The following is a 226,391-nucleotide window of genomic DNA, read 5'->3' on the forward strand; positions in this document are numbered from 1 at the left end:
GGCGCCGGCAGCGACGGCGCGATCCCACCAGAAATCGATATCGTCGATAACCAGCTGGATGGCGAAGCCTTCATGGCCTTTGAAGGGGTGGCCGTATTCCGGATAGGCATCCGACAGCATGAGGGAGCTGCCGTTGATGTAGAGATGCACATGCATCGTCCGGCCGCTCTCGTCGACCGGCACAATATAGGCTTCTTCGGCGCCGAAAGCTTTCTTGTAGAATTCTGCGGCTTTCACAGCGCCGCCGACCGTCAGATAGGGCAGCAGGCCATTCTTGACCGGCGGCATCTTGACAGGATTGTTTTCCGTCGCATTCATGCTCGTCCTCCATCGTTTTCAAGCGCCGGCTGGATGCCTGGCTGCTTCAAGGACGTAGCATGGAAGCATGATCCGACAATGTCGGTCGGTTTTTTCGCGTAAGCGGCTTAGAGATCGATGATCGTGCCGCGGCCGTCGTTCCAGATCCGCATTTCGCGTTGGCCATTGTTTGCCTTGGCGCGCACCGGAGCGGGCTTCATCTTCATCTTCAGCGACAGTGCGCGGCCGACCATCAGCACGGTCAGAATGCCGCCGACGGCAAGCGTCACCGAGAAGGTGAGAAGCAGCATGGCCACGAAAACGGTGGCGCCGGCAAGCATGAGGAAGATGGAGCGAATGTTCTGCATGGGTTTGGTACCTTTCTACAGAAAGGAATGTGGTCCTTCTTTTTCTTCTCTGCAAGGCAAGCATGGCTTTTTGTTGTCTTGCCGGGCTTGGCGAAGCTTGGCACTAATGATCGATGAGCCAAACACCCCCTCGCCGTTCCTTAAATCTGCGCCGCTCGGTGCTGAGCGTGCCCGCCATCAATCTCCGGGCGCTCGAAAAAAGCCATTCGCTTGATTGCGATGCGGTTATTTTCGATCTGGAGGATTCCGTCTCGCCCGAGAAGAAGGGGCAAGCGCGGGAAAATCTGCGCGCCTTTTTTGCGGGTCCGCCGCTTGCAGGCAAGGAAAGGATCATCCGCATCAATTCTTTGTCATCCGAATTCGGGCCGGCGGACCTGGATCTGGTCAAGGCGCTTTTGCCCGACGCCGTTCTCCTGCCCAAGGTGGACGGACCTCGGGATATCACCGACATCGGCGATCTGCTCGCCGATGCGGATGCGCCGGAGGAACTGCGCATCTGGGCGATGATCGAGACGCCGCGCGGCGTGCTGAATGCCGGGGCGATCGCCGAAGCCGGCCGCACGCCGGGCTCGCGGCTCGATTGCCTCGTCGTCGGCCTCAACGATCTGCGCAAGGAAACGGGCGTCTTGCCGCAGCCGGGACGAACCTATCTCGTGCCGTGGCTGATGCAGGTCGTCCTGGCGGTCAGTGCCTACGGGCTCGATGCGATCGACAGCGTCTTCAACGATTTCAGGGACGAGCAGGGTTTCGATGCCGAATGCCTGCAGGGCCGGGCAATGGGCTTTGCCGGCAAGATGCTGATCCATCCCACGCAGATCGAACCCGCCAACCGGCATTTCGGCCCGGACCCGGCAGCGATTGCGGAAGCGGAGGCGATCATATCCGCTTTTGCCGATCCGGCTTCCGATGGCTTGAACGTCATCAATTCAGGCGGGCGGATGATCGAGCGGCTGCATCTTGTCCAAGCCGAAAGCCTGGTTCATAAAGCTCGCCTGATTTCTGCAAGAAAGCCCGCCTGATGAAACTTTACCGCTTCCTGACCGGTCCCGACGACGCTTCCTTCTGCCACAAGGTCACCGCCGCCCTCAACAAGGGCTGGTCGCTGGAGGGATCGCCGACCTATGCCTTCAATGCGGCAACCGGCGCGATGCAGTGCGGCCAGGCCGTCGTCAAGACTGTCGAAGGCAAGGATTACCATCCCGAGATAAAGCTCTCCGAGCAATAACGCGTCCTGCCCGAGACGCGGTGTTTCAGCGCTCGGCGGCTTCCTCGGCGCTTGCCTCGATCCGCTCCATATCGTCGTCGCTCAGCCCGAAATGGTGGCCGATCTCGTGGATCAGGACGTGGGTGATGATGTCGCCGAGCGTCTCGTCATTCTCGGCCCAGTAATCGAGGATAGGGCGCCGGTAGAGGCGGATGCGGTTGGGCATCTCGCCGGTTTCCACCGTGAAACGTTCGGAAATGCCCCTGCCCTCGAAAAGGCCGAGCAGATCGAAAGGGGTTTCCAGCGCCATGTCCTCGAAAACATCGTCATCGGGGAAATCTTCGATCTCGATCGTGAGGTTGGTCGTCAGCTTGCGAAATTCATCCGGCAGATGGCTATAGGCCTCCATGGCCAGCGACTCGAAGGTGCTGATCGTCGGCGCATGGCGGTCCCGCCAATCATCGCTCTGGTCTATGCGGGCCATGAATATTCCTTCCTTTGCGGGCCCATATAGAACCTTTATCGCCGGTTTTCGAGTGCGGAATCAAAGGCAGGAATAAATTCATAGAAAATGGCCGTTGACTCTTCATTAGCACTCTGGAATCTATAAGAACATAACAGGAACAAGACGGATTGGAGAACGCCATGGCGCAGCACGCCCTGGCGCGCGAGCGGCTTTTTGCGCTCCGCGAAACCATCGCCAGATTGGAGGGGAAGCCCGCGCCGGCGCTTGCGGCAGCGGAGCGGGAAGCCCTGGCGGACGGAGGCAAGGCACCGCGGAGACCCAGTCTGCCGCCCCTGGCGTTCGGGGTGGAATGTCTTGACGAGGCGCTGGAAGGCGGCCTGCCGCTCGATGCGATCACCGAATTCCGCTCCGCTCTGTCGCGTGATGCCGGTGCGGCAAGTGGGCTGGCGCTGGCTGTCGCCGCGCGGCTGCAGAGCCAGGAGGCGGATGCCGGCAGGCTTTCCCCGTTGCTCTGGATCGGCGATGCTGTCGGCACGCTGGAAGCCGGCCGTCCCTATGTCCCCGGGCTGCGGGATTTCGGGCTGAGCCCGGAGCGGTTTTTCCATGCGGCGCCGCGCAAGCTGGACGAGGCGCTCTGGCTGGTGGAGACCGCGGTGGAAAGCGCGGCCTTCTCGGCCGTCATTTTCGAAGTGCGAGGCAATCCCGCCCATTTCGGCCTGACCGAAAGCCGCAGGCTCAGTCTCAGGGCGCGTGCTGCCCGCCGTCCACTCTTTCTTGTCCGCCAGGCCGGGGAAGAAGAGGCAAGCAGTGCGGCCTTCCGTCTGCATGTCGAACCGGCTCCATCCGGTCTGCGGCCGTTGCCGGACGGGTCGAAGCTTTCCGGCAGCATCGGCAATCCGATTTTCCGTCTCACGCTGGAGAAGGGCCGCAATCCGGCCCCGCTCTGCTTTTTTCTGGAGTGGAACCCCCATGAACGCGAATTTCTCCCTGTCGCCGAGCCAAACCTCGTTCGTCCTCCAGGCGAGCAGTCAGCGCATTCTGGCGCTCAGCTTTCCGCATCTGCCAACGGACCGCATCGCCCGCAGGCGATGGGGGCTCTCCTGGCGTTCGAAAGGGCGTCCTGAGTCGCCGCCTATCGTCTGTTCCGGCAAGCTCAACAATGCCATGCGGCTGACGGCGCTGGACGAATTGGCCGAGAGGCTGGGGCTGAAAAAGGAGCAGGGCGTTGCCGAAGCGCGTGCCATGTACCCAACGCTCGAGGTCGCGGAAGAGGATCCGGCGGCCGACCGCCGGTTGCTGGAGGCCATTGCCGACTGGTGCGACCGTTATACGCCGCTGGTGGCGTTCGACGGCAAGGAGGGGCTGTTTCTCGACATTAGCGGCTGCGCCCATCTCTTCGGCGGGGAAAAGGCGCTTCTCAAGGATGTGCTGTCGCGGCTTTTTCATATGGGGATCGATGCACGCGGCGCCATCTCATCCTCACCGGGCCTTTCCTGGGCCGCGTCGCGCTTCGGGCAGGGCGGGGTGATAGAGGACGAGGAGACGGAGCATGTGCTGATGTCCTTGCCGGTGGCAGCCTTGCGGCTGGAAGGACAAACCGTCGATGCGCTGAAGAAACTCGGCCTGAAATATGTCGGCGACGTCATCGATGCACCGCGCGCGCCGCTGACCCGCCGGTTCGGCCCGGGACTGCTTCTGCGTCTCGACCAGGCGCTGGGACGCGAGGAGGAGCCGGTCTCGCCGCGGCGTCCGGTCGCCAGCCTCTCGGCCGAAAGCCGCCTGATCGAGCCCATCGGGACGGAAGAACAGATCCTTGCCGTCACCCGGCAGGTCGCCATGTCGCTGCAGCCGTCGCTGGAGGCGCGGGGGATCGGTGGAAGGGTGTTCGAACTGGTGCTGTTCCGCGTCGACGGCAGGGTCTTTCGTATCTCCGTCGGCGCTTCGCAGCCGCTTCGCGAACCAAAATTCATTACCAGGCTTTTTTCCGAGCGATTGCAGGCGGTCCATGACGATCTCGATGCCGGCTATGGTTTCGAAATCCTGCGGTTGAATGTGTTGCGGCACGATCCTTTCAATGAGGCCCAGGCGGATTTCGAGGGCGACCGCCAGGGAGAGATCTCGCTTTCGGCCTTCGTCGACCGGGTCTCGGCCCGGCTGGGCGCGGATTGCCTGCACAGCTTCCAGCTCCGCGAGAGCCATGTGCCGGAACGCGCCGTCATCAGCGTTCCTGTGATGGATGGTCTTCCCAGGCGGAAAGCGGCGCAGGACATCCAGCTTCCTTTCCGCCAAGAGCGCCCGCTACGGCTCTTCGCCACGCCGGAGCCGGTCGAGATCATGCTTGCCGAAGTGCCCGATGGTCCGCCGCAGATTTTCCGCTGGCGGCGCATGCAGCATCAGGTGGCAAGAAGCGAAGGGCCGGAACGGATCGCCATGGAATGGTGGATCGATGGGGATGACGCCGAGGCGCGCGACTATTTCCGCATCGAGGACGAGAGCGGACATCGCTTCTGGATCTATCGTCGCGGTTTTTACGGCCGGGAACTCGATCCTCGCTGGTTCATGCACGGTGTGTTTGCATGACGAGCGGGTCGGCATTTTTCGAGATCGGCGTGAGAACGAATTTTTCGTTTCTCGAAGGCGCCTCCAGTCCTGAGGAAATGGTCGTGCAGGCCGCTCATCTCCGGCTCGGCGGTCTCGGCATTGCGGACCGGAATTCGGTTGCCGGCGTGGTCAGGGCGCATGCGCAGGCGCTGCAGCTCGAGGAGAGATACAGGAACAGAGATGTGATCATCGCTCAGGCGGAGAAGGAAGGGAAACGGGAAGAGATTTTCGATCCCATCCGGGTTCAGCCGGGCGCCCGTCTGGTCTTTTCAGATGATACGCCGGATATCCTTGCCTACCCCCGCAATCGGCGGGGCTGGGCAAATCTCTGCCGGCTTCTCAGCGCCGGCAATCTGAAGGAAGAAGCGGTCAAGGGAAGCTGCCTCCTGACGGAAGCGGAGCTGATGGAATGGGGAGACGAGATGATGCTCGCGCTCGTTCCCGATCGCACCCTTGTCGATCATCAGGGGGGCCAGTCGGCGCTGGAAGATTATCTGGAACGGTTTCGCAGACGATTCCGCAAGGATTTTTTTATAGCGCTGGCGCCAGCCTATGACGGCCGCGACCGGCAGGTCTTTGCGGTGCTTGCCATGCTTGCGGCGCGAAACCGCGTGCCGCTGATTGCGACCAACCAGCCGCTTTATCATCATCCCGAACGCCGGCCGCTTTCGGATGTGGTGATCGCGATCCGGGAGCATGTGGAGATCGCGCAAGCCGGATTCCTGCTGGCGCCGAATGCCGAGCGCTACCTCAAGGATTCACGTGAAATGGTCCGGATCTTCCGGGACTATCCTGGTGCGATCGACAATAGTCAGGCCTTCTTCGATAAGCTGACCTTTTCGCTGAAGGAGTTGGAGCATAATTATCCGCCTGAAAACGATCCCGGCGAAACGCCGCAGCAGACGCTCGAGAGGTTGACGAGGGCGGGAGCGGCAAGGCGCTATCCCGCGGGCGTGCCGCTCAAGGTGTCAAACCAGATCGAATATGAACTGAAGCTCATAGGCGACAAGAACTATGCTTCCTACTTTCTGACGGTTTACAGGATCATCCAGCACGCCCGTTACGAGCTCAAGGTCTTGTGTCAGGGACGCGGCTCGGCGGCAAATTCGGTCATCTGCTATTGCCTCGAAATTACGGAAGTCGATCCTCAAAAGAGCACGCTGCTGTTCGACCGTTTCATTTCGATGGACCGCGACGAGCCACCGGATATCGATGTCGACTTCGAGCATGATCGGCGCGAAGAAGTCATCCAGTTCATCTACAGAACCTACAAAAGAGAACATGCCGGGCTGACGGCAGGGGTGACCACCTACCGGACCCGTTCGGCCGGCCGCGAGGTCGCCAAGGCCTTCGGACTGTCGGAGGATGTCCAGTCGGCGATCAGCAGCCTCGTCTGGGGCTGGTCGGAGGACAATCTCTCCGAGCGGGATGCCAAGGCGGCCGGCCTCGACATCAAGGATCCGGTCACCAGGAACGTGCTGAAATATGCCTCCGAGCTTCTCGGCTTCCCGCGCCACCTCACCCAGCATGTCGGCGGCTTCGTCATCACGCGGGACCGGCTCGACGAGGTCGTGCCGATCATGAAGACGGCGATGCCGGATCGCTACATGATCGAATGGGACAAGGACGACCTCGACAACGTCAAGATCCTCAAGGTGGATGTGCTGGCGCTCGGCATGCTGACCTGCCTGCGGAAGGCGTTTTCGCTGCTTGAACTGCATTATGATGTCAAGAAGACGCTCGCAGATCTCGGCAACAGGGAGCATGGGGACGAAGGCAGGCCGGTTTACGAGATGATGGGCCGGGCCGATACGCTTGGCGTTTTCCAGATCGAGAGCCGGGCGCAGATGAGCATGCTGCCGCGCCTCAAGCCGAAGCTATTCTACGACCTCGTCATCGAGGTGGCGATCGTCCGGCCGGGACCGATCCAGGGCGATATGGTGCATCCCTATCTGAAGCGCCGGGAGCAGCGGGCCAGGAACATTCCGATCGAATATCCGAGCGAGGAGCTGAAAGCGGTTCTGGAAAGAACCCTCGGCGTGCCGCTGTTTCAGGAACAGGCGATGCAGATTGCCATCACCGCTGCAGGCTTTGCGCCTGCGGAAGCCGACAAGCTTCGCAGGGCGATGGCGACATTCAAGCGAACCGGCACGATCGGCAATTTCGAGACGCGGTTCATCGAGGGAATGGCCTCAAAGGGGTATGCCCGGGAATTCGCGCAGCAATGTTTCAACCAGATCAAAGGCTTCGGGGAATATGGCTTTCCTGAAAGCCATGCCGCCTCCTTTGCGCTGCTCGTCTATGCCTCCTCATGGCTCAAGGCCTATTATCCCGACGTCTTCTGCGCGGCGATGCTGAATTCCCAGCCCATGGGGTTTTATGCGCCGGCGCAGCTGGTGCGGGATGCACGCGAGCACGGAGTAAAAATCCTACCGGTCGACATCAACGAATCCGACTGGGATTGCGATCTGGAAGAGGCCGGTTTCGATCCGAATGCCGTCGATTTCCGCCACCGTGAGATGCGCGGGATCATCAGGGCTCGGCACGCGGTGCGGCTCGGCTTCCGGCAGATCAAGGGTGTCTCGGATAAGGAGATGGAGCTGCTCGTCAAACATCGAGGCAGAGGCTACGGTTCCGTTCGGGATCTCTGGCTGCGGTCCGGCCTGCAGAAATCCGTCATCGAGCGGCTGGCGGATGCGGATGCGTTCCAATCCCTGAGGCTCTCACGACGCGACGCGCTCTGGGCGGTGCGGGCCTTGGATGTGAAGAGCGCGGCCGAGGAGCTGCCGCTTTTCGAGCAGGCCCGTCATGTCGATCTCCAGGCCGAGCCGGCAACGAAGCTGCCGGAAATGCTGCCGGGAGAGCAGGTCATCGAGGACTATCGTTATCTCTCGCTGTCGCTGAAGGCGCATCCGGTCTCCTTCCTGCGTGAGGAATTGCGGCATGCGGGTGTGACGCGCAATGTCGATCTGTTGACGGTTGCAAACGGGCGTAGGGTGACGATCGCCGGCCTTGTGCTGGTGCGCCAGCGGCCGGGGTCGGCCAAAGGTGTGATCTTCATGACGCTGGAGGATGAGACCGGCGTCGCCAATGCGATCGTCTGGCCGAAAATCTTCGACACATACCGCTCGGTCGTGATGGGCGCCCGGCTGGTGAAAATCCGCGGCAGGCTGCAAAGCCAGAGCGGCGTGATCCATACCGTCGTCGAGCATATCGAGGATATGACGCCGGCGCTCGGCATCCTCCAACGCGAGGCCCGGCGTTTCGGCGTCTGCGAGCGGGCAGACGAGGTGCTGAGTCCAGGTGCCGATCAGAGGCAGAAAAAGCTTGCCCATGCGCAGGAGAAAGCGGAGCTGGAAAAACGGATGGCGGCCATAGGCCGCAATTCCGGCGCCGCGGAAACCGCCGAGGTGATGCCGCGCGGACGCAACTTCCATTAAAATGCGCCGCAGCGATCGGGATCGTCCAGCCCCTTTGCGTTGCCTCATGGCGTCATCATCCTGGAAGCACTGCATAATCTCGGACGATATGCATCGGCTTGCCATTCGGACACCGCGTCCGATGAAGCGGGGCTCGAATTTTTTCTTGACAGCCACCATCTTCTTTAGCAGAAAACACGATAGTCAGTGTCATGTTTGGAATGAAGACGTGCTTGTCTGCAGCTGCAATTATATAACCGACAAGGAAATCCGGGAGGTTATCACCAACCTTCTCGATGAGGACTGTTGGCAGCTTATCGTGCCGGCGAAGGTCTACCACGCTATGGAAAAACGCGGCCGCTGCTGCGGCTGTTTCCCCAACGTCGTCGACATCATTATCCAGACGACCGAGGAATATCACGCCCGTCGCCACTCGACGGAGACCGAAATATTTGATTTCATGTCCCGCTTGAAACAGTTCCATGAGGAAAACAGGAGAGCGGACATTGAAAGGCGACAAAAAAGTCATCGAGCGGCTTAACGAGGCGTTGTTCCTCGAGCTCGGGGCGGTCAATCAATACTGGGTTCATTATCGTCTTCTTGAGGACTGGGGTTACACCAAGCTCGCCAAGAAGGAGCGCGCCGAATCGATCGAAGAGATGCACCATGCCGACCGGCTTGTTGCACGCATCATTTTCCTTGAAGGCCATCCCAATCTGCAGACCCTTGCGCCTTTGCGCATCGGCCAGAACGTCAAGGAAGTGCTGGAAGCCGATCTTGCCGGCGAATACGACGCCCGCGCGGCCTATAAGAAGTCGCGCGATATCTGTTACGAAGCCGGCGATTACGTTTCCATGAAGCTCTTCGAAGAGCTGCTGATGGACGAGGAAGGCCATATCGACTTCCTCGAAACGCAGCTCGAGCTGCTCGGGAAGATCGGCGAGAGCAAATACGGCCAGCTCAACGCCGACTCCGCCGACGAAGCCGAATAAGATTCGAACGAAGATCGGCTGCTTAGGCGGCCGGTCTTCCCACCCTATATTATTTCAGGCAATACCAATCCGATCATCCCGTATCGGTCAGTCTTCCGATTGCAGTGCCGCCAGATGCTGGAACTCGGCCACCACCTGGTCGTAGACGCTGCGCTTGAACGGGACGATCAGGCCCGGCAGCTCCTGCATCGGCTTCCATTCCCAGGAATCGAATTCCGGCTCGTGGCCGCCGGGCGGCGGGTTGATGGCGATCTCGCTGTCGCTGCCCTCGAAGCGGAAAGCGAACCAGCGCTGCGTCTGGCCGCGGAATTTTCCCTTCAATCCGATGCCGATCAGCGCCGGCGGCAGATCATAGTTGATCCAGTCTCTGGCTTCGGCAAGCAGGGTCACCGTCTTGATGCCGGTCTCCTCGTAGAGCTCGCGATAGGCGGCGTCCAACGGATCCTCGCCCTTGTCGATGCCGCCCTGCGGCATCTGCCAGAGCTGCGGCGAGCCGTCATATTCCGAATTGCCGTCGGGAATGCGCCGCCCGGCCCAGACGAGGCCATCGCGGTTCAGGATCATCACGCCGACGCAGGGGCGGTAGGGCAGGTCCTCGGCTTTTACGGTCGCCTGGCTCATCTTCTTCTCCGTTCAGGGATCTCTCCGAGACCGCTCTCAAGGGTTCCGGGGGTCGTTGGAAAGGGCGGCGACGCCGACGATCTCGATACCGCGCATCGCAGCCTCCTCGCTCCATTTGGCGATGGCGTCGACGCTTTCGTCGAAAGCCGAGGCGACGCCGATCGCCTGGCCGTTCTTGCGGGCGATGCGCTCAAGCTCGTCGAGCTTCTTCAGAACGGCGTTGATATCGAGCTGGCCATCGAGCTGCAGATCGGCGAAGGCGTAGGGCAGCTCGGTGCCCTTGGCGACATCAGCCGTCTTCGACTGCGCCGAGGTGCCGTCGTCGAGGAACAGCAGGCCGCGTTTGCCGATATCGCGCATGACAGGTTCCATGGCGGTGGAATCGGAGAGGAAACGGCCGCCGAGATAGTTCATGATGCCGGTATAATTGGTGATTTCGCCCATCGCCTTGTGCAGGTTCTCGATGTTGCGGGCGACCGGTTTCGAGGTCAGCAGCGTCTCGGGACCCGGATCGTTCGCCGGGTAATCAAACGGCTCGAGCGGCACCTGCAGCAGGATCTCATGGCCGCCGCGGCGGGCCTCCTGCATCCAGCGCTGCAGGCTGTTGCCGCTTGCGGCAAAGGCAAAGGTGATTTCTTCAGGCAATTCGGCAATGGCGCGCTGCGTCCCGGTCTGGCTGAGGCCGAGACCGCTGACGACGATGGCGATGCGGACGCCGCGCGCGCCGGATGCGGGGCGGGCATATTGATCCATCGGGCGTCGGCCGTCGGGACCGACGATCGGCAGCCTGCCGAAAGGCGTTTCCTCAAGCAGCGCTTCATTCGGCTGGGCCGCCATGCGCGGATCCTGGCCGATCTGCATGGCATCGACCAGCACCGGCCCGCCGCCGTCGCGCGGGCGGGGGCTGTATTTGGTGACGACGGAGCCGTCGCCGGTGACCATCTGCTCGACGTTGGCGCCCGAGCGCGGTTCGGCGCGCGACATGCCGTCCGCCGCCTGGTTGGCGCTCGCCGGTGGCTGAGGGGTATTGGCAGATGGCGTTGCGGCCTGTTCGGCAGCTGGCTTGGTGCGTTCGAGCCCATCGCCGCGAAACGCCGTATAGAGAGAAAAGCCGCCTATGGCGAAAAGACAAAGACTGGCAGCGATACGGCCGAGGCGCAGAACACCCGGGCGCCGGCTGCCGGTTTTGCGGTTGCGGCCCAAAGGCGCATGCAGGTCCGTTCCCAATTTTTCACCCGCTCCAAAACCGGGAAACAGCAGAAAGGGTCAAGGCCGGGCGAGGTGCCCGGCCTTGGGTTGATCAATTACTTGGCAACGACGGCTTTATCCGGGTTCGGCGGGAAGGCCGGGTCGGTTTTCTTGCCGCGCAGCAGATCGAGCGCGTAGTTCAACTGAACGTCGTCCTTCGGATCCGGCGGCACATAGGCTACCGAGCCCGAACCTTCGTCGGTCTCGCTCTGGCCCTTGATGTGGCCGCGCAGGCTGGATTCGCCTTCGGTTACCATCTTGCCCTGCAGTTCCTCCGGCAGCGGCTCCTCGACCTTGATGTCGGGGGTGATGCCGGTACCCTGGATCGAGCGGCCCGACGGCGTATAGTAGAGCGCCGTGGTCAGGCGCAGCGCGCCGTTTTCGCCGAGCGGGATGATCGTCTGGACGGAGCCCTTGCCGAAGGAGCGGGTGCCGAGAACGGTGGCGCGGCGCAGATCCTGAAGAGCGCCGGCGACGATTTCCGATGCGGAGGCCGAACCGCCATTGATCAGCACGATTACCGGCTTGCCATCCGTCAGGTCGCCCGGGCCGGCATTGAAGCGGCGGGTTTCATCGGGATTGCGGCCGCGGGTCGACACGACTTCGCCGCGCTGCAACAGCGCATCGGAGACGTTGATCGCCTGGTCGAGCAGACCGCCCGGATTGAGGCGCAGGTCGAGGACATAACCCTTCAGCTTGTCGGCCGGAACGGTGTCCTTGATCTTCTTGATCGCCTTTTCCATGTCGGGATAGGTCTTCTCTGTGAAGGAGATGATGCGGAGATAACCGACATCGTCCTCGACGCGCGACTTGACGGCCTGGACGGCGACGACGTCACGGACGATCGTCAGCTCGATCGGCTTGTCGGCGCCCTTGCGGATCAGCGTCAGCTTGATTGGCGTGTTGACGGCGCCGCGCATCTTCTCGACGGCATCCTCAAGCTTCAGGCCGCGCACGGACTGGCCGTCGATCTCGGAGATATAATCGCCGGCGAGAACACCGGCCTTGGCGGCGGGCGTATCGTCGATCGGGGTGATGACCTTGACGAGCTCGTCTTCCATGGTGACTTCGATGCCGAGGCCGCCGAACTCACCCTTGGTCTGGGTGCGCATGTCCTCGGCGTCCTTCGCATTCATATAGCTCGAATGCGGATCCAGCGAGGAAAGCATGCCGTTGATGGCGTTTTCGATCAGCTTGTCTTCGGCCGGCGGCGTCACATATTGGGCGCGCACACGCTCGAAGACGTCGCCGAACACCGAGAGTTCCTTGTAGGTGGACGATCCGGCCGCTTCTGCCGGCACGCCCGCCGAGTAAATGACGCTCATGGCGGTCGCACCCATCAATGCGCCGACCAGAACAAGAGAAGCCCTACGAATCATTGCGTGCCTTTCCAGTGTCTTTGGCGGTCCACCACGGTCGGGAATCGACCGGTTTACCGTCCTTTCGAAATTCAATGTAAAGCGTTGGCCGGTCCGTTTCCAGCGCCAATGCAGTCGCGCTTGCCACTCTTTTCGCCCCCATCACGGCGAGCGGCTCGCCGGAGAAAACGAATTTTCCCTGACGGGTATTGATCGTATCCATTCCCGAGAGAACCAAGTGGTAGCCATCGCCGGTGTCGAGGATGATCATCTGGCCGTAACTGCGGAAAGCGCCGGCGAAAACCACCAGGCCATCGGCAGGCGCCGTCACCACCGTCTCCGGATTGGTGGCGACCGTCATTCCCATCGCCTCGTGCCCGGTGCCGTCGGCATCGCCGAACTGGCGCAGGATATCGCCCGCAACGGGCACCTCCAATTTCGCCTTCAATTCTCCGAAGGGATATGCGGGCGCAATGCGGTTTTTATCGGGCACACCGCTGTCGGCCAGGGCCTTGGCCTGGGCGCGCTGCTCGTCGGTCATCAGCCTGCGGTTCTCCTCCGCCTGCCGGGCGGCGGCGGCCGCGTCACGCACCGAAGCGATCTCGGATTCCATCGAGGCGACGAGGCCTTCGAGGCTGGTCGCCTTGCCCGCCAGTTCCTCGGAACGTTTCCTTTCGGCCTGCAGTTCGGCGGCGTTGCTGCGGCTGAGCTTGTCGTTTTCGGCAAGCAGCAGGTCCATGCGCCGCTCTTCCTCGATACCGTTGGTCATCGTCGCGGTCAGGCCGGCCTTCTCGGCGGCACTTGCGGCCTGCAAGGCGGCGAGGCTTGCCAGGTCTCCGGCCAGCTTGTCGGTTTCCTTGCGGATGCCCGGAACAACGGCGCCGAGCAGGATGGCGCTGCGCACCGAGGCGAGCGCGTCGTCAGGTGTGACGAGCAAAGCGGGCGGCGGGTTGCGGCCCATGCGCTGCAGCGCCGCCAGCACTTCGGCCAGAAGGCCGCGGCGCTCGTGCAGGGACCGGCGGATGCCATCCTCCTTGACGCCGAGATCGGCAAGCTTCTTCTCGCTTTCGAGGATCTGCTTGTCGAGCCCCTTGCGGCGGGCGGCAGACTCGATCAGCGCCTGGCGGATGCTTTGTGTGCTCTTGTCCAGATCGGCGATGCTCTGCTGAAGCGCGCTCACCTTGTCGCTGGACAGGCTGATCGTTTTCGACAGGGTTTCGAGCTCGGCGCGGGTCTTATCCCGTTTGGCGGCCAGTTCGGCGGCCGGATCGGGCGGCGGCGGCTCGGCTGCCGGCTGCTGGGCAGACGGTGCCGCTTCAGGCGCGGCATCCTGCGCCCGGACGATGAAGGGATCTGCCGTCACGGCAATCACCGCCACACCGATACCGGCCGCGATAGCCGGCAGGATCATGCGGTGTCGCCTGGTGGATGCTCTCGTCATGCGTGTTGGGGCACTTTCTTAAATCGCGCGGAGACTAAGCTGATTTGGCGCGCTTTGCCAGAAAGTTTGAAGCACAACGGCCGGCCGAGCAAACACGGCTGCGTGACAATGTGGCGCATCGGGCCGATGCTGCATCAGACGCGGTGATAGGGGTGGCCGGACAGGATGGTCACGGCGCGATAGAGCTGTTCGGCAATCAGCGTGCGCACGAGCTGATGCGGCCAGGTCATCTTACCCAGGCAAAGCGTGGCGTCGGCACGGTCGTAGAGGGAGGGATCGAGGCCGTCGGCGCCGCCGATGGCGATGGTCAGCTCGCGTTTGCCCTGGTCACGATAGGCGCCAAGCAGGCCCGCGAAGGCTTCGCTGTCGAGCGCCTTGCCGCGTTCGTCGAGAAGAATGAGGACGCTGCCATCGGCAAGCGATTTCACGAGCTGCGCCGCTTCCTCGCGCTTGCGGGTTTCCGCATGGGAGGCGCGGCTTTCGGCCACTTCGGCAACACGGGCAAGTTCGAGGCCGACGGCAGGGCCGGCCTTGGCGAAACGGTCGAAATAACGGGCCGCAAGATCCTTTTCGGGGCCGGATTTCAGCCGTCCCACCGCAAAAAGACCAACTCGCATTCATCCGCTCCTGCTGATGCGGCACATCGGGCGCACGAGGCGCCACCGGCCGGTTTTCCTATTGCCCGGCCAGCCAATGCCACGTTCAGGCGCCGGACAGAATGCCGGCCTGCCTGTCAGTGCCGCGTTTCTTCATCCATATCCGGAGCCGCCCACATCTTTTCGATGTTGTAGAACTCGCGGATTTCGGGACGGAACACATGCACGATAATATCACCGGTGTCGATCAGCACCCAATCGCCGCCTTCCTGGCCTTCGACGCGGGCCGTGCCGAGGCCGTCGTCCTTCAGGTCGGTGAGCAGGTGATCCGAGATCGCCATGACATGCCTGTTCGAGCGGCCGGAGACGACGATCATGTAGTCTCCCAGCGCCGATTTTCCGGCAATGTCGATGGTGACGATATCTTCAGCTTTGGAGTCCTCGAGGCTGGCGAGGACGGTTTCTAGGGCGCGGGCGGCGGCATCGGCGCCACGTTCCGCACTCTTCGGGATAACGGCGAACGTTTTTCCCTTGGCGTGTACTGTTGTCAGTGCTTTCCCTTTCCTGGAATGACAAACCATGCACAACACAAGATCCGATCGGGATCGGATCATGGTTAAGATAGGCATCAAACCATTAATGTTTCAAGACGTGCTAAGATACAGAACGGTCGAAAATCCGATCTGGCGTCCGAATTGAAGAATATTGCCGCGAGGGCTGCTGGTGCGGGCGGTGTACAGTTTCCGTACCGCCGCGTAAAGTGCGGCAAATTTCACGATTTCACGATTCGATGACCGATCCAGCCGCAAAAACACTCGTGCCCGTCCTGCGAATCAGCTTCCCGGACGAGGATCGTCTCGGTCACGGCAAGATGGAGCTCTTGGAGCATATCCGCGCCACCGGATCGATCTCGGCGGCGGGGCGGGCGATGGACATGTCCTATCGCCGCGCGTGGCTGCTGGTCAGCGAAATGAACCGGATGTTCCGCGAACAGGTGGTGGAGCCGCAGCGCGGCGGCCAGAAGGGCGGCGGCGCGGCGCTGACGCCGTTCGGCGAAGAATTGCTCGAGCGTTTCCGCCGGATGGAAAAGACGATACGCGAAAGCCTCGCCGAGGATCTCGCCTGGCTCGAAGGCAAGCGCAGGCTGTAAGGGGGCGCAGCCTTTGGGGAGGCGCTGTTCAGGCCTCCAGAGCAACCGTCTTGATGACGGCAAAGACGGTCTTGCCGGGCTGAAGATCGAGGCGCTCGCAGGACAGCACTGTGATGCGAGAGAGAATGGTGTCGCCGCCGCAATCGAGCCGGATTTCCACCGTTCCGTCCTCGTCCGGCGATATCGCCGCGATCCTGCCTTCGAGAATGTTCAGTGCGCTGAGGCCCTCGGGCCTGGCGGTCGCCAGCATGACGTCTCGCGACGGAATGCGGATGCGCACCGGCCTGCCTGGCGCAAGCGCTGCACCGGGGATGTGCAACTGGCCAGATTTCAGCGCGACAGTCGACAGGTGGTGGCGTGGATCGAAGCTTTCGACCGTGCCTTCGAGAAGCGCGCCCGCCTCTCTCCGATCAGCCGCCGCAGACGGACGGCTCAATATGTCGACGGCCGGGCCGATCGCTTCCACCTTGCCGTCGCTGAGGACGACCACCTGGTTTGCCAGCCGCGCCACCTCGGCGATCGAATGGCTGACATAGATGATCGGAATTTCGGTCTGGTCCCGCAATCGCTCTAGATAGGGCAGGATCTCGGCCTTGCGCGCCTCGTCGAGGGCCGCCAGCGGTTCGTCCATCAGCAGCAGGCGGGGCGCGGCGAGAAGGGCGCGGCCGATGGCGACGCGCTGCTTTTCGCCGCCGGAAAGTTTTGCCGGGCTGCGCTCCAGCAGCGGCCCGATGCCGAGCAGGTCGACGATGTGTTCGAAGCTCTCGCCGCCTGCGGTTTTCGCCGTAAACCAGCGGCCGTAGGAGAGATTGGCGCGGACGCTGAGATGCGGGAAGAGCCGGGCCTCCTGGAAGACATAACCGAAGCGGCGGCGATGTTTGGGGACGAAGGTGTCGGTTGCGGTTTCGGTCAGGGCCTCGCCGTCGAGGACGACGCGGCCTTCGTCCGGGCGGGCGAGGCCGGCGATGATGCGGATCAGCGAGGTCTTGCCGGAGCCGGAGCGGCCGAACAGCGCGGTGACGCCACGCTCGGAGGTGAAGGCGGCGTCGAGCGAAAAGCCGCCGAGCCTTTGTTTTGCCGCGACGATCAGCGTCATTCCGGATCGATCCTTTGGCAGGCGAGGCGGGCGAGGAATTCGGAGGCGAGCAGCGCGGCCATGGAAATGATAATAGCGACGAACGTCAGGCGCAGCGCGCCGGCGTCGCCTCCCGGCACCTGGGTGAAGGTGTAGATCGCTGATGACAGCGTCTGGGTTTCGCCCGGGATGTTGGAGACGAAGGTGATCGTCGCGCCGAATTCGCCCATCGCTTTGGCGAAGGACAGGATCATGCCGGTGATGATGCCGGGCAGGGTCAGCGGCAGGGTGATCGTCAAAAACACCCAGGCGGGACCGGCGCCGAGGGTTCCGGCCGCCTCCTCCAGCTTGCGGTCGACCGCCTCGATCGACAGGCGGATGCTGCGCACCATCAGCGGAAAGGCCATGACGGCGCAGGCGAGTGCTGCACCCGTCCAGCGGAAGGAAAGAACGATGCCGAAATACTGGTCGAGCAGGCTGCCGACCGGACCGCGGCGGCCGAACAGGATGAGAAGAAGGAAGCCGGTGACGACGGGGGGCAGGATCAGCGGCAGGTGCACGATGCCGTTCAGCAGCGACTTGCCCCAGAAGCGGCCGCGGGCAAGCAGCAGGGCGACGAAGATGCCGAAGGGCAGGCTCGCCAGCATGGCGACAAAAGAGACGCGCAGGCTGAGCAGGATCGCCGTCCATTCCTCATTGCTCAGGCCGAAGATGTCCAAATGCGATTGTCTCCAACATCAAAGGCTCGCTGAGGCGAGCCTCAGTTTGGCGACAAGTCTCTCTCCCTCTCCGACGTCATCCTCGGCCTTGTGCCGAGGATCTGCTGCCCTATCGACCGGGGGCAGATGCTCGGGACAAGCCCGAGCATGACGAAAGAGGAGTTGGCCGACTTTGTCAGCAGCCTGAGCCTCAGTGAGCCCTTACGCTAGGCTGTCGCTATTGATTCCGCAATCATGCCAACCGCTCAATCACTTGAGGACAGTAAAACCCTGCGCCGTGAAAAAGGCGGCGGCCTTGTCGGATTTCAGGAAATCGAGATAGGCCGCCGCATCCGGGTTTTTGCTCTCGGCAAGAATGGCGATCGGGTAGATGATCGGCGGATGGGAATCGGCCGGGAAGGTGCCGACGACGGCGACACCCTTATCGGCGGCGGCATCCGTCTGGTAGACAATGCCGTAGGGCGCTTCGCCGCGGGAGACGAGGGCAAGGGCGGCGCGCACGCTCTCGGCGCCGGCGACCTTGCTTTCCACGGATTTCCAGACGCCGAGTTTGTCGAGGGCGGCCATGGCGTATTTGCCGGCCGGGACCGATTTCGGCTCACCCATGGCGAGCTTGCCATCACTCAAAAGCGCTGCGAGATCGAAGCCCGGCTTGATCTCGACCGGCTTTGCCTTGGCCTTTTCAGCAACGAGCACGATCCGGTTGCCCAGTAGGTTCGAACGGCTGCCGGCCTTGATGAGGTTCTTCTCGGCGAGGTAGTCCATCCAGGCAAGGTCGGCCGAGATGAAGACATCGGCGGGTGCCGCGTTCTCGATCTGCTTGGCGAGCGCCCCGCTTGCCGCATAGGAGGCGACGGCTTGCCTGCCGCTCTCCTTGGCCCAGGCGGCATTGGCGGCATCGAGCGCATCCTTCAGGCTTGCCGCCGCAAAGACGGTGAGCTTTTCGGCCGCGGCGGCAGGTGTCGGCAGCGCTGCCGCCCCAAGCCACAGGGCCGCGATTGCGGCGGTTGCCAGTTTCATCCATTGGCGGCGGTTCTGCATGATGACTCCCGAAGTTCGAAATATTGCAACGAATATAACGGTGCGCATTCTTTGGCTAGTGGATGTATTCAACAAAATATAACGGCATCGGTTGACCGTTCCGGCACTCACCTATTCGTGGAGCGCATGGCTTTGTGAGAAACGGAAATCCGCGAACGCGCAACGTTCCTAATGAGCGCCAATCCAACCGATAAGGCTCACCTTTCCAAAGGCTATCTCGCTGGGTTGCTACTAAAAGCGGCTGTGCTCTGCGGGCTCTCCGCGACAGGATTGCAGCGCCCGCATTGCTGCATTGCACAAATTGATATTCATCTTCTGGCGGAATATGGTACAACATACTCATCGAAACGGCCTTCTCCTCCTCCCATAGCCGTTCGATAGGGTCGACAACATTCCTCCTCCCAGTTGTCGATCGAGTTTATAAGCCCGACGGATCCTCCCCCGTCGGGCTTTCTCGTTTCCGGGGTTTCCTTAAAAATCAGCCTATTCGGAACTGCCCGGCAGCGCGCCGTTGCGGATTGCCGTCGAACTCAGGCCGGAGCGCGGGCCGTGGATGAAGGTCCAGGCCGGCGCGGGTTTCTTCCAGAGAATGCGCGCGTCGTCCTCGTCGACACGGGCGAAATCGAAGGTCCTCGTCATCTTCGAGGAGAGGTAGGAGAGTGTCGCGCCCGGCCGGTCGATCACGGCGATCGGGAAGGTGCGGACGATTTCCTGCCATTTCTGCCATTTGTCGAAGGTCTGCAGGCCGTCGGCGCCCATGATCCAGATGAAATGCACATGCGGATTGCGGGCCTTGACCCGGGCGAGCGTATTGGCGGTGTAGCTGACGCCGAGCGCCTGTTCGAAGGCGGTGACCTTGACGCGCGGATCGGCGGCGACACGCTCGCTTTCGGCAATGCGCTCGGCAAGCGGCGCCAGTTGGTTGCGGCTCTTCAGCGGATTGCCCGGGGTGACCATCCACCAGAGCTGGTCGAGGCCGAGCCGCTTGATGGCGATCTCGGCGACCAGCGCATGGCCCTGGTGCGGCGGATTGAACGAACCGCCGAACAGGCCGACGACCATGCCGCGCTCGCTGTGCGGCATGCGCAGATAATGCCGGTCCACAGTCTCCGCTGTCACGTCAGGGCCGCGTCTGTCCGGCGCCGTGCACCCGATATTTGAACGAGGTCAGCTGTTCGACGCCGACCGGGCCGCGGGCATGCATCTTGCCGGTGGCAATGCCGATTTCCGCGCCCATGCCGAACTCGCCGCCATCGGCAAACTGCGTCGAGGCATTGTGCAGCAGGATCGCCGAATCGACTTCGGTGAAGAACCGCGCGACGACATCGGGGTCCTCGGCGATCACGGCCTCGGTGTGGTTCGAGGAATATTTCTGAATATGGGCGATCGCGCCCGATATGCCGTCGACGACGGCGACGGAAATGATCGCGTCGAGATATTCGGTCGACCAGTCCTCCTCGGTCGCGGGCTTCAGGCCGGCGGCGACTTTCAGCACCGTCGGCGAAGCGCGGACCTCGCAGCCGGCCGCGGTGAGGACCTCGAGCAGCGGCGTCAGATGCGTGCCGATCGCGGCGCCATCGACGAGCAGGGTTTCGGCGGCGCCGCAGATGCCGGTGCGGCGCATCTTGGCATTGACGACGATCTGCTTGGCCATCTCGATATCGGCCGAACCATCGACATAGATATGGCAGAGGCCCTCAAGATGGGCGAAAACCGGCACGCGGGCCTCGCTCTGCACGCGGGCGACAAGGCTCTTGCCGCCGCGCGGCACGATGACGTCGATCGCTCCGTCCAGGCCGCGCAGCATGGCGCCGACGGCGGCGCGGTCGGTGACCGGCACGAGCTGGATAGCATGCTCTGGAAGTCCGGCCGCCTTCAGGCCTTCGACCAGGCAGGCATGGATCGCCTGCGATGAACGGCGCGAATCCGAACCGCAGCGCAGGATGACGGAGTTGCCGGCCTTGAGGCAGAGGGCGCCGGCATCGGCGGTGACGTTCGGCCGGCTTTCGAAGATGACGCCGATGACGCCGAGCGGCGTGCGGACGCGCTCGATCTTCAACCCGTTCGGCCGGTCCCAGGCGGCGATGACTTCACCGACCGGATCGGCAAGGGCGGCGATGGCGCGGATTCCCTCGGCCATCTCGGCGACGCGTTTGTCGTTCAGCGTCAGCCGGTCGACGAAGGAGGCGAGCATGTCGCTGCCTTGGGTGTCTTTCAGATCCTTGGCGTTTTCGGCCAGGATCGCAGCCTTGTTGGCCAGGATCGCATCGGCCATGGCGTTCAGCGCCCTGTTCTTGACCTCGGTGGACGCAAAGCTCAGCGGTCGCGCGGCAGCCTTTGCCTTGCGGCCGATGTCATTCATCAGCGCGTCAATATCGGGGCTTGCCGCAACGGTCTCAAGCATGGGCCGCGTCCTTCTTCTGCCTTTCCGATTTCTGTCTGATCTGCGCGGTCATCACCATATCGTCGCGATGGACCATGGCGGCGCGGCCGGGATAACCGAGAATGGCCTCGATCTCGGCCGACTTGCGGCCGGCAATCCGCCGGGCGTCGTCAGCATCGTAGCTGACCAGTCCGCGGGCGATCTCGCGCCCTTCAGGGCCGACGATCGCCACCGTATCGCCGCGGCTGAACAGGCCGGAAACACCGCGCACGCCGGCGGGAAGCAGGCTCTTGCCGGCCCCGAGGGCGGTGACGGCGCCGTCATCGACACGCAGTTCGCCGGCCGGCTGCAGCTGCCCGGCGATCCAGGTCTTGCGGGCGGTGACCGGTGTGCCCGACGGCGCGAACCAGGAGGAACGCGCGCCGTTTTCGATCGCCGACAGCGGGCTTTCAGTCTTGCCCGAGGCGATGATCATCGCGCAGCCCGATGTCGTGGCGATCTTGCCGGCATCGATCTTGGTGCGCATGCCGCCGCGCGAGAGCTCGGAAGCCGCACCCCCGGCCATCGCCTCGATCTCCGGGGTGATTTCGGAAATCGTCTCCAGGAACGTCGCCTCCGGGTCGAGATGCGGCGGCGCGGTGTAGAGGCCGTCGATATCGGAGAGAAGGACGAGCAGGTCGGCGCCGGTCATCGTCGCGACGCGGGCGGCCAGGCGATCATTGTCGCCATAGCGGATTTCGCTGGTGGCGACCGTGTCGTTCTCGTTGATGATCGGCACGGCGCCGATTTTCAAAAGCTGATTGATGGTGGCGCGCGCATTGAGATAGCGCCGGCGCTCCTCGGTGTCGCCGAGCGTCAGCAGGATCTGGCCGGCGACGATCTCGTCCCGCGACAGGCTTTCCGACCAGGCGCGGGCAAGCGTGATCTGGCCGACGGCGGCCGCTGCCTGGCTTTCCTCCAGTTTCAGCGCGCCCGACGGCAGATCGAGCACCGAGCGGCCGAGCGCGATTGCGCCGGAGGATACGACGAGCACGTCGATGCCTTTGGCCTTCAAGCTGGAAATGTCGGCGCACATGGCGTCGAGCCAGGCCTTCTTCAGCCCGGCCTTACGGTCGACCAGCAGGGCCGAGCCGATCTTGATGACGATGCGGCGGTAGCGGCCGAGCGGCTTACGGCTGGTCATCGGCCCCATCCTCGCCAAGGTCCTCAGCCTCATCGGCGACAACAATGTCGCGATGGCGCAGCTTCGGCACCTTGGCCGGCTTTTCCTCGGCATTTTCCTCGACGATGATATCTCGCAGCGCGCGCAGAACCTCGGTCATGCCCTTGCCGGTGACGGCCGAAATCTGGAACGGGGTCTTGCCGCAGGCCTTGGCCAGTTCCTTCGTCTTCTTCTTCAGCTCGGCCTCGTCGAGCACGTCGATCTGCGACAGCGCCACGATCTCCGGCTTATCAGTCAGCTCGTTGCCATAGGCTTCGAGCTCGTGCTTCACCGTCTTATAGGCTTTGCCGACCTTTTCCTCCTGGGCGGAGACGAGGTGCAGCAGCACGCGGGTGCGCTCGACATGGCCGAGGAACCGGTCGCCGATGCCGACACCCTCATGGGCGCCTTCGATCAGGCCGGGAATATCGGCCAGAATGAATTCCCGTTCGTCGATGGTGGCGACGCCGAGATTGGGATGCAGCGTGGTGAAGGGGTAGTTGGCGATCTTCGGCCGGGCGCGGGTGACGGAAGCCAGGAAGGTCGACTTGCCGGCATTGGGCAGGCCGACGAGGCCGGCATCGGCAATCAGCTTCAGCCGCAGCCAGAGGGTCTTTTCCTCGCCGGGCAGGCCGGGATTGGCCCAATCCGGCGCCTGGTTGGTCGAGGTCTTGAAATGGGCGTTGCCGAAGCCGCCATTGCCGCCATGGGCGAGGCAATAGCGCTGGCCTTCGACGGTGAGATCGCAGATCAGCGTTTCCCGGTCTTCCTCGAAAATCTGGGTGCCCACCGGCACTTTCAGCGTCACATCGCTGCCGTTGGCGCCGGTGCGGTTCCTGCCCATGCCGTGGGTGCCGATCGTCGCCTTGAAATGCTGCTGATAGCGAAAATCGATCAGCGTGTTGAGGCCGTTGACGGTCTCGACCCAGACATCGCCGCCGCGTCCGCCATCGCCGCCGTCGGGGCCGCCGAACTCGATGAATTTCTCGCGCCGGAAGGAAACGCTGCCCCCGCCGCCGTCTCCGGACTTGATATAGACCTTTGCTTCGTCGAGAAATTTCATTTTACTTCCAGTATCCGGTGGCAGTTGGACGGCCCGTCTTGGCCCATTCGATATAGGCGGTTCCGACGGAGGTCAAAGATTATCGTGAATTTTGCGAGCTATAACATACAGTACGGCTTCGGTCTCGACGGCAGATACGATCTTAAGCGCATTGCCCGGAGCCTCGAGGGCGCCGATATCATCGCGCTGCAGGAGGTGACCCGCGGCTTCGCGCGCAACGGTTTTGCCGATATGGCGGCCGACCTTGCTGCCCTCTTTCCCGACCATTTCTGGGTGTATGGGCCGGCCTGCGACATGCATGTCGAGGCTGCCGGAAGCGAGCGTCCGCCGATGCGGGGAACCCGCTTTCAGTTCGGCAATATGGTGCTGTCGCGCTGGCCGATCCTTTCGACCCGGACGCTGCTTCTGCCGCGCAGCCGCACGATCGGCAAGATCAATCTGCAGCGCGGTGCGACCGAGGCGGTGATCGCGGCACCCGGGGGCGCGATCCGGGTCTATTCCGTCCATCTCGACCATGTCTCTCCGGACGAGCGCATCCGCCAGCTGCAATTCTTGAACGCGCATATCAACGCTTTCGTCCACGAGGGCGGGTCGCTGACCGGGGGTAGCGAACTCGATCTGCCGGAGCCGCCGCTGCCGGAGGATTACGTTATCCTGGGCGATTTCAACATGGAGCCGGAATCGCCGGAATATTGCGCGCTTGCCGGTGCCGGCGGCGGATATTACGGCCGTATCACCAGGATCGGCACGCCGGTCGACGCCTTTGAGGCGCTCGAAGCTTACCGCCCGGAGAGCTACACCTGGATGAATCCCGAAGATCGGGGCGAACGCATGCATCTCGATTATTGCTTCGTCAGTTGCGGCCTCAAGGACCGGTTGCAATCCGCCCGGATCGATACGCAATCCGTCGGCTCCGATCATTTCCCGCTCTGGGTCGAGATCGGGAATTGACGGAGACGCCGCCGGTCGGGCGGCGTCCCCCTTTCTTCGATTAGGCAACCTTCCGCGGCTGCAGCATGCCCGGCTGCAGCACGGTTTCGATGTGCGAGACCATGGTGTTGCGGGCGAAACAATAGATTTCGCCGCAGCCCACCATGCGGAAACCGAGCTTCTCCTGCAATCTGAGCGAAGCCGGGTTGTCGGCGAAGACGCCGGAATGGATCGGCGTCTCCGGCATGCGGCGCGAAAAGCGCTCGATAATTCCAGCCACCGCCTCGCTCATATAGCCGCGCCGCCAGTAGTAGCGGTTCAGCCAATAGCCGAGGTGCCAGCGGCCGTGCCGCAGTTCGATCGAGACGTTGCCGATATGGACATCGTCCTTGCCGGTGATCGCCAGCGGCCAGTCCGGCAAGGCGCCCGAGGTGACCGGGACCAGCCAGTCCAGCGCATCCTGCCGGTCGAACGGCGAGGGGACGCGGGACAGCATGCGCGTGACGGCGAAATCGGAAAGCGATTCCGCAATCGCTGGCGCATCGCTCAGCCTGTGAGGGCGGAGCGTCAGCCGTGATGTCGAGATGACAGGCGCCGGGCCTGGCATCGTCGGCCTCAACTCCGGCCTTTGCAGCGCGGTCGTGCTCATGCGATGTTCCCCCAGCTTCTGAGCGACATCCAGGTCTTGCGGTCGAGCCGGTACCATTCCACCGGCACGTTGCTGCCGAGCGCCAGCGAGGCGGCAAGCCCCGATCCCTGGAACTGGAAGCCGCACTTCTGGATGACGCGGCGCGAGGCGACGTTCATCACCCGGCAGCGGGCGTCGATCTGATCGACGTTTTCGCGGGTTCTGAACACCATATCGACGAGGGCATGGCAGGCCTCTGTCGTATAACCCTGGTTCCAATAGGGCTCGCCCAGCCAATAGCCGATCTCGACGGTCCTGCCGTCGGCATGCGGCTCGACACCGCAGCAGCCGATAAAGGCGCCGTTTTCGGCCTTGGTGATCGCATAGACGCATTTGCCAATCTCGCCATTTCGCGTACGCCAAACAAAGTCGGCGGCATCATCGGCGGTATAGGGGTGCGGCATACGCGATACCATGGTGGCGACTTTGGCGTTGTTGGCGAGATGGGCAAGGGCGTCGATGTCTTCTTCGTGGGGCGCGCGCATGACGAGCCTTTCCGATAACAAGACAGGGCAATCGGTCCTTAACCGTTCCGGCCTCAGCCGTTCCATGGGAGACCGTTGGTCTTCCCGGGGAGACCGTGATTGGTCTGCCCTTAACAATTCGCCTTGCATGTTCAGTCCTCCTGTTTGGACAAAGAAAAAGGGGAGATGGCGCCCCATCTCCCCTGTTTTCTGGACTGAACCTGGTACGGCCAGCCGGGTCGATGAGACGCCGGCTGTTTTAGAGCGCTACCGGCTTATTCCGCTGCTTCCGCTTTCGGCATGACAGACACGTAGACGCGACCGTTGGCCTTGGTTCGGTAGTTCACATTGCCGGCGGTAAGCGCAAAAATCGTGTGATCCTTGCCGAGGCCGACATTGGAACCCGGATGCCACTGCGTCCCGCGCTGACGCACGAGGATGTTGCCTGCGATGACGGCTTCGCCGCCGAACTTCTTCACGCCAAGGCGCTTGGATTCGGAATCGCGACCGTTGCGCGAGGAACCGCCAGCTTTTTTGTGTGCCATTGGAGTTCTCCTTTAAACCTTGTCCCGTTGATCTTACTTGGCAGCCACGATGTCCGTGATACGGACGACCGTGTGATGCTGACGATGGCCGCGCGAACGCTTCGAATTCTGACGGCGGCGCTTCTTGAAGGCGATGACCTTCTTGCCGCGGTTCTGTTCGACGACTTCTGCCTTGACAGAGGCGCCGGTAACGAAGGGCGCACCGATCGCAGCGTCGGCGCCTTCGCCGATCACGAGCACTTCGGTGAATTCAATGGAGTCGCCAGCGGTGGCTTCCAGCTTTTCGATGGTCAGCACGTCGTTGGCTGCCACACGGTACTGTTTACCGCCGGTCTTGATGACTGCGAACATTTTTTATCCTTTCATGTTCGTTCCAGCTCTCCCCGCTGATCAGCAGGGTGGCCGTCTTTTTATCAGTCTAGGTTAAGCAGGGATTTCAGAGGCTAATCCTCGAATTCGTCCTGCCGGTGAAGCCCCGCGCGAGCGCGGGACGGCTAAGGCACGGATTACTCCGAACCTATTGCGCAGCCGAGATACGCGAGTGACAAAAAAGTGTCAAGGCAAAAGGATGGAATGCTTCGACTTTTCGGCTTGCCAACCCGCCATAGGCCCGTTATGAGAACGCCCGCGCCGAACAAGCGCCGACCTGACCGCGGAGAGGTGGCAGAGTGGTCGAATGCACCGCACTCGAAATGCGGCATACCTGCAAGGGTATCGTGGGTTCAAATCCCACCCTCTCCGCCATAAGTCTTCCGACGCGTCAGCGTTTGCGATTTTAGCCCGTCGGCATAGCCGGCGTCAGTGGCCCAACACCTTCTTCACCCAGGTTCCAACCTCATCGCCGCTGCTCATATCCGCCTGCACCAGCCCATCGATCACGAAGGTCGGTGACACGTGGATGCCGTTTTGCCGGGCATATTTGCAGTGCCATTTGATCTCCCGGTCGAGATCCGGGATTGCGAAGACGTCCTTCAGCTTCACGCCGCTATAGCCTTCCAGGCGCTCGATGATCTGGTTCGGTGTCACGTCCATGTTCGGCCCGCCGGCGTGGTGGTCGAACTCGAATTCCTCGCGATGCGCCGCGATGGCGGCCATCACCTTTCTGGCGGTTTCCTTGCCGCCTTCCAGCGTCGAGGCCGCGATGATGCAGCGGACGAGGACGCCGGAATACATGTGCCAGGGCTGTGACTGCAGACGGATTTTGACGGTGATCTTGTCTTCGCCGGCCTGGCTGAGCAGCGCATCGAGCTTGTTGAAGGCTCTGACCGAATAGGGGCAGGTCGGCTCCAGAAAGATTTCGAAGCTACGGGGTCCGGTTCCCCAGGTGAGCGGGTCGGCGTGCCATTGGGCGTCTGTCATGAAAATCCTCTCTTGAGGTAAGGGATCGAAGCAATTTAGAGCAGCAGGCTCCAGAAGCCATGCCTCTTTCTATGTTGGCGCTTCAGCTCGGCAACATAGGCGTCGTGAGGCCGGGCGCTGCCGAAATCGTCGATGTGAGGCGCGAGCGAGGCGCATTCCGCCAGATGGCGCGCGGCATGCCGGTAACGGCTGGATCGGCCGTTATCGAGAGTGAAGCCGATCATTGAGCGTAACAGCACGGTCGCTGCGAGCGGGTGTTTCTCCCCCAGCATTTCGGCGCCCGACGTCATCAGCTCGTAACGGTCGCCGTCCAGTTCCGCCTGGCGCCTGAAGATGAGTTTCGCGGCTTCGGCCGGCAAGGGCCAGGCAAGGAAAAAGGCAAGGGCTCGATGAACATCCGGAAAGCCGTGCGCGAAGGCGAACGCCTTCTCCTCGGCCTCGATGTCGTCGAAGTCGGCGAGCTTTCGCAGGAAAGCGCGAAGGTGCTCGCCGTTCAGCGACTGCTCGAAGCATTGCCATCGATAGGCCTGCGCTTCGTCCCCCCGTCCGAGCGCTTCGAGCGTTTCGACGCGGGCTTCCTGCCATTCAAAAGGCATTTCGAACCATCCCCGGTGATCGACGCCGTCCAAAATCCTCAATGCTTCCTCGGCGCGCCCAGCCAGGAGCAAGCGGTCGGAAATCGCGATCGCGACCATCGGCATCCTTAAGGTCTCTTCCGGCTGCTGGGCGATGAAGGCATCGACATCATTCTCAGCATCGGCAATGTCCTGCAGAGCGATGCGCGCCCTCTGTTGCCGATGCCTGGCATAGATCTCGTCCAGATAGGTCGGTCCGCTGCCCCAGCCGAAAGTTTCCCGGTCGGCATCGGCAGGCTTCTCCTCCTCTTCCTTCAACCATTGCACCAGGAGGCCCTTCAAACGTTCCAGGCCGTCCTTACCCAGCACCGGAACTATTTCGGTGATCAGCGGGTCATATTGGCCGTGGTCGTTATCCTGCAAGGCAGCGAAAACCTTGTCGGCAAGGACATCGATACCGATCCCCGCGGCCCTGGCGATGACGCCGGCATCGGCGCATGCCTGATGGAAGGTCTCGGTGAAGGCGATGTCGTTGCTGTTGGATCGGTGGAATATCGAATCGGCAACGGCAAGGAATTGCCAGATGAGATCGAACGCTTCCTTCGGATCGTCGGCGGCCACGACGGTAACGATCGCGGATCGCTGTGTTTCGAGGTCCGCGTTGACGGCTTTTACCTTATGCCATTCGATGACGCTCTGCGCTCGTGCGATGCTGCCGAGGCGCTTGCGGATCTCACGGGCGACCTCGGTGCTGCCCTGATTGCCGGCCAGTTCCATGCGCAGACGTCGCTTATGGGCGGCGCTGCCGGTGCTGATTTCGATCAGCAGTTCGGCGAGACGCTGCGCGCCGAGCGCTTCCAGGTTTTTTGCGTTGAGAGTCGTCTTTGCTGCCATGGGTCACCGCTGTCGTTTCAGGCGGACAGTATCTTAGCGTTGAAGTCGGTCCAAGGTGTCGGGTGGGGCGGCGCCGGGATAATTCCGGGTGCGGCCATACCGCGAATTCGTATGACTTTATCGGCGCTTAGTCTCACCGAATCGTGGCCGTTAGCTAAAAAATAACGCTGCCTCGTAACGACTCCTAAAGCCGGTTTTGGCACCTTGTTACCTGTTTAACATTGCCTTCCAAATTTTCCGCTGGGGTTTGTCATGAGTCATAATAAAGACGCCTGGGTCAGCCAGCGCGCTTATTCACTGTGGGAATCGGAAGGCAGGCCGGATGGGCGCGGGGAAAGCCATTGGGCTCAGGCGCTGAGGGAGTTCGAGCAGCTGGAGCTGACCAAAGCCTCGCCCGATGGAAACGATCTCATCGAGAAGCTGAAGGCAGCCGGGCGGCTGATGCGGGTCTATGACGAGGCGGCCCCTGCCGTCGAGAACGACCTGCAGCTGAAAGCGGCTCGTTAGGCCTTCTTGCCACCTCTCGAATATTCAGCGGCATTCCAGGCGGACGATCGGTCTTGCCGGCAGGTGTCGCCACGTCAATGACCTCAGCGTCGGGGAATATCGAAAGCGTTCTCGGATAGAGTTCAGCCGCCCTCGAGCGGTGCCCGATGCAGCATCCCAAATCTACTGGCGGGCGGCCCAGCTCAGGCCGCGGCGCAGGATGAGAGGCATATAGGGATGGTCGAATTCGGCGGCGACATGGCCGAGCGCGGAATAGAAGATGCGGCCGGCACCGAAATGGCGCTTGAAGACAACAGGCATCACGACATTGCGGGCGGCAGGATCATAGGCGCCGGTGAAGGTGGTGGTCGCCAGGATTTCGACTGTCGGATCATAATGCAGATAATATTGCTCCGACCGATAGTCGAAGTCGGGAATGCCCTCCATCACAGGATCGTCCTGGCGGGTGACGGCGACGCGAAAGTCGATGATGTTGCCGGGATGGGCGACCCAGGTGACGCCGGAGACATAGCGGAAAGCGGCGCTTTCCTTGAAGGAGGTGGCGAGCGCGCCGTGATGGCCGGCAAGCCCCAGCCCGCCGCGCACGGCTTCGACCAAGGCAGCCGCATGGGGTTTTTCCAGCGTTTCGCCGGTGATGATCGGTGCCAGCAGGTCGGCTTTGGCGAGCGCCGGTGACCCGAATATGCCGAGATCGCCAGTGACCTCGACCGCAAAATCGTCCTCGCGCAGCAGGTCGGCGACGATATGAGCGCATTGCTCCGGCTCATGGCCCTGCCAGCCGCCCCAAACGACCAATGCCTTCCTCATTCGCGCGCTCCCTGGCTGATTGCTGCGGACCATGTTGTGAATGCCCCTTAAAACGGGCGGTTATGCAAATCACGCGAATAATTCCGACTGCCGCCGGGGCGGTTCGGCATTTGACCTATTGTCCGTTCACGCCTATCGCAATTCCTTCTTTTTATTGACGTGTATCTCGTCTAGGTTTCTTTCATCTCTCGCTAATAATAAGGGTGGTGCATGGCAGGTGAAACGGTTCTTGTCGTCGGCGGCGCCGGCTATATCGGCTCGCATACGTGTCTCGACCTGGCGAACAAGGGCTACAAGCCTGTCGTCTTCGATAATTTTTCCAACGGCCACCGGGAGTTCGTCAAATGGGGGCCGGCGGAGGAAGGCGATATTCGCGATCGCGCCCGGCTGGACGAGGTGCTCGCCAAGCACAAGCCGGCGGCGATCCTGCATTTTGCCGCGCTGATCGAGGTCGGCGAATCGGTCAAAGATCCGGTTTCCTTCTATGAGAACAATGTCATCGGCACGCTGACGCTGCTTTCGGCGGCGCAGGCGGCCGGCATCAATGCTTTCGTCTTCTCCTCCACCTGCGCGACCTACGGCCTGCCGCAGAGCGTGCCGCTCGACGAGACGCACCGGCAGGTGCCGATCAATCCCTACGGGCGGACGAAATATATCGTCGAACAGGCGCTTGCCGATTACGACCAGTACCGGAGCCTGCGCTCGGTGGTGCTGCGTTATTTCAATGCGGCCGGCGCCGATTTCGAAGGCCGGATCGGCGAATGGCACCAGCCGGAGACGCATGCGATCCCGCTGGCGATCGACGCCGCCCTCGGCCGCCGCCAGGGCTTCAAGGTGTTCGGCAGCGATTACGAGACGCGCGACGGTACCTGCGTGCGCGACTATATCCATGTGCTGGATCTTGCCGATGCGCATGTGCGCGCCGTCGAATATCTGCTGAAGGGCGGGGATTCCGTCGCGCTCAACCTCGGCACCGGCACCGGCACGACGGTGAAGGAGTTGCTCGGCGCGATCGAGGATGTGTCGAACCGGCCTTTCCCGGTCGAATATATCGGCCGGCGCGAAGGCGATTCGCATACGCTGGTCGCCAATAACGACAAGGCGCGCGACGTGCTCGGCTGGGTGCCGCAGTATGATCTCAGCCAGATCATCCGCTCCGCCTGGAACTGGCATGCAAGATCCAACCAGCATTGAGCCAGCCGGAATTGAGAGCGACCGCCGGCCGAATATCCTGCTGATCACCGCGGATCAATGGCGCGGCGATTGCCTGTCGGCCATCGGCCATTCTTGCGTGAAAACGCCCAATGTCGATGCGCTGTCGCGGGAGGGCACCCTCTTCCGGCGGCATTATGCCGGCGCGGCACCCTGCTCGCCGGCGCGGGCGACGCTCTATACCGGCCTCTACCAGATGAACCACCGCGTCTGCCGCAATGGTTCGCCGCTCGATGCGCGCTTCGACAATCTGGCGCTGGCCGCCCGGCGGGCGGGCTATGACCCGACGCTGTTCGGCTATACCGACACGGCGCCCGATCCGCGCGGTATGGATGCCAATGACCCGCATCTGACGACCTATGAAGGCGTGCTGCCGGGCTTTACCGCACGCCAGCTGCTGCCGGAGCATGAAAGGCAGTGGCTCTCCTGGCTCAGGTCCCGTGGTCATCGGGACGCCGTCAGCCGCGACATTCATATTCCCGTCGGCGCGCGCGCCGGCGACATTTCCGATGCGGCGCCGGCCTATTCCAGCGACGAGACCCAGACGGCGTTCCTCGCCGGCGAGTTCATCCGCTGGCTGGGCGAACAGGACGGGCCATGGTTTGCGCATGTCTCCTTCTTGCGGCCGCATCCGCCCTTTTCCGTGCCGGAGCCGTTCAACCGAATGTTCCGGGCCGGTGATGGGCCGGCTTTTGCGCGCGCGGCCAACGCCCAAACGGAAGAGGCAAGTCATCCCTATCTCGCCTATGCCATGCCGCGCACCGGCAAGAGCAGTTTCATCCACGGCGCGACGGGACCGCTCAGCGACTGGGATGGCGAGGATTTCGCGGCGATCCGAGCGATCTATTACGGCATGATCGCAGAGGTCGATGCGCAGCTCGGCCGGATCTGGCAGGCCCTGAAGGATGCGGGCGCCTGGGACGATACGCTTATTGTCTTCACCTCGGATCACGCCGAGATGGCAGGCGATCACTGGACGCTGGGGAAGGGCGGCTTCTTCGACGGCAGCTACCACATTCCGCTTGTCATTCGCGATCCCGTAAGCAGCGTCGCTGGCGGGGTCGTCGACGATTTCACCAGTGCCGCGGACATTTTTCCCACAGTTTGCCAAAGGCTCGGCATCGAGGCGAAGAACGGGCTCGACGGCCGGTCACTGATGCCCTTTGTCAACGGCGCAAGCGGACCGGGTTGGCGGGACGCGGCATTCTGGGAGTTCGATTTCCGCGATATCGCCGGGGGCGAGACGGAGCGGTATTTCGGGCTCAGGTCGAACGAGTGCAATCTTGCGGTGATCCGCGACGCGCGGTTCAAATACGTGCATTTTGCCGCCTTGCCGCCGCTGCTCTTCAATCTCCACGACGATCCGATGGAGCTCGACAATCTCGCGGCCGATCCGGCCTATGCGGCGACCCGGCTTGACTATGCCGAAAAGCTGCTGTCGCTGCGGGCACGGCATCTCGATCAGACGCTCGCCTATACCGAGCTGACGGAAAAAGGGCCGGCGACGCGCCGGCCCTGACTCTCTTTAGCCGAGATAATCGCGCTTGCCGATCGGCGCACCCTGGTTGCGCAGGATGGCGTGGGCGGTCGCAACGTGGAAATAGAAGTTCGGCAGGGCGAAGATGGTGACATATTCGCTGCCCGGAAGCACGATGCCGCTGTTGCCCGGCAAAGTGATTTCACGCGTTTCCGCGCCCTCCAGCGCGTCCGGGGAGAAGCCGGCGAGATAGGCTTCGGTCTTGGCCAGCCGCTCGCGCAGCTCGTCGAACGTCTTCTCATTGTCCTCGAACTTCGGGGCGTCGGTGGCGGTCAGCCTGGAGAGGGTGAATTTGGCGCTGTCGCTGGCGCGCTGATACTGGCCGGAGAGCGGCAGCATGTCGGGCGCAAGGCGGGCGGCAACCAGGATGGCGGGATCGATATTCTTCTCCTTCGCATAGGCTTCGGCCTTGTCGAGATAGGCCTTCAGGCTGGCGAGGCCGCGCTGGAACATCGGAACGGTGAGGCGATAGATCGAAATGGACATTTGCCCTGTCTCCAAAATCCTTAAATGACCGGCCGCGTCGAGAGATCGAAGACGCCTGCGGCCGCGGCCTTGTCTTCGAGCCTCCCATAGATGGAGGCGGCTTTCGCCTTTCACAACAGAGGCAATGCAGGCGTCGATCGTAAAGTGCGCGGCCTTGCGCCTTCTTCCCGATCTCGTCGCCGCTAAAGAGGCTTGACGCCGTTCCCAGAAAATGGAATGAATATTCCGAAGAGAAAATTTTACGGTTTGTTTGTTCCGTTTTAAGCGGAGCGCCGCAGGAGAGGCGGCGAGAAAATTCCGGCTCCAGGGCAAATGCCTGGGGCTCCGGCGTGAGGAGGGTGCAGCCGGGCACCATTTGTGGAGGAAGTGAAAATGAAAAAGTTTATCCTGGGCACTGCGATGGCGCTCGTCATGTCGACGGCCGCTCACGCAGAAACCGTCGGCGTTTCGATGGCGAAATTCGACGACAACTTTCTGACCGTTCTGCGCAACGGCATGACCGATTATGCCAAGACGCTTTCCGGCGTGACGCTGCAGGTCGAAGACGCGCAGAACGACGTTTCCAAGCAGCAGAGCCAGATCCAGAATTTCATCGCCTCCAAGGTCGATGCCATCATCGTCAACCCTGTCGATACCGACGCGACGACGGCAATGTCGAAGCTTGCCGCCGATGCCGGCATTCCGCTGGTTTACGTCAACCGCCAGCCGGTCAATGTCGACACGCTGCCGGAGAAGCAGGCTTTCGTCGCATCCAACGAGCAGGAATCCGGCACGCTGGAAACCAAGGAAGTTTGCCGCATTCTCGGCGGCAAGGGCAAGGCCGTCGTCATCATGGGCGAGCTTTCCAACCAGGCTGCGCGCATGCGCACCCAGGACGTCCATGACGTCATCAAGACCGATGAATGCAAGGGTCTTGAGATCGTCGAAGAGCAGACGGCCAACTGGGACCGCACCCAGGGCGCCGACCTGATGACCAACTGGCTCTCCAGCGGCATCGAATTCGACGCGGTGATCTCCAACAACGACGAAATGGCGATCGGCGCCATCCAGGCGCTGAAGGCAGCCGGCAAGGATATGACCAAGGTCGTCGTCGGCGGCGTCGACGCCACGCAGGACGCGCTTGCCGCCATGCAGGCAGGCGATCTCGACGTCACCGTGTTCCAGGACGCTGCCGGCCAGGGCAAGGGTGCGCTCGACACCGCGCTGAAGATCGCCAAGGGCGAAAAGACCGAGAAGAAGGTCTATATTCCCTTCCAGCTCGTGACGCCTGAAAACGTCAAGGACTTCGTCACCAAGAACTGAGGCGAACGCCAAACGGGATGCGGGCCTTGCCCGCATCCTTTTCGCCTGTCCGTATCCGGAGGAGATGATATGGCCGTCAGCCCGACAACCATGGCCGCCGTGCGTGCGAGCGGTGCAGTCCCGAATGCGGAATATCTGTTGAGCGCCGAGGGCGTTCGCAAGGAATTTCCAGGTGTCGTCGCCCTCGACGACGTACAGTTCCGGCTGAAGCGCGCCTCCGTGCATGCGCTGATGGGTGAAAACGGCGCCGGCAAATCGACGCTGATGAAGATCCTCGCCGGCATCTACATCCCCGACAAAGGCGATATCCGCCTGAAAGGGATCGAAATCCAGCTGAAATCTCCGCTCGACGCGCTGGAGAACGGCATTGCCATGATCCATCAGGAACTGAACCTGATGCCGTTCATGACGGTCGCCGAAAATATCTGGATCCGCCGCGAGCCGAAGAACCGCTTCGGTTTCGTCGATCACGGCGTCATGCATCGCATGACCGAGGAGCTCTTTGCCCGGCTGAATATCGACATCGATCCCGATATCGAGGTCCGGTACCTGTCCGTCGCCAACCGGCAGATGGTCGAGATCGCCAAGGCGGTTTCCTATAATTCCGACGTGCTGATCATGGACGAGCCGACTTCGGCGCTGACGGAGCGCGAGGTCGAGCACCTCTTCCGCATCATCCGCGACCTGAGGGCGCAGGGCATCGGCATCGTCTACATCACCCACAAGATGAACGAGCTGTTCGAGATCGCCGACGAGTTCTCGGTCTTCCGCGACGGCCGATATATCGGCACGCATGCCTCGACCGAGGTGACCCGCGACGACATCATCCGCATGATGGTCGGGCGCGAGATCACCCAGATGTTCCCCAAGGAAGAGGTGCCGATCGGCGAGGTGATGCTCTCGGTCAAGGATCTCTGCCTCAACGGCGTCTTCAAGAACGTCTCCTTCGAGGTAAGGGCGGGCGAGATCCTCGGGGTGGCCGGCCTCGTCGGCTCCGGGCGGTCGAATGTCGCCGAAACATTGTTCGGCGTGACGCCGGCAAGCTCCGGTTCGATCGAGCTCTACGGCAAGCCGGTGACGATTTCTTCGCCGACCGAGGCCATCCGCCACCAGATGGCCTTCCTGACCGAGGACCGCAAGGATACCGGCTGTCTGCTGATCCTCGATATTCTCGAAAACATGCAGATCGCCGTTCTCCAGGACAGATATGTCAAGGGCGGTTTCGTGCAGCAGGGCGCCATCGAGGCGACCTGCGAAGACATGGCAAAAAAGCTGCGGGTGAAGACGCCCAATCTTTACGAGCGGGTGGAAAATCTGTCGGGCGGCAATCAGCAGAAGGTGCTGATCGGGCGCTGGCTGCTCACCAATCCGCGCATCCTCATCCTCGACGAGCCGACGCGCGGCATCGATGTCGGGGCCAAGGCGGAGATCCACCGGCTGGTCACCGACATGGCGCGAAACGGCGTGGCGGTCATCATGATCTCGTCCGAGATGCCCGAGGTTCTCGGGATGAGCGACCGCATCATGGTCATGCATGAGGGCCGCGTGACCGGTTTCCTCAATCGCGATGAAGCAACGCAGATCAAGGTGATGGAGCTGGCTGCGCAGTGATGTGCCGTCCGTCATCGCCCAAGGGAGGTTTGACATGAGTACCAAGGCAGCAGAGGGCGCGGCTCCGCTCGCAACCCGGCAAAGGCGGCGGCGCTTGCCGACCGAGCTCAGCATTTTCCTCGTGCTCGTCGGCATCGCGCTCATCTATGAAGCGCTCGGCTGGATGTTCATCGGCCAGAGCTTCCTGATGAATTCGCAGCGTCTGACGATCATGATCCTGCAGGTCTCCGTCATCGGCATCATCGCCGTCGGCGTCACCCAGGTCATCATCACCGGCGGCATCGATCTTTCCTCGGGCTCGGTCGTCGGCATGACGGCGATGATCGCCACAAGCTTCGCCCAATCGTCGACCTGGGGACGGGCGGTCTTTCCGTCGCTGACCGACCTGCCGGCTTTCGTGCCGATCATGATCGGCCTGCTGATCGGGGCGGCCGCGGGTCTGGCGAACGGCGCGCTCATCGCCTATACGAAAATCCCGCCGTTCATCGCAACGCTCGGCATGTTCGTTTCGGCCCGCGGTGTGGCGAAGTGGTATACGAAGGGACAGCCGGTTTCCGGGATCACCGAGCAGTTTCATTTCATCGGCACCAAGGCCTGGCCGGTCGTCGTCTTCCTCGTCGTTGCGCTGATCTTCCACATTGCGCTGCGCTACACCCGTTATGGCAAGTTCACCTATGCCATCGGCGCCAACCCGCAGGCGGCGCGCGTTTCCGGCATCAACATCGAGGCGCATCTCGTCAAGGTCTATGTGATCGCCGGATTGCTGGCGGGTCTCGCCGGCATCGTCACGGCGGCACGCGCGGAAACCGCGCAGGCCAGCATGGGCGTCGGATATGAACTCGACGCGATCGCCGCGACCGTCATCGGCGGCACCTCGCTCACCGGTGGCGTCGGCCGCATCACCGGCACCGTCATCGGCACCATCATCCTCGGGGTCATGACATCAGGCTTCACCTTCCTCAGGATCGACGCCTACTACCAGGAGATCGTCAAAGGTCTCATCATCGTCGCGGCTGTGGTCATCGACGTCTACCGGCAGAAGAAGCGCCGCAAGCACTGATCCCAGATGGTGCGATCCGATTGTTTTTGCGGGGGCTTCGGCCCCCGTTCCGTTTTTAGGGCGCAGGCGCGGAATTTATAAAAAAGAGGTGGCGAATTCCGCCAGCTTTTCTATTCTGGTCTTCCCGCTCGGGCAGCGCAGGAAGACAGATGCAATTGGTATTTGACGGTCACAACGACGTTCTCCTTCGACTCTGGACACATTCAAAAGACGGCAGCGACCCGATCGCGGAATTCGCAAACGGCACGACGCTCGGCCATATCGATGCGCGCCGGGCGAGAGAGGGCGGGCTTTCGGGCGGTCTCTGCGCCATCTACATTCCCTCGGGCGATCTGGTCTTCGCCGATCCGGATGCAGACGGCCGTTATGTCACGCCGATGGCAGCCCCTCTCGATCCGCTGCCTTCCCTTGCCATTGCCACTGAAATGGCGGCCATCGCGCTGCGGCTCGACCAGGCCGGCGCCTGGCGGCTCTGCCGGACGGTAAAAGATATCCGCGGCGCCATGGCCGACAATATTTTCGCCGCCGTCCTGCATATGGAAGGCTGCGAGGCGATCGGCGCCGACCTTGCGGCGCTCGAAGTCTTCTATGCAGCCGGGCTGCGGTCGCTCGGGCCGGTCTGGAGCCGGCACAATGTCTTCGGTTACGGCGTGCCCTTCGCCTTCCCGATGTCGCCGGACACGGCGCCCGGCCTCACCGATGCCGGCTTCGCGCTGGTCAGGGAATGCAATCGCCTCGGTATCGTGATCGACCTTGCCCATATCACCGAAAAAGGTTTCTGGGACGTGGCGAAGACGACCGACCAGCCGCTGGTCGCCAGCCATTCCAATGCCCATGCATTGACGCCGGTCGCGCGCAACCTGACGGACCGGCAGCTCGATGCGATCCGCGAAAGCCGCGGGCTCGTCGGGATCAATTATGCCACCGCCATGCTGCGTCCCGACGGCCGCTCGGACAGCGACACGCCGCTTGCCGACATGATCCGCCATATCGACTATCTGGTGAACCGCATCGGCATCGACTGCGTCGGCCTCGGATCGGACTTCGACGGGGCCACCATTCCCGAGGAAATCGGCGATGCCAGCGGCAATCAGAAGCTGATTGCCGCTCTCCGGGAGGTTGGTTATGGTGAGACCGATCTCACGAAACTTGCCCGTGAAAATTGGCTTCGCATCCTGGCACAAGCCTGGCGGGAGGACCGCGCCTAAAGCGCTGCGCGCCTCTGGACGCGTCAGGAATGGACAATAGTTTTAATGGGGCATGACCGACAAACGCTTCGTAATCAATCAAGAACAGGGGAACAGACCATGATGATCACCAAGCTCAGCCGCAATTTCCGCCTGCTTTCCGCAGGCGCCGCTCTTTCGCTGCTGATGATGGCGGCACCTTCCGCCTTCGCCGAGACACCCAAGGATACGCTGGTCGAAGGGTTCGCGATCGACGATATCATCACGATGGATCCGGGCGAGGCTTTCGAGCTTTCGACCGCCGAAATCACCAGCAACAGCTACAGCCTGCTCGTCCGTCTCGACATGGACGACACGTCCAAGGTGAAGGGCGATCTGGCCGAGAGCTGGAGCGTTTCCGATGATGGTCTCACCTATACGTTCAAGCTGAAACCGGGCCTGAAATTCGCCTCCGGCAATCCTGTTACCGCCGAAGACGTCGCCTGGTCGTTCGAGCGCGCCGTCAAGCTCGACAAGAGCCCGGCCTTCATCCTCACCCAGTTCGGCCTGACCGGCGACAACGTCACCGAAAAGGCCAAGGCGGCCGATGCCAATACCTTCGTCTTCACCGTCGACAAGGCCTATGCGCCGAGCTTCGTGCTCAACTGCCTGACGGCGACCGTCGCTTCCGTCGTCGACAAGAAGCTGGTGATGGAGCATGTGAAGGCGGTGACGCCGGATGCCGAGCACAAATACGACAATGATTTCGGCAATGAGTGGCTGAAAACAGGCTATGCCGGCTCCGGCGCCTTTAAGCTGCGTGAATGGCGCGCCAATGAAGTCGTCGTTCTCGAACGCAACGACAATTATTACGGCGACAAGGCGAAGCTCAACCGCGTCATCTATCGCTACATGAAGGAAAGTGCCGCCCAGCGGCTGGCGCTCGAAGCCGGCGATATCGATATCGCCCGCAACCTCGAACCTGGCGATATCGACGCCGTTTCCAAGAATGCCGATCTGGCGACGACGAGTGCGCCGAAGGGCACGATCTATTACGTCAGCCTCAACAACAAGAACGAGAACCTGAAGAAGCCCGAGGTGCAGGAAGCCTTCAAATATCTGGTCGACTATGATGCGATCGGCGCGACCTTGATCAAGGGGATCGGCGAAATCCACCAAACCTTCCTGCCGAAGGGCCAGCTCGGTGCGCTCGACGAAAATCCCTACAAGCTCGATGTCGCCAAGGCCAAGGAGCTGCTCGCCAAGGCCGGCGTGCCCGACGGTTTCTCGATCACCATGGATGTGCGCAACAACCAGCCGGTGACCGGTATCGCCGAATCCATGCAGCAGACGCTGGCGCAGGCCGGCGTGAAGATGGAAATCATCCCTGGTGACGGCAAGCAGACGCTGACCAAGTACCGCGCCCGCACCCACGATATGTATATCGGCCAGTGGGGTTCGGACTATTTCGACCCGAATTCCAATGCCGATACCTTTACCGGCAATCCCGACAATTCCGATGCCGGCACGGTGAAGACGCTCGCATGGCGCAATGCCTGGGAAGCGCCGGAACTCGACAAACAGGCGAAGGCCGCACTGCTGGAACGCGATGCCGCCAAGCGCGCCGCCATATATCAGGATATCCAGAAGAAGTATCTTGCCAATAGCCCCTTCGTCTTCATCTTCCAGCAGACCGAAGTGGCCGGTTACCGCAAGAACCTGAAGGACTTCAAGCTGGGCCCGAGCTTCGACACCAATTTCGTCGGTCCGATCGCCAAGGAATAGTCCGGCAGGATCGATCGCTTGAACACCGTCGAAACAACGCCAGAGGCGCGGCCCCGAAAGGGCCGTGCCAGGGCCTTTGCAAAGGCCCTGGGGCGGTTCCTGTTTGCCGCCGTCACCACCTATCTCGGCCTGCTGGCCGTCACCTTCTTCATCGGCCGCGTCGTGCCGATCGATCCCGTGCTCGCCATTCTCGGCGACCGCGCGCCCAACCATGTCGTCGAGCGGGTGCGCCAGGAGATGGGCTTCAACCTGCCGCTCTATCAGCAGTTCTTCATCTATATCAAAGGCATCCTGTCCGGTGATTTCGGCAATTCGGTGCTGACGACCAATCCCGTCATGGTCGATATCCGCCGCGTCCTGCCGGCAACCATCGAGCTTGCGACGCTCGGAACGCTGATCGGCGCTTTCGTCGGCGTGCCGCTCGGCGTACTCGCCGCCGTGCGTCGCGGCAGCATCGCCGACCAGGTGGTGCGCGTCATCGGCCTCGTCGGTTATTCTGTGCCGATCTTCTGGCTGGCGCTGATTTCACTCGTCATCTTCTATGCGCAGCTGCGCTGGGTGGCCTTTCCCGGCCGCATCGACATCGTTTTCGAATATACGTTCACGCCGATCACCGGCCTGTATCTGCTGGACAGTGCCTGGCAGGGGCAATGGGATGTCTTCTCCGACGTCTTCCGCCACATCATTCTGCCTGCATCCCTGCTCGGCTATTTCTCGCTCGCCTATATCAGCCGCATGACGCGCAGCTTCATGCTGAACGAGCTGTCCCAGGAATATATCGTTGCCGCGCGCGCCAAGGGGCTTTCGGAAACGCGGGTGATCTGGGGCCATGCGCTGCGCAATGCCGCCGTGCCGCTGGTCACCGTCATCGCGCTTTCCTATGCCGGCCTCCTCGAAGGCTCGGTGCTGACCGAGACCGTCTTTTCCTGGCCGGGCATCGGGCTCTACATCACCAATTCGCTGCAGAACGCCGATATGAACGCCGTGCTCGGCGGCACCATCGTCATCGGCACTGTTTTCATCGGCATCAACCTTCTGTCCGATCTTCTCTACCGGACGCTCGACCCGAGGACGCGAAACCGATGACCGCTCCCGCCAGCCCATCTCCTGCGATGAGCCGCCGCGAATGGCTGCTGTCCGACCGGCCGCAATCGCGCCTGCAGGCCCGTCTCGGCCGCGCCTATGTCACCTGGCGGCAGTTCACCGCCAACCGGCTCGCCGTCGTCGGCCTGCTGATCATCGTGGCGCTGCTTTTCATCGCCGCCTTCGCCAATCTCATCGCCACGCATGATCCCGTCGTCGGCGATCTGCGCAATGCGCGGCTGCTGCCGCCGGGAACGGCTGAATACCTGCTCGGCACCGACGACCAGGGCCGCGATATCTATTCGCGGCTGATCTACGGATCGCGATTGACGCTGTTCGTCATCGTGCTCGTCGCCGTCATCTCGGCGCCGATCGGGCTGATCGTCGGCACGGTTTCCGGTTATGCCGGAGGCTGGGTCGATGCGACGCTGATGCGCATCACCGATATTTTCCTTGCCTTTCCAAAACTGGTGCTGGCGCTCGCCTTCGTCGCGGCACTCGGTCCCGGCATCCAGAACGCGATTATCGCCATCGCCATCACCTCATGGCCGCCCTATGCCCGCATCGCCCGCGCCGAGACGCTGACGGTCCGGCGGTCCGATTATATCTCAGCGGTGAAGCTGATGGGCGCCTCGCCGTTCCGCATCATCCTGCGCCATGTAATGCCGCTCTGCATCTCCTCGCTGATCGTGCGCGTGACGCTCGATATGGCGGGCATCATCCTGACGGCGGCCGGTCTCGGCTTCCTCGGCCTCGGGGCGCAGCCGCCGCTGCCGGAATGGGGGGCGATGATCGCTTCGGGACGGCGCTTCATCCTCGATCAATGGTGGGTCGCGGCGATGCCCGGCATCGCCATCCTCATCGTCAGCCTCGGTTTCAATCTGCTCGGCGACGGCCTGCGCGACGCGCTCGATCCGAAGGAGGCCGGCCAGTGACGACAATTCTGACGGTCGATAAGCTCAAGGTCAGCTATCCCACCCGCACCGGGGTGATCGAGGCCGTGCGCGGCGTCTCCTTCACGCTCGGCAAGGAAAGGCTCGGCATCGTCGGCGAATCCGGCTCCGGCAAGTCGCAGACCGGCCGGGCGATCATGGGCCTGACGCCGAAACACGGCATCGTCACCGCCGACAGGCTTGAATTCAACGGCATCGACCTCATCAAGGCCTCCGCCGGCGAAAGGCGCAGGCTGCGCGGCAAGCGCATCGCCATGATCCTGCAGGATCCGAAATATTCGCTCGATCCTGTGATGACGATCGGCCGGCAGATCTGCGAAACCCTGCGCACGCATGAGAAGGTCGGCAAGGCGGCGGCGCGCGAGCGGGCGCTCGCCATGCTGGAGGCGGTGCAGATCCGCGATCCGCAACGCGTCTTCGACCTGCATCCGCATGAGGTTTCGGGCGGCATGGGGCAGCGCGCGATGATCGCCATGATGCTGATTGCCGGGCCTGAACTGCTGATTGCCGACGAGCCGACCTCGGCGCTCGACGTGACGGTGCAGCTCGATGTGCTCAGAATCATGGACAGGCTGGTGGCCGAGCGTGGCATGGGGCTTATCTTCGTTTCCCATGATCTCCGACTGGTCTCCTCCTTCTGCGACCGGGTGATCGTCATGTATGCCGGAAAGATCGTCGAGGAGCTCGCGGCCGCCGATCTCAGACATGCGCAGCATCCCTATACGCAAGGCTTGCTGAACTGCATGCCCGAGATCGGCCAGAACCGTCATCCGCTGCCGGTGCTCGACCGGAGGCCGGAGTGGGCGGCATGAGCGCAGCTTTGGAGGCCGACGATCTCAGCGTCGTCTATGATCAATTTCATGCGCTGAAGGATGTCAGCATCGCGGTCGAAGGCGGCGAATCCTTCGGTCTGGTCGGTGAATCCGGCTCGGGAAAATCGACCTTGCTCCGGGCCGTGGCCGGGCTGGCGCCGATCAGCGGCGGCGCGATCCGCATCGATGGCGAAGCGCTGAAGGGTTCGAAGCGCGGCAAAACCTTCTATCGGCGCGTGCAAATGGTCTTCCAGGATCCCTATGGCTCGCTGCATCCGCGCCAGACGATCGACCGGCTGCTGCTCGAACCGCTGGCAATCCACGGCATTGGCGACAGCGAGACGCGCATCGCCCGCGCGCTCGACGAAGTCGGCCTCGGCAACGGCTTCCGTTTCCGCTATCCGCACCAGCTCTCCGGCGGCCAGCGGCAGCGCGTGGCGATCGCCCGGGCGCTGATCGTCGAACCGTCGATCCTGCTGCTCGACGAGCCGACATCGGCGCTCGATGCCTCGGTGCAGGCCGAGGTGCTGAACCTGTTGGAGCAGATCCGGCGCGACCGCAGGCTCACCTTCGTGATGGTCAGCCATGATCTCGGCGTCATCACCCATATGTGCGAAAGGCTGGCGGTGATGCGCAACGGCGCCGTTGTCGAACGCTTGAGTTCGAAAGACCTGGCAAGCGGTGCGGTTCATGAGGACTACACGAGAAATTTGATGATCGCGAGCAAGGGTTTCGTCAAAGCCTGAAGGCCAATCTTTTCAACTCCTTGAAAAGAAAAGACCGGCGGCGGCGTTAAGGATAAGATTCCCCTAAAAGACGACCATTCAACTAGACTATTGACAGCTGCCCCGCTTCTGTCATGATCCTGTTAACGATTGTTAGCTTTCGTGATCAATGGAGGTTGAGGCATGTTCTTTCTCGGTGGGATGACCATGGGCTACCTCGATCCTCCCGTGAAAGCCGATCGCCGGGACCAGGCTTCGGTCTCCATTCCTGCGGAAAAGGATCGTCGGCTGATCGAGATCCCCGCCAGCCCGTCTCAGACCGAGGACGCCGTCGAGCGCTCGTGGATCTGGGCATGGCGCACACTCTGCTAAATGCGGGCTGCTAAAAGCGGGCTGCCAAAAAGACAGGCTGCTAAAAGGGCTGGTTGAATTTTCTCTTTCGTTCGCTCTGGACGGAAATTTATCTCTACCTACTTGATAGAGAAAATAAGAATATCACCGCGAGCCGCACAACCGGCCGCTTAAAAACAACGGAGGCGACATATGGCAGATCTGGGTATTTCGCATGCTCACGTGAACCAGTACGGTTCCGCAGCGACCAAGAAGCCGATCACCACGCGCCATAGGCTTCAAATGGCGGTCCATGGCGCAATCTTCACGGCGGCATTCCTGTTCGTCGTGGCCATGGTTTGCGGGATCGTCGGGTAATCGGCGAGCGATAGACGCGGCAAATGCCGGCGTTGCGGCGGTTTTCGCCCTGATCGAATTCCGGAACATTTAATCTGTCTCGGCATTCGGAGTTCGATCATCATTCTCCTCTATCTGTTTCCGCGGCCATCAGAACCGTGACCTAGCCGATTCATGGGCTCCTTCCCCTTGGTCATCTGTCTCTTCGTCATAGGCGGCATCACGCAATTCCGTTGGCGCAAAGGCATCCCTTTGCCGCGCATCTCTGATTGCGGCAATTTCAATGGTGCCGTTGCGCTCCCGGATAGTGAGAACCAGGGGCGGCATGCTGACCTTCCTCGTCCCTTCCAGGATGCCCTTCTCCGTCCTGTTGGGAAAGGACGACAACAGCGCTCTCTGTCTTTCAAGTCGGTCGATAAGGTGTTTGGCTGCTGCGGGATTGATCTCCGCCAGTTCGGCGACTTTGATCAGAAACCAGCGTTCGGCACTTTTGGATAGACGGACAGGCGGCATCAGCCAACCCGACGATGTCGAAGGTCTGAAGCGTCAACGATCATTCGAGCCTTTTCAAGTACATCACCGAGATCGACGCTTTCCCCGCGGTCGAGTTCGTCGAGACCCTCGGCATCCTGCAGAATCTCACCGCCTTCATTCGCAAGATATTGATCGAGGGCTTTTAACATCACCCAGGTACGGTCGCGGTCAAGAATCCGTGCGATGCGATCGAAGGCTTCAACCGTTCGCGTGGGCAATCTGAGGGAGACCTGAGATTTTTCGTTGTCCGACATGATACGATCCTCGTATTGCATTGGGATGCAGTGTATCCCAGCGATGTCTTCAGGTCAAAATCCGAAGGTGGCTTTTGCGAGCGAACGCCGGAAATATGCCTCCCGGACGGGCGCGCCGGACGCGCGGTGCATGCCTCTTGACTTGAATTATCCCGATGGTGTCCAATTTTCGACATGGCTTTCGCCGAGAGGGTATCGAGGGTCTTGATCACCCGTCGGGCCGCGCCCTGGATCGGGGCTTAGCCCGTTCGCATCGCTTGGCCCAAGCGTCATTTATCCCGGCTTCATCGATCTTCGAAGAAACGGGCTCCGTTCATGTAGCAGTCATGATAAGCAGTGCAAAAGGCTGAGCAAAACAGCCATAACTTCGTTTGGATCCAGAACCGAACCCATGTCTATTTCTAATCTTTCTCCGAGCCTTCCGCGCGAAACCGAAACGAAGCAGATCGATCACAACGATTCGATCCGCGCGACCTATCTTGCCATCGAGGACATCAAGGCGATGGGCGATGCGGTCGCCCGCGGCGGCGTCGACCGGCTGCCGGCTTTCGCCCCCTTCGATTTCTTCGCGCGCCATAAGGAAAACGAGAAGGAAATTCTGCGCGTCTACCGGACCACGGCGACCGACGTCGAAGCCGGCGAGACGATCACGCCGGCGGCGGAATGGCTGCTGGACAATCACTATATCGTCGAAGAGGCGATCCAGGAGGTGCGGCGCGACTTCCCCCGCCGCTTCTATCGCGAATTGCCGACCATGGTGGTCGGCGGTGTCGAGGTGCCGCGCACCCTCGTGCTGGCCTGGCTCTATGTCGCCCATACCCACAGCACGATCTCGCAGGAAAGCCTGACGGCGCTGGTCGACGGTTTTCAGGCCAGCGAGACGCTGAGGATCGGCGAACTCTGGGCCTTGCCTTCGCTCGTGCGCTACGTGCTCGTCGAAAACCTTCGCCGCATTTCCAGCCGTGTCGAGGCCAGCCGCCGCCTGCGCCGCCGCGCCAACGAGGCGGCCGACGAGCTGGTGCGCCTGACCGATCCGGCCGCGGCGGCCAGCTATCTGAAGACGCTGGAACCGCTTGCCGAGGATAATACCTTCTCGACGCAGTTCCTCTATCGCATGCGTGACGGCTCGCAGACGTCGAGTCTGGCGATCACCTGGCTCGACGAGCGGCTGGAAGAACTCGGCCGCAACACCGAAGAGGCGACGACGGCCGAACACAGCCGCCTCTCCTCCGGCAACGTGACGATGGGCAACATCATCCGCAGCCTTCGCGAGATCGACGATGCCGAATGGTCGGTCTGGGTCGAGCAGGTCAGCCATGTCGACAAGCTGCTCTGGGAGCATTCGGATTACGGCATCCTCGATTCCGGCTCGCGCAACAAATATCGCAAACAGATCGAAAAGCTGGCCAAACGCTCGCCGCTGACGGAAATGGAAATCGCCCAGCTGGCACTCGACATGACGGATGCCGCCAAGGCCTCCGACGAACCGCAGCCGCATGAACCGAATGTCGGCGGTTTCCTGTCCGGCGCCCAGCGGCCGAAGCTCGAGGCGCGGGCGAATTATCGCCCGACGGTCACCCAGCATTTCGTGCGCGCGGTGCGCCAGTTCAACTGGCTGGCCATTGCCGTGCCCGTCATGCTTTTGACGGTCATCGCCATGGCGATCGTCGGCCGGTTCATGGCCAATGCCGGCATGGGGCCGATCGAAATCGCCCTGCTGCTGATCATGTTCTCACTGCCGGCGTCGGAGGGGGCGACGGGTCTCTTCAACACCGTGCTTTCCTTCTTTGTGACGCCGGCGCGCCTCGTCGGCTACGAGTTCAAGGAAGGCATTCCGGAGGATGCGCGCACCCTGCTCGTCGTGCCTTGCCTGATCTCGAACCGCGACAGCGTCGACGACCACGTGCGCAATCTCGAGGTTCATTATCTCGCCAATCCGCGCGGCGAGCTCTATTTCGCGCTGCTCAGCGACTGGCCGGACAGCGACACCGAGGAAACGCCCGCCGATCTCGAAGTGCTCGATTATGCCAGACGCGAGATCGCCAATCTTTCCGCCCGCTATGCCTATGACGGCAAGACGCGTTTCTATCTGCTGCATCGCCGCCGCCTCTACAATCCCGCCGAAGGCGTGTGGATGGGTTGGGAGCGCAAGCGCGGCAAGCTGCACGAGCTGAACATGCTCTTGCGCGGCGATCGCGACACGACCTATCTGCCGGGCGCCAACACCGTGCCGGCCAACGTGCAATATGTCATGACGCTCGATGCCGATACGCGCCTGATGCGCGATGCCGTCACCAAGCTCGTCGGCAAGCTCTATCATCCGATCAACCGCCCGGTCATCAATCCGAAAACCGGCCGTGTCGAAAGCGGCTACGGCGTGCTGCAGCCGCGTGTCACCCCGTCCCTGACGACGGGCAAGGACGCCTCGGTCTTCCAGCGTGTCTTTTCGATCAACCGTGGTCTCGACCCTTACGTCTTCACCGTTTCCGACGTCTATCAGGATCTCGCCGGCGAAGGCACCTTCACGGGCAAGGGCCTCTATCATGTCGACGCCTTCGAAGCGTCGCTGAAGGGCCGGATCGACGAGAATTCGGTGCTCAGCCACGATCTTCTCGAAGGCTCGATGGCGCGCTGCGCCCTCGTCACCGATCTCGAACTGGTGGAGGATTTCCCGATCCGCTACGAGGTCGAGACTTCGCGCCAGCATCGCTGGGCGCGCGGCGATTGGCAGCTGCTGCCCTATATGTTCAATCCGAAATACGGCGTCACGGCGCTCGGCCGCTGGAAGATGTTCGACAATCTGCGCCGCTCGCTGACGCCGATCGCCTGGTTCTTCGCCTCCGTGCTCGGCTGGTATTTCATGGGTCCGCTCGGCGCGCTGATCTGGCAGATTCTGCTGATCTTCTGCCTGTTCGTCGCGCCGACGCTGTCGCTGATCAACGGCATCATTCCGCGCACCAGCGATATCATCGCCCGCGCCCATCTCTATACGGTCTGGTCCGATATCACCGCGGCCAATGCGCAGGTCGCACTGCGGATCGTCTTCATCGCCGATTCGGCCGCCATGATGGCGGATGCGATCGGCCGTTCGCTCTACCGACTGTTCGTCAGCCGCAAGCTGATGCTGCAATGGCGGACCGCCGCCAGCGTTCAGGCCGGCGGCCAGGGCACGCTGATCTCCTATTACAAGCAGATGTGGCATGCACCGGTGCTGGCGCTGCTGGCGCTCGGTTTTGCCGCCCTGCCCGGCGGCAGCGCCTTCGTCGTCGGCATTCCCTTCGCGCTGTTGTGGATCCTCTCGCCTGTCGTCGCCTGGTATGTCAGCCAGTCGGCCGAGACCGAGGACCGGCTCGAGGTCGCCGATTCCGTGTCGAGCGAGCTGCGCAAGATCGCCCGGCGCACCTGGCGTTATTTCGAGACCTTCACCACGGCCGAGCAGAACTATCTGCCGCCGGATAATATCCAGGAAACGCCGCATGTGATCGTCGCGGCGCGCACCTCGCCGACCAATATCGGCGTCTATCTGCTCTCCGTCGTCTCCGGCCGGCAATTCGGCTGGTTCTCCTTCGAGGAGACGCTCGAGCGGCTGGAGCAGACGATTTCGACGATCGACCGAATGGAGAAATTCCGCGGCCATCTGTTCAACTGGTATCACACCGATACGCTGCAGACACTTGGGCCGCGTTATGTCTCGGCCGTCGATAGCGGCAATCTCGCCGGCCATCTGATCGCCATTTCGTCGGCCTGCCGCAACTGGGCCGAGGCGCCGTCCGCCCATATGCAGGGCAACCTCGACGGCGTCGGCGACACGGCCGGCATTCTCGGTGAAGTGCTGGCGGATCTGCCGGATGACCGCAAGACCGTGCGGCCGCTGCGCCGGCGCCTGGAAGAGCGCATCGTCGGCTTCCAGAACGCGCTTGCCGCCGTCAAGCGCGAGCATGAATTCGCCTCGATCCGCATCATCAACCTCGCCGTTCTCGCTCGCGACATCGAAAAGCTCGCCGCCAATCTCGACCATGAGGTCAAGTCGAAGCAGAGCGAAGAGGTCACCCAATGGGCGGCATCCCTGGTGAAGGTCTGCGAGGCGCATATATCGGACAGCACCTTCGACCTGTCCAAGGTGGATGCGCTCAGGCCGCGCCTGGTGGCGCTGCGCGACAAGGCCCGCGATCTCGCCTTCTCGATGGATTTCGGCTTCCTGTTCCGGCCGGAGCGGCGCCTGCTGTCGATCGGCTACCGCGTCGAAAGCGGTGAACTCGACCAGGCCTGCTACGACCTTCTTGCCTCGGAATGCCGCCTGACCAGCCTGTTCGGCATTGCCAAGGGCGATCTGCCGACGGAGCACTGGTACCGCCTCGGCCGCCAGGTCGTGCCCGTGGGTTCGCGCGGCGCGCTGGTCTCCTGGTCCGGCTCGATGTTCGAATATCTGATGCCGCCGCTCGTCATGCAGGAGCGCGGCGGAGGCATTCTCAACCAGACCAACAATCTTGTTGTCGTCGAACAGATGAATTATGCCCGCAAGCTCGGCATTCCGTGGGGCATTTCGGAAGCGGCCTTCAATGCCCGCGACCATAACCTCAACTATCAGTACACGAATTTCGGCGTGCCGACGCTCGGCCTGAAGCGCGGCCTCGGCCACAATGCCGTCATTGCGCCTTACGCATCGCTGCTCGCCAGCCAGTACGACCCGCCGGGCGCGCTCGAAAATCTGCAGCGGCTGCGCAAGGTCGGTGCACTCGGCAAGTTCGGCTTCCACGATGCCGTTGACTTCACGCCGACGCGCGTGCCGGAAGGCAAGAAATGCGCCGTGGTCTACAATTATTATGCCCACCATCACGGCATGTCGATCGCAGCCGTCGCCAATGTCGCCTTCAACGGCCATCTGCGCGAGCTCTTCCACTCCGATCCGGTCATCGAGGCAGCGGAGCTTCTGCTGCAGGAAAAGGCGCCGCGCGACATTCCTGTCATGAGCGGCAAGCATGAATCCGATACGCCGGCCAGCATCCAGGACGATCTGCTGCGGCCTGAGATCAGGAAGATCAGCGATCCGGCATCGCGCGACCGCGAACTCGTGTTCCTGTCGAACGGTCATTATTCGCTGATGCTGACGGCGACAGGCGCCGGTTATTCCCGCTGGAACGGCCTTTCCGTTTCCCGCTGGAAAGCCGATCCGACCGAAGACCGCTGGGGCAGCTTCATCTTCCTGCGCGATACCGCCACGAATGAATGGTGGTCGACGACTTCCGAGCCGAAGGGTGTCGAGGGCGAAACGATCAAGGTCGAATTCGCCGACGAGAAGGCGCAGTTCACCAAGACGGTCGGCGACCTCACCAGCGAGGTGGAGTGCATCATCGCGACCGAGCATGATGCCGAGGCCCGCCGCGTCACCCTGCTCAACATGGGCACGGAAGACCGTTTCATCGAAGTCACCTCCTATCTCGAACCGGTGATCACCTCCGACGATACCGACAATGCGCATCCGGCATTCGCCCGCATGTTCGTCAAGACCGAGATCGGCAAGCGCGGCGACGTCATCCGCGCCGAGCGCAACAAGCGCGATCCGAACGAGCCGAACATCAGCATCGCCCATCTGATCGTCGACAATGCCGGCGACACCCGCCACACGGAATTTGAGACCGACCGGCGCAAGTTCATCGGCCGCGGCCGCAGCCTTGCCGATGCGGCGGCCTTCGATCCGGGTGCGACGCTTTCCGGCAGCGACGGTTTCATGCTCGATGCGGTGATGTCGCTGCGCCGCACCGTCCGCGTGCCGGCCGGCAAGAAAGTCAGCGTGATCTTCTGGACCATCGCAGCGCCGAGCCGCGACGAAGTCGACAAGGCGGTCAATCGATACCGCCATCCCGACGCCTTCACCCACGAGCTGGTCCAGGCCTGGACGCGCACCCAGGTGCAGATGCGCCATGTCGGCGTCACCTCGCAGCAGGCGGCGGCCTTCCAGCATCTCGGCCGCTACCTCGTCTATCCCGACATGCAACTGCGCAAGGACGAGGCGACCGTCGAGGCCGGCCTGCAGTCGCAATCGGCGCTGTGGCCGCTGGCGATCTCCGGCGACTTCCCGATCTTCACGCTGCGCATCAACGACGACATGGATCTCGACATCGCCCGCGAGGCGCTGCTGGCGCAGGAATATCTGCGCTCGCGCGGCGTCACCGCCGATCTCGTCATCATGAACGAACGCGCCTCATCCTATGCGCAGGACATGCAGCACGCGCTCGACGCCATGTGCGAAAACGTCCGCCGCATGGGCCAGGCCGACGGGTTGCGCCAGCATATCTTCGCGGTTCGCAAGGACCTGATGGAGGAGAGCACCTATCATGCGCTGATCGCGGCTTCCCGCGTCACGCTGCACACGAAGAACGGCAAGGTGGTCGACCAGATCAACCGCGCCGTGGCGCTCACTGCACCCTCCAAGGAGGAGCTGCAGGAGATGGAACGGGCCGAGCGCAACAAGGTGCCGGTCAAGCGTGTCGCGCCGGTGCCGCCGCCCGTCGTGCCCGCCGTCGTCATCGAGGAAGAGGGCGATCTCGACTTCTGGAACGGCATCGGCGGCTTTGCCCGCGACGGACGCGAATATGTCGTCCGCCTGCCCGGCGGTCATGCGACGCCGCAGCCCTGGATCAACGTCATCTCCAATGACAGGTTCGGCTTCCACGTGTCGGCCGAGGGTGCGGGCTTCACCTGGAGCGCCAATTCGCGCGACTATCAGCTGACCTCCTGGTCGAACGATGCGGTGATCAACCGTTCGGGTGAGGCCTTCTATCTCGCCGATCTCGACAGCGGTGCGGTCATGACGCCGTTCGCAGCGCTTTCGCGCCGGCCGGATATCCGTTTCGAAGCCCGCCACGGGCTCGGCTATTCCGTTTTCTCCAGCGTTCAGCACGATATCGCGCTGGAACTGACGCAGACGATCGACCGCGAACGGCCGGTGAAACTGCAGCGCCTGCGTCTGCGCAACACCGGTTCGACCAGCCGCAGGCTGCGTCTCTACGGTTACGTCGAATGGATCCTCGGCAGCAATGCGGCGCGCACCGCGCCCTTCATCCTGTCTCGATATGACGAGCAGGCGGGGGCGCTGTTTGCCACCAATCCCTACAGCATCGATTATTCCAGCCGCACCGCCTTCTTCGCGGCGAGCGAGGCGCTTTCGAGCTTCTCGGCAAGCCGGCGCGAATTCGTCGGCAAGGCAGGAACGATCCAGGCGCCGCAGGCCGTCATCTCCGCTGCCTCGCTTTCCGGCACAGCCGACCTCGACGGTGACCCGGCCGCAGCGCTTGCGATCGACGTCGAGCTTGGCGCCGGCGAGGAGCGCGACTTCACCTTCTTCCTCGGCGATACGCCGACGGAGGAGGAAGCCCGCAGCGTCGTCGCCGATATCCGCAAGGCTTCGTTCGACGATGCCGTCGAGGCGAACCGGGCCTTCTGGCGGGATTTTACCGGCAGGCTGCAGATATCGACGCCGGATCGCGGGATGAACAATCTCGTCAACACCTGGCTGCCCTATCAAAGCCTTGGCTGCCGCATCATGGCCCGCACCGCCTTCTATCAGGCAAGCGGCGCCTTCGGCTTCCGCGATCAGCTGCAGGACACGCTGGCCTTCGTGCTGCACGAACCGTCGCTCGCCCGCCGGCAGATCCTGAATGCCGCTTCGCGCCAATTCCGCGAAGGCGATGTGCAGCATTGGTGGCTGCCCGGAACGGGTGCCGGTGTGCGCACGATGATCTCGGACGACGTCGTCTGGCTCAGCCATGCGATTCATCATTATTGCAGCGTCACCGGCGATAAGAGCGTGCTCGACGAGGAGATCGCCTTCCTGGAAGGGCCGGCTCTGCTGGAAGGCCAGCACGATTCCTTCTACAGGCCGGAGATTTCCGAGGACAAGGCGAGCGTCTACGAGCACGCGGCGCTGGCGCTCGATCTCGCCATCGCCCGCAAGGGGGCAAACGGCCTGCCGCTGTTCCTCGGCGGCGACTGGAACGACGGCATGAACCGCGTCGGCATCGGCGGGCGCGGCACCAGCGTCTGGCTCGGCTGGTTCCTGGCGGGTGCCTTGCGCTCCTTTATTCCCTATGCCGAAGAGCGTGGTGACACGGCTCGTGCAGAGCGCTGGTCGGCGCATCTGACCGAGCTGAAGAAGGCGCTCGAAACCGCGGCCTGGGATGGCGGCTACTATCGCCGCGGCACGTTCGACGACGGCGCGTTGCTCGGCTCCAGGGAAAGCCCGGAATGCCGGATCGATTCGATTGCGCAGTCCTGGAGCGTGCTGTCGGGCGAGGGGGATCCGGCCCGCGCCGTCACGGCGATGAATGCCGTGCTCGAGCAGCTGGTCGACGAGGATGCCCGCATCATCCGGCTGTTCACACCGCCTTTCGTCAATTCGGCCAGGGATCCCGGCTATATCAAGGCCTATCCGCCGGGTGTGCGCGAAAATGGCGGGCAATATACCCATGCCGCGACCTGGGTGGTGATGGCGCTGGCGGAGCTGAAGCGGGGCGACGACGCGTTGCGCTGCTTCCAGATCCTCAACCCGATCACCCATGCGCTCGACAAGGCGTCGGCGGAGCGATACCGCGTCGAACCCTATGTCGTGGCGGCCGACGTCTACGGCCACGATCCCTACACGGCGCGCGGCGGCTGGACCTGGTACACCGGCTCAGCCGGCTGGCTCTACCGCGCCGCCGTCGAGGGCATCCTCGGCATCCGGCTGAAGGGCGACCGCCTCTACGTACGGCCGTCGCTTCCTTCGGAATGGGACGGTTTTGCGGCAGAGGTGGAACAGGGCGGCGGCAAATACCGCATTTCGGTCTCAAAAGCGTCCAATGCCAGCGGCTACACTCTGTCCATCAACGGCTGCGAGGTCACCGATCCCGAAGAGGGATATCCGCTCGGATAACAGCGTTCTCCACGCTGAAAAATACGGCGATTCGCGACGGCCAAAAGGGAACCCTTTTGGCCGTCGTCGCGTTTGCAAATCGGATAATAAGGAGACAACCATGGCTAGCACGCCGACAGAAGCCGTCGTCACCGGGCGCAGTCCCCAATCTGCAGCTGCGCCGATGCGTGACACCAGGCTCGATGTCTTGCGCGGCGTGGCGCTGATCATGATCTTCATCAATCATGTTCCCGGACAGATCTTCGAATATGTAACGACGAAGAATTTCGGTTTCTCCGATGCTGCCGAGGCCTTCGTGCTGATCTCGGGCATCGCCGTCGGCCTCGCCTACGGTTCCGGGTTCCGGCCCGGCAATCGGCTGAAGATGGCGGTCAAGGCGGCAAAGCGCGCCTTCACGCTTTATCTCGCTCATATGATCACCACCTTCATGACGCTGGCGCTGTTCATCTCCGGCGCATGGCTGTTTCACCGGCCGGGCCTGCTGGTTGAAATCAACATCCTGGCGGTGCTGATGAACCTGAAGGAGGGTATTCCGGCGCTGCTGCTGCTCGGCCACCAGATCGGCTACAATAATATTCTACCGATGTACGGCGCGTTGATGCTGATGGTGCCGATCATCCTGCTCTTGAATGCGCGCAGCCCGTTGCTGGCGCTCGGCGTCTCCGGCACGGTCTGGCTGCTTGCGGGCATCTATGAGGTGGCGCCGCACAATATGCTGATCGAGAGCTACTGGTTCCTCAATCCGCTTTCCTGGCAGTTCCTGTTTACGATCGGCATCGTTTCGATGCTGCATATCAAGCGCGGCGGCACGATCCCGCGGCATCCGCTGCTGTTTGCGGCTGCGGCCGGCTACGTCGCGCTGTCCTTCGTCTGGGTGACCGGCCATCTCTGGGTCTTCGGCAATTCGCTGGCAGCCCTTGGCCTGCCGCCTGTTATCACCGGTTTCGACAAGACCTTCCTGTCGCTGCCGCGGCTGCTGCATGTGCTGGCGCTGACCTATCTCGTCATCAGCATTCCGGCGTTCTCGCGCATTCTGCGCCGTCCTGCGGATCATCCGCTGACCATTCTCGGCCGACATTCGCTGAACATCTTCGTCGCCGGCACGATCCTCGCCATGATCGGCCAGGTGGTGCTCTATATCACCAACAAGGACCCGCTGGTCGGCCCGCTCTTCGTGATCGCCGGCGTGGCGACGCAATTCTCCTATGCCTATTATCTCGAACGCAAGCGCCAGCAGGGCAAGGTCAAGGGCAAACTCGTCACCGAGCCGGCCACCATTCCGGTTCCCGTCCGCATCGGCGGAACGGCCAACGCCTATCGCCGCAGCGATCGGAAATAAGCCTCGGATGCACCTGTGACATGAAAGAGCCGGTGGCCAATGGCCGCCGGCTCAATTTTTATGGACGAGAATGTTCACCAGCTTGCCGAGCGGATCGCGCACATAAAATCGCCCGACACCCCAGGGCTCGTCGGCCGGCCCATACTCGATCGGAAAACCGGCTGCCGACATCGCCTGGAACACGGCATCGAGATTGTCGACTTCGATCGATAGATCAGGCACCGGCGTTCCGGAACCGCCTTCCCTGGCGATGCTCAGCTGGATGTTCATCGGCCTCTCCGCGCCGAAGGTCGTGATCCAGCCGTGATCCATGACGACGTCGAGACCGAGGATATCCTGGTAGAAGCGCTTGGCCGGCGTGATGTCGGGCGCCTCGATATTGGCGACGATGCGCAGGACCTTCATGGGCTTTCTTTCCGATGCTTGGTGACAAGGCGGAAGGTAGGAAGATCGGCAGGGTGGTCAATCGGTATGGATTGGAATCGAGACGTTGCGGCGTGTGAGCCCCCCTCTGCCCTGCCGGGCATCTCCCCCACAGGTGGGGAGATCGGCCAGTGGTTGGCCCTCAATCCCTCTCTGCTGCCGTGCGGAACATCAGTTGGTCATTGTTTGGGGAAACCATCGCGCCCAGCCGATCTCCCTCCTTGTGGGGGAGATGCCCGGCCGGGCAGGGGGGGTAGCCACACGGCACAGTGCCGATGCATATCGTCCACAGGGGTATTGGGAGAAAGCAAATCTCAAAGCATGGCATATGAATGCAGTTCGATACAGCCGCTTAAACCCGCCAAACAAAAAAGGCCGGAAGGGAACTCCCCTTCCGGCCTTTGTTTGGAAATCCGAAGCGATCAGGCGGCTTCGGTGGTGTGGGCCTTGCGGACTTCTTCGTCGGTCAGGATGCCGCTGGCGCGCAGCAGGGCGGCGAAGCGGCCGTTGCTGTGGCTGAGTTCATCGAAGCTGCCCTGTTCGACGACGCGGCCGTCATCCAGGAAGAGCACCATATCGGCTTCGCGGACCGTCGACAGGCGGTGGGCGATGATGAAGGTGGTGCGATTCTCACGCAGATTATCGATCGCCGACTTGACGCGGGCTTCGGTCTCGACGTCGAGCGCCGAGGTCGCCTCGTCGAGCACCAGGATCGGCGCGTCCTTGAGGATGGCGCGGGCGATGGCGATGCGCTGGCGCTCGCCGCCGGAGAGCTTGTTGCCGCGTTCGCCGACATGCGTATCGTAGCGATCCTCACGGGTCTCGATAAAGTCGGCGGCGGCGGCAGCCTCGGCCGCACGGCGCATTTCCTCTTCGCTGGCACCTTCGCGGCCGAGGCGGATATTGTCGCTGATCGAACGGTTCAGCAGGCCCGCATCCTGGAAGACGGTGGCGATGTGGCGACGCAGCGACTTGCGGGTCACCTTGGTGATATCGGTGCCGTCGACGAGGATCTGGCCGCCCTGGGCGTCGTAGACACGCTGCAGCAGGTTGACGAGCGTCGTCTTGCCGGCGCCGGTCGGGCCGACGATCGCGACCGTCTGGCCTGCCTTCACCGAAAAGGAGACATTGTGCAGGCCCTGCGAGCTGTTGCCGAAGCCGAAGGAGACGTCGCGGAATTCGATCGCACCCTTGACGTCCTTGATCTCGCCGTTGCCGGCCGGTTCTTCGCGTTCACGCACCGAGTCTTCGAGCGTATAGAATTCCTCGAGCTTGGAACGGGCTTCGAAAATCTGCGTGGCGAACTGGCGCATCAGGTCGAGGCGGCCGATCAGCAGGTTGGCAAAGCCGATGAAGGCGATGACGTCGCCGACGCGCAACTGGCCGGCCTGGACGAGCATGGTGCCGATGATCAGCACCACCATCATCGCAATGGTCGACGCCATGCGGTTCAGCGCGCTGGCGATCGCCCACCAGTCGAGCACCGGATACTGGGCCTCGAGCAGGCGGTCGGCGAAGGATTTCAGCGCCCGGGTTTCAGCCTCGATGCGGTTGTAGCTGTGCAGCACCGAAACGTTGCTGATCGAGTCGCTGACGTGCGAGAAGACGGTGTGATAATGGTTTTCGACCGAAGCCTGGCCGTCTTTGGTGCGGCTCATGACGACGCGGCCGATCAGCCAGTAGGCGACGGCGAGAACCATGAGCACGGCGGAAAGGCGCAGGTCCATCGACATTGCGGTCGGGATCAGAAGGGCAAGCGCGATGACCGTCGACAGATGGTTGCGCATGAATTCCAGCCAGAGGCCGAACAGCGTTTCGCAGGCGCGCAGCAATGTATGCAGCGCGTTGGAAGTGCCGCGCTGATGGTGCCAGCCAAGTGGCATGGAAATGATCCGGCCGAAGGCTTCCGTCAGCAGCGTCGCCCGCCGGCCATGGGCCAGCCGGTCGGCCTCGCGGGCGACCAAGACGAAGGCTATCGTGTTGAAAACGGCGAAAGTCGCCCACATGAAAAGGATAGGCTTGACCTCACCCTTGCCGGAAATCGCATCGATAATGCGACCGAACAGGATCGGCTCGGCGATGGTGATCGCTGCCAGAACGATGTTTGCCACCACGACCAGGGATACGCGCAGCTTGTAGGCGCCAAGATAGCGCAGAGCTCTTGCATAGACCTTGAATAGCGTCACGTGGAACCTCTTGTGCATCTGCGAAAACGGGAAGATGCGATGCTACAAAAGGCTACCTGAACCGGCGATTAACGGCCCATTCAGGCTTCAATCCAGGCGACGATTAACCCGATGGTACTATCGCAGGATGCGACGAGATTGGCTATAGCGCTGAAATTGCTGGTCGGCTATACCCCGCAACAATTTGCGCTTGCATTTTAATAAATGTTTAGCGCAGCATTAAATTAGAGACTGCATTTTTTGAAAGACCGTTTCGCGACCAATTTGAAAGCCGCCGACGGCCTCGATGCGGGTGTCACGTCCGGGCAAGGGGCATTTTGTGAATATCAATTTGTTAATTCAATTGCTTATAATTCTGGAAGAATCTCCAAACCCTCGGGCCGTGGTCACCGAGCTCGAGCAGGTGATCGACGATTGCGGCTTCGAATATTACGGCCTGCTGCGCCATTTGCCGCAAAATCCGGTGCAGCAGAATCCAGAACCCCGGGCTGCGGCGCTTGCCGGCCGCTGGCCGGAACAATGGCCGCAAATCTATACCGCGAAAAAATATGTCCTGATCGATCCGATGGTGCGCTATCTCGTCCATGCGCAGCGGCCTTTCCGCTGGCGGGAGAGTTTGGCCGCCTTCGGCAAGGATGCGCAGCAGCGCCGTATGGAGCAGATGATGGTCGATGCCTTCGGTCACGGGTTGGAAGACGGTTATATCTTTCCCGTCCACGGACGGAACGGCATTCTCGGCAGCCTCAGTCTCGCCGGCAAACCTGTCGAGCTGTCGCCGGTGGAGATCGCCCTGTTCGAGGCGGTGGCGCGCAAGAGCTTCTGGCGATTGCTCGAGCTGAAAGACGAGGCGCAGGCGCTGGAAACCGTGCTGCCGGCCGACACGCCGCTGACGCGACGCGAAATGGAGATCCTGCATTATCTCGCCGAAGGCATGACCTCGATGGAAATCAGCAAGATGCTGAAGATCTCAAACCACACCGTCGACTGGTATATGAACGGCTTGCAGAACAAGCTGAAGGCGAAAAACCGGCAGCAGGCGGTGGCGCTTGCCTTCCGTCACCGCCTGATCAGCTAAAACATGATACCGAAAGTGTGCGCGGCTTTCATGCTAGCTCTCTGATTTCGATCGGGATTCGGATCTGGGCCGATCCAGCCTGACGCCATATGTCTTCAGAATGGCGAGAAATTGCATTTCGCAGTCGCAAGAGAAATTGAACTTCCTGTGACAAGAAGTTAAGAATTTCCTTCGCGGGTGCAGCATGCCCGCGTCTGAACGTCTGAGGAGACCGTTTTGCCCATTTCCAAGATTCTCGTTGCCAACCGCTCCGAAATTGCCATTCGCGTCTTCCGCGCGGCCAACGAGCTTGGAATAAAAACCGTGGCGATCTGGGCTGAAGAAGACAAGCTGGCGCTGCATCGCTTCAAAGCGGACGAAAGCTATCAGGTCGGCCGCGGCCCGCATCTTGCCCGTGATCTCGGGCCGATCGAGAGCTATCTGTCGATCGACGAGGTGATCCGCGTCGCCAAGCTCTCGGGCGCCGACGCTATCCACCCGGGTTACGGCCTGCTGTCGGAAAGCCCGGAATTCGTCGATGCCTGCAACAAGGCCGGCATCATCTTCATCGGCCCGAAGGCCGATACGATGCGCCAGCTCGGCAACAAGGTCGCGGCGCGCAATCTGGCGATCTCGGTCGGTGTGCCGGTCGTGCCGGCCACCGGGCCGCTGCCCGACGACATGGCCGAAGTGGCGAAGATGGCGAAAGAGATCGGTTATCCGGTCATGCTGAAGGCTTCCTGGGGCGGCGGCGGGCGCGGCATGCGCGCCATCCGCGATCCGAAGGATCTCGCCCGTGAGGTAACCGAAGCCAAGCGCGAGGCGATGGCGGCCTTCGGCAAGGACGAGGTCTATCTGGAAAAGTTGGTGGAGCGTGCCCGCCACGTCGAAAGCCAGGTTCTCGGCGATACGCACGGCAATGTCGTGCATCTGTTCGAGCGTGACTGCTCCATCCAGCGCCGCAACCAGAAGGTCGTCGAGCGGGCGCCGGCGCCCTATCTCTCAGAGGCGCAGCGCCAGGAACTGGCCGCCTATTCGCTGAAGATCGCGGCGGCCACCAATTATATCGGCGCCGGCACCGTCGAATATCTGATGGATGCCGATACCGGCAAATTCTACTTCATCGAGGTCAACCCGCGCATCCAGGTCGAGCATACGGTGACCGAAGTCGTCACCGGCATCGACATCGTCAAGGCGCAGATCCACATCCTCGACGGTGCTGCGATCGGCACGCCGGAATCCGGCGTTCCCGCCCAGGCCGACATCCGCCTCAACGGCCATGCGCTGCAGTGCCGTATCACCACCGAGGATCCCGAGCACAATTTCATTCCGGATTACGGCCGCATCACCGCCTATCGCTCGGCGTCGGGCTTCGGCATCCGCCTCGACGGCGGCACCTCCTATTCCGGCGCCATCATCACCCGTTATTACGATCCGCTGCTCGTCAAGGTGACGGCCTGGGCGCCGAACCCGTCGGAAGCGATCAGCCGCATGGACCGGGCGCTGCGCGAATTCCGCATCCGTGGTGTGGCCACCAACCTGACCTTCCTCGAAGCGATCATCGGCCATCCGAAATTTCGCGACAACAGCTACACCACACGCTTCATCGATACGACGCCGGAGCTGTTCCAGCAGGTCAAGCGCCAGGACCGCGCGACGAAGCTCTTGACCTATCTCGCCGACGTCACCGTCAACGGCCATCCTGAGGCCAAGGACCGGCCGCGGCCGCTGGAAAATGCTGCCCAGCCGGTCGTTCCCTATGCCAGCGGCAACGAGGTGAAGGACGGCACCAAGCAGCTTCTCGACACGCTCGGCCCGAAGAAATTCGGCGAATGGATGCGCAATGAGAAGCGCGTGCTTCTGACCGATACGACGATGCGCGACGGCCATCAGTCGCTGCTTGCCACCCGCATGCGCACCTATGACATCGCCCGCATCGCCGGCACCTATGCGCATGCGCTGCCGAACCTGCTCTCGCTCGAATGCTGGGGCGGCGCCACCTTCGACGTTTCGATGCGCTTCCTGACAGAAGATCCGTGGGAACGGCTGGCGCTGATCCGCGAGGGGGCGCCGAACCTGCTCCTGCAGATGCTGCTGCGCGGCGCCAACGGCGTCGGCTACACCAACTATCCCGACAATGTCGTCAAATATTTCGTCCGCCAGGCAGCCCGCGGCGGCATCGATCTCTTCCGCGTCTTCGACTGCCTGAACTGGGTCGAGAACATGCGGGTGTCGATGGATGCCATCGCCGAGGAGAACAAGCTCTGCGAGGCGACGATCTGCTATACCGGCGATATCCTCAATTCGGCCCGCCCGAAATACGACCTGAAATATTATACCGACCTTGCCGTCGAACTGGAAAAGGCCGGCGCCCATATCATCGCGCTCAAGGATATGGCGGGTCTGCTGAAGCCGGCGGCGGCGAAGGTTCTGTTCAAGGCGCTGCGCGAGGCGACCGGCCTGCCGATCCATTTCCACACGCATGATACGTCGGGCATTGCGGCGGCAACCGTGCTTGCCGCGGTCGAAGCCGGCGTCGATGCCGTCGATGCGGCGATGGATGCGCTCTCCGGCAATACTTCGCAGCCCTGTCTCGGCTCGATCGTCGAGGCGCTGCGCGGCTCGGAGCGCGATCCGGGCCTCGATCCGGAATGGATCCGCCGCATCTCCTTCTATTGGGAAGCGGTGCGCAACCAGTACGCCGCCTTCGAAAGCGATCTGAAAGGCCCAGCCTCGGAAGTCTATCTCCATGAAATGCCGGGCGGCCAGTTCACCAACCTCAAGGAGCAGGCCCGCTCGCTGGGTCTCGAGACCCGCTGGCATCGGGTGGCGCAGGCCTATGCCGACGCCAACCAGATGTTCGGCGATATCGTCAAGGTGACGCCGTCCTCCAAGGTGGTCGGCGACATGGCGCTGATGATGGTGAGCCAGGACCTGACGGTTGCCGACGTCGTCAGCCCCGAGCGCGAAGTCTCCTTCCCGGAATCGGTGGTCTCGATGCTGAAGGGCGATCTCGGCCAGCCGCCGTCGGGATGGCCGGAGGCGCTGCAGAAGAAGGCGCTGAAGGGTGACAAGCCCTATACGGTGCGTCCCGGCTCCTTGCTCAAGGAGGCCGACCTCGACGCCGAGCGTAAGGTGATCGAGACCAAGCTGGAGCGCGAGGTCAGCGACTTCGAATTCGCCTCCTACCTGATGTATCCGAAGGTCTTCACCGATTTCGCGCTCGCTTCCGATACCTATGGCCCGGTCTCGGTGCTGCCGACGCCCGCCTATTTCTACGGCCTCGGGGATGGCGAGGAGCTGTTTGCCGATATCGAACGCGGCAAGACGCTCGTCATCGTCAACCAGGCGATGAGCGCCACCGACAGCCAGGGCATGGTCACCATCTTCTTCGAGCTCAACGGCCAGCCGCGCCGCATCAAGGTGCCGGACCGCGCTCATGGGGCGACGGGGGCGGCTGTCCGCCGCAAGGCCGAACCCGGCAATGCCGTCCATGTCGGTGCGCCAATGCCGGGTGTGATCTCACGCGTCTTCGTCTCTGCAGGCCAAGCCGTCAGCGCCGGCGACGTGCTCGTCTCGATCGAGGCGATGAAGATGGAAACGGCGCTGCATGCCGAGAAGGACGGCACCATCGCCGAAGTGCTGGTCAAGGCGGGCGACCAGATCGACGCCAAGGACCTGCTCGTCGTCTATGGCGGTTGAGCGAAGGGCGTTCTGCTACCGGCGATCTGCAGCCCATCACCCGATTGTGTATTGATCGGGCCGCCCAAAAGCTGATTTTTTCGCAGCGTTAGCCCCCTCCTCGCCTTGCACGGCGAGGAGGCTTTCTCATAGACTTGCGCTCCCACCATCCGTTCCCAAGACCAATCAGGAAATCATCCCCCATGAGCAAGCTGAAGATTGCCGTCATCGTCGGCAGCACGCGTATTGGCCGTTTTGCCGAACATCCGGCCAAGTGGATCGCCGAACTGGCCGGCCAGCGCTCCGATCTGGAAGTCGAGCTTCTCGATCTTCTCGACTACCCCATGCATTTCTTCGGCGAAGCGCGGGCCACGACGGCGGAAAGCGACGCCGCCGAGCGCTGGAAGAAGAAGCTGCGCGAATTCGACGGCTTCATATTCACCGTCGCCGAATACAATCATGCGCCGACAGCCGTTCTGAAGAACGCGATCGATCTCGGTGAATTCATCCAGAAGCCGGTCGGTTTCGTCGGTTACGGCGGCGTCGGCGGCGCCCGTGCGGTCGAGCAGCTGCGGCTGATCTTCGTGGAAATGAGTGCCGCTTCGGTCAAAACAGGCGTCCACATCGCATTCAGCGAATATCTTGCCGTTCTCAAGGAAGGCAAGAGCCTTGGCGATTACGCCCATCTCAACGAGGCTGCCAAGAACCTGCTCGACCAGATCACGTGGTGGGGCAATGCGCTGAAGGCAGCGCGCTCCGTCGTCACCTCGGCCTGAGGCAGGTCGCTTAGACAAAGCGTCTCACGTGAATCATGATTCACGTGAGACATGTTCAGATATCGTAGGTATGGGCGGCGTTGATCGTCGAGATGAAACGCTTGGTGCGTTCGCGCTCGGGTGCCGTGAAGATCGCCCTGGCGCTGCCCGTCTCGACCACGCTGCCGGCCTCCAGGAAGACGACGTCATTGGCGATCTTCGAGGCGAGCCGGAGATCGTGGGTCGCCATCACCATCGTCGTGCCTTCACGGGCGAGGCGGCCGAGAACGTCGACCACTTCGGCCGAAAGTTCCGGATCGAGCGCCGAGGTCGGCTCGTCGCAGAGAAGCACGCGCGGCGACGGCGCCAAGGCGCGCGCGATCGCCACACGCTGCTGCTGACCGCCTGAGAGCGTCGAGGGCCAGGCGTCGGCCTTGTGGGTCATGCCGACCTTGGTCAGCAGCTCCATCGCGCGTTCGCGCGCCTTTTCCTTCTGCCACCTCAAGACCGTTACCAGGCCCTCCATGACATTTTCGATCGCGGTCTGATGCGGGAAAAGCTGGAAGTTCTGGAAGACCATGCCGGTCTGGCGGCGGATCTTCTGGATCGCCTGCCAGCTCGTTCGTTTGTCCGGTGCAAAGCTCAGCGTTTCCTCCCCGAGGCGGATGGAACCTGATGTCGGGATTTCGAGCAGGTTGATGCAGCGCAGCAGCGTGCTCTTGCCGCCGCCTGAGGGGCCGACCAGCGCGGTGACGCTGCCTTCGGGAATGCGGATGCTGATATCCTTCAGGATGACGGCGTCGCCGAAGCGTTTTTCGATGTTGGAAAGCTCGATCATGCATTGGCCTCCAGCATCCCGCCGTATCGCGCGAAGCGGCGTTCCAGCCGTACCTGCAGCTGCGAGAGGACGGAGCTCAGGGCGAGATAGAGCAGCGCCGCCTCGATATAGAGGATCAGCGGCTCATAGGTGGTGGCAACGATGCGCTGCGCCGCCTGGAAAAGTTCCGGCACGGTGATGGCGGCGGCCAGCGATGTATCCTTGACCAGCGAGATGAAGGTGTTCGACAGCGGCGGCACGGCGACGCGGGCGGCCTGCGGCAGAATGGTGCGGCTCATTGCCTGCCGCCAGCTCATGCCGATCGAATAGGCGGCTTCCCACTGGCCCTTGGGCACCGAGGAGATGACGGCGCGGATGATCTCGGAGCTGTAGGCGCCGATATTCAGGGTAAAGCCGATGAGGGCGGCGGGAAAGGCATCGAGCAGGATGCCGATGCTCGGCAGGCCGTAGAAGATCACGAAGAGCTGGACGAGCAGCGGCGTGCCGCGGATGACCCAGACATAGAAACGGGCGATGGCCGCGACAGGCCCCGGGCCGAAAAGCCGGGCAATCGCGGTGATCAGCCCGAGGATCAGGCCGAAGGCGAAGGACAGCAGCGTGAGGGGGATGGTGAAGATCAATCCCGCCCAGAGGAGCGAGGGGAGCGATTCCGCCATCAATTGGAGCCAGTGCGGCAAAAGGGTGCTCCTCTCGTGGATTGGTGGGTCCGAGATGTACCCCTCCCCAACCCCTCCCCACAAGGGGGAGGGACTTAATCCGGCTCCCGCGCGGCATGAACGAGCGACCGAGCTGCAAGTCGAGACGTGTATTTTGAGATGAGGCGGTGCCCCGGCCAAAGCCCTCCCCCTTGTGGGAGGGGTTGGGGAGGGGACTTTCGTGAGCTTACTTCGAAACGTCCTGGCCGAAATACTTGTCGGCGATCTTCTTGTAGGTGCCGTCGGCCTTGATGTCGGCAAGCGCCTTGTTGATTTCGGCAAGAAGTTCCGGCTCGTTCTTGCGGATGATGATGCCGGAATAGTCGGCATTTTCCTGTTCGGCGGCGATCTTCACCGGCGCGTCCGGCTTGTGCTTCTTGAAATCGAGGAAGGAGAGGCTGTCGTTGATCGTCGCGTCGGCGCGCTTGGTCAGCACCAGCTGAATCGACTGGTCGAAACCGTCGGTGCCGACGAGTTCGGCGCCGGCTTCGGTTGCGATCTTGCCGAAATTGCTGGTCAGCGACTGGGCGGATTTCTTGCCCTTCAGGTCGGCGAAGGTCTTGATGCTGTCGTCGCCGTCGCGGACGATCAGCACGGCCTTGGAGGCGATATAGGGTTCGGAGAAATCATATTTCTGCTTGCGGGCTTCGGTGATGCCGACCTGGTTGATGACGGTGTCGTAGCGCTTGGCGTCGAGGCCGGCGATCAGGCCATCCCACTTGCCTTCGACGAACTCGGCCTTGACGCCGAGCTTGGCGGCGACCGCTTCGCCGATCTCGACGTCGAAGCCGACGAGCTTGCCGCTTTCGTCATGATAGGTGAAGGGCGCATAGGTGCCCTCGGTGCCGATCTTGAAGACGCCGGCCGATTTGATCGCGGCGAGATTTTCGCCGGCATGGGCGGGGAGGAGGGCCGCAGCCTGAATGAGAGTGGCGGCGGCAACGGTTTTCAACCAGTTCATTGTTTTATCCATCCTTGGGAGGTTGTGATCGGATGAGGGATAGTTCGCAGAAATTTAGGGCGCCGGAAGCGTAAAAAACTGCGAATAAAAGCAGCAACTGCAAATATTTTTCTCAAGCGGCCGGTTGAGCGGTGAATCTAGAAAGAACAGGCATCACGCCGTGATGCGGCGGCGCAGCCTTTCGCTGACGATGATAATCAGCCCGGCGGCGAGGATCATGGCCGCGCCGAATACGACATTGGGCGTGGGAATATCGGCCCATATCAGATACCCCAGAAGGAAAGCCCAGACGAGGGATGTATATTCGAATGGCGCAAGCACGGAGACCGGCGCCTGCCGCATGCCCTCGAAGAGAGCGAATTGCGCGCAGCCGGCGACGACACCGGTGGCAATGAGAAGTGACAGCTGCGTCATATCCGGGGTCTTCCAAGTGTAGAGAACGGCAAGGCCGGTCATGACAAGGAAAAAGACGTTGGACACGACGAGCTGGACGATGGTCTTCTCGTGCAGCGAGGTCTTGCGCAGCAGCACCATGGCAGAGGCCCAGAGGACGGCCGCCTGCAGGGCCAGATAGACCGGCCAGGAGATGGCGAGGCCGATGGGGTTGCAGGCAATGAGCACGCCGACGAAACCGACGCCGACGGCAAGCCAGCGCGCAGGCGTGACTTCCTCCTTCAGGATGAACCATGCAAGCACGGTGCCGACGACGGGTGCCGCGTAATAGAGCGTGGTCACCTCGGCAAGCTGCAGCCGGCGTGCGGCGGAATAATAGGAAAGCCAGGCACAGAGAAGAAGGATGCTGCGGGCGATCATCGGCTTGATGATCGGCGATGTCATCGTCTGGCGGACAAGCTTGCCGCGGCCAAAGGCGAGACAGCCGACGAGGATGGTGAGACTGCGGAAAAACAGGATCTGCCAGACCGGAATGCTCGAGGTCAGGATCTTGATGATCGCGTCATGGAAGGTGAACGCCATATAGGCGGCGCTCGTGAGCAGGATGCCCAGGCTGACGGAGTTTTTCACGGGAACACCAGGTGGCGGAATGCCGACGGGAAGCGGGGAATGGTCGATCGATATTCCCGGCCCCTTGACCGGTCAATAGGTGATCTTTCTCTCTGGTGGTGGAGCTTTGTTTCAAAACGTCAGGAAACGTGTGTTTGTGCATATTGCGCGCCTGATCATAAGTGTTTATGCACGTTTTAGGTTTTGAGAGAGATGATCCGGTAAAAACATGCATGATTTTTTGTTGCGCGAGCGCCAGGGCGTGATTTCCGAGAGGCTGCGGCTGAATGGCCGCGTGCTGGCGACGGAACTTGCGCTCGAATTCGGCGTCTCCGAAGATACGGTGCGGCGCGATCTGCGCGAGATGGCTGCGGCAGGGCTCTGCGAGCGGGTCTATGGCGGCGCATTGCCGATCCCGCCGGCGCATGGAAGCCTGACGCAGCGGATCGGTTTCGCCGTCGACCGGAAACAGGCGCTGGCGCGCGCTGCGACACAGCAGATTGCCGCCGGTTCGACGGTATTCTTCGATGCCGGCAGCACCAATCTGGCGATTGCCAACGCATTGCCGGCTGAACTTGCGCTGACGGCTGCAACGAATGCGCCGGCGATCGCCGCGGCGCTGATCGACAAGCCTGCCGTCAATGTCATCCTGATCGGCGGAATGGTGGACCGGCAGACGGGCGGTTCGCTCGGTGCCAAAGCCTTGCGGGATATGGAGCAGCTTTCGCCCGATCTCTGCATTCTCGGCGCCTGCGGCGTCGATCTTGAGGCCGGCATCACCGTGTTCGGTTTCGAAGATGCCGAGTTCAAGCGATATGCGGCGTCGAGGAGCAGAAAAGTGCTGGTGGCGGCAACCTCGGAGAAATTCGGCACCGCTGCGCCGCACAGCATTCTGACGATTGCCCATTGCGAATGCCTGGTCGTCGAGCACGATGCCGATCCGGCCGTTCTTGCCGGTTACCGCGAACGCGGATGCAGAACCGTTGTCGCCGAGAAAACGAACTAGGCAGTTGCCATCGAGTTTAGGGAAACCGGGCGCGTGCAAGCCCGGCAATGAGGAAAGACCGGGAAATGGATAGTCAAGTGAATGCGCCGCCGGCAGCTCGGAGCGGCTTCATTACCAGAAGCAGGGCGGCGGTTTCCCTGCTCTTTCTCATGAACGGCTTCGTCGTCGGCTGCTGGGCGCCGAAAATCCCCGATTTTGCCGAGCGGCTGGCGCTCTCCAAGTTCGAGCTCGGGTTGATGATCCTCGTCTTCGGCCTCGGCTCGCTGGTCATGATGCCGATCGCCGGGGCGCAGATCGCCAGACACGGCTCGCGTGTCGTCGTTCGGGCGACGGCTGTCTGCGTGCTGCCGCTGCTCTTGGCATTGACGCTCGCGCCGAACGTGATCACCGGGGCAATCTCGCTCTTCCTGTTCGGCGGGTTCATCGGCGCCATGGATGTGGCGATGAATGCCAATGCGGTGTCGGTCGAAAAATCCATGCGCCGCTCCATCATGTCGTCCTGCCACGCTTTCTGGAGCCTTGGCGGGTTGATCGGCTCGGGTCTCGGCGGCATCGTGATTGCCAAGCTCGGCATTCTCGGCCATGCCGAACTGGCGACCGTGCTGGCGGCGATTTTCCTCGCCGTTGCCTGGCCGATGATCCTGGCGGATCCGCCGCATCCCGATACCAAGAAGGAAAAGACCAGACTGCCGATGGTGCCGCTGCCGTGGCTGCTCGGATTGATGGCCTTGTTCTCCATGGTGCCTGAGGGTGCGGTTCTGGATTGGGGCGCGCTCTATCTCCGCCAGGAAATGGATGCCTCCGTGGCGCTTTCCGGCCTCGGTTTTGCAGCCTTTTCGGCGACGATGGCAGTCATGCGCTTTGCCGGCGACCTGGTGCGCGATCGCCTGGGCGGGGTCAAAACGTTGCGGATCTGCACCTTGTTTGCCATCGTCGGCATGCTGCTTGCCGGTCTGGCGCCCAATGCCGAGATCGCCATTCTGGGCTTTGCCTTTTGCGGCATCGGCATCTCCAACATGGTGCCGATCGCCTTCTCGGCGGCGGGCAACATTCCCGGCCTCAAGCCCGGCATCGGCATCTCGGTCGTCACGACCATGGGTTACTCCGGCATGCTGGTCGCGCCGTCCCTGATCGGCTTCGTCGCCGAGCATGTCGGCTTTGCGGCGGTCTTCATGGCGCTGCCGGTGCTGCTGCTGGTGGTTTTGCTGTTCTCCAAGCTCGCCCACTATGCCGATGGCGTGTCCGGTCACTGAGCCGCCTCCCAACAAAAGTGATATCAGGGGCGGTTGACAAGAAAGCGGTCATGATCCACCTGAAAGGCACTGTTTCTAAAGCGCGGTGCGATCTTTCGGGTTTGCTCCTCGCGCTTCAGGTCTTATTTTTACGCATGTCGTGATCGCAAAACCGCTGCAGATTTTTGCGCGACATGCTTTAGGGGTGCAAGAACTCTCCATGCCGTCAGCCGCCGATTTTGATCCGAAACCGCGCCGTGCTTCCGTTGCCGTCGATGTCGGCGGCGTCATCGTCGGCGGCGGGGCGCCGGTCGTCGTGCAATCGATGACGAACACCGATACGGCCGATATTGATTCGACCGTCGCTCAGGTCGCGGCTCTCCACCGGGCGGGCTCGGAGCTGGTGCGCATCACCGTCGACCGTGACGAGAGCGCGGCTGCCGTGCCGAAGATCCGCGAGCGGCTGTTGCGGCTCGGCATGGACGTGCCATTGATCGGCGACTTCCATTATATCGGCCATAAACTGCTTGCCGATCATCCCGATTGTGCCGCAGCGCTGGCGAAATACCGCATCAATCCCGGCAATGTCGGCTTCAAGGACAAGAAGGACAAGCAGTTCGCCGAGATCATCGAGATGGCGATCCGCTACGACAAGCCGGTGCGCATCGGCGTCAACTGGGGCTCGCTCGATCAGGATCTGCTGACGGCGCTGATGGACGAGAACGCGGCAGCCGGCTCGCCGCTTTCGGCCCGGCAGGTGACCCGCGAGGCGATCGTGCAGTCGGCGCTGCTTTCGGCAGCCCTTGCCGAAGAGATCGGCCTGCCGCGCAACCGGATCATCCTCTCGGCCAAGGTCAGCCAGGTCCAGGACCTGATCGCCGTCAATTCCATGCTTGCCGAACGTTCCAATCACGCCCTGCATCTCGGCCTGACCGAGGCCGGCATGGGTACCAAGGGCATCGTCGCCTCGTCGGCGGCGATGGGCTTCGTGCTGCAGCACGGCATCGGCGATACGATCCGCGTCTCGCTGACGCCCGAGCCGAACGGCGACCGCACACGCGAAGTCCAGGTGGCGCAGGAAATCCTGCAGGTCATGGGCTTCCGCCAGTTCATCCCCGTCGTTGCCGCCTGTCCCGGCTGCGGACGCACGACGTCGACGGTGTTCCAGGAACTGGCTCAAAACATCCAGAACGACATCCGCAAGAACATGCCGATCTGGCGCGAGAAATATCCGGGCGTCGAGGCGCTGAACGTCGCCGTCATGGGCTGCATCGTCAACGGGCCCGGCGAAAGCAAACATGCCGATATCGGCATTTCGCTTCCCGGCACCGGCGAGACGCCGGCCGCCCCCGTCTTCATCGACGGCAAGAAGGCGCTGACATTGCGCGGACCCAATATTGCTGCCGACTTCGAGGCGCTCGTCGTCGACTATATCGAGAAGCGTTTCGGCCAGCGGACGGCGGCAGAATGAACGCCTGGACATTTGCATGAGCCGGTACTGGTCTGATATCGTCAGCAAGCTCCGGCCCTATGTGGCCGGGGAGCAGCCCCGCATCCCCGGTCTGATCAAGCTCAATACCAACGAGAATCCCTATGGGCCGTCTCCAGCGGCGCTCGAGGCGATCGGCCAAGCGGCGGACGATCGTCTGCGGCTCTATCCCGATCCGGCGGCCACGGAACTGCGCGAGACGATCGCCGCCCGTCATGGCCTGACGGCGGATGAAGTCTTCGTCGGCAACGGCTCCGACGAGGTCCTCGCCCATGCGTTTCAGGCGCTGTTGAAACACGAGTTGCCGCTTCTCTATCCCGATGTGAGCTATAGCTTCTATCCGACCTATAGCCTGCTATACGACATCGAAGCGATCGAGATTCCCGTCGATAGCAGGTTCCGGATCCGGCCGGCGGATTATGACCGGCCGTGCGGCGCGATCATCATCCCCAATCCGAATGCGCCGACCGGCATCGGCCTGCCGCTTGCCGACATAGAGGCGCTCGTCGCCGCCCATCCGGATGCGGTCGTGGTGATCGACGAGGCCTATGTCGATTTCGGCGGGGACAGCGCCATCCCGCTCATTTCCAAATATCCCAACCTGCTTGTCGTTCAGACCCTGTCGAAATCCCGCTCATTTGCGGGTCTGCGCGTCGGCTTCGCGCTGGGGCAGCGGGAGCTGATCGAGGCGCTGGTGCGCGTCAAGGACAGCTTCAATTCCTATCCGCTCGATCGCCTGGCGCAGGTCGCCGCGACGGCGGCGCTCAAGGACGAGGCATGGTTCGAGACATGCCGGAAGAAACTCATCGCCAGCCGGGACGGTCTCATCAGCGAACTCGAAGCGCTGGATTTCGAAGTGCTGCCGTCCCAGGCGAATTTTGTTTTCGCTAAAAATAAAGGCCGGTCGGGTGCCGCGCTGCAAGCGGCTCTGCGGGAGCGTGGTGTTCTCGTCCGGCATTTCGCCAAGCCGCGTATTTCGGATTTCCTGCGCATCAGCATCGGCACCGACGAGGAATGTGCCCGTCTGGTTTCCGCTCTCAAGGAAATACTGGCAGCCTGAGTTGCCGTTCAGCTCTTCCGGTCGGCGATGAAATGCGCCGCGGCGATGAGGGTCGAGGCGCGGGCGCCGTAGGGGGCAAGCAATGCCTCGGCATCATGGACGTGCCGGCGGAGCTCGGTCTCGGCCCATTCCATGCCGTGCAGCGCCACGAGCGTTCCCTTGCCGCGGGCGGCATCCTTGCCGGTCGCCTTGCCCATGGTCGCGGCATCCGAGGTCAAGTCGAGAATGTCGTCGGCGAGCTGAAAGGCAAGGCCGATCTTTTCGCCGAAGGCGCGCAGGCGGCGGCGATCTTCCGGCGGACTTGCCGCGATGAGGGCGCCGGCTTCGCAGGCGAAGCGGATCAGCGCGCCGGTTTTCATCGCCTGCAGGCGGATGATGCCCGCCTCGTCAGGAGCCTGCTTCTCCGCCGCGAGATCGAGCGCCTGGCCGCCGGCCATGCCGCCGAGACCGGCGGCGCGGGCAAGCGCCAGCACCAGCGATGCCTTGTTCATGTCGGCAAGCGCCGTTTCCGGCGCGGCAATGATGTCGAAGGCGTAGGTCAGCAGGCTGTCGCCGGCGAGGATCGCGGTGGCTTCATCGAACCTGATATGAACAGTCGGTTTGCCGCGGCGCAGATCGTCATCGTCCATGGCCGGCAGATCGTCATGCACGAGCGAATAGCAGTGGACGCATTCAAGGGCGGCGCCGACACGCAGTGCCGCCTTGGTGTCACCGCCGAGAAGGGCGGCACTTTCGACGACCAGGAACGGGCGCAGCCGCTTGCCGCCGTTCAGCACGGCATAATGCATGGCGCTGCGCAGTGTCTCGGGCCTGGCGATCTCGTCGGAGAGGGCGTTCGGCAAAAGCAATGCGTCGAGCAGCGCCTCGATCTCGCCGGCGTTGTTCTTCAGCCTCGTCTCGAAAGTGTCCCGGTTCGCATCCATGGGCGCTGTTTGGCATGAGCGCCCCCGGGCTTGCAACGGAATTGTCGATGGCGCAGCAAGATTCGCCGCGCACTCTGGCATAAGAGGCCTACAGGCGTTATGAGAACGACAGGAGCGAAATCGGGCTGGGGACATTGGATATAGCGCCGGAGAGAGAGGACATCGCCGACATGCCGGTTCAACGGCAATGGTTCGGAGACCGGCTTGTGCTGAAACGCATCGTGCTTGCGGTGCTGGCGCTGGTGATCCTTCCCTATGCGCTGATCTTTTTTTATCTGCTGCCGTTCATTCACCCGGTCTCGACGCTGATGCTGCGCGATCTCGTGCTGTTGCGCGGTTATGACCGCAGATGGGTGTCGATTGACGAGATCGCCCCGGTGCTGGTGCAGTCGGTGATGATGTCCGAAGACGGGCAATATTGTTTTCACGGCGGCGTCGACTGGGCGGAAATGCGCATGCTGGTCGAAGATACGCTGAAAGGCCAGGCAACGCGCGGCGGCAGCACCATCCCGATGCAGACGGCGAAGAACCTCTTTCTCTGGAACAGCCGCTCCTTCGTGCGCAAGGCGATGGAGCTTCCGCTCGCCGTCTCCACCGATTTCGTCCTGTCGAAACGGCGGCTGATGGAAATCTATCTCAACATCGCCGAATGGGGTCCGGGCATTTACGGCATCGAGGCGGCGGCCCAGCACCATTTCAAGGTGCCGGCTTCGAAGCTGACGCGGCGCCAGGCATCGCTGCTTGCGGTCTCGCTGCCGAATCCGATCGACCGCAATGCCGGCAAACCCGGCCGCGGCCTTCGCCGGCTTGCCGGCGTGATCGAGAGACGCGCCCAGGGTTCCGGCGATTACATCAAGTGCATCTATGATTGAGATCAGAACTTGTCGTTGGTAGCCTCAAGCGTCATCTGACATTCTTGGTTCTGCCATATGGGCGGTGCAGTCCAATCAGAACCCTTGAGTCGCCCATGACCGTTACGATGTTTTCTCCCGAGCTTCTCCTCTATTCGAAGACGCACAATCCGAACCCGCCCGCCCATCTCGGCAGCCGCTATCGCAAGGTCGGCGGCTTTCTGCCGGAGGCCGGCAACACCATCGTCTGTCATACAGAAAAAGGCTCGCGGACGCAGACGGCGCTGATCGAGGCGCGGGAGAAATATCTGGCGATGCCGGAGGCCCGGCAGTTCCTCTTCACGCCGATATCAAGCCTCCACATGACGCTTTTCGAAGGGGCCATCGAGACCAGGCGCCGGCAGGATTGCTGGCCGGTCGATCTTCCGCTCGAGACGCCGATCGCCGACATGACCGAACTGATGGCGGCGCGGCTCGAAGGTTTCTCGATGGCGGCCCCCTTCAAGGTCGCCGTCGTCGAAGCTCGCCCGTCGGGCCTGCTCGTCGACGGAGCGACGGAGAACGACCGCAAGGTTATGCGCGCCTGGCGCGACGCCTTTGCCGATCTCCTCGGTTATCGCCAGCCGAACCACGAGAATTACAAGTTCCACATGACCTTCGCCTATGCGATCGAGCGGCTGGAGGACGAAGCCTTGCCGCGCTGGCAGGCGATGCTCGACGAGGTGGCCGAGGATATCCGCCGCAAGGCCCCTGTTTTCGAGCTGACGCCGCCGGCATTCTGCGTGTTCGAGGACATGAACCATTTCCACGAATTGCTGATCTTCGATTTCGACGCCTGAACGGGAGAGGACCATGGACAGACCGACGCTTTATATCGCCAACAAGAACTATTCCTCCTGGTCGTTCCGGCCTTGGATGGCGCTGACGGGCGTCGGCATCGATTTCGAGGAGGTCCTGATCCCCTTCGACGACGCGGGCGGCAATCCCAATATCAAGGCCGTGTCGCCGACCGGGCGCGTGCCGCTTCTGCAGCATGGCGCATTGAAGATCTGGGAATCGCTGGCGATCATCGAATATGCCGCCGAGCTTTATCCGGACGCCGGCCTTCTACCTGCCGATCGCGCTGAGCGGGCGCTTGCCCGTTCGGTTTCGATGGAAATGCTCTCGAGCTTCCGGGCTCTGCGGAGCGCCTGCCCGATGAATATCCGCCGGCAGAAGGCCAGGATCGCGCTGCCGGATGGGGTCGATGCCGATATCAGCCGCATCGAGACGATCTGGCGGGATCTCCTGCAGCAATCCGGCGGGCCGTTTCTCTTCGGCGCGTTCGGGGTCGCGGATGCGATGTTTGCGCCTGTCGTCAACCGGTTCGAGATCTATGACCTGGTCGACCGAAGCGATACGCTCGCCTATATGCAGACCATGAAGGCTCATCCGGCCTGGCGGAAATGGGAAGAGGCGGCGCGCGCCGAGCCTTGGATCGTGCCGGAAGACGAAGTCTGAACGGAGAATCGTCGGCTTGTCAAAAAATATGCATGGGGACTGGTCAAGGCCGCCCCTTGCATGTATAAGCGCGCAAAATTTCCGAAATCGCGACATGTCCGTTTCGGCCGCCAGTCTGGCCGTGGGAATGTTTTGCCCGCAAGTGGAGTAAGAGAAATGGCTGTACCGAAGAGAAAAACAAGCCCGTCCAAGCGCGGTATGCGCCGTTCGGCTGACGCGCTGAAGGCTCCGACCTATGTCGAAGACAAGAACTCCGGCGAACTGCGCCGCCCGCATCATATCGACCTGAAGACCGGCATGTATCGCGGCCGCCAGGTTCTGACGCCGAAGGAAAGCGCATAATTTTCGATCCGGTTGCCCGATCGACAAGCTTCAAGGCCGGCGTCACGCCGGCCTTTTGCATGCCGGCGATATAATATTTGCAATGACTTGCGGTGAGCCAACGGTTTGCGGCAGTATTCCTCCAGCTGCTAGAACAGGATGATTTTAGGCCCGGTTGGCCTAAAATATGAATCCTGTTCTAAATTAAAGAGTTAGAGCATGATGTCGCCCGAAAACCGCTCACACTTTTCGGCATCATGCTCTAGGGAGATTGCCGATGATAGCCGCAATGCCGCTGATGATTATCCCGTTCGTTCTCTACAATCTGGCGATGCTCGGGCTGATGGGCGATGGCGGTATTCCGGCGCTGCAGCATGATGTCATCGTATTGTCGATGATATCAGGCGCGATCTGGAGCATGGCGCTCGGCGATCTTTTCATCGTCATAGCGCTTGTCGTTCTGTTCTTCGAAATCCTGAAGGCAACCAGAACCGGCCCGGGCAACCTCCTCAACCACATCTTATCGATGCTGGTGTTCATCGCCTTCCTGGTCGAGTTTCTGCTCGTCCGGGATGCTGCGACGCAGGTCTTCTTCATTTTGATGACGATCGCTCTGATCGATGTGATCGGCGGGTTTGCCGTGTCGATCCGGAGCGCCGGGCGGGATGTCTCGATCGGATTATAGGTTGTCGAGTTTGTTCTGAAGGGCGCGGAGCTGTTCCTTCAACTCGTCGATATCCTTGGCTTCGGCCTTGCGGCTCTCCTTGGCGGGCGGCGTCATGAAGGGCGAGAACATCTGCATCGCCTGCTGAAACAGCTCGGTGTTGCGGCGAACCTGGTCTTCGACCATCTGCATCGGCAGCTGCAGGTTCTTGCCGAGCGGCGTTTCGCCGAAGGCGCGGTTCACCTGCTCGCGCATCTGCGACTGCTGTTCGGTGAAGGCGCGCATCGAATGTTCGAGGAAGCTCGGCACGACCATCTGCATCTGGTCGCCGTAATAGGTGATGAGCTGGCGCAGGAAGGAGATCGGGAGAAGCGTGTTGCCGGTCTTCGATTCCTGTTCGAAAATGATCTGGGTCAGCACCGAATGGGTGATGTCATCTCCGCTTTTTGCATCCTGGACGGTAAATTCTTCGCCCTTCTTCACCATCTCCGCCAGGTCTTCCAGCGTGACATAGGTGCTGGTGCCCGTATTGTATAGCCGGCGATTGGCGTATTTCTTGATGACTATCTGACCCTCATGCTTCGCCATATCAGTCTCCTGGACCCCCGTCTGAATTATGGATATTCCTCCACTTCAGACTGTAAACGCAAAAGAAGGCCGGTGACAATCTCTTTGTGCGATGCGGCAAACCTTTCACAGAGCAGATGAATCGGGCTTTCCAGGGCTGCGCCGAAAAATGACGGCGACCGGTCTTCGCGTTTGACTTGCGCTCCAAGCTTTGCCAGTTTCGTCTTATGTAAGTGAGACGAAAACGAGGAGCGTCCCCATGAGCAATTCATCCATCGTCATCGCCAGCGCAGGTCGAACGGCAGTCGGCTCGTTCAACGGCGCTTTCGCAACGGTCCCCGCGCATGAACTCGGCGCGGCGGTCATCAAGGGTGCGCTCGCGCGCGCCGGCGTCGATGCCGGCGAAGTGGATGAGGTCATCCTCGGCCAGGTGCTCGCTGCCGGCGAGGGCCAGAACCCGGCCCGACAGGCGGCGATAAAGGCCGGCATTCCGAAGGAGGCGACGGCCTGGGGCGTCAACCAGCTCTGCGGTTCGGGTCTGCGCGCCGTCGCGCTCGGCATGCAGCAGATCGCCACCGGCGACGCCAAGATCATCGTTGCCGGCGGCCAGGAATCCATGTCGATGGCGCCGCATGCCATGCACCTGCGCGGCGGCGTCAAGATGGGCGACGCGAAGATGGTCGACACGATGATCAAGGACGGCCTGACGGACGCCTTCCACGGTTACCACATGGGTATCACCGCCGAGAATATCGCGCGTCAGTGGCAGCTTTCGCGCGACGAGCAGGATCAGTTCGCCGTCGCCTCGCAGAATAAGGCGGAGGCGGCGCAGAAGGCCGGCCGCTTTGCCGACGAGATCATCCCCTATGTCATCCAGACGCGTAAGGGCGACGTGACCGTCGATGCCGACGAATATATCCGCCACGGCGCCACGCTGGAGGCGATGGGCAAGCTGCGCCCGGCCTTCGACAAGGAGGGCACGGTTACGGCCGCGAATGCCTCCGGCCTCAACGACGGTGCGGCCGCGGCGGTGCTGATGAGCGAAGCGGAAGCGGTCCGGCGCGGCATCCAGCCGCTCGCCCGCATCGTTTCCTGGGCAACGGCGGGCGTCGATCCTTCCATCATGGGCACCGGCCCGATCCCGGCGTCCCGCAAGGCGCTCGAACGGGCCGGCTGGTCGGTCGGCGATCTCGATCTCGTCGAAGCCAACGAGGCTTTTGCGGCGCAGGCCTGCGCCGTCACCAAGGATCTCGGATGGGATCCTGCGATCGTCAACGTCAACGGCGGGGCGATCGCGATCGGCCATCCGATCGGCGCTTCCGGCGCGCGCGTTCTCAACACGCTGTTGTTCGAAATGAAGCGCCGCGGCGCCAAGAAGGGCCTGGCCACGCTTTGCATCGGCGGCGGCATGGGTGTCGCCATGTGCTTCGAAGCACTTTAAACGGCATACGATCCGTCATTGATTGAAAATCCCGCCACGGCGGGGCGAAAACAAAAAGGGAGCGGAACATGAGCAGAGTGGCTTTGGTCACCGGGGGTACACGCGGCATCGGCGCGGCCATATCCGTGGCGCTGAAAAACGCCGGATACAGGGTTGCCGCCAATTATGCCGGCAACGACGAGAAAGCCAAAGCCTTCCACGAAGCCACCGACGTTCCGGTGTTCAAATGGGATGTTTCGGATTACGCCGCCTGCGGCGAGGGGATCGCCAGGATCGAAAGCGAGATCGGGCCGGTCGACGTGCTCGTCAACAATGCCGGCATCACCCGCGACGCGATGTTCCACAAGATGACGCCGCAGCAATGGCACGAGGTGATCAATACCAACCTCACCGGCCTGTTCAACATGACGCATCAGGTCTGGACCGGCATGCGCGACCGCAGCTTCGGCCGCATCGTCAATATCTCGTCGATCAATGGCCAGAAGGGCCAGATGGGTCAGGCGAATTATTCGGCGGCCAAGGCCGGCGATCTCGGCTTCACCAAGGCGCTGGCCCAGGAAGGGGCGGCCAAGAACATCACCGTCAACGCCATCTGCCCCGGTTACATCGGAACCGAGATGGTGCTCGCCGTGCCGGAGAAGGTGCTGAACGAACGCATCATTCCGCAGATTCCGGTCGGCCGTCTCGGCGAGCCCGAGGAGATCGCGCGCTGCGTCACCTTCCTCGCCTCCGACGATGCCGGCTTCATCACCGGCTCGACGCTGACGGCCAATGGCGGGCAGTTCTTCGTCTAACCTACCTCGAAAATCGCAATCGATTTGAAAGCGATAGCGTGTCCTGCCGGATGCGCTATCGCTTTTTGTATGGATGCCCTCCTGAGAGGTTCAGGAGCGGTCGCCGGCGTTCGGGTGACGCCATGGCGGAATCTTGACCGGCACGCGCTGCGGCGAGCGATCCTGGCCGCGAAGAGCTGAGATTGCGGTTGTCAGGAAAGCCAAGGCGATGAGAATGGCGACGGCGGAATTCAGGAAAATCTGACCCATGGAAACGTTCCTTTCAGATGCGCCGGGCGGCTTCGCCTGCCCATGCGCTCATGAAGGAAATATGCGCCTGCCTGACGGAGGTCGGTAGGTTTGGCTTTCGCGACCGATCGTCAACACCGTGTTGACAGGCGGGCAAAGAAGAACGGGCGCCGAAGCGCCCGTTGGGAAGTCCGATATGCTTTTGCCGGTCAGTAGCGGCAACGAGCCTCGTAGCGGCGGCCGTAGCGGTCGCGATAGACGCAATAGCCGCGGCGTTCGACCGACTGGCCGATGAGGGCGCCGGTCAGACCGCCGGCAACGGCGCCGACGGCGGCACCACCCCAGCTGTTGGTGACGGCACCGCCGATGACCGCGCCGGTGCCGGCGCCGATCGCCGTGCCCTGCTCGGTCGCCGTGCAGGATGCCAGGGCGCCGACGAGCGCACCAATAAGAACAATCTTCTTCATCATGTCGTAACTCCCCAGGTTTGTTGGCCTTTAGATGCGGCCCATGAGTACAAGGATAATGATAATCACGAGAACTAGCCCCAAACCGCCAGAAGGTCCATAGCCCCAGCCACGGCTATAACCCCAATTCGGCAAGGCTCCGATCAAGAGCAGAATGAGGATCACAAGAAGTATCGTGCCAAGCATGGTGTTTTTCCTTCATTTCGTCCGCAATCTGAATGGACGAGAAACACGCATTGGCGATTTTTGTTCCCGGTTAAGCCAGGAAATGTGTCGCGTCTTGACCTGCGCCCCATCGAAACTTGCTCCTATGGTTAAAAAATCCTTTGAATACAACATGTTGCGGTGAACAAAGCGAGAAGGTCCCGATGTCGCCGATTCGTCAGCGATTCGTTCCGTTTTTGATCGGGACGCCGCCATCGCCCCTTCGATCTTAACGAAATCTGAATCCGTCTTCCTAGAGATTAATGCCCATGGGATAAGGCGGAACAGGGAAAGCCATCGGCGATCCGCATCTAGCGCATGGACTGAATTTCGCCACCAGATGTGGCCGTGAACGAAAGGCGAAAACGGCAGGGTCAGCGATTCGTCGCCGATTCGTTCCGGCTTTGGTCGGTAGGTTAATTTCGGGCACAATTTTCGATTGTCCGCCGGCGGACGGAATCATTGTTCGCGACGACGAAAATGCGAAGAGGAGGGAGTCCGGCGATTCAGCATCTAGTGGGAAAAAGTGATTCAAAATCAATACTTAGCCGTGAACAAAAGCTGAATCAGCAGGAGTCAGCGATTCGTCGCTGATTCGTTCTCACGCTGTTCCGAATCGCAGATCCGGGCGCTCCGCGCGACTCGCAAAGGTCGTATTCCCCGAAGCATTTTGAAATCTGCCCTTGCGTTTGCGGCGGCGGCTGTCCATGTGTTCTCTGGCTTCCCTCGCGGAAGCACTCTATTCCTGGGGGCTGCCCGCCTCATTTGCATGGACCATGACTCTGACTTCGCAGCCGATGATTCTGAGCGGACGCGGTGTAACCGCGGTGCTTGGGCCGACCAATACCGGTAAAACCCATTATGCCATCGAGCGCATGGTTGCGCACGGGACCGGCGTGATCGGCCTGCCGCTCCGGCTGCTGGCGCGCGAAGTCTATACGCGGGTGGTGGAGAAGGTCGGCGCGCAGAACGTGGCGCTGGTCACCGGCGAGGAAAAGATTTCGCCGCCCAATGCGCGTTTTTCGGTCTGCACCGTCGAGGCGATGCCGCGCGAGACCAAGGCCGCCTTCGTCGCAATCGACGAGGTGCAGCTCGCCGGCGATCTCGAACGCGGCCATATCTTTACCGACCGGATCCTGCATCTTCGCGGCCGCGAGGAAACGCTGCTGCTTGGTGCTGCGACGATGCAGCCGATCCTGCAGCAGCTCCTGCCCGGCATTACGATCGTCGAGCGGCCGCGGCTTTCGCATCTTTTCTACGCCGGGCAGAAGAAGATCACCCGGCTGCCGCAGCGCTCGGCCATCGTCGCCTTCTCGGCCGACGAGGTCTATGCCATCGCCGAGCTCATCCGCCGGCAGCGCGGCGGCGCGGCCGTCGTGCTCGGCGCGCTCAGCCCGCGCACCCGCAATGCACAGGTCGCGCTTTATCAGGCCGGCGATGTCGAATATCTGGTGGCGACCGATGCGATCGGCATGGGCCTCAACCTCGATGTCGATCATGTCGCCTTCGCCCAGGACCGGAAATTCGACGGCTACCAGTTCCGCAATCTCAATCCGGGCGAACTCGGCCAGATCGCCGGGCGTGCCGGGCGGCACGTGCGCGACGGTACCTTCGGCGTCACCGGACAGGTCTCGCCCTTCGACGAGGAACTGGTCCAGCGCATCGAGGGGCACGAATTCGACAACGTCAAGGTTTTGCAGTGGCGCACGACCGAGATGGACTTCTCCTCGATTCAATCCCTGCGGGCAAGCCTCGAGGCCGGGCCGCGCGTGCCGGGGCTGACGCGGGCGCTGCCTGCGGTCGACCAGCAGGCGCTCGAACAGCTTTCACGTTATCCCGAGGTCATCGACCTTGCCGACAGGCCGGCTCGCGTCGAAAAACTCTGGGAGGCTTGCGCGCTTCCCGACTATCGGCGTATCACCCCGGCACAACATGCCGATCTTATCTCGACCCTCTTTTCCGATCTCGTCCGCTATGGCACGGTGAATGAGCAATTTCTTGCGGAGCAGGTTCATCGCTCCGATCGGACAGATGGGGAAATTGACACGCTTTCGGCGCGAATCGCGCAGATAAGAACCTGGACCTATGTTTCGAATCGGCCCGGTTGGCTTGCCGATCCGACACACTGGCAGGAAAAGACGCGGGAAATCGAAGATCGATTGTCCGACGCGTTACATGAAAGGTTGACGAAACGCTTTGTTGATCGCAGGACATCTGTGCTCATGAAGCGCCTGAGAGAGAATGCGATGCTGGAAGCTGAAATCAGTGTGAATGGCGATGTCTTCGTTGAAGGACATCATGTAGGGCAATTGAGCGGATTCCGTTTCACGCCGGTGGCGGGAACGGACGGACCGGATGCCAAGGCGGTTCAGGCTGCGTCGCAGAAAGCGCTCGCGCTCGAATTCGAGGCCCGTGCGGCGCGAATCCATGCCGCCGGCAACAGCGACCTGGCGATCGGCTCGGATGGGTTGATCCGTTGGATCGGCGACCCGGTGGCGCGGCTTTCGGGCAGCGATCACGTCATGCGTCCGCGCGTGATTCTGCTGGCCGACGAACAGTTGACGGGCAATGCCCGCGATCATGTCGCCGCCCGTGTCGAGCGCTTCGTCAATCATCATATCAGCACGGTGCTGAAGCCGCTCGACGATCTGTCGCGCGCCGAGGACCTGCAGGGTCTGGCCAAGGGGCTTGCCTTCCAGCTCGTCGAGAATCTCGGCGTGCTGTTCCGCCGCGACGTGACCGAGGAAGTCAAGTCGCTCGACCAGGAGGCACGCGCCTCGATGCGCCGCTACGGCGTGCGTTTCGGCGCTTACCATATTTTCGTCCCGGCGCTTCTGAAGCCGGCGCCGGCCGAGCTCATCACGCTGCTCTGGGCGCTGAAGAACGACGGTCTGGACAAGCCGGGCTATGGTGATCTCATTCCGGTGCTGGCTGCCGGCCGTACCTCCGTGGTCACCGATCCGAGCTATGAGCGGATGTTCTACAAGCTCGCCGGCTTCCGCTTCCTCGGCAAGCGCGCGGTGCGCATCGACATTCTCGAACGGCTTGCCGATATCATCCGTCCGCTGCTGCAGTGGAAGCCGGGTCAGAGCAACCGTCCGGAGGGCGCCTATGACGGTCGCCGCTTCACGACGACGACGGCGATGCTGTCGATCCTCGGCGCGACGCTCGAGGACATGGAAGAAATCCTCAAGGGTCTCGGCTATCGCGCCGATGCCGTGAAGGCGGAAGAAGCATCGGCCCATCTTGCGACGCAGGATGCGGCCTCAGTGCCGGCTGCCACCGCGGAAACGCCCGCCGACGAGACGGCCGAAAAGGCCGATCACGACGATGCCGACGGCGCGGCGGAAGAGACTGCCGCCGAGCCATCCGCAACCGAGGCGGCTTCGGCTGATGTCGATACGCCCGCGGCGGAAGCAGTGGAAACCGCAGCTCCCGATGAAGCCTCCGCTCCCGCGGAGACGGCATCCGCGCCTGAGGAAGCGGCATCCGCTTCCGGGGAAGCCGGCGAGCCGGTGGAACCGAAGCCGGTTCTTCTGTGGCGTCTCGGTGGCCGCAACGACAATCAGCGCCAGGCGCGCGGCGGGCATGGCGAACGCCGTGGCGGCCAGGGCCAGGAGCGCGGTCAGAACCAGGAACGCGGCGAGCGCAATCGCCGGCCGGGCGGCGGTGAAGGCGGCGAGGGCAATCGCGGCGGCGAAGGTCGCGACAATAATCGTCACAACCGCGGCAAGGACGGCGGCGGCCGCGATGGCGGCCGGCCGCAGCAGGCGAGAGGCGACCGCAACAACCAGCCACGGGGCGACCAGCCGCGCGGCGACCGGCAGGACCGCAAGGAACGCGGCGAGCGCAATGACCGCAACAACAACCGCGGCGGTTCGCAGCCGCTGCGCTTCGAGGCCAAGCCGCCGCGCAAGGAGAAGCCGATCGATCCGGATTCACCTTTCGCCAAGCTCGCGGCTCTCAAGGAGCAGATGAAGAAGTAATCATGAGCGGGGAGACACAGCCGACAAGCGGTTCGCGCCAGCGCATCGACAAGTGGCTGTTCTTCGCGCGCATGGCGAAGTCGCGCTCGTTGGCGCAGAGCCATATCCAGTCGGGCCATGTGCGCATCAATGGCGAGCGCTGCAACCATCCGAGCCAGATGGTCAAGCCGGGCGATCGGATCGAACTGGCGCTGGAGCGGCGCGACGTCGTTCTCATCATGCGCCTTGCCGGCGAGCGTCGCGGCCCCTACGAGGAAGCCCGCCTGCTCTACGAGGACCTGTCGCCGCCGCCCGATGAGGCAAAACGCCTCACCCCCTACGAGCAGGCGATCCGGGCGACCGGCACCGGCCGTCCGACGAAAAAGGAACGACGCGCAATCGACAGGCTGATGTCGGACGAGGATTAGAAAACTCTGCCCGCGGCGGCGGCTTTTGCAGATCGTTTATCCTTGAAATCCGGCGTTAAAGCCGATACGTCACTGACAACCTGCCGGAAGCGTGCTTGCCTCCCAAGCCAGCCCACGCTTTTCCTCCGGCACGGGGATAGGCGCGACGTTCCAGGTTGCCCGGCCCCCATTCGCATGGAATCCTGGAGTTCTTCATGACCTATGTCGTGACCGACAATTGCATCAAGTGCAAATACACCGATTGCGTGGAAGTCTGCCCCGTCGACTGCTTCTATGAGGGCGAGAATTTCCTCGTCATTCATCCCGACGAATGCATCGATTGCGGCGTCTGCGAACCCGAATGTCCCGCCGAGGCGATCAAGCCGGATACCGAGCCGGGCCTCGACAAATGGCTGAAGATCAACACCGAATATGCCTCCATCTGGCCGAATATCACGGTCAAGAAGGATCCGTTGCCGGAGGCCAAGGAGATGGATGGCGAGACCGGAAAGTTCGAGAAGTATTTCTCGGAAAAACCCGGTTCCGGCGATTGAGACGGCGGCCATAATCGGCCGCCGGATTCGGGCGGCCGTGGGGTAAAACGTTTGGAGCCTTTCCTGGTCAGATTGAAGCATTCTGCCCGAGCAGGTTTTCGTCAGGGCAGAGGCGATTGGCGAAGGGCATACCCCTTGGTACGGCCGAGCCGATCGCCTCTGATCCTGGCGGAAAGATGCCCGGCCCACCGGCCGCACTGCTTCGCCGTGGCGAAGCGATAAGTGCGTCCGGCGTTTCCTGAGTCTTGAAGATTTGCCAGGCAAATCTGCGGGAGGGTTGGCTGAAACGGGCCGGCTGATCGACCGGCCGGCTTGGCCGTAGAGCCGGGCTACGACGCGCGCCGGCCGGTCGACCATCCGACTCCGTTTGAGCCAACAGAATGCTGCAATCTGACCAGGAAAGGCTCCAAAAGCTGCGTGAGGAATATGGGTGACATGTGTTGCCCGCATGACTCAAGCGAAGCAAATTATTGATTTCCTCATATTTTTATGATAGGTTTTGCATACTGTTCCATTTGTGGCATGACGCATGCCCAAAACCATCACGAAAGCAAAACAAATCCGTACGCGGTTTCCGTGACATATCAACGCTTTGAGCGCCGGGTCCCAAGATCGTGCGCAAGAAGTTCTTTGCTTTTGCCCGATGGGACCAGAGTGAAGTCACCCGACGGATACTACCGTCTCACCCGGGCCTGACTGACCCGGCTCCGGCCGCCGCCGGAAGCGTAACAGGGAGTTTTTGAATAGAATGACGACTCAGCAGAAAAAGCCTTCCACAGCTCGCCATGGCTTCAAGACCGGTGAATCGATCGTCTACCCCGCTCACGGCGTCGGTACCATCACCGCTATCGAAGAGCAAGAAGTTGCCGGCATGAAGCTCGAACTTTTCGTTATCGATTTCGAAAAGGACAAGATGCGGCTGAAGGTTCCGGTCGCCAAGGCGATGAGCATCGGCATGCGCAAGCTTTCGGAAACGGATTTCGTCGAGCGTGCATTGAAGGTCGTGCAGGGCAAGGCGCGCGTCAAGCGCACCATGTGGTCCCGCCGCGCCCAGGAATATGATGCCAAGATCAATTCCGGCGATCTGATTTCCATCGCTGAAGTCGTGCGCGATCTCTATCGTGCCGAGAACCAGCCCGAACAGTCCTATTCCGAGCGCCAGCTTTATGAGGCTGCGCTCGACCGCATGGCGCGCGAAATCGCCGCCGTCAACAAGATGTCGGAAACCGAAGCCGTCCGCCTCGTCGAGACCAATCTCAACAAGGGTCCGAAGCGCGGCAAGGCGATCGAAGAAGACGATTCGCAGGACGAAGCCGCCTAAGGCGCTTCAGTTTTCCCCTATCAAAAAACCCGGCGCAAGCCGGGTTTTTTATTGGAACTTTTTCCCGACTGCCGCGTTTAACACACGTAATTGCGGACTGCTCGTGGGGCAAGGCCTCGACGGGCGAACTGCTATTCCGTCAATGTTCGATGAGGAGCGGATCATGCCTTTTCAATATTGCCCATCCGGCAAGGTGAAGAAACAGGTCCGGCCCAGCCGTCTTACCGGCACATGATGAGAACTAGGGCCTCCCCCTGAAAAGTCCAGGGGCGAGGTCTTTATGCATTCAGAACCCCATTCAGTCCGGACAGCGATGTTCCGGAAGGTGCGTTTTATTGTTCATTTAGGGCGAGAGGCCTGTTTCAGGAGATCGAAATGAAGAACATGTCTGCAGACCGGCGCATGATCAAGATCGCGATGGCCGCCCCCTATCTCGCCCGTCAGGAAGAACATGATCTCGCCATCCGCTGGAAGGATCATGACGACCGCGGCGCGCGCAATCAGATCGCCATGGCCCATATGCGGCTCGTCATATCCATGGCGGGCAAGTTCCGCAATTTCGGCCTGCCGATGAGCGATCTCGTGCAGGAGGGCTATGTCGGCCTTCTGGAGGCCGCCGCCCGCTTCGAGCCGGAACGCGACGTGCGCTTTTCCACCTATGCAAGCTGGTGGATCAGGGCGTCGATCCAGGATTATATCCTGCGCAACTGGTCGATCGTGCGCGGCGGCACGAGCTCGGCGCAGAAGGCGCTGTTCTTCAATCTGCGCCGCCTGCGCGCCAAGCTCGCCAAGGGCGACACGCAGCTGACGCTGCAATCCATTCACCAGGAAATCGCCGCCGCACTCGGCGTCAGCCTTGCCGATGTGCAGACCATGGATGCCAGGCTTTCCGGCAACGACGCCTCGCTGCAGGCGCCTTCGGTCTCCGGCGATGCCGAGAGCGCGGAGAAGATGGACTTCCTCGTCAGCGATGATCCGCTGCCGGACGAGCAGGTTTCCAACATGATCGACGGCGAGCGCCGCCGCGTCTGGCTCGCCTCGGCGCTGAAACATCTCAACGAACGCGAGATGAAGATCATCAGCGCCCGGCGTCTGGCCGAAGACGGCGCCACGCTCGAAGAACTCGGCGCCGATCTCGGTATTTCCAAGGAGCGCGTGCGGCAGATCGAAAGCCGGGCGATGGAGAAGCTCCGCAGCGCGCTGGTCAGCGCCGATCCGCACATGGCGGCCTACGCTTAGACAAGCGCTACAGCGCCCGTAACGCGTCGAGAGACGCACTGCGGGGTAAAACTCATTCCCTCCAGCAGCACTGACTCGCCCGGCGCAAGCCGGGTTTTTTTATTCGGCGATGATCTTGACGCGATCGCCTGGCGAGACGGCTGCGCCGGTGGGCAGGGCATTGATGAGTTTGAAGAGATCGAGCTTGCGGTCGGTGCCCATCATGCGGGCGGCGAGCGTCGAAATGTTTTCGCCCGGCCGGACGGTAACGACGCGGATGCGCAGCGGCTTCAGCGAGGCCGCCTCTGCCGGCGTCATGCGCCGGAAACTCGCGCGCAGGACATTGGCCGTCGGCTCGAGCGCCTCGCTGCCTTTCGGCACGGCGGTCAGGAAACGGAAGATCTGCGAATTGTTGCGGATCACGGTGACGTCGAAATCCCAGCGGTCGGCGCTTGCGCGCGCGGTGGCCGCTTCCATGCCGTTGATCGTGACCGGCTGGATGGTCGACGGGTCGAGGCCGGTCACCCAGCCGCTGGAGATATAGTTGGTGAGGCTCTGGTTCTGATTGTCGGCGACGCCATCGAAGCGGACGGCGATGTCGTTCGGGCCGGTGGCCATCACCGCTTCGACCTTGTTGTCGATGTGGAAGTCAGGCGGCACGTCGAAACGGATGCCGAGGCCGCCATGCAGGAAGGTCTGGCCGCGCACATAGCCTTCCTCGGGGCTGTCGCCGTAGAGCAGGCCGTCTATGCCGTCGAGATAATAGTCGCGGCCCTTGTCGCCGACCGAACCTTCCTGGCCGAAGGCGCGCGCATGGGTGCGGGCAAGCTCGATGCGCTGCGCCGAATTCGGATGGCTCGACAGGAAGTCGAGGCTCTGGTCGGCTTCCGGATCGACCGACATGAAGCGGCTGTAGGCCGCCATGGAATCGAGGAAACGGGCGGCGGCATAGGGGTCGTAGCCGGCTTCGCCGAGCATGCGCACGCCGATGACATCGGCCTGCAGTTCCTGCTGACGCGAGAAGGCGGCGAGCCGCAGCTTGCCGCGGGCCAGCGCCTGCTTGCCGGCAATATCGCTGGAGAGGACCTCGGCGACGACGCGGCTGGCGATGACCTCGGCCTCCTCGCGCTTCTGCCGCTCGATGCCGTGGTTCGCCGTCACATGGCCCATCTCGTGCGACAGCACGGCGGCGACCTCCGACGCATCGTTGGCCAGCGCAAGCAGGCCGCGGGTGACGTAGAGATAACCGCCCGGCAGCGCAAAGGCGTTGATCGCCGGTGAATTCAGGATGGTGATACGGTAGGACTGGCTCGGATTTTCCGACACCGCCGTCAACGCACCGGCGATGCGGGCGACGAGGCGCTCGGTCTTGGCGTCCTTGTATTCGCCGCCGTAGCTCGCCACGATGCGCGGATGTTCGCGGGCGCCCATCGCCGCGCGCGGGTCGTTTTTCTGCACCTCGTCGACGATCTGCGGATTGGAAGAGGGCGAGACGCTCGGCTGATAGGATTGCTCGATCAGCGTCTGACAGCCATTCAGCGCCATCGCGACGGCCGAGAGCAGCATCAGGCGACGCGCGAAGCGCCGGAGCGCGAAAATGGCATCACTGGAAAGCGCGGGCGATTTCCACGTCGTCAAGCTATCCAGTCTGGTTCTCCGCATCATGTCGCTGTTTTGCCGGTTCGCCGCAGGTTGGCACCGACCGTGGCAAGGGGAATTCAACAGGTGCGCACCCCTGATCTCGCGCTGCACAATCGGCCGATACAAGTCCTTGCTGTAGCTGATTTCCGCATCGGTTGCATAGCGAGACTCTGTTTAAATGTGGCAGCGTTGCATTTTGGCAAGCCTCGGGCGTTCAGGCCCTTCTTCGCTCGGATGAAATTATGGCGAAAGTTCCGTCACGAAGCGGAGATTCGTCGGCGGCGCGGAAAAAGAACGGTCTGATTGAAGCAACCCAGCCGATAGCGGCAGCGACGCGAGAAAATTGCAATCCCTGATAGATGCTCCGCGGAAGGAGCGCCTTGGGATGAGGTATCTGCGGGTCCGATTCGGTTATTCCGCGGCTTCCGCCGTCGCCGGTTGCGGCATCTTCGCCTCGCCGGCGCGGGGCAGTTGCACAGGCTTCAGCATGATGGCGGCCGCAAGGCCGATCAGCGCAATGGCGCAGGCGGTCATGAACAGCGGCGAGAAGGCGGCGGCATAGATATCGGCGACGGTCTGGCGGCTTGCTTCGGGAAGGGAGGCCATCATCTTCGGCGTCAGCTGTTCGATATCGGCGACACCGGGAATGGAGACGCCGACCTTGCCGATCTCGGAAGCGACGATGGCGCCATAGATCGAAATGGCGATCGACGCGCCTCCCATGCGCGACAGCGTCACCGAGCCGGTGGCGGCGCCGACGTCGCGGGCGGGTGCTGCATTCTGCACGCCGATGACCGGAACCTGCTGGGCAAGGCCGATGCCGATGCCATGCAGCATCATGATCGCGCCGATGAAAGCGATCGGCGTTCCCGCGTGGATCTGCGACATCAGTGCGAAGGCGATGGCGCTGCAGGTCAGGCTTGCAATGGCGAAGGGCTTGTAGCGGCCGGTCTTTGAGATGATCCGGCCCGCGGACAGCGATCCGCAGACGAGGCCGCCTGTGAGAAGGATGAAGAGAAGGCCGGCGGCAGAAGGCGAAAGGCCGGTGGTGGTCTGCAGAAAGAGCGCGAGATAGTTGACCATGCCGATGGCGATGGCACCGCCCATGATCGAGATCACCAGGAGCAGGCTGAAGGTCGAATTGCGAAAAAGCTCCAGCGGCACGATCGGCTCCGGCGCGCGGCGCTCGACGAACACCCAGGTGACGGCGCAGACGAGGCCGAAGGCGACGATGCCGATACTCTGCGGCGAGACCAATGCGCCGAACAATTCGCTGCTGTCGGTGGCGAGCACGATGCTGGTCGTCGTCAGGGCGAGCAGCAGCGCACCGGCATAATCGATCCTGGGGCGGCGATGCGGCTTGCGATAGGGCAGCATGAAGGCGAGACCGGTAAGGACGATGACGCCGATCGGCACGTTGACGAGGAAGATCGAGCGCCAGCCGAAAAGATCGCTCATCGTGCCGCCGAGCACCGGACCGATCGCGCCCGACGCCATCAGCACCAGGCTGGAATAACTCTGGTAGCGCGCCCGCTCGCGCGGCTCGAACAGATCGGCGTTGACGGCGAAGATCGACACCATGATGCCGCCGCCGCCGAGACCCTGCAGGACGCGGGCGGCGATCAGCGTATTCATCGAAACCGCGAGGCCGCAGACCGCCGAGCCGACGGTGAAAATCATGATCGCCGTCATCATCACATATTTGCGGCCGAAGAGATCGCCGAGCTTGCCATAGAGCGGCATGACGGCGCTGAGCGACAGGAGATAGGCCGAGCCGATCCAGCCGAAACGTTCGAGATGGCCGAATTCACCGACGATTGTCGGCAGTGCCGTGGAAACGATCTGATTGTCCAGCGTCGCCATGAACATGGCCGTCATCAGGAAGAAGAAGAGGATAAGCCGGCGACGAGGATCCGTCACGAGCGGCGCAGGCGCGAGTTGCATGTCCATGGGAGCATCATTCCGATCTGGTGGATAATTTATGTGCCATCAGCATATAATTGTCAATGGCACATTAATGACATCGGCATATTCAATTTCCGCTCCCGCTCTGTTATGCTGTCGCTATGAATGAAGCCCTGACCAGGATCCTGTCCAACAGCCCGGCCGAGCCGGATGACGAAAACGTGTCTCTCATCGGCCGGAGCATGGCGCGTATGCGGCTGATGACCGGGCGGCGGCTGATCGGCCGGCTGGCGATCCAGAGCGCCGCACCGGGTCTCGAGCTTTCGCATCTCGATGTGCTCGATGCCGTGCGCAGGGCGCAGCCTGCCGGCGAGGTGACGGTCGGCATGATCGCGGAGATGCTGCGCATCGATCCGTCGCGGGCAAGCCGGGTGGTGGCCGAGATGGTGACCCGCAACGTGCTGCGCCGCGAGGCCTCGCAGGCCGATGCGCGGCGGATCGTCGTGGTCATGACGGCGGCGGGCGAGGCGCTGCTTGCAGAAATCCGCGCACAGAAAATTGCGATCATCTCCGAGATCGTTTCCGATTGGCCCGAAGAGGATGTCGATCGCTTCGCGACCCTGTTCGATCGCTTCATCGGCGGTTACGAGGCGATCTTCCTGTCGCGCGATAAGGATACGCCGGGCTGAGGTGAACGCCGCCGCTCCGTCGGCGCCCCTTCCCCTCCACCCCCCGTTTGCGCTAAGGGCAATGCCCATGAGCCAATCCACCTTTACCATTCTGCTCGGCGGCGAACTCGGCCTGACGGAGCGCTTGCGCCATGCCGTCGGCCGCAGCCGCTTCATCGCGGCCGACGGCGGTATGCGGCATGCGGCGGCACTCGGTGTCACGCCGGAGCTCTGGGTCGGCGATTTCGATTCGACATCTGATGATCTCGCAGGTGCCTTTCCCGATGTACCGAAACAGCCCTATCCCGCGGCAAAGGCGGCGACGGACGGCGAAATTGCCGTGTCGGAAGCGATTGCGCGGGGTGCGCGGCGGCTGATCCTGGCCGGAGCGCTTGGCGGCGAACGCTCGGACCACGCGCTTCAGCATCTGCTGTCGGCCGTCAGTCTGGCGGAAGAGGGTTTCGACGTGCTGCTGACCTCGGGCAAGGAGGAAGCGGTGCCGCTGCTGGCCGGGACGATCGAGCTGGATCTTCCCAAGGACAGCCTGTTTTCCGTGCTCGGGTTCAGCGCGCTGACCGGGCTTTGCATCGACAATGCGCGTTATCCGCTGGCGGATTTCCATCTGCCTTTCGGCTCGTCGCGCACCATTTCCAATGTCGCGGAAGGCAGGGTTCGCTTTTCGCTCCGCAGCGGCCGGGCGATCGTGCTCGCCAGGCCCTACGATCTTTCCGGAGTCTGATTTTTGGCCCCTCCCATTCTGAAACTCGACGATATCTTCCTGAGCTTCGGCGGCGCACCGCTTCTGGCGGGTGCCAGCCTGCAGATCGAACCGGGTGACAAAATCTGTCTCGTCGGCCGCAACGGCTCGGGAAAATCGACGCTTCTGAAGATCGCCGCCGGCCTGGTCGAGGCGCAGTCCGGCGAGGTCTTCCGCCATCCGTCCTCGACGGTGCGTTATCTCGAGCAGGCGCCGGATTTTGCCGGCTTCAACACCGTCCAGGCCTATGCCGAGGCCGGCCTCGGGCCGGGCGACGACCCCTATCGCGTCACCTATCTGCTGTCCCATCTCGGGCTGACCGGCGAGGAAGATCCGAGAAATCTTTCCGGCGGCGAATCGCGCCGCGCCGCCCTTGCCCGCGTGATGGCGCCGGAGCCCGACATTCTCCTGCTCGACGAGCCGACCAACCATCTCGACCTTCCCACAATCGAATGGCTGGAAGGCGAGCTGCAGAAGACGCGCAGCGCTTTGGTGCTGATCTCGCACGACCGGCGTTTCCTCGAAAAGGTCTCGACGGCAACTGTCTGGCTCGACCGCGGCACCTCGCGCCGGCTCGACAGGGGATTTTCGCATTTCGAGGCCTGGCGCGACCAGGTGCTGGAGGCCGAGGAGCTGGAGCAGCATAAGCTCGGCAAGGCGATCGAGCGCGAGGAGCACTGGCTGCGTTATGGCGTCACGGCGCGGCGCAAGCGCAACATGCGCCGCCTCGGCGAACTGCAGACGATGCGCTCGCAATATCGCGGCCACAAGGGGCCGCAGGGCACGGTGCAGGCGACGGCTTCGGATGCGCAGGAATCCGGCAAGCTGGTCATCGAGGCCGACAAGATCACCAAGAGCTTCGGCGACCGGCCGATCGTCACGCCCTTCTCGATCCGGGTGCATCGCGGCGATTGCATCGGTCTGGTCGGCCCGAACGGCGCCGGCAAGACGACGCTCTTGAAGATGCTGACCGGGCAGCTTTCGCCCGATAGCGGCACGATAAAGCTCGGCACCAATCTGGAGATCGCGATCCTCGACCAGAAGCGCGAGGATCTCGACCCGGAGGACACGCTCGCCAATTATCTGACCGATGGACGCGGCGAAAACCTGCTCGTCAACGGCGAGCAGCGCCATGTGACCGGCTACATGAAGGAGTTCCTGTTCCAGCCGGAACAGGCGCGCACGCCGATCAGGAGCCTCTCCGGCGGCGAACGCGCCCGGCTGATGCTGGCGCGCATTCTGTCGCGCCCTGCGAACCTGCTGATCCTCGACGAACCCACCAACGATCTCGACATCGAAACGCTCGACCTGCTGCAGGAGATCGTCGCCGGTTTTCCCGGAACCGTCATTCTCGTCAGCCATGACCGCGATTTCCTCGACCGCACCGTGACCTCGACGATCGCACCCGCCGTGCCGGATGCACCTGACGGCCGCTGGATCGAATATGCCGGCGGCTATTCCGACATGCTTGCCCAGCGCAAGGGCGCGCTCGAGGAGCGCAAGCGAGCCGAGAAGGCGGCGGAGAAGCCGAAACCGCAGGAGGCGGCGCCTTCTGGAGGAGGCTCGAAGAGCAAGCTTTCCTTCAAGCAGAAATTCGCGCTGGACAATTTGCCGAAGGAGATGGCGAAAGCCGAAGCCGAGATCGCCAAACGCGAACAGGTGATGGCCGATCCCAATCTCTTTACGCGCGATGCGGCTGCCTTCAACCGGCTTGCCAGCGAGATGGAGGAGCTGCGCGCCAGCCTCACTGAGATGGAAGAGCAGTGGCTGGAACTCGAAATGCTGCGGGAAGAGCTGGAAGGCTGAGTTTCCCGGGCTCGACGGCTCACCTTTCGTTGATTCGCTAGTGTATCCCCAGTCGGCATAAGGTGCCGTCCGGCGGCCGGGGATAGCGCCGATCGCAATGGCGACAAGGAAAAGTCATATGTCTCGCAAGCCCCATTCCCATTTTTTCAGAACACTTGCCGCCGGTGGCTTTGTCGCGCTTGTCTTCTCACAGGTCGCGCAGGCGCAGGATGGCGAACGCGTTCGCATCCGCGGCGCCATCGAAAGCCTCAGCGGCGATCAGCTCGTCGTCAGAACGCGCGAAGGCAGCGAGGCGACGATCACGCTGAAAGCCGGCTGGAAGGTCGGCGGCGTCAAACAGGCCTCGGTCGAGGATATCAAACCCGGCGATTTCGTCGGGGTTGCCTCGCTGCCGAAAGGCAGCGGCCCGGATGGGGCGATCGAGGTGCTGATCTTTCCGGCGTCGATGAAGGGGACCGGCGAGGGCAACCGCCCCTGGGATGCGCAGCCGAACAGCCAGATGACCAACGCGACCGTCAGCAATGCCGTCAAATCCGTCGACGGCCATACGATCACGCTGACCTACCAGGGCAAGGAAAAGACCATCACGATTGCCGACGGCACGCCGATCGTGACCTTGGCGCCCGCGACCAAGGACGATCTGATGGCCGGCGCCGGTGTCATCGTCACCGGCGAGAAAGCGGCGGACGGCAGCATTTCGGCCAGCCAGGTTGCCGTCGGCCTCAACGGCATCACGCCGCCGATGTGACGTCGATTCAGAAGGAAATGGCCATAAAGTCAGCTTTGTGCAAAGAGGCTTTGCCAATTCTCTCGCCCATGCAACACACGGACAATCAGGATATCCTCCTCTCGGATCACATAAGCGATCATATGCGCATGATGAGGATGAAGCCGTATCGGCGGATTTAGCTCGCGTCGCTCGCGTGCCATTTGTGGATTATCAGCCAGCAATTCGAACGCGCGGAATAAATCGTCGACATAACGCTCTGATTGCGGCAAGCCAAACTGATTGGCGCCGAGAACATAGATGTCAACGATGTCATAATCCGCTTCAACGGTTGTCCGATATTTCATACACGCCGCGCTGCCAGTCGCTCGCGCGCCACCTGAAGAATATCGTCTTTAGAACGATCACTGAGACCGCTTTCCAACCCGTCCGTGATCAAACGCTGCAATTCCACCAATTTGTCCGACCGCTCTTGATCGCGCCGTATTAGGTCACGGACGTAATCGCTCGCATTGCTGTAGCGCCCAGTTTTGGTTTGCGAATCTACCCATTCCTTCATTGGATCGGGCAGGGACACATTCATCGTTGCCATAGAAAGTACCTCATTGAACCGTTTATGGCACATTTTGGCAAAGATTGCATCATCAGTGGCATACAAGCGAGATTTTTGCTGCAGTTCGCGAACATGGGAATGACGCTTTTCAGCTGCCTTTAAAGCGCCGGCGCGGGCATGGCGGCGGCGCCCGTACCGGCGCTGGCGCCTGGACGGGCGGCTTGCTGCTCTTGCTGTGGTTCCTCGGATTTTGACGGCAGCGCCTGCAGATGCAGCACGCGCGGCTTCAAGATCTCGAGATAGGCCTCGGAGCGGCCGATATAGATCATGCCGCTTTCGGGCAGAGAGGTGAGCAGCCCGGCCATGGTTTCCTGCCATTCCGGCTCCATGCCCTCAAGCACTTCGTCGAAAATGATCCAGCGCGGACGCACGAGAAGCAGGCGGGCGAAGCCGATTGCCTTCTGTTCGTCGCTGTCGAGCAGTTTGTCCCAGCGGGCGCGGGTATCGAGCCTTGAGATCAGCGAATGCAAGCCGGCCTTCTCGAGGGCTGCCTCGACGGCTGATTTCTCGTAGGCATCGGGGCTTTCGGGGAAGGCCAGCGCCTCACGCAGCGTGCCGCCGGGGATATAGGCGATCTGCGGGACGAACAGCATGTCGTCGATCGGCGGCAGGCCCATCGTGCCGCTGCCGCACGGCCAGAGGCCGGCCATCGCCTGGAAGAGCAGCTTGCGGTTGACGCTGTGATCGCCGTTGATCATGATCTTTTCGCCTGATTTGATCACCACGTCGGTTTCGCGCAGGCGGAAGCCGCCGCATTCCTCGATGTCTTCGCCGATCTTGGCGACGATCACCACGTCTTTCAGGGTCAGTGTGTCGGCCGCGGTGTCTTCATAAGTGATGCCGTCCTTCAGCTCGAAGTCCTCGTCGGTCTCGAGCAGCGCCTGGCGGAAGTCGGTGACGCGCATGAGGGTGGCGCGCCATTCGGCGATCGGGCCGAAATTGGCGACATACCAGCGCAGCGCCGTATTGACCTGGTTGAAGGCGCCGACCGACATCATCAGCTGACCAAGTGTCAGGCCGCCGGAGAAATAGGCGGGCGCGGCGACGATGATCGGAATGACGATCACCAGCCAGCCATAGCCGGCCGACACCCAGGTGAGGTTGGTATTGGCCATGGCGAGCCGCTTGACGACTCTCAGCACCGAGCTGATGTCGGTGTTGATGCGCCGGCGCTCATTCTCCTCGCCGCGGGCGACGGTGATCGCCGGCATGTTCTCGTTGGCATGCATCAGGGTGAAGCGAAGCTCGGCCTCCTTCGAGAAGCGGTCGGCATTGAGCTTAACCAGCTTGCGGCCGACGACCTGGCTCAGCACCGAGGCGGAGGCGGCGTAGAAAATCGCCGCCCAGACCATGTAGCCGGGAATCGAGAAGCTGTGGCCGCTGATGTGGAAGATGAAACCGCTGGAAAGCTCCCAGAGCACGCCGATGAAACTGACGAGAAGAATGGTCGCCTGTAGCAGGCCGAGAACGAGCCCCGTCGTGCTTTCGGCGAGGTTGCGGGAATCCTCGTGCAAGCGCTGGTCCGGATTGACGCCGATCAGGCCGCTGGAGGCGAGCCGCAGTGCCCGCTTGCGTTTCAGCCACTGATCGACCAGATCGCGCGACAGGCCTTCGCGCATATAGAGCGCCGTCATCTGGTTCAGCCAGGCCTGCAGCACGTTGAGCAGCAGCAGCGTACCGGCGATCATCGCGAAGATTTCGAGCTGATGGAAGAATTCGCCGAGGTCGCGGCGCTCCAGCGAATCGTAGAAGGGGGCGTTCCACTCGTTGAGGATGACCTGGCCATAGGCCGTCGCCAGGATGACGAGGATCAGCACGGTCGCCAGGAACAGCACCTTGCCACGCACTTCAGAATTCCAGAATGCGGAGAACATCACTCCGAGGCGGTAAGTCAGGCTGAGATCATACCCTACCCTATCCTGCCTTCGGATGCCCGGCCTCCCCTCGGTCTTATCTGCCATTACGCTTTTCCAACATCGCCCATGCTTACCATTATTAACATGGTGGCGTTACCGGTCTATCAACAGATTCTATCAGTCATTAAACTGTGATGATGCTTGCATGGGTCGCTGCCGCATGCATTCGGCAGTTGATTCGCGGCTCGACTGGGTCTAATTAAGCATTCCGTGGTGATTTGGCCGGCCGGCTTGCAGCCACGTTAAAAAACTTGCTAAAGGGCCGCGTGCGGACCGGTAGCGATTTTTTTCGCCGCCGGTTTTTTGCTTTTTGATCGAGTGACCGCAATGCCCATCAAGATCCCCGATACGCTGCCCGCCTTCGAAACTCTCGTGCAAGAGGGTGTGCGGGTGATGACCGAGACGCTGGCGATCCGTCAGGATATCCGTCCGCTGCAGATCGGGCTGCTCAACTTGATGCCGAACAAGATCAAGACCGAATTGCAGATGGCCCGCCTCGTCGGCGCCTCGCCGCTGCAGGTCGAGCTGTCGCTGATCCGCATCGGCGGCCACAAGGCGAAGAATACCTCCGAAGATCACCTGCTTGCCTTTTACCAGACCTGGGAGGAGGTGAAGCACCGCAAATTCGACGGCTTCATCATCACCGGGGCGCCGATCGAGCTCCTGCCCTATGAGGACGTTACCTATTGGTCGGAGATGCGGGAGATTCTCGACTGGACGGAAACGAATGTGCATTCGACGATGAACGTCTGCTGGGGCGCGATGGCGGCGATCTATCATTTCCACGGCGTTCCGAAATACGAGCTGAAGGAGAAAGCCTTCGGCGTCTACCGCCACCGCAATCTGAAGCCCTCGTCGATCTATCTCAACGGCTTTTCCGACAATTTCGAAGTGCCGGTGTCGCGCTGGACGGAGGTGCGCCGCGACGATATCGAGAAATCCGACAAGCTGGAAATCCTGATGGAATCCAGCGAGATGGGTGTCTGCCTCGTGCACGAGAAGCGGGGCCGGCGGCTCTACATGTTCAACCATGTCGAATATGATTCCACCTCGCTGTCAGACGAGTATTTCCGCGACGTCAATGCCGGCGTGCCGATCAAGATGCCGCACAATTATTTCCCGCATAACGATCCGGCGCTTGCGCCGCAGAACCGCTGGCGCAGCCATGCGCATCTTTTGTTCGGCAACTGGATCAACGAGATCTACCAGACGACGCCCTTTGACGTGGAGGAGATCGGCACGGATCTGTGAGCGATACCCCTTTCTGATCGCGGCCGGTTGCGGTTTGGGACAAATGCGGGCAGGTTCCGGTCGGATTGCTAGATATCAAACGGACGGTCGATCATGTCGGATAAGTTGGAGCGGGAAGTTTTCGGGCAGACGAAGGCGGGCGAGACAGTCTATCGCGTCGTCATCAAGGGCGGCGGGCTGACGGCCAAGGTCATCACCTGGGGCGCGGTCATCCAGGATCTGCGCCTGGAGGGGCATGACGCGCCGCTGCAGCTCGGTTTTGAGGATTTCGACAGCTACCCGCTTTATTCGGCCTATTTCGGCGCGACACCCGGCCGTTGCGCCAATCGTGTCGGCGGCGGCGCCTTCACGCTCGACGGCAAGGACCACCAGCTCGAGCTGAACGAAAACGGCGTGACGCATCTGCATGGCGGCAGCGACAATATCGCCAAACGCAACTGGACGGTCGTCGAGCATGACGTCGACCGCGTGGTGCTGAAGATCGTCGATCCCGATGGCCGCGCCGGCTATCCCGGCAATTGCACCATCCAGACAACGTATTGGGTGCATGGCAACGGCGAATTGTCGGTGACCTATGAATCGACCAGCGACCAGCCGACGCTCGCCAATGTCTGCCAGCATGCCTATTTCAATCTCGACGGCCGTGAAGACGCGCTTGGCCACGACATCATGATCGCCGCCGACCATTATCTGCCGACCGACGAGAAACAGGTGCCGACCGGCGAGATCCGTTCCGTCGCAGGCACGGAATTCGATTTTCGCGAGATGGCGCCGATGAAGCGTTTCGTCGGCAGCGAACAGGTGATGTACGACCATAATTTCTGCCTATCGCCCGAGCGCACCGCCAAGCGCAGCGTCGCGCTTGCCCGCAGCCTCTATTCCGGTGTGTCGCTTGAGGTGCGCAGCACCGAGCCCGGCGTACAGTTCTATGCCGGCTTCAAGCTCAGTACCGGCGCTCCCGGCCTCGGCGGACGGAAATACGGCCCGTTTGCCGGCTTCTGCCTGGAGACGCAGGTCTGGCCGGACGCCATCAATCACCAGGGTTTCCCGAATGCGGTGCTGCGCCCCGGCCAAGTGCTGCGCCAGGAGACGGATTATATCTTCACCAAGAGCTGACCGTCTTTTTCAGACGCGGCGCTGCGGACGCAGGGCTGTCAAATTTTTTCGCTATGAAAACCTCTCCGCTGCCCCGGGGAGGTTTTTTCTTGCCTGCGTAGGATTTCAGCCTTGCTGATTGGTTCTAAATAGGTTCTATTGCGTGCCTATGGATAGAACCAGTCTGATAGCGGAGCTGAACAGCCGCGGCCTGCGTGACCAGGCGCTGACCGGGCCGCTTTACAAGCGGTTGGCGCAGACGCTGATCGGCCTTATTCAGGAAGGATTGCTGAAGCCCGGCACGGCGCTGCCGGGAGAACGCGATCTTGCCGAGGCCTTGAAGCTCGGCCGCGTCACCGTGCGCACCGCCTATCGCGATCTGATGGCGTCGGGCGCACTGGAATCGCGCCACGGGAGCGGTACTTTCGTATCGAGCAGGGTGGAGCGCATGGAGCAGTCGCTCTGGCGGCTTTCCTCCTTCTCCGCCGACATGCGCTCGCGCGGGCGCCAACCGGCTGCAAAGATCTTGTCGCGGGCCGTCAATACGCCGTCGCCGGAGGAATCCTTCCTGCTCGGCCTTGGCGGCGACGAGCCGGTGCTGCGGCTCGACCGGCTGCGTCTCGCCGACGGCATGCCGCTGGCGATCGAACGCGCCGTGGTGCCGATCAAGTTCCTGGGCGCCGATGCCGGCGGCGAGGGGTCGCTCTACGATGCGCTGACGGCCAGCGGCCACAGGCCGGTACGCGCGCTGCAGCGGCTGACCGCGGTCACACTCGATCCGTCCTCCGCCGCGATCCTGAACGTCAAACCGGGCGCGCCGGCGCTGCTGATCGAACGTGTGTCGCGCCTGGAAGACCAGCGCGTCGTTGAATACACCCGCTCGCACTACCGCGGCGATGCCTATGATTTCGTTGCCGAATTGAGAATCGGAGATGACCTATGAGTGAGAACCAGTCGCTGATGCTGCAGGAAGCCGGCCAATCGCCGGAGGTGGTGGCCACGCTGCTCGAAAAGGAAAAGCCGGTCTTTGCCGAGATCGCCCGGCTGTTTTCATCAGCCCGCCCGAGCGTGGTGACGACGGCTGCGCGCGGTTCCTCGGACCACGCCGCCACCTTCTTCAAATATCTCTTCGAGATCACCTGCGGCGTTCCGGTCGCCTCGGTCGGTCCGTCGATCGCGTCCGTCTACGGTGCCCCACTCCATCTGAAGAGCGGCGTGCATTTCACCGTTTCACAGTCGGGCGCGAGCCCCGATATCGTGGCGCTGCAGGAGGCGGCGAAGAAGGGTGGGGCGACGACGATTGCCGTCGTCAACGTCACCGACAGCCCGCTGGCGAAACAGGCCGATATCGTTCTCGGCCTCAATGCCGGCGCCGAAAAGAGCGTTGCCGCGACGAAATCCTTCATCGCCTCGGTTGCCGCGCTTTCCGGGGTAACGGCTGCGATCGGCGGCGCGTCCGAGCTGCAGGCCGCGTTGGCCAAGCTGCCGGAGGCGCTTTCGGCTACCGCCGGGATCGATACGGCGGCAGCCGAGGAGGTGCTCTTCCACGCGACCTCGCTCTACACGGCCGGCCGTGGCCCGGCATTCGCGATCGCGCTCGAAGCGGCGCTGAAGGCCAAGGAAACCTCCGGCCTGCATGCCGAGGCCTTTTCGCTGGCGGAACTGATGCACGGTCCGATGCGTCTGGTGCAGCCGGGCTTTCCGATCGTCGCCTTTGCGCCCGACGATGCGGCTTTCGCCAATAACGGCCAGGCGCTGGAGCGCCTGCAGAAGCTCGGCGCCACCACCGTCGGGTTCTCCACGCAGCCGCTTTCCGGCGTCAATCTGCGGGTGCCGACCACGGGCAACGGCCTCGTCGATCCGCTGGTATCGCTGCTCGTCTATTACCGGCTGATCGAGTCGGTAACGCGGCGCAAGGGCTTCGATCCCGACAGGCCGGCAAACCTGCTCAAGGTGACGGAGACGGTCTGATGGCCCGCAAGATCTTCACCGGCGCCCGCATCTTCGATGGCGAGCGCTTCCATGACGGCAAGGCGCTCATCGTTGCCTACGGCCGGGTCGAAGCGATCGCTGCTGCAAACGATCTGCCGGATGGCGAGACGGTGCCGCTTGCCGGCGGCGTGCTGTCGGCCGGCTTCATCGATGCGCAGGTCAATGGCGGCGGCGGGCGCATGCTGAACGACGAACCTTCAGCCGCCTCGATGGAGATCATCGCCGGCGGGCACCGGCCCTATGGCACGACATCGCTGCTGCCGACGCTGATCACCGATACGTCAAAGGCATCCATTGCCGCGATCGAGGCCGCGACGGAGGCCGTGAAACTGAACCGCGGCGTCGCCGGCCTGCATCTCGAAGGCCCGCATCTGGCGCCGGCGCGCAAGGGCGCGCATCTGGCCGAACTGATGCGGCCGGTCGAGGACCGCGACGTCAAGGCCTTCATCCGGGCGCGCGAGGCGATCGGCACACTGCTCGTCACCATGGCCGCCGAGCAGGTGACGGTGGCCCAGGTGCGCGAACTCGCAGAAGCCGGCGTCACCGTCAGCATCGGCCATTCCGATTGTTCGAGCGAGGCGGCGGAGGAACGTTTCGATGCCGGGGCGCGTGGGGTCACGCATCTCTTCAACGCCATGAGCCAGATGGGGCATCGCGCGCCGGGCCTCGTCGGCGCGGCGATCGATCATCCCTCGACCTGGTGCGGTATCATTGCCGACGGCCATCACGTCGATCCGAAGGCCTTGCGCACGGCGCTGCGGGCCAAGCGCGGCGAAGGCAAGCTGTTCTTCGTCACCGACGCAATGTCGCTCGTCGGCTCCGAGAAGGATTCATTCACGCTGAACGGGCGCACCGTCCGGCGCGAAAGGGGCGGCTTCTGCTCGAAGCTGGTGCTGTCCGACGGCACGCTCGCCGGTTCCGACGTCGACATGATCTCGACGATCCGTTACGGCGTCACCTATCTCGACCTGACGCTCGCCGAAGCCTTGCGCATGGCGACCCTTTATCCGGCACGCTTCCTCCGGCTTGCCGACCGCGGCCACCTTTCGCCGGGCGCGCGCGCCGATCTCGTCCATCTCACCGATGCACTCACGGTTACCACCACCTGGCTTGCCGGCGAAGCGGCCTGACACCAAGAGCGGTTCAGCTTTCAACGAAGCGCAGAACCGCTCTAACCTTTTGCTTTTACGCAATTCCGGACGGAAAACCGCTTCGCACTTTTCCTGGAATTGCTTTAGGAGACGTGGCATGACTGATATCACCGATGCCTATTTTTCCAATCTGATCGGTCGGCTGGAGACGTTGAAGCAGGCACTTGCCGAGCCGATGGCGCAGGCAGCGTCGGTGATCCTCGATACGGCCCGTGGCGACAAGCGCGTCTATGTCTTCGGCACCGGCCATTCGCATATGCTAGCGGAAGAGGTGCACTATCGCGCCGGCGGGCTCGCCTTCACCGTGCCGGTGCTCGTCGGCTCGGCGATGCTGCACGAGGGAGCGGTCATCAGCTCGGTCTATGAACGGACCCAGGGCCTGGTGCGGCCGATGCTGGAGCGCTACGGTATGCAGCCGGGCGATGTCATCATCATCGCCTCCAATTCGGGCGTGAACGCAGCGCCGATCGAGGCGGCCGACTATGCGCATGAGATCGGCGCCAAGGTGATCGCCATCACTTCGATCGCCTATTCCTCAGCGATCGCCAATGGCCGCCGGCGGCTTGCCGAGGTCGCCGATATCGTGCTCGACAATGGACTGCCGCCGGGCGACGCCGTTGTCGATCTGGAAGGCACCGGGCTTCGGGTCGGGCCGGTTTCCACGGCGGTCGGGGTGACTGTCATCAATGCGATCTTCGCCGAAGTCGCCTCGGAGCTTTCCAAATCAGGCGATGCCCCGGTTTATCTCAGCGCCAATATGCCGGGTGCCGCCGAGATCAATCAGAAGCTCGTCAAGAAATACCGGCCGCGCAACCCGCATCTCTGAGAGAGAGGATAAAAGGCCTACCGCTGTCGCAAGCACGGTTCATGACGCGATCAAGCGGCGAGAATGGCGCTGACCATGCGGGCAGTCTGCGGTGCCAGCGTCAAACCGATATGCCCGTGTCCAAAAGCAAACACGACGTCCCTTCCTCCTTTTGAAGGCCGGATAACGGGAACGGAATCGGGCATGGAAGGGCGGAAGCCCATCCAGCTCCGACTTGGTTCACCGAGCGTTGGGAAAATCCTGCGCGCATTTGCGAGCAACACTTCGAGGCGCCTTGGGTTCGAAGGAGCGGTAATGCCTCCGAGCTCCACAGTACCGGCCACGCGCAAGCGGCCACGCATCGGGCAAAAGTAAAATCCATGATGCGTCGGGCATACCGGTCGCTCGACCGGCGGTGTTTCCATATCGAATTCGAGATGATAACCCCGCTCAGTGTCCAGCAGGACCCGCTCTCCCAGCTGCAGAGCCAGTCGGCGGGAATGGGCTCCGGCGGCGATCACGGCTGCTCGGGCATGAATGCTGTGGGCTGACGCCAGCATCCTCACTCCATTCCTTTCACGCGAAATAGTCGTCACGGAGTCTCGGACGAACTCGACGCCCGCTTGTCTGGCGGCGGCTTCCATCACGCTCATGAGCTCGCCGGGATCGGTGAAGTTTATCGCTTTCGGAAAGAAAAGCCCGCCGCCATGGACCTGCGGCAGCCGGGGCTCCAGGCTGCGCACCTCATCGGGGGTGAGGAGCTGCTGCGCGATCCCGTAGTTTCGGCGAAGCTCGACATCCGAGGCGCCCGCCTTGAGGGCCTCGGGTGTTTGGTAGAGGTAGAGGCATCCCTTCGCGCTCAAGAGATCGGATGCGCCGATCTCTGCTGCGAGTTCGAGCCACTGTGATGAAGCGTCGGACAGAAGGTTTGCTATGCGGCTCGCATTGTCTCTGTATCTGTGCGGGAGGGATTCGTAGGCAAAACGCAGCAGCCATGGAAACAACGTCGGCAAAGCGGCCTTGCGGATGGATAAGGGGCTGTCGGAATTGAGAAGCAGCGCGGCCAGGTTTTTAAGGACAGCCGGTGTGCCGACGGGAATGATCGCATAATCGGCGATCGTTCCGGCATTGCCGTAAGATGCGCCCGAACCGGGTTTGTTCGGTTCGATCAGCATGACATCGCGACCGTCGGCACGCAGCCGCAGAGCGGTTGCCACGCCGATCACACCGCCGCCGATGACGGCGATATCTGTTGTGAGCTTGTTCATCGGATATGTATTTGCCCTAGAAGAACGAGGCCTGATGGCAGGAGCCTGCTGTGGCGCCATTCGCCGCTAGCCTGGGGAAGCGTAGCGCGCGACATAGGCAGCCGTGCGTGCTTCCGTTGGACGGTCAAGCACATCTGCGGCGGTTCCCTGCTCGATGATAAGACCGCCGTCGATGAACACGACCCAGTCCGACACCTCTTTTGCAAAGGGCAGCTCGTGGGTGACCAGGATCATCGTCATGCCGTCGGCGGCGAGTTCCCGCATGACGCGGAGAACTTCGCCGGTCGATTCAGGATCGAGCGCCGACGTCGGCTCGTCGAACAGCAACACCGTTGGTTCCAGCGCCAGAGCGCGTGCAATCGCCACGCGCTGCTGCTCGCCGCCCGACATCTGTTCCGGATAAGCCATCGCTCGTTTGGCAAGGCCTACTCTCGTCAGAAGTTTCACGGCCCGTTCCACGGCTTCTCTTTCGCCGATCCCGGCTGCATGCATCTGAGCGAGAACGACGTTTTCCACAGCCGTCAGATGCGGGAACAGATTGAAGCGCTGAAACACCATGCCGACACGCTGCCGAAGCTTTGCAAGGCTGCGGCAGGTTATTTTGCCGTCGGCGAAGATCGTCTCATCGCCGACGGTGATCGTTCCCTGATCGGGACGCTCAAGCAAATTGACGCAGCGCATGAGGGTGGTCTTTCCTCCGCCGCTCTGACCAATGATGCTGACGATTTTGCCTGTGGGAACCTCGAGATCGACGTGGTCGAGCACCAGGCGCCCATCGAAAGACTTGCGCAATCCGCTAATTTTAACGGCAGGGCGACCGACCGGCTGCTCTGACATGAAGGCAGTTCTGGCAGGAGTGGTGGTCATGGCTCAGACTTTCCCCTCGGCGAGATAGATCCCGGCCAATTTCAGCCGACGCCGTCTGGCCAATGACAGTGGCACACCCGCGTGGATCTTGCGCTCGAGCAGAAGCAGACATTGTGACACCGGGTAGCAGATCACGAAATAGACGGCCGAGATCACGAGATACACTTCCAGCGCTCGGAACGTTTCCGAGGCTATCAGCTGTGCCTGCGTCATCAGCTCGGCAGCCGAGATTGTCACAAGCAGCGAGGTCGACTTGATCAGGTCGACGAACATGGTGTTCGTACCGGGAAGCGCCAGCCGCACCGCCTGCGGCAGAACGACATGGGTGAAAGTTTTGCCGCGCCCTAACCCGAGAGCTTGAGACGCCTCCTGCTGTCCCCGGTGTACACCGGCGATAGCTGCCCGAAAGATCTCGGACAGGTAAGCCGCGTAGAAGAGCACCAGGCTCAATACTCCTGCCTCGAAAACCTCCAGCCTGATGCCTACGGAAGGCAGACCGAAGTAGGTGAGGAAAATGATCGCAAGGAGCGGTACGTTTTTAAAAAGCTCCGTATAGATCGCCGCAGGAACGCTAACCAGCCGGAGCCGGTTGAGCCGCATCAATGCAAGTGCAAGACCAAGGATCGTCGCGCCGACGAAGCTCGCGATAGTGTAGCCGAGGGTCTTGAGCAGACCCCCGGCAATGTTTCCGACGTAGTCGTTCCAGGGGACCTGGAACATATCGGTAAAGGATGACAACGCCGTCATGCTTCGATCTCACTTCGCGATGGAAGGCGGGTTCCAGTCGGCGGGACGGTCAACACCGCGCCGCTGTGCCGCCATCTCGGGCGATGGGACCAGGAACTGCTGGGGATCGCCGCCCCATTTCGTGATCAAAGCCGCAAGAGATCCATCCTTGTACATGCCGTCAATCTGATCGGAAACAGCCTTGGCCAGCTTCGGCGCCTGCTTTGGAAGGTAAAATCCGGTCATATAGGCTTGAAAATATTTGTAATCGGGGTGCGCGGCGACCTGTTCGTTTGTCGGCGGCTGCAGATATTCGATGCGGACCTTCATGTCGGGGCGCTGCTGCTGTTGATAGGTGATCAGCAGCGGATCGAGAAAGCCGACGTCGAGGCGCCCGGCAGAAATATCCTGGAACACACTGTCGGCGCTCGGGAATGTATGGGGTGATGCGTTCGGGACCTGCGCGATGGACTTCGCCCAGACATAGCCGGTGACGGTACCGAGATTCTTGCCTTCCAGGCTCGCAACATCCGGAAAGCTCGCCGTGCCGCTCACGGCCATGGCCGGCGGCGAATAATATGGCGGGTCCGTGAACAGGCCGACCTTCTGACGAGCGTCGGACCATGCGATTCCGCCAATGGTTATATCCGCCCGCTGCGTCTGGACGGAAGCCAGCATGCCCGGAAAGTCGGTGACGTTGACTTCGATCTTGAGGCCGAGCTTATCGGCGATGGCTGTCAGGATGTCGCTGTCGAGGCCGACGAGCTTTCCATCCTTGACCGCCGTATAGGGCATGTAGGGCTGGACCGTAACGACGAGCGTGCCTGGCTTCATCAGCTCCAGATCGTCGGCATTGGCCGCGGACGGCACGGCCGTCGCAAACAGCCCCAAACTCAACATCGCCAAGGCAATGAGCCCATTCGTCTGCGATTTTTTCGTCAGTTCAGCATGTTTCATTTGAAACCCCTCTTTGTGGTTATATATTGCTGATATATTGAAGATATGCCGACACTATATGAAGTCAAGCAGATTCGTTGAGCGCTTTTTTAGGCGGAGCAGTGTTTGGCCATGCGGAAATGGACAGAGAGAGGAATGCGCTGAATATGTCGGTATTCGAGGCGGAGTACGAAGCGGCTGAATCAACGCTGGCGGAGCGGACATACATTCGGCTGCGCGACGACATCATTACGACACTGCTTCCTCCGGGCACGCTTCTGCGGGAGGCCGAGCTTATGAAACGCATGGAAGTCGGACGCACGCCGGTCCGGGAGGCGCTTCAGCGTCTGCAATATGACGGTTTCGTCGTCGTCAGCGCGCGGCGCGGCACATTTGTCAGCAAGATCGATATCAATGATCTTACTGCCGTTTATGAGGCACGAGCACGGATCGAATCCTGGGCGACGCGATTGGCTGCGGAAAGGTTGCGCGAGTTCGAGCGGCAAGAAGCGCGGCAACTGATCGATGAGCTCAAACAGACAACCGGTCCGATGGCGCTGGAAGACATCCTTGCCCTAGATCGCCGGGTTCACCGCTTCATTTACAAAGTGGCCAAGAACCCTTTCCTGTTCGATACGTTGGATCACTACCACAATCTGTCGCTGAGAATCCTGTATGTCGCGATGAAACGGTTTCCGACGCTGGTGCCGCGTCTTGAGGACGTCCTGCATGATCAGGTTCTCATGCTTGAGGCCGTATGCAGAGGGGATGCTGATGAGGCCGAAAAGATCGCAATGGCTCATGTGATGAGCTTCGAGAGCGAGGTCCGAAAGGTAATCTGAATTCGATCTTGGAATTCGACGCCTGCCTGAATTCCACATCTCAGGGAGAGGCCGGCGTGAGCCGGCCTCCTGAATGGGCAAAAACCAGGGATCAGTCCTTGGCGCGTTCGACGTAGGAGTTGTCTTCGGTCGCGATGACGACGCGGGTGCCGGCATCGATATGCGGCGGAACCGAGGTGCGGATGCCGTTGGAGAGCATGGCCGGCTTGTAGGAAGAGGATGCCGTCTGGCCCTTGACGACCGGCTCGGTCTCGGTGATCTCAAGCGTGACGTGGCGCGGCAGTTCGAGCGCCAGCGGAATGCCTTCATGGATCGACAGGATGCAGGTCATGCCTTCCTGGAGATAGGCCTTCTGGTCGCCCATGGTTTCCTGGCTGACGACCACCTGATCGTAGTTCGCAGGATTCATGAAGTGGAAGCCTTCGCCGTCTTCATAGAGGTACTGGAAGTTGACGTCTTCGACGAAGGCGCGCTCGACCTGTTCGGTGGTGCGCCAGCGCTCGGAGACCTTCACGCCGTCGACGATGCGACGCATGTCGACCTGGGTGACCGGCGTGCCTTTGCCCGGATGAAAGTTCTGGGCGGTGAGAACGACGTAGAGCTTGCCGTCGACGTCGAGAACGTTGCCCTTGCGGACCGAAGAGGCGATGACCTTGACCATAAGACTTCCTTGTAACTCGGCTTTCGGCGTCGTAGATGACTGTCGAGACGCCTCTGAGACGCAAATATTTTTCTTGGGGGCGCAACTAACCTAAAATCCGGGAAATAGCCATCCCCATACCGGCTTCTCCGGCGAAGAAAGCTTGGAATGAACTCTTCGGCGAAAGCGTCCCCCTGGTGGACCCCGTCCGTGCATGCCGATCGCCGCCCGTTTCTGATCGGGCGCAATGCGATCCAGGCGGCATTGCGCGGGTTTTTCGCGCGCGAGGATTTCATCGAGGTGGACACGGCAGCGCTGCAGGTCTCCCCCGGCAATGAGGCGCATCTGCATGCCTTCGCCACGGAAGCGCTGACGACGGACGGGCAGAAGGCGCCGTTCTATCTGCACACCTCGCCGGAATTCGCCTGCAAGAAGCTGCTTGCGGCGGGCGAGGAACGCATCTCGTGTTTTGCCCATGTCTATCGCAACCGCGAACGCGGGCCGCTGCACCATCCCGAATTCACCATGCTCGAATGGTATCGGGCCGGTGAAAGCTACGAGAGCCTGATGATGGACTGCGTCCGGATTCTGGCGCTCGCGGCCGAGACCTCAAAGACCGAAAAGCTTGCCTATCGCGGCGGCGAGAGCGATCCTTTCGCCGGCCCGGAGCGGGTCAGCGTTGCCGAAGCGTTCGAGCGCCATGCCGGCATCGATCTTCTCGCCTCGGTCGCCGCCGACGGTTCGACCGATCGCGATCATCTGGCCGCCGAGATGAGGCGCGTCGGCATGCGTGTTGCCGAAGACGACGGCTGGGCCGATCTGTTCAGCCGGGTTCTGGTCGAAAAAATCGAGCCGCATCTCGGCTTCGGCCGCATCACCATCCTCGACGAATATCCGGTCTCGGAGGCAGCGCTTGCCCGCCCCTCGATGCGCGACCGCAGGGTTGCCGAGCGTTTCGAGCTCTATGCCTGCGGCGTAGAACTCGCCAACGGCTTCGGCGAACTCACCAATGCGGCCGAACAGCGCCGGCGGTTCGAGATCGAGATGGCCGAGAAGGCGCGTGTCTACGGCGAGACCTATCCGCTCGACGAGGATTTCCTGGCCGCGCTGTCGCTGATGCCCGAGGCAAGTGGCATTGCGCTCGGCTTCGACCGGTTGGTGATGCTGGCGACGGGGGCGTCGCGCATCGACCAGGTGCTCTGGGCGCCGGTCGCGGAGTATGGACGATGAATGCCGTCAAACCGCTCAAGAGCATCGACGATCTTCTAATAGCGGGGCTGGCCGCGCCCGGCGATCGTGCAATGCTTGACGAGGTCGCCGCGCGTTACGCGATCGCCCTGACGCCCGCGATGATCAAGCTGATCGATCGCGCCGATCCGGATGATCCGATCGCGCTGCAGTTCGTGCCCGATGCCGCCGAACTGACGGTCTCCCGCGAAGAACGCGCCGATCCGATCGGCGATCATGCCCACAGCCCGGTCGAAGGCATCGTTCACCGCTATCCCGATCGCGTGCTGCTGAAGGCCGTGCATGTCTGCCCGGTCTATTGCCGTTTCTGCTTCCGGCGCGAAATGGTCGGGCCGCAGGGTCTCGGCACGCTCGATGCGGCGGCGATGCAGGCAGCTTTCGACTATATCAGAGGTCACGAGGAGATCTGGGAGGTCATCCTCACCGGCGGCGATCCGCTGGTGCTGTCTCCGCGCCGGCTCCGCGAGATCATGGAGGCGCTGGCGCAAATCGCGCATGTGAAGATCGTGCGTTTCCACACCCGCGTTCCGGTCGTCGATCCCGATAAGATCGACGCGGCGATGATCGCCGCGCTGAAGGCGAGCGGCAAGACGGTCTATGTGGCGCTGCATGCCAATCATGTCAGGGAATTGACGAGCGACGCGCGCGCCGCCTGCGCCCGTCTTGTCGATGCCGGCATCGCCATGGTCAGCCAGTCCGTGCTGCTCAAAGGCGTCAACGACGATCCCGATGTGCTTGCGGCGCTGATGAAGGCCTTCGTCGAAATCCGCGTCAAACCCTATTACCTGCATCATCCCGATCTGGCGCCCGGCACCAGCCATTTCCGATTGACGATCGAGGAGGGGCAGAGGATCGTCGCCGCGCTGCGCGGGCGGATTTCCGGGCTCTGCCAGCCGACTTACATCCTCGATATCCCGGGCGGTTACGGCAAGGCGGTCGTCAGCGGCAGCACCGTGCGGTCCAAGGGGGAGGGATGTTATTCCGTCTCGGACTATCGCGGCGACGAGCATTCCTATCCGCCGGCCGGCTGAGGCAAAATGGTGCTTTCCCGTGTCATTTCTGTACTCGCCGTGCCGAAAAACGCGACGAGCGCAGCGGTCAATTCAGCGGTAAGTAGCTGATATAAAATATATATTATCGCCTGCACTGGAATTGTCGCTAAAATTCTAACTATGAGCAACAATCATATTTAACCCAATAAATTAGCGGAATGTTCTGTTTTCCGCACTAAAAGAACGCTCATGACAAGGCGATGAACGCCGGTTCGGGATCATGAGAATCTTGGAGTGATGGGATGAATAAGACAATCCGCGACCTCGTAGCCAAATTCGGCAAACTTCCTGCGTCGATCGACCAGGTCGCCGACGATGCCGATCTTTATGCGGCAGGTCTGACATCCTTTGCCTCCGTGCAGCTGATGCTCGGCATCGAAGAGGCGTTCGACATCGAATTTCCCGACAATCTCCTGAACCGCAAATCCTTCGCGAGCATCTCGGCCATCGCCAGGACGGTCGATCTCATCCGGGACAGCCGGAAGGTCGCCTGATGAATTTCCCCGTCAAGATCATGCAGGACGGTCTTGTCGCAAGGGTCGCCCGCGTCGCTGAAATCGCCGCCAAACACGCCGATGCCGTCGACGTCGAAGGCCGCTTCCCCCGGGAAGCCGTGGATGCGATGAAGGCCGAAAGGCTGCTCGGCATCCAGGTGCCGCGCCAGCTCGGCGGCGAATCGGCCTCGATCACCGAGATCGCCGAATTGTGCTCGATGCTCGGCCAGGCCTGCGCCGCGAGCGCCATGGTCTTCGCCATGCATCACATCAAGCTGTCGAGCCTCGTCGAACATGGCGCCGATAGCGAATGGCATCGCGACTTCATGAGCCGCATTGCCGCCGACCAGCTGCTGATCGCCTCCGCCACCACCGAGGGCGGTATCGGCGGCAACCTGCGCAACAGTATTTGCGCGGTCGACGTCGATGGCGATATCTGCCGGCTCGAAAAGGATGCGACCGTCATTTCCTACGGTTCGCATGCCGACGCCATCCTCATCACCTCCCGCGCCCACGCGCAGGCGGCGTCCTCCGATCAGGTGCTGACGGCCTTCCTCAAGGACCAGTACACGCTCGAAAAGACGCATGCCTGGAATACGCTCGGCATGCGCGGCACCTGCTCCGACGGCTTCCTCTTCAAAGGACAGGCGCCGGCCCATCAGATCCTGCCGAAGCCTTTCGCCGAGATCGCGGCGCAATCCATGCTCGCCTCCTCGCATCTGCTGTGGAGCGGCGTCTGGTACGGCATCGCGGTCGACGCCGTTGCACGCGCCCAGGCTTTCGTGCGCGCCGCCGCCCGCAAGGCGCCCGATACCCAGCCGCCGGGCGCGCTGCGCCTTGCTGAAGTTTCGAACCTGCTGCAGATGGTCAAATCCAACGTGGTTGCCGGCCTCAAGGCCTATGAGGATGCCAAGATCGACGTCGACAGGCTGTCCTCGATGGGCTTTGCCGTGGCGATGAACAACGTCAAGATCGCCTCGTCCGAGACGATCCTGGAGATCGTCAACCATGCCATGCTGATCTGCGGCATCATGGGCTACAAGAACGGCACGCCCTTCAGCCTCGGACGCCATCTGCGCGACGCGCATTCCGCGCAGCTCATGATCTCGAACGACCGCATCCTCGGCAATACGTCGAGCATGCTTCTCGTCCACAAGCAGGACACTAGCCTACTGGGGTAAAGCCATGGATATGCAGACCTCGTTTCTCGACCGGCTCTTCGAGTCCGGCCTGCTGATCGATACCGGCGTTGACGGTCTTTACGGCCGCAGCGGCCAGTTCGAAGATGTCATTACCGCTTTCGAACGGCTGATCGACACGTTCGGCGGCGCCGACGGCGCCGAGGCCATGCGTTTCCCGCCCGGCATGAACGTCGCGCTCTTCGAAAAGAGCGGTTACATGAAGAGCTTCCCGCAGCTCGCCGGCACGGTGCACAGCTTCTGCGGCAGCGAGCTCGACCATATGAGCCTGCTGCAGTGCATGGAAGTCGGCGACGACTGGACCAAGGACCAGAAGGCGACCGATATCGTGCTGACGCCGGCCGCCTGCTACCCGCTCTATCCGACGGTCGCCAAGCGCGGCAATCTGCCGAAGACGGGCGGCCTCTTCGATCTGCAGTCCTATTGCTTCCGCCACGAGCCTTCGAAGGATCCCGCCCGCCAGCAGCTGTTCCGCATGCGTGAATATGTCTGCATGGGCACGGAGCAGCACGTCACCGATTTCCGCCAGACATGGATGGATCGCGGTGTCGAAATGATGAAGCAGCTCGGCCTCGATGTGACCATCGACGTTGCCAACGACCCGTTCTTCGGCCGTGCCGGCAAGATGATGGTCAACAATCAGCGCGACCAGAACCTGAAGTTCGAGCTGCTGATCCCGATCACCTCGACTGCCAATCCGACCGCCTGCATGAGCTTCAATTATCATCAGGATTCGTTCGGCCTGAAGTGGGGGCTGAACCTCGAAGACGGCAGCGTGGCGCACACCGCCTGCGTCGGTTTCGGGCTGGAGCGCATTGCGCTTGCCCTCTTCCACCATCACGGGCTCGACGTGAAGCAGTGGCCGGCCAGCGTGCGGAAAACGCTGTGGGGCTGAGCCGGTCGATGACATCGGTATTTTCGGGAATCGACCCGGAAACCTATCGTCAGCACGCGCTGCATTCCGGCGAGCGCGCCTGGCCGGAAACCAATTGCTACGTCGATCTGTGGATCGAAGTGCTGGCGACCTCAGGCGTTGCGCCCGAGGCGATGCTGGGTTTCACCCTCGCGCAGGATTTCGAGGGCGATCAGTTCACCTTCTTCAAGGTGCCGCTCGAAGATCTCGACGCGCTTTACGGCATTCGCGCCACCGAACTTGCGATCTATGACCGTGTCGAACGGCATGTCGACGTGCAGATCGCGCGGGGCCGTCTCTGCCTAATCGAGATGGATTCCTTCTACATGCCGGATACGCGCGGCACCGCCTACCGGCAGGAGCACGGCAAGACGACGGTTGCGATCAACCGGCTGGACGTTGCGGCCAGGCGCGTCGATTATTTCCACAATGCCGGCTATTTCCGCCTCGAAGGCGAGGATTTCGACGGGCTGTTCCAGCTGCAGCTGACGGAGAACGATCCGCCGTTCCTGCCCTATACGGAATTTGCGCGGTTCCCGGAAAAGCCTGCTGATGAAACGCATCTGCGGGCGACGGCGCGGCGGCTGGCCGGGGCTCATTTCCTCAGGCGTCCGGGGGAAAATCCGATCCGCGCCTTCGCGGCGGTCTTCCCGCAACAGGTCGAAGCCGTGGCGGATCGGCCGTTCGGCTTCTTCCACAAATATGCCTTCAATACGCTTCGCCAGGTCGGGGCCAATTTCGAGCTGGCGGCCGATCATCTGGCCTGGCTTTCCCCCGATGAATTCGCGATTGCCGCCGAGCATGCCAGGCGCATTTCGGACGCGGCGAAATCGGTGCAGTTCCAGCTTGCCCGCGCCGTCGCCCGCAGGAAGTTCGAGCCGCTGCAAGCAGCTCTTGATCCGGCCGCCGATGCATGGGATGCCATGATGGCATCGCTTGCGGAGCGAATCTGAGGCCGGAGATCTGACCATGCGGGGGCGTTTGGCAAGCATCGGAGCGGAGGAAAGCCAGCTTTGCGAAGGCTGGAACCTGATCCTGACGGAGCCGGGCGCCTGCGCCGTGCCGCACGATATTCATCTCTCCGCGCAGTTCATTCCCGCACCCGTTCCCGGCACCGTTGCCGCGGCGCTCGAGAAAGCCGGGCTGTTCGACCGGGAAAATCCCGAGCCGCTGAACACCAAAGACGCTTGGTATCTCTGCCGGCTGTTCGATGCCGAGCCCGGCGAAGCGATCCTGCGTTTCGCAGGACTCGCGACGCTTTGTCATGTCTTCCTCAACGGCCAGGAAATCCTGTTTTCCGAAAGCATGTTCACGGCGCACGAAATCCCGGTGACGCTTACGGGCGGCGACGAGCTGGCGCTGTGTTTCCGGGCGCTCGGTCCCCGCCTGTCGGAGCCCGGCCCGCGTGCACGCTGGCGGCCGCAGATGATCACGCCGGCGGGGCTGAAGAATTTCCGCACGACGCTGCTCGGCCATATGCCGGGCTGGTGCCCCGATATCCATGCCGTCGGGCCATGGCGGCCGATTTCGCTGGTGCGGCGCAATCCCGTCTCGATCGACAATGTCGCCATCCGCGCCGTGTTGGACGAGAACGGCGTCGGCCGTCTCAGCGTTTCCCTGCACAGTAATGCCGAGGATCCCGCAATGCTGCTGCGCTGCGGCGGCATGGAGCAGCCTTTCGAGAAGATCGGCGACAATCATTACTCTTCTATCCTCAGGCTTTCCGACATCGAACCCTGGTGGCCGCACACGCACGGCGCTCCGCGTCTCTATGAGCTGACGCTCGTTTCCGACGGCGTGGACTATCCGCTCGGCACGACCGGCTTCCGGCGGATCGAGGTCGAGCACGGCGCCGATGGCGACGACTTCGCGCTCACCGTCAACGGCGAACGCATCTTCTGCCGCGGCGCGGTGTGGACGACGGCCGATATTACGCGTCTGCCGGGCGGGCGGGCGGATTATGAGCCCTTCCTGCGGCTTGCCGCTGAAGCAGGCATGAACATGATCCGCATCGGCGGCACGATGGCCTACGAGACGCCTGATTTCTTCGCGCTCTGCGACGAGCTCGGCCTGCTGGTGTGGCAGGATTTCATGTTCGCCAATTTCGATTATCCGCGCAACGACAAGGCGTTTCTCGGCCACGTGCATGCGGAGGTCGAGGAATTCCTGCACGGCGTCCAGGCCTCGCCATCGCTGGTGGTGCTCTGCGGCGGCAGCGAAATCCATCAGCAGGCGGCGATGCTGGGTCTGCCCGTGGAATTCTGGAGCGGGCCGGTCACCGACGAGATCATCCCGGCCATCGCTGCGCGTATGCGTCCCGACGTGCCCTATGTCCCGAATTCGCCTCATGGCGGGGCGATGCCGTTTTCACCTAATTCAGGTATCGCCCATTATTACGGTGTCGGCGCCTATATGCGGCCGATTGCCGATGCGCGCCGCGCCGATGTGCGGTTTGCTTCCGAAAGCCTCGCCTTCGCGCATGTGCCGCAGCAAAGGACATTGCACCGTCATCTCGATGTGCCGGCCGTCCACAGCCCGCTCTGGAAGGCCCGCGTGCCGCGCGACCGCAGCGCCTCGTGGGATTTCGAGGATGTCCGCGACTTCTACCTGCAGCTTCTCTACGACCTCGATCCGGCTCAGCTGCGCCGCGAAGATCCGGACCGCTATCTCGATCTCTCCCGCGCCGTCACCGGCGAGGTGATCGAAGAGACCTTTGCCGAATGGCGGCGCAAGGGCTCCGCCTGCAACGGCGCGCTCGTCTGGACGCTGCAGGACCTGTTGCCCGGCCCCGGCTGGGGGGTGATCGATTCCACCGGCGAGCCGAAGCCGGCCTGGTATGCGATGCGCCGCGCTTTCCGGCCGGTGCAGACGATGTTCACCGACGAGGGCACCAACGGTCTCGACGTGCATGTCGTCAACGAGACGGATACAGCCCTCGACGTGGAACTGGAGGTCGCCTGCCTGCGCGGCGGAAAGCAGCAGGTCGTCAGCGGCAGCAGGGCCTTCAAGCTGGCGGCAAGGGATACCGAGCGTCTTGCCGCTACCGCGCTGTTCGGCGCCTTTTTCGATACGACCTATGCCTTCCGTTTCGGGCCGCCGGCGCATGATGTCAGCGTTGCGCGCCTACGATCGCTCGCCGACGGCGCCATTTTGGCGGAAAGCTTCCACTTTCCCTGCGGACGGGGGAAGGCGCTGCATGACGCCGGCATCGAGGCATCGCTTGGCAGAGACGGCGACGACTGGTTCGTCGATCTCCGGGCCGACCGGCTGGCGCAATCGGTGCATATCGATGTCGAAGGTTATCGGCCCGACGACGACTGGTTCCATCTCGCCCCCGGCGCGATGCGGCGCGTGAAACTCCACACGCTCTCCGGCACCGAGAGCGATCTTCCGCCCGTGGGCGAAATCAAAAGCCTCGGCAGTTCGCATCGTGTCGTGCTCTCGGGTTGACGTCCTCTCCCCGCGAAAAATGATGCCCATCCATTGAGAAAGACCGTGATTTGAGAACGACATACCGCTTTTTGCGTGCCCATGTCCTGCAGCGGCTGATTCCGCGGTCGCGTCTTGCCTTCAATCCGCGCAAGCCGGTGGAAATCGTCGGCTATCTCTCGATGGCCGTCGGCGTCGGTGAGTCGGCAAGGCTCTGCGCCGGTGCGCTCTCCGAAGCGGGAAGGGCGATTTCGCTCTCCGATGTCAGCACGCATCCGGACGAGAAGTCCTTCGCCGGATGGACGTCGTCGCGTCTCTCCACAGAGCTGCCTGGAAGCCGGATCTGGCACCTCAATCCGCCGATGCTGCCGCGCGCCATCCTGAAGAAGGGTGTCGCGAATTTCACACGCGCCTTCAATATCGGTTATTTCGCCTGGGAGCTCGAAGTCGTGCCGGCGGAGTGGCGCAATGCAATGCATTATATGAACGCCGTCTTCGTGCCGTCGGAATTCACCCGGCGGGCGATTGCGCCGCTCACCAAGGCGCCGGTCATCGTCGTTCCGCATCCGGTGATCGAGGCGCCGGCGACGGACGGCATGCGGGAAAAGTTCGGCATCGAGAAGGACGCCTTTCTCGTCAGCTTCATCTTCAGCGCCGGCTCGTCGATCAACCGGAAGAATCCGCAGGCCGTGATCGAGGCTTTCAGGCTATTCGCCGCCGAAGCCCCAAGCGCCTTCCTGCTGATGAAGGCCAGCGGCGATGTGAACAAGGACGAAGGCCTGCGCGATCTGGTCGCTTCGGTCGCGGGCGACAGCCGGATCAGGATCGTCACCGACAGGCTGTCGAATGCGGATATCAATGGCCTCATCCGCTCCTCCGACGCCTATCTTTCGCTGCATCGTTCCGAGGGTTTCGGCCTGACGGTTGCCGAGGCGATCATGCAGGGCACGCCGGTTATTTCCACCGCCTGGTCGGGCACGGCGGATTTCTGCGATCCTGAGAATACATGGCAGGTCGCCTCTCCCCTCATTCCTGTGGTCGATACGCATCCCGAATTTGCCGGGCTTGAGGGCGCGGTCTGGGCGGATCCTTCTCCGCAAGCTGCGGCGGCGCATCTGAGCGAGATCTTCCGCGCGCCCGAGCTTGCGCAGGAGAAGGCCGAGAAGGCGCGCGCCTTCCTGCTGCGCTATCTCGCTGAGAACAGCTATGAGAAAGCGCTTCAGGCGCTGGCGGCGATGCAGGCGAGCTAAGGTGAGGTCGCCACTCCGCTTTATTTTAACATTTTCGCATTAGAGATGACGGGTAGTTCGGCCTGACGGCCGATCCTGGCGGATGGACGGATGTCGAAGGGTATTATCGCAAATTCGGTGATGAATGCGGCGGCGGGCATGCTGCTGCTGCTGACGGGCTTCGTGTCATCGATCATAACCGCGCGGCTGCTCGGGCCGGAGGCCAACGGCATCGTCGCCTTCTCGCTGTGGCTGGTGGTCACGGGCGCCTCGATCGCCGAGCTCGGCTCCAGCATCACGCTGTTGAAGACCCTGCCGCAGCTTTCGGCGGAAGGTTACGACATGCGCCGGCGGCGCGGTTTTGCCGCCATCCTCGTCAGCTTCATGATGTTTTCGACCGTCGTGCTGCTGGCGCTCTACGCCCTGTTCTTCCTGACGTCGGAGGAGATGCACTGGGCCGATACCGCGCCCTCCGTCGCTCTCGTCACCGGCGTGCTGTTCTTCGTCCAGGCGATCGGGTCCTTCGTCAAATTCTACCTGATCGGCGAAAAGAAGCTCGGCGCCTTCTTCCGGCTGACGGTGGCCGTCTCGATCGTGCAGCTTGCCGGCGTTGCGGTCGGCGCCGTGCTCTATGGGGTGGAAGGCGTTCTCGTCGGTTATGCGCTCGGCCAGCTCGTCTTGTTCTTCGCCACACTGCCGATCCTGCTTGCGCGGCGCGACTGGTGCGGGATCTCGCTGAAGGCTCTCGCCTCCTCCTCCGTTATCCTGTCGATCCAGTTCATCATCGATTCGATCTTCCTCAATAGGCTCGAGCTGCTCTTCCTGCAGCAGTTCTGGTCGGTGGAGATGGTCGGCTACTACGCCGTCGGCCTGTCGATCGCCAATATCGCGCTGCAGCTGCCGATCCAGATGACGGGCAGCCTGCTGCCCTATTATTCCGAGCGGCGGCATAACAGCGACGATTCGACCTTGCCGGTCGAGGTCTTCGCCGCCGTCACCCGCAGCATGGCCTATATCGTATTGCCGATGAGCCTCGGGCTCGCGGCGATCTCCAGCGAACTGGTGCTCGTGGTGTTCGGCGAAGCGTTCCGCCGCAGCGGCACCGTGGTGGCGCTGCTTGCGCTCGTCGCGCCCGCCTATACCTTCATGCAGATACTCAGCCTCTACCTCCTGTCGATGGACAGGGCGCGCTCCCGCCTGAACATCAGTGTGATAGGTGGCCTTCTGATGGTAGTTGGTTGTTTACTGATCATACCTAGGCTTGCCGCCGAGGGTGCCGCACTCGTGCGCATTCTCGTCTTCGTTGCGATGTCGGTGATGATGATCAGACAGACAGGATTCGGATCCCAGCTTTCAGGCCTCTACACCAGCCTGACGAAGGTGACGCTCGCCGCCGTGCTCTGTGCTTGCGGGGCGATCTCGGCGCTGGAATTCATCCAGGGTCCGGTCGGCCTCGTCGTTGCAATCCTTGCCGGCACATTCTGCTATTTCGCGGCCCTCCGCGTGCTGCGCGTCATGCCGGCCGAAGATGTCGAGGTCATGCGCTCCATTCTCGACAAGATGCCGCGCGTGCTGCAGCGCCCCATGGGATATGCGATCAATTTCGTTGCGCCGCGGCTTCCTGGGGACCCGGATCGCGCCAAGGTCGCGCCCGGCGAATTCTCGCTCGAACCGGCCGAGGGCGCCGGGCGCAGTGCTGCCCTGCCTGTCGTCTTCGACGGCACGATCGGGCTGTTCATGCCTGAAAATCCCGCGGTCCGGAAACGTTCGGCCGCCGTGCTCTTCGTCAGCCCCTGGGGTTTCGAGGAGATGTGCAGCCGCAAATTCTTCCGCGTCGCCGCCGAGCATTTTTCGGATATCGGCGTGGCGAGCTTGCGCTTCGACTATCGCGGCACCGGCGATGCGCTGGATTTCGGCGCGCTGCCGGCAAGGCTGGAAACCTGGGAAAATTCGATCCGGGCGGCCGCGGCCAAGCTGAAGGCGCTCAGCGGCTGCGATCGCGTCATCCTCATCGGTCAGGGCCTCGGCGCAACGCTTGCCCAACGCATCGGTTCCTCGATCGACGGCGTCGACAGCCTCGTCATGCTGGCGCCGGTGCTGAGCGGCCGGGCCTATCTGCGCGAACTCAACATGTGGTCGAAGATCATCGATGCCGATCTCGGCCTCGGCAAGGAGCATGTCCAGGCCGCCAAGGTGCAGATCGCCGGCCTCGTCATGCCCGAGGAGATCGCCGCCGAGCTCGGCAAGCTCAACATCGCGTCGCCGCAAGGGCTTGCGGCATCGCGTTACCTCATCCTCGAACGCCCAGCCAAGGCCGAGGATACCGGCTTTGCCGACGCGTTGAAGGCGCTCGGCGCCGATGTCGAGCAGAGGGCTTTCGAAGGCTATGACGAACTCGCCACCAATCCGCTCTTCGCCAAGACGCCGATGGCTGTCGTCGCGCAGCTGACGACCTGGCTGGAGGCGAATACGACGGCGACATCAGCGGCCCATTCGCCTGAAGCGATCGACAACCCACCGCTTGCCGGCGAGGGTTTTACGGAAACGCCGGTGCGGTTCGGAAGCCATGATCACCTGGTCGGCGTCGTCAGCCGGCCGCTCGGCGAGATCAAGGGCAATGCCGTGCTGTTCCTGTCGACCGCCTATGACCGGCATGCTGGCTGGGGACGGACGACGGTCGATATGGCGCGCGAATTGGCACGTCAGGGCGTCGTTTCGCTGCGCTTCGATTCCGCCAATGTCGGCGACAGTCCGCCGCGGCCGGATGCGCCGGAACAGGTGCTTTATTCCAGTACGCAGACCGAGGATGCCGTCGCCTCGCTCGACCTGCTCGAAAGCGTCGTCGCGGGCCCGATCATGGTGGCCGGCCGCTGCAGCGGCGGGTATGTCGCCTTCCGTGCCGGCGTTGCCGACGAGCGGTTGAAGGCCGTCGTCTCGATCAATCCCTTCGTCTATTACTGGGATCCCGAGGTGCCGGTGCGCAGGGAGCATGTCGTCTCCGTCCCCCGCAGTCTCGATGATTACGGCCAGCGCCTGGCGCGGGTGGATACGCTGAAGCGGCTCGTCAGCGGGCAGGTGGATGTGGTGGCGGCGCTGCAGAATATCGTCATCGCCGGCGGCCGGCGCCTGTCGCCGTGGATCGCGCCGCTGCTCGAACTGCTGCCCGACCGGCGCCATATTGCCCGCGAGGTCCGGCATTCCTTCGCGCTGTTCGGCAAGCGCAAGGTGCCGCTGACGCTGATCTACAGCGAGGGCGATGTCGGGCTCGACCACGTCTATTTCCATTTCGGGCCGCGCGGGGCCAAGCTTTCCCGCTATCCGAACGTGCGGCTGCTGATGCTGCCGGATGCCGACCACAATCTCACGCCGCCGCAATCGCGCAAATTCGTGCTCGACGAGATCATCCGTCTGGCGAGAGCGTAAGGGGATTTCAGGCCGGCAGGATCAGGTCCTGTCGGCGGTACCGATATCAAGCGACCGATAGAGATCGATATAGCGTCCGGCGACGATATCCCAGGAATAGCCGCGCGCAGCGTCGAGAAGTTTACCGCGGACGGCGTCCGGTTGGCGCGCCAGCGTTTCATAGGCCGCTTCGATCACTGTCGCGGCGGTCTCGGGATTGGTGAAATCGGCAAGCGTGATCACGGGATGCCGGCCGGCAAGCGTTGTAAAGGCATCGTTGGCGTTCAGCACCGGCAGCAGGCCGGCGCTCATAGCCTCCAGCGCCACCAGGCCGAAACCTTCATATTCCGAGGCGGAGGAAAAGAGCGAGGCGTCAGTGATGACGCGCCGGATGGCGCCGTTGTCGGGCGAAACGTGCAGGGTGACGCGGCCGGAAAGGTTGCGGCCTTCGATCGCGGCTTCGACATCGGTCCGGTTCAGGTCGGACTCGGCACCGACGACGTCGAGATGCCATTCCGGATCGCGGCTCTTCAACACGGCCATCGCATCGAGCAAATGGTCCAGCCGCTTGTTCACCGAGAAGCGGCCGATGGTGACGATACGGCGCCTTGCCCGGCGCGAAGCGGTGTCGGCGAACTTGCCGATATCGGCGCCGTTTTCGATCAGCAGGCTGTCGGGTGCGATTTCGGAAAACTGCTTGAGGTCGGAGGCGCTGCAGCAAACGACGCGCCGGTAGGCCAGTGCCGAAGCGCGGGTCAGCGTCCGGAACCAGATTTTCTTGATCGCCGCGTATTTCCGGGTGTGGAAGAAGCCGCCATGGGTGGTGACGATCATCGGCTTGCGATGCAGCAGCCGGCCCCAGGCGAGCGCGTCGAAGAAGAAATCGATGGCATGGACATGAACGAGATCGGCATCGGCAAGATGGCGGAAAACCGCAGGCGCCAGCGGATAGCGGCTGCTGCCGGACCAGGGAATGCGCACCACCTCGATGCCGTCGATATTTTCGCGCGGCGGCAGCTTGTCTTCGGGTGCGGTGAAGAGAGAATCGAGTGTCACGACGCGAACGCGATAACCGCGACGAACCGTCTGGCGGCCGAGATTGGCGACCACGTCTTCCAGGCCACCGCGGTTGGGCAGGAACTGGCGTACGACATGAACGATCAGCGGCGCCGTTTCCGGCTGCGGCTTCTCGCGCACCCTGTCTGCCTCGACGATCGCCATTTTTCACCTATCGCTGCATGCGCCGCCTCATGCCGAGGCGGGATTCTTATAGCAACGATCAGATATCTCAGGCGTTAAGCCGCGGTTTCAGCGACACGTCGAGAGGCGATTCTTCGCGAAAAGGTTAACCGTGTCTGACAGGACTTCAGAACGCCTTGAAGGTCAGCGTCGTCAGCGAGCGGACGATGCCGGGAATATTGGCGATGTTGTCGTTGATGAATTTGCCGATATCCTGGCCTTCCTCGATGTAGACCTTCAGCAGCAGGTCGTAGTCGCCGCTGGTGGAATAGAGCTCCGAGACCAGTTCGGTCTGGTAGATGGCGTCGGCGACATCATAGGTCTGGCCGGGGGCGCATTGGAGCTGGACGAAGATCGGCTTCATGGGGATTTCCTGCAAAGGGTTGTTTGGCCGATATAATGGTCGAAAGCGCCATGCCGATGCAAGCCGTTCGTCACGTGGCCGGGTCGGCGGCGGCCTCCGCGGCGATCCAGTCGCGGAAAGCGGCCAGCGGCGCATAGTCGGCGCGCTCGGGCGGAAAGGCGAGGTAATAGCGCTCGCGGCTTTCCATTTCACGGTCGACGGCGGCGACGAGATCGCCGCGGCTGATCTCTTCCTGCATCAGGAATGTCGGCAGGAGGGCGATGCCGAGACCGGCGATCGCCGCTTGCGCTGCGGTGGCGAACTGGTCGAAGAGCATGCCGTGCACGCTTTCGAAGGCAACGCCGTTGCCGGCGAACCATTGCTCCCAGGCATCGGGCCGGGTAGTCAGATGCAAAAGCGGAGCCGAGATCAGATCCTGCGGCCCGGAAATCGCGTATCGCTTCAGGAAATCGGGGCTGCAGGCCGGCACCGTGCGCTCCGACATCAGAAAGGTCAGTTCGGCGCCCGGCCAGTGCGGATGGCCGAAATGGATGGCGGCGTCGATCGAATCGAGGCGGAAATCGAAAGGGGAAAGCCGGGTCACCAGATTGATGGTGACGCCGGGATTGGCGGCGAGAAAGCGCCCGAGGCGCGGCGCCAGCCAGCGGGTGCCGAAGGTCGGCAGGATGGCGAGATTGAGCGTGCCGCCGTGCGGATTGGCGCGCAGGTTGAGCGAGGCGCTCGATATGCGCCGCAGCGCCTCGCGGATTTCGCGGGCATAGCTGTCGCCGGCAAGCGTCAGCCGCATGGTCTGGCGTTCGCGCAGGAAAAGCTCGACGCCAAGCTGCTCCTCCAGCGCGCTCACCTGGCGGCTGACGGCGCTCTGCGTCAGATCGAGTTCGCGCGCCGCCGCCGTGACGCTGCCGGTGCGGGCAACCGCCTCGAAGGCGGCGAGATGCGAAATCGACGGGAGAAAACGTCGTGAAGCGAACATGTTCATTCCATTTCAGAATGAGCTATTTCCAAAATGTCGATATTTCCGCCTTTGTCGATGAAGTAAAGAGGCTCATCCTGCAAAAACGGAATGAGCCGGAGTTCTCAGATGCCGCACGCCTTCGTTTCCACAGACCGTATCCGATCGCTTTTCACCGAAGCGATGTCGCAGATGTACCGGACGGAGGTGCCGCAATACGGCACGCTGATCGAGCTGGTGGCGGATGTGAATGCCGGCTGCCTCGAAAACGACCCCGAACTGCGTGCGCGGCTTGCCGGCGCCGGCGAGCTGGAGCGTATCGATGTCGAGCGCCACGGCGCCATCCGGCTCGGCACGGCGGATGAGCTTTTCACCATCCGGCGGCTGTTTGCCGTCATGGGCATGCAGGCGGTCGGCTACTACGATCTCTCGGTCGCCGGCGTGCCGGTTCATTCGACCTGCTTCCGGCCGATCGACGAGGCCGCACTCAACGTCAATCCGTTCCGTGTCTTCACCTCGCTGCTGCGATTGGAGCTGATCGAGGACGAAGGGCTGCGCGGCGAAGCCGAGGCCATCCTGGCAAAGCGGCGCATCTATACGCCGCGCGCCATCGCGCTGATTGAGCGCCACGAACAGAACGGCGGCCTGACGGAAGCGGAAGTGACGGAATTCGTCGCCGAGGCGCTCGAAACCTTCCGCTGGCACGGCGAGGCGACGGTCAGCGCCGAGACCTATAAGCGGCTGCATGATGCGCACCGGCTGATCGCCGACGTCGTCAGCTTCAAAGGGCCGCATATCAACCATCTGACGCCGCGCACGCTCGATATCGACGCGGTCCAGGTCCGCATGCCGGAGCGCGGCATCACGCCGAAGGCGGTCATCGAAGGGCCGCCGCGCCGTCATTGCGACATCCTGCTGCGGCAGACGAGCTTCAAGGCGCTTGAAGAAACGATCATCTTTGCCGGTGATGCGGCCACGGTTCAGGGAACGCACACCGCCCGCTTCGGCGAGATCGAACAGCGCGGCGTGGCGCTGACGGCCAAGGGCCGGGCGCTCTACGACCGGCTGCTCGCCTCGGTTCGCGGCGAAGTGCAGGTCGGCGCCGGTGGCGCCAAGGCCGGCGCCTACGACAACGAACTCGCCGAGCGCTTCAAGGCGCTGCCGGACAGCTGGGACGAGCTGCGCAGGCAGGATCTGGCCTTCTTCCGCTATTCCGCCACATCAGCTGGCATTGCCGCCGCGGTCAATACGCTGCCCGACGATACGGAGGCGCTGATCGCCAAGGGTTACCTCGCCTTCTCACCGATCGTCTACGAAGACTTCCTGCCCGTCAGCGCGGCCGGCATCTTCCAGTCGAACCTCGGCACCGATCAGCAGCAGAATTATGCGACGCATTCGAACCGCGATGCCTTCGAGGTGGCGCTCGGCGCCAGCGTTCAGGATGAGCTGGCGCTTTATGCCGAGCGCCAGGCCGCCTCGCTCGATGCGGCGATGGAAGCGCTCGGCCTTGCGGGCCTGCAGTTGAAGACCGTTGCATGAAATGGCCGCTTCAACACGTCATCATATGCGTTAGAGTAGCGCGATTTCGTTCCGATCGGACTGAGCCATGCTGAATGATCCGCGCTCCCACGGCCTCTGGGAAAAGACCGCAGCCGAACCGCCGGCGACCTCGCTGCTCGCCGGCGCGGTATCGGCCGACGTCGTCATCGTCGGCGGCGGTTACACCGGTCTCTCCTCCGCCCTGCATCTTGCCGAAGCCGGCTCGAAGGTGGTGTTGCTGGAGGGAAAGGAAATCGGTTTCGGCGGCGCGGGGCGCAATGTCGGCCTGATCAATGCCGGCATGTGGGTGATGCCCGATGACCTGCCCGGCGTGCTCGGGCCGGTGCATGGCGAACGTCTGCTCGAGCTGCTCGGCAATGCGCCGAAGCTCGTCATGGAACTCATCGACAGGCACGGGATTGCCTGCGAACTCGAACGCAACGGCACGCTGCATTGCGCGGTCGGCGCGAACGGGCTGAAGGAGATCGAGGAACGCGCGGCGCAATGGGCCGCGCGTGGCGCGCCCGTGACGCTGCTCGATGCGGCAGAAACGGCCAAACGCATCGGCAGCGACGCCTATACCGGTTCGCTGCTCGACATGCGCGCCGGTACGCTGCAGCCGCTGGCCTATGCGCGCGGGCTTGCCCATGCCGCCGTCAAGGCGGGCGTCGCCATCCATACGTCGAGCCCCGTCATCGCAACGGCGGCCGCTGGACCGTGAAGACGGAAAACGGCGCGGTCAGCGCGGACTGGATCGTCGTCGCGACCGATGCCTACAGCACCGGCCCCTTCGAGCAGGTCCGCAACGAACAGGTCTATCTGCCCTATTTCAACTTCGCCACCGTGCCGCTCGGCCATAATCTGCGCCAATCGATCCTGCCGGGACGGGAAGGCGCATGGGACACCAAGGACATCCTTTCCTCCTTCCGCATGGACCAGGCCGGACGTCTCGTCTTCGGCAGTGTCGGAGCGCTGCGTAATACCGGGCTTGCCGTGCACAAGGGATGGGCCAAGCGCGCCCTGAAGCGGCTCTTCCCTATGATCGGCGATGTCGAATTCGAATGCGAATGGTACGGCCAGATCGGCATGACCGACAATGCGCTGCCGCGTTTTCACAAATTCGCCCCCGGCGTCATCGGCTTTTCGGGTTATAATGGCCGCGGCATTGCCCCCGGCACGGTCTTCGGCCGGACGCTCGCCGAGCATATTCTCGACCGGCTTTCGGAAGGCGATCTGCCGCTGCCGCTGACCTCACCGACCGAGCCGAGCTTCCGGGCGCTCAAGGAATTATGGTACGAAGCCGGCGCTCAGGTCGCCCATTTCGCCGATGCCCGCTTCTGAGAACCGGTAAACGCTTCCGGGAAGCGAAACTCACTTCTGGAATAACAAGATTGGAACCACGACAATGACCATCGCCGTCCTCGATCTCGCCACCGAAACCGCCAAGCTGCTCGCCGAGCTCGGCGTCGATGCCGGCCGCTATCACGGCGGCACGCTTTCCGTCACCTCGCCGGTGACGGGCAAGGAAATCGGCAGGCTCCGGGAGCACACCGTCTCCGAGACCAAGACGGCGATCGAAGAGGCGCATAAGGCCTTCCTCGAATGGCGTTCCGTGCCGGCGCCGAAGCGCGGCGAACTGGTCCGCCTGCTCGGCGAGGAACTGCGGGCCACCAAGACGGCGCTTGGTCGTCTCGTCTCGATCGAGGTCGGCAAGATCACCTCGGAAGGCCTCGGCGAAGTGCAGGAGATGATCGATATCTGCGATTTCGCCGTCGGTCTTTCCCGCCAGCTCTACGGCCTGACGATCGCCACCGAGCGCTCCGAGCACCGAATGATGGAAAGCTGGCATCCGCTCGGCGTGGTCGGCATCATCTCCGCCTTCAACTTCCCCGTCGCCGTCTGGTCGTGGAATGCAGCACTTGCGATGGTCTGCGGCAATTCCACCGTCTGGAAGCCTTCGGAAAAGACGCCGTTGACCGCGCTTGCTGTGCAGGCGCTGTTCGAAAAGGCGCTGAAGCGCTTTATCGCGGAGGGCGGCACCGCGCCGGCCAATCTCTCGACGCTGATCATCGGCGGCCGCGCCGTCGGCGAAGTGCTGGTCGATCATCCGAAGATCCCGCTCGTCTCCGCCACCGGCTCGACCGCCATGGGCCGCGCCGTCGGCCCACGCCTGTCGCAGCGTTTTGCCCGCGCTATCCTCGAACTCGGCGGCAACAATGCGGCGATTGTCTGCCCGAGCGCCGATCTCGACCTGACGCTGCGCGGCGTTGCCTTCTCCGCCATGGGCACGGCCGGTCAGCGCTGCACGACGCTGCGCCGCCTTTTCGTGCATGACAGCGTCTACGACCAGCTGGTGCCGCGCCTGCAGAAGGCCTACGGCTCCGTTACCATCGGCAATCCGCTCGAAACAGGCACGCTGGTCGGCCCGCTGATCGACGGCCAGGCTTTCGAGAAGATGCAGGCAGCACTCGGCGAGGCGAAATCGGCAGGCGGCAAGGTAACCGGCGGCGAGCGTGTCGGCAACGGTTTGACCGATGCCTTCTACGTTCGCCCGGCGCTGGTCGAAATGCCCGCGCAGACCGGCCCGGTCGAGCACGAGACCTTCGCGCCGATCCTCTACGTGATGAAATACAGCGATTTCGACGCGGTGCTGGCCCTGCACAATGCCGTGCCGCAGGGACTGTCGTCGTCGATCTTCACCAACGACATGCGCGAGGCCGAAACCTTCGTCTCCGCCAGCGGTTCGGATTGCGGCATCGCCAACGTCAATCTCGGGCCGTCGGGTGCGGAAATCGGCGGCGCCTTCGGCGGTGAGAAGGAGACCGGCGGCGGCCGCGAGTCCGGCTCGGATGCCTGGAAGGCTTATATGCGCCGCTCCACCAACACGATCAATTACGGCAGGACCCTGCCGCTTGCACAGGGCGTCAAGTTCGACGTCGAATAAGCCGGCTGCAAAAGGCGACGCTCGAGGAGCGTCGCCTTTTTGGTCTAATCGAAATTTATTCCCTCGTAATATGAAATAATTGGTCAAGATATTGTGATGGCTTTTCCGGCGAAGCCAAACTTGAAATCTTCAGTCAGGAAAAATATACGCCTCTCATCGCCCTTGGAGACCTCGGGTGACATCGCCACGGAGGCCATCATGACCATTGCACTGAATCGTTTTTCCCTTGCGCTTGCGTTTACCGCTTCGCTTCTCTCCGCCACCGCGCTCGCAGGCAGCGTCAGTGCGCAGGACGAAGGTCTCGTCGTCTACAACGCCCAGCACGAAAGCCTGGGCCGCGAATGGATCGATGCCTTCACCAAGGAGACCGGCATCAAGGTGACCATGCGCCAGGGCAGCGACATGCAGTTCGCCAACCAGCTCATCCAGGAAGGCGATGCCTCTCCGGCCGATGTCTTCCTGACCGAAAATTCGCCGGCCATGACGCTGGTCGACGGCGCGGGCCTCTTCGCCCCCGTCGAAAAGGACACGCTGGATCAGGTGCCGGATCAGTATCGCCCGGCCGACGGCATGTGGACCGGCATTGCCGCCCGCACCACGGTTTTTGCCTATGACAAAACCAAGCTCAGCGAAGACAAGCTGCCGAAGTCGATGCTCGACCTCGCAGACCCGGCCTGGAAGGGCCGCTGGGGTGCTGCTCCCGCCGGCGCCGATTTCCAGGCCATCGTCGCTGCGCTGCTGCAGCTGAAGGGCGAAGACGCCACCAAGACATGGCTGAAGGGACTCAAGGACAACGCCACCCCCTATAAGGGCAACAGCGTCGCCATGAAGGCCGTCAACGCAGGCGAAGTCGAAGGCGCGGTCATCTATCACTATTACTGGTTCGGCGATCAGGCCAAAACAGGCGAGAACAGCAAGAATGTCGGTCTGCACTACTTCAAGAACCAGGATCCGGGCGCTTTCGTCAGCGTCTCGGGCGGCGGCGTCCTGAAGTCCACCCAGCATATGAAGGAAGCCCAGGCTTTCCTGAAGTTCATTACCGGCAAGGCCGGCCAGGCCGTTCTGAAGGACGGCACGTCCTACGAATATGCCATCGGCAAGGACGCAGCCTCCAACGACAAGCTCACGCCGCTTGCCGATCTCAACGCGCCGAAGGTCGAAGCTTCGACGCTGGACAGCAAGAAGGTCGTCGAGCTGATGACGGCCGCCGGCCTGATCTAACCTTTCTGCCGCAGGCTTGCGGCGGCCAAAACTATTGCTTTTGGCTCAAGAAAACCTTAGGGCATGACGATATCCGGCAACCGCCTTTGACAGGCGGTTGCCTTCCTTTTTCGGCGTATGAAGGCATCGGCCTTGCTGCAGGACAACAGATTGCTCGCATCCGGCAACGAGGCGCCGGTGGTGCCGAGGGCCGCGCGCATGGTTTCGCCGCGCGGGCGCATGCCGCACGCTTCCGTGGTGCTGCTGGCAACCGTCGTCGCAATCTTCAGTCTGGTGCCGCTCGGCTTCATCGGCTGGGTTACCTATGACGTCGGCTGGGAAACAGTGAAGACCCTGGTCTTCCGGCCGCGCGTCGGCGAACTGCTCGTCAATACGGTCCTGCTGGAATCGCTCACGATTCCGCTGTCGATCGCACTTGCCGTAACACTTGCCTGGCTGACCGAGCGGACGGACATTCCTTTCGCCCGGTTCTGGGCCTGGCTTGCCATCGCCCCGCTCGCCGTGCCCGCCTTCGTGCACAGCTATGCCTGGGTCAGCCTCGTCCCCGGCATGCGCGGCCTGGAGAGCGGCGTCTTCATCTCGGTGATCGCCTATTATCCGTTCCTCTACCTGCCGGTCGCCGCCACCTTGCGCCGTCTCGATCCGGCGATCGAGGATGCAGCGGCCTCGCTCGGTCTCAATCCCTGGCGGGTCTTCTTTCGGGCAGTGCTGCCGCAGCTCCGGCTCGCCATTTGCGGCGGCTCGCTGCTGATCGGGCTGCACCTGCTTTCGGAATACGGCCTGTTCGTGATGATCCGCTTCGACACGTTCGCGACGGCGATCGTCGACCAGTTCCAGTCCTCCTACAACAGCCCCGCCTCCAACATGCTCGGTGGCGTGCTCGTCGCCTGCTGTCTTTTTCTGCTCGGCTTCGAGGTCTTGGTGCGCGGCAACGAACGTTATGCCCGCGTCGGCTCCGGCTCGCCCCGCCCGGCGGATCGCCGGCGGCTCGGCTGGTTCGTGGTGCCCGCCGTTCTGCTGCCCGTCCTCCTGGCGGTGCTGACGCTCGGCGTGCCGCTGGTGACGCTTGGCCGCTGGCTCTATCTCGGCGGTGCCGAGATCTGGCGCATCGAGGTCGGCAGCGCCTTCCTGCAGACGATCGTGCTTGCCATTGTCGGCGGCATATTGGCGACGATTGCCGCGGCGCCGATGGCATGGCTTTCCGTCCGTGCGCCCGGCCGCTTCCAGCGCGTGCTCGAAGCCTGCCATTATTATGTCGGCTCGCTGCCTGGCGTCGTCGTGGCGCTGGCGCTGGTGACGATCACCGTGCGTCTCGTGCTGCCGCTCTACCAGACCTTCGCAACACTGCTCGTTGCCTATGCGATGCTTTTCCTGCCGCGCGCCATGGTCGGGCTGCGCGCCAGCATCGCCCAGGCGCCGGTGGAGCTGGAGCGCGCCGCGATGGGCCTCGGCCGCACGCCCGGCCAGGCGGTGCGGCAGATCACCATGCGGCTTGCAGCACCCGGAGCGGCCGCCAGCGTCGCGCTGGCTGCCCTCGGCATCACCAATGAACTGACGGCGACACTGATGCTGTCGCCCAACGGCGTCGATACGCTGGCGACGAAATTCTGGTCGCTGACCAGCGAGATCGATTATGTCTCGGCCGCGCCCTATGCCTTCATGATGGTCGTGCTGTCGCTGCCGCTCACCCTTATGCTCTATACCCAATCGAAACGGACCGCCGGCCAATGACGCTGCTTACGATCGAGAACATCAGCAAGCGCTATGGCCCTGTGCAGGCGCTGAAGGATATTTCGCTCGACGTTCAGGCAGGCAGCCGCACGGCCGTCGTTGGCCCGTCCGGCTCGGGCAAGACGACGCTGCTGCGCATCATTGCCGGCTTCGAGCAACCCGATGTCGGCAAGGTGACACTCGATGGCGAAGTCCTTGCCGATGGGCCGGCGACGGTGCCGGCCCATAAGCGCGGCATCGGCATCGTCTCGCAGGACGGCGCGCTGTTTCCGCACTTGAGCGTCGCAGAGAATATCGGCTTCGGCTTCGAGCGGGGTGCCGTGGATCGCGAGAAGCGCATCGTCGAGCTGCTCGATATGGTCGAGCTCGACCGCGGCATGCTGGTGCGGCGCCCACACCAGCTGTCCGGCGGCCAGCAACAGCGCGTGGCGCTCGCCCGTGCGCTCGGGCGCAAGCCGCGGCTGATGCTGCTCGACGAACCTTTCTCGGCACTCGATACCGGCTTGCGCGAGAACATGCGCAAGGCGGTGGCGCGCGTGCTGCAGGCAGCCGGCATCACCGCCGTTCTCGTCACGCATGATCAGGAAGAGGCGCTGACCTTTGCCGATCAGGTCGCGGTGCTCAGAGAGGGACGGCTGATCCAGGCCGGGTCGCCGCAATCATTATATCTGCATCCCCGCGATCGCGAGACGGCGCTATTTCTTGGCGATGCCGTGCTGCTTCCGGCCATCATCCGCAACGGCCTTGCCGACTGTGCCCTCGGCCGCGTCGCCGTCGAAGGCAATCGTCAGGGCAAGGCGGAGATCATGCTGCGGCCCGAGCAGATCCGCGTCGTTGCCGATGAAAGCGATCGTCGCTATGGCGGGCGTGTCGTCGAGGTGGAGTTCGGCGGCGCGGTCTGCACCGTTGCGGTTTCGCTCGATGGCGTCGCCCTGCCGCCGATCCTGATCAAGACCTCGAGCGTCGCGCTTCCCTCACGAGGCGATCTCGTTCGCCTCGATATCGCCGGCAAGGCGCATATTTTCGAAAGCTAAATTCACCCGAACTTGCGCACCACTTCTTCCGGCTCGATGCCTTCGAGCCAGCCGCCGGTGAAGCCGGCGCGCTCGAGCCCGAGGCGGATGGCCGGCGATTGCCGCATCAGCTTCCAGATGAAGTCGGAGCGCTCATTCTCGATGGTCATGACGACAAGACCCTGGTCGATGCCGACGGTGCGGTCGTCGACCCAGCCTTCCGGCCGCTTGGTCTTGACCGTCGGGTTGAAGCCGCCGGGAAAGCCGCCTTCCAGGAGCAGGTTCGGATAGCTGGTCAAAAGCGCCTTGGTGCCGTCGAGAGCCGCCTGCCGGTCATAGGGCAGGCAGGCGAGGGCCGCCCAGGGCGCGATCGTGCCGTCGTCCGGGCCAAGCGGCGCGCCGCGGGCGGCATAGCCTAGAACCTTCGGCTGGCGGCCGCCGCGCATGCGCCGGGTCGGCGGCGGGCCGTCGCAGGCGGAGAACCCCCAGATATTCCTGTTATAGCCGACGAACTGGCCGGGATTGCGCTCGGCATAATCACGCTGGACGTTGATGACCACCTGGGTGTTGCGGAAATAATCCCAGTTCCGCTCGGCCATCGGTCTGTCGCGGATGCCGCGGAAATCGATCCAGGCATGGGAAAAGAGATGGATAAACAGCGGTCCCGCATAGAGATAGGGCTGCTCACCATGCATCATCCAGGAATAGCTCGACGCAAAAGCGTCGTAGCACGATTGCGGGATGGGGTGCGTCGGCGAGGCGAGCGCCAGGGCATAAAGGATGATCGCCTCGTCGAAGCCGTGATAGCGCCAGCGCAGGAAGCCGGAAGAGGGCTTCCAGCCCATGGCAATGGTATCGCCCTTGTTCAGGGCCCAGCGCCAGTCGACGCGTTCGTAGATGAAGGTCGCGAGTTCACGAATTTCAACTTCCGTCTCGTCGTCTTCGCGGTCGAAATACTGCGCTGCCGTCAGGATGCCGGCGATTAGCAGCGCCGTGTCGATGGTCGAAAGCTCGCTGTTCCAGGCGCGATTGCCGGTATCCATGTGCAGGAAATGGTAGAAGAAGCCGCGGTGGCCTGTCGCGTGGCGTTCCTCGCCCTGACGCGCCTCGGCGAAGAAACGCAGCGTATTGACCGTGCGTTCGGCTGCTTCCCTGCGGGTGATCCAGCAACGCTCGACACCGACAGGATAGGAGGAAAGGGCAAAGCCGATGGCTGCGATGCTTGCCGGCACGCCGCCGATCGAGGTATCGGCTACCAGGCCATTTTCGGGATTGGAATATTTCAGGAAGTACTTGAATGCCGAATGCTGCAGCCTGTCGACGAGTGCTGCATCAATGTCTTCAATCCGTTGCAGCATAGGCTCCTACCCAACTGTTGCATCGCCCCATGCTTGAACATGGCGGCCGTCCCCGGGCAAATCAAACCTTTTTGATTCGCAGGGATAAGAGAACACAAATGGGCGGAAGTGGTCGTTAATAATTATTGGTGAAATAATATCTAGCAGAAGTCATATAAGCAGCGCAGCAAAAAGGGCCGGCCGAGCGCCACCGCCCCGGGTTATTTTCCCGCAATACTTGTTGCCTCCGCCCCTTTGGAAAGCGGCCGCCAAGCCCTGAGGCGCACTAAAGCGCGTCGCGATCTTTCAGATTCGCTCCTGCTTTAGCTCTTGTTTTCCCGCATGTCGTTGCCGCAAAACCGCTGCACACTTTTGCGCGACATGCTTTATCGTCCGACCGCATAGGCCTGCATCAGGCGCGGCGTGGCGGCGGCGCGCAGAAGCCCGTCGGCATCGCGCTGCGCCGCGGTCAGCCGGCCGATGGTCCAGGGATCGGCGACCGTCAGCCTGTGGCCCTTGCGGGCGAGCGCATCGAGCACATCGGCGCCGAAATTCGCCTCCGCCATCAGGCTGCCCGGCTCGCGGGTGCGCGGATAGAAGGAGCTCGGAAAATGGGCTGTGTGAAACAGCGGCCGGTCGATCGCCGCCTGCAGGTTGAGCTGGTGATTGACATGGCGCAGGAAGAAGGAGAGCTGCCATTGTTCCTGCTGGTCGCCGCCCGGCGTGCCGAAGGCCAGCGTCGGGCGGCCCTCGTAGAGGCCGAGCGAAGGCGTCAGCGTCGTGCGCGGCCGCCTTCCCGGCGCCAGCGACGTCGGCAGGCCAGGCGTGAGCCAGAACATCTGGGCGCGGGAATTGAGGCAGAAGCCGAGACCGGGCACGGTCGGTGAGGATTGCAGCCAGCCGCCGGATGGCGTGACGGAGACCATGTTGCCGTCGCGGTCGATCACGTCGATATGCACGGTGTCGCCGCGTTTTTCCAGATGCGCCATGGTTGGCTCGTAGACGGCGCCGGTCTTGGAATCGGCGCCGAGCATCTTCATCGTCAAATCATGCTGCGCCTCGAAACCCGGAACGATGCCGGGGCGAAGATCGAAGGAGGCGTCGGCGCCGATCAGCCTGCGGCGCTCGCTCGCATAGGTCTCCGACAACAGATGCGCGACGGGGATCGCGGAAAAATCGGGATCGCCGTAATAGACCTCGCGGTCGGCGAAGGCGAGTTTCATCGCCTCGGTGACGGTATGGACGAAATCGGCGCCATCCGGGTCCATCGCGGCGAGATCGAAACCCTTGAGGATCGACAAAGCCTGCAGAAAGACGGGACCCTGGCCCCAGGGTCCTGTTTTGGCGATGGTCCAGCCGTGATAATCATAGGTCAGCGGTTCCTCGACCGTTGCCGACCAGTTCGCCATGTCGTCTGCGGTCAGCACGCCCTTATGGCGGCCGCCGCTTGCATCCATCACTTCGGCGGTCCTCAGATAGGCGTCGATCTTCTCGGCGATGAAGCCGCGGTAGAAGGTGTCGCGGGCCGCTTCAATCTGTGCTTCCCGGCCGCTTTTAGCCTCGGCTTCGGCAATGACGCATTTCCAGGTTTCGGCAAGCACCGGATTCCTGAAATTCGCCTGCGCTTCAGGGACGCTGCCATCCGGCAGCCAGGTTTTGTGGGAGGTCGGCCATTCCTTTTCGAAGAAGGTCGCAAGCCCCTTGATGGTGGCGGAGACGCGCGGCAGCAGGGGATGGCCGTGCTCGGCGTAGTAGATCGCCGGTTCCAGCACGTCGCGCACGCTCATCGTGCCGTAGTCGCGCAGCATCAGCATCCAGCCGTCGAAGGCGCCGGGGATGACTGTTGCAAGCAGGCCGTCGCCGGGGATCAGCGTCAGGCCTTCACTGGTATAGTGCTCGATCGTCGCGCCGGCGGGCGCCGGCCCCTGCGCCGAGATGACCTCGACCTTGTCCTTCTTCTTCGAATAGATCACCGCCGGCAGGTCGCCGCCCGGGCCGCAGAGATGCGGCTCGACAATGTGCAGCACGAATCCGGTGGCCACCGCGGCATCGAAGGCGTTGCCGCCCTTTTCGAGAATGCTCATGCCGACCGCCGAGCCGATCCAATGCGTCGAGGTGACGACGCCGAAGGTGCCGAGGATTTCGGGACGGGTCGTGAATGCGGTCATTCGGGATGTCCTTTCTGGCCGGATGTCGTTTCTGAGAGTCGGATCGCTCGAAACTCAGGCGCGCGCCGCGCGCGCAGACAGGAAGACCTGCGGCTCGAAGGCAAAATCCTTGTCGAAAGGGTAGGTCGGATGCTGCTTGCGCAGCCGCGGCAGGCGCTCGACGAACTGATCGACGACCCCTGTCGACAGCGCCATCAGGTTCGGATTGGCGATCGGCGCCAGCTCGGGCGAGAGATAACCCGACTTGACGACAATGATGCTGGCGCCATGCGGATCAAGGCCGAGCCGGGTGAAATCGGCGATATTGTGATAGGGCCGGCGTTTGGCCGAGAGCACGAGATCGATGCCACCGGTCGAGACCACCGCCTGGCGGTCGGCCGGATCCGGCGTTTCGTGCAGGAACTTGACGGTGAAGCGGCCCGTAACCGGCCTGCTGCCCTTGGAATCGAGCGAGGCGCCGACGCTGAGATTGAGCGCCGCGCCGATGCCAGCGGCATAACAGGCCTCGGCCGCCGCCTTGTCGGCGATGCCGGCGAAAACGACGCCCGTCGCACCCTTGGCGATCAGCTCCGCCAGCATGTCGGCCCGGTCGCCGACACCGCCACCGGTCGGGTTGTCGCCGGATTCGGCGAGCACGACAGGAGCGGTCGGGCTGGCGATGGCTCTCGCGACGCATTCTTCCAGCGAGCCGGTCTCGCAGCCGAAGACGAAATCTCCGCGTGCATCCCAATAGGCGCTCGCGAGGCGTCTGGCTTCACGCTCCAGCACGGCGCGGTCGGTGCCGGTCATGATAGCGGCGGCGGTGGCGCGCGGTTCGTCGGCCCAGACGTAACCGACCATCAGGGATGCGTCCCAGACGCCGTCGATCTCGTCGATTTCCGGCAGCATTCCATAGAGGCTCTTAGCCGGCTCATCGACGGTGCTGGTGCGTTCGCCGGGCAGCACGACCGGGATCGGCGCCCAGAGAACGACAGGCCTCACGCCGGTTTTCAGGCTCTTCACCAGCATGAAGACCGAGCGGCGCATCGTCTCCTCGACATCGATATGCGGCGCGGTGCGATAGGTGGAATAGATATCGAGCGCATCGATGATGCGCTGAGTGACGTTGCCGTGCAGGTCATAGCTTGCCGAAACCGTGCAATCCTCGCCGACCAGCGCTCGGGCAGCAGAAATCCAGTCGCCTTCGGCATCCTCCATGCCCTCGACATACATTGCGCCATGCATGGCGAGATAAAGACCGTCGAGCGGCAGCAGCGGCTTCAACCGCTCGAGGAATTCGCCCTTGAAGGCCTCGTAGGTGGCGCGCGAGACCGGGCCGCCGGCAATGGCGCGGGCATGGATCGTCGGCAGGAATTCGGCGTCATAATCCTTCAGGAAGGCGAAGTAGGAGGATTCCAGCAGGGCTTGGCCGCGCAGTACCCGAAAATCCTTCTCCTCGTTCAGCACGGGATTGTATGTGCTGCACTCGATATGAATGCCACCGACGGCAATGCGCATGATGAACCTCAGTGATATTGGGAGCAATCAGGAAGGAATGGACGGTGGCGGCAGCGTCCTCGCCTTTCGAGGCCGGTGTCGTCATCTGGTATTTCGCCTGTCATCTTGACACCAAGTGCGGGCTCGCCGCAAGCGAATGGCTTCTTACCTTCATCGAGATCGCCATCGGCCGTGCTCAAAGGAGCCCGACAGGATAAGGCGCGCCTTATGCCGCGCCCATGAAGATCCTCGGTTGCCGAATTCGCCCCCTAATACGCAAGATGCAATGTGCCCGATCCCCGTTATCCATCAGGAGTTGTGCCGCTCGGGCAGTGCTGCCAGCCGGGACGCGCATCGCACGCTTCGATGCGACCGCCGGGGTGGGCCGATGCGGCACCCCCACCCCCTGCTATAGGCCGCAGGAACAGGAAAACGTTTATCGCTAGCCAAGGGAGGCAGTTATGTCATTGGAGACGGAAGCGGTTATTTCAGGTCCACTTGTCAGGGAAGAGACGTCCGATGCGTTCAAACGACGCTTCATGATCAGGATGATCGCCGTTCTCACCGGCGGAATGCTCCTCGATGGTTACATTCTCGGGGTTATCGGCCCGGTGACGGCCGTCATGAAGGCGGAAATGGGGATGACGACGGTCGATATGGGCCTCATCGCCTCGGCTGCGTTGTTCGGGATTCTGATCGGTTCGCCGCTCGGCGGATGGGCGGGCGACAAATTCGGCCGCAAGCCGCTATTCATGATCGATATGGGGCTGTTCGTGCTCGCATCGGCGATGCAGTTCTTCATCGATTCGGTGACGATGCTGTTCGCAGTGCGGCTGCTGATGGGTATCGCGATCGGCCCCGAATACTCCGTCGGCTGGCCACTGATGTCGGAATTTGCACCGGCCCGGCTGCGGGGGCGCCTGATGGGCGTCACGATCCTTGCCTGGTACGGCGGATTCATGATCGGTTACACGGTGGGGTACGTCTTGAACCTGCCGCAGCCCATGCCGTGGCGGATCATCATCGGAACGAGCACCTTTATCTCGGTGATCTTGTTCTTCGCCCGGATCGGCCTGCCTGAATCGCCGCGCTGGCTGTGGAGCAAGGGTCGCAAGGACGAGGCGCGCGCGATCGCGCGGAAGTATCTCCAGAGCGCCGAGGAGACGGCGGACATGGAGAATACCGAGGTGCGTCAAGGCAGGTTCGCAGATCTACCTTCGCTGACAGTGTGTTGGAACAATATGGCCTCAATGGCGGGCTCGCCGGTGGCGTCGGACTGTCGATGGTCGCGGTGGCCGGGGTCGTCGTCACGGTGGCGCTGATCGACAAGGCCGGCCGGCGTCTGTTCACGGTGGCTGGACATCATTTGCGACGGGATCAACAATATCAACGCTCCCTCCGACCCTCCCGTCATCACCTGTTCGGGCACCAATGCGGCGATCGCCTGCTGGCTGAAGCCCCTCGTGGACCGCTTCCGTTCCGAGCGGCCGGACGTCAGGTTCGTTCTTTTGGCCTCGGACGAAGACGACACGCTGCGGAATTTCGATGAAGTCGACCTTTCACTGATTTGTGGAAACGAGCGCTGCGAGGTCGGGGAGAATCTCTATTATCTCTTTCCGGATATCGTCCAGCCGGTCTGCAGCCCGGACTATCTGGAACGCCACGGGCCGTTTCCGGATGCTCAAAGCCTGGAGCGGGCGGACTTGTTGGACCTGCATCGGAAGCATTGGACCTCCGATGCCATTGGCTGGCATCCAATCACCTGGGACGATTGGTTCCAGGCAAGCGGTCTCGGGGCGCCGCATGTGCTGCCCGTCATGACCAGCAACAATTATCCGCTTCTTGTGACCGCGGCGGTCAAAGGAGAGGGGATCGTTCTGGGATGGCATCACCTCGTGAGGTCACTGTTGGACGAAGGCGCACTCTGCACATTGTTCGACAGCCCTCTTCAGGTGGATCGGGGATATTATTTGAAGGCGAACCGGGCATCGCTGGATAAGCCGCATGTCCAGGAGTTCATAGATTTCGTTCTCACGGGTCTTGCGGCACTGGAACAAGAGCGCCAGCGTCCCGGAGCGATGCCGCGGGATGCCCTCTGAACGGATGCGCCAGTGTGTAAGGCATCGGCTGAGTTCAGCCTCGAAGGGCCGGTCAATTGCCGTCTTGGATCGAACCAAGCTACAAAATAAATTACGAACTTGGGCCTGCGTCCGCCGGCGCGTCGGCTGGCATCCTACGCAAAATCGCTCTCCGTCATGCGCTTTTCGCTATATTATCCTCCGAGATACAGAGGGGGCGCGAATATGGGCAAGCAGCAAATTCCGCTCAAGACGACCGCAACACGATTCATCCGCGCAGTTAAATTATTCATGACATCCGATGTCGGCGGACGAGCCGGGTTTCTTCTCGGCTGTCTGATCGCTCTTTTTGGCGGTATCAGCGCTCTCAATGTCGTCAGCAGTTTTGTCGGCCGGCACTTCATGACTGCAATCGCTGACAGGCAGACAGCCGAATTCGTCCATCAGGCGATCTTTTACGCCAGTGTTTTCGTTGCTTCGACGATCGCGTCGGTGACTGCCCGCTTCGTTGAAGAACGACTGGCCTTGCTCTGGCGGCAGTTCCTTACCCGTCGCGCAATCGGTCTCTACATGGCCGACGGCACTTTTTACCGGCTGGGTATTCAGGGCAAAATTTCTCATCCTGACCAGCGGATCGCGGAGGATGTCAAAGCCTTCACGACAACGACGCTTTCCTTCCTGCTTATGCTTTTGAGCAGCATGCTGACCGTCTTCACTTTTTCGAGCGTACTGTGGCTGATCAGTCCGCTACTCTTCTTTACGGCGGTCATCTACGCGGCCCTCGGATCGTTCATGACGATCCTGTTGGGACGGCCTTTGATCAAGTTGAACTATAACCAGCTCGACAGCGAAGCGGGCTTCCGGTCCGGACTTATCCGTGTTCGGGAAAATGCAGAATCGATCATGGCCGAGGGTTCTGAGCAACGCCATGCAAACCGGCTGCTGCGGCAGTTTGACGATCTGGCGGCGAACTTCAGGCGGATAATCAGCATCAATCGCAATGTCGGCTTCTTCACCACGGGCTACAATTGGATGATACAGATCCTGCCGGTCGTTCTCATCGCGCCTGCGTTCATGCGCGGCGACATGGAGTTTGGCGTTATCACTCAGTCGGCGGCAGCATTTGCGATGCTCGTCGGTGCTTTCTCATTCATTGTCGCACAATTCAATTCGATCTCGAACTTCGCGACCGTCGTGGCGCGCATCAGCTCGCTTTTGGACGCGATCGAAGAGGCCCGCACTTCGGCGAACCCTGGCATTGAATTTGCCGAGACCCATGGAAGTCTCAGCTATGAGAACCTGACGCTGACGTCACCGGCAGGAGGCGCATTGCTGAAGGACTTGTCGATCCGTCTGCCTGCTGACACAAGAGTGATCATAACCGGTGAGGGCGATGACGCGAGCGTCGCATTGTTCCGGGCCACGGCGGGACTTAGCACGTCGGGGAATGGACGCATCATCATTCCACCTCGCGAAGAAATTCGCTTCCTCGGTCAGCGTGCGTATTGCGGCCCAGGAACTCTGCGCCAGATCCTGACCTCCCAGAAGCGTTCGATGGAGGAAACGGATGAGCAGGTCCTTGTTTTACTGAGGAAGCTCGGCGTAGTGCACCCTCTGGTATCCGGTGACCTGGACAGCGAGCAAGACTGGCCCACCCTGCTGTCACCGCGCGAGCAGCGCCTCGTTGCAATTGCGAGCGCGCTTATCGCGGCTCCGTCCTACATTCTTTTCGAAAAGGCCGATTCTATTTTCGGCCACGAGCTTTCGACCGAGATCCTCAAGCTCCTGGCGGAACGAGGAATCGCGTGCGTCAATTTCGCCGAGCCAGATGCACCACGCGCGGCCTATGATATCGTTATCGAGTATCATTCGGACGGCTCATGGACGCGGATCGATCGAAAAGCGGAGGCCTGACTGTCGAGCGGTTCGGGCAGACTTCCTTGACGCTGCGCACATTCAATCCAGATATCGTTCCGATTTTCGAGCCGATGCGCTGTAGAGCCGCGCGCGTGCAAGTGGACCGCATCGCGATTTTTCAGATTCGCTTGTCACGCTAGAGCCTTTCCTAGTCAGATTGAATCATTCTGTTGGCTCAAACGGAGTCGGCCGGTCGATCAGCCGGCCCGTTTCAGCCAACCCTCCCGCAGATTTGCCAAGCAAATCTGCAAGACTCTAAAGCGCCGGACGCACTTATCGCTTCGCCACGGCGAAGCGGTGCGGCCGGTGGGCCGGGCATGTTTCCGCCAGGATCAGAGGCGATCGGCTCGGACGTACCAAGGGGTATGCCCTTCGCCAATCGCCTCTGCCCTGACGAAAACCTGCTCCGGCAGAATGCTTCAATCTGACCAGGAAAGGCTCTAGTTAGAAGTGAAGATGAAGCCCGGCCTCTTTGACCGCTTCTTCGAAGGCCATTCGTGCGACGTATGTCGGGGCCCAGCCTCGAACGACGTCCTGGCAGCTTTCCCGCGCATGCCTGTAAGCCCGTTCAGGTCGCGGCCAGTTACCGTGCTTGCCCGTGCGCGCGAGCACGCAGACATTCCAGGGACCGGGTGAGACTTTGGTTATGATCCATTCGCCTTTTTGCCGAGCATAGACCGAAGAACTGAGCGTCGAGAGCCCATGCCTGTTCTGCAGATCCGCTGCATTTGCGACATGCAGATCGCCGAATTCGATCTGCCGCCACGGTCGAAATTCGTACCGCCATCATAACCATCCTCCTGAAAACCCTGCTCGTCTCAGCCCGACGACCACTGGTTCGCAGCGGCGCATGATGTGCCACAGCAGGCCGGTTCGGTGGTTTTCGATCATCAGAACGACGGGACCTTGGTCGATGCCGAAATGGTAGGGGCTGACCCACCATGTGTCGCCTTTGTCGTCCAGGGCGTATGTCTGATTGAACGATGGCTTGAACCCGTAGAGCCGGGTCATGCCGAGTTTCATTCGGGCAAAGTTTCGTACGGTCGGTATAACGATTTCCGGAGCGAATGGCAGCGAGGCGACCACTGCCCAGGGAGATACGGTTCCATCGTCGGGTCCATAGGGGGCACCGCGCGCAATGTAGTCGAAGAATTCCCTGTCGATGCCGTCAATGTTTCGCTTGGTCCAACCGGGTCCATCACTTGCCGTGAAACCCCAGCAATACTCGCTATAGCCGTTGAAGTTCAGCGGATTGCGAATGGCATATTCCTGCTGAACGAAAGTCGCGTGTCGGCTGTTCTGGAAATAGTCGCTGCCATGTTCACGCATGAAACTGTCGCGAATCTCGCGAAAATCGATCCACATATGTGAAAGCTGATGCGTAAAGAGCGGACCCGAATAGAGCAATTCGCGACCAAAAATATTCCGCCATTCGTAGCTCTGCGTATAGGCCACATAGCTTTCCAGCGGCAGCGGGTGGCTCGGCGAGCCCAGTCCGAGAATGTAAAGAAGCAGACCTTCGTCATAGCCGCGCCACCGATAGGGAATGAATCCGCTTTCCGGCCGCCAGCCATGGGTGAGGGTAGCCCCATGGTCGCGTGCCCAATTCCAGTCGACGCGCTCATAAAGTGATTTGGCAAGTGCGCGAACCTTCGTCTCGTCCTCGGTATCTGCATCGAAATAAGCTGCGACAGTCAAAGCGCCGGCGAACAGGAAAGCCGAATCGATTGTTGACAATTCACACTGCCAGACCCGCCGTCCCGTCTCGATGTCCAGGAAATGGTAGAAAAAACCCTTGTAGCCAGACGCATCAGGTTCCGGTCCCTGGTGGCAGGACATCAGGAATTCCAGTCGGCGCCGGGCGATCTTGGCGGCAAACTGACGAATGATGATTCCGCGCTCCACAACGACAGGAATGGTGGCAAGCGCCATGCCGACGGCGGCGATACTGGCCGGTGCGCCCGCCTGCGTCTTGTCGCGGACCAATCCGTTATCCGGATTCGTGCATTGCAGATAATAGAGCAATGTCGTGAACTGAAGCCGGCCGAGGTCCTCTTCCGTCGGCGCCCGGTTCAGTTCGGAATCGGTTGAAAGCAACTCCGACATGATTGGCTAACCGACGAGACAAGATGATTTCGTCGAGGATCCGGAACCCGCCTTGATCGGGCGCCTGTTGGCACGCTCCTCCGTTCGAAGCCCGTGCCTCCGACATGCACCCGACGTACGGGCATGAGGGTCTCCGATATTGCCAGTCAACCAAATCATCACGCAGCTCCCCTCTCAAATCTGCACGAGCCGTCGCCTAAGTATTGTCTCCCTCTGTGGAGGTCTTCGCCTTTACCTTGTCCGCATTCTTGACGCCCCATGTCCAGCCGCTGATCTGCGGCATGTCATCACCGTGCGTCTCGATATATTGCCGGTGCTCAATCAGCTTTCCGTGGATTGCCTGCTTGAAGTAGGCCGCGCGCGCTCCAAGTTGCGGCAGCCGATCAATGACGTCTTCAACAAGATGAAAGCGATCGAGCTGGTTCAGAACGACCATGTCGAACGGCGTCGTGGTCGTTCCCTCTTCCTTGTAGCCTCGAACGTGCAGATTTTTATGATTGGTTCGTCGATAAGTCAGTCGGTGGACCAACCAGGGATATCCGTGAAACGCGAAGATGATCGGCTTGTCCCTCGTGAAGAGTGCGTCGAAATCAGGATCGGAAAGCCCATGGGGATGTTCGCTCGCGGGTTGCAGCTTCATCAAGTTGACGACATTGATGACCCGCACTTTCAATTGCGGGAGGTGCTCGCGGATCAGCTGAACAGCAGCGAGCGTCTCCACGGTCGGCACATCACCGCAGCAGGCCATGACCACATCCGGTTCCGAGCCCTGGTCATTGCTGGCCCAGTCCCAAATGCCGAGCCCTTCGGCGCAATGCTTGATGGCGTCATCCATCGTGAGCCATTGCGGAGCGGGTTGCTTGCCCGCCACCACCACGTTCACATAATTGCGGCTCCGCAGACAATGATCGGTAACGGACAAGAGCGTATTGGCATCTGGCGGGAGGTAGACGCGGATGACCTCTGCTTTCTTGTTGATCACGTGGTCGATGAAGCCTGGGTCCTGATGGCTGAAGCCATTGTGGTCCTGCCTCCATACATGCGAACTCAGGAAGTAGTTGAGCGATGCGATCGGTCGCCGCCAGGGAATATGGCTGCAAACCTTCAGCCACTTGGCGTGCTGGTTGAACATCGAGTCGATAATGTGAATGAACGCCTCGTAGCAGGAGAAGAAGCCGTGACGTCCCGTTAACAGGTAGCCTTCAAGCCAGCCCTGGCACTGATGCTCGCTTAAGACCTCCATGACGCGGCCGCCGGGCGAAAGATGGTCATCTTCGGGATAGATCTCTGCCATGTAACAGCGATCCGTCACCTCCAGCACGTCCTGCCAGCGATTGGAATTGTTCTCGTCGGGGCTAAACAGCCGAAAATTCTTGCTGCCTAGGTTCAGCTTCATCACGTCCCGCAGGAACTTGCCCATGATGCGAGCGGATTCCACGGTCACCGATCCGGGCTTGGGCACCGCCACGGCATAGTCGCGGAAGTCCGGCATCTTCAGATCCCGTAGCAGCAGGCCACCGTTTGCATGCGGATTGTCGCTCATCCGGCGATGACCGGTCGGCGCCAGCGAGGCCAGTTCAGCCCGCAACCGACCGTCGCCGTCGAAAAGCTCTTCGGGTCCGTAGGTCTTCATCCAGTGATGAAGGATCTTAATATGTTCCGGCTTGTCCATATCGCCCATCGGAACCTGGTGCGAACGCCAATAGTCCTCGCATTTCTTGCCGTCGATTTCGGTTGGGCAGGTCCAGCCCTTCGGCGTGCGGAAGATGATCATCGGCCATGCCGGACGGTTGAGATTTCCCTTGTCCCGCGCTTCCGTCCAGATCGTCTTGATCGCCCCGATGGCTGTGTCCATAGCTGCGGCAAGCTGTTGCTGCACCTGATCTGGCTCATGGCCTTCCACGAAGAGGGGTGCATATCCCATGCCTTCAAAGAACTTCACCAATTCCGGCTTGGGAATACGAGCCAGGAAGCAGGGGTTGGCGATTTTGTAGCCATTGAGATGCAGGATCGGCAGAACGCATCCGTCGCGAGCGGGATTCAGAAACTTGTTCCCATGCCATCCCGTCGCCAGAGGTCCGGTTTCGGCCTCTCCGTCACCGACGACACAGGCGACAATCAGATCGGGATTGTCGAAGGCTGCGCCATAGGCGTGGCTGAGCGCATAACCGAGCTCGCCACCTTCATGAATGCTGCCGGGTGTTTCGGGAGCGACGTGGCTGGGAATGCCGCCTGGGAAACTGAACTGCTTGAACAGCCGTTTCATACCCTCCTCGTCCTGGCTGATATTCGGATAGATTTCGCTATAGGTCCCCTCCAGATAGGCATGCGCAACAAGGGACGGTCCGCCGTGGCCAGGGCCGATCACGTAGATCATGTTGAGGTCGTCTCGTTTGATCACCCGGTTGAGATGAACATAGAGCATGTTCAGGCCTGGCGATGTTCCCCAATGGCCGAGCAGCCGCGGCTTGATGTGGTCGCGGACAAGTGGTTTTTTCAACAGCGGATTGTCGAGCAAATAGATCTGGCCGACCGACAGATAGTTCGATGCCCGCCAATAAGCATCCATCAGGCGGAGTTCCTCGGCCGAAAGCGTTGGTTTTCCCCGCGACGTTGCCGTGGCCGCTTTCGCCATGATTGCCGTTTCAGTTGAAGCCATCTGAGTCTCCCAATCAAAATGACATTGCTGAATCTTTCCGGCCGTCGCAGGTAGAGCCTGCGGGCGAACGAATTATTGAGGAGGAGATTCCGGGAAATGCTCCACCACTCCGCGGACGCCGTGGACGCCTTCCGCCAGAATCCGCGCTGCCCTGCGGCAGGCAGCCGTCTGAACGTTGCCCCAAAAGTGCACGGTCCCATCCGTGACCGTCACGGTCACATCCGAACCTTCCAGGCCGGTATTTTCGCCGAGCCGGACAAGAATGCTGCGTCGGATGGCTTCGTCGCCGGTTGCCGTATCGTCCGGTTTTACTGCGAAGATTACCGGCAGGAGGTCGGCGCGGCTGACGATGCCGACGAGTTCACCATCCCGCAGGACCGGAATGCGCTTGATGCCGCGGTCCTGCATGAGTCCGGCAACACGGGAAAGAGGTGCATCCTCGTCGATTGTGACAGGATCGGACGTCATGACGTCACCCACTCTCCACGCACATCGCTTTATAAAAGCGCTCGCTCTTTCATCAGGCCCAAGTTCCATGTCCGCTTTCAAAGGGGAAGCTCGACCGGACAGTTCCGTTCGGCGGATCAGATCGCCCTCGCTGATGATGCCCAAAAGCTGTCCGGCACCATTGACGACGGGAATACCGCTGACGTGCTGGTCGGACATCAGCTTTGCAGCCTGACGAACGCTGTTGTCAGGTGATAGCGCGACGACTGCTGTCGTCATTACATCTTTGACGAGCATGGCGATCCAGCTCCGGTTACATCCTCAAAATACCATTTTAGATGCGGCTCGATTTGGCTGTTGCGGCGATTCACAAGAGCTTCGGTATGCCTGCGCGTTCCTGCGCCTGACTTGCTCAGGACGTCGCAACTAGCGGACAGCTATTTCCTCATGCCGACGTCTCCGAACAAAACCCGCAGAGCTTAATCGGATACCGCCACACTTTGCATTGAGTAGGATCAATCGGTGCCGCAATTTTGTTTACGGAAAAGGTGATCGAAGAAGCCGCGAGCGCCTTTTTTACGCTGCAAATGGCTCTCGATCGATGGCGCGCGCTGTCATGAGGAAGCCAGCGATGACGATTCGCCGAGGCCTCGCGGCGTAGGGTCGCCTTAAGTTTGGCGAATAAATGGACCCGGCATGGACAAGAGAGAAACTGGAGCGGGCGAAGGGATTCGAACCCTCGACCCCAACCTTGGCAAGGTTGTGCTCTACCCCTGAGCTACACCCGCTCAATCCGCATCGGTCCGGGGTAGTTGTTGGACCGTGGGCGCCGCCTTGTGGCGACGGGCGCTATATGGCCTAACGGATTTTCAAATGCAACAGGGAAATGACGGAGAGGCGAAGAAAAATTCGCAAGGTCGCATGAGGCAGGCGGAAAGGCCGCAAATGCGGGGGTAGAGCGTCGGTGGCGAAGATTGCCAAATGATGGGGACGGATTTAATCAGGACGCCTCGACTTTGTCCCTCCTGCGCAATGGATTGCCCGATGCCCGAAAACGCCCCCAAGACAAGAGAAGATCTGTTCGCTTTCCTCGACGGCCTCGGCATCGCCCATAAGACGCTCGATCATGCGCCTGTTTTCACCGTGGCCGAATCGGTTGCGCTGCGCGACGAGATCCCCGGCGGCCACACCAAGAATCTCTTCATCAAGGACAAGAAGGACAGGTATTTTCTGCTGACCGTGGAGGAACATGCCGAGGTCGACCTCAAGCAGGTGCATAATATTATCGGCGGGTCCGGCCGGGTCTCCTTCGGCCGGGCGGAGAAGCTGATGGACTATCTCGGTGTCATACCCGGCGCGGTGACCGCCTTCGGCGCGATCAACGATACGGCAGGAAATGTCACTTTCGTGCTCGATGCCGATCTGATGCGCGAGGAAATCGTCAACTGCCATCCGCTCTCCAACGATGCGACGACATCGATTGCGAGCGGCGACCTCATCCGTTTCATGGAGGCGACCGGACATAAGCCGCTTGTCTTGAAAGTGACGTCCTGACATACGATTTTAGCGCTACAATGATGCCGGCAGGATCGGCGCGGCGGGAGATATCTATGAGCGGCAGCGACAACCCCTATAACGGTTCCTTCGGAAATCAGATGACGGCGACGACGAGCTTCGGCGCGCAGCCGGCGCCCGCGGCTGCGACAGGCGGCTACATCACCGACACGACGACCGCGAATTTCGGCAAGGACGTCATCGAGGAATCGCGCAAGCAGCCGGTTCTGGTCGATTTCTGGGCGCCCTGGTGCGGACCGTGCAAGCAGTTGACGCCGGTGCTGGAAAAGGTGGTCAACGAAGCCAAGGGCCGCGTCCGGCTGGTCAAGATGAACATCGATGACCATCCCTCGATCGCCGGCCAGCTCGGCATCCAGTCGATCCCCGCCGTCATCGCCTTCGTCAACGGCCGCCCCGCCGACGGCTTCATGGGCGCAGTGCCGGAAAGCCAGATCCAGCAGTTCATCGACCGCATCGCCGGCCCGGCCGGCGCCGACGAGGCGGCCGAGATCGAGGCCGTGGTCACCGAAGCGGCAGAATTGCTGGCCGCCGGCAATCTCAATGAGGCCGCTCAGCTCTACGCCGCCGTGATGCAGGCCGATCCCGAAAATGCCAAGGCGATTGCCGGGATGGCCGAATGCATGATCGCCGCCAACCAGCATGAGCGGGCGCGCCAAACCCTGACGGATCTGCCGGAGGAGCTCGCGAAAGACTCCGGCATCCAGGCGGTGCTGAAGAAGCTCGAACAGATCGAGGAAGCCCGCAAGCTCGGCGATCCCGTTGCGCTCGAACGCGACCTTGCCGCAAACCCCGACGACCACGAGGCACGGCTGAAGCTTGCCAAGATCCTCAATGTTGAAGGCCGGCGCGACGAAGCGGCCGAGCACCTGCTGCTGATCATGCGCAAGGACCGCGCCTTCGACGATGACGGCGCCCGCCGCCAGCTGCTGCAGTTCTTCGAGGTCTGGGGCTTCAAGGATCCGGCGACGGTTTCGGCCCGGCGCAAGCTTTCGGCGATGCTGTTTTCGTAGCGCGTTGCGGCTCCAACAGGACGGCAAGGCGCCGGATCGCTTGAGCCGGTGTCCAATCCTGTTGAAAGCCGATTCCGATTTTCCGGGGTATGGGCTAAGTTTCGAGCATCTGCCCTTGCGTTTTCGAGCGGGGGCACCACATTCTCGTCAGGACGGGCATGCCCGTTACAAGAATGCGGGACGGTTACATGCAAGTCGGGAATGCCAGATACCTGAAGCCGGGCGATCTGCCTGATACGATCGCCGTCTTCCCCCTGACCGGGGCCCTCCTTCTACCGGCCGGGCAGCTTCCGCTCAATATTTTCGAACCGCGTTATCTGGCGATGCTGGATGCGGCACTGACGGGAAACCGGCTGATCGGCATGGTCCAGCCGGCGCTCGGCGAACAAGAGGACAAGGGTAGCGATCCCAACCTTGCCGCTGTCGGCTGCCTCGGCCGCATCACTTCCTTCGCCGAGACCGGCGACGGGCGTTATATCGTCTCGCTGACCGGCGTCTGCCGCTTTCGGTTGCTGGAGGAGAAAACCACCAGCGATCCCTTCCGTACCTTCCGTATCGCCCCGTTCATCGCCGATCTCTCGGCCGCCAACGAGGAGGAGGCGGTCGACCGCGCAGCACTTCTGACCGCCTTCAAGGCCTATCTCGATGCCAACAAGCTGGAAGCCGATTGGGAGAGCGTCGAGCGGGCGAGCAATCTGACGCTCGTCAATTCGCTGGCGATGATGTCGCCGTTCGGGCCGGCTGAAAAGCAGGCGCTGCTGGAGGCGCCCGATCTGAAGACGCGGGCCGAAACGCTGATCGCCATTACCGAGATCGTGCTGGCGCGCGTCTTCGGTGACTCCGACACGGTTCTGCAGTAGACTTCGGCCATGGACGAAAAACTCAGCCGCGTCGATCCGAAACTGCTCGATCTCCTGGTCTGCCCGCTCTCCAAGGGCCGGCTTTCCTATGATCGCGAGCACAATGAGCTTGTCTCGGAAAAGGCGCGGCTTGCCTATCCGATCCGCGACGGCATTCCGATCATGCTGGTCTCCGAAGCTCGCCGCTTGGACGAATAGCGCGGGCTCCCTTCAAATTGCCTGGCCTGCCAGCAGCCGCGGATTGTCCTTGGCCGTCGTTCCGGCCGCCTGGCCGATGAAGAAGGATTTGAGGCGCGGCAGCCGATCAACGATGCCGAGGCCGACGTCGCGGGCGATGCGGATCGGCGTTGCGTCGTTGGAGAACAGCCGGTTCAGCACGTCGGTCGTCATGCCCATGCGGAAGGTGTCGAAGCGCCGCCAGGTCTGGTAGCGTTCGAGAATGTTGATCGAGCCGATATCGAGGCCGAGGCGATCGGCCTCGACGATCGTTTCGGCAAGGGCGGCCACATCCTTGAAGCCGAGGTTCAGGCCCTGTCCCGAAATCGGGTGAATGCCATGGGCGGCGTCGCCGGCCAACGCAAAACGCGGCGCGACGAAGGCGCGGGCGAGTGTCAGGCCGAGCGGGAAGGCGCGTTTGTCGCCGATGACCTTCAGCGCCCCGAGCTTATGGCCGAAGCGGCGTTCGAGTTCTTCCTCGAAAATCAGGTCGTCGGCGGCGACCAGCCGGTCGGCATCATGTGTCCGCTCCGTCCAGACCAGCGAGGAGCGGTTGTTTCTGAGCGGCAGGATGGCGAAGGGGCCGGCCGGCAGGAAATGCTCCTCGGCGCAGCCCTCGTGCGGCCGCTCATGTTCGACCGTTGCAACGATGCCGGACTGGCCGTAGTCCCAGGTGGCGGTCTTGATGCCGGCGAGGTCGCGCAGTTTCGAGCGCACACCGTCGCAGGCCACCAGCAGCCGGCTCTCCAGCGTGCTGCCGTCCGAAACCGTGACGGTGACGTGGCTGTCTTCGGTCTTCAGCTCCGTGGCGCCGAGGCCGTGGCGGATGTCGATGCCGAGCCGCTCGCAGACGCCGCGCAGCGCCGCGACCATCGCCACATTCGGGATCATATGGGCGAAAGGCCGGCCTTCGGCCACTTCGCCGTCGAAGGTCAGAAAAACCGGGCGGACCGGATCGGAGGTTTTCGAGTCGGTGACGATCATCTTGGTGATCGGCTGGGCCTCCGGCTCGATCTCGTTCCAGATGCCGAAGATTTCGAGCATTTTCGCCGCCGCCGCGATGACGGCCGAAGCGCGTGTATCGTTTTTCCAGACATGCTCCGGGGCCGCCTCGACGACCGCGACATTCAGATGCGGTGCTGCCTGCTTGACCGCGACAGCAGCGGAAAGGCCGACATAACCCCCGCCCACAACCAGCATATCCAGCATCGCGCCGCTCCCTTACCTTGTGCCTCGGATGTGACCTATATAGATCATCGCAACTTCACTTCCTACCGCCGGGAGGCATGCAAAATGACGCGCGAGACATCAGGGCCTTCGGCGATGGAGACGCTGCTTTCGACGCTCGACCTGGAGCCGATCGAAGTCGATATCTTCCGTGGGCGCAGCCCGCAGGCCGGCTGGCAGCGGGTCTTCGGCGGCCAGGTGATCGGCCAGGCGCTGATGGCGGCGCAGCGCACCATCGACGGCGAGCGTTTCGTGCATTCGCTGCATGCCTATTTCATGCGCCCCGGCGATCCCTCGGTGCCGATCATCTACCAGGCGGAGCGGATCCGCGACGGATCGAGCTTCAATACGCGGCGCGTCGTCGCTATCCAGCACGGCAAGGCGATCTTCACGCTGTCGGCCTCCTTCCAGGTGGAGGAGCCGGGCTTCGACCACCAGATCGCCATGCCCGAGGTGCAGATGCCGGAGGCGCTGCTCGGCGAACAGCAGATCAAGGATCAATATCTGACGCATGCGCCGGAGGCGATCCGAAAATACTGGCAGCGCGAGCGGCCGATCGAGATCCGTCCGGTCTCGCTGACGCATTATTTTTCCGACAAGAAGCTAGACCCCCGACAGGACGTCTGGGTGCGCGCCACCGGCCCGGTTCCCGACGACCGGCTCTATCAGGCGGCCGTTCTTGCCTATCTCTCGGATATGACGCTGCTCGATACGTCGCTTTATGCGCATGGCACCTCCATCTTCGACCAGAGCCTGCAGGTGGCGAGCCTCGATCATTCCATGTGGTTCCACAGACCCTGCAGGCTCGACGACTGGCTGCTCTATGCGCAGGACAGCCCGTCGGCTTCGGGCGCCAGAGGGCTGACTCGAGGCAGCCTCTTTACCCGCTCGGGTGAGCTGATCGCCTCCGTCGCCCAGGAAGGTTTGATTCGGAAAAAGGCAAATGAATAAATAATGTGCATCTTCGAAAATTTGCGCATTATTTGTGCGCTTATTGGCCGATCATTTGCCTGTTTATTGGCGCTCCATATTATAGTTATTATTTTTCAATAGGTTATATCACACCTCGAATCTGGCACGTCCTTTGAATGTATATCGCCGGTCGCTGTCCAGGAATGTCAGCGGCAAGGAGAGTCGGCTCCGCGCCGAGGATAACGAAGGATGGGAAACCAGATGAAAATTGTGATGGCTATTATCAAGCCGTTCAAGCTCGATGAGGTCCGCGAAGCTCTTACGGCGATCGGTATTCAGGGGCTGACCGTAACCGAAGTGAAGGGCTACGGGCGCCAGAAGGGGCATACCGAAATCTATCGCGGCACCGAATATGCGGTCAGCTTCCTGCCGAAGCTCAAGATCGAAATCGCCGTTGCATCGGAACTCGTCGACCGGGCTGTCGAAGCCATCGCGGCGTCGGCCAAAACCGGTCAGATCGGCGACGGCAAGATTTTCGTCTATTCGATCGATCACGCCGTGCGCATCCGTACGGGCGAAACCGATTCAGAAGCGCTGTAAGCGGCAGATCAAGGAGCTTTTTTCAATGTCGACTTCGAAGTTTTCTTCCCCCTTTGCGCTGATCTGCGCAGCAACGGCTGCGCTTCTGGCGCCGGTCGTCGCTTTCGCGCAGGAGGCTGCGCCCGCCGCCGCCACCACAGCTGCCGCCGCTCCAGCCTTCACCATGGACAAGGGTGACAATGCCTGGATGCTCATCTCCTCGGCGCTCGTCCTGCTGATGACCATCCCCGGCCTTGCGCTGTTCTACGGCGGCCTCGTCCGTGCCAAGAACATGCTCTCGGTGCTGATGCAGGTGTTCATGATCACCGCCGTCGTGGCGCTGCTCTGGGTGACCTACGGCTATTCGCTCGCCTTCACCGACGGCGGCTCGCTGAACAGCTTCGTCGGCGGCTTCTCGAAGGCGTTCCTGGCCGGCGTCAACACCTCGTCGCTCGCCGAAACCTTCTCGAAGGGCGTCGCCATTCCTGAGTACACCTTCATCGTCTTCCAGATGACCTTCGCCTGCATCACGCCCGGCCTGATCGTCGGCGCCTTCGCCGAGCGCGTCAAGTTCTCGGCCGTCATGCTCTTCGTCGTGCTCTGGGTGACCTTTATCTACTTCCCGATGGCGCACATGGTCTGGTTCTGGGGCGGTCCGAGCTCCTACAGCTCGCCGGCCGGCCTGATCTTCTCCTACGGCGCAATCGACTTTGCCGGCGGCACGGTCGTCCACATCAATGCCGGTATTGCCGGTCTCGTCGGCGCCATCATGCTCGGCAAGCGCACCGGTTATAAGAAGGAAATCATGGCTCCGCATTCGATGACCCTGACCATGGTCGGCGCATCGCTGCTCTGGGTCGGCTGGTTCGGCTTCAACGCCGGCTCCAACCTCGAAGCCAATGGCTATGCCTCGCTTGCCTTTATCAACACCTTCGTCGCGACGGCAGCTGCCGCCGTCTCCTGGTGCGTCGTCGAAAGCCTGACCCGCGGCAAGGCGTCCATGCTCGGCGGCGCTTCGGGTGCGGTTGCCGGTCTCGTCGCCATCACCCCGGCTGCCGGTTTTGCCGGCCCGATGGGCTCGATCGTTCTCGGCCTCGTCGTCTCGCCGGTCTGCTACTTCTTCGTCGACGTCGTGAAGAACAAGTTCAACTATGACGACAGCCTCGACGTCTTCGGCGTGCATTGCGTCGGCGGCATCCTCGGCGCCCTCGGCACCGGTATCCTCGTCAATCCGGCCCTTGGCGGCGCCGGCATCGTCGACTACTCGACCGCCGATTTCGCTGCCTCCTATGCCGGCACGGCAACCCAGGTGCTCGCCCAGGCCAAGGGCGTGCTGACGACGCTTCTGTGGTCGGGCATCGGTTCGGCGATCCTCTACAAGATCGTCGATGTCGTCATCGGCCTGCGCGTGAGCGTCGAAGCCGAGCGCGAAGGTCTCGACCTTTCGACCCACGGCGAAGCCGCCTACCACGCCTCTTGATCACAGCGTTTGCGGCGCCCGGCACAAGGGCGCCGCTTCACGGCCCGTCGCGGCCTATCTAGAGCTTTTCCGGGTTACACCCGGAAAAGCTGTCATAGACCGCATTTGGCCCGAACCTTTCCAGGTTCGGGCTTTTTTTGATTTCCATGCCCGGAATGCCCGTCCAGGCATGCATGGTTAACATCGCTTTAACCCGGCTCTGATTAGGTGGAGCGGACGCATTTTGGCATGGCGAAGCTTCGGTGATTCGCATGCCCTCAGGCATTGGACGGGTTAGACACATGGCAAGAAGCACGTCGCCGGCGATGGATGGCCGTCCGGATCGGTTCTCCTTCTCGGCATTCATGCTGCGACAGATCCAGGCGCTCATCGGCTTTGCGATCTTTCTACTGCTGGCGCTCTGCGTCGCGGCGCTGGCGACATGGAACGTCGCGGATCCGAGCTATTCCTATGCCACGGCCAATCTGCCGACGAATATCCTCGGTTACAGCGGCGCCGCCTTCGCCGATATCGTCATGCAGTTCCTCGGCCTTGCCAGCGTCGTTTCGATGCTGCCGATCGTCGCCTGGGCGCTGACGCTGATCTCGGGCCGCCGCTTCAGCCGCATTCCCGCCCGTGCCGGCGCCTGGCTTGGCGGTACGGTGCTGTCCTGCGCCGTGATCGGCTGCTTTCCGCCGCCGCTCACCTGGCCGATCCCGAACGGCATCGGTGGCGTCGTCGGTGATATGATACTGCGTTTTCCCGCGCTCTTCGTCGGCGCCTATCCCACCGGCACGTTCGCCATGGTTGTCGGCTGCATCTTTGCGGTGCCGACCGCCTGGATGATGCTGTTTGCCTCGGGCCTCGTCGGCCGCAGCGACGCGGACGACGAAATCGAGGACGATTACGTCGAGACGACAAGCAAGGCGCGGGTCGTCGGCGACGAGGACGAGGAGGACGAGTCGCGCTGGGTCGCTTTCAGCGGCGCGATGACCCATGCTTGGTATATGAACCAGGGACGGCTGCGCCGCCTCCTCGGCATGGGACCGCGCAAGCGCCGCCAGGGCGATTTCGAATCGCCCTATGATTTCAACGATGATGAGTTCGGCACGCTGAACGAACCGGTGCGCGCCAAGGCGCCGGCGACGCGCGGCGAGCGGATGGAGCCGTCGATGGAGCCATCGATGGGAGCAAGGGCGGCTGCGCCGCGCCGCGTCGTCGCGGCACCGTCGCTTTCCATCGATGACGAGGATGATGACGACGATCTGCCGTTCGACCCCGATATGCCGCCGCGCCCGGCCGATATCCTGCCGGACGACGATGAGGACGACTGGATGATCCGTGCGCCGGCGAAAGCCGCCGGCAAGCCGGAGCCGCGCGTCGTTCCCGCGGTCGCGCGTCCGAAGCCCGGCGCCCGCGTCGAGCGGGAGGCGCAGGGCTCGTTCATTCGTCCCGAAGGTTTCCAGCTTCCCTCGATGCATCTGCTTGCCGAACCGAAGAACGTCGTGCGCGATTCCACGCTTTCGGCCGATGCGCTGGAGCAGAACGCCCGCATGCTCGAAGGCGTGCTCGAAGATTTCGGCGTCAAGGGCGAGATCATCCATGTCCGTCCAGGCCCCGTCGTCACGCTCTACGAATTGGAGCCGGCGCCCGGCATCAAGTCGTCGCGGGTCATCGGCCTTGCCGACGATATCGCCCGCTCGATGAGCGCCATTGCCGCCCGCGTTGCCGTCGTGCCTGGCCGCAACGCGATCGGCATCGAACTGCCGAACCAGACGCGCGAGACCGTCTATCTGCGCGAACTCATTGCTTCCCGCGATTTCGACGGCAGCAAGGCCAAGCTCGCCATGGCGCTCGGCAAGACGATCGGCGGCGAAGCCGTCATCGCCGATCTCGCCAAGATGCCGCATCTGCTCGTTGCCGGCACCACCGGCTCCGGCAAGTCGGTCGCCATCAACACGATGATCCTGTCGCTGCTCTATCGCATGACGCCAGAACAGTGCCGGCTGATCATGATCGACCCGAAGATGCTCGAGCTTTCCGTCTATGACGGCATCCCGCATCTGCTATCGCCCGTGGTCACCGATCCGAAGAAGGCCGTCGTCGCGCTGAAATGGACCGTGCGCGAGATGGAAGAGCGCTATAAGAAGATGTCGAAGATCGGTGTGCGCAACATCGACGGCTTCAACACCCGCGTCGAGCAGGCCTTGTCGAAGGGCGAGGCGATCTCGCGCACGGTGCAGACCGGCTTCGACCGCCACACCGGCGAGGCAATGTACGAGACCGAAGAATTCGACCTGAGGCCGATGCCCTATATCGTCGTCATCATCGACGAGATGGCCGACCTGATGATGGTCGCCGGCAAGGACATCGAAGGTGCCGTGCAGCGTCTGGCGCAGATGGCGCGTGCCGCCGGCATCCACGTGATCATGGCGACGCAGCGTCCGTCGGTCGACGTCATCACCGGCACGATCAAGGCAAACTTCCCGACCCGCATCTCCTTCCAGGTGACCTCGAAGATCGATAGCCGCACCATCCTCGGCGAACAGGGCGCCGAACAGCTGCTCGGCATGGGCGACATGCTCTATATGGCGGGCGGCGGGCGGATCCAGCGCGTGCACGGCCCGTTCGTCTCGGATGTCGAGGTGGAAGAGATCGTCTCCTATCTGAAGACCCAGGGCTCGCCGCAATATCTGGATGCGATCACCGCCGATGACGACGAGGATGGCGATTACGGCGGCGGTGGCGGCCCCGCCGGCACGTCGAATCTTTCTGATTCGGAAGATCCCTATGACCAGGCCGTCGCCATCGTGCTGCGAGACGGCAAGGCCTCGACCTCCTACGTCCAGCGCCGGCTCGGCATCGGCTATAATAGGGCAGCCTCGCTCATCGAGCGGATGGAAAAGGAAGGCATCATCGGGCCGGCCAACCATGCCGGCAAACGCGAAATTCTTGTTCCGACCGAAGGCGACATCCTCGACCGCTGAAATAATCGGCATATATTTCCGATGGGGACCGCTTTTGCGGAAACCGGATGGCAGCGAAGCCGTTACCTCACGCAGGCCCGATCGCAATGCCTTGAAGACGCCGCCTTTCGGCAGCATGCAGATCGCATAAAGGAGATTTAGATGAGTAACTCCGACACCTTCCTCTCCGGCCTGACGGTAACGCGCCGCGATCTTCTCGGCGCCTTTGCTCTCGCTGCGATGGCAAGCACCATTCCCTTCGGCGCCCATGCGCAGGCGGCGGCTCCGGCCTCCGGCACGGCGCAGGCGATCGCCGACCATTTCTCCGGCGTCACGACGATGCAGGGCGAATTCGTGCAGTTCGGTCCGCGCGGCGAGCAGACCGGCGGCAAGTTCTTCATCCAGCGTCCGGGCAAACTGCGCTTCAACTACGACGATCCTTCGCCGATGCGGGTGATCGCCGACGGCAAGAACGTCGCCATCGGCAATACCAAGCTGAAAACCTGGGATCTCTATCCGCTCTCCAAGACGCCGCTCAGCCTGCTCCTGGCGCAGCGCATCGATCTGTCGGCCGGCATGGTGAAGGGCGTGAAGGAAGAGTCCGATCTGACGACGATCGCGCTCGGCAACAATACGGTGTTCGGCAACTCGACCATCACCATGATGTTCGACCCGAAGACCTACGACCTGCGCCAGTGGACGATCACCGACAATCAGGGCAAGGACACGTCGGTGATGATCTTCAACGTCAAGACAGGCATGCAGTTCGACGACCGCGTCTTCCGCGTGCCTTACGAAAGCATTCCGGGCACGGCAGCCTCACGCGACTGAGGCCTTTTTGGTTGATCGTCCGCGGCTTTTACACGCGGCCGGTTCCCTCCTGTCCACCTTTGTTCTAAAGCCCTTTCATGAAAGCATGAAAGGGCTGGGACTATGGGCTTGTCGATCACCACCTGGAACATCAATTCGGTGCGGCTGCGCATGCCGATCGTCGAGCAGCTCGTTCTCAAGCACCGGCCGGATATTCTCTGCCTGCAGGAGACCAAGGTGACGAACGAGCTCTTCCCGGCGGCACCGCTGCGGGCGATGGGCTACGATCACATCATCATCCACGGCCAGAAGGGCTATCACGGCGTGGCGATCGCCTCGCGCATTCCGCTGACGGAGGATCACCGGCAGGATTACTGCGGGGTCGGCGATGCCCGCCACATCTCGGCGATCTTCGAGCACGGCAATCGCCGGATCCGGTTGCACAATTTCTATGTTCCGGCCGGCGGCGACGAGCCGGATCGCACGATCAATCCGAAATTCGGCCACAAGCTCGATTTCATCGAGGAGATGAAGCATCTGAAAGCCAATGGCGAGGCGAATACGTCGGCGATCCTCGTCGGCGATCTGAACGTCGCGCCGCTGGAGCACGATGTCTGGTCGCACAAACAGCTGCTGAAAATCGTCAGCCATACGCCCGTCGAGACCGACGGGCTGCTCGAGGTGATGAAGCGCGGCGCCTGGCTCGATCTCATGCGCCAGCATGTGCCGGAAAGCGAGAAGCTCTATACCTGGTGGAGCTACCGCGCCAAGGACTGGGAGGCCGCCGACCGCGGCCGCCGTCTCGACCATATCTGGTCGTCATCGGATCTCGGGCCGCATCTCAAGCGCATCGAGATCCTGAAGGAAGCGCGCGGCTGGGATCGGCCCTCCGACCATGTGCCGGTCACGGCGCATTTCGATTTCTGATGCAGTGGATTCTCCAGGAGTTCGAAGACACCCACAAGCTGGCCGAGGCACTCGACCGGCTCGATATCCCTTACACATGGCACAAGGTGGTTCCGTTCATCGGCGAGCTTATTCCCGATCCTGTGGTTGCCGATCCGGGCTCGGTGGTCATGTTCGGCTCCTACTCGCTGTGGAAGAACGCCGAGGCGAACGGCTACTGGCCTGGTGTATTCAAGCTGCGCCCCTTCGTTCAGGAAGAGGTGTGGCATCCCTATCTCCTCAACGGCGCCGACGCGCTGTTCCTGACGCTCCGCGACGTTCCCGCGCGTCTGACCGACGATGGGAAGGAATGGTTCCTGCGCCCGGTCGACGACAGCAAGGAAGAGCCCGGCAACGTGAAATCGACAGGCGAGATCATCCGTATGGCGGAGAGGGTTCTCACCCTTGACGAGGATGAAATCCCGGCGGGATCGCTCCGTCACGATACGCTGCTGATGTTCACCAAGCCGGTCCGCATCCTGCGCGAATGGCGTCTCTGGGCCGTCAACGATCGGATCGTCACCTATTCGCTCTACAAGGATGGATCGCGCGTCATCCACCGCTACGAGATCGATGGCGATGCGCTGGAATTCGGGCAGCGCATGGTTGACATCAATCCTGGCTACTCCCCGGCCTATGTCATCGATATCTGCCGTACCGAAGAAGGACTGAAGCTGCTGGAGACGAATTGTCTCAATGCCGCCGGGTTCTATGCCGCAGACCTCGTGAAGCTTGCGGCGGCGATCGACGGCCTTAGCCGCGATTGAGCTTGCGCTCCAACGGGGGTCAGCTGAAACGGTAGAACTGGCTTGCGGCCTTTGCTGCAAGTTCGGCGAGATTGTCGCGGATGCGGTTCTCGATCAGCCGGGCTGCTTCAGGATATTCTTCGATCAGCCGGTGAAAGAGGGCGCGGGTGATGCGGATGATGCTGGTGTCCTCGCGCGCGACCGCGGTGAATTTGCGCTCCACCAGCGTCACCAGCGCCAGCTCGGAGACCAGCGTTCCCGGGCCCGCAACCCCCTCCGTCCTCTGTATGCCGTCACTGCTCGTCGCGCTCAGCTCCAGGCTGCCGCTGAGGATGACATAGGCGCTCTCGGCGGGCGAGCCCTGGCGAAACAGCATCTGGCCGGCGGCGATCATGCGCCGGTCGGCGCCGAAGGCGATCAGCCGCAGCTGATCCTCGTTCATGTCCTTGAACAGAGGAAGCTGCGCGAGCATGCGGATGTCGTCGGTCAGCGCCATGCGGGCTTTTCGCCTTAGAGCAATTCCAGCAAAACCGCGTCGCGGCTTTGCTGGAGTTGCGTGGAAACAAAGAGATAGAGCATTTCCGTGATTCGGAGAAAATGGAAATGCCCTATGGAATGATCTTGTAGCCGCCGTTTTCCGTCACCAGGATTTCGGCATTGGAGGGATCGCGTTCGATCTTCTGCCGCAGCCGATAGACGTGGGTTTCCAGCGTATGTGTGGTGACGCCCGAGTTATAGCCCCAGACCTCTTCGAGAAGCACGTCGCGGGTGACCACTTTCTGTTCGGCCCGATAGAGATAGCGGATGATCGCCGCCTCCTTTTCCGTCAGCCGGATCTTCTGGCCATTGTCTGTGGTCAGCAGCTTCTGGCTCGGCTTGAACAGGTAGGGGCCGACGGTAAAGGTCGCATCCTCGCTCTGTTCGTGCTGGCGCAGCTGCACGCGAATGCGCGCGAGCAGCACGGCGAAGCGGAAAGGCTTGGTGACATAGTCGTTGGCGCCGGCTTCGAGGCCGAGAATCGTATCCGAATCGGTATCGTGGCCGGTCAGCATGATGATCGGCGCCTTGAAGCCGCCCTTGCGCAGCAGCTTGACCGCCTCGCGGCCGTCCATATCGGGCAGGCCGACATCCATGATCAAGAGGTCGACCGGCGTCGAGCGGGCGGTCGCAACACCCTTGCCGGCGTTGGCTTCCTGCAGAACCGAAAATTCCTCATACAGCGACAATTGCTCCGTCAGCGTCTGACGAAGGTCATCGTCGTCATCCACCAGAAGAATGGTGCGTGCGGTCATGCCCTTGCTTTCCTCATGTTAAGTCCCCTAGTCCTACGCCAAATTCCTGGTTTGGCAAGGATCGCGCGGCGGGCCGTTGCCGCGCAGGTTTTGATATGATTTCAATTGGAGCCCCAGACAATGCAAGACATGCGAGAAAAATGGAAAAAACAAGGCGGAAGCCGGGGATGAAGCCGTCGACGATCGTGGTGCGGCCGGCGCCCGGGCGCAAGAGCCGGGCGATCGTCCGGCTCGGCGCGATCACCGTCCTAGCCGCGATTGGCCGCTCCGGCCGCAGCGTGATCAAACGCGAGGGCGACGGCGCCACGCCGATCGCCTCGATGCGACTGATATCCGGTTTCCGGCGCGGTGAGCGGAACGGCCGGCTTGCCACGCCGCTTGCCCTTCGCCGGATCCGCACCGACATGCTCTGGTGCGATCAGCCCGGCAACGCCAGCTATAACCGCCTCGTCCGGGCGCCGTTCGGGGCAAGCCATGAGGAGATGCGGCGCAGCGACGGGCTCTATGATATCTGCCTGGTGATGGACTGGAACATTTCCTCGCGGGTGCGCAATCGCGGCTCGGCGGTGTTCTTCCATCTCATCCGGCCGGGCTACGAGCCGACAGCCGGCTGCGTGGCGGTCAGCCTGCGCGACATGCGCCGGCTTCTGCCGCATCTTCGGAAGGGGACGATTGTCCGGGTCCTCTGATTGTCTTCCCGGCATGGCCGCCTATATGTTTCCGGTGACCGAGCGCTCAGGCTGAAATGCGTTCCGGGACGCCCCAAAGTGGGGCGCAATTCATGCCTCGTCCCATTCTTCAAACTCCCGGAGATATAGTGTGACCGCGCAACCCATCATCACTTTCCATGACGGACATTCCATTCCCCAGGTCGGCCTCGGCGTCTGGCAGACGCCGCAGGAGATTGCCGCTCCGACGGTGCGCGCGGCGATTGCCGCCGGCTATCGCCATATCGATACGGCGTCCGGCTACGACAATGAAGAGGGTGTCGGCGAAGGCATCCGCTCTTCCGGCCTCGACCGCAAGGACATCTTCGTCACCACCAAGCTCAGAAACACCGACCAGGGCTACGACAATACGCTCAGTGCCTTCGACGGCAGCCTGAAGAAGCTCGGTTCCGACTATGTCGACCTCTATCTCGTTCACTGGCCGTCGCCGCATCGCGGCCTCTACACCGAGACCTGGAAGGCCTTCGTGCGCATCCGCGAAGAGGGCCGCGCCCGCTCGATCGGCGTGTCGAATTTCTGTCCCGAACATCTGGAGCGCATCATCGGCGAAACCGGCGTCGTTCCCGTCATCAACCAGATCGAGCTGCATCCCGACTTTCAGCAGAAGGCGGCGCAGGAGACGCACAAGAAGCTTGGTATTGCCACCCAATCCTGGAGCCCGCTCGGCCAGGGCAAGTTCATCTCGAACCCTGTTATCGGTGAGATCGCCCGGAAATATCGGAAGACGCCGGCACAGGTCATCATCCGCTGGCACCTCGATACCGGCCTCGTCGTCATCCCGAAGTCGGTGACGCCGTCGCGCATCGAGGAGAATTTCCAGGTGTTCGACTTCAAACTCGATAATGACGATATGGCGGCGATCGCCAGGCTCGACAGCGCCGGCGCCCGCATGGGGCCGGACCCGATGACGGCAACTTTCTGATCGCCGTTGCGATCAGCGCTAAAGCAATTGCAGCGGCGGTCTCCGGGTAAATTACCCGCGGCGACCGCCGCATAACGGAGAATGCAGCCTTCGATCAGTAGTTGCAGTTCGACGATCCGTTCGTCGGGGCAAAGCCGAAATTGCAGCTATTGCTCATGCGCTGCGGCCGTCCGACCGATCCGGTATAATAATCGTCAAAGGCGCGCGCCGGATACCAATAGCCGTTCGCGCTCTTGATATAGCCGGACCGGGCGCTGCTATAGCCCCGATATCCATTGAGATAGGGTATCTTGCTTTGGGCGATCTGGTGCAGCAGATCGGAAGAGGCCATGACCGGTCCTATCGCCGGACGGATCGGCGCGGCCTCGGCGGCGTCGATCGATGCCTGCAATGCAAATACGATCAAGCTGGCTTGCAGTAAACTCCGTACTCTTTTCCGCCTCATGGCCATTCCCCCGATGGCGCGGTGTTCGCCGGAGCCTGAACGGTATCAGTCGCGTATCGCGCCTATACCAAGGAGGCCACACGCATTTTTCGATGTCGATTGCCCGAACGGATGAAATTGGGAAGACGGGCCATGCACAAACGGGCTTACCCGTTGAATTACAGCGGGATACGGCACAGTCGCCATGAAATACGAAACCGCCCGATGCGCTGAGAGCGCATCGGGCGGCTTTCATTCTCTTCCGTGGGACGACGGATCAGTTCCACTCGCGGATATCGACGAAGTGGCCGGCGATCGCGGCGGCCGCCGCCATGGCCGGTGAAACGAGGTGGGTGCGACCCTTGAAGCCCTGACGGCCTTCGAAGTTGCGGTTCGAGGTGGACGCGCAGCGTTCGCCCGGCTTCAGGCGGTCGTCGTTCATGGCCAGGCACATGGAGCAGCCCGGCTCGCGCCAGTCGAAACCGGCGGCCTTGAAGATCTTGTCGAGGCCTTCGGCTTCCGCCTGTTCCTTGACGAGGCCGGAGCCCGGAACGATCATCGCATCGACGGATGCGGCAACCGTCTTGCCTTCGACCACCTTGGCGACTTCGCGCAGATCCTCGATGCGGCCGTTGGTGCAGGAGCCGATGAAGACGCGGTCAAGCGTGATGTCGGTCATCTTGGTGCCGGGCTTCAGGCCCATATAGTCGAGCGCGCGCCATTTAGAGGTGCGCTTGGTCTCGTCCTGGATGTCGTCTGGGTTCGGGACGATGCCCTGAACGGAGATGACGTCCTCGGGCGAGGAGCCCCAGGAGACGATCGGCGGCAGGCTGGCGGCATCGAGGATGACGACGCGGTCGTAATGCGCGCCCTCGTCGGTCTGCAGCGTCTTCCAGTAGGCGATCGCCTGTTCCAGCGCCTCGCCCTTCGGCGCGCGCGGCTTGCCCTTGATGTATTCGAAGGTCTTTTCGTCAGGGGCGATCAGGCCGGCGCGAGCGCCGCCTTCGATCGTCATGTTGCAGATGGTCATGCGGCCTTCCATCGACAGCGAGCGGATCGCTTCGCCGGCAAATTCGATGACGTGGCCGGTGCCGCCGGCGGTGCCGATTTCGCCGATGATGGCGAGGATGATGTCCTTGGCGGTGACGTGCGGCGGCAGCAGGCCGTCGACCCGCACCAGCATGTTCTTCGCCTTCTTCTGGATCAGCGTCTGGGTCGCCAGCACATGCTCGACCTCGGAGGTGCCGATGCCGTGCGCCAGCGCGCCGAAGGCGCCGTGCGTCGAGGTGTGGCTGTCGCCGCAGACGATGGTCATGCCGGGCAGGGTGAAGCCCTGTTCAGGACCGACGATGTGAACGATGCCCTGGCGCTTGTCGCTTGCCGAATAATATTCGACGCCGAATTCGGCGGCGTTGGTCGCCAGCGCTTCCACCTGGATTCGGCTTTCCTCGTTCTTGATGCCCAGATGGCGATCGGGCGAGGTCGGAACGTTATGGTCGACGACGGCGAGCGTCTTTTCCGGGGCGCGAACCTTGCGGCCGGTCATGCGCAGGCCTTCGAACGCCTGTGGCGAGGTGACTTCGTGGACCAGATGGCGGTCGATGTAGAGAAGACAGGTGCCGTCTGCCTGTTCGTCGACCAGGTGATCGTCCCAGATCTTGTCGTAGAGGGTACGCGGTGCGCTCATGGCGTTAAGTCCGTTTTTGGATGCTTTTGGGAAATCGAGTAAAAAGCGGATCAAGCTCCGCCGGCCGTCATTCGATCAACGAAGTCGGCTGTTGAGCGCGCCGGACACGCATGCAAAGAACCGCGCCGGCAGGCGATAATGGTCCTGCAGCACGAAAATATGCGCGCCTGTGCATCTGAACTTGGATTCCATCGCCTGCATATACCGATTTTTCGCGGCGGCTTCAATTTGAATCATCAAGACCGCATTCGCGGGTGTCATGGCTTTCGATCATTCACCGCGACTTCATCCATTTCTCCGTCCGCCGCAGCGCCAGCGACAGGCCGATCGTCAGGATCAGGTAGATGTAGGTGACGATCGAATAGGTCTCGAAGAAGCGGAAGGAGCCGGCGGCATAGACCTTGCCCATCTGGGTGATGTCGGCGACGCCGAGCACGGAGACGAGCGATGAATCCTTGACCATCGAGACGAAATCGTTGGAGAGCGGCGGGAAGATCACCCGGATCGCCTGCGGGAAGACGACGGAGCGGAAGCGCCGGTAGCGGGAAAGGCCGAGTGCCTTGGCCGCCTCGATCTGGCCGAGATCGACCGATTGGAAACCGGCCCGGAAGATCTCGGCGATGAAGGACGAATAACCGATCGTCAGCGCGATGATCGCCCGCCACATCAGCGAGAGGTCGCGCACCAGGATGGGCTCGGCCATGCCTGAACTCACCAGCGGTGAAATCAGAAAATTATAGGCGGCAACCAGAGCCGGGGCGCCGACGAAGGCGACGTAGAACAGGAGCACGAGGATCGGGATGCCGCGGATGATCTCGATGTAGAAGCGTGCGATCTGGCGCAGCGCCCGGCTGTCGGCCATGCCGAGCAGGCAGATGCCGAGGCCGAGCACGGTGGCGAGCACGAAGGCGACCAGCGTGACGAAGACGGTGATGCCGACGCCGTTGACGACGGTGCGGAAAACCTGGGCATAGATATCGTTGGTGACGATGATGGCGGCAAGGACGATGCCGATCGCGACGAGCGCGACCAGCCACGAGGGATAGTCGTCCTTGACGTGTCTGTCGGGAGATGGTCGCAAAGCCATCAGCAATGGCTCGGCGTCATTCGCCCATCTTATAGTCGAGGAACCACTTCTTGTTCAGCGCATCCAGTGTGCCGTCGGCCTTGAGGGCTGAAATGGCGGCATTGACGGGCGCGACGAGATCGGAACCCTTCGGGAAGATGAAGCCGAAATCTTCGGTGCCGAGCGGCTCGCCGATCAGCTTCAGGGCGCCATTCGAGGCGTCGACATAACCCTTGCCGGCGGTGCCGTCGGTCAGCACCACATCGACGTCGCCGGCCTTCAGCGCCTGGACGGTGGCGCCGAAGGTTTCGAAGAGCTTGATGCGCGGGTTCTGCTCATTGCCGTCGAGCACTTCATAGACAGCGGTGTAGAAGGGCGTGGTGCCGGGCTGGGCGCCGACCAGGCCATCCTTGAACGCGGCGAAGGACTTGGCGTCGGTGAAACGCTTCTCGTCGCCGCGCACCAGCATGAACTGCTGCGAGCGCATATAGGGGTCGGAGAAATCCACCTTCTGTTTGCGGTCTTCCTTGATGGTGATGCCGGTCATGCCGATGTTGTACTGGCCGTCGGAAACCGCCTGGATCATCGCGTCCCAGCTGGTATTCTGATATTCGACCTTGAAATTCAGCCGCTTGGCGATCTCGTTCATCGCATCATATTCCCAGCCGATCGGCTTGCCGGATTTCGGGTCGACGAACTGCAGCGGCGGATAGGCATTCTCGGTGACGACGACGACGCTCTTGCCGCCGAGATCCGGCAGTTCGGCTGCCAATGCGGCCAAGGGTGCGAGCGCAAGGGCGGCGAAGCTCGCAAGGACAGTACGACGAAACAGCATGGAACGGCTCTCCGGGATTGAACGGCGAAAATTGTCACGGAAGACCTGCCGAAGGCAAGGCCGCCGGCTGCGTGCCCAAGGAAAAAAGAGAAAAGGCGACCCGAAGGCCGCCTTTCCAAGCAAAAGAATTTTGCTCCAAGCAAAGATTTTTGCGGGGCGCAGATCTTATTCTGCAGCCGGTTCCGCTGCTGCGGCGGCTGCTGCTTCAGCAGCGGCCTTGGCTTCGGCTGCTTCTGCTGCTGCCTTCTCGGCGGCGAGCGCCTGAGCGGCTGCAATCTTTTCAGCTTCGATGCGTGCCTTTTCCTCGGCGATCGCGGCGCGCTCGGCGTCGTTGAGCTTGCGGGCGCGCACGCCGGTGTCTTCAACGATACGGGCAGACTTGCCGCGACGATCACGGAGGTAATAGAGCTTGGCGCGACGGACCTTACCGCGGCGAACGACGTCGACGCTTTCGATCATCGGCGAGTAGACCGGGAATACGCGCTCGACGCCTTCGCCGTAGGAGATCTTGCGGACCGTGAAGTTTTCCTGCAGGCCGCCGCCGGAGCGGGCGATGCAGACGCCTTCATAGGCCTGAACGCGGGTACGGTTGCCTTCCGTGACCTTCACGTTGACGCGGACGGTATCGCCCGGGGAAAATTCGGGAAGCGTGCGCTTGGCTTCGATCTTGGCGGCCTGTTCGGCCTCAAGCTGCTGAATGATGTTCATCGTCTTAACCTTTGGTTCTTCTGAAACAGCCAGAGCGCTCGACACTGATCCTTTGGAACTGGCCTCAGGACTTTGCCCTTCAGGGCGGGAGCGGGTTCGCCATTCTTTGTTTGCTGGCAGACGGGGATAACCCCATTTCCGCGTGCGCCAATACACGAAAGGCCGGGGCTTGTCATCCCTCGCACGACATTTTTGTGAAGGGGAGGGTGGAATCAGCCGTTTTTCTTAGGTTCAGCCTTTTCCAGGAGATCCGGCCGCCGCTCCCGCGTCAGCCGCACCGCCTCCTGGTGCCGCCATTTCTCGATGGCGCCGTGATTGCCGGAGGTGAGGATAGCGGGAATTTCCCGGCCTTCCCAGGCCTGCGGCCTGGTATAATGAGGATGTTCCAGCAGCCCGCCTTCGAAGCTTTCGTGCAGGCCGGAAAGATCGTTGCCCATGACGCCGGGCAGGATGCGGATGATCGCGTCGAGCACGATCAGCGCCGCCGGCTCGCCGCCTGACAGAACGTAGTCGCCGATCGAAACCTCTTCCAGGCCGCGCGCCTCGATCACTCGCTGATCGACGCCCTCGAAGCGGCCGCAGACGATGATGACGCCGTCGCCTGAAGCAAGCGCGCGCACGCGCTCCTGCGTCAGCGGCCGGCCGCGCGGGCTCATCAGCAGGCGCGGGCGGGTATCGTTCTCAGCGGTGCTGTCGATCGCACGGGCGAGAACGTCGGGTTTCAGCACCATGCCGGCGCCGCCGCCGGCCGGAGTGTCATCGACCGTGCGGTGCTTGTCGGTGGCGAAATCGCGGATCTGCACCGCATCCAGCGACCATTGCCCACGCTCCATCGCCTTGCCGGCGAGCGAAAAGCCCAGATGTCCCGGAAACATTTCCGGATAGAGTGTCAGCACGCTCGCCCGGAAAGCCATCACTTCTTCTTTTTCGGCTTGTCCGCGGTGAATTTCGAAAGCTCTTCGGGATCGTCGACCAAGCCTGCCGCCAGCGGGTCGATCAGCAGCGTGCCGGCCTCGAGATCGATCTCCAGCACCGAGGCTTCGGAGAAGGGGATCAGCACCGGCCGTTTGCCCGGACCTTTGAGTTCCAGCAAATCGCCGGCGCCGAAATCGAAGACGCCGGTGACGGTGCCATAGCTGGCACCCTTGTCGTCGCGTGCTTCCAGGCCTTCGAGATCGGCATAGTAGAACTCGTCATCTTCAAGCTCCTCGTCCGGCAGGTTGTCGCGCTCGATATAGAGTTCGAGCCCGTTCAGCGCTTCGGCGGCATTGCGGTCGTTGACGCCGCGGAAACGGACGACGACGACATTCTTCGTCTCGCGGATTTCGAGGACTTCGAAGCTGCGGCCGTCCATGCTGTGCAGGTGGCCGTAGTCGCCAAGGGCGCTCGGATCGGCCGTGTAGGCCTTGGCACGCACCTCGCCCCGGAGGCCTTGCGCGCCGCCGATCGTCGCCATCAGAACGGGGTTTTCAAGCTTTGTCATGGGTTCCTTCATGTGAAGCCGAAAGACTGGTTTCTCATAAACGAAGTGCGGGTAATTGGAAACGAAAACGGGCGGCATGTCGCCATGCCGCCCGCTCAATTGGGGAAGGTCCCGATTATTCGGCGGCGTCGGCAGCAGCGGCGGCGGCGTCAGCGATCTTCTGAGCCTTTTCGGCGGCGCGTTCCTGAGCGCGCTTGCCCGGCTTTGCCTTGATCGGGTTGTTCTTGGCTTCGCGCTTGGCAACGCCGGCTTCATTGAGGAAGCGCAGAACGCGGTCGGTCGGCTGGGCGCCGTTTTCGATCCAGTGCTTGATGCGCTCGGCGTTCAGCTGAACGCGCTTCTCGTCGTCCTTGGCGAGCATCGGGTTCCAGGAACCGAGGTTTTCGAGGAAGCGGCCGTCACGCGGGCTGCGCGCATCGGCGAGAACGACGTGGTAATACGGGCGCTTCTTGGAGCCACCGCGGGCGAGACGAATTTTCAGTGCCATGTTCTTTACTCCTTAGGCTTTTCTTTGGTCGCCTGATCAGGCGGGTTATCGGGCTGCGGCGCTCTGTTCAGCGTGGTCCGCAGCGATCTGCTCATGATGCCGGATGACTTCCTTGATGACGAAGTTCAGGAACTTCTCGGCGAAATCCGGGTCCAGATTGGCGGCTTTCGCCAGCTGGCGAAGGCGTTCGATCTGGTATTCCTCGCGCGCCGGATCGGCCGGCGGCAGATTGTATTTGGCCTTCAGCACGCCGACCTCTTTGGTGCAGCGGAAGCGTTCGGCCAGCATGTGCACGAGCGCGGCGTCGATATTGTCGATCGACTGACGATAGCTCGCGAGCTGGGCTTTGACGTTTGGATCAATCATGGGGCAAGCGATCCTTTCACTTCTTCTTCGGCAAGCCGGGCAATCCCGGGAAACCACCGCCCAGGCCCGGCAGCTTGGCGCCGCCGAGGCCAGGCAAACCACCCGGCATACCACCGAGACCGGGCATACCCCCACCCGGCTTTCCAAGTCCCGCCGCTTCGGCCTGCTTCTGCAAGGCTTCGAGCTGCCGGGGATCGATATTCGAGAGATCGGGCATGCCGCCGCCCATACCGCCTAAGCCGCCAAGCCCCATCTTGCCGGCAAGGCCACCCATCATCTGCTTCATCATGCCGCCTTTGCCTTTGCCGCCCATCATCTTCATCATGTCGGCCATCTGGCGATGCATCTTCAGAAGCTTGTTGATGGCGGCGGCATCGGTGCCGGAGCCGGCGGCGATGCGCTTCTTGCGCGAATGCTTGAGCAGGTCGGGATTGGCGCGCTCGGCCTTGGTCATCGACTGGATGATGGCGATCTGGCGACCGAAAAGCCTGTCGTCGAGGCCGGCCGCGGCCATCTTGTCCTTCATGCCGGCCATGCCGGGCATCATCCCCATGATGCCGCCCATGCCGCCCATCTTCTGCATCTGGCGCAGCTGATCGGCGAGATCGTTGAGGTCGAACTTGCCCTTGGCCATCTTGGCGGCCATGGCGGCCGCCTTCTCGGCATCGATATTCTCGGCCGCGCGCTCGACGAGCGAGACGATGTCGCCCATGCCGAGGATGCGGTCGGCGATGCGGCGGGGATGGAACTCCTCGAGCTCGCTCATCTTCTCGCCGACGCCGATCAGCTTGATCGGCTTACCGGTGACGGCGCGCATCGAAAGGGCCGCACCGCCGCGGCCATCGCCGTCCATGCGGGTCAGCACCAGGCCGGTGATGCCGACACGGTCGTCGAAGTTGCGGGCGAGATTGACGGCGTCCTGACCGGTCAGCGAGTCGGCGACCAGCAGGATTTCATGTGGGTTCGAGCGCTTCTTGATGTCGGCCATCTCGACCATCAAGGGTTCGTCGATATGGGTGCGGCCGGCGGTGTCGAGGATGACGACGTCATGGCCGCCGAGCTTGGCCGCCTGCACGGCGCGGGCGGCGATATCGGTCGGCGACTGGCCTGAGATAATGGGCAGCGTGTCGATGCTGGCCTGGGCGCCGAGCTGGCGAAGCTGCTCCTGGGCTGCCGGGCGGCGCGTGTCGAGCGACGCCATCAGCACCTTCTTCTTGTCGCGCGTCGACAGGCGATGGGCGATCTTGGCTGACGTCGTCGTCTTGCCCGAGCCCTGCAGGCCGACCATCATGACGACGACGGGGGCGGCCGCATGCAGGTCGATGCCGACGCCTTCGCCGCCCAGCATTTCGATCAGTTCGTCATGGACGATCTTGACGACCATCTGACCGGGTTTGATCGACTTCAGGATCTCGGCGCCGACGGCCTTTTCCCGCACGCGGTCGGTGAAGGAACGCACGACGTCGAGCGCGACGTCGGCCTCCAGCAGCGCACGGCGAACCTCGCGCAGCGCTGCGGAAACATCGGCTTCCGAAAGCGCGCCACGGCCTGTCAGTCCATTCAGAATGGATCCAAGACGGTCCTGGAGGTTTTCAAACATCGGCTCTTCCTTGATACGTTTCGGGCGGGTTCGATATGCCCGGAAACGTCGTGCTTTTCCTTGACGAAAACAAGACGCAAAGCCAAAAAGCACCCGAGGGCGCATCGCGCTGTCGGGTGTTGACCTCCGGGATCTCAGGTCCCGGTCGGCGGCTCGGAGTCATGCGGCTCGTCGCGGATTGGGCGCGATAAACAGGAAAGCGGCAGGAAAGTCAAGGCGAATGCGGACAAAAGACCGCAGAGCGGGCGTTTCGGGAGACTACACGGTCCTGATGCGACCGGTTAAATTTCCCGCGGACAGTTCAAACGCCATAGAGGCCAGTTGCAAAATATTCTGCTTATGATTCTACTTTCTACTTAAGTGCATCGTGTAAAATGATTCGTGAATATCCTTGATGCCGGATGATCCGGCGGAGATACGAATGATCAATCCTGATATTGAAAGCTGGGCACTGGCACGGGCCCATCATATTGTTCTGAACGAAGGCCTTAGTCTTGCCAAAGCGGCACAGGATCTGGATCGCAAGCGGTCCCGCTCGCTGGTCTACGAGCTGAGAAAGGTCATTACCGCCGCCATCGTCGAAGCGCATGCGGCGTCTTTTGCTTCCGATGGTGTTGAGCGGTAAAGCCGGACTGTCCCTAAAGGGCGGCCGGCAGCATAGGTGCGCGGCACTCACCCACTGGTAATTCCTTCGCATTTCCGCCATATACAGCGGAAACGTGGACGGAAGATATCATGAGCGCAACGGTCGAATTCGCAAGGATGAACGGGCTTGGCAACAAGATCCTGGTCGTCGATATGCGCGGCCGGCCCGACAAGGTGACGTCCGCGGCGGCGGTGGCGCTCAATGCCGACCCGCAGACCGAGTTCGACCAGATCATGGCGATCCATGATCCGAAGGCCGACGGCACCGATGCCTTCATCGATATCCTGAATTCCGATGGTTCGAAGGCGCAGGCCTGCGGCAACGGCACGCGTTGCGTCGTGCAGGCGCTGGCCGCCGAGACCGGCCGCAAGGCCTTCACCTTCCAGACGGTCGCCGGCATCCTCAATGCCGTCGAGCACGAGGACGGGACGATCTCCGTCGATATGGGCCGGCCGGTCTTCGGTTGGCAGAAGATCCCGCTGGCGGAAGAATTTCACGATACCAGCCGCATCGAATTGCAGATCGGCCCGATCGACAATCCGGTGCTGCATTCGCCGTCAGTCATGTCGATGGGCAATCCGCATGCGATCTTCTGGGTGGACCGGGACGTGATGTCCTACGATCTCGCCCGCTTCGGGCCGCTGCTCGAAAACCATCCGATGTTTCCCGAGCGCGCCAATATCACGCTGGCGCAGGTGACCTCGCCGACATCGATGACGACGCGCACCTGGGAGCGCGGCGCGGGACTGACGCTCGCCTGCGGCTCGGCCGCCTGTTCGGCCGCCGTCAGCGCCGCGCGCACCGGCCGCACCGGCCGCAAGGTGACGATCAATGTGGCGAGCGCCAAGCCGCCGGCTGTGCTTTCGATCGAATGGCGCGAGCGCGACGATCACGTCATCATGACCGGCCCGGCCGAATGGGAATGGTCGGGCAGGCTCGATCCTTCGACCGGCCTGTGGTCACGCGACGCGGACCGGGGAGCCGAGGCGCAGTGAGCGGCATCGAGGTCATTACCTTCGGCTGCCGCCTCAACACATATGAATCCGAAGTGATGAAGGCGCAGGCTGAGAAGGCCGGGCTCAACAACGCCATCCTGGTCAACACCTGTGCCGTGACCGGCGAGGCCGTGCGCCAGGCCCGCCAGGCGATCCGCCGGGCACGGCGCGACAATCCGCATGCCCGGATCATCGTCACCGGCTGCGCGGCGCAGACTGAGAAACAGACCTTCGCTGAAATGGCGGAAGTCGATGCCGTGCTCGGCAACGAGGAGAAGCTTTCAAGCGCTTCCTATCGCAGCCTGCCGGATTTCGGCGTTTCGGCCGAGGAGAAGCTGCGCGTCAACGACATCATGAGCGTCAAGGCGACGGCGCCGCAGATGGTCAGGCATATCGACGGCCATGTGCGCGCCTTCATCCAGGTGCAGAACGGCTGCGACCACCGCTGCACCTTCTGCATCATCCCCTATGGCCGCGGCAATTCCCGCTCCGTGCCGATGGGCGCGGTCGTCGACCAGGCCCGCAAACTCGCCGACAGCGGTTATCGCGAGATCGTGCTGACCGGCGTCGACGCCACCAGCTATGGCGGTGACCTGCCGGGTACCCCGACCCTCGGGCTTCTGGCGAAGACGCTCCTGAAGCAGCTTCCCGATATCCGCCGCCTCAGGCTTTCCTCGATCGACAGCATTGAGGTCGACGCCCATCTGATGGATCTCATCGCCGACGAGCCGCGCTTCATGCCGCATCTGCATCTGTCGCTGCAGCATGGCGACGACCTGATCCTGAAGCGCATGAAGCGCCGGCATTTGCGCGCCGATGCGCTGCGTTTCATCGAGGAGGCGCGCCGCCTTCGCCCCGAAATGAGCTTCGGCGCCGATATGATCGCCGGCTTCCCGACGGAGACGGAAGAGATGTTCGGCAATGCCGTGCGGCTGGCCGAAGAGGCGGACATCGCGCATCTGCATGTCTTCCCCTACAGCCCGCGTCCCGGCACGCCCGCCGCCCGCATGCCGCAGCTCGACCGGTCGCTGGTCAAGGAGCGCGCCGCCAGGCTGCGCGCCGCTGGACATAGGCTGCATCTATCCCATCTCGACGGCATGGTCGGAACCCGGCAATGGCTGCTTGTCGAAAACAACGGCCTGGCGCATACGGAAAACTTCACGCTGGTCGCAGCACCCGGCCTTCGCCCCGGCGAACTTGTGCCGGCCACGATCACCGGCCACAATGGCAAGCACCTCGACATGCAATTGACGGCCGCCGCCGCGGCCTGACTTTTCACGGAATCCCCATGGCGCTCAGTTTCATCAAAAAGGTCTTCACCTTCGGCAAGCCGGCGGAAGAGTCTGTGCCCGATGCCGTGGTAAGGGAGCTCGAGCCGCGCTCGCGCGACGAGGATCTGCCGGTCGCGGATGATCCGGTTCTGCCCGAGGAGATGGATACGGCCGGCGGGCCGGCGGCGGATATCGACGAGGGCGTGACGGAAGTGCATGTCGCGGCAGAGGATGCGGAACCACAGATTCTGCCGGCCCCGGACCAGTTGAGCGAAATGGGCGTCGTGCCACTTTCATTGCTGGAGGCAGAGGCTGCCGCGGAGGCGGAAGCCCAGCTGATTGCGGACAGCGCTACGGAAACACCCCCCTCTGTCCCTTCGGGACATCTCCCCCACAAGGGCGGAGATCATTTGGAGCCTGATGCACCGGCTTTGATCGAAAGGACCGGGGAAGTCGCAGAAGCGCCTGTAGAGGAAATTCCACCTGAGATCGATGAGGTACCGGACACCTCTATTCAGCCGATCTCCCCCCTTGTGGGGGAGATGCCCGGCAGGGCAGAGGGGGGTATCACGCCCGCCGAGCCTTCCGAAACGGCCGTGGAGCAGCCGAAACCTGAATCGCCCATCCTCCCCAAAGGCTTCGCCACCGGCCCGGCAATCGCCGAACCGCAGCCCCTCGTCCCGCAGCCGAAACTCAGCTGGTTCCAGCGCCTGCGCAACGGTCTCGCGCGCACCTCCTCGCAGCTGACCGGCCAGATCACCGCGCTCTTTACCAAGCGCAAACTCGACGACGAGACGCTGCAGGATCTCGAAGACCTGCTGATCCAGGCCGATCTCGGCGTCGAGACCGCGTTGCGGGTCACCGATACGCTGGCGTCTGAGCGATACGGCAAGGACGTCACCGGCGAGGATGTCAGCCGGATCATGGCGTCCGAAATCGCCAAGGTTCTGAAGCCGGTCGCCAAACCGCTGCAGCTCGATCTCTCGCACAAGCCGCATGTCATCCTGGTCGTCGGCGTCAACGGCACCGGCAAGACGACGACGATCGGCAAGCTGGCGGCGAAGCTTTCCGGTGCCGGGCTGAAGGTGATGCTGGCGGCCGGCGATACATTCCGCGCGGCGGCGATCGAGCAGCTGAAGATCTGGGCTGAGCGGACGAACTCGGAATTCGTCGGCACCAAGCTTGGCGCCGATGCTGCCGGCCTTGCCTATGACGCTTTCGAACAGGCGAAAGCGAAAAAATGCGATGTGCTGATTGTCGATACCGCCGGCCGCCTGCAGAACAAGGCCGAGCTGATGGCCGAGCTCGAGAAGATCGTCCGCGTGCTCGGCAAGCTCGATCCCGATGCGCCGCACACCGTGCTGCAGACGCTCGATGCGACGACGGGGCAGAATGCGCTCAGCCAGGTCGAGATCTTCCGCAACGTTGCCGGCGTCAATGGGCTGATCATGACCAAGCTCGACGGCACGGCGCGCGGCGGCATCCTCGTCGCCATTTCCGCCAAGCATAAGCTGCCGGTCTATTTCATCGGCGTCGGTGAAGGTGTCGACGATCTGGAGCCGTTCGAGGCCGAGGATTTCGCGCATGCCATTGCCGGACTTCCCCAATGATGCCACAGATATGCCGCCGAAAGCCTGCAAGGCACGGGCGGCAACCAGAGTTTCAGGAATAGCAGGTTTGACGAACGTATGACCACCGAAAGCGATATCACCCCGACCCCGGCCGACCGGCATCATCCGTTGCTGAAGCTGGCGCTGGAACTCGGGCCGCTGATGATCTTCTTCTTCGCCAATCTGCGCGGCCAGTGGCTGGTGGAGAAATTTCCTGCGCTTTCGGAGCTCGGTGGGCCGCTGTTTGTCGCAACCGGCCTCTTCATGGCGGCGACGATCCTTTCGCTTGTGGTTTCGAAGATCGTGCTCGGCCATCTGCCGATCATGCCCTTTGTCTCCGGCATCGTCGTCGTCATCTTCGGCTCGCTGTCGATCTGGCTGCAGAACGAGACTTTCATCAAGATGAAGCCGACCATCGTCAACGCGCTCTTCGGGGTGGCGCTGCTCGGCGGGCTTGCCTTCGGCCGATCGCTGCTCGGCTACGTCTTCAACGCCGCCTTCCAGCTCGATGCCGAAGGCTGGCGCAAGCTCACCATCCGCTGGGGCATCTTCTTTCTGTTCCTCGCCGTGCTGAACGAAGTCGTCTGGCGCAATTTTTCGGACGATGCCTGGGTGGCCTTCAAGGTCTGGGGCACCATGCCGATCACCATCATCTTCACGCTGGCGCAGATGCCGCTGGTGCTCAAGCATAGCATCAACCTGGAAACGGACGGCGAAACGTGAGCGCTGCAGAGGCGGAAGATCGTGTGAGACACCAGAGCTTCTGGTTCGTCGCCTGCCTTGCGGTGCTGGTCGCCCAGATCGTCGCCGAATATCTGATGGGCCGCGTGCCGATCTGCGCCTGCGGTTATGTCAAGCTGTGGGAGGGCGGGGTCAATACCAGCGGCAATTCGCAGCATCTGTCGGACTGGTACACGCCGTCGCATATCATCCACGGCTTCCTGTTCTACGGGCTCGGCCATCTCGTCCTGCGCCGCAAACCGCTGGCGGCAAAGCTGCTGCTGGCGCTCGTCATCGAATCCGGCTGGGAACTGCTGGAAAATTCGCCGCTGATCATCGACCGTTACCGCACGGCGACGATCGCACTCGACTATTACGGCGACAGCATCCTGAATTCGGCGATGGACACCGTCTTCATGTGCCTCGGCTTCTTCTTCGCATCGCGCGCGCCGGTGGCTCTGACGGTGGCAATCGCCCTCTTCTTCGAAATTTTCACCGGCTATGTGATCCGCGATAATCTGACGCTTAATGTGGTGATGCTGATCTGGCCGGTGGAGGCGATCAAGGTCTGGCAGGGCGGGCTTTAGGGTCAAAAAAGTCCCCTCCCCAACCCCTGCCCACAAGGGGGAGGGGCTTATATGCCGCTCCCGCCGCGCTCCACTTCACCGTTTCATCCGCAGAAAGGTTGCTGCTTGGCGCAATACAGTGCGCCAAGTTAGTCCCTCCCCCTTGTGGGGAGGGGTCTTTCCCGGTTTACGAAACCGGCTTCCCGAGCGCCTTTTCCATTGCCGGAAACAGCCCTTCCTTCAGGCTGATATCGTCGAAGGGGCCGACGCGTTTGTAGAGGATCGTGCCGTCGGGGCCGACGAGGTAGCTTTCCGGGATGCCGTAGACACCCCAGTCGATCGCGGCCTTGCCGTTCGGGTCGATGCCGATCGCCTGATAGGGATTGCCGAGTTCGCCGAGGAAACGCAGGGCGTTGTCGCTCTGGTCCTTGTAGTTGATGGCGACGATGTTCAGCCGTCCGTCCTTCGCCAGTTCCTTCAACACGGGATGTTCGTCGCGGCAGGGGACGCACCAGGAGGCGAAGACGTTGACGAGGGTCAGCTTGCCCTTGATTGCCGTATCTGTCAGCGCCGGCAGATTGGCGCCCTCGAGCGGCGGCAGGTTCAGTGCCGGTGCCTTGGTGCCGATCAGGGCGGAGGGGATTTCGGTGATGTTCTTGCCGTGGAAATCCTGATCGTAGAGCATCTTTGCCGCCGTCGCCGCGATGCCGCCAAAGACGATCAGCGGCAGAAGCGCCAGCGCATAGCGGCCAAGTCCGCGCGGTTTGGCGGTCGTGGTTTCAGGCGCTTCGCTCATTCGCCGTCCTTTGCGCGCGCCGAGCGGCGGCGGATGCCGGCGGCCTCAAGGGCTGCGAGCTCCCGGCGGCGCGCCTGGCCGTCGGCCCAGGTCCACAGGGTGACGGCGACCGTTATGAGGGCTGCGAAGCCGTAGGATGCGTAGACATAGAGGGCGTGCGTCAAATCTGTTCCTCCCGGCTGGCCATGCGGGCGGCAAGACGGCGCTGGGCGGCGATGCGGCGGCGCCAGATCTCGTTCCTCATCGCCGTGATATGCAGGGTGAAGAAGAGCAGGGTGAAGGCAATCGCCATGACGAAGAGCGGCCGCAGGAATTCCGGATCGATCGCCGGGCCGTCAAGCCGCATCACGCTTGCCGACTGATGCAGCGTGTTCCACCATTCGACCGAGAACTTGATGATCGGGATGTTGACGAAACCGACGAGGATGAGCACGGCGGAAACGCGCGCAGCCTTCGACGGATCGTCGATGGCGCGGCTAAGCGCGATCAGGCCGAGATACATCAGGAAAAGCACGAAAACCGAGGTCAGCCGCGCATCCCATACCCACCAGGTGCCCCACATCGGCTTGCCCCAGAGCGAGCCGGTGACGAGGGCAAGCAGGGTGAAGGCGGCGCCAAGCGGGGCGGCGGCCTTGGCGGAGACGTCGGCCAGCGGATGCCGCCAGACCAGCGTGCCGATCGCAGAGACGCTCATGATCGTATAGCACATCATCGACAGCCAGGCCGAGGGCACGTGGACATACATGATGCGCACGGTCTCGCCCTGCTGGTAATCGCCTTCCGTGGAAAAGCTGAGATAGAGGCCGACCGCAAAACAGAGGGTGGTAATGCCGGCCAGCCACGGAATGACGCGCGCCGCCAGCGCCAGAAACCGCGTCGGGTTGGCGAGGTCGCTGAATTTGCTGATGGCAAGGCTCGTTTGGCTCATGTCCGCTTCCTTACCTTGATCCGGCTTTTCCCGCAATCGAATGGCTGGTCAATCCGCCGTGTTTCGCAGCGCCAGCGCGGCGGCGGCCGGGCCGATGACGGCGAAGAACAGCGTCAGGGCGATGAGGATGAGGAAAGGCGGCAGGAACGGGGCGGGATCCTCGACCGCGGCATAGGCGGCGCTAACGCCGAAGATCAGCACCGGGATGGTCAGCGGCAGCACCAGGATCGAGACCAGCAGGCCGCCGCGGGGCAGGGCAACGGCGACGGCGGCGCCGACGGCGCCGATGAAGGTGATCGCCGGCGATCCGACAAGAAGTGTCAGCGCGGTCGCGCCGATCGCCGTCTCGTCCATGTTCATGAAGAGGCCGAGCAGCGGTGAGGCGATGACCAAAGGCAGGCTGGTCGCCGTCCAGTGGGCGAAGCATTTGACCAGTACGGTAAGCACGAGCGGCGTGTCCTGCATCAGCATCAGGTCGAGCGATCCGTCGTCGCGCTCGGCCTGGAACAGGCGGTCGAGACCGAGAAGTGCGGCCAGCAGCGCGCCGATCCAGACGATGGCGGGGCCGATGCGGGAGAGAAGCTTGAGATCGGGACCGACGCCGAAGGGGATGACGGCGACGACCGTCAGGAAGAACAGCACCCCGATCAGCGCACCGCCGCCGGCGCGGATCGAGAGTTTGAGATCGCGGAGGAAGAGGGCGGTCATGCGGGGCGGCTCTTTGCGGTTGATGGGGCGGCACCCCCCTCTGCCCTGCCGGGCATCTCCCGCACAAGGGGGGAGATCGGCAAGATGCACCGGCTCCGCGAAATCTTGATCGTATGCCAATCGGCTCCGGACATCTGCGGTGCTTGATTAGGACAAGAGGGTGCTTCCAGCCAATCTCCCCCCTTGTGGGGGAGATGCCCGGCAGGGCAGGGGGGGGTAGCGACACGGCAAACCATCATCCCCATACTCCCGCATCCACACCTGAAAAACCCGTCATCTTCAATTCCTGCGCATTCTTCAGCCCCAGCGGCTGGTGCGTCGCTGCCAGCACGATGCCGCCTTTGGCTAGATGGGCTTCGATCAAGCCGGCAAACAGCCGGTCGGCGCTGGCATCCAATGCCGCGGTCGGTTCGTCGAGGATCCAGACGGGGCGGTGGGCGACGAGCAGCTTGGCGAAGGCGAATCGGCGCTGCTGGCCGGCGGAGAGGTAACCGAAGGGAAGATGGGTTATCCCCGACAGGCCGACGGCGTCAGCGGCGTCCTCGACTGAGAGGCCGGTGCTTCCGAGAAAGCTGCGCCAGAAGCCGAGATTCTCTGCAACCGTAAGTTCATTCTTCATCGCATTCCGGTGGCCGAGGTAGTGGCTGGCCGCGCCGGGATGGCTGTCTTCCCGGCCCTCTCCGCCGCGGAAAATCACCGTGCCCTTTTCCGGCCTCAGGAGGCCGGCGGCAACGCGCAGCAATGTGGACTTTCCCGATCCATTTTTGCCGGTCAGAACCAGCGCTTCTCCCGCCTCCAAGTGAAAGGAAACGTTAACGAAAATGAGATCTTCACCGCGCCTTGCAGCCAGATTTTCGGCGGTGAGATGCATTCGTCGGCTCTTTCTTCGTTTCGGCTACCGGAGAGGTCAAAAAATCTCCTGTTTTGCTCGTTTCCGGGTATGGCAAGTTTTTAGGAAATTATCTATAAGACCGGCAACCACGCCAGCGGTCGGCGTGAATTTCATCCTTGCGCCGAACTTGGAGCATTCGTTCCACGTGCGGACAGCGGAAATGGCCGTACCCGCATCCTGATGTGCATTAAGTGCATAGGCGTTCGCACGACTGTGTTGGCTATCAGAAACGGGGTCTCTCGTGTCTAAATCTCTTGACAGTTTCAATTGTCGTTCCACGCTTTCCGTGAACGGGAAGGACTATGTCTATTACAGCCTGCCCAAGGCTGAGGCAAACGGTCTGCCCGGCGTTTCCAAGCTGCCCTATTCGATGAAGGTGCTGCTGGAAAACCTGCTGCGCTTCGAAGACGGCCAGTCGGTCACCAAGGAGCATATCCTGGCCGTTGCCGAATGGCTGAACAACAAGGGCGCGGTCGAAAACGAGATTGCCTATCGCCCGGCGCGCGTGCTGATGCAGGACTTCACCGGCGTTCCCGCCGTCGTCGACCTTGCCGCCATGCGCGACGCGATGGTGTCGCTCGGCGGCGATCCTGAGAAGATCAACCCGCTGGTTCCCGTCGATCTCGTCATCGACCACTCGGTCATCGTCGACGAATTCGGCACGCCGCAGGCTTTCGCCAAGAACGTCGAGCTGGAATATCAGCGCAACGGCGAGCGTTACCGCTTCCTGAAGTGGGGCCAGCAGGCCTTCAAGAACTTCCGCGTCGTTCCCCCCGGCACCGGCATCTGTCACCAGGTCAATCTCGAATATCTCGGCCAGACCGTCTGGACGAAGGAAGAAGACGGCGAAACGATCGCCTATCCCGATACTTGCGTCGGCACCGACAGCCACACGACGATGATCAATGGTCTCGGCGTGCTCGGCTGGGGTGTAGGCGGTATCGAAGCTGAGGCTGCGATGCTCGGCCAGCCGGTCTCGATGCTGCTGCCCGAAGTCATCGGCTTCAAGCTGACCGGCAAGCTCAAGGAAGGCGTGACCGCGACCGACCTCGTTCTGACCGTCGTGCAGATGCTGCGCAAGAAGGGCGTTGTTTCCAAGTTCGTCGAATTTTTCGGCCCCGGCATGGACAACATGCCGCTCGCCGACCGCGCGACGATCGGCAATATGGGTCCGGAGTATGGCGCCACCTGCGGCTTCTTCCCAGTCGACGGCGAAACCATCAACTACCTCACCATGTCCGGCCGCACGCATGACCGGATCGCGCTGGTCGAAGCCTATTCGAAGGCCCAGGGTATGTGGCGCGACGGCGACGGCTCCGACCTCGTCTTCACCGACACGTTGGAACTCGACCTCGGCGACGTCGTCCCGTCGATGGCCGGCCCGAAGCGTCCGGAAGGCCGTATCGCGCTCGAAAACATCGCTTCCGGTTTCGCCGGCTCGATGGATGCCGATTACAAGAAGCCCGGCCAGCTCAACAACCGCTATGCCGTCGAAGGCACGGATTTCGATCTCGGCCATGGCGATGTCGCGATTGCCGCCATCACCTCCTGCACCAACACCTCCAACCCGTCGGTTCTGATCGCTGCCGGGCTTCTCGCCCGCAACGCCGTTGCCAAGGGCCTGAAGACCAAGCCGTGGGTCAAGACCTCGCTGGCGCCGGGATCGCAGGTCGTCGGCGAATATCTCGCCAAGTCGGGCCTGCAGGCCGATCTCGATAAGCTCGGTTTCAACCTTGTCGGCTTCGGCTGCACCACCTGCATCGGCAATTCCGGCCCGCTGCCGGCGCCGATCTCGAAGACGATCAACGACAAGGGCCTGATCGTATCCGGCGTGCTCTCGGGCAACCGTAACTTCGAAGGCCGCATTTCGCCCGACGTGCAGGCGAACTACCTCGCTTCGCCGCCGCTCGTCGTCGCCTATGCGCTCGCCGGCACGGTGCAGAAGGATCTGACCAAGGAGCCGATCGGCGAGGACCAGAACGGCAACCCCGTCTACCTCAAGGACATTTGGCCGACCTCGCACGAGGTGCAGGAGTTCATCCAGAAATACGTCACCCGCGAACTGTACGAAAGCAAATATGCCGACGTCTTCAAGGGCGACGTCAACTGGCAGGCCGTTCAGGTTCCTCCGGGCCAGACCTATGCCTGGGACGACAATTCGACCTATGTCCAGAACCCGCCTTACTTCGTCGGCATGGGCAAGAAGGGCACTGGCGTTTCGGATATCAAGGGCGCCCGCGTCCTCGGCCTGTTCGGCGACAAGATCACCACCGACCACATTTCGCCGGCCGGTTCGATCAAGGCGGCATCGCCGGCCGGTGCTTACCTCATCGGCCACGAAGTCGCCGTTGCCGACTTCAACCAGTACGGCACGCGCCGCGGCAACCATGAAGTGATGATGCGCGGCACCTTTGCCAATATCCGCATCCGCAACCACATGCTCGGCCCGAACGGCAAGGAGGGTGGCTACACTATCCACTACCCGTCGAAGGAAGAGACTTCGATCTACGACGGCGCGATGCAGTACAAGGCCGAAGGCGTGCCGCTCGTCATCTTCGCCGGTGTCGAATACGGCAACGGCTCCTCGCGCGACTGGGCTGCCAAGGGCACCAACCTGCTCGGCGTCAAGGCGGTGATCGCTCAGTCCTTCGAGCGTATCCATCGCTCGAACCTGGTCGGCATGGGCGTCATCCCCTTCGTCTTCGAAGAGGGCACGACCTGGCAGAGCCTCGGCCTCAAGGGCGACGAACTCGTCACCATCGAGGGTCTCGACAAGATCAAGCCGCGCGAGAAGAAGATCGCAAAGATCACCTATGGCGACGGCACCGTGAAGGAAGTTCCGCTGCTGTCGCGCGTCGATACGCTCGACGAGGTGGTCTACCTCAACAATGGCGGCATCCTGCAGACGGTTCTGCGCGACCTCGCTGCCTGATTGTTAACAGCCTCGTATGATAATGGCCGCCGGAGAGCAATTTCCGGCGGCTTTTCTTTGGGGCGACGGCATTCGTGAGTCTCACAATGATTTGTTTTATGCGGGTTCCGGTCGCGCTGCGTCTCACCCGTTCGTGACTTTTCGTTTGGACCCGGAAGGATTATTCGTACGTTCAGATGTCAGGGCCTCCGGTTCGAACACGCCGTCGGCGCTGAAAAAGAGGTGCAGGTGAATGTCCCCCCGTTTTTTGATTCCGCTGATCGCCGGTGTTGTTCTCTCAGGCCCGCTACAGGCCGAAGACGGCACGCCGAAAGGCGTCGTCGAACTCTTCACGGCGCAGGGCTGCTCCTCCTGTCCTCCCGCTGATGCCGCCTTCCGCAAGCTGGTGAGCCAGGGCGATGTCATCGCGCTTGCCTATCATGTCGATTACTGGAACTACCTCGGCTGGGCCGATACGCTGAGCTCCAAGGAAAACACCGAGAGGCAATACGGCTATGCGAGGACAATGGGCCGCAGCAACGTCTATACGCCGCAGGCCATCGTCAACGGGCGCGGCCATCTGGCCGGCGCCGATCTCAACGGCATCAACAGCAAGATCGACACCTATAGCGGCGAAGGCAACGGGCTGACCGTTCCGATCAGCGCGTCGATGCGCGGCGACGAGCTGGAGATCAAGATCGGCGCGGGACAGGGCAAAGCCAATGTCGTGATGGTCTATTTCGACAAGGAAAAGACGATCGAGGTCGAAAAAGGCGAGAACAGCGGCAAGAAGCTCTCCTATCTGCACAGCGTCACGAATGTCGAGACGGTCGGCATGTGGGACGGCAAGGCGACCAGTCTGACGCTGCCGGCCAGCGTCCTGCAGCGGCCGCAGCTCGAGGGCTGCGCGATCCTGCTGCAATCGGCGACCGACAACGGCGATCCGGCTGCGATCCTTGGCGCGACCGTGGTGATGGCTGGAAAAAACATCTGAGATTTCATCCTGATACGGATGAAGTACCGGGCGGCCCGGCTGAGCGTATTCGGGGCTGGGGTTAAGGTCGATACGCTCCGCCGGGCCCTTTGGCGCGCTGGCGCCAAACCGGGATTCATAATTCTCCTGCAAATGAGGCGCTGTTTTGACTGAAATGCGGCGCTGCCGAGAAAGCCACAGCGCTCGCATGCGCGGCCGAATGTAACGGCCGGCGCTCTTGCAATTTGCGGCGGCTCGGGCACACTGTCACTCTCCTGTCACATGCAGAGGCCTTGGAGACTGAATGACAGATCAGCCGGATTTGCGACACGGCGAAAGCCGTTCCGTCGACAATAGTTCCTCAGTCGTCGTCGATCTCAGGGAATACAAGCAGAGCAAGGACCCGCTTCCGGTGACCTTTCATCGGCGCGAACTGGACGCGATCCTGTGGATCTACGGTCGTATGGTCGGTGACGGCGAATGGCGCGATTACGCCATCGATCACCTGAAGGACAAAGCGGTGTTCTCCGTCTTCAAGCGCTCCGGCGAAATGCCGCTCTTCCGCATCGAGAAAAATCCCAAGCTCGCCGCCAAGCAGGGTGCCTATTCCGTGATCAACGTCCACGGTACCATCCTGAAGCGCGGTCACGAGCTGAACCAGGTGCTGAAGGTGTTCGACAAGGCGCTGAAACTGGTCGATAAATAGAGAGAATCAGCCGGCAAACAACGTGCCGGGATAGGCGGAGGGATCCGGATCGGTCGTCATGCCGTCGCCGAGGACGCGCTGCATGAGCATCGTATCCAGCCAGCGGCCGTGCTTGTACCCGGCGCCCCGCATCAGGCCGACCTCCACGAAGCCCGCTTTGAGATGCAGCGCGATCGAGGCGGGGCTGGCGCCGCCGATGACGGCGATCATCTGACGAAAACCGAGATTGGTGCAGCGGTCGATCAGCTCGGCCATCAGCGCTTTGCCGATGCCGCGGCCGCGGGCTTCGGGCGCCAGATAGATCGAATCCTCGACCATCCAGCGATAGGCCGGGCGGACGCGAAAGGCCGAGGCATAGGCATAACCGAGCAGACTACCGTCCGCACCGGCCGCGGCGATGTAGGGATATTGCTGGGCGACGATCGCCGCAAGACGCTGCGCCATTTCGGCCTCGGACGGCGGCGTGATCTCGTAGCTCGACGTGCCGTTCAGCACGGATTCCCGGTAGATACCGGTGATGGCGGGAATATCGGCTTGCGACGCATCGCGCAGAAGGAATGACATTGGCGGCTGGTCCAGCAGGAAGGCAGGGCTCCTCTAAAACCATCCCGGCAAAATCAGCGCAACAAAAAAGGCGGCCGAAGCCGCCTTTTCGATCTCTGTCCGCCTGCTTATTTGCGGTTGCCCATGAACTGCAGCAGGAACATGAAGAGGTTGATGAAGTCGAGATAGAGCGTCAGCGCGCCCATGATCGCCTTGCGGCCGGCCACGGCGACGTCATCGGCTTCCAGGTACAGTTCCTTGATCCGCTGCGTGTCGTAGGCGGTGAGGCCCGCGAAGATCAGAACGCCGATCACCGAGATCGCGAACTGCATGGCCGACGAAGCCAGGAAGACGTTGACGATCGAAGCGATGATCAGGCCGAAAAGACCCATGATCAGGAACGAGCCCATCGCCGACAGATCACGCTTCGTCGTGTAGCCGTAAAGCGACAGCGCGCCGAAGGAGGCGGCGGTGACGAAGAAAGTCTGCACGACGCTCTGGCCGGTGTAGACCAGGAAGATCGACGAGAGCGACAGGCCGACCAGGCCGGCATAGACCCAGAAGGTCGTCTGCGCGGCGGCCACGCTCATGCTATTGATGCGGAAGCTCAGGAAGAAGACGGCCGCAAGCGGCGCGAGGATCACGACCCAGCGCAAGGGCGACTGGAACAGCAGCACGCCGAACTGGGTGAGTTGCCCGTCCTGAACAGCGAAGTTGAATCCGAGATATGCGGCCACACCGGTGATCGCCAGACCCAGCGCCATCAGGTTGTAAACCTTGAGCATATAAGCGCGCAGGCCTTGATCAATCATCTCGCCGGTCTGAGCGCGGCTTTGATAGTTACGAAGGTCAGCCATAGTTTCCTCTTAAAAGCTCCGATGGAGATACGGTGTCGGGTTTTCGACCCGGGCGCCGCTGCGGAGCTCCAGCATGCCTGCCGACAATATGAGGCTTTCGTCCACCGCAAACAAGAGGGTTGCAACGGCCCGGCCGGTTAAATCGCCGTAAGGTGAAGGGTTTGGCTGCCGCTGCCCGGTCAAAGCTCGCGCAGGACGGGTGCCGCCTTCTGGCCGAGGATGCGCCAGGTGCCGATCAGGCCGATGCCGACCGTCAGGACGAGGGCGGTGACGAGTGTCAGCCCCGCCACATCGGGCAGAAAGGTCGAGGGCAGGCGCATGATGCGGGCGACGATGAACCAGGCGGCAGCGGCGCCGGCCGCCAGCGCGAAGATGGCGGTCGCCAGCCCCAGGATCAGATATTCGTAGCTGAAGGCGCGAATCAGCATGGCGCGGGTGGCGCCCAGCGTCTTCAGCACCACCGCGTCGTGGGTGCGCGCCCGGTTTCCGGCCGCAAGCGCCCCGGCAAGGACGAGGATCGAGGCGATGAGGGCGACGGAGGCCGCGGCACGGATCGCGGTCGCAAGCGTCGCCACCAGCTGGTTGACGATGTCGATCGCGTCCTTGACGCGGACGCTGGTGATGGTCGGATAGGTGTTGGTGACGGATTTCAGGATCGCCGCATCTTCGGCCGGCGTCGAGGCGGGATCGGTCAGGGTCGCCAGCCACGCATGCGGCGCGCCGCGGAAAGTGTTCGGCGAGAAGACCATGACGAAATTGATCGACAGCGATTCCCACTGGACGCGGCGCAGATTGGCGATCTTGGCGGTGATGTTGCGGCCGAGCACGTTGACGGTGACCTTGTCGCCGATCTTCAGGCCGAGTTCATGGGCCTCTTCCGAAGAGAAGGAGACGAGCGGCTCGCCGCTGTAATCCTTGTCCCACCAGCTACCTTCGGTCAGGGCGGCATTTTCCGGCAGGGTGTCGGCGTAGGTGATGCCGCGATCGCCGTTCAGCACCCAGCGGCCGGCGGCCGGCACGGTGATCTTGCTGACATCCTCGCCGTTGAAGGCGACGATCCGGCCGCGCAGCATCGGCACTTCCATGAGCTTGCCCTTCGGCGCCTGCGCCTGGACGAGATCGCGGAAAGCATCGACCTCGGCGCTCTGGATATCGACGAAGAAGAAGTTCGGCGCGCCCTCGTTCATCCGACCGGTCAGCTGCTGGCGCAGGTTCCCGTCGATCAGGGTCAGCGTCACCAGCAATGCCAGGCCGAGGCCGAGGGAGAGCACGACCGATGGCGTCAGCGCGCCGGGGCGGTGGATGTTGCCGATCGCCAGCCTGAGCGCCGGCGAATTGACGCGCGGGCTGCGGCGCGCAAGCCAGGCGATCGCTGCTGCGACGAGGCGCAGCACGACGAAGGCGAAGACGATCGCGCCGACGAAGACGACGGCGATGAAACGGTCATAGGCCGTCAGGATGGCAAGGCCTGCAAGGGCGGCCATGAACAGCGTGGCCAGCAGGATATAGGGCCAGGAGGGCAGGTGGCGGGCCTCGAAGCCCTGCTCGCGGAAGAGTGCGGTCGCCGGGACTTCGCGGGCATGACCGAGCGGCAGGATGGCGAAGGCGAGCGTCGTCAGGATGCCGAACAGCGTCGCCAGCAGCAGGGCGCCAGGATAGAGGGTCGGGGTTGTGGAGACCGGCAGGAATTGCGCCAGGAACTGCGCGGCGAAGATCGGCGACAGGGCGCCGATGACGAGACCGATCAGAATGCCGCCCAGGGCAATGATGGCGATCTGGAAGAGATAGATCAGAACGACGACCTGCGCCGGCGCACCCAGGCATTTGAAGGTGGCAATAGTGGTGCGTTTGGCATCGAGGAAGGCGCGCACGGCATTGGCGACGCCGACGCCGCCGACGATCAGCGCGGTGAGGCCGACCAATGTCAGGAACTGCGAGAAGCGGGTGATGTTTTCGGTGAGCGAGGGCGCGGCGCGGTCGCTGGTGCGGACGGCCCAGCCGGCGGAGGGAAATTCCCTGGCGGCGCGCGCCTGGATGCCCGACATCGCGCCCTTGTCGTCCAGCCGGATCTTATAGGCATGTTCGACCAGGCTTCCCGTCTGGATTAGCCCGGAGGCTTCGAGGGCCCGGCGGCTGACGAGCAGGCGCGGCGCAAAGCCGAAACCTTCCGACAGCGCATCCGGCTCGGTTTTGACGGTGCCGGTGATACTGAGCTTGACGTTGCCGAGCAGCAATTCGTCGCCGACCGCAAGCCCGAGCCGATCGAGAAGGAGGGGCGCTGCCACCGCGCCATAGGTGCCGCCCTGGCCTGAAAGCAGGGCTGCCAGCGGATAGTCCGGCTCGGCCTTGAAGGCGCCGTAGAGCGGGTAGGCGTCGTCGACGGCCTTGACCTCGACCAGCGCCTGATCGGAACCGTCAGGCTTGCGGGCCATTGAGCGCAGGCCCGTCGACACCGAAACGGTGCCCAGGCCTTCGAGGAAGCCCATTTCCTCAGGCGTAGCCTCGCGGTTGTTGAGTTCGAAACGGACGTCGCCGGCCAGCAGCTCTTGCCCCTGCGAGGCGATGGTATCGGTGATCGATTGCGAGACGGAATTGACGGCGGCGATGGCGCCGGTGCCGAGCGCGATGCAGGCGAGGAAGATGTAAAAACCGGTAATGCCGCCGCGCAGTTCGCGCAGCGCCAGGCGAAAAGCGAGCGAGACGCGCGGCGTGATGATGCTCATGCGATGGCCGCCTCGCTGCGACGGGCGGCGCTGTCGCCTTCGATCCGGCCGGAACGGACGCGGATCTGGCGCGAGCAGCGATTGGCAAGTGAGACGTCATGGGTGACGAGAAGCAAAGTCATGCCGCGTTCGGCCTGCTTGGAAAACAAGAGGTCGGCGATCTGTCGGCCGGTCTCGGTATCGAGATTGCCTGTCGGCTCGTCGGCGATCAGCAGGGCCGGCGAGGGGGCGAGCGCCCTTGCGATCGCCACGCGCTGCTGTTCGCCGCCGGAAAGCTGGCCGGGATAGTGGTTCAGCCGTTCGCCGAGACCGACCGATTTCAGCTCGCGATGGGCGATTTCGAAGGCGTTGCCGACATTGGCGAGTTCCAGCGGCACGGCAACGTTTTCCAGCGCCGTCATATTGGCGATCAGGTGGAAGGACTGGAAGACGATGCCGATGTTGCGGCCGCGGAAATCGGCGACCTGATCCTCGCTCAGCGCGTGGAGCGGCGTGTCGTTGATGTTGATTTCGCCGCTGTCGAGCTTTTCCAGCCCGGCAAGCACCATCAGCAGGGTCGACTTGCCGGATCCGGAGGGACCGACGATGCCCACGGATTCACCCGCCGCGATATCGAGATCGATACCCTTCAGCACGTGCACGGAAGCGGCCGCACTGCCAAGGGTCAGATCGGCGCCCTTCAACTCGATGATGGTTTTTGCCAACAGAAATCGCCCTATATAAATCCATAACGAAACAGCCGCATAACGGCACTTCGCCAATCTAGGGAAGCCAGAATGAGATTTAAAGTTGCCGCGCTTCAATTCACCGTCATTGCCGCTTCGCTGATCTTTGCCGCCGCAGCCAATGCCCGGACGATCAATCTCGTCGGTTTTGGGGACAGCCTGATGGCGGGCTACCAATTGCCGCCCGGCGACGGCTTTCCGGAAAAGCTGCAGGTGGCCCTGAAGGCGAAGGGGCTCGACGTCACTATTGCCAATGCCGGGGTCTCCGGCGACACGACGACAGGGGGGCTTGCGCGGATCGACTGGTCGATACCCGACGGCACCGACGGCGTTATCCTCGAGCTCGGCGCCAACGATGCGCTGCGCGGCATTCCGCCTGAGGAAAGCGAGAAGAACCTCGATCAGATGATTGCCCGGCTGAAAGAGCGCGGCATCGCCGTGCTGCTCGTCGGCATGATGGCGCCGCCGAACATGGGCGCGGACTATGCCGCACGCTTCAATCCGATCTACCGGAAGCTTTCGGAAAAACATGGAGTTCCGCTTTACGGCTTCTTCCTCGACGGCGTGGCGCTCGATGCGGGGCTGAAACTCGACGACGGGATGCATCCGAATGCGAAGGGCATCGATGTCATGGTTCAGAAGATGGAAACCGATGTCACAAATTTCGTCGGGACGATTTCTTCTGTGAAGAAATAGGGGCTTGCGCGGTCATTGATTGCATGATTCCGTGTAAGCACCTGCAAAAGATTCGGGGAGTGCTCGTTATGCCGAGACTGTTTACCGCCCTCGAAATTCCGCGCAATGCGGCGATGAGCCTTTCATTGCTGCGCGGTGGCCTCCCCGGAGCACGATGGATCGATGTGGAGAATTACCACATCACCCTGCGCTTCATCGGTGATGTCGACGGCCGGACGGCCGATGAAATCGTAGAACGCCTCGACCGGATCGATCGGCCGGAATTCCAATTCCGGCTCGAAGGCATCGGTTCCTTCGGCTCGAAGAAACCGCATTCGGTCTGGGCCGGCGTTTCGCAGTCGCCGGAGATGTATGCCCTGCAGGGCGAGATCGAGCGGATCTGCCAGCGCATCGGCCTGCCGCCGGATCCGCGCAAATTCACGCCGCATGTGACGCTGGCGCGGCTCAAATCCTCGCGGCTCGACGATGTCGTGCAATATCTGGCGGGACGCGGCAACTTCCACACATCAACCTTCACGGCGCCGCGTTTCGTGCTGCTGTCGTCGCGCGAATCGGTCGGCGGCGGGCCCTACCTCACCGAGGAAGTGTTCCCGCTGCACGAGGCGCGCTCGGCGCCCAGCGCTTCGAGCAGGCTGCTGCAGCCGGTCAAGAGCCTGGTATAGACCAGCTCGAAACCTGCGGGACCGCCATAATAGGGATCGGGGATATCCTCTCCGGTTCCAAGCGCGATATCGCCGAAGAGGCCGATGGTCGCCTCAGGCGGCGCGATCGTTTCGAGCGCCGCCACATTGTCGCGGTCCATCACCAGGATCAGATCGAAATCCCTGAAATCGCTGGAGCGGATTCGGCGGGCGTGTTGCCCGGATATGTCGATACCGTGGCCTTTCGCTGTGGCGATCGACCGGCGATCGGGCGGCTCGCCTTCATGCCAACCGCCGGTGCCGGCGGAATCGATCGTGAAACGGCCGGTCAAACCTGCCTCGGCGACGAGATGGCGAAAAATTCCCTCGGCAAGCGGAGAACGGCATATATTGCCCATGCAAACGAAGAGGACGCTGATGTGTTTCATCGGTAGGCCTGTCGACAGATGAGAGGACCATGGCATGAAAATGGAAAGACTGGAACGGGCTACGATCGAGGCTGAAATGGCCGGGCTTGCGGGCTGGGCACTCAACGATGCGGCTTCCTCGATATCGAAGACGTTCAAGTTTGCAAACTTTGTCGAGGCTTTCGGCTTCATGACCGAGGCAGCGATTAGGGCCGAAAAGCTCAACCATCATCCCGAATGGTTCAACGTCTATTCCAGGGTGGATGTGACGCTGAATACCCATGATGCCGGCGGCCTGACGGAGCTGGATTTCAAGCTCGCCAAGGCGATGGACAAGGCCGCGGCCCGACGCGGCGTCTAAAAGCGGGGCCGATTGAAAGAGTCCGCGCCATCACCATATGTTCGCAGGGACGAAAGGATGGAAGGGATGGACGAGGTCAAATTCGGGGAAATCCTGTTGCCAGGCGACGAGGACACCCAGAGCCGGCGGGAGAAGACGGTGCGGCAGAAATTCTGGCCGACCTTCCGCCGCGCCGTGCGGCAAATTCCGTTCTCACGCGATGTCGTTGCCGGCTTCTACTGCGCGCTCGATCCGCAGACGCCGACGAAGGTGCGCGGCGTGCTGCTCGCAGCGCTTGCCTATTTCGTCATGCCGGTCGACATGATCCCGGATGTTTTCGCCGTCATCGGCTTTTCCGATGACATCGCCGTGCTCTCGGCCGCCTTCGCCATGGTGCGCGGCCATATCCGCCCGGGCCATTATGAGGCGGCCGACCGCGTTCTCGCCGACCGGACCGAGGAAACGATGAAGACGATTTAAGCCGTCTCGCGCTCCAGCACCTTGCGGAGCTTGCCGAAGGCAAGCCGGATGCGCGATTTCACCGTGCCGAGCGGCAGCCCGGTCGCTTCGGCGATCTCCGAATGCGATTGACCGAGGAAGAAGGCGGCGCGCAGCATCTCGCGCTGCTCTTCCGGCAATTGGCCGACGGCGGCGCGTATCCTGGCGTCGCGATCGTCATTGGCGACGATTTCTTCGGCGCCGATCTCGGCCGGCGGCTGCAGGGCCGGATCGGTCTCGTCGAAGATGCGGGTATTGATGCGGCGCTGCATGTCGATGCGGCGATTGCGGGCAATGCGGAAAAGCCAGGTAGAGAATGAAGATCGGGTGGCATCGTAGAGATCCGCCTTGTGCCAGAGCACGATCATGATCTCCTGAACCAGTTCCTCGGCCTCGGCATTGGTCATCTTCTGGCGCATCAGCCAGGCCTTCAGCCGGGGTGCGAAATAGTCGAACAGGATGGAAAAGGCCTGCTGGTCGCGATCCCTGGCGACGGCCTTCGCGAGGGCAGCGAAACGCTGTCTTTCCTCGGCATCCATGTCCCCTCACGAGCCCCCTGCGGCAATAATTTCGTCCCGGATTTCCAAGTCTTACTGAGGTACAACGGATTTGGGAAAGGTCAAACTCTTGCCTGAATCTTTGTGTCTTAAATTCACCCGAACGGACGGCCAGTGCCATCGGGGCACGGTGTCGCGGCCGATACCGTCAAAGGGGCGAAAATTGATACCCGAGCTGAAATGACACAGGCAGATACAAATCGCAGCTATTGTTGACCATTTGGTAACCTGAATTAAGTCAAAATAAAGCAGATCGTGATTATGCGGCGCCCGCTATGATCGCTTCGGGCCTTGAATCGCAAGAACCGGCAGGAATCCATGTTTGTAAAAAGTATCGTATCCGCTCTCGCACTCACCCTTGTCATGGCCGGAGTTGCGGCAGCGCAGCAGGCCGCCGCGCCAAACCGCATCCAGCAGTTCCAGGCATGGGGCGCCTACTCCTACAAGTCGGGCGCCAGCACCGTCTGCTACGTGCTGTCCGTTCCGACGGCAAAGCAGCCGGCAAGCGTCGACCATGGCGATAACTTCTTCATCGTCTCGCAGCGTCCCGGCCAGAACATCTCCTACGAACCGCAGGCGATGATGGGCTACACGGTGAAGGAAAATTCGAAGATCAACGTCGTCATCGACAACAAGACCTTCGTCATGTTCACCAAGGACAAGGCCGGCTGGGTCGAGAATGCGGCGCAGGAGCCCGCTCTCGTCGCGGCCATGAAGACCGGTCATTCGATGACGGTGAATGCCGTTTCGCGCAAGGGTACCGGCACCTCCTACAGCTATTCGCTCTCCGGCATTTCGGCTGCGCTGAAGCAGATCGAAAGCTGCAAGTAAGCGGCCCTGCAGGTCGCAGAGTTTCACGGGGCGCCGGCCTGGCGCCCCGCCCCTAACTGGAATGTGGAATACTTTCTGGCGCAAATATCCGTCGCGAAACTCCAACTTTTGCGAGTGACTTTCGCGACAAGCCATCCTGGTGGAAGGGCAACGCAGGCCTATAGTGGCTTTCGGAAGAACACGACGCGCTGTGTCTCCTCAAATCCTAAAGCGGCGTGGAGCGCATGGCTGGCTGAATTCTCAAGCCGCGCGTCAGAGCCAAACTCAACACACCCAAGCGACTTCCCCCAATCGGCAACGGCATTGCAAAGCGATCGTGCAATACCCTTTCGCCTGTCAGCGGGCCTGATATAAATCCCTTCGAGGAATAGAACGGGCGAGCTGCTGCATCCATTCACATAATCATGCCGCAAAGTGGCCTCAGCAAACCCGACAGCTTCATTCGCAGCATTTCGAGCGATGAAGGCGATGGCTTCTCCACTTTCTGAAAGAAACGCCCGGCTCAACTCAGCTCGATGATCTTCAAGCGAGTGATGCGGCCATAGCGCCAGGCGAAGCCGCGCCCATGGCTCAACATCTTTTATAGTCCCGATCTCAATAATCGATTCCATATTGCGGTTCGCTTCTCGTCGCAAAAATCCCAATTCAAGCGACAGTTTCGGGACCGGTGAGCGCGCAGAATGCTTCACGAAGATATTTCCAGCAAGGCCTTGCGCCGGCCCTTCTCGATTCCATCTATAGCGCGGCGCGATCTTTCAGATCGGCTTTCCACGCTTCAGGTCTTTGGTTTCCAATGTCGTTGTCGCAAAATCGCTGCACAGTTTTGCGCGACATGCCGTGTAGTGACGCGCGGGCAAAATGATGCTAAAGGGCGCGCCAACAGCGGATAGATCGCGATCAGTCGCCGTTCCGCCATTCAATTTTTGCCGATCTGCCGTCATGCGCCCGCAAGTCTTCCGGTCCACCCTGAAGCGTGCGGGCTCGCAGGGGCAGGACATGTTTGAATTCGGGATGAATGCCTATGTCCGTTGTGGATGCGATCGTTGTTAGCAAGCCGCAGGCGCGCACGTCCGCCAGCCTGGAAAAGCCGTCTTTGATCGGGCTGTCGCGCGAGGAGATGGGGGCGGCGCTCCGGGAAAGGGGCGTGGCCGAGAAGCAGATCAAGATGCGCGTCGCGCAGCTCTGGAACTGGATCTATGTGCGCGGCGTCTCCGATTTCGACCATATGACGAATGTCGCCAAGGACATGCGCGAAATGCTGAAGCAGCATTTCACCATCGCGCGTCCAGAGATCGTCGAAGAGCAGGTCTCGAACGACGGCACGCGCAAATGGCTGCTGCGTTTTCCCCCGCGGGGCGCCGGCCGCCCGGTCGAGATCGAAGCCGTCTATATCCCGGAAGAGGGCCGCGGCACGCTCTGCATCTCCAGCCAGGTCGGCTGCACGCTGACCTGTTCTTTCTGTCACACCGGCACGCAACGCCTGGTGCGCAACCTGACGGCGGAAGAGATCCTCTCGCAGCTGCTGCTTGCCCGCGACCGGCTCGGCGACTTCCCGGATCGGGAAGCGCCGCAGGGCACGATCATGCCTGCCGAGGGCCGCAAGGTCAGCAATATCGTCATGATGGGCATGGGCGAGCCGCTCTATAATTTCGATGCCGTCAAGCAGGCATTGCTGATCGCCACGGATGGCGACGGCCTGTCGCTCTCCAGGCGCCGGGTGACGCTGTCCACCTCCGGCGTCGTGCCGGAGATCTTCCGCACCGGCGAGGAGATCGGTGTGATGCTGGCGATCTCGCTGCATGCGGTGCGCGACGACCTGCGCGACATTCTGGTGCCGATCAACAAGAAGTACCCGCTGAAGGAACTGATCGAGGCGTGCAAGGCCTATCCCGGCCTTTCCAATGCGCGGCGCATCACCTTCGAATATGTGATGCTGAAGGATGTCAACGACAGCCTTGAGGACGCCAAGGGGCTGATCAAGCTCCTGAAGGGCGTGCCGGCGAAGATCAACCTCATTCCGTTCAATCCCTGGCCGGGCACCAATTACCAGTGTTCCGACTGGGAGCAGATCGAGAAGTTCGCCGATTTCATCAATTCGGCCGGTTACGCCTCGCCGATCCGCACGCCGCGTGGCCGCGATATTCTTGCCGCCTGCGGCCAGCTGAAATCGGAATCCGAGCGCATGCGCAAGACCGAGCGCCTGGCCTTCGAGGCGATGATGATCGCCAATCACGGCGCCGACGACTGATCAGCAAGTTTGATCCTCGCTACAATTCTCCTGCATTGATTTAAGCATGCGCTTTTCCTAATAGTGCCGCCAAAATCATTCAGGAGGATACAAATGCGCCCGATTCTGCTCGCTCTTGCCGCCAGTTTGGCCCTTTCCCTACCCGCAAAGGCTGACAACGTCACGGTCGCCGTGACGGCGATCGTCGAGCATCCGGCGCTGGATGCGGCCCGCAAGGGCGTTCTCGATGCGCTGACGGCCGCCGGCTACAAAGAGGGCGAGAACCTGAAATTCGTGTTCGAGTCGGCGCAAGGCAATCCGGCGACGGCAGCTCAGATCGCCCGCCAGTTCGCCGGCGACGAGCCTGATGTCATCGTGCCGATCTCCACGCCCTCGGCCCAGGCGGTCGTCTCATCGACACGCGACATTCCGGTCGTCTTCACCGCCGTCTCCGATCCGCTCGGCGCCCAGCTCGTCAAGAACATGGACAAGCCCGGCGGCAACGTCACCGGCCTGTCCGACATGTCGCCGGTCGCCGAACACTTGGGGCTGATCAAGGAAATCCTGCCTGACGTGAAAACCATCGGCTATCTCTACAACTCGGGCGAAGCGAATTCCGTTTCGCTGCTCGCCGTCTTGAAGGCCGAAGCCGAAAAGGCCGGGCTGAAGGTTGTGGAATCGGCCGCCACCAAATCGGCCGAGGTCCAGGGTGCTGCCCGCGCCCTGGTCGGGCGTGCCGATGCGATCTACATCCCGACCGACAACACGATCATCTCGGCGCTCGAAGGCGCCGTCGCGGTTGCCGAAGAGAGCAAGCTGCCGCTCTTCACCGCCGACACGGATTCGGTTTCGCGCGGTTCGGTCGCCGCTCTCGGCTTCAACTATTATGATGTCGGCAAGCAGACGGGCGACATCGTCGTGCGGGTGCTGAAGGGCGAAAACCCCGGCGATATCGCGGTCAAGACCGCTGCCGGCAGCGATCTGGTCGTCAACAAGGCGGCCGCGGCCAAGATGGGCGTCACCCTGCCCGAGAGCGTGCTTTCCCGCGCCAACAAGGTCATCGAATAAACAACGCGGCCGCCGCCGCCGGTCAAGTTTTACAGCCGCTTTCGTTTCATACGAGGGCGGCTGATGCTATTGGAAGCCTGAATGTTTCGCAGGCGTGCGGAACGGAAACGGAAAAAGGGGCTGAAAGCCTTGAGCCAAATCGCATTCTGGGGGGCCGTCGAACTCGGACTGGTCTATTCCTTCGTCGCCCTTGGCGTCTATCTCGCCTTCCGCATTCTCGACTTTCCCGATCTGACGGTCGACGGCTCCTTTCCGCTCGGCGCGGCAGTGACCGCCGTGCTGATCATTGCCGGTGTCAATGCCTGGCTTGCGGCGGTGGTCGCCATGGCCGCCGGTGCCGGCGCGGGCATGGTGACGGCGCTGCTCAACGTGCGATTCAAGATCCTCAACCTGCTCGCTTCGATCCTGACGATGATCGCGCTGTTTTCCGTCAATCTGCGCGTGATGGGCAAACCCAATGTCGCCCTCATCAATGCCGATACGATGATCAGCCCGTTCTTCGGCCACGGCCTGCGCGACTTCTATGTACGGCCGCTCTTCGTCGGCGTTCTCGTGATCGTCGCCCTCGTCCTGGTCTGGCGCTTCCTCGAAAGCGACGCCGGGCTGGCGATGCGGGCGACCGGCGCCAATGCGCGGATGGCGCGGGCCCAGGGCGTCGATACCAGCCGGCAGATCTATCTCGGCATGGCGATCTCGAATGCGCTGGTGGCGTTCGGCGGCGCACTGTTTGCCCAGACCAACGGCTTTGCCGACGTCACCTCGGGCGTCGGCACGATCGTCGTCGGTCTGGCGGCCGTCATCATCGGCGAGACATTGCTTGGTCGCCGCGGCCTGCTGATCGCGCTTGTCGGCTGCGTGCTCGGCTCGATCCTCTATCGCATCGCGATCCAGCTGGCGCTGTCGAGCGACATCATCGGCTTGCAGGCCTCCGACCTCAATTTCGTGACGGCGGTACTGGTCACCGTGGCGCTCATCCTTCCCCGTCTTCGCGGAGGTGCCGCATCGTGATCAGCGTCAAGGACATCAAGGTCGTTTTCGGGCGCGGCACGCCGCTGCAGAAACAGGCGCTGAACGGCGTCAACCTGACCATCGAGCAAGGCTCCTTCGTCACCGTCATCGGCTCCAACGGCGCCGGCAAATCGACTTTGCTCGGCGTGCTCGCCGGCGACGTCCTGCCGAGCGAGGGCCAGGTGCTGATCGGCAAGAACGAGGTGACGCGCAAGTCGACCGCATCACGCGCCGGTCTGGTGGCCCGCGTCTTCCAGGATCCGCTGACGGGAAGCTGCGGTTCGCTGTCGATCGAGGAAAATCTTGCTCTGGCAGCGCGGCGCGGCGAGAGGCGCGGACTTGCGCCGGCGCTCGGCGGCAAGAGGCGCGATTATTTCAAGGAGCGGATCGCCGAACTCAATCTCGGGCTGGAAAACCGGCTGAAGGACCGCATGGATCTGCTCTCGGGTGGGCAGCGTCAGGCGGTTTCGCTCGTCATGGCAACGCTTGCGGGGTCCGAGGTGCTGCTGCTCGACGAACATACCGCGGCGCTCGATCCTGGGATGGCGGAGTTCGTGATGAACCTCACGCAGAAGATTGTTGCCGAGCGCAAGCTGACGACGATGATGGTGACGCACTCGATGCGCCAGGCGCTGGACTATGGCCACCGCACGATCATGCTGCATGGCGGCGAGATCGTTCTCGATGTCGCCGGCGACAACAGAAAGAACCTGCAGGTCGAGGACCTGATCGCCATGTTCCGCAAGATGCGCGGCCAGACGCTCGACGACGATGCTTTGCTGATCGGATAAACCGACAGCGTGCTGATCATCTGGCCTGCGTGAGCAGGATCTTCGCGGCGAAGATCGAGAAGACGCCAGCGAAGGTATAGTCGATCCCGCGCAGCACCTTCCTGTTGTTCTGCAGCCAGGAGGCCAGCCAGTCGGCGGCAAGAATCACGCCGGCATTGACGGGCATGCCGATCAGGATGAAGCAAAGCCCGAGGAAAAGCAGCTTCTGCGTGACGGCGGGATCGCCGGCGCTGACGAATTGCGGCAGGAAGGTCATGAAGAAGATGATGACCTTGGGGTTCAGAAGATTGACCCAGAAGCCCGACGAGATGTTCGCAAGAGCGGTGCCCTTCTGCGCCTCGACCTTGGCGACGGTCAGCTTCGAGCCGAAGCGGATCGCCTGCACCGCGAGCCAGAGCAGATAAGCGGCGCCGCCGGTCTTCAGGATCAGGAAGGCGGTCGGCGAGGCGGTGATCAGCGCCGAAATGCCGAAAGCGACCAGCATGGTGTGAACGACGATGCCGAGGCTGGTGCCGACAACGACGAAGAGCGCGGCATTCTTGCCCTGGGCAAGCGCGCGGCTGATCGACAGCGTCATGTCGGGGCCGGGGGTCGCTGCGAGCAGCAGCGTGGCGGCGGCAAAGCCGAGCAGCGTCGGCAGGCTGGGCAGGAAATCCATGGCACGCTCCGAAAGCCGGAAAGACCTGACGATCTCTTATCCGGCTTTCGGAAAATTACCAATCAAAGCTTCTGATGCCAGCGATTACTTCTGTTCAAGGAAATCCTTGAACTTGTCGGCGTAGTCCTTGTGCCAGCGCGACAGCGGCGGACGATTCTCGATGATGTCGCCGGCCGCCCAGGCCATCCGGCGTTCGTCGACCGGCCGGGCAACGTCGTTGTCGGGGCAGAGGATATAGAAATCGCCGCGCCCGAGGCTCTCGATCATGAAATCGACCGTCTGCTCCGGTGTCCAGGCGCCAGCCGGCTTTTCCGCGCGGTCGCCCTTGGTAAGCCCGGTGAAGACGAAGCCGGGGATCAGAAGATGGGCCGAGATCTTGCCGCCGTCGATGTTGCGAAGCTCATGCTCGAGCGCTTCGGTAAACACCTTCACGCCCGATTTGGAGATGTTGTAGGCCGGATTGCCGGGCGGCGTGGTGATGCCCTGCTTGGAGCCGGTGTTGATGATGAGGCCGGGCTCGCCGTGCGACAGCATCTTCGGGCCGAAGGTGCGCGTGCCGTTGATGACGCCCATCAGGTTGACGGCCAAGATATGGTCCCAGTTGGCCTGCGGGCTGAAGATCGAGGTTTCCGGGCCGATGCCGGCATTGTTCATCAGCACATGGACGCGGCCGAAACGCTGGAGCACGGCGCGTTCGAGCGCCTCCAGAGAGTCCCGGTTGGCGACGTCGGTCTCGACCGCCATCACATCTTCTTCGCCGGCAATGGCCTTGAGTTCGTCGGCGGCCTCGGCCAGCCGATCGCCGCCGAGATCGGCGATGGCGACGCTCATGCCGCGGCCGGCGAAATATTTCGCCGCAGCCAGGCCGATGCCGGACGCGCCGCCGGTGATGACGGCAACATTGGATTTTTTGAAAATGTCTTGAATATCGGTCACGGGGAGCCCCTCCTCGATCATTGCTAGGACGTTGGCGAATATGGGCTCCGCTTTCGCGCTGTCAACGCTATCGCGCCGGCGGCGCCGCACTTGCCCTTGCGTCACGCGCCAATCTCGCTAAAAGTGCCGCGACACCGGGTTTTCGCCGGCCTTTTATGCAACGGACCTCATCATCATGGCATCATACAAAGACGTGAAGAAAGTCGTTCTCGCCTATTCCGGCGGCCTCGACACCTCGATCATCCTGAAGTGGCTGCAGACCGAGCTCGGCGCCGAAGTCGTCACCTTCACCGCCGATCTCGGCCAGGGCGAAGAGCTGGAGCCGGCGCGCAAGAAGGCCGAGATGCTCGGCATCAAGGAGATCTACATCGAGGATGTGCGCGAGGAATTCGTGCGCGATTTCGTCTTCCCGATGTTCCGTGCCAATGCCGTCTACGAGGGCGTCTATCTGCTCGGCACCTCGATCGCCCGGCCGTTGATCTCCAAGCACCTGATCGATATCGCCCGCAAGACCGGCGCCGATGCGATCGCCCACGGCGCCACCGGCAAGGGCAACGACCAGGTTCGTTTCGAACTCTCAGCCTATGCCTTGAACCCCGACATCAAGATCATCGCGCCGTGGCGCGACTGGGCGTTCAAGAGCCGCACCGACCTGCTCGCCTTCGCCGAGCAGCATCAGATCCCCGTCGCCAAGGACAAGAAGGGCGAGGCGCCGTTCTCCGTCGACGCCAACCTTCTGCATTCCTCCTCCGAGGGCAAGGTTCTCGAAGACCCCGCCCAGGAGGCGCCGGAATATGTGCATATGCGCACGATCTCGCCTGAGGCCGCGCCCGACAAGGCAACGGTGATCAAGGTCGGCTTCCGCAAGGGTGATGCCGTCTCGATCAACGGTGTCGAGATGTCGCCGGCGACGCTGCTGGCCACACTCAACACCTATGGCCGCGACAACGGCATCGGCCGTCTCGACCTCGTCGAGAACCGCTTCGTCGGCATGAAGTCGCGCGGCGTCTACGAAACGCCCGGCGGTACGATCCTGCTCTCGGCGCACCGGGCGATCGAATCGATCACGCTCGACCGCGGTGCCGCTCATCTCAAGGACGAGATCATGCCGCGCTACGCTGAGCTGATCTATTACGGCTTCTGGTTCTCGCCGGAGCGCGAGATGCTGCAGGCGCTGATCGACAAGAGCCAGGAGCATGTCGAGGGTGAAGTGACGCTGAAGCTCTACAAGGGCAATGTCATGGTCATCGGCCGCGAAAGCGAAAAGTCGCTTTATTCCGACAAGCTCGTCACCTTCGAGGACGATCAGGGCGCTTACGACCAGAAGGACGCGGCCGGCTTCATCAAGCTCAACGCGCTGCGCCTGCGCACGCTCGGCAAGCGCAATCTCGCGAAATAATCCCGGCTTCGCTTTCGAACTGGATATGAGCCCGCCGGCATCGCCGTGCGGGCTCTTTTATTGCCGGTGATTCACGCGGCGGCTGCGTCCACACACAGCCTGACGTCACCGCGACGCGGCCCCCAGCTTTCGGCCCAGAGCGGTAGGCCGACCAGATCGGCTATCTCGGACGCCGCTTTGGCAGGGTCAAGCCGTATCAGCTCTTCGCAATCCGTCACCGCAAAACCATCCTCGGCCTGATCGAGGCAGGTCACCGCCAGTCCGGCTCTCACCGTGATATCGTTGCGGTCCAACGTCAGATCGCGGGTGATGGCTTCACGCAACAGGCCGAGATCGAGCGGGGCGAGCCTCAGGCGCCCCTGCCATTCGTTCGGCGCGTTGGTGGGGTCGACGACAGTGACGCCGGGGAGTGCGGCAACTTCGCCCTTGAGGGGCCCTGCGCCGTGCCGGGTGGTGTAGCAGCGTGTCGCATATGTCGCGTCCAGCTCTGTGATGCCGGCCTCGGCTGAGATCGCCAGCATGTTCGCGAGCCCGGTATTGGAACGGGTGACGTGGGGAAACACGCCGCGGTCCTGATCAAGCTCCAGACCCTGTGCGGCTTCGAAGATGACGGTGCCGCGTTCGTACAGCCGCCGGTCGGGCCAGAGCGTGACGCGGTCGAGATAGGCGGCGCAATCTGCCTCGAAGCGGGCGATGGTGGTGTCGTCGGCCAGGGCGGCAGCCAGTTCCGTGGGCAAGGCGGTGATGCCGAGCGCGGCCAGCCGGAGAGGCAACCAGGCGTCGCGGATCGAAACAAGGCGGGCGTGCAGATCGGGGCGGAACAGATCCTTGGTCGAGAGGGCGAATTCCGGGCGCAGATTGCGCTCGATGGTCTCGCCGAAGCCGAGGCCGCAGCTGCCGTGACGGGCAGCGCCACGCGCCAGCTCCAAGGCCTGGTTGATGATGACGTCGAAGGGCGTGGTGACCGGCGCCCGCGGGTCGCTGCTGATCTCGGGATTCACACCGAACTGGCCGAGATCGGCCAGTTCGTCGAGCAGCAGCATCGGATGGGCGACGAAAAAGCGGCTGAAATGCGTGGCGGCCCCGGCAAAGCTGCCCGAGCCGATATGGTGGAAGACATGACGGCATCCGGCGGGATCGACCACGGTGTGGCCGGCCTGAGCGCCGCCATTGCTGCGAACCACCACGGCCCCCGGCGCGGCTGCGGCAAGGCGATCGACCATCAGCCCCTTGCCTTCGTCGCCATAAAGCGCGCCGATCACGGCCTGTGCTCGAGTGCTCATTTCTCTGCTCCTCAAATGGCTCCGGGCGATGGCGCCCGGGATTTTGTTCTGGAGGGTAGGGGCGGAGCGGTTCCGCTGCTTATGGAAGCTCAGAACCGCTCCAGCTTGTTGTCTTTAACTCCCCGGGAAAGGCGCCTCGCACCTTTCCCGGGGAAGCCGGATCAGAAGAATGGCAGCAGGCGCCGCTTCGGGCGTTCGCCGATCGCCTTGGCGACGACCGCAGCCGCCGCACCCGGCCAGCTGGCGGCCACCTCGCCGGCATCCCGGCCCTCGGTGATCTCGATGATCGACACCACCAGTTCGGCGATGCGCCTGTGATCATCGAGCACGAAGGTCCGGCCCGGCAGCAACGGCTGCCAGCTCGCCAGCACCCGGTCGAGCCGCGCGGCTGCATAACCCTCGCGGATGACGATGTGGAAGACCTCATAGGATCTCTGCGCCATCGCAAGGCATTCCCGGGCGCTCAGACCGCGCGGCGGTTCGATGCCGAAGATCCGGGCGATCTGGCCGGCGGTCAGGCCGTTGTGAACCGGCTCGTCGCCGATGGTGAAGAGATAGCCTTTGCGGCCGCGCCTTTCGAACGCATCGGTCGACGTTTTGAGGGCTGCCAGAAGGTGGGCGGCGCTGTAGCTCTCGCCGTCATTGCCGCCGCCATTGCCTTCCAGCCACAAGGCGCGGATCTGGCTGGCAAGCGAGATGTCGGCCTCGAACTGGGTGGCCTGCAGCGGTGCGGTATCGGTATACGCATCTCCGATCGCCGCCACCATGATATGCGGATCGGATACCGGCCGGCGGTCATAGATTTCCGATGTCAGGGTGATGAGCCCGCCGCGCATCAGCTCGTGGGCGATCATGCCCATCGAGCCGGTCACATCCGAGGCGAGGATAATCGGCGTCGACTGCGGATTGTAGGCGCTGTCGCGGCTCTCGCGGGTGGCAAAGCGCGCCGGATCGAACCGGGGATCGATGCCGGTGGCGCCGAATACTTCCGACCGGCTGCGGCCATCCACATGGCGTGCATTGTAGGCCGCCCAGTCGGCTGTGCTGAAACGTCCCATACCCATAGCATCACTCCTTTGCTTGTTGCCTTGGCGATCAGGCCCGGGCGTCCCGCCCGCTGCCTTCGTTATCCATCATATAGACTTGCAACTTGCACTTTGCAAGTTGCTATTTGCAAATTGTCATTTTTATGATGGGCCGTTATGAGAGCCCAGAACACTCACCAGGAAGATGCCAATGGCAGAGGCTGAATTCGCACGGCCGATCGTGACGGTCGACATCGTCTTGCTGACGCTGCACGAAGGACGACTATGCGTGGCCTTGCTGGAACGGTCCGCCGAGCCGTTTGCCGGCGTTGCGGCGCTGATCGGCGGCTATCTGCACACGGACGAGGACGCCGATGCGGCGGCGGCAGTGCGGCGCATCCTCAAAGCCAAGGCAGGGCTCGAGGGTATCTTCTTCGAACAGCTTGCGACCTTCGCTTCGGCGCGGCGCGATCCCCGCGACTGGTCGGTGTCGATCGCCTATTTTGCGCTGGTCCCGCAGGGAGCATTGGAGGGCGGCGCCGGCCTGCTGGAATTGCGCCCTGTCGAGGCCACAGGCGAACTGCCCTTCGACCATCATGAGATCGTCACCGCCGCGCTGGCGCGGCTGCGCGGCAAGGGCGCCTATTCGACCATTCCGGCAAGGCTGCTTCCCGAGGTCTTCACGATGTCGGAACTGCAGGCAATCTATGAAACGGTGATGGGCGAGCGGCTGGACCAGAGCGCCTTTCGCCGCAAGATCAACGATCTGGATCTGCTGGAGGTGGTCGAGGGCGAAAAACGACAGACCGAGCGGGCCCGGCGACCGACGACGCTCTATCGGCTGAAGACGCCGGTCGCTGTATTCGATCGAAGAATTTGAGCGTATCGGTTTCCTCGTCTTGCCGGAGCGCGATGCGCTGAACGTGGCCCTGCGCCCGGGAGGTCACTCGTGCGCAAGCGACATTTTTCCCGATGCAAATTGGCGATCGTAGAAAATCCGCACTGACAGAACAACGCCGGCGATCAGGACGACGACCCCAGCGACTTCGATCGGGGTCGGCCAGCGAGCATGCACGACCAGTCCTCCGATGACACCGAAGGCTGTTTCCGAAACGATCAATTGCGCGGCCAGGGCAACGGGCAGGCTCCGTGATGCAATGTTCCAGGCCCAGACGCCGCCGACGGTTGCCAGCAGCGCGAAAGATCCACCCCAAATATATAAGCTGCCTGCGGCACTCCAGCCAAATCCCAATGCCGGAAGCTGGAACAGGTCCATCGCGGCGCCGAAGGGATAGAAGCCCAGCATCAAGACGCCGCCTCCGACCAACATCAGCGCCGACCACACACCGGAGGGCATTTCTGGTCGTGCAGCGAGTGCAGCCTGATTGGCGAGAGCGAACCAGACCCAAAGCCCCACGGCAGCCAGCGCCAGCGGCACGCCAACCCACAGGGATTCGACGGAGTTCAATCCCTCAGCCGTGAATGCCGTGCCGTTAACGAGGATAAGGCCGACCAGCACCAGCGCCAAGGGCATCATAAGGGATCGCCACGGCAATGATCCCTGACGCTGATTGCCAATGACCATCAATACGATCGGCACCAGACCGAGAAAGGCCGGAGCGATGACGGGGCCGGCAAAGACGGCCGCTCCGGTCACCGTCAGGAAGTAGCCGACATATCCGACGAAGGCGAGCCAGATGGCCTGCAAACAGTTCCGAAGCGTGAGATGGCGCATTGCACCCTTCCGCGAAAACAGAATGTAAAACCCGACGAGAGCCGAGACGACATGACGGATGAGAGCAAAATCAAAGGTGGAATAGTCGCCGATGGTGAATGGCACGATAAAGTTGAGCGAGAAGGCAAAGGCCGCAAAGAGTGCGGCCGACACGCCGACATAGAAGAGTCTGTCCATAATGTTCACCCTTTTGACGTTGCGTCAGTGGACCTTTGATCGTCGTGACGCCCGGCAGCTTCGATAGGCAATCGGGCGAGACACTTGATCGAATGGGTGAAAATTTACCGGCTGCGGGCCTGGGCCGGTACCCAGTGAAAATGAGAGCCACCCTCTCGATGCGCCTGGGATCGTCATCGGATCGTCAGGCGATCTGCGTCGTCGAGGCCCGAGGTGAACGGCGGAACCGCCTATCCAGCAGAACCGATTTCTCCTATCCTGAACAGAGAGGCTTCCAACTATCGGGGCACTATGGATCGGCTTGATGCAATGCGGGTTCTGCTTGCGGTGGTTGATGCCGGAAGCTTGTCGGCGGGCAGTCGGAAGCTCAACGCACCGCTGCCGAGCGTCAGCCGCAAGGTTGCCGATCTGGAGCGATATCTCGGCACAAACCTCATCATCCGAACAAGCCGCAACCTGCAGCTCACCGATGCCGGCCGCGACTATGTCGACGCGGCGCGCAAGATTATCGCCGATCTGGAGGAGGTCGAACGCAGGGCGTCAGGGGAGTATCAGACGCCGCGGGGACTGCTGACCATTACGATGCCGATCGAGTTTGGTCACCGGTATGTACTGCCGATTGCACTCGACTTCATGAACGAGCATCCGCAGGTGATATTGAACGTTCTTTCACTCGACCGCTCTGTTCATCTGGTCAATGAGCAGGTCGATGTCGCCATCCGACTGGGTGAGTTGGAAGACAGCTCGCTCTACGCCGTCAAGGCCGGCGAGTTCCGTCTGTTGACCTGCGCAAGCCCGGCCTATCTGGAACGGCATGGCGTTCCGCAACATCCCAACGAGCTTTTCAATCACGATGGGATCATGTTCCACAAGCGGTCGTTCTTTTGGAGTTTCGAGGTCGACGGGAAGCCCGTCGAAATCCTGCCGCGGAGCCGGATCGAGGTGAACACGGCGGCCAATTGCGTCGCCGCCGCGCTCGGCGGGGCCGGGATTGCCCGCCTCTTCGACTATCAAGTTCCGGAGGAAGTATCCTCGGGCGCGCTGGTGCAGATCTTGAAGAACTATGACGGCGGGCCCAAGCCGGTCAACATCGTCTATTCGCGTCAGGGCTTGCTCGCCCTCAAGGTACGGGCCTTCATCGATTGGGCGCTCCCCCGGCTTCGCGCGGTTTGCAGCGACTATGGCGATGTGCCTTCACCCGAATGAAGCTCGCATTTCCTCAATTGTCTTCCGCGTCAACGAACGACGCGGTCGATCTGTGCCTGAAGACGAGGGCCGATCAGCAGGATGGCGGGGATGACGATGAGATAGGCAATGCTCCACGAGCGGAGCCATGTCAGGGCGAAGCCCTTCGAGAAGCCCAGATTGAGCGTGAGCAGTGTAAAAGAGATCAGCCCTGTCGTTACGATGCCCATCGATAGAGCGAAGACGATCTTGCGTTTGAAATCCGTGTTCATGTCGGTCTCCCGGCTGGATGTGAAAGCGGGATCGCTTCAACGGTTGCGATCCCGGGTTAGCGCTTTGAAGATCGCGCAATTCCGGCACCGGCGGTAGCGAGAGAAGCCGAGAGGCAGCCTCTTGAATTCTGCAAGTTCCCAACGGCCGGGGAACCGTTAGACCTTGTCTCCCCCGATCGCCTGGCGCGCCGCGGATATGAGGACACACCACGCTGCTTTTCGACATCGTCACAGCAATCCCGCTTCTCGCTGCCTGAAGCGCGGCTGATCGAAAACGAGAGGCTCGCTCTCGTTTCTGCTCGCTACCGGACCGGACTTGCGGAGCTCATCTTCCCGTCATCGCAGCCCAAACCTTGATCCAGGGCGGCGCCCACCAGACCAACAAGGAATATCTGAATGTCGACAGTGATCTACACTGGCACCACCAACACCATCGGCGGCCGGGACGGCGCGTCTCGCAGTTCCGATGGGCGTCTCGATGTGAAACTGTCCCCGCCCGGTTCCTCGGGTCCGGGCACCAATCCCGAGCAGCTCTTCGCTGCGGGCTGGTCCGCCTGTTTCCTCGGCGCGATCGGAAGAGCCGCTGCCGAGCGCCAGCTCCGTGTGCCCGCCGACGCCGCCATCGCTGCCGAGATCGACCTGGTCTCGAGCGATGACGGCTATGTGCTGCAGGCGCGGCTGAATGCGAAGCTGCCGGGCATCGAGGCGGATCTCGCCAGCTCCCTGGTCGAGCGTGCTCACCAGCTCTGCCCTTATTCCAAGGCCACCCGCGGCAACATTGCCGTCGAACTCAACGTCGCTTGATCGGGCTCCGAAGAGCCCTCCAACCCAACATCGCGCCGGCGTCCCGACATCTGTCGATGATCTCCGGCGCGGCTACCAAAGGATTTTGTCATGACCACGATCGCAAGAGCCCTCGCAACGGCAGTTTCACTGCTTGCCGCCGGCACACCCATCCATGCGCAAACGCCGCATCAAGCAGCCACGCAGTTTCTTCCCATCCAGAACGAGCCTGCACCCAAACTCTTCGTGGATCAGCCGCTTCCGGGACCGCTCGCGAAGAGAGCGGTGGCGATCATTCCCTATCGAACCGAAAACTTCCGCATCCTGCCAATCTTCGGCGCCAGCGCCAGCGACGTCTCGCCGAGGGCCGGTCACCTTCATGTCAGCATTGACGACCTGCCTTGGCGCTGGGCCGATGCCGGCGGTACCGGGGCTATCGTCCTGACCGGCCTGCCGACTGGCGAACACAAGGTGCTCATTGAAATCGCCACGCCGGAACACGAAGTGCTGGGCGGAGAGGTCGTGAAGTTCACCGTACCGGCGATCGATCGCACGCACCATTAGAGGCCATTCTATATAAGGGCGAATGAGACCTGTTTTCCCGCAGCCCTTGACGGGTGCCTGCCATCGCTTAGTCTGCCAAATCATCCTCCGGAGTATGTCCATGACGCAGTCCCTGGTCTTCGGCGCCTTTCTGGCGGCGCTCTTCTATGTGCTCATTCCCGGACCCGCCTTCCTGCAGCTGCTCGGCATCGGTGCCGGGCAGGGCCGCAAGGCCGGCGCTTTCTTCATGATGGGGCATCTGGTCGGGGATCTCATCTGGTCGTCGCTGGCGCTGATCGCGATCGTCGGCGCGAAGACGATCGGGACCTTCGTCTTCGATCTGCTCGGCCTCGCCTGCGGTTTCTATCTCGCCTGGATCGGCTGGAGTGCGGTCAATGCCAAGCCGAAAGCGGCGGGACAGGCTCTCATGGTGGTCGAGCGGCCGTTTCGCCGCGGGCTGATCTTCGGCGTCACCAATCCGAAGGGCTATCCGGTGGCGCTCGCCACCTTCACCGCACTGGTCGCGGGCTCGGCCGGGGCGCTTGATTTCGAGGCGTTGCCGATGCTTCTCTGCGTATCCTTCGTCGGTTTCGTGACGGCCGACATCATCCTGATCGGCGTCATCGGCGCCGGCGCGGTTCGCCGCTTCTATCGCGCGCATGAGCGGCTGATCGTGCGCTGCTCCGGTGTCCTCTTCATGGGGTTTGCCGCTCAGGCACTCTGGCACGCAACGCCCGGTCTCATCGGCTGGCGCAAGGCTTGATGTAGCTAGCTATCCAGGAAATTGACGATCGATTTCAGCGTCTGGACCTCATCGGGATCGCCGATCGACGTGGCGATCTGCAGCTGATTTTTGTAATAATCGAGAAAATTGAAGCTGGTGCCGTCGGTGACGCTGGAGAGATCGATGACGTTGCCGAGCGGATCGATCGCGTGCATCGGCAGCGGCTCGGAGATCGCAGCGTAGGTGCTCTGATCGATCAGGCCGCTGTCGAAACTCTGGCGCGCGTAATTGCGCAATTCACCAGGGCTAACCGCGGTGAAATCCGGTCCTTCGCCACTATTGTCTTCGATCTGGAACGAGGCCGGGGCCGGAGCTCTGGTCTCGATTTCAATATCAGAGGTCTTCGAAGTTTTTGCGTTATTAGGATTGTTTTTAAATAGCAAACTCTGAGAAGACCGCACAGAAAAAATTTCCATGGCGCATGTCCCCTTACAGGAAGAATATGGGGAAACTAGCGCTTGCGCGTGATTCGCGTCAATCGTTAACAAATGGTTAATTCTCGCGCGTCAATTTTTGTCCACCAGATTTGGCGGGTGGGGCGAAAGGCGCTTGCCTGCAACATACCAATTCCAGGGCGGCTCTCCTATATTGACGATCCACCTGCATGCCAAAAAGGAATTTCTCCGATGTCTTCTCCCCGTGATTTCAATCCGGCGCTGGTCAACTGGGACGGTCTTCACGGCCTGCCGCGTTTCGATGCTCTCGATGACGGCGATTTTGCCGCTGCCTTCGAAGCGGCGCTGGCCGCCCATGAAAGGGAGATCGACGAGATCGCCGGAAACAGTGAGGCGCCGACATTCGACAATACGGTGACGGCGCTGGAGATTGCCGGCGATGCGCTGTCGCGCGTTTCGGCGCTGTTCTGGAACAAGGCCGGCGCGCATACCAATGATGTGATCCAGGCGCTGGAGCGGGAAATCTCGCCGAAAATGTCGCGCCATTATTCGAAGATCGGCATGAATGCCGCGCTTTTTGCCCGCATCGACACGCTTTGGGAGAGGCGCAAGAGCCTCGGCCTGACGCTCGAACAGACACGCGTGCTGGAGCGCCACTGGAAAGGCTTCGTCAAATCGGGCGCCAAGCTCGGGAAGGCCGAGCAGGAGAAGCTCGCCGAGATCAATGAAAAGCTTGCCGGCCTCGCCACGCAATTCGGCCAGAACGTGCTGGCCGACGAGAAGGCCTGGGCGCTTACGCTTTCCGACGGAGCCGAGCTCGACGGGCTGCCGGAATTTCTGCGCGACGCAATGGCGGCGGCGGCGCGCGAACGCGGCGACGAGGGCAAATATGCGGTGACGCTATCGCGCTCGATCATCGAGCCGTTCCTGACCTTTTCGGAGCGCCGCGATCTGCGCGAGCAGGCTTTCAAGGCGTGGGTGGCGCGCGGCGAAAATGACGGCGAGACGGACAATCGCGCCGTCATCGGCCAGACATTGGCGCTGCGCCATCAGGTGGCGAGCCTGCTCGGTTACGGCAATTTCGCCGAGCTGAAGCTCGACAACACGATGGCGAAGACCGCGGAGGCGGTGAACGACCTGCTCAAGGCCGTCTGGGCGCGGGCGGTGAAACGCGCCGGCGAGGAGGAGGCCGATATATCAGCGCTGATCGCCGAGGAGGGGCGTAACCACGAGGTGATGCCCTGGGACTGGCGCCACTACGCCGAAAAGATCCGGGCGCAGAAGTTCGATTTCTCCGAGGCCGAGCTCAAGCCCTATCTGCAGCTGGAGAAGATCATCGAGGCCTGCTTCGACGTGGCCGGGCGGCTGTTCGGTATCCGCGCCGTCGAGAAGAAGGGCGTGGCCGCCTATCACCCGGATGTCCGGGTCTTTGAAATCAGAGACCGCGAAGACCGGCTGGTCGCGCTGTTCCTCGGCGATTATTTCGCCCGCGGCTCGAAACGATCCGGCGCCTGGATGAGTTCGCTGCAATCGCAGCACAAGCTCGAACTGAAGAACGGCCGCCATGGCGAGCTGCCGATCATCTACAATATCTGCAACTTCGCCAAACCGGCCGAGGGCAAGCCGGCGCTGCTGTCGCTCGACGATGCCCGCACGCTGTTCCACGAATTCGGCCACGCGCTGCACGGGATGCTTTCCAACGTCACCTACCCTTCCGTCTCCGGCACCGGCGTTTCGCGCGATTTCGTCGAGCTGCCGTCGCAGCTCTACGAGCACTGGCTGACGGTGCCCGATATTCTGAAGCGCTATGCCGTGCATGTCGAAACCGGCGCGCCGATGCCGCAGGCGCTGCTCGACAAGGTGCTGGCGGCGCGCACATTCAATGCCGGCTTCAACACCGTCGAGTTCACCTCGTCGGCGCTTGTCGATATGGCATTTCACACGCGGAAGACGGTCGCCGACCCGATGGCGGTGCAGGCGGAGGTGCTGGCCGAGATCGGCATGCCGAAATCGATCGTCATGCGCCATGCGACGCCGCACTTCCAGCACATCTTTTCCGGCGGCTATTCGGCCGGTTATTACTCCTACATGTGGTCGGAGGTGCTCGATGCCGACGCCTTTGCCGCCTTCGAGGAGACGGGAGACGCCTTCAACGGCGAGATGGCGCGCAAACTGAGGGAAAACATCTATTCCGTCGGCGGCTCGGTCGATCCTGAGGATGCCTATAAGGCCTTCCGCGGCAAGCTGCCGAGCCCGGATGCGATGCTGGTCAAAAAGGGACTTTCGACCTTCGAGGAATTGACAGGCAGCGACGCCTAAGACAATTTGATGACACGCTTCGATGCGGCATGGCGGCAGCCATGCCGCAGCTTTTGCGCGTTCCCCTCTTTCGCAAACGCAAAAAAAACTGTATGGACGCCCCAAACCAATAGGCGCGTCCTCAAGAGCGTGCGCCGCAGCCTCAGAGATTTCACATATGGCACTTCGCAATATCGCGATCATCGCGCACGTTGACCATGGCAAGACGACCCTGGTGGATGAGCTTCTCAAGCAGTCCGGCTCGTTCCGCGAAAATCAGCGCGTAGCCGAACGCGTGATGGACTCGAACGATCTCGAAAAAGAACGCGGCATCACCATTCTCGCCAAGGCGACCTCGGTCGAGTGGAAGGGTGTCCGCATCAACATCGTCGATACCCCCGGCCACGCCGACTTCGGCGGTGAGGTCGAGCGTATTCTCTCGATGGTGGATGGCGCGATCGTTCTCGTCGATGCCTCCGAAGGCCCGATGCCGCAGACGAAGTTTGTCGTCGGCAAGGCGCTGAAGGTCGGCCTTCGCCCGATCGTCGCGATCAACAAGATCGACCGTCCGGACGGCCGCCACGAAGAAGTCATCAACGAAGTCTTCGATCTTTTCGCCAATCTCGACGCGACCGACGAGCAGCTGGATTTCCCGATCCTCTACGGTTCCGGTCGCGACGGCTGGATGAACGTCAATCCTGAGGGACCGAAGGATGAGGGCCTTGCGCCGCTTCTCGACCTGGTGCTCAAGCATGTTCCGGAGCCGACCGTCGAAGAGGGCCCGTTCCGGATGATCGGCACGATCCTCGAAGCCAACCCCTTCCTCGGCCGCATCATCACCGGCCGCATCGCATCGGGCTCGATCAAGCCGAACCAGGCCGTCAAGGTTCTCGGCCAGGACGGCAAGCTGATCGAAACCGGCCGAATCTCCAAAATCCTCGCCTTCCGCGGCATCGAGCGCACGGCGATCGACGAAGCCCATGCGGGCGACATCGTCGCGATCGCCGGCCTCTCCAAGGGGACCGTTGCCGACACCTTCTGCGATCCTTCCGTCTCGGAAGCCATGAAGGCCCAGCCGATCGACCCGCCGACGGTTACCATGTCCTTCATCGTCAACGACAGCCCGCTGGCGGGCACAGAAGGCGACAAGGTGACCTCGCGCGTCATCCGCGACCGTCTCTTCAAGGAAGCGGAAGGCAACGTCGCCCTGAAGATCGAAGAAGCCGAAGGCAAGGATTCGTTCTACGTCTCTGGCCGCGGCGAACTTCAGCTCGCCGTTCTCATCGAAACCATGCGTCGCGAAGGCTTCGAGCTTGCCGTGTCGCGTCCGCGCGTTGTCATGCACAAGGATGAAAGCGGTCAGCTTCTGGAGCCGATCGAGGAAGTCGTCGTCGACGTCGACGAAGAACATTCCGGTGTCGTCGTGCAGAAGATGTCCGAGCGCAAGGCCGAAATGGTCGAGCTGCGTCCGTCGGGCGGCAACCGTCTTCGCCTGCGTTTCTACGCACCGACCCGTGGCCTGATCGGCTACCAGTCGGAGTTGCTGACGGATACCCGCGGCACGGCGATCATGAACCGCCTGTTCCACGACTACCAGCCCTATAAGGGTGTGATCGGCGGCCGCGTCAACGGCGTGCTGCTTGCCAATGCTGCCGGCGAAGCCGTCGCCTATGCGATGTTCAACCTGGAAGATCGCGGCCCGATGATCATCGAGCCGGGCGAAAAGGTCTATGCCGGCATGATCATCGGCATCCATACCCGCGACAACGACCTTGAAGTGAACGTCCTGAAGGGCAAGCAGCTCACCAACATCCGCGCCGCGGGCAAGGACGAAGCCGTCAAGCTGACGCCGCCGATCCGCATGACGCTCGATCGTGCTCTTTCCTGGATCCAGGAAGACGAACTGATGGAAGTGACGCCGAAGAATATTCGTCTGCGCAAGATGTATCTCGACGCAAACGATCGCAAGCGTTTCGAGAAGTCGAAAGCGGCTCTCTAAAAGCTTTCGAAATATGCTTTGAGACCCCGGCCTTGGTGCCGGGGTTTTTTATTGTGCGCTGCGCTGATTCCGACTTGTGACAATCGTTAAAAAAGCGTTAAATTTTATCTGTCGTCCACATATCAAGTCTGTGGGCAATCGATCACGATGCGCTGGCCGCATATGGTTAATTGCCCGTGGCGGGACCAGAGTAAACGTTATGAAGACGTTGTCGATCGATGTTCGGCGGGCCGAACCGCACGATGCCCGAGCCATATCGGAAACGCACAGGCTTGCCTGGCAGCACACATATGCAGGCATCATTCCGCATCGCGCCTTGACGCAGATGATCGAGCGGCGCGGTGAAAACTGGTGGCGCAAGGCTACGCGCGGACCGGCGACGCTCCTGGTTCTCGATGTCGCCGGAACGGTTGCCGGCTACGCCACGCTCGGCCTCAACCGCGCCCGCGCGCTTCCGCAGGAAGGCGAAATCTACGAGCTCTATCTTCGGCCGGAATATCAAGGCATCGGTCTCGGCCGGATGCTGTTCGGCGAGGCGCGCCGGCTGCTGAAGTCGCTCGGCTGCAACGGGCTGGTCGTCTGGTGCCTCGAGGAAAACGAGACCGCCGGCCGCTTCTATCGCCATCACGGCGGTGTCGATTTCTGCGAAGGCATGGAAAATTTCGACCACAAGCAGCTGAAGAAGATCGGCTTCATCTGGAACTGACCGGCCTGGCCGGCGATCGCCTATTCCTCGTTGAAAGTTTCGACCTGTTTGCGCCGGTGCCATCACGCATTGGTGATCTCAAATGTTGCGTTGCCACATGAAACTGATTATCTGGCTGCGAGCAATTCAACCTCGCGGGAGTTCCTATGCGCATCGACGCCATTTCCATCGGTAATAATCCACCTGAGGACGTCAACGTTATCGTCGAGGTTCCGGTCGGCGGCCACCCCATCAAGTATGAAATGGACAAGGAAGCCGGCACGCTGGTCGTCGATCGTTTCCTCTATACGCCCATGACCTATCCGGGCAATTACGGTTTCGTGCCGCACACGCTGTCTGAGGACGGCGACCCGATCGACGTGCTGATCGCCAGCACCCGTCCGCTGGTTCCGGGCTGCGTCATCAATGTGCGCCCGATCGGCGTCCTGAAGATGGAAGACAATTCCGGCAAGGACGAGAAGATCATCGCCGTGCCGTCGCCGAAGCTGACGCTGCGCTACGAGAAGGTGAAGGACTATACCGATCTTCCCGAGATCACGCTGAAGCAGATCGAGCACTTTTTCGAGCACTACAAGGATCTGGAGCCTGGCAAGTGGGTGAAGATCTTCGGCTGGGGCGATTCCAAGGAAGCCGGCCAGCTTATCCTCGAAGCCGTCGAGCGCGCCAAGAAGACGAAAGACTGATTATTCAGCCCAAAAGCGTTTCGAGCTTTTTTGCCAAATCCTCCGGGTCGCCGTCGATCCGGAGGATTTTTTTGCGCGCGGTGTCGCCGGCGACGAGGCTGATGCTGGATCTGGGGATGCGCAGCGATTGGGCGACCAGAAGGATCAGAGCCTTGTTGGCCTTGCCCTTTTCGGGGACCGAGGTGACGCGCGCCTTCAGGAAAGTCTCGCCCTCGCCGTCGGCCTCGATGCCGTCGATCGCGTCACGCCCGCCATTCGGCGTCAGCCGGACGGCGAGGCGGAGATGATCGTCGAATTGCTTCCAGGGACGGCTCAAGCGACCAGCGGATACAGCGTTGTCCAAAGCAAGGTGCGCAGGAAGAAGATAATCAGCAGCAGAATAATCGGCGAAATGTCGATACCGCCAAGGTTCGGCAACCGGCTACGGATCGGCTTCAGCACCGGTTCGGTGACGTTATAGAGGAACGTGCCGACCGAATTGACGAACTGATTGCTGGAGTTGATGACGTTAAAGGCATAGAGCCAGGAAAAAATGGCACTGGCAATCAGGATCCAGGTGTAAATATTCAAAGCCAAATCAATGGTTTGAAACAGCGCAAACATCGTCTTCTCCAATTCGTTGTTGACAGACATGTAGACATTGGCGACTAAACGAGCAAGTGCCGTGTGGGAACGCGCGGTGAATCATGTTTAACGGGCGGCCTTGCAGCACTTCCGGCGCCCGTCTCCTCGGAAAACACCCGATGTCGTTTTCGCCCACCGGAGACCGTTTTGCCGCGTTCCGGCATTCGTCCTACACACGGTTCTTTTTTGCGCGCTTCCTGCTGTCCTTTTCGCAGCAGATCGTCAGCGTCGCCGTCGGCTGGCAGATGTACGACCAAACGGGCAAGGCGATCTATCTCGGCCTGATCGGTCTCGTGCAGTTCCTGCCGTCGCTGCTGCTCATGCTCGTCACCGGTTCGGTGGCCGACCGGTACAATCGCCGGGCGATCGCAGCACTCTGCTCGCTGGTCAGCGCGCTCTGCACGCTGGCGCTGCTGGTCATGACTGTCATGGGGACCTTCACGCCGCTGCCGGTTTTCGCCGTGCTTCTGATCTTCGGCATCGAGCGCGCCTTCATGTCGCCGGCGGTGCAGTCGCTGGCACCCAATCTGGTGCCGGAGCAGGATCTTTCCAATGCGATCGCCTGGAATTCGTCGTCCTGGCAGCTCGCCGCGATCACCGGGCCGGTGATCGGCGGTCTGCTCTATGGCGTCAGCGCGACGACCGCCTATACGGTGGCGGTGATCTTTTCCGTGCTCGGCGCGGCTCTTCTCTACATGATCCCGAAACCGGAGCAGAAGACGACGGGCGAGGCCAAGAGCTGGGCGATGATCCTCGGCGGCTTCAGTTTCATCCGCGCCGAAAGAGTAGTGCTCGGGGCGATCTCGCTCGATCTCTTCGCCGTGCTGCTCGGCGGCGCGACGGCACTGATGCCGATCTTCGCCCGCGATATCCTGACGCTCGGCCCCTGGGGGCTCGGCCTGCTGCGCGCCGCACCGGGGCTCGGCGCCATCGTCATGGCGATCTTCCTCGCCGCCTATCCGCTGAAGCACCGCGCCGGCATCTACATGTTCACAGGCGTTGCCCTGTTCGGTCTGGGAACGATCGTCTTCGGCATCTCGACCAACACCGAAGTCTCGATCGCCGCACTCGCCCTGATGGGGGCGGCCGACATGGTGTCGGTCTATGTGCGCGAGAGCCTGATCGCGCTCTGGACGCCGGATCATCTGCGCGGCCGCGTCAATGCGGTCAACATGGTGTTCGTCGGCGCTTCGAACGAACTCGGGGAGTTCAGGGCGGGCACGATGGCATCGATCTTCGGTGCGGTGCCGGCGGTCGTTATCGGCGGGATCGGAACGCTTGCCGTGGCGGCGATCTGGGCTTCGAGTTTCCCGAAATTGCGGCAGATCGATACGCTCGACGCGCCCAGCACATAGAGGCTCCTGCCGAACGGCGCCTTATGCGGGAAGCGTGATCGGAGAGGCGGCTTTCGCCGTCTTGCCTTCGAAAACGATATCGAGGAATTCGGTCAGCCAGGCTTTCAGTGGCGCGTCGAACAGCATGCGGCCTTCGAGGTGTTCGCGGCCCTGCTGGGCATTCGGCAGGATGAAGCGATGCGCGCCGTGCACCACCCAGCGATGCATCATCACCCGGGTCAGTTCGGCATGAAACTGCAGGCCCCAGGCGTTGCCGTCATAGCGGAAGGCCTGGTTCGGGTAGGCATCGCCTTCAGCGAGCAGCTCGGCGCCGTGCGGCAGCTCGAAGCCTTCGCGGTGGAAATGATAGACCATCTTCGGCCAATGCATCAGCAGACGGCCCCGCTCTGTCGGCCTTAATGGATACCATCCGATCTCCGTCGAGCCGTCGGCATTCGGCTGCACCTTGCCGCCGAGGTGACGCACCAGCATCTGCGCGCCGAGGCAGATGCCGAGATAGGGGCGTTTTTCCCGTAGCGGCACATCGATCCAGCCGATCTCCTTCTTGACGAAGTCCTCGGGATCATTGGCACTCATCGGCCCGCCGAAGACGACGGCGCCGGCATGCTCTTCGAGCGTCGTCGGCAGCGGCTCGCCGAGAACCGGGCGGCGGATATCGAGGCGGTAGCCCTTTTCGACGAGCAATTGGCCGACACGGCCGGGGCTCGACCGTTCCTGATGCAGGACGACGAGGATCGGGCGCCCGTCGCGGTTCGGCTTTTGCTCAGTCGCTGTCATCTTGCGCAACCCGAACATCCGTCACCCTGGCGGCGGCCTCTTGCCGCTTCTGGATGCGCTCGCGCGAGGAGACGCCGAGCAGATCGGCGATCCGCCAGATCACATGGTCCTCCATTTCGCTGCGTTCGCCATCGGCATAGACGATGTCCCAGAGAATGCCGATCAGCTCCAGCCGCTGCTCGGTGTTGAGATGGCGCTTGAGGTCGGCGGTGAAGCGGTAATAATCGACGGCGGTGCTTTCGGCCTCGAGGCCGGCGGCCATCAGGGCATCGAGCTGCTTGCCGTCGAGCGCATATTGCTCCTTCAGGAGCTTGCGCAGCCGCTTCTTCTCGCTGGCCTTGATCTGACCGTCGGCCTCCATGACCTGCATGCAGAGCGCTGCCACCGCGATGCGTGGATCATCGGGGGCGAAACCTTTTTTCGGGTGGTCGGCGGTGAGCTTCTGGAAGAATGCCTGAAAGCGTTCGAACATGCGGTTTTCGTTCCATTTCAGAAAAGGCGGAGCCGTGTCTTGGGTTCCGGTTCCACCCTGGTATCGCGAACGCCGGGATCATCCGGCCGGCCGCCAAAGAAAGGTTTGGCTTCGCTCGGTGCCGGTGCTTTATCGCTGACGGGTTCGGCGGGCTTCGGTTTTGCCGGGGCCGGCGTCGGGCGCACAGCCTCGGCGATCGTCGCGGCGCGTTCCAGTTCGATGATGCGATGGTCGTTGACCGGGCTTTCCGGCCTGATATCGCGCAGCGGCGGCAATGTCTTCAAAGCGGTTTCGATCGAGGGCGGCACTGAGCCGTCTTCGAGCGGCCCCTCGATCTGGCCGAAGGGCGCCTTCCATTCGAAGGCGTCGAGGCGGCCGGTTACCGGCGATACCGGCAGCCATTTCTCCGACACGAAACCGTCCGCCACCCAGGCCGGATCGCGCGGGGCTTTCAGCGCCTGGGCCAGCCAGTGGCGCACGCGGCCCTGGTCTCCGGTCTCTGCTTCCTCGATATCGGCCAAAAGCAGGAAGGCGGCTTCGCGCGGCTGCATGCGGGCGGCGGCTTCCGCCTTGGTGCGGGCCTTGGCGAATTCCTGCGCGTCGAGCGCCGCCTGGGCGACGACGACAAGGGATTCGACGTTGTTCGGCCGCAGTCCTTCCAGCCGTTCGGCGCGCTTCAGCCGGTCGAGGGTGGAATCGCCGCTGCGGGCCCTGACATAGGCCTGGCCGATCTCGGGATGCGGCGCCGATTTCCATGCCTGTTCGAGGATCGAGGCGGCCTTGCGCACGCCGCCTTCGCGAAACAGCGCCTTTGCGGCAATGAGGGCGGCCGGAATGAAATCGGCGGCAAGCTTCAGCGCCTGCTGCGCGTCGTCGCGGGCGCCGGTCGGGTTACCTTCCAGCTTCTCGCCGGCGCGCGCCGTCAGGAGGACGGCGTGCAGACGGTTGGCGTCGGCCTTTTCGACGACGCGGGCGGCCTTCTGCTGTTCGAGCAGGCGGATCGCATCGTCCCAGCGGCCGGCCTGGCTGCGGTATTCGAGCGTCGCCTGCGCGGCCCAGGGCAGATAGGGCGCGGTGTCGGCGGCTTTCTCGGCATATTGGCGGGCGGCCTCGTTGGCCCCGAGGCGGCGGGCCTCGAGATAGAGGCCGCGCAGACCGAGTTCGCGTGTCTCGGGGTCGTTGGCCATGGCCTCGAACTTGGCGCGCGCCTCGTCATGGCGGCCTTCGATCAGGGCGGCCTGGGCCTCGAGCAGGTTGATCAGTGGCTCCTGATCGGCGCGGATGAGGCCGCGCGAGCGGGCGGCCATCTTGCGGGCGAGAGCCGCATTGCCGGCGCCGGCGGCGATCAGGCCGGTCGACAGCGCCTGATAACCGCGGTCGCGCTTGCGGGCGCGGAAATAACGCGTCACCGAATGCGGCGAGGTCCAGACCAGGCGGATGAACCACCAGACGATCATCACGGCGGCAACGAGAGCGATGATCGCACTGGCGGCGACGATCAGCTTCGTCTGGTAGATCTGGCCCTCCCAGATCAGCGAGAGGTCGCCGGGACGATCGGCGAGCCAGGAGAAGCCATAGGCGAGAAGCAGCACGAAGAGGGCGAAGGCGACAAGGCGGATCAGCATGGTCTCATCCCTCCTTGCCGGTGCCGGAAACCGCTTTCGACAGCGCCCCGCCGACCAGTTCCTCGACGCGGATACGCGCTTCGAGCGATTGCTTGAAGGCGGCGGAAGCCTGCTTGCCGGGAGCCGGCAGGCTGTTCCATTCGGCGGAAGCGCCGGGCAGATCGCCGCTCTTCACCTTGTCCTCCATGCGGGCAGCGACGGCTTCGACGCTGTCGCCCTCGATATTGCCGACGGGGCGGACTGATACCAGCGACTTGGCGCTCGACATCAGCCGGTCCGACCAGCTCTCGTTCGGATCCGGCTGGTTGACGGCTTCGACGATCGCGGTGGCGACATCGGGCACCTGACGCATGAGTTCGGCGCGCGAGGGAATGCCGGTTTCGGCAAAGGCGCGGAGGTCGGCGACAGCCGGATCGTCGGGTGCAACGCCGGCGAAGGTGTCGAGTTCGGCCAGGAACGGGCCGCCGCGATCGATCGCCGCCTTGAGGGCGGCCGCCGCGATCGCCCGGGCGACGGCGACATCCTCGCGCGGCGCGTTCAGTTTCTTCTCAGCCTCGTCGAGACGCTTGGCGATATCGGCGCCGCTCGTCGTCTGCTGCTCGGAAGACTGGGCGAGTGTCGCGCGCAGCTGGTCGACCTGACCGGTCAGTTCCGCAATCTTCTGGTTGAGTGCCTCGACATTTGCCGAATCCGCCGGTGCGGCGGCCGCGGGCGCCTTGGCAGACGTTTCCAGCGCGGCGAGACGCTTTTCAAGCGCACTGTCATCTGCGCTCGCCGGATTGGCGGCAAGATTGGCGACCGCCTGTTTCAGGCCGTCGATCTCGCCGGACAGATCGGCGATGTCAGGCGAGGTCGTCTGCGGCGCCGAGGAGCCCGGGAGATAGCCGGCATATTGAATGGCGCCGGCGCCAAGCAGCGCCACGAGGCCGCCGAAGATGCCGGCGGCGATGAGACCGGAGGTGCCGGCGCGCCGCGGCTGTTCGGGAGGAGGCGTGAAGGCAGGCTCGGGGGCGGGCTGCTCCTGGCGCGAATCCGTTGCGGGCTGGTCTTCGTCTTCGGCTTTTTCCGGCTCGGCCGGTTCATCTTCGACCTGCGGCGCAGCGTCGGTTTCGGATGTCACACCGGCATCGGCGGGGCTGTTGTCGGCATCGCCGACATCATTCTCGACCGGTTTTTCGGTATCGGCTGCAGAGGCGAAATCCTGTGCTTCGAGGTCGATCGTGACCGGCTCGTCGGCGCTCTTCGAATGGCGTGGCGGGTTTCCCGATACCATGAGGTCCTCTTTATCCTGCATTGCAACGAAACTAGACAGTGATGCCAATTAAGGGAAGAGGTTAGATCAAATTTGGGCGGTAAAGCATTCAAAGCAGCGACAAAAGACTTTTCTCATCCGGCATCGGTGCAATCGCCGCATTTTTTCTCAGCGTCGCCGGAATGGCTTGCGCCACCCCTTCGCTGAGGCAAAGAAGGCGGATTCCGCTTTCCTCCGGCAGGGCCGAGCGGAGTTCCGTCACGCTGAAAAAATCCTCGGCCGTCTGCCGGGAATAGAAGAGAACCGCCTCCGGCAGGCCGCCCGCAAAAATCGCTTCGATCTCGGCCGGGCGGGGGGCAACCGGCTGCATGCGATAACATTCAGCGACGGAAAAGCGGATGCCGAGCTCACGCAATCCTGCTTCGAAGGTTTCCGCACGCGGCGTGCCGGCAAGGTAGAGCAAGTCCTCTATCTGCGCGCCGACGAGCTCGGCGAGATCGCCGCCATTGCCTCGGGACGAAGCGACCGAGCGGAAGCCGAGGCTGCGCGCTGCTTCCGCGGTCGTCTCCCCGACGGCGAAAAGCGGGCGGGCAAGATGCGGACGAAGTTGCTCACCAAGAGTAGAGATGACCCTGACGGCTTCGGCGCTGGTCACGGCGATCGGGCCGCGGCTGGCTGCAAGCGCACGTGCGGCCACGGCGCTGTCATGCGCCGGTCGGCGCAGCGGCAGCAGCAGCGGCTCGTGGCCCATGTCGCGCAACCGTTGTGCGGTTTTTCCAGCCGAATGCGCGGGGCGGGTGACGAGCACGCGCATGGCCGCGTCAGTGCCAGTCGTCGAAGAACGCGCTGCCGGCCCTGGCGCGCACGTCCTGGCCGGCGCGGGTGCCGAGGGCCGCCGCATCGCGGCGGTGGCCGTCGGTCGTCACCGCATGCTGGCTGCGGCCGTCAGGGGTGATGATGAGGCCGGAGAAGCGGATCAGATCGCCTTCGCAGACGGCATAACCGCCGATCGGCGTGCGGCAGGAGCCGTCGAGCGCGGCGAGGAAGGCGCGTTCGCAGGAGACGGTGTCGAAGGTCGCGGCATCGTTGACCGGCGCCAGCAGATCGTCGATCCTGTTATCGCCGATGCGGCTTTCGATGCAGATCGCCCCCTGCGCCGGCGCCGGCGGGAAACTGTCGGGATCGAGGATATCTGTGATAACCTCGACCTTCCCCAGCCGTTTCAGGCCGGCAAGCGCCAAGAGCGTCGCGTCGACCTCGCCCTCTTCGAGCTTGCGCAGGCGCGTTTCCACCAGGCCGCGGAAGGTCACGACATTGATATCGGGCCGCATGCGGCGGATCAGCGCCTGGCGGCGCAGCGACGAGGAACCGACGGTGGCGCCATGCGGCAGGTCGATCAGTTTGGGCGCGGTGCGGCCGATGACGGCGTCGCGGATATCTTCACGCGGCAGATAGGCGGAGAGATGAAGCCCCTCGGGCAGTTTCGTCGCCATATCCTTGGCGGAATGCACGGCGAAATCCAGCTCGCCTGATGTAAGCTTCTGTTCAAGCTCCTCGGTGAACAGGCCCTTGCCGCCGATCTCGGCCAGCGATCGGTCGGTGATGCGGTCGCCCTTGGTCGTCAGCACGACGATCTCGAACATTTCCTCGGGCAGATGATGCGCCGCCATCAGCCTGTCGCGGGCCTCATGCGCCTGGGCAAGCGCCAGCGGGCTGCCCCGCGTACCGATCCGGAAAGGTTTTGTTTGCATCCGCTCTATTCCGTTGTTACCGGAGTTCTCGTAAACGGGTTTCCATCCCATCGCAATCAACGAACAGGCTTCATGGTTCCCTTTCTGCGCATCCTTGGCATCGAAACGAGCTGCGACGAGACCGCCGCCGCGGTCGTCGAGCGCGACGCGGAGGGGCAGTCCAACGTGCTGTCGGATGTCGTGCTTTCCCAGCTCGACGAGCATAGCGCCTATGGCGGCGTGGTGCCAGAGATCGCCGCACGCGCCCATGTCGAAGCGCTGGACGAGCTGATCGAGGAGGCGCTGAAGCGCGCCAATGTGTCGCTCGATGATGTCGATGCCATCGCCGCCACGTCGGGGCCGGGGCTGATCGGCGGGCTGCTTGTCGGCTTGATGACCGGCAAGGCGATCGCCAGAGCCGCCGGCAAGCCGCTCTATGCGATCAACCATCTCGAAGGCCATGCGCTGACGGCGCGGCTGACGGACGGGCTTTCCTTTCCCTATCTGATGCTGCTTGTTTCCGGCGGCCACACCCAGCTCATCCTGGTGCGTGGTGTCGGGCAGTACGAGCGCTGGGGCACGACGATCGACGATGCGCTGGGCGAAGCCTTCGACAAGACGGCAAAGCTGCTCGGCCTGCCCTATCCCGGCGGCCCGGCGGTGGAGCGGATGGCGCAGGCCGGCAACCCCGATCGCTTCGACTTTCCGCGGCCGCTGGTCGGCGAGGCACGGCTCGATTTCTCCTTCTCCGGCCTGAAGACAGCTGTGCGGCAGGCGGCGCAGGATATCGCGCCACTCAGCGATCAGGATGTGGCCGATATCTGCGCCTCGTTCCAGAAGGCGATTTCGCGGACGCTGAAGGACCGTATCGGCCGCGGCCTGCAGCGGTTCAAAACGGAATTTGTCGCGACATTGCCAGCGGCTGGCTCAGCGACTGGTGAGAAGCCGGCGCTTGTCGTTGCCGGCGGCGTCGCCGCCAATCTCGAATTGCGCGGCACGCTGCAGGCGCTCTGCGACAAGAACGGCTTCCGCTTCATCGCGCCGCCGCTCAGCCTCTGCACCGACAATGCGGTGATGATCGCCTGGGCGGGGCTGGAGCGCATGGCGACCGGTGCCGCGCCGGATCCGCTCGACGTCCAGCCGCGCTCGCGCTGGCCGCTCGATTCCAATGCGCAAACGCTGATCGGTTTCGGAAAGAGAGGGGCCAAGGCATGAGCGAAAACATCGCCGTCGTCGGATCGGGGGCTTTCGGAACGGCGCTCGCCGCCGTCATCGCCCTTGCCGGCCGCAGCGCGGTGACGCTTGTCGGGCGTAATCCGTCGCTGATTTCAGATCTGAAGGCCGAACGGCTGCATGATGCGGCGCTGCCCGGTATTTACCTGCCCGATACGCTGGAATTTTCCGCCGAGGCGGAGGCGATCGCCGGCGCCTCGATCGTGCTTTTTGCCATGCCGTCGCAGGCGCAGGCCGATGCGGCCCGGCAGTACGGCCCCTATCTCTCCAAGGATGCCATTGTCGTCACCTGCGCCAAGGGCATCGAGCGGGCGACCGGCAACCTTCTGACCGACATGCTGGAACGGGAACTGCCCGACCATCCCATCGCCGTGCTCTCCGGCCCGGGCTTCGCCGCCGATATCGCCAAGGGTCTGCCGACGGCGATGGCGATTGCGGCCGAGGATATGGAGGTCGCCGAGCGGCTTGCCCAGGCGATATCAGGCCGGACCTTCCGGCTCTATGCTTCGAGCGACCGGATCGGCGTGCAGCTCGGCGGCGCGCTGAAGAATGTGCTGGCGATTGCCTGCGGCATCGTCGAAGGCGGCGGCATCGGCGATTCCGCCCGTGCGGCGCTGATTGCGCGCGGGCTTGCGGAAATGTCGCGCTTCGTCGTCGCCAAGGGCGGGCAGGCCGATACGGTGCGCGGGCTTTCCGGTCTCGGCGATCTGGTGCTGACGGCAACCAGCCATCAATCGCGAAACCTGCGCTTCGGCATCGCGCTCGGGCGCGGCGAAAAAGCCGATCCGCTGCAGGGCGCGCTGGTGGAAGGCGCGCTTGCCGCCTCCGTCGCCTCGCGGCTTGCGGCAGAGCTTGCGGTCAGCATGCCGATCACCGACGCCGTTTC

The 226,391-nt window shown here is 62.1% G+C and carries 215 protein-coding genes, 2 tRNA genes, 1 pseudogene and 1 riboswitch (2 of these 219 running past the window's edge); of the genes and pseudogenes, 119 read left to right on the forward strand and 99 right to left on the reverse strand.

Annotated features, from left to right (window positions below):
* Window positions 1-318 carry the 5' portion of a glyoxalase/bleomycin resistance/extradiol dioxygenase family protein gene (locus tag QMO80_RS13395; RefSeq protein WP_049733270.1) on the reverse strand. The gene continues 102 nt to the left of window position 1, outside the view, so 318 of the gene's 420 nt are visible here — the first part of the coding sequence; its start codon is at window positions 316-318; its stop codon lies off the left edge, out of view.
* A gap of 107 nt (window positions 319-425) precedes the next feature.
* Complete coding sequence (locus QMO80_RS13400; protein ID WP_283197025.1) at window positions 426-665, reverse strand: hypothetical protein; 240 nt, start codon at window positions 663-665, stop codon at window positions 426-428.
* A 113-nt stretch (window positions 666-778) separates the two neighbouring features.
* Here QMO80_RS13400 and QMO80_RS13405 point away from each other — a divergent pair, with 113 nt between their 5' ends.
* Entirely contained in the window at window positions 779-1,684 is a 906-nt protein-coding gene (locus QMO80_RS13405) for a CoA ester lyase (protein ID WP_283197026.1), read from the forward strand.
* The gene (locus QMO80_RS13410; protein WP_003589581.1) at window positions 1,684-1,890 is read left to right on the forward strand and encodes a DUF1737 domain-containing protein; all 207 of its coding nucleotides are present in this window, start codon (window positions 1,684-1,686) and stop codon (window positions 1,888-1,890) included. Before QMO80_RS13405 ends, QMO80_RS13410 begins: the two co-directional genes overlap by 1 nt.
* Before the next feature lie 25 nt (window positions 1,891-1,915).
* Here the strand turns inward: QMO80_RS13410 and QMO80_RS13415 are convergent, their stop codons facing one another.
* On the reverse strand, window positions 1,916-2,353 hold the full coding sequence (locus QMO80_RS13415) for a metallopeptidase family protein (RefSeq protein WP_283197027.1): 438 nt from the start codon (window positions 2,351-2,353) through the stop codon (window positions 1,916-1,918).
* Between the two features lie 161 nt (window positions 2,354-2,514).
* On the opposite strand from QMO80_RS13415, the gene QMO80_RS13420 reads away from it, so the two are divergent.
* From QMO80_RS13420 to bfr, 5 genes are all read left to right on the forward strand, one after another.
* Window positions 2,515-3,459: an ImuA family protein gene (locus QMO80_RS13420; protein ID WP_283197028.1), complete on the forward strand. Its 945-nt coding sequence runs from the start codon at window positions 2,515-2,517 to the stop codon at window positions 3,457-3,459.
* 10 nt (window positions 3,460-3,469) lie between these two features.
* On the forward strand, window positions 3,470-4,915 hold the full coding sequence (locus QMO80_RS13425) for a DNA polymerase Y family protein (protein WP_283200183.1): 1,446 nt from the start codon (window positions 3,470-3,472) through the stop codon (window positions 4,913-4,915).
* Window positions 4,912-8,376: an error-prone DNA polymerase gene (locus QMO80_RS13430; protein ID WP_283197029.1), complete on the forward strand. Its 3,465-nt coding sequence runs from the start codon at window positions 4,912-4,914 to the stop codon at window positions 8,374-8,376. The genes QMO80_RS13425 and QMO80_RS13430 overlap by 4 nt, the downstream gene beginning before the upstream one ends.
* A gap of 121 nt (window positions 8,377-8,497) precedes the next feature.
* Window positions 8,498-8,896, forward strand: a complete 399-nt coding sequence (locus QMO80_RS13435; protein ID WP_082366254.1) for a (2Fe-2S)-binding protein — start codon at window positions 8,498-8,500, stop codon at window positions 8,894-8,896.
* On the forward strand, window positions 8,862-9,347 hold the full coding sequence (bfr, locus tag QMO80_RS13440) for a bacterioferritin (protein ID WP_085738762.1): 486 nt from the start codon (window positions 8,862-8,864) through the stop codon (window positions 9,345-9,347). Before QMO80_RS13435 ends, bfr begins: the two co-directional genes overlap by 35 nt.
* 87 nt (window positions 9,348-9,434) lie before the next feature.
* On the opposite strand, the gene QMO80_RS13445 is transcribed toward bfr, so the two are convergent.
* From QMO80_RS13445 to rsfS, 6 genes are all read right to left on the reverse strand, one after another.
* Entirely contained in the window at window positions 9,435-9,968 is a 534-nt protein-coding gene (locus QMO80_RS13445) for an RNA pyrophosphohydrolase (protein WP_283197030.1), read from the reverse strand.
* Between the two features lie 36 nt (window positions 9,969-10,004).
* Complete coding sequence (locus QMO80_RS13450) at window positions 10,005-11,195, reverse strand: divergent polysaccharide deacetylase family protein (protein ID WP_283197031.1); 1,191 nt, start codon at window positions 11,193-11,195, stop codon at window positions 10,005-10,007.
* Window positions 11,196-11,272: 77 nt separating this feature from the next.
* Complete coding sequence (locus QMO80_RS13455; protein ID WP_003543943.1) at window positions 11,273-12,595, reverse strand: S41 family peptidase; 1,323 nt, start codon at window positions 12,593-12,595, stop codon at window positions 11,273-11,275.
* Window positions 12,585-13,985 carry a murein hydrolase activator EnvC gene (locus QMO80_RS13460; protein ID WP_283197032.1) on the reverse strand — a complete coding sequence of 467 codons (1,401 nt, stop codon included), beginning with the start codon at window positions 13,983-13,985 and terminating at the stop codon, window positions 12,585-12,587. Before QMO80_RS13460 ends, QMO80_RS13455 begins: the two co-directional genes overlap by 11 nt.
* Before the next feature lie 164 nt (window positions 13,986-14,149).
* Complete coding sequence (rlmH, locus tag QMO80_RS13465; protein ID WP_283197033.1) at window positions 14,150-14,632, reverse strand: 23S rRNA (pseudouridine(1915)-N(3))-methyltransferase RlmH; 483 nt, start codon at window positions 14,630-14,632, stop codon at window positions 14,150-14,152.
* Window positions 14,633-14,748: 116 nt separating this feature from the next.
* Complete coding sequence (gene rsfS / locus QMO80_RS13470; protein ID WP_003589592.1) at window positions 14,749-15,192, reverse strand: ribosome silencing factor; 444 nt, start codon at window positions 15,190-15,192, stop codon at window positions 14,749-14,751.
* 209 nt (window positions 15,193-15,401) lie between these two features.
* Between rsfS and QMO80_RS13475 the strand changes: the two genes are divergently transcribed.
* The gene (locus QMO80_RS13475) at window positions 15,402-15,761 is read left to right on the forward strand and encodes a winged helix-turn-helix domain-containing protein (protein WP_283197034.1); all 360 of its coding nucleotides are present in this window, start codon (window positions 15,402-15,404) and stop codon (window positions 15,759-15,761) included.
* A gap of 28 nt (window positions 15,762-15,789) precedes the next feature.
* On the opposite strand, the gene modC is transcribed toward QMO80_RS13475, so the two are convergent.
* The 7 genes from modC to obgE all read right to left on the reverse strand — a co-directional run bounded on the left by modC (window position 15,790) and on the right by obgE (window position 23,243).
* Entirely contained in the window at window positions 15,790-16,857 is a 1,068-nt protein-coding gene (gene modC / locus QMO80_RS13480; protein ID WP_283197035.1) for a molybdenum ABC transporter ATP-binding protein, read from the reverse strand.
* The gene (gene modB, locus QMO80_RS13485) at window positions 16,854-17,555 is read right to left on the reverse strand and encodes a molybdate ABC transporter permease subunit (protein WP_283197036.1); all 702 of its coding nucleotides are present in this window, start codon (window positions 17,553-17,555) and stop codon (window positions 16,854-16,856) included. The genes modC and modB overlap by 4 nt, the downstream gene beginning before the upstream one ends.
* Window positions 17,556-17,804: 249 nt before the next feature.
* On the reverse strand, window positions 17,805-18,596 hold the full coding sequence (gene modA / locus QMO80_RS13490; RefSeq protein ID WP_283197037.1) for a molybdate ABC transporter substrate-binding protein: 792 nt from the start codon (window positions 18,594-18,596) through the stop codon (window positions 17,805-17,807).
* Window positions 18,597-19,079: 483 nt separating this feature from the next.
* Entirely contained in the window at window positions 19,080-19,679 is a 600-nt protein-coding gene (locus tag QMO80_RS13495) for a nicotinate-nucleotide adenylyltransferase (protein WP_283200184.1), read from the reverse strand.
* Window positions 19,680-19,716: 37 nt separating this feature from the next.
* The gene (locus tag QMO80_RS13500) at window positions 19,717-21,000 is read right to left on the reverse strand and encodes a glutamate-5-semialdehyde dehydrogenase (protein ID WP_283197038.1); all 1,284 of its coding nucleotides are present in this window, start codon (window positions 20,998-21,000) and stop codon (window positions 19,717-19,719) included.
* The gene (gene proB, locus QMO80_RS13505) at window positions 20,993-22,162 is read right to left on the reverse strand and encodes a glutamate 5-kinase (RefSeq protein ID WP_283197039.1); all 1,170 of its coding nucleotides are present in this window, start codon (window positions 22,160-22,162) and stop codon (window positions 20,993-20,995) included. The genes QMO80_RS13500 and proB overlap by 8 nt, the downstream gene beginning before the upstream one ends.
* Window positions 22,149-23,243, reverse strand: a complete 1,095-nt coding sequence (obgE, locus tag QMO80_RS13510) for a GTPase ObgE (RefSeq protein WP_283197040.1) — start codon at window positions 23,241-23,243, stop codon at window positions 22,149-22,151. The genes proB and obgE overlap by 14 nt, the downstream gene beginning before the upstream one ends.
* An 84-nt stretch (window positions 23,244-23,327) precedes the next feature.
* Between obgE and QMO80_RS13515 the strand changes: the two genes are divergently transcribed.
* Complete coding sequence (locus QMO80_RS13515; protein ID WP_283197041.1) at window positions 23,328-24,194, forward strand: endonuclease/exonuclease/phosphatase family protein; 867 nt, start codon at window positions 23,328-23,330, stop codon at window positions 24,192-24,194.
* 40 nt (window positions 24,195-24,234) lie between these two features.
* Here QMO80_RS13515 and QMO80_RS13520 read toward each other — a convergent pair whose 3' ends face one another.
* From QMO80_RS13520 to rplU, 4 genes are all read right to left on the reverse strand, one after another.
* A complete protein-coding gene (locus QMO80_RS13520; protein WP_283197042.1) occupies window positions 24,235-24,822 on the reverse strand; it encodes a GNAT family N-acetyltransferase in 588 nt (195 codons plus the stop codon).
* Window positions 24,819-25,475 carry a GNAT family N-acetyltransferase gene (locus QMO80_RS13525; protein ID WP_283197043.1) on the reverse strand — a complete coding sequence of 219 codons (657 nt, stop codon included), beginning with the start codon at window positions 25,473-25,475 and terminating at the stop codon, window positions 24,819-24,821. Before QMO80_RS13525 ends, QMO80_RS13520 begins: the two co-directional genes overlap by 4 nt.
* 125 nt (window positions 25,476-25,600) lie before the next feature.
* A complete protein-coding gene (gene rpmA / locus QMO80_RS13530; RefSeq protein ID WP_003567620.1) occupies window positions 25,601-25,870 on the reverse strand; it encodes a 50S ribosomal protein L27 in 270 nt (89 codons plus the stop codon).
* A gap of 33 nt (window positions 25,871-25,903) precedes the next feature.
* Window positions 25,904-26,221 carry a 50S ribosomal protein L21 gene (gene rplU, locus QMO80_RS13535; RefSeq protein ID WP_003543907.1) on the reverse strand — a complete coding sequence of 106 codons (318 nt, stop codon included), beginning with the start codon at window positions 26,219-26,221 and terminating at the stop codon, window positions 25,904-25,906.
* 303 nt (window positions 26,222-26,524) lie between these two features.
* Here rplU and QMO80_RS13540 point away from each other — a divergent pair.
* Window positions 26,525-26,614 (forward strand) — tRNA-Ser (locus QMO80_RS13540).
* A gap of 54 nt (window positions 26,615-26,668) precedes the next feature.
* Here the strand turns inward: QMO80_RS13540 and QMO80_RS13545 are convergent.
* Window positions 26,669-27,229 carry a thioredoxin domain-containing protein gene (locus tag QMO80_RS13545; protein WP_283197044.1) on the reverse strand — a complete coding sequence of 187 codons (561 nt, stop codon included), beginning with the start codon at window positions 27,227-27,229 and terminating at the stop codon, window positions 26,669-26,671.
* Window positions 27,230-27,264: 35 nt separating this feature from the next.
* Window positions 27,265-28,698 (reverse strand): DUF6880 family protein, encoded by a 1,434-nt coding sequence (locus tag QMO80_RS13550; protein WP_283197045.1) that lies wholly within the window; start codon window positions 28,696-28,698, stop codon window positions 27,265-27,267.
* A gap of 252 nt (window positions 28,699-28,950) precedes the next feature.
* On the opposite strand from QMO80_RS13550, the gene QMO80_RS13555 reads away from it, so the two are divergent.
* A complete protein-coding gene (locus QMO80_RS13555) occupies window positions 28,951-29,205 on the forward strand; it encodes a DUF2934 domain-containing protein (RefSeq protein ID WP_283197046.1) in 255 nt (84 codons plus the stop codon).
* A gap of 162 nt (window positions 29,206-29,367) precedes the next feature.
* On the opposite strand, the gene QMO80_RS13560 is transcribed toward QMO80_RS13555, so the two are convergent.
* Window positions 29,368-30,012 (reverse strand): ThuA domain-containing protein, encoded by a 645-nt coding sequence (locus QMO80_RS13560; protein ID WP_283197047.1) that lies wholly within the window; start codon window positions 30,010-30,012, stop codon window positions 29,368-29,370.
* 210 nt (window positions 30,013-30,222) lie between these two features.
* On the opposite strand from QMO80_RS13560, the gene galE reads away from it, so the two are divergent.
* The gene (gene galE, locus QMO80_RS13565; protein ID WP_283197048.1) at window positions 30,223-31,206 is read left to right on the forward strand and encodes a UDP-glucose 4-epimerase GalE; all 984 of its coding nucleotides are present in this window, start codon (window positions 30,223-30,225) and stop codon (window positions 31,204-31,206) included.
* Window positions 31,184-32,743: an alkaline phosphatase family protein gene (locus QMO80_RS13570; protein ID WP_283197049.1), complete on the forward strand. Its 1,560-nt coding sequence runs from the start codon at window positions 31,184-31,186 to the stop codon at window positions 32,741-32,743. Before galE ends, QMO80_RS13570 begins: the two co-directional genes overlap by 23 nt.
* Before the next feature lie 6 nt (window positions 32,744-32,749).
* Here the strand turns inward: QMO80_RS13570 and QMO80_RS13575 are convergent, their stop codons facing one another.
* Window positions 32,750-33,247: a DUF1993 family protein gene (locus QMO80_RS13575; RefSeq protein WP_283197050.1), complete on the reverse strand. Its 498-nt coding sequence runs from the start codon at window positions 33,245-33,247 to the stop codon at window positions 32,750-32,752.
* Between the two features lie 372 nt (window positions 33,248-33,619).
* Between QMO80_RS13575 and QMO80_RS13580 the strand changes: the two genes are divergently transcribed.
* The 11 genes from QMO80_RS13580 (at window position 33,620) to QMO80_RS13630 (ending at window position 44,452) form a co-directional block, all read left to right on the forward strand.
* Window positions 33,620-34,549: a sugar ABC transporter substrate-binding protein gene (locus QMO80_RS13580; RefSeq protein WP_283197051.1), complete on the forward strand. Its 930-nt coding sequence runs from the start codon at window positions 33,620-33,622 to the stop codon at window positions 34,547-34,549.
* A 69-nt stretch (window positions 34,550-34,618) separates the two neighbouring features.
* Window positions 34,619-36,160 (forward strand): sugar ABC transporter ATP-binding protein, encoded by a 1,542-nt coding sequence (locus QMO80_RS13585; protein ID WP_283197052.1) that lies wholly within the window; start codon window positions 34,619-34,621, stop codon window positions 36,158-36,160.
* Window positions 36,161-36,194: 34 nt separating this feature from the next.
* Complete coding sequence (locus QMO80_RS13590) at window positions 36,195-37,220, forward strand: ABC transporter permease (protein ID WP_049733299.1); 1,026 nt, start codon at window positions 36,195-36,197, stop codon at window positions 37,218-37,220.
* Between the two features lie 149 nt (window positions 37,221-37,369).
* Window positions 37,370-38,428, forward strand: coding sequence for a dipeptidase (locus QMO80_RS13595; protein WP_283197053.1), 1,059 nt, complete (start codon window positions 37,370-37,372; stop codon window positions 38,426-38,428).
* A 99-nt stretch (window positions 38,429-38,527) separates the two neighbouring features.
* Complete coding sequence (locus QMO80_RS13600) at window positions 38,528-40,171, forward strand: ABC transporter substrate-binding protein (protein ID WP_283197054.1); 1,644 nt, start codon at window positions 38,528-38,530, stop codon at window positions 40,169-40,171.
* Window positions 40,172-40,189: 18 nt separating this feature from the next.
* On the forward strand, window positions 40,190-41,257 hold the full coding sequence (locus QMO80_RS13605) for an ABC transporter permease (protein WP_283197055.1): 1,068 nt from the start codon (window positions 40,190-40,192) through the stop codon (window positions 41,255-41,257).
* Window positions 41,254-42,189, forward strand: coding sequence for an ABC transporter permease (locus QMO80_RS13610; protein ID WP_283197056.1), 936 nt, complete (start codon window positions 41,254-41,256; stop codon window positions 42,187-42,189). Before QMO80_RS13605 ends, QMO80_RS13610 begins: the two co-directional genes overlap by 4 nt.
* Window positions 42,186-43,019: an ABC transporter ATP-binding protein gene (locus tag QMO80_RS13615; RefSeq protein WP_283197057.1), complete on the forward strand. Its 834-nt coding sequence runs from the start codon at window positions 42,186-42,188 to the stop codon at window positions 43,017-43,019. The genes QMO80_RS13610 and QMO80_RS13615 overlap by 4 nt, the downstream gene beginning before the upstream one ends.
* The gene (locus QMO80_RS13620; protein ID WP_283197058.1) at window positions 43,016-43,765 is read left to right on the forward strand and encodes an ABC transporter ATP-binding protein; all 750 of its coding nucleotides are present in this window, start codon (window positions 43,016-43,018) and stop codon (window positions 43,763-43,765) included. Before QMO80_RS13615 ends, QMO80_RS13620 begins: the two co-directional genes overlap by 4 nt.
* A gap of 162 nt (window positions 43,766-43,927) precedes the next feature.
* Window positions 43,928-44,116, forward strand: coding sequence for a hypothetical protein (locus QMO80_RS13625; protein ID WP_283197059.1), 189 nt, complete (start codon window positions 43,928-43,930; stop codon window positions 44,114-44,116).
* Window positions 44,117-44,287: 171 nt separating this feature from the next.
* A complete protein-coding gene (locus QMO80_RS13630) occupies window positions 44,288-44,452 on the forward strand; it encodes a hypothetical protein (RefSeq protein ID WP_167347777.1) in 165 nt (54 codons plus the stop codon).
* A gap of 129 nt (window positions 44,453-44,581) precedes the next feature.
* Here QMO80_RS13630 and QMO80_RS13635 read toward each other — a convergent pair whose 3' ends face one another.
* On the reverse strand, window positions 44,582-44,944 hold the full coding sequence (locus tag QMO80_RS13635; protein ID WP_283197060.1) for a type II toxin-antitoxin system RelE/ParE family toxin: 363 nt from the start codon (window positions 44,942-44,944) through the stop codon (window positions 44,582-44,584).
* Window positions 44,944-45,219: a CopG family ribbon-helix-helix protein gene (locus QMO80_RS13640; protein WP_283197061.1), complete on the reverse strand. Its 276-nt coding sequence runs from the start codon at window positions 45,217-45,219 to the stop codon at window positions 44,944-44,946. Before QMO80_RS13640 ends, QMO80_RS13635 begins: the two co-directional genes overlap by 1 nt.
* A gap of 391 nt (window positions 45,220-45,610) precedes the next feature.
* Here QMO80_RS13640 and QMO80_RS13645 point away from each other — a divergent pair, with 391 nt between their 5' ends.
* Both QMO80_RS13645 and QMO80_RS13650 read left to right on the forward strand, forming a co-directional pair.
* Window positions 45,611-54,130: a glucoamylase family protein gene (locus QMO80_RS13645; protein ID WP_283197062.1), complete on the forward strand. Its 8,520-nt coding sequence runs from the start codon at window positions 45,611-45,613 to the stop codon at window positions 54,128-54,130.
* Between the two features lie 100 nt (window positions 54,131-54,230).
* Window positions 54,231-55,469 carry an OpgC family protein gene (locus tag QMO80_RS13650; protein ID WP_283197063.1) on the forward strand — a complete coding sequence of 413 codons (1,239 nt, stop codon included), beginning with the start codon at window positions 54,231-54,233 and terminating at the stop codon, window positions 55,467-55,469.
* Between the two features lie 51 nt (window positions 55,470-55,520).
* On the opposite strand, the gene QMO80_RS13655 is transcribed toward QMO80_RS13650, so the two are convergent.
* Window positions 55,521-55,874 (reverse strand): VOC family protein, encoded by a 354-nt coding sequence (locus tag QMO80_RS13655; protein ID WP_283197064.1) that lies wholly within the window; start codon window positions 55,872-55,874, stop codon window positions 55,521-55,523.
* Window positions 55,875-56,314: 440 nt separating this feature from the next.
* Entirely contained in the window at window positions 56,315-58,078 is a 1,764-nt protein-coding gene (locus tag QMO80_RS13660; RefSeq protein WP_283197065.1) for a glucan ABC transporter ATP-binding protein/ permease, read from the reverse strand.
* A gap of 319 nt (window positions 58,079-58,397) precedes the next feature.
* On the opposite strand from QMO80_RS13660, the gene QMO80_RS13665 reads away from it, so the two are divergent.
* The 3 genes from QMO80_RS13665 (at window position 58,398) to QMO80_RS13675 (ending at window position 63,589) form a co-directional block, all read left to right on the forward strand.
* Window positions 58,398-59,153 carry a LuxR family transcriptional regulator gene (locus QMO80_RS13665; RefSeq protein WP_283197066.1) on the forward strand — a complete coding sequence of 252 codons (756 nt, stop codon included), beginning with the start codon at window positions 58,398-58,400 and terminating at the stop codon, window positions 59,151-59,153.
* Between the two features lie 216 nt (window positions 59,154-59,369).
* Entirely contained in the window at window positions 59,370-62,834 is a 3,465-nt protein-coding gene (gene pyc / locus QMO80_RS13670; protein WP_283197067.1) for a pyruvate carboxylase, read from the forward strand.
* Window positions 62,835-63,016: 182 nt separating this feature from the next.
* Window positions 63,017-63,589, forward strand: coding sequence for an NADPH-dependent FMN reductase (locus QMO80_RS13675; RefSeq protein ID WP_283197068.1), 573 nt, complete (start codon window positions 63,017-63,019; stop codon window positions 63,587-63,589).
* 55 nt (window positions 63,590-63,644) lie between these two features.
* Here the strand turns inward: QMO80_RS13675 and QMO80_RS13680 are convergent, their stop codons facing one another.
* The 4 genes from QMO80_RS13680 to QMO80_RS13695 all read right to left on the reverse strand — a co-directional run bounded on the left by QMO80_RS13680 (window position 63,645) and on the right by QMO80_RS13695 (window position 67,085).
* On the reverse strand, window positions 63,645-64,406 hold the full coding sequence (locus QMO80_RS13680; protein ID WP_283197069.1) for an amino acid ABC transporter ATP-binding protein: 762 nt from the start codon (window positions 64,404-64,406) through the stop codon (window positions 63,645-63,647).
* Window positions 64,403-65,083 (reverse strand): amino acid ABC transporter permease, encoded by a 681-nt coding sequence (locus QMO80_RS13685; protein ID WP_071085912.1) that lies wholly within the window; start codon window positions 65,081-65,083, stop codon window positions 64,403-64,405. The genes QMO80_RS13680 and QMO80_RS13685 overlap by 4 nt, the downstream gene beginning before the upstream one ends.
* 205 nt (window positions 65,084-65,288) lie before the next feature.
* Window positions 65,289-66,062 carry an amino acid ABC transporter substrate-binding protein gene (locus QMO80_RS13690; protein WP_283197070.1) on the reverse strand — a complete coding sequence of 258 codons (774 nt, stop codon included), beginning with the start codon at window positions 66,060-66,062 and terminating at the stop codon, window positions 65,289-65,291.
* Window positions 66,063-66,215: 153 nt separating this feature from the next.
* The gene (locus QMO80_RS13695; RefSeq protein ID WP_283197071.1) at window positions 66,216-67,085 is read right to left on the reverse strand and encodes a DMT family transporter; all 870 of its coding nucleotides are present in this window, start codon (window positions 67,083-67,085) and stop codon (window positions 66,216-66,218) included.
* Window positions 67,086-67,293: 208 nt separating this feature from the next.
* On the opposite strand from QMO80_RS13695, the gene QMO80_RS13700 reads away from it, so the two are divergent.
* The 4 genes from QMO80_RS13700 to hisC all read left to right on the forward strand — a co-directional run bounded on the left by QMO80_RS13700 (window position 67,294) and on the right by hisC (window position 71,851).
* Window positions 67,294-68,070 (forward strand): DeoR/GlpR family DNA-binding transcription regulator, encoded by a 777-nt coding sequence (locus QMO80_RS13700; protein ID WP_283197072.1) that lies wholly within the window; start codon window positions 67,294-67,296, stop codon window positions 68,068-68,070.
* A 65-nt stretch (window positions 68,071-68,135) separates the two neighbouring features.
* Window positions 68,136-69,323: an MFS transporter gene (locus QMO80_RS13705; protein WP_283197073.1), complete on the forward strand. Its 1,188-nt coding sequence runs from the start codon at window positions 68,136-68,138 to the stop codon at window positions 69,321-69,323.
* Window positions 69,324-69,522: 199 nt separating this feature from the next.
* A complete protein-coding gene (gene ispG, locus QMO80_RS13710) occupies window positions 69,523-70,773 on the forward strand; it encodes a flavodoxin-dependent (E)-4-hydroxy-3-methylbut-2-enyl-diphosphate synthase (protein WP_283197074.1) in 1,251 nt (416 codons plus the stop codon).
* Between the two features lie 16 nt (window positions 70,774-70,789).
* Window positions 70,790-71,851: a histidinol-phosphate transaminase gene (gene hisC, locus QMO80_RS13715; RefSeq protein ID WP_283197075.1), complete on the forward strand. Its 1,062-nt coding sequence runs from the start codon at window positions 70,790-70,792 to the stop codon at window positions 71,849-71,851.
* A gap of 8 nt (window positions 71,852-71,859) precedes the next feature.
* Here the strand turns inward: hisC and QMO80_RS13720 are convergent, their stop codons facing one another.
* Window positions 71,860-72,774: a polyprenyl synthetase family protein gene (locus QMO80_RS13720; RefSeq protein WP_283197076.1), complete on the reverse strand. Its 915-nt coding sequence runs from the start codon at window positions 72,772-72,774 to the stop codon at window positions 71,860-71,862.
* A gap of 134 nt (window positions 72,775-72,908) precedes the next feature.
* Here QMO80_RS13720 and mtgA point away from each other — a divergent pair, with 134 nt between their 5' ends.
* From mtgA to QMO80_RS13745, 5 genes are all read left to right on the forward strand, one after another.
* Complete coding sequence (gene mtgA, locus QMO80_RS13725) at window positions 72,909-73,646, forward strand: monofunctional biosynthetic peptidoglycan transglycosylase (RefSeq protein ID WP_283197077.1); 738 nt, start codon at window positions 72,909-72,911, stop codon at window positions 73,644-73,646.
* 95 nt (window positions 73,647-73,741) lie between these two features.
* Window positions 73,742-74,464: a DUF1868 domain-containing protein gene (locus QMO80_RS13730; protein ID WP_283197078.1), complete on the forward strand. Its 723-nt coding sequence runs from the start codon at window positions 73,742-73,744 to the stop codon at window positions 74,462-74,464.
* A gap of 13 nt (window positions 74,465-74,477) precedes the next feature.
* Window positions 74,478-75,125, forward strand: coding sequence for a glutathione S-transferase family protein (locus tag QMO80_RS13735; RefSeq protein ID WP_283197079.1), 648 nt, complete (start codon window positions 74,478-74,480; stop codon window positions 75,123-75,125).
* Window positions 75,126-75,281: 156 nt separating this feature from the next.
* The gene (gene rpmF, locus QMO80_RS13740) at window positions 75,282-75,467 is read left to right on the forward strand and encodes a 50S ribosomal protein L32 (RefSeq protein ID WP_003543812.1); all 186 of its coding nucleotides are present in this window, start codon (window positions 75,282-75,284) and stop codon (window positions 75,465-75,467) included.
* A gap of 256 nt (window positions 75,468-75,723) precedes the next feature.
* Window positions 75,724-76,131: a hypothetical protein gene (locus QMO80_RS13745; protein ID WP_283197080.1), complete on the forward strand. Its 408-nt coding sequence runs from the start codon at window positions 75,724-75,726 to the stop codon at window positions 76,129-76,131.
* Here the strand turns inward: QMO80_RS13745 and phaR are convergent.
* Complete coding sequence (gene phaR / locus QMO80_RS13750; protein WP_003567563.1) at window positions 76,126-76,698, reverse strand: polyhydroxyalkanoate synthesis repressor PhaR; 573 nt, start codon at window positions 76,696-76,698, stop codon at window positions 76,126-76,128. The two genes, QMO80_RS13745 and phaR, sit on opposite strands and share 6 nt — an antisense overlap.
* A 238-nt stretch (window positions 76,699-76,936) precedes the next feature.
* Here phaR and QMO80_RS13755 point away from each other — a divergent pair, with 238 nt between their 5' ends.
* The gene (locus QMO80_RS13755) at window positions 76,937-78,118 is read left to right on the forward strand and encodes an acetyl-CoA C-acetyltransferase (protein WP_283197081.1); all 1,182 of its coding nucleotides are present in this window, start codon (window positions 76,937-76,939) and stop codon (window positions 78,116-78,118) included.
* Window positions 78,119-78,186: 68 nt separating this feature from the next.
* Window positions 78,187-78,912: a beta-ketoacyl-ACP reductase gene (locus tag QMO80_RS13760; RefSeq protein ID WP_283197082.1), complete on the forward strand. Its 726-nt coding sequence runs from the start codon at window positions 78,187-78,189 to the stop codon at window positions 78,910-78,912.
* Window positions 78,913-79,002: 90 nt separating this feature from the next.
* Here the strand turns inward: QMO80_RS13760 and QMO80_RS13765 are convergent, their stop codons facing one another.
* The 3 genes from QMO80_RS13765 to QMO80_RS13775 form a co-directional block, all read right to left on the reverse strand.
* Window positions 79,003-79,161: a hypothetical protein gene (locus tag QMO80_RS13765; RefSeq protein ID WP_283197083.1), complete on the reverse strand. Its 159-nt coding sequence runs from the start codon at window positions 79,159-79,161 to the stop codon at window positions 79,003-79,005.
* 188 nt (window positions 79,162-79,349) lie between these two features.
* The gene (locus tag QMO80_RS13770; RefSeq protein ID WP_003543792.1) at window positions 79,350-79,610 is read right to left on the reverse strand and encodes a glycine zipper domain-containing protein; all 261 of its coding nucleotides are present in this window, start codon (window positions 79,608-79,610) and stop codon (window positions 79,350-79,352) included.
* Window positions 79,611-79,637: 27 nt separating this feature from the next.
* Window positions 79,638-79,793, reverse strand: coding sequence for a DUF3309 family protein (locus QMO80_RS13775; RefSeq protein ID WP_003543790.1), 156 nt, complete (start codon window positions 79,791-79,793; stop codon window positions 79,638-79,640).
* A gap of 794 nt (window positions 79,794-80,587) precedes the next feature.
* On the opposite strand from QMO80_RS13775, the gene QMO80_RS13780 reads away from it, so the two are divergent.
* From QMO80_RS13780 to QMO80_RS13800, 5 genes are all read left to right on the forward strand, one after another.
* The gene (locus QMO80_RS13780) at window positions 80,588-83,797 is read left to right on the forward strand and encodes a helicase-related protein (RefSeq protein ID WP_283197084.1); all 3,210 of its coding nucleotides are present in this window, start codon (window positions 80,588-80,590) and stop codon (window positions 83,795-83,797) included.
* A gap of 2 nt (window positions 83,798-83,799) precedes the next feature.
* On the forward strand, window positions 83,800-84,204 hold the full coding sequence (locus QMO80_RS13785) for an RNA-binding S4 domain-containing protein (protein ID WP_283197085.1): 405 nt from the start codon (window positions 83,800-83,802) through the stop codon (window positions 84,202-84,204).
* 194 nt (window positions 84,205-84,398) lie between these two features.
* A complete protein-coding gene (gene fdxA, locus QMO80_RS13790) occupies window positions 84,399-84,737 on the forward strand; it encodes a ferredoxin FdxA (protein WP_049733327.1) in 339 nt (112 codons plus the stop codon).
* 748 nt (window positions 84,738-85,485) lie between these two features.
* Window positions 85,486-86,058: a CarD family transcriptional regulator gene (locus QMO80_RS13795; protein WP_003543775.1), complete on the forward strand. Its 573-nt coding sequence runs from the start codon at window positions 85,486-85,488 to the stop codon at window positions 86,056-86,058.
* Window positions 86,059-86,433: 375 nt separating this feature from the next.
* Complete coding sequence (locus tag QMO80_RS13800) at window positions 86,434-87,297, forward strand: RNA polymerase factor sigma-32 (RefSeq protein WP_012559312.1); 864 nt, start codon at window positions 86,434-86,436, stop codon at window positions 87,295-87,297.
* Between the two features lie 99 nt (window positions 87,298-87,396).
* On the opposite strand, the gene QMO80_RS13805 is transcribed toward QMO80_RS13800, so the two are convergent.
* Window positions 87,397-88,941, reverse strand: a complete 1,545-nt coding sequence (locus QMO80_RS13805) for a M48 family metalloprotease (protein ID WP_283197086.1) — start codon at window positions 88,939-88,941, stop codon at window positions 87,397-87,399.
* A gap of 387 nt (window positions 88,942-89,328) precedes the next feature.
* A complete protein-coding gene (locus QMO80_RS13810; RefSeq protein WP_283197087.1) occupies window positions 89,329-90,867 on the reverse strand; it encodes an MDR family MFS transporter in 1,539 nt (512 codons plus the stop codon).
* 116 nt (window positions 90,868-90,983) lie between these two features.
* Between QMO80_RS13810 and QMO80_RS13815 the strand changes: the two genes are divergently transcribed.
* The 4 genes from QMO80_RS13815 (at window position 90,984) to QMO80_RS13830 (ending at window position 94,801) form a co-directional block, all read left to right on the forward strand.
* On the forward strand, window positions 90,984-91,511 hold the full coding sequence (locus QMO80_RS13815) for a MarR family winged helix-turn-helix transcriptional regulator (protein ID WP_283197088.1): 528 nt from the start codon (window positions 90,984-90,986) through the stop codon (window positions 91,509-91,511).
* 61 nt (window positions 91,512-91,572) lie between these two features.
* Window positions 91,573-92,229: a thiamine diphosphokinase gene (locus tag QMO80_RS13820; RefSeq protein WP_283197089.1), complete on the forward strand. Its 657-nt coding sequence runs from the start codon at window positions 91,573-91,575 to the stop codon at window positions 92,227-92,229.
* Between the two features lie 3 nt (window positions 92,230-92,232).
* Entirely contained in the window at window positions 92,233-94,053 is a 1,821-nt protein-coding gene (locus QMO80_RS13825; RefSeq protein ID WP_283197090.1) for an ABC-F family ATP-binding cassette domain-containing protein, read from the forward strand.
* Window positions 94,054-94,171: 118 nt separating this feature from the next.
* Window positions 94,172-94,801: a hypothetical protein gene (locus tag QMO80_RS13830; RefSeq protein WP_283197091.1), complete on the forward strand. Its 630-nt coding sequence runs from the start codon at window positions 94,172-94,174 to the stop codon at window positions 94,799-94,801.
* Between the two features lie 29 nt (window positions 94,802-94,830).
* On the opposite strand, the gene QMO80_RS13835 is transcribed toward QMO80_RS13830, so the two are convergent.
* From QMO80_RS13835 to QMO80_RS13845, 3 genes are all read right to left on the reverse strand, one after another.
* A complete protein-coding gene (locus QMO80_RS13835) occupies window positions 94,831-95,127 on the reverse strand; it encodes a type II toxin-antitoxin system RelE/ParE family toxin (protein WP_283197092.1) in 297 nt (98 codons plus the stop codon).
* Window positions 95,124-95,372 carry a type II toxin-antitoxin system ParD family antitoxin gene (locus QMO80_RS13840; RefSeq protein ID WP_283197093.1) on the reverse strand — a complete coding sequence of 83 codons (249 nt, stop codon included), beginning with the start codon at window positions 95,370-95,372 and terminating at the stop codon, window positions 95,124-95,126. Before QMO80_RS13840 ends, QMO80_RS13835 begins: the two co-directional genes overlap by 4 nt.
* Window positions 95,373-95,491: 119 nt before the next feature.
* Window positions 95,492-97,354 (reverse strand): ABC transporter ATP-binding protein/permease, encoded by a 1,863-nt coding sequence (locus tag QMO80_RS13845; RefSeq protein ID WP_283197094.1) that lies wholly within the window; start codon window positions 97,352-97,354, stop codon window positions 95,492-95,494.
* Between the two features lie 155 nt (window positions 97,355-97,509).
* Window positions 97,510-97,587: riboswitch (SAM riboswitch) on the forward strand.
* Window positions 97,588-97,636: 49 nt separating this feature from the next.
* On the opposite strand from QMO80_RS13845, the gene metA reads away from it, so the two are divergent.
* The 6 genes from metA (at window position 97,637) to QMO80_RS13875 (ending at window position 103,624) form a co-directional block, all read left to right on the forward strand.
* Window positions 97,637-98,560 carry a homoserine O-succinyltransferase gene (gene metA, locus QMO80_RS13850; RefSeq protein WP_283197095.1) on the forward strand — a complete coding sequence of 308 codons (924 nt, stop codon included), beginning with the start codon at window positions 97,637-97,639 and terminating at the stop codon, window positions 98,558-98,560.
* 93 nt (window positions 98,561-98,653) lie between these two features.
* Complete coding sequence (locus QMO80_RS13855) at window positions 98,654-99,676, forward strand: aldose epimerase family protein (protein ID WP_283197096.1); 1,023 nt, start codon at window positions 98,654-98,656, stop codon at window positions 99,674-99,676.
* Between the two features lie 148 nt (window positions 99,677-99,824).
* Window positions 99,825-100,598 (forward strand): GntR family transcriptional regulator, encoded by a 774-nt coding sequence (locus tag QMO80_RS13860; RefSeq protein WP_283197097.1) that lies wholly within the window; start codon window positions 99,825-99,827, stop codon window positions 100,596-100,598.
* The gene (locus QMO80_RS13865; RefSeq protein WP_283197098.1) at window positions 100,595-101,626 is read left to right on the forward strand and encodes an SIS domain-containing protein; all 1,032 of its coding nucleotides are present in this window, start codon (window positions 100,595-100,597) and stop codon (window positions 101,624-101,626) included. The genes QMO80_RS13860 and QMO80_RS13865 overlap by 4 nt, the downstream gene beginning before the upstream one ends.
* On the forward strand, window positions 101,626-102,777 hold the full coding sequence (gene nagA, locus QMO80_RS13870) for an N-acetylglucosamine-6-phosphate deacetylase (protein WP_283197099.1): 1,152 nt from the start codon (window positions 101,626-101,628) through the stop codon (window positions 102,775-102,777). The genes QMO80_RS13865 and nagA overlap by 1 nt, the downstream gene beginning before the upstream one ends.
* A 118-nt stretch (window positions 102,778-102,895) precedes the next feature.
* Window positions 102,896-103,624, forward strand: a complete 729-nt coding sequence (locus tag QMO80_RS13875; RefSeq protein WP_283197100.1) for an SIS domain-containing protein — start codon at window positions 102,896-102,898, stop codon at window positions 103,622-103,624.
* 50 nt (window positions 103,625-103,674) lie between these two features.
* Here the strand turns inward: QMO80_RS13875 and QMO80_RS13880 are convergent, their stop codons facing one another.
* The 4 genes from QMO80_RS13880 to QMO80_RS13895 all read right to left on the reverse strand — a co-directional run bounded on the left by QMO80_RS13880 (window position 103,675) and on the right by QMO80_RS13895 (window position 107,421).
* The gene (locus QMO80_RS13880) at window positions 103,675-104,871 is read right to left on the reverse strand and encodes an FAD-binding oxidoreductase (protein WP_283197101.1); all 1,197 of its coding nucleotides are present in this window, start codon (window positions 104,869-104,871) and stop codon (window positions 103,675-103,677) included.
* Window positions 104,872-104,937: 66 nt separating this feature from the next.
* A complete protein-coding gene (locus tag QMO80_RS13885; protein WP_283197102.1) occupies window positions 104,938-105,738 on the reverse strand; it encodes an amino acid ABC transporter ATP-binding protein in 801 nt (266 codons plus the stop codon).
* Between the two features lie 3 nt (window positions 105,739-105,741).
* Window positions 105,742-106,485: an amino acid ABC transporter permease gene (locus QMO80_RS13890; protein ID WP_283197103.1), complete on the reverse strand. Its 744-nt coding sequence runs from the start codon at window positions 106,483-106,485 to the stop codon at window positions 105,742-105,744.
* A 9-nt stretch (window positions 106,486-106,494) separates the two neighbouring features.
* Window positions 106,495-107,421 (reverse strand): ABC transporter substrate-binding protein, encoded by a 927-nt coding sequence (locus QMO80_RS13895; protein WP_283197104.1) that lies wholly within the window; start codon window positions 107,419-107,421, stop codon window positions 106,495-106,497.
* 146 nt (window positions 107,422-107,567) lie between these two features.
* Here QMO80_RS13895 and QMO80_RS13900 point away from each other — a divergent pair, with 146 nt between their 5' ends.
* A complete protein-coding gene (locus tag QMO80_RS13900) occupies window positions 107,568-108,242 on the forward strand; it encodes a GntR family transcriptional regulator (RefSeq protein ID WP_283197105.1) in 675 nt (224 codons plus the stop codon).
* Between the two features lie 91 nt (window positions 108,243-108,333).
* On the opposite strand, the gene efp is transcribed toward QMO80_RS13900, so the two are convergent.
* On the reverse strand, window positions 108,334-108,903 hold the full coding sequence (efp, locus tag QMO80_RS13905; RefSeq protein WP_126921649.1) for an elongation factor P: 570 nt from the start codon (window positions 108,901-108,903) through the stop codon (window positions 108,334-108,336).
* A 147-nt stretch (window positions 108,904-109,050) separates the two neighbouring features.
* Here efp and epmA point away from each other — a divergent pair, with 147 nt between their 5' ends.
* The 9 genes from epmA to QMO80_RS13950 all read left to right on the forward strand — a co-directional run bounded on the left by epmA (window position 109,051) and on the right by QMO80_RS13950 (window position 121,869).
* A complete protein-coding gene (epmA, locus tag QMO80_RS13910; protein ID WP_283197106.1) occupies window positions 109,051-110,112 on the forward strand; it encodes an EF-P lysine aminoacylase EpmA in 1,062 nt (353 codons plus the stop codon).
* Complete coding sequence (locus QMO80_RS13915) at window positions 110,109-111,161, forward strand: lysine-2,3-aminomutase-like protein (RefSeq protein ID WP_283197107.1); 1,053 nt, start codon at window positions 110,109-110,111, stop codon at window positions 111,159-111,161. Before epmA ends, QMO80_RS13915 begins: the two co-directional genes overlap by 4 nt.
* Window positions 111,162-111,424: 263 nt before the next feature.
* Window positions 111,425-111,676, forward strand: a complete 252-nt coding sequence (locus QMO80_RS13920; protein WP_012559298.1) for an acyl carrier protein — start codon at window positions 111,425-111,427, stop codon at window positions 111,674-111,676.
* Window positions 111,676-112,857, forward strand: coding sequence for an acyl-CoA dehydrogenase family protein (locus tag QMO80_RS13925; RefSeq protein WP_283197108.1), 1,182 nt, complete (start codon window positions 111,676-111,678; stop codon window positions 112,855-112,857). The genes QMO80_RS13920 and QMO80_RS13925 overlap by 1 nt, the downstream gene beginning before the upstream one ends.
* 4 nt (window positions 112,858-112,861) lie before the next feature.
* Complete coding sequence (locus tag QMO80_RS13930; RefSeq protein WP_049733350.1) at window positions 112,862-113,770, forward strand: amino acid--[acyl-carrier-protein] ligase; 909 nt, start codon at window positions 112,862-112,864, stop codon at window positions 113,768-113,770.
* Entirely contained in the window at window positions 113,761-114,741 is a 981-nt protein-coding gene (locus QMO80_RS13935; RefSeq protein WP_283197109.1) for a DUF1839 family protein, read from the forward strand. The genes QMO80_RS13930 and QMO80_RS13935 overlap by 10 nt, the downstream gene beginning before the upstream one ends.
* A 16-nt stretch (window positions 114,742-114,757) precedes the next feature.
* On the forward strand, window positions 114,758-117,238 hold the full coding sequence (locus QMO80_RS13940; RefSeq protein WP_283197110.1) for a glycoside hydrolase family 2 protein: 2,481 nt from the start codon (window positions 114,758-114,760) through the stop codon (window positions 117,236-117,238).
* A gap of 50 nt (window positions 117,239-117,288) precedes the next feature.
* Complete coding sequence (locus QMO80_RS13945; protein ID WP_283197111.1) at window positions 117,289-118,467, forward strand: glycosyltransferase family 4 protein; 1,179 nt, start codon at window positions 117,289-117,291, stop codon at window positions 118,465-118,467.
* 90 nt (window positions 118,468-118,557) lie between these two features.
* Complete coding sequence (locus QMO80_RS13950) at window positions 118,558-121,869, forward strand: oligosaccharide flippase family protein (protein WP_283197112.1); 3,312 nt, start codon at window positions 118,558-118,560, stop codon at window positions 121,867-121,869.
* A gap of 21 nt (window positions 121,870-121,890) precedes the next feature.
* Here the strand turns inward: QMO80_RS13950 and QMO80_RS13955 are convergent, their stop codons facing one another.
* The 3 genes from QMO80_RS13955 to QMO80_RS13965 form a co-directional block, all read right to left on the reverse strand.
* Window positions 121,891-123,069: a glycosyltransferase family 4 protein gene (locus tag QMO80_RS13955; protein WP_283197113.1), complete on the reverse strand. Its 1,179-nt coding sequence runs from the start codon at window positions 123,067-123,069 to the stop codon at window positions 121,891-121,893.
* A 145-nt stretch (window positions 123,070-123,214) separates the two neighbouring features.
* Window positions 123,215-123,451, reverse strand: coding sequence for an Lrp/AsnC ligand binding domain-containing protein (locus QMO80_RS13960; RefSeq protein ID WP_283197114.1), 237 nt, complete (start codon window positions 123,449-123,451; stop codon window positions 123,215-123,217).
* Between the two features lie 70 nt (window positions 123,452-123,521).
* Window positions 123,522-124,430, reverse strand: a complete 909-nt coding sequence (locus QMO80_RS13965) for a LysR family transcriptional regulator (RefSeq protein WP_283197115.1) — start codon at window positions 124,428-124,430, stop codon at window positions 123,522-123,524.
* An 84-nt stretch (window positions 124,431-124,514) separates the two neighbouring features.
* On the opposite strand from QMO80_RS13965, the gene QMO80_RS13970 reads away from it, so the two are divergent.
* The 6 genes and pseudogenes from QMO80_RS13970 (at window position 124,515) to QMO80_RS13995 (ending at window position 132,872) form a co-directional block, all read left to right on the forward strand.
* A complete protein-coding gene (locus QMO80_RS13970; RefSeq protein WP_283197116.1) occupies window positions 124,515-125,942 on the forward strand; it encodes a VOC family protein in 1,428 nt (475 codons plus the stop codon).
* Between the two features lie 67 nt (window positions 125,943-126,009).
* Window positions 126,010-127,283, forward strand: a pseudogene (locus QMO80_RS13975) (NAD(P)/FAD-dependent oxidoreductase).
* 64 nt (window positions 127,284-127,347) lie between these two features.
* A complete protein-coding gene (locus QMO80_RS13980; protein ID WP_283197117.1) occupies window positions 127,348-128,886 on the forward strand; it encodes an aldehyde dehydrogenase family protein in 1,539 nt (512 codons plus the stop codon).
* 198 nt (window positions 128,887-129,084) lie between these two features.
* Window positions 129,085-130,107: an iron ABC transporter substrate-binding protein gene (locus QMO80_RS13985; protein WP_283197118.1), complete on the forward strand. Its 1,023-nt coding sequence runs from the start codon at window positions 129,085-129,087 to the stop codon at window positions 130,105-130,107.
* Between the two features lie 117 nt (window positions 130,108-130,224).
* Window positions 130,225-131,838, forward strand: coding sequence for an iron ABC transporter permease (locus tag QMO80_RS13990; protein ID WP_283197119.1), 1,614 nt, complete (start codon window positions 130,225-130,227; stop codon window positions 131,836-131,838).
* On the forward strand, window positions 131,835-132,872 hold the full coding sequence (locus tag QMO80_RS13995; protein WP_049733362.1) for an ABC transporter ATP-binding protein: 1,038 nt from the start codon (window positions 131,835-131,837) through the stop codon (window positions 132,870-132,872). The genes QMO80_RS13990 and QMO80_RS13995 overlap by 4 nt, the downstream gene beginning before the upstream one ends.
* Before the next feature lie 2 nt (window positions 132,873-132,874).
* Here the strand turns inward: QMO80_RS13995 and QMO80_RS14000 are convergent, their stop codons facing one another.
* The 3 genes from QMO80_RS14000 to QMO80_RS14010 form a co-directional block, all read right to left on the reverse strand.
* A complete protein-coding gene (locus QMO80_RS14000; protein ID WP_283197120.1) occupies window positions 132,875-134,209 on the reverse strand; it encodes a glucoamylase family protein in 1,335 nt (444 codons plus the stop codon).
* Between the two features lie 365 nt (window positions 134,210-134,574).
* Window positions 134,575-136,356 (reverse strand): gamma-glutamyltransferase family protein, encoded by a 1,782-nt coding sequence (locus tag QMO80_RS14005; RefSeq protein ID WP_283197121.1) that lies wholly within the window; start codon window positions 136,354-136,356, stop codon window positions 134,575-134,577.
* A gap of 54 nt (window positions 136,357-136,410) precedes the next feature.
* On the reverse strand, window positions 136,411-137,853 hold the full coding sequence (locus QMO80_RS14010) for a M81 family metallopeptidase (protein ID WP_283197122.1): 1,443 nt from the start codon (window positions 137,851-137,853) through the stop codon (window positions 136,411-136,413).
* Window positions 137,854-137,897: 44 nt separating this feature from the next.
* Here QMO80_RS14010 and QMO80_RS14015 point away from each other — a divergent pair, with 44 nt between their 5' ends.
* The 4 genes from QMO80_RS14015 (at window position 137,898) to QMO80_RS14030 (ending at window position 141,824) form a co-directional block, all read left to right on the forward strand.
* Entirely contained in the window at window positions 137,898-138,050 is a 153-nt protein-coding gene (locus QMO80_RS14015; protein ID WP_283197123.1) for a hypothetical protein, read from the forward strand.
* A 243-nt stretch (window positions 138,051-138,293) separates the two neighbouring features.
* Complete coding sequence (locus QMO80_RS14020; RefSeq protein WP_283197124.1) at window positions 138,294-139,154, forward strand: MFS transporter; 861 nt, start codon at window positions 138,294-138,296, stop codon at window positions 139,152-139,154.
* Window positions 139,155-139,271: 117 nt separating this feature from the next.
* A complete protein-coding gene (locus tag QMO80_RS14025; protein ID WP_369685941.1) occupies window positions 139,272-139,931 on the forward strand; it encodes a LysR substrate-binding domain-containing protein in 660 nt (219 codons plus the stop codon).
* A 204-nt stretch (window positions 139,932-140,135) separates the two neighbouring features.
* Window positions 140,136-141,824, forward strand: a complete 1,689-nt coding sequence (locus tag QMO80_RS14030; RefSeq protein WP_283197125.1) for an ABC transporter ATP-binding protein/permease — start codon at window positions 140,136-140,138, stop codon at window positions 141,822-141,824.
* Between the two features lie 447 nt (window positions 141,825-142,271).
* Here QMO80_RS14030 and QMO80_RS14035 read toward each other — a convergent pair whose 3' ends face one another.
* From QMO80_RS14035 to QMO80_RS14055, 5 genes are all read right to left on the reverse strand, one after another.
* Entirely contained in the window at window positions 142,272-142,439 is a 168-nt protein-coding gene (locus QMO80_RS14035) for a DUF982 domain-containing protein (protein ID WP_283197126.1), read from the reverse strand.
* Window positions 142,440-142,613: 174 nt separating this feature from the next.
* Window positions 142,614-143,933, reverse strand: coding sequence for a glucoamylase family protein (locus QMO80_RS14040; protein ID WP_283197127.1), 1,320 nt, complete (start codon window positions 143,931-143,933; stop codon window positions 142,614-142,616).
* A gap of 196 nt (window positions 143,934-144,129) precedes the next feature.
* On the reverse strand, window positions 144,130-146,592 hold the full coding sequence (locus tag QMO80_RS14045; RefSeq protein WP_283197128.1) for a phosphoketolase: 2,463 nt from the start codon (window positions 146,590-146,592) through the stop codon (window positions 144,130-144,132).
* Window positions 146,593-146,664: 72 nt separating this feature from the next.
* On the reverse strand, window positions 146,665-147,336 hold the full coding sequence (locus QMO80_RS14050) for a CBS domain-containing protein (protein ID WP_049733366.1): 672 nt from the start codon (window positions 147,334-147,336) through the stop codon (window positions 146,665-146,667).
* A 416-nt stretch (window positions 147,337-147,752) separates the two neighbouring features.
* A tRNA-Gly gene (locus tag QMO80_RS14055) sits at window positions 147,753-147,827 on the reverse strand.
* 256 nt (window positions 147,828-148,083) lie between these two features.
* On the opposite strand from QMO80_RS14055, the gene QMO80_RS14060 reads away from it, so the two are divergent.
* The 4 genes from QMO80_RS14060 (at window position 148,084) to QMO80_RS14075 (ending at window position 150,682) form a co-directional block, all read left to right on the forward strand.
* A complete protein-coding gene (locus tag QMO80_RS14060) occupies window positions 148,084-148,593 on the forward strand; it encodes a prolyl-tRNA synthetase associated domain-containing protein (protein ID WP_049733367.1) in 510 nt (169 codons plus the stop codon).
* A 56-nt stretch (window positions 148,594-148,649) separates the two neighbouring features.
* Complete coding sequence (gene trxA / locus QMO80_RS14065; RefSeq protein WP_283197129.1) at window positions 148,650-149,624, forward strand: thioredoxin; 975 nt, start codon at window positions 148,650-148,652, stop codon at window positions 149,622-149,624.
* Window positions 149,625-149,797: 173 nt separating this feature from the next.
* Window positions 149,798-150,484 (forward strand): LON peptidase substrate-binding domain-containing protein, encoded by a 687-nt coding sequence (locus tag QMO80_RS14070; protein WP_283200186.1) that lies wholly within the window; start codon window positions 149,798-149,800, stop codon window positions 150,482-150,484.
* A gap of 9 nt (window positions 150,485-150,493) precedes the next feature.
* Window positions 150,494-150,682 carry a Trm112 family protein gene (locus QMO80_RS14075; RefSeq protein ID WP_003589705.1) on the forward strand — a complete coding sequence of 63 codons (189 nt, stop codon included), beginning with the start codon at window positions 150,494-150,496 and terminating at the stop codon, window positions 150,680-150,682.
* Between the two features lie 12 nt (window positions 150,683-150,694).
* Here the strand turns inward: QMO80_RS14075 and QMO80_RS14080 are convergent, their stop codons facing one another.
* Window positions 150,695-151,909, reverse strand: a complete 1,215-nt coding sequence (locus QMO80_RS14080) for a ubiquinone biosynthesis hydroxylase (RefSeq protein ID WP_283197130.1) — start codon at window positions 151,907-151,909, stop codon at window positions 150,695-150,697.
* An 84-nt stretch (window positions 151,910-151,993) separates the two neighbouring features.
* Between QMO80_RS14080 and tesB the strand changes: the two genes are divergently transcribed.
* The 7 genes from tesB (at window position 151,994) to QMO80_RS14115 (ending at window position 160,365) form a co-directional block, all read left to right on the forward strand.
* Entirely contained in the window at window positions 151,994-152,878 is an 885-nt protein-coding gene (gene tesB / locus QMO80_RS14085; protein WP_283197131.1) for an acyl-CoA thioesterase II, read from the forward strand.
* A gap of 210 nt (window positions 152,879-153,088) precedes the next feature.
* Window positions 153,089-153,439 carry a P-II family nitrogen regulator gene (locus tag QMO80_RS14090; RefSeq protein ID WP_003543684.1) on the forward strand — a complete coding sequence of 117 codons (351 nt, stop codon included), beginning with the start codon at window positions 153,089-153,091 and terminating at the stop codon, window positions 153,437-153,439.
* Between the two features lie 25 nt (window positions 153,440-153,464).
* Window positions 153,465-154,898 (forward strand): ammonium transporter, encoded by a 1,434-nt coding sequence (locus tag QMO80_RS14095; RefSeq protein ID WP_283197132.1) that lies wholly within the window; start codon window positions 153,465-153,467, stop codon window positions 154,896-154,898.
* A 281-nt stretch (window positions 154,899-155,179) separates the two neighbouring features.
* Window positions 155,180-157,864, forward strand: a complete 2,685-nt coding sequence (locus QMO80_RS14100; protein WP_283197133.1) for a DNA translocase FtsK — start codon at window positions 155,180-155,182, stop codon at window positions 157,862-157,864.
* Between the two features lie 141 nt (window positions 157,865-158,005).
* Complete coding sequence (locus tag QMO80_RS14105; protein WP_283197134.1) at window positions 158,006-158,674, forward strand: outer membrane lipoprotein carrier protein LolA; 669 nt, start codon at window positions 158,006-158,008, stop codon at window positions 158,672-158,674.
* 102 nt (window positions 158,675-158,776) lie between these two features.
* On the forward strand, window positions 158,777-159,580 hold the full coding sequence (locus QMO80_RS14110; protein WP_283197135.1) for an exodeoxyribonuclease III: 804 nt from the start codon (window positions 158,777-158,779) through the stop codon (window positions 159,578-159,580).
* Window positions 159,580-160,365: an ATP-grasp domain-containing protein gene (locus QMO80_RS14115; RefSeq protein WP_283197136.1), complete on the forward strand. Its 786-nt coding sequence runs from the start codon at window positions 159,580-159,582 to the stop codon at window positions 160,363-160,365. The genes QMO80_RS14110 and QMO80_RS14115 overlap by 1 nt, the downstream gene beginning before the upstream one ends.
* Window positions 160,366-160,384: 19 nt before the next feature.
* On the opposite strand, the gene QMO80_RS14120 is transcribed toward QMO80_RS14115, so the two are convergent.
* Complete coding sequence (locus QMO80_RS14120) at window positions 160,385-160,840, reverse strand: cyclic nucleotide-binding domain-containing protein (protein ID WP_283197137.1); 456 nt, start codon at window positions 160,838-160,840, stop codon at window positions 160,385-160,387.
* A gap of 112 nt (window positions 160,841-160,952) precedes the next feature.
* The gene (locus QMO80_RS14125) at window positions 160,953-161,636 is read right to left on the reverse strand and encodes a response regulator transcription factor (protein ID WP_003582964.1); all 684 of its coding nucleotides are present in this window, start codon (window positions 161,634-161,636) and stop codon (window positions 160,953-160,955) included.
* A gap of 167 nt (window positions 161,637-161,803) precedes the next feature.
* Here QMO80_RS14125 and QMO80_RS14130 point away from each other — a divergent pair, with 167 nt between their 5' ends.
* Complete coding sequence (locus tag QMO80_RS14130; RefSeq protein ID WP_283197138.1) at window positions 161,804-162,325, forward strand: L,D-transpeptidase; 522 nt, start codon at window positions 161,804-161,806, stop codon at window positions 162,323-162,325.
* 130 nt (window positions 162,326-162,455) lie between these two features.
* On the forward strand, window positions 162,456-163,286 hold the full coding sequence (locus tag QMO80_RS14135) for an aldo/keto reductase (protein ID WP_283197139.1): 831 nt from the start codon (window positions 162,456-162,458) through the stop codon (window positions 163,284-163,286).
* Window positions 163,287-163,380: 94 nt separating this feature from the next.
* Here the strand turns inward: QMO80_RS14135 and QMO80_RS14140 are convergent, their stop codons facing one another.
* From QMO80_RS14140 to ffh, 11 genes are all read right to left on the reverse strand, one after another.
* Window positions 163,381-163,731 (reverse strand): cell surface protein, encoded by a 351-nt coding sequence (locus tag QMO80_RS14140; protein WP_283197140.1) that lies wholly within the window; start codon window positions 163,729-163,731, stop codon window positions 163,381-163,383.
* 256 nt (window positions 163,732-163,987) lie between these two features.
* Window positions 163,988-165,397 carry a 3-isopropylmalate dehydratase large subunit gene (gene leuC / locus QMO80_RS14145; RefSeq protein ID WP_283197141.1) on the reverse strand — a complete coding sequence of 470 codons (1,410 nt, stop codon included), beginning with the start codon at window positions 165,395-165,397 and terminating at the stop codon, window positions 163,988-163,990.
* A gap of 75 nt (window positions 165,398-165,472) precedes the next feature.
* Entirely contained in the window at window positions 165,473-165,658 is a 186-nt protein-coding gene (locus tag QMO80_RS14150) for a hypothetical protein (protein WP_283200257.1), read from the reverse strand.
* Window positions 165,659-165,671: 13 nt separating this feature from the next.
* A complete protein-coding gene (locus QMO80_RS14155; protein WP_283197142.1) occupies window positions 165,672-166,484 on the reverse strand; it encodes an amino acid ABC transporter permease in 813 nt (270 codons plus the stop codon).
* A gap of 16 nt (window positions 166,485-166,500) precedes the next feature.
* Complete coding sequence (locus tag QMO80_RS14160; RefSeq protein ID WP_283197143.1) at window positions 166,501-167,298, reverse strand: basic amino acid ABC transporter substrate-binding protein; 798 nt, start codon at window positions 167,296-167,298, stop codon at window positions 166,501-166,503.
* 165 nt (window positions 167,299-167,463) lie between these two features.
* Complete coding sequence (gene rplS / locus QMO80_RS14165; RefSeq protein ID WP_283197144.1) at window positions 167,464-168,006, reverse strand: 50S ribosomal protein L19; 543 nt, start codon at window positions 168,004-168,006, stop codon at window positions 167,464-167,466.
* Window positions 168,007-168,218: 212 nt separating this feature from the next.
* Window positions 168,219-168,920, reverse strand: coding sequence for a tRNA (guanosine(37)-N1)-methyltransferase TrmD (gene trmD, locus QMO80_RS14170; RefSeq protein WP_283197145.1), 702 nt, complete (start codon window positions 168,918-168,920; stop codon window positions 168,219-168,221).
* Window positions 168,920-169,489 (reverse strand): ribosome maturation factor RimM, encoded by a 570-nt coding sequence (gene rimM, locus QMO80_RS14175; RefSeq protein WP_049733506.1) that lies wholly within the window; start codon window positions 169,487-169,489, stop codon window positions 168,920-168,922. Before rimM ends, trmD begins: the two co-directional genes overlap by 1 nt.
* A gap of 115 nt (window positions 169,490-169,604) precedes the next feature.
* On the reverse strand, window positions 169,605-169,976 hold the full coding sequence (gene rpsP, locus QMO80_RS14180; protein ID WP_283197146.1) for a 30S ribosomal protein S16: 372 nt from the start codon (window positions 169,974-169,976) through the stop codon (window positions 169,605-169,607).
* Between the two features lie 45 nt (window positions 169,977-170,021).
* Entirely contained in the window at window positions 170,022-170,342 is a 321-nt protein-coding gene (locus tag QMO80_RS14185; protein ID WP_003543666.1) for a chorismate mutase, read from the reverse strand.
* Window positions 170,343-170,358: 16 nt separating this feature from the next.
* On the reverse strand, window positions 170,359-171,942 hold the full coding sequence (gene ffh, locus QMO80_RS14190; protein ID WP_283197147.1) for a signal recognition particle protein: 1,584 nt from the start codon (window positions 171,940-171,942) through the stop codon (window positions 170,359-170,361).
* Between the two features lie 421 nt (window positions 171,943-172,363).
* On the opposite strand from ffh, the gene QMO80_RS14195 reads away from it, so the two are divergent.
* The 6 genes from QMO80_RS14195 (at window position 172,364) to QMO80_RS14220 (ending at window position 177,771) form a co-directional block, all read left to right on the forward strand.
* On the forward strand, window positions 172,364-172,567 hold the full coding sequence (locus tag QMO80_RS14195; protein WP_041683802.1) for a hypothetical protein: 204 nt from the start codon (window positions 172,364-172,366) through the stop codon (window positions 172,565-172,567).
* A gap of 110 nt (window positions 172,568-172,677) precedes the next feature.
* The gene (dapF, locus tag QMO80_RS14200; RefSeq protein ID WP_283197148.1) at window positions 172,678-173,583 is read left to right on the forward strand and encodes a diaminopimelate epimerase; all 906 of its coding nucleotides are present in this window, start codon (window positions 172,678-172,680) and stop codon (window positions 173,581-173,583) included.
* Window positions 173,580-174,854: a tRNA (N(6)-L-threonylcarbamoyladenosine(37)-C(2))-methylthiotransferase MtaB gene (gene mtaB, locus QMO80_RS14205; RefSeq protein WP_283197149.1), complete on the forward strand. Its 1,275-nt coding sequence runs from the start codon at window positions 173,580-173,582 to the stop codon at window positions 174,852-174,854. The genes dapF and mtaB overlap by 4 nt, the downstream gene beginning before the upstream one ends.
* A gap of 17 nt (window positions 174,855-174,871) precedes the next feature.
* The gene (gene ftsY / locus QMO80_RS14210; RefSeq protein WP_283197150.1) at window positions 174,872-176,464 is read left to right on the forward strand and encodes a signal recognition particle-docking protein FtsY; all 1,593 of its coding nucleotides are present in this window, start codon (window positions 174,872-174,874) and stop codon (window positions 176,462-176,464) included.
* A 78-nt stretch (window positions 176,465-176,542) separates the two neighbouring features.
* Complete coding sequence (locus tag QMO80_RS14215) at window positions 176,543-177,187, forward strand: septation protein A (RefSeq protein ID WP_283197151.1); 645 nt, start codon at window positions 176,543-176,545, stop codon at window positions 177,185-177,187.
* Complete coding sequence (locus QMO80_RS14220; protein WP_283197152.1) at window positions 177,184-177,771, forward strand: DUF2585 domain-containing protein; 588 nt, start codon at window positions 177,184-177,186, stop codon at window positions 177,769-177,771. Before QMO80_RS14215 ends, QMO80_RS14220 begins: the two co-directional genes overlap by 4 nt.
* Window positions 177,772-177,937: 166 nt before the next feature.
* Here the strand turns inward: QMO80_RS14220 and QMO80_RS14225 are convergent, their stop codons facing one another.
* The 5 genes from QMO80_RS14225 to ccmA all read right to left on the reverse strand — a co-directional run bounded on the left by QMO80_RS14225 (window position 177,938) and on the right by ccmA (window position 181,053).
* The gene (locus QMO80_RS14225; protein ID WP_283197153.1) at window positions 177,938-178,546 is read right to left on the reverse strand and encodes a DsbE family thiol:disulfide interchange protein; all 609 of its coding nucleotides are present in this window, start codon (window positions 178,544-178,546) and stop codon (window positions 177,938-177,940) included.
* Window positions 178,543-178,710: a heme exporter protein CcmD gene (gene ccmD / locus QMO80_RS14230; RefSeq protein WP_283197154.1), complete on the reverse strand. Its 168-nt coding sequence runs from the start codon at window positions 178,708-178,710 to the stop codon at window positions 178,543-178,545. Before ccmD ends, QMO80_RS14225 begins: the two co-directional genes overlap by 4 nt.
* Window positions 178,707-179,474, reverse strand: a complete 768-nt coding sequence (locus QMO80_RS14235) for a heme ABC transporter permease (RefSeq protein ID WP_283197155.1) — start codon at window positions 179,472-179,474, stop codon at window positions 178,707-178,709. Before QMO80_RS14235 ends, ccmD begins: the two co-directional genes overlap by 4 nt.
* Before the next feature lie 48 nt (window positions 179,475-179,522).
* Entirely contained in the window at window positions 179,523-180,182 is a 660-nt protein-coding gene (gene ccmB / locus QMO80_RS14240) for a heme exporter protein CcmB (RefSeq protein ID WP_283197156.1), read from the reverse strand.
* Window positions 180,183-180,417: 235 nt separating this feature from the next.
* The gene (ccmA, locus tag QMO80_RS14245; protein WP_283197157.1) at window positions 180,418-181,053 is read right to left on the reverse strand and encodes a heme ABC exporter ATP-binding protein CcmA; all 636 of its coding nucleotides are present in this window, start codon (window positions 181,051-181,053) and stop codon (window positions 180,418-180,420) included.
* Between the two features lie 262 nt (window positions 181,054-181,315).
* On the opposite strand from ccmA, the gene acnA reads away from it, so the two are divergent.
* The 3 genes from acnA to QMO80_RS14260 all read left to right on the forward strand — a co-directional run bounded on the left by acnA (window position 181,316) and on the right by QMO80_RS14260 (window position 185,664).
* Window positions 181,316-184,006 (forward strand): aconitate hydratase AcnA, encoded by a 2,691-nt coding sequence (acnA, locus tag QMO80_RS14250; RefSeq protein ID WP_283197158.1) that lies wholly within the window; start codon window positions 181,316-181,318, stop codon window positions 184,004-184,006.
* Between the two features lie 232 nt (window positions 184,007-184,238).
* Entirely contained in the window at window positions 184,239-184,979 is a 741-nt protein-coding gene (locus tag QMO80_RS14255; RefSeq protein ID WP_283197159.1) for a thioredoxin family protein, read from the forward strand.
* 283 nt (window positions 184,980-185,262) lie between these two features.
* On the forward strand, window positions 185,263-185,664 hold the full coding sequence (locus QMO80_RS14260; protein ID WP_097624950.1) for a DUF2794 domain-containing protein: 402 nt from the start codon (window positions 185,263-185,265) through the stop codon (window positions 185,662-185,664).
* 6 nt (window positions 185,665-185,670) lie between these two features.
* Here the strand turns inward: QMO80_RS14260 and QMO80_RS14265 are convergent, their stop codons facing one another.
* The 4 genes from QMO80_RS14265 to QMO80_RS14280 form a co-directional block, all read right to left on the reverse strand.
* Window positions 185,671-186,228: a GNAT family N-acetyltransferase gene (locus QMO80_RS14265; protein WP_283197160.1), complete on the reverse strand. Its 558-nt coding sequence runs from the start codon at window positions 186,226-186,228 to the stop codon at window positions 185,671-185,673.
* Between the two features lie 107 nt (window positions 186,229-186,335).
* Window positions 186,336-187,064 (reverse strand): Bax inhibitor-1/YccA family protein, encoded by a 729-nt coding sequence (locus tag QMO80_RS14270; protein WP_003589753.1) that lies wholly within the window; start codon window positions 187,062-187,064, stop codon window positions 186,336-186,338.
* Window positions 187,065-187,243: 179 nt separating this feature from the next.
* A complete protein-coding gene (locus QMO80_RS14275) occupies window positions 187,244-189,787 on the reverse strand; it encodes an ABC transporter permease (protein ID WP_283197161.1) in 2,544 nt (847 codons plus the stop codon).
* Window positions 189,784-190,491 carry an ABC transporter ATP-binding protein gene (locus QMO80_RS14280; RefSeq protein WP_116407513.1) on the reverse strand — a complete coding sequence of 236 codons (708 nt, stop codon included), beginning with the start codon at window positions 190,489-190,491 and terminating at the stop codon, window positions 189,784-189,786. The genes QMO80_RS14275 and QMO80_RS14280 overlap by 4 nt, the downstream gene beginning before the upstream one ends.
* Before the next feature lie 72 nt (window positions 190,492-190,563).
* On the opposite strand from QMO80_RS14280, the gene QMO80_RS14285 reads away from it, so the two are divergent.
* Both QMO80_RS14285 and thpR read left to right on the forward strand, forming a co-directional pair.
* Window positions 190,564-191,208 (forward strand): arylesterase, encoded by a 645-nt coding sequence (locus tag QMO80_RS14285; protein WP_283197162.1) that lies wholly within the window; start codon window positions 190,564-190,566, stop codon window positions 191,206-191,208.
* 68 nt (window positions 191,209-191,276) lie between these two features.
* Window positions 191,277-191,870 (forward strand): RNA 2',3'-cyclic phosphodiesterase, encoded by a 594-nt coding sequence (gene thpR, locus QMO80_RS14290; RefSeq protein WP_003582897.1) that lies wholly within the window; start codon window positions 191,277-191,279, stop codon window positions 191,868-191,870.
* Here thpR and QMO80_RS14295 read toward each other — a convergent pair.
* A complete protein-coding gene (locus tag QMO80_RS14295) occupies window positions 191,777-192,277 on the reverse strand; it encodes a low molecular weight protein-tyrosine-phosphatase (RefSeq protein ID WP_283197163.1) in 501 nt (166 codons plus the stop codon). The genes thpR and QMO80_RS14295 overlap by 94 nt on opposite strands.
* 34 nt (window positions 192,278-192,311) lie before the next feature.
* On the opposite strand from QMO80_RS14295, the gene QMO80_RS14300 reads away from it, so the two are divergent.
* Both QMO80_RS14300 and QMO80_RS14305 read left to right on the forward strand, forming a co-directional pair.
* Window positions 192,312-192,617 carry a 4a-hydroxytetrahydrobiopterin dehydratase gene (locus QMO80_RS14300; RefSeq protein WP_283197164.1) on the forward strand — a complete coding sequence of 102 codons (306 nt, stop codon included), beginning with the start codon at window positions 192,312-192,314 and terminating at the stop codon, window positions 192,615-192,617.
* Between the two features lie 66 nt (window positions 192,618-192,683).
* The gene (locus QMO80_RS14305) at window positions 192,684-193,076 is read left to right on the forward strand and encodes a YkvA family protein (RefSeq protein WP_283197165.1); all 393 of its coding nucleotides are present in this window, start codon (window positions 192,684-192,686) and stop codon (window positions 193,074-193,076) included.
* On the opposite strand, the gene QMO80_RS14310 is transcribed toward QMO80_RS14305, so the two are convergent.
* Window positions 193,073-193,633, reverse strand: a complete 561-nt coding sequence (locus QMO80_RS14310) for a sigma-70 family RNA polymerase sigma factor (protein ID WP_283197166.1) — start codon at window positions 193,631-193,633, stop codon at window positions 193,073-193,075. The genes QMO80_RS14305 and QMO80_RS14310 overlap by 4 nt on opposite strands.
* Window positions 193,634-193,969: 336 nt before the next feature.
* Here QMO80_RS14310 and QMO80_RS14315 point away from each other — a divergent pair, with 336 nt between their 5' ends.
* The gene (locus QMO80_RS14315) at window positions 193,970-194,482 is read left to right on the forward strand and encodes an invasion associated locus B family protein (protein WP_283197167.1); all 513 of its coding nucleotides are present in this window, start codon (window positions 193,970-193,972) and stop codon (window positions 194,480-194,482) included.
* Between the two features lie 158 nt (window positions 194,483-194,640).
* On the opposite strand, the gene aac(6') is transcribed toward QMO80_RS14315, so the two are convergent.
* Window positions 194,641-195,093, reverse strand: a complete 453-nt coding sequence (gene aac(6'), locus QMO80_RS14320) for an aminoglycoside 6'-N-acetyltransferase (protein WP_283200187.1) — start codon at window positions 195,091-195,093, stop codon at window positions 194,641-194,643.
* 410 nt (window positions 195,094-195,503) lie between these two features.
* On the opposite strand from aac(6'), the gene rlmN reads away from it, so the two are divergent.
* The 4 genes from rlmN to QMO80_RS14340 all read left to right on the forward strand — a co-directional run bounded on the left by rlmN (window position 195,504) and on the right by QMO80_RS14340 (window position 199,576).
* Entirely contained in the window at window positions 195,504-196,730 is a 1,227-nt protein-coding gene (rlmN, locus tag QMO80_RS14325) for a 23S rRNA (adenine(2503)-C(2))-methyltransferase RlmN (RefSeq protein ID WP_283197168.1), read from the forward strand.
* 93 nt (window positions 196,731-196,823) lie between these two features.
* Window positions 196,824-197,777, forward strand: a complete 954-nt coding sequence (locus tag QMO80_RS14330) for an ABC transporter substrate-binding protein (RefSeq protein WP_283197169.1) — start codon at window positions 196,824-196,826, stop codon at window positions 197,775-197,777.
* Between the two features lie 129 nt (window positions 197,778-197,906).
* Window positions 197,907-198,785 (forward strand): ABC transporter permease, encoded by an 879-nt coding sequence (locus tag QMO80_RS14335; RefSeq protein WP_283197170.1) that lies wholly within the window; start codon window positions 197,907-197,909, stop codon window positions 198,783-198,785.
* Entirely contained in the window at window positions 198,782-199,576 is a 795-nt protein-coding gene (locus QMO80_RS14340; protein ID WP_283197171.1) for an ABC transporter ATP-binding protein, read from the forward strand. The genes QMO80_RS14335 and QMO80_RS14340 overlap by 4 nt, the downstream gene beginning before the upstream one ends.
* A 16-nt stretch (window positions 199,577-199,592) precedes the next feature.
* Here the strand turns inward: QMO80_RS14340 and QMO80_RS14345 are convergent, their stop codons facing one another.
* Window positions 199,593-200,234, reverse strand: coding sequence for a LysE family translocator (locus QMO80_RS14345; protein ID WP_283197172.1), 642 nt, complete (start codon window positions 200,232-200,234; stop codon window positions 199,593-199,595).
* An 84-nt stretch (window positions 200,235-200,318) separates the two neighbouring features.
* The gene (locus tag QMO80_RS14350; protein ID WP_283197173.1) at window positions 200,319-201,170 is read right to left on the reverse strand and encodes an SDR family NAD(P)-dependent oxidoreductase; all 852 of its coding nucleotides are present in this window, start codon (window positions 201,168-201,170) and stop codon (window positions 200,319-200,321) included.
* A 175-nt stretch (window positions 201,171-201,345) separates the two neighbouring features.
* On the opposite strand from QMO80_RS14350, the gene QMO80_RS14355 reads away from it, so the two are divergent.
* Window positions 201,346-202,569, forward strand: a complete 1,224-nt coding sequence (locus QMO80_RS14355; RefSeq protein ID WP_004679222.1) for an argininosuccinate synthase — start codon at window positions 201,346-201,348, stop codon at window positions 202,567-202,569.
* Window positions 202,570-202,640: 71 nt separating this feature from the next.
* Here the strand turns inward: QMO80_RS14355 and QMO80_RS14360 are convergent, their stop codons facing one another.
* Together QMO80_RS14360 and QMO80_RS14365 are read right to left on the reverse strand one after the other, a co-directional pair.
* On the reverse strand, window positions 202,641-203,852 hold the full coding sequence (locus tag QMO80_RS14360; RefSeq protein ID WP_283197174.1) for an adenylosuccinate synthetase: 1,212 nt from the start codon (window positions 203,850-203,852) through the stop codon (window positions 202,641-202,643).
* A 161-nt stretch (window positions 203,853-204,013) separates the two neighbouring features.
* Window positions 204,014-204,916 (reverse strand): hypothetical protein, encoded by a 903-nt coding sequence (locus tag QMO80_RS14365; RefSeq protein WP_283197175.1) that lies wholly within the window; start codon window positions 204,914-204,916, stop codon window positions 204,014-204,016.
* A gap of 172 nt (window positions 204,917-205,088) precedes the next feature.
* Between QMO80_RS14365 and QMO80_RS14370 the strand changes: the two genes are divergently transcribed.
* Window positions 205,089-205,757, forward strand: coding sequence for an NUDIX hydrolase (locus QMO80_RS14370; protein ID WP_283197176.1), 669 nt, complete (start codon window positions 205,089-205,091; stop codon window positions 205,755-205,757).
* Window positions 205,758-205,820: 63 nt separating this feature from the next.
* Here QMO80_RS14370 and QMO80_RS14375 read toward each other — a convergent pair whose 3' ends face one another.
* Window positions 205,821-206,789: a DMT family transporter gene (locus QMO80_RS14375; protein ID WP_283197177.1), complete on the reverse strand. Its 969-nt coding sequence runs from the start codon at window positions 206,787-206,789 to the stop codon at window positions 205,821-205,823.
* Window positions 206,790-207,080: 291 nt separating this feature from the next.
* On the opposite strand from QMO80_RS14375, the gene QMO80_RS14380 reads away from it, so the two are divergent.
* Window positions 207,081-207,995: a LysR family transcriptional regulator gene (locus QMO80_RS14380; protein ID WP_283200188.1), complete on the forward strand. Its 915-nt coding sequence runs from the start codon at window positions 207,081-207,083 to the stop codon at window positions 207,993-207,995.
* Between the two features lie 29 nt (window positions 207,996-208,024).
* On the opposite strand, the gene QMO80_RS14385 is transcribed toward QMO80_RS14380, so the two are convergent.
* Entirely contained in the window at window positions 208,025-208,246 is a 222-nt protein-coding gene (locus QMO80_RS14385) for a DUF2798 domain-containing protein (RefSeq protein WP_283197178.1), read from the reverse strand.
* Between the two features lie 396 nt (window positions 208,247-208,642).
* Here QMO80_RS14385 and QMO80_RS14390 point away from each other — a divergent pair, with 396 nt between their 5' ends.
* The 3 genes from QMO80_RS14390 to QMO80_RS14400 all read left to right on the forward strand — a co-directional run bounded on the left by QMO80_RS14390 (window position 208,643) and on the right by QMO80_RS14400 (window position 210,335).
* Window positions 208,643-209,050 (forward strand): organic hydroperoxide resistance protein, encoded by a 408-nt coding sequence (locus tag QMO80_RS14390; protein ID WP_283197179.1) that lies wholly within the window; start codon window positions 208,643-208,645, stop codon window positions 209,048-209,050.
* Between the two features lie 90 nt (window positions 209,051-209,140).
* Window positions 209,141-209,593 (forward strand): DUF6130 family protein, encoded by a 453-nt coding sequence (locus QMO80_RS14395; RefSeq protein WP_283197180.1) that lies wholly within the window; start codon window positions 209,141-209,143, stop codon window positions 209,591-209,593.
* A gap of 100 nt (window positions 209,594-209,693) precedes the next feature.
* Entirely contained in the window at window positions 209,694-210,335 is a 642-nt protein-coding gene (locus QMO80_RS14400; RefSeq protein ID WP_283197181.1) for a LysE family translocator, read from the forward strand.
* 5 nt (window positions 210,336-210,340) lie between these two features.
* On the opposite strand, the gene QMO80_RS14405 is transcribed toward QMO80_RS14400, so the two are convergent.
* Window positions 210,341-210,772 carry a hypothetical protein gene (locus tag QMO80_RS14405; protein WP_283197182.1) on the reverse strand — a complete coding sequence of 144 codons (432 nt, stop codon included), beginning with the start codon at window positions 210,770-210,772 and terminating at the stop codon, window positions 210,341-210,343.
* A gap of 210 nt (window positions 210,773-210,982) precedes the next feature.
* Here QMO80_RS14405 and QMO80_RS14410 point away from each other — a divergent pair, with 210 nt between their 5' ends.
* The 4 genes from QMO80_RS14410 (at window position 210,983) to ppa (ending at window position 216,437) form a co-directional block, all read left to right on the forward strand.
* Entirely contained in the window at window positions 210,983-213,070 is a 2,088-nt protein-coding gene (locus tag QMO80_RS14410; protein WP_283197183.1) for a M3 family metallopeptidase, read from the forward strand.
* A gap of 157 nt (window positions 213,071-213,227) precedes the next feature.
* Window positions 213,228-215,048 carry a translational GTPase TypA gene (typA, locus tag QMO80_RS14415; protein ID WP_283197184.1) on the forward strand — a complete coding sequence of 607 codons (1,821 nt, stop codon included), beginning with the start codon at window positions 213,228-213,230 and terminating at the stop codon, window positions 215,046-215,048.
* A 199-nt stretch (window positions 215,049-215,247) separates the two neighbouring features.
* Complete coding sequence (locus QMO80_RS14420) at window positions 215,248-215,754, forward strand: GNAT family N-acetyltransferase (RefSeq protein WP_003582861.1); 507 nt, start codon at window positions 215,248-215,250, stop codon at window positions 215,752-215,754.
* Between the two features lie 146 nt (window positions 215,755-215,900).
* A complete protein-coding gene (ppa, locus tag QMO80_RS14425; RefSeq protein ID WP_283197185.1) occupies window positions 215,901-216,437 on the forward strand; it encodes an inorganic diphosphatase in 537 nt (178 codons plus the stop codon).
* Window positions 216,438-216,441: 4 nt separating this feature from the next.
* On the opposite strand, the gene QMO80_RS14430 is transcribed toward ppa, so the two are convergent.
* A complete protein-coding gene (locus QMO80_RS14430; protein WP_283197186.1) occupies window positions 216,442-216,753 on the reverse strand; it encodes a DUF167 domain-containing protein in 312 nt (103 codons plus the stop codon).
* The gene (locus tag QMO80_RS14435; RefSeq protein WP_003543619.1) at window positions 216,750-217,040 is read right to left on the reverse strand and encodes a YggT family protein; all 291 of its coding nucleotides are present in this window, start codon (window positions 217,038-217,040) and stop codon (window positions 216,750-216,752) included. Before QMO80_RS14435 ends, QMO80_RS14430 begins: the two co-directional genes overlap by 4 nt.
* Before the next feature lie 140 nt (window positions 217,041-217,180).
* On the opposite strand from QMO80_RS14435, the gene QMO80_RS14440 reads away from it, so the two are divergent.
* Window positions 217,181-218,416: an MFS transporter gene (locus QMO80_RS14440; protein WP_283197187.1), complete on the forward strand. Its 1,236-nt coding sequence runs from the start codon at window positions 217,181-217,183 to the stop codon at window positions 218,414-218,416.
* A 21-nt stretch (window positions 218,417-218,437) separates the two neighbouring features.
* Here QMO80_RS14440 and QMO80_RS14445 read toward each other — a convergent pair whose 3' ends face one another.
* The 6 genes from QMO80_RS14445 to hemC form a co-directional block, all read right to left on the reverse strand.
* The gene (locus tag QMO80_RS14445; RefSeq protein WP_049733428.1) at window positions 218,438-219,211 is read right to left on the reverse strand and encodes a glutamine amidotransferase; all 774 of its coding nucleotides are present in this window, start codon (window positions 219,209-219,211) and stop codon (window positions 218,438-218,440) included.
* Complete coding sequence (locus QMO80_RS14450) at window positions 219,180-219,665, reverse strand: TerB family tellurite resistance protein (RefSeq protein ID WP_003589787.1); 486 nt, start codon at window positions 219,663-219,665, stop codon at window positions 219,180-219,182. The genes QMO80_RS14445 and QMO80_RS14450 overlap by 32 nt, the downstream gene beginning before the upstream one ends.
* 17 nt (window positions 219,666-219,682) lie before the next feature.
* Window positions 219,683-221,290, reverse strand: a complete 1,608-nt coding sequence (locus tag QMO80_RS14455; RefSeq protein WP_283197188.1) for a heme biosynthesis protein HemY — start codon at window positions 221,288-221,290, stop codon at window positions 219,683-219,685.
* A gap of 4 nt (window positions 221,291-221,294) precedes the next feature.
* Window positions 221,295-222,584 (reverse strand): COG4223 family protein, encoded by a 1,290-nt coding sequence (locus QMO80_RS14460; protein WP_283197189.1) that lies wholly within the window; start codon window positions 222,582-222,584, stop codon window positions 221,295-221,297.
* Window positions 222,585-222,651: 67 nt separating this feature from the next.
* A complete protein-coding gene (locus QMO80_RS14465) occupies window positions 222,652-223,356 on the reverse strand; it encodes a uroporphyrinogen-III synthase (protein ID WP_283197190.1) in 705 nt (234 codons plus the stop codon).
* Between the two features lie 7 nt (window positions 223,357-223,363).
* Window positions 223,364-224,293: a hydroxymethylbilane synthase gene (gene hemC, locus QMO80_RS14470; RefSeq protein WP_283197191.1), complete on the reverse strand. Its 930-nt coding sequence runs from the start codon at window positions 224,291-224,293 to the stop codon at window positions 223,364-223,366.
* Between the two features lie 72 nt (window positions 224,294-224,365).
* Between hemC and tsaD the strand changes: the two genes are divergently transcribed.
* Both tsaD and QMO80_RS14480 read left to right on the forward strand, forming a co-directional pair.
* Window positions 224,366-225,487 carry a tRNA (adenosine(37)-N6)-threonylcarbamoyltransferase complex transferase subunit TsaD gene (tsaD, locus tag QMO80_RS14475; protein WP_283197192.1) on the forward strand — a complete coding sequence of 374 codons (1,122 nt, stop codon included), beginning with the start codon at window positions 224,366-224,368 and terminating at the stop codon, window positions 225,485-225,487.
* Window positions 225,484-226,391 carry the 5' portion of an NAD(P)H-dependent glycerol-3-phosphate dehydrogenase gene (locus QMO80_RS14480; protein WP_283197193.1) on the forward strand. The gene runs 76 nt beyond the window's last position, so 908 of the gene's 984 nt are visible here — the first part of the coding sequence; its start codon is at window positions 225,484-225,486; its stop codon lies beyond the right edge, outside the window. The genes tsaD and QMO80_RS14480 overlap by 4 nt, the downstream gene beginning before the upstream one ends.

This window comes from Rhizobium sp. BT03 (genome assembly GCF_030053155.1).
In the GTDB taxonomy this organism is placed as follows: Bacteria; Pseudomonadota; Alphaproteobacteria; order Rhizobiales; family Rhizobiaceae; genus Rhizobium.

Coding starts and splice junctions, on each gene's coding strand:
- ccmB (WP_283197156.1), bottom strand. CDS start 180,182: ATGACCGCCCTCTTCCTCCGCGATCTCAAACTCTCGATCCGCGCCGGC.
- QMO80_RS14370 (WP_283197176.1), top strand. CDS start 205,089: ATGGCAGAGGCTGAATTCGCACGGCCGATCGTGACGGTCGACATCGTC.
- QMO80_RS14330 (WP_283197169.1), top strand. CDS start 196,824: ATGCGCCCGATTCTGCTCGCTCTTGCCGCCAGTTTGGCCCTTTCCCTA.
- QMO80_RS13770 (WP_003543792.1), bottom strand. CDS start 79,610: ATGATGAAGAAGATTGTTCTTATTGGTGCGCTCGTCGGCGCCCTGGCA.
- QMO80_RS14380 (WP_283200188.1), top strand. CDS start 207,081: ATGGATCGGCTTGATGCAATGCGGGTTCTGCTTGCGGTGGTTGATGCC.
- QMO80_RS13630 (WP_167347777.1), top strand. CDS start 44,288: ATGGCAGATCTGGGTATTTCGCATGCTCACGTGAACCAGTACGGTTCC.
- fdxA (WP_049733327.1), top strand. CDS start 84,399: ATGACCTATGTCGTGACCGACAATTGCATCAAGTGCAAATACACCGAT.
- QMO80_RS14465 (WP_283197190.1), bottom strand. CDS start 223,356: ATGCGCGTGCTCGTCACCCGCCCCGCGCATTCGGCTGGAAAAACCGCA.
- QMO80_RS13810 (WP_283197087.1), bottom strand. CDS start 90,867: ATGGACATGCAACTCGCGCCTGCGCCGCTCGTGACGGATCCTCGTCGC.
- QMO80_RS14185 (WP_003543666.1), bottom strand. CDS start 170,342: ATGATTGATCCAAACGTCAAAGCCCAGCTCGCGAGCTATCGTCAGTCG.
- QMO80_RS13495 (WP_283200184.1), bottom strand. CDS start 19,679: ATGCCGCACAGCGAGCGCGGCATGGTCGTCGGCCTGTTCGGCGGTTCG.
- QMO80_RS14440 (WP_283197187.1), top strand. CDS start 217,181: ATGTCGTTTTCGCCCACCGGAGACCGTTTTGCCGCGTTCCGGCATTCG.
- modA (WP_283197037.1), bottom strand. CDS start 18,596: ATGCAGAACCGCCGCCAATGGATGAAACTGGCAACCGCCGCAATCGCG.
- epmA (WP_283197106.1), top strand. CDS start 109,051: ATGAACTCTTCGGCGAAAGCGTCCCCCTGGTGGACCCCGTCCGTGCAT.
- QMO80_RS14355 (WP_004679222.1), top strand. CDS start 201,346: ATGGCATCATACAAAGACGTGAAGAAAGTCGTTCTCGCCTATTCCGGC.
- QMO80_RS13590 (WP_049733299.1), top strand. CDS start 36,195: ATGAGTACCAAGGCAGCAGAGGGCGCGGCTCCGCTCGCAACCCGGCAA.
- QMO80_RS13895 (WP_283197104.1), bottom strand. CDS start 107,421: ATGAAACATGCTGAACTGACGAAAAAATCGCAGACGAATGGGCTCATT.
- QMO80_RS13995 (WP_049733362.1), top strand. CDS start 131,835: ATGACGCTGCTTACGATCGAGAACATCAGCAAGCGCTATGGCCCTGTG.
- QMO80_RS13815 (WP_283197088.1), top strand. CDS start 90,984: ATGAATGAAGCCCTGACCAGGATCCTGTCCAACAGCCCGGCCGAGCCG.
- QMO80_RS13990 (WP_283197119.1), top strand. CDS start 130,225: ATGAAGGCATCGGCCTTGCTGCAGGACAACAGATTGCTCGCATCCGGC.
- QMO80_RS14130 (WP_283197138.1), top strand. CDS start 161,804: ATGAAGCCGTCGACGATCGTGGTGCGGCCGGCGCCCGGGCGCAAGAGC.
- QMO80_RS13650 (WP_283197063.1), top strand. CDS start 54,231: ATGGCTAGCACGCCGACAGAAGCCGTCGTCACCGGGCGCAGTCCCCAA.
- QMO80_RS14360 (WP_283197174.1), bottom strand. CDS start 203,852: ATGAGCACTCGAGCACAGGCCGTGATCGGCGCGCTTTATGGCGACGAA.
- QMO80_RS14455 (WP_283197188.1), bottom strand. CDS start 221,290: ATGCTGATCCGCCTTGTCGCCTTCGCCCTCTTCGTGCTGCTTCTCGCC.
- obgE (WP_283197040.1), bottom strand. CDS start 23,243: ATGAAATTTCTCGACGAAGCAAAGGTCTATATCAAGTCCGGAGACGGC.
- rsfS (WP_003589592.1), bottom strand. CDS start 15,192: ATGGTTTGTCATTCCAGGAAAGGGAAAGCACTGACAACAGTACACGCC.
- QMO80_RS14225 (WP_283197153.1), bottom strand. CDS start 178,546: ATGAGCGAAGCGCCTGAAACCACGACCGCCAAACCGCGCGGACTTGGC.
- QMO80_RS13785 (WP_283197085.1), top strand. CDS start 83,800: ATGAGCGGGGAGACACAGCCGACAAGCGGTTCGCGCCAGCGCATCGAC.
- QMO80_RS13780 (WP_283197084.1), top strand. CDS start 80,588: ATGACTCTGACTTCGCAGCCGATGATTCTGAGCGGACGCGGTGTAACC.
- QMO80_RS13520 (WP_283197042.1), bottom strand. CDS start 24,822: ATGAGCACGACCGCGCTGCAAAGGCCGGAGTTGAGGCCGACGATGCCA.
- QMO80_RS14140 (WP_283197140.1), bottom strand. CDS start 163,731: ATGAGGCGGAAAAGAGTACGGAGTTTACTGCAAGCCAGCTTGATCGTA.
- QMO80_RS13500 (WP_283197038.1), bottom strand. CDS start 21,000: ATGCTTGAGACCGTTGCGGCAAGCCCCGATATTGACGCGCTGATGAAT.
- QMO80_RS14080 (WP_283197130.1), bottom strand. CDS start 151,909: ATGCTGGATATGCTGGTTGTGGGCGGGGGTTATGTCGGCCTTTCCGCT.
- metA (WP_283197095.1), top strand. CDS start 97,637: ATGCCCATCAAGATCCCCGATACGCTGCCCGCCTTCGAAACTCTCGTG.
- QMO80_RS13730 (WP_283197078.1), top strand. CDS start 73,742: ATGACCGTTACGATGTTTTCTCCCGAGCTTCTCCTCTATTCGAAGACG.
- QMO80_RS13880 (WP_283197101.1), bottom strand. CDS start 104,871: ATGAACAAGCTCACAACAGATATCGCCGTCATCGGCGGCGGTGTGATC.
- QMO80_RS14405 (WP_283197182.1), bottom strand. CDS start 210,772: ATGGAAATTTTTTCTGTGCGGTCTTCTCAGAGTTTGCTATTTAAAAAC.
- QMO80_RS13820 (WP_283197089.1), top strand. CDS start 91,573: ATGCCCATGAGCCAATCCACCTTTACCATTCTGCTCGGCGGCGAACTC.
- QMO80_RS13885 (WP_283197102.1), bottom strand. CDS start 105,738: ATGACCACCACTCCTGCCAGAACTGCCTTCATGTCAGAGCAGCCGGTC.
- trxA (WP_283197129.1), top strand. CDS start 148,650: ATGAGCGGCAGCGACAACCCCTATAACGGTTCCTTCGGAAATCAGATG.
- hisC (WP_283197075.1), top strand. CDS start 70,790: ATGAGCCGGTACTGGTCTGATATCGTCAGCAAGCTCCGGCCCTATGTG.
- tesB (WP_283197131.1), top strand. CDS start 151,994: ATGACGCGCGAGACATCAGGGCCTTCGGCGATGGAGACGCTGCTTTCG.
- QMO80_RS14365 (WP_283197175.1), bottom strand. CDS start 204,916: ATGGGTATGGGACGTTTCAGCACAGCCGACTGGGCGGCCTACAATGCA.
- QMO80_RS14305 (WP_283197165.1), top strand. CDS start 192,684: ATGGACGAGGTCAAATTCGGGGAAATCCTGTTGCCAGGCGACGAGGAC.
- QMO80_RS13550 (WP_283197045.1), bottom strand. CDS start 28,698: ATGGCAGCAAAGACGACTCTCAACGCAAAAAACCTGGAAGCGCTCGGC.
- QMO80_RS14390 (WP_283197179.1), top strand. CDS start 208,643: ATGTCGACAGTGATCTACACTGGCACCACCAACACCATCGGCGGCCGG.
- QMO80_RS13930 (WP_049733350.1), top strand. CDS start 112,862: ATGGATATGCAGACCTCGTTTCTCGACCGGCTCTTCGAGTCCGGCCTG.
- QMO80_RS13610 (WP_283197056.1), top strand. CDS start 41,254: ATGACCGCTCCCGCCAGCCCATCTCCTGCGATGAGCCGCCGCGAATGG.
- QMO80_RS14105 (WP_283197134.1), top strand. CDS start 158,006: ATGAGTAACTCCGACACCTTCCTCTCCGGCCTGACGGTAACGCGCCGC.
- QMO80_RS14265 (WP_283197160.1), bottom strand. CDS start 186,228: ATGTCATTCCTTCTGCGCGATGCGTCGCAAGCCGATATTCCCGCCATC.
- QMO80_RS14450 (WP_003589787.1), bottom strand. CDS start 219,665: ATGTTCGAACGCTTTCAGGCATTCTTCCAGAAGCTCACCGCCGACCAC.
- QMO80_RS13475 (WP_283197034.1), top strand. CDS start 15,402: ATGACCGATCCAGCCGCAAAAACACTCGTGCCCGTCCTGCGAATCAGC.
- modC (WP_283197035.1), bottom strand. CDS start 16,857: ATGACGCTGATCGTCGCGGCAAAACAAAGGCTCGGCGGCTTTTCGCTC.
- QMO80_RS14215 (WP_283197151.1), top strand. CDS start 176,543: ATGACCACCGAAAGCGATATCACCCCGACCCCGGCCGACCGGCATCAT.
- proB (WP_283197039.1), bottom strand. CDS start 22,162: ATGACCAGCCGTAAGCCGCTCGGCCGCTACCGCCGCATCGTCATCAAG.
- QMO80_RS13545 (WP_283197044.1), bottom strand. CDS start 27,229: ATGACAGACGCCCAATGGCACGCCGACCCGCTCACCTGGGGAACCGGA.
- QMO80_RS14315 (WP_283197167.1), top strand. CDS start 193,970: ATGTTTGTAAAAAGTATCGTATCCGCTCTCGCACTCACCCTTGTCATG.
- QMO80_RS13875 (WP_283197100.1), top strand. CDS start 102,896: ATGACTGATATCACCGATGCCTATTTTTCCAATCTGATCGGTCGGCTG.
- QMO80_RS13680 (WP_283197069.1), bottom strand. CDS start 64,406: ATGATCGAGCTTTCCAACATCGAAAAACGCTTCGGCGACGCCGTCATC.
- rimM (WP_049733506.1), bottom strand. CDS start 169,489: ATGACAAAGCTTGAAAACCCCGTTCTGATGGCGACGATCGGCGGCGCG.
- QMO80_RS13805 (WP_283197086.1), bottom strand. CDS start 88,941: ATGATGCGGAGAACCAGACTGGATAGCTTGACGACGTGGAAATCGCCC.
- QMO80_RS13410 (WP_003589581.1), top strand. CDS start 1,684: ATGAAACTTTACCGCTTCCTGACCGGTCCCGACGACGCTTCCTTCTGC.
- dapF (WP_283197148.1), top strand. CDS start 172,678: ATGAGCGCAACGGTCGAATTCGCAAGGATGAACGGGCTTGGCAACAAG.
- QMO80_RS14125 (WP_003582964.1), bottom strand. CDS start 161,636: ATGACCGCACGCACCATTCTTCTGGTGGATGACGACGATGACCTTCGT.
- QMO80_RS13595 (WP_283197053.1), top strand. CDS start 37,370: ATGCAATTGGTATTTGACGGTCACAACGACGTTCTCCTTCGACTCTGG.
- QMO80_RS13965 (WP_283197115.1), bottom strand. CDS start 124,430: ATGAACATGTTCGCTTCACGACGTTTTCTCCCGTCGATTTCGCATCTC.
- rplS (WP_283197144.1), bottom strand. CDS start 168,006: ATGAACATCATTCAGCAGCTTGAGGCCGAACAGGCCGCCAAGATCGAA.
- QMO80_RS14110 (WP_283197135.1), top strand. CDS start 158,777: ATGGGCTTGTCGATCACCACCTGGAACATCAATTCGGTGCGGCTGCGC.
- QMO80_RS13560 (WP_283197047.1), bottom strand. CDS start 30,012: ATGAGGAAGGCATTGGTCGTTTGGGGCGGCTGGCAGGGCCATGAGCCG.
- tsaD (WP_283197192.1), top strand. CDS start 224,366: ATGGTTCCCTTTCTGCGCATCCTTGGCATCGAAACGAGCTGCGACGAG.
- QMO80_RS13620 (WP_283197058.1), top strand. CDS start 43,016: ATGAGCGCAGCTTTGGAGGCCGACGATCTCAGCGTCGTCTATGATCAA.
- QMO80_RS14435 (WP_003543619.1), bottom strand. CDS start 217,040: ATGTTTGCGCTGTTTCAAACCATTGATTTGGCTTTGAATATTTACACC.
- QMO80_RS13745 (WP_283197080.1), top strand. CDS start 75,724: ATGATAGCCGCAATGCCGCTGATGATTATCCCGTTCGTTCTCTACAAT.
- leuC (WP_283197141.1), bottom strand. CDS start 165,397: ATGAGCGCACCGCGTACCCTCTACGACAAGATCTGGGACGATCACCTG.
- QMO80_RS13845 (WP_283197094.1), bottom strand. CDS start 97,354: ATGGCAGATAAGACCGAGGGGAGGCCGGGCATCCGAAGGCAGGATAGG.
- ppa (WP_283197185.1), top strand. CDS start 215,901: ATGCGCATCGACGCCATTTCCATCGGTAATAATCCACCTGAGGACGTC.
- rplU (WP_003543907.1), bottom strand. CDS start 26,221: ATGTTCGCAGTCATCAAGACCGGCGGTAAACAGTACCGTGTGGCAGCC.
- QMO80_RS14395 (WP_283197180.1), top strand. CDS start 209,141: ATGACCACGATCGCAAGAGCCCTCGCAACGGCAGTTTCACTGCTTGCC.
- QMO80_RS13900 (WP_283197105.1), top strand. CDS start 107,568: ATGTCGGTATTCGAGGCGGAGTACGAAGCGGCTGAATCAACGCTGGCG.
- QMO80_RS14310 (WP_283197166.1), bottom strand. CDS start 193,633: ATGGATGCCGAGGAAAGACAGCGTTTCGCTGCCCTCGCGAAGGCCGTC.
- QMO80_RS13700 (WP_283197072.1), top strand. CDS start 67,294: ATGCATGATTTTTTGTTGCGCGAGCGCCAGGGCGTGATTTCCGAGAGG.
- hemC (WP_283197191.1), bottom strand. CDS start 224,293: ATGCAAACAAAACCTTTCCGGATCGGTACGCGGGGCAGCCCGCTGGCG.
- QMO80_RS13985 (WP_283197118.1), top strand. CDS start 129,085: ATGACCATTGCACTGAATCGTTTTTCCCTTGCGCTTGCGTTTACCGCT.
- QMO80_RS13640 (WP_283197061.1), bottom strand. CDS start 45,219: ATGTCGGACAACGAAAAATCTCAGGTCTCCCTCAGATTGCCCACGCGA.
- QMO80_RS13720 (WP_283197076.1), bottom strand. CDS start 72,774: ATGGATGCGAACCGGGACACTTTCGAGACGAGGCTGAAGAACAACGCC.
- QMO80_RS13460 (WP_283197032.1), bottom strand. CDS start 13,985: ATGATCCTGCCGGCTATCGCGGCCGGTATCGGTGTGGCGGTGATTGCC.
- QMO80_RS13655 (WP_283197064.1), bottom strand. CDS start 55,874: ATGAAGGTCCTGCGCATCGTCGCCAATATCGAGGCGCCCGACATCACG.
- QMO80_RS14235 (WP_283197155.1), bottom strand. CDS start 179,474: ATGAGCCAAACGAGCCTTGCCATCAGCAAATTCAGCGACCTCGCCAAC.
- QMO80_RS14095 (WP_283197132.1), top strand. CDS start 153,465: ATGTCGACTTCGAAGTTTTCTTCCCCCTTTGCGCTGATCTGCGCAGCA.
- QMO80_RS13525 (WP_283197043.1), bottom strand. CDS start 25,475: ATGCAAGGCGAATTGTTAAGGGCAGACCAATCACGGTCTCCCCGGGAA.
- QMO80_RS14255 (WP_283197159.1), top strand. CDS start 184,239: ATGTCCCCCCGTTTTTTGATTCCGCTGATCGCCGGTGTTGTTCTCTCA.
- QMO80_RS14030 (WP_283197125.1), top strand. CDS start 140,136: ATGGGCAAGCAGCAAATTCCGCTCAAGACGACCGCAACACGATTCATC.
- QMO80_RS14445 (WP_049733428.1), bottom strand. CDS start 219,211: ATGTTCGGGTTGCGCAAGATGACAGCGACTGAGCAAAAGCCGAACCGC.
- QMO80_RS13600 (WP_283197054.1), top strand. CDS start 38,528: ATGATGATCACCAAGCTCAGCCGCAATTTCCGCCTGCTTTCCGCAGGC.
- QMO80_RS13415 (WP_283197027.1), bottom strand. CDS start 2,353: ATGGCCCGCATAGACCAGAGCGATGATTGGCGGGACCGCCATGCGCCG.
- QMO80_RS13960 (WP_283197114.1), bottom strand. CDS start 123,451: ATGAAGCCGATCTTCGTCCAGCTCCAATGCGCCCCCGGCCAGACCTAT.
- QMO80_RS13455 (WP_003543943.1), bottom strand. CDS start 12,595: ATGATTCGTAGGGCTTCTCTTGTTCTGGTCGGCGCATTGATGGGTGCG.
- QMO80_RS13955 (WP_283197113.1), bottom strand. CDS start 123,069: ATGGCGATCGTCGAGGCAGACAGGGTGCGCGAGAAGCCGCAGCCGGAA.
- QMO80_RS13400 (WP_283197025.1), bottom strand. CDS start 665: ATGCAGAACATTCGCTCCATCTTCCTCATGCTTGCCGGCGCCACCGTT.
- QMO80_RS13675 (WP_283197068.1), top strand. CDS start 63,017: ATGAGCAAGCTGAAGATTGCCGTCATCGTCGGCAGCACGCGTATTGGC.
- rpmF (WP_003543812.1), top strand. CDS start 75,282: ATGGCTGTACCGAAGAGAAAAACAAGCCCGTCCAAGCGCGGTATGCGC.
- ffh (WP_283197147.1), bottom strand. CDS start 171,942: ATGTTTGAAAACCTCCAGGACCGTCTTGGATCCATTCTGAATGGACTG.
- QMO80_RS14410 (WP_283197183.1), top strand. CDS start 210,983: ATGTCTTCTCCCCGTGATTTCAATCCGGCGCTGGTCAACTGGGACGGT.
- QMO80_RS14075 (WP_003589705.1), top strand. CDS start 150,494: ATGGACGAAAAACTCAGCCGCGTCGATCCGAAACTGCTCGATCTCCTG.
- thpR (WP_003582897.1), top strand. CDS start 191,277: ATGCCGAGACTGTTTACCGCCCTCGAAATTCCGCGCAATGCGGCGATG.
- QMO80_RS14275 (WP_283197161.1), bottom strand. CDS start 189,787: ATGAGCATCATCACGCCGCGCGTCTCGCTCGCTTTTCGCCTGGCGCTG.
- QMO80_RS14150 (WP_283200257.1), bottom strand. CDS start 165,658: ATGACACCCGCGAATGCGGTCTTGATGATTCAAATTGAAGCCGCCGCG.
- QMO80_RS14260 (WP_097624950.1), top strand. CDS start 185,263: ATGACAGATCAGCCGGATTTGCGACACGGCGAAAGCCGTTCCGTCGAC.
- typA (WP_283197184.1), top strand. CDS start 213,228: ATGGCACTTCGCAATATCGCGATCATCGCGCACGTTGACCATGGCAAG.
- QMO80_RS13635 (WP_283197060.1), bottom strand. CDS start 44,944: ATGCCGCCTGTCCGTCTATCCAAAAGTGCCGAACGCTGGTTTCTGATC.
- QMO80_RS13705 (WP_283197073.1), top strand. CDS start 68,136: ATGGATAGTCAAGTGAATGCGCCGCCGGCAGCTCGGAGCGGCTTCATT.
- rpmA (WP_003567620.1), bottom strand. CDS start 25,870: ATGGCACACAAAAAAGCTGGCGGTTCCTCGCGCAACGGTCGCGATTCC.
- QMO80_RS13735 (WP_283197079.1), top strand. CDS start 74,478: ATGGACAGACCGACGCTTTATATCGCCAACAAGAACTATTCCTCCTGG.
- QMO80_RS13755 (WP_283197081.1), top strand. CDS start 76,937: ATGAGCAATTCATCCATCGTCATCGCCAGCGCAGGTCGAACGGCAGTC.
- nagA (WP_283197099.1), top strand. CDS start 101,626: ATGGCCCGCAAGATCTTCACCGGCGCCCGCATCTTCGATGGCGAGCGC.
- QMO80_RS14010 (WP_283197122.1), bottom strand. CDS start 137,853: ATGCGCATTGCCGTCGGTGGCATTCATATCGAGTGCAGCACATACAAT.
- QMO80_RS14045 (WP_283197128.1), bottom strand. CDS start 146,592: ATGGCTTCAACTGAAACGGCAATCATGGCGAAAGCGGCCACGGCAACG.
- QMO80_RS13970 (WP_283197116.1), top strand. CDS start 124,515: ATGAGCCGGAGTTCTCAGATGCCGCACGCCTTCGTTTCCACAGACCGT.
- QMO80_RS13950 (WP_283197112.1), top strand. CDS start 118,558: ATGTCGAAGGGTATTATCGCAAATTCGGTGATGAATGCGGCGGCGGGC.
- QMO80_RS13860 (WP_283197097.1), top strand. CDS start 99,825: ATGGATAGAACCAGTCTGATAGCGGAGCTGAACAGCCGCGGCCTGCGT.
- QMO80_RS13760 (WP_283197082.1), top strand. CDS start 78,187: ATGAGCAGAGTGGCTTTGGTCACCGGGGGTACACGCGGCATCGGCGCG.
- QMO80_RS13775 (WP_003543790.1), bottom strand. CDS start 79,793: ATGCTTGGCACGATACTTCTTGTGATCCTCATTCTGCTCTTGATCGGA.
- QMO80_RS14195 (WP_041683802.1), top strand. CDS start 172,364: ATGATCAATCCTGATATTGAAAGCTGGGCACTGGCACGGGCCCATCAT.
- QMO80_RS13795 (WP_003543775.1), top strand. CDS start 85,486: ATGACGACTCAGCAGAAAAAGCCTTCCACAGCTCGCCATGGCTTCAAG.
- QMO80_RS13980 (WP_283197117.1), top strand. CDS start 127,348: ATGACCATCGCCGTCCTCGATCTCGCCACCGAAACCGCCAAGCTGCTC.
- QMO80_RS13800 (WP_012559312.1), top strand. CDS start 86,434: ATGAAGAACATGTCTGCAGACCGGCGCATGATCAAGATCGCGATGGCC.
- QMO80_RS13835 (WP_283197092.1), bottom strand. CDS start 95,127: ATGAAATATCGGACAACCGTTGAAGCGGATTATGACATCGTTGACATC.
- QMO80_RS13585 (WP_283197052.1), top strand. CDS start 34,619: ATGGCCGTCAGCCCGACAACCATGGCCGCCGTGCGTGCGAGCGGTGCA.
- QMO80_RS13420 (WP_283197028.1), top strand. CDS start 2,515: ATGGCGCAGCACGCCCTGGCGCGCGAGCGGCTTTTTGCGCTCCGCGAA.
- rlmH (WP_283197033.1), bottom strand. CDS start 14,632: ATGCGAGTTGGTCTTTTTGCGGTGGGACGGCTGAAATCCGGCCCCGAA.
- QMO80_RS13855 (WP_283197096.1), top strand. CDS start 98,654: ATGTCGGATAAGTTGGAGCGGGAAGTTTTCGGGCAGACGAAGGCGGGC.
- QMO80_RS13430 (WP_283197029.1), top strand. CDS start 4,912: ATGACGAGCGGGTCGGCATTTTTCGAGATCGGCGTGAGAACGAATTTT.
- ispG (WP_283197074.1), top strand. CDS start 69,523: ATGCCGTCAGCCGCCGATTTTGATCCGAAACCGCGCCGTGCTTCCGTT.
- QMO80_RS14155 (WP_283197142.1), bottom strand. CDS start 166,484: ATGGCTTTGCGACCATCTCCCGACAGACACGTCAAGGACGACTATCCC.
- QMO80_RS14400 (WP_283197181.1), top strand. CDS start 209,694: ATGACGCAGTCCCTGGTCTTCGGCGCCTTTCTGGCGGCGCTCTTCTAT.
- QMO80_RS14070 (WP_283200186.1), top strand. CDS start 149,798: ATGCGGGACGGTTACATGCAAGTCGGGAATGCCAGATACCTGAAGCCG.
- QMO80_RS14270 (WP_003589753.1), bottom strand. CDS start 187,064: ATGGCTGACCTTCGTAACTATCAAAGCCGCGCTCAGACCGGCGAGATG.
- QMO80_RS14060 (WP_049733367.1), top strand. CDS start 148,084: ATGCCCGAAAACGCCCCCAAGACAAGAGAAGATCTGTTCGCTTTCCTC.
- QMO80_RS13555 (WP_283197046.1), top strand. CDS start 28,951: ATGAGTCATAATAAAGACGCCTGGGTCAGCCAGCGCGCTTATTCACTG.
- rpsP (WP_283197146.1), bottom strand. CDS start 169,976: ATGGCACTGAAAATTCGTCTCGCCCGCGGTGGCTCCAAGAAGCGCCCG.
- QMO80_RS13830 (WP_283197091.1), top strand. CDS start 94,172: ATGTCTCGCAAGCCCCATTCCCATTTTTTCAGAACACTTGCCGCCGGT.
- trmD (WP_283197145.1), bottom strand. CDS start 168,920: ATGGCTTTCCGGGCGAGCGTGCTGACACTCTATCCGGAAATGTTTCCG.
- QMO80_RS13920 (WP_012559298.1), top strand. CDS start 111,425: ATGAATAAGACAATCCGCGACCTCGTAGCCAAATTCGGCAAACTTCCT.
- QMO80_RS13925 (WP_283197108.1), top strand. CDS start 111,676: ATGAATTTCCCCGTCAAGATCATGCAGGACGGTCTTGTCGCAAGGGTC.
- QMO80_RS13645 (WP_283197062.1), top strand. CDS start 45,611: ATGTCTATTTCTAATCTTTCTCCGAGCCTTCCGCGCGAAACCGAAACG.
- QMO80_RS13940 (WP_283197110.1), top strand. CDS start 114,758: ATGCGGGGGCGTTTGGCAAGCATCGGAGCGGAGGAAAGCCAGCTTTGC.
- QMO80_RS13570 (WP_283197049.1), top strand. CDS start 31,184: ATGCAAGATCCAACCAGCATTGAGCCAGCCGGAATTGAGAGCGACCGC.
- QMO80_RS14300 (WP_283197164.1), top strand. CDS start 192,312: ATGAAAATGGAAAGACTGGAACGGGCTACGATCGAGGCTGAAATGGCC.
- QMO80_RS13840 (WP_283197093.1), bottom strand. CDS start 95,372: ATGGCAACGATGAATGTGTCCCTGCCCGATCCAATGAAGGAATGGGTA.
- QMO80_RS14345 (WP_283197172.1), bottom strand. CDS start 200,234: ATGGATTTCCTGCCCAGCCTGCCGACGCTGCTCGGCTTTGCCGCCGCC.
- rlmN (WP_283197168.1), top strand. CDS start 195,504: ATGTCCGTTGTGGATGCGATCGTTGTTAGCAAGCCGCAGGCGCGCACG.
- QMO80_RS13690 (WP_283197070.1), bottom strand. CDS start 66,062: ATGAACTGGTTGAAAACCGTTGCCGCCGCCACTCTCATTCAGGCTGCG.
- QMO80_RS14285 (WP_283197162.1), top strand. CDS start 190,564: ATGAGATTTAAAGTTGCCGCGCTTCAATTCACCGTCATTGCCGCTTCG.
- QMO80_RS14115 (WP_283197136.1), top strand. CDS start 159,580: ATGCAGTGGATTCTCCAGGAGTTCGAAGACACCCACAAGCTGGCCGAG.
- QMO80_RS14295 (WP_283197163.1), bottom strand. CDS start 192,277: ATGAAACACATCAGCGTCCTCTTCGTTTGCATGGGCAATATATGCCGT.
- galE (WP_283197048.1), top strand. CDS start 30,223: ATGGCAGGTGAAACGGTTCTTGTCGTCGGCGGCGCCGGCTATATCGGC.
- QMO80_RS14420 (WP_003582861.1), top strand. CDS start 215,248: ATGAAGACGTTGTCGATCGATGTTCGGCGGGCCGAACCGCACGATGCC.
- QMO80_RS14005 (WP_283197121.1), bottom strand. CDS start 136,356: ATGACCGCATTCACGACCCGTCCCGAAATCCTCGGCACCTTCGGCGTC.
- QMO80_RS14460 (WP_283197189.1), bottom strand. CDS start 222,584: ATGCAGGATAAAGAGGACCTCATGGTATCGGGAAACCCGCCACGCCAT.
- QMO80_RS13865 (WP_283197098.1), top strand. CDS start 100,595: ATGAGTGAGAACCAGTCGCTGATGCTGCAGGAAGCCGGCCAATCGCCG.
- QMO80_RS14160 (WP_283197143.1), bottom strand. CDS start 167,298: ATGCTGTTTCGTCGTACTGTCCTTGCGAGCTTCGCCGCCCTTGCGCTC.
- QMO80_RS13765 (WP_283197083.1), bottom strand. CDS start 79,161: ATGGGTCAGATTTTCCTGAATTCCGCCGTCGCCATTCTCATCGCCTTG.
- ccmA (WP_283197157.1), bottom strand. CDS start 181,053: ATGCATCTCACCGCCGAAAATCTGGCTGCAAGGCGCGGTGAAGATCTC.
- QMO80_RS13405 (WP_283197026.1), top strand. CDS start 779: ATGAGCCAAACACCCCCTCGCCGTTCCTTAAATCTGCGCCGCTCGGTG.
- efp (WP_126921649.1), bottom strand. CDS start 108,903: ATGGTCAAGGTCATCGCCTCTTCGGTCCGCAAGGGCAACGTTCTCGAC.
- QMO80_RS13915 (WP_283197107.1), top strand. CDS start 110,109: ATGAATGCCGTCAAACCGCTCAAGAGCATCGACGATCTTCTAATAGCG.
- phaR (WP_003567563.1), bottom strand. CDS start 76,698: ATGGCGAAGCATGAGGGTCAGATAGTCATCAAGAAATACGCCAATCGC.
- QMO80_RS13575 (WP_283197050.1), bottom strand. CDS start 33,247: ATGTCCATTTCGATCTATCGCCTCACCGTTCCGATGTTCCAGCGCGGC.
- QMO80_RS13580 (WP_283197051.1), top strand. CDS start 33,620: ATGAAAAAGTTTATCCTGGGCACTGCGATGGCGCTCGTCATGTCGACG.
- QMO80_RS14050 (WP_049733366.1), bottom strand. CDS start 147,336: ATGCTCGTCAAAGATGTAATGACGACAGCAGTCGTCGCGCTATCACCT.
- QMO80_RS14090 (WP_003543684.1), top strand. CDS start 153,089: ATGGGAAACCAGATGAAAATTGTGATGGCTATTATCAAGCCGTTCAAG.
- QMO80_RS13445 (WP_283197030.1), bottom strand. CDS start 9,968: ATGAGCCAGGCGACCGTAAAAGCCGAGGACCTGCCCTACCGCCCCTGC.
- ftsY (WP_283197150.1), top strand. CDS start 174,872: ATGGCGCTCAGTTTCATCAAAAAGGTCTTCACCTTCGGCAAGCCGGCG.
- QMO80_RS14000 (WP_283197120.1), bottom strand. CDS start 134,209: ATGCTGCAACGGATTGAAGACATTGATGCAGCACTCGTCGACAGGCTG.
- QMO80_RS13435 (WP_082366254.1), top strand. CDS start 8,498: ATGAAGCGGGGCTCGAATTTTTTCTTGACAGCCACCATCTTCTTTAGC.
- QMO80_RS13890 (WP_283197103.1), bottom strand. CDS start 106,485: ATGACGGCGTTGTCATCCTTTACCGATATGTTCCAGGTCCCCTGGAAC.
- QMO80_RS14120 (WP_283197137.1), bottom strand. CDS start 160,840: ATGGCGCTGACCGACGACATCCGCATGCTCGCGCAGCTTCCTCTGTTC.
- QMO80_RS14385 (WP_283197178.1), bottom strand. CDS start 208,246: ATGAACACGGATTTCAAACGCAAGATCGTCTTCGCTCTATCGATGGGC.
- QMO80_RS14020 (WP_283197124.1), top strand. CDS start 138,294: ATGTCATTGGAGACGGAAGCGGTTATTTCAGGTCCACTTGTCAGGGAA.
- QMO80_RS14040 (WP_283197127.1), bottom strand. CDS start 143,933: ATGTCGGAGTTGCTTTCAACCGATTCCGAACTGAACCGGGCGCCGACG.
- QMO80_RS13625 (WP_283197059.1), top strand. CDS start 43,928: ATGTTCTTTCTCGGTGGGATGACCATGGGCTACCTCGATCCTCCCGTG.
- QMO80_RS14375 (WP_283197177.1), bottom strand. CDS start 206,789: ATGGACAGACTCTTCTATGTCGGCGTGTCGGCCGCACTCTTTGCGGCC.
- QMO80_RS14100 (WP_283197133.1), top strand. CDS start 155,180: ATGGCAAGAAGCACGTCGCCGGCGATGGATGGCCGTCCGGATCGGTTC.